Source organism: Pseudomonas sp. ASL9 (assembly GCF_056680335.1).
Map to the genome: position 1 here is coordinate 5,558,993 of NZ_CM155277.1, position 230,686 is coordinate 5,789,678.

At 58.1% G+C, this 230,686-nt stretch carries 190 protein-coding genes, 1 tRNA gene and 12 pseudogenes (2 of these 203 cut by a window edge); 126 read left to right on the forward strand and 77 right to left on the reverse strand.

Annotated elements, in window-relative coordinates:
• From AC1ME2_RS25530 to AC1ME2_RS25580, 11 genes are all read left to right on the forward strand, one after another.
• Nucleotides 1-299, forward strand: the final stretch of a protein-coding gene (locus AC1ME2_RS25530; protein WP_480437889.1) for a type VI secretion system Vgr family protein. 2,800 nt of this gene lie to the left of the window's left edge; 299 of the gene's 3,099 nt are visible here — the last part of the coding sequence; the start codon falls outside the window, past its left edge; it ends in the stop codon at nt 297-299.
• On the forward strand, nt 296-1,267 hold the full coding sequence (locus AC1ME2_RS25535; protein ID WP_480437892.1) for a pentapeptide repeat-containing protein: 972 nt from the start codon (nt 296-298) through the stop codon (nt 1,265-1,267). The genes AC1ME2_RS25530 and AC1ME2_RS25535 overlap by 4 nt, the downstream gene beginning before the upstream one ends.
• Nucleotides 1,268-1,278: 11 nt before the next feature.
• Nucleotides 1,279-1,926 carry a DUF3540 domain-containing protein gene (locus tag AC1ME2_RS25540; RefSeq protein ID WP_480437895.1) on the forward strand — a complete coding sequence of 216 codons (648 nt, stop codon included), beginning with the start codon at nt 1,279-1,281 and terminating at the stop codon, nt 1,924-1,926.
• A 10-nt stretch (nt 1,927-1,936) separates the two neighbouring features.
• The gene (locus AC1ME2_RS25545) at nt 1,937-2,344 is read left to right on the forward strand and encodes a DUF4150 domain-containing protein (protein WP_480437898.1); all 408 of its coding nucleotides are present in this window, start codon (nt 1,937-1,939) and stop codon (nt 2,342-2,344) included.
• Nucleotides 2,341-2,958 (forward strand): type VI secretion system lipoprotein TssJ, encoded by a 618-nt coding sequence (gene tssJ / locus AC1ME2_RS25550; protein WP_480437901.1) that lies wholly within the window; start codon nt 2,341-2,343, stop codon nt 2,956-2,958. Before AC1ME2_RS25545 ends, tssJ begins: the two co-directional genes overlap by 4 nt.
• A gap of 62 nt (nt 2,959-3,020) precedes the next feature.
• Complete coding sequence (tssK, locus tag AC1ME2_RS25555; RefSeq protein ID WP_480437903.1) at nt 3,021-4,403, forward strand: type VI secretion system baseplate subunit TssK; 1,383 nt, start codon at nt 3,021-3,023, stop codon at nt 4,401-4,403.
• Nucleotides 4,400-5,068, forward strand: a complete 669-nt coding sequence (locus tag AC1ME2_RS25560) for a DotU family type IV/VI secretion system protein (RefSeq protein ID WP_480437905.1) — start codon at nt 4,400-4,402, stop codon at nt 5,066-5,068. The genes tssK and AC1ME2_RS25560 overlap by 4 nt, the downstream gene beginning before the upstream one ends.
• On the forward strand, nt 5,068-9,012 hold the full coding sequence (locus tag AC1ME2_RS25565; RefSeq protein ID WP_480437908.1) for a type VI secretion protein IcmF/TssM N-terminal domain-containing protein: 3,945 nt from the start codon (nt 5,068-5,070) through the stop codon (nt 9,010-9,012). The genes AC1ME2_RS25560 and AC1ME2_RS25565 overlap by 1 nt, the downstream gene beginning before the upstream one ends.
• Complete coding sequence (locus AC1ME2_RS25570) at nt 9,009-12,194, forward strand: response regulator (protein WP_480437911.1); 3,186 nt, start codon at nt 9,009-9,011, stop codon at nt 12,192-12,194. Before AC1ME2_RS25565 ends, AC1ME2_RS25570 begins: the two co-directional genes overlap by 4 nt.
• Nucleotides 12,187-12,834, forward strand: a complete 648-nt coding sequence (locus AC1ME2_RS25575; RefSeq protein WP_480437914.1) for a response regulator — start codon at nt 12,187-12,189, stop codon at nt 12,832-12,834. The genes AC1ME2_RS25570 and AC1ME2_RS25575 overlap by 8 nt, the downstream gene beginning before the upstream one ends.
• Before the next feature lie 62 nt (nt 12,835-12,896).
• Nucleotides 12,897-13,905 (forward strand): IS630 family transposase gene (locus tag AC1ME2_RS25580; RefSeq protein ID WP_480437917.1). Its coding sequence is split into 2 segments (ribosomal slippage): nt 12,897-13,286 and nt 13,288-13,905, totalling 1,008 coding nucleotides; the frame shifts between segments, so codons are not numbered across the junction.
• A 171-nt stretch (nt 13,906-14,076) separates the two neighbouring features.
• Here AC1ME2_RS25580 and AC1ME2_RS25585 read toward each other — a convergent pair.
• Nucleotides 14,077-14,262, reverse strand: coding sequence for a hypothetical protein (locus AC1ME2_RS25585; RefSeq protein ID WP_480437920.1), 186 nt, complete (start codon nt 14,260-14,262; stop codon nt 14,077-14,079).
• Nucleotides 14,263-14,332: 70 nt separating this feature from the next.
• Nucleotides 14,333-14,497, reverse strand: coding sequence for a hypothetical protein (locus AC1ME2_RS25590; protein ID WP_480437923.1), 165 nt, complete (start codon nt 14,495-14,497; stop codon nt 14,333-14,335).
• Between the two features lie 126 nt (nt 14,498-14,623).
• On the opposite strand from AC1ME2_RS25590, the gene AC1ME2_RS25595 reads away from it, so the two are divergent.
• From AC1ME2_RS25595 to AC1ME2_RS25640, 10 genes and pseudogenes are all read left to right on the forward strand, one after another.
• Complete coding sequence (locus AC1ME2_RS25595; protein ID WP_480437926.1) at nt 14,624-15,037, forward strand: DoxX family protein; 414 nt, start codon at nt 14,624-14,626, stop codon at nt 15,035-15,037.
• Nucleotides 15,038-15,225: 188 nt separating this feature from the next.
• Nucleotides 15,226-16,881 carry a glucose-6-phosphate isomerase gene (pgi, locus tag AC1ME2_RS25600; RefSeq protein WP_480437928.1) on the forward strand — a complete coding sequence of 552 codons (1,656 nt, stop codon included), beginning with the start codon at nt 15,226-15,228 and terminating at the stop codon, nt 16,879-16,881.
• Between the two features lie 67 nt (nt 16,882-16,948).
• Complete coding sequence (locus AC1ME2_RS25605) at nt 16,949-17,977, forward strand: class I fructose-bisphosphate aldolase (RefSeq protein WP_480437930.1); 1,029 nt, start codon at nt 16,949-16,951, stop codon at nt 17,975-17,977.
• Complete coding sequence (locus AC1ME2_RS25610; RefSeq protein ID WP_480437932.1) at nt 17,974-18,255, forward strand: histidine phosphatase family protein; 282 nt, start codon at nt 17,974-17,976, stop codon at nt 18,253-18,255. Before AC1ME2_RS25605 ends, AC1ME2_RS25610 begins: the two co-directional genes overlap by 4 nt.
• Before the next feature lie 73 nt (nt 18,256-18,328).
• Nucleotides 18,329-19,078 carry a Crp/Fnr family transcriptional regulator gene (locus tag AC1ME2_RS25615; protein WP_480437934.1) on the forward strand — a complete coding sequence of 250 codons (750 nt, stop codon included), beginning with the start codon at nt 18,329-18,331 and terminating at the stop codon, nt 19,076-19,078.
• Between the two features lie 215 nt (nt 19,079-19,293).
• Nucleotides 19,294-19,452 (forward strand): DUF3309 family protein, encoded by a 159-nt coding sequence (locus tag AC1ME2_RS25620; protein WP_480437936.1) that lies wholly within the window; start codon nt 19,294-19,296, stop codon nt 19,450-19,452.
• A gap of 32 nt (nt 19,453-19,484) precedes the next feature.
• A complete protein-coding gene (locus AC1ME2_RS25625; protein WP_480437938.1) occupies nt 19,485-28,007 on the forward strand; it encodes a glycoside hydrolase family 94 protein in 8,523 nt (2,840 codons plus the stop codon).
• 36 nt (nt 28,008-28,043) lie between these two features.
• The gene (locus tag AC1ME2_RS25630) at nt 28,044-29,375 is read left to right on the forward strand and encodes a glucoamylase family protein (RefSeq protein WP_480437941.1); all 1,332 of its coding nucleotides are present in this window, start codon (nt 28,044-28,046) and stop codon (nt 29,373-29,375) included.
• A complete protein-coding gene (locus tag AC1ME2_RS25635) occupies nt 29,375-30,898 on the forward strand; it encodes a mercuric reductase (protein WP_480437944.1) in 1,524 nt (507 codons plus the stop codon). The genes AC1ME2_RS25630 and AC1ME2_RS25635 overlap by 1 nt, the downstream gene beginning before the upstream one ends.
• 14 nt (nt 30,899-30,912) lie before the next feature.
• Nucleotides 30,913-31,011 (forward strand): annotated as a pseudogene (locus AC1ME2_RS25640) (carbon-nitrogen hydrolase family protein); the annotation flags it as partial.
• Here the strand turns inward: AC1ME2_RS25640 and AC1ME2_RS25645 are convergent.
• Nucleotides 31,012-31,491, reverse strand: coding sequence for an LEA/WHy family protein (locus AC1ME2_RS25645; protein ID WP_480437945.1), 480 nt, complete (start codon nt 31,489-31,491; stop codon nt 31,012-31,014). It lies immediately after the preceding pseudogene.
• Between the two features lie 237 nt (nt 31,492-31,728).
• Between AC1ME2_RS25645 and AC1ME2_RS25650 the strand changes: the two genes are divergently transcribed.
• The 6 genes from AC1ME2_RS25650 (at nt 31,729) to AC1ME2_RS25675 (ending at nt 38,565) form a co-directional block, all read left to right on the forward strand.
• Nucleotides 31,729-32,739 carry an AraC family transcriptional regulator gene (locus tag AC1ME2_RS25650; protein WP_480437947.1) on the forward strand — a complete coding sequence of 337 codons (1,011 nt, stop codon included), beginning with the start codon at nt 31,729-31,731 and terminating at the stop codon, nt 32,737-32,739.
• Between the two features lie 162 nt (nt 32,740-32,901).
• The gene (locus tag AC1ME2_RS25655) at nt 32,902-34,566 is read left to right on the forward strand and encodes an acyl-CoA synthetase (RefSeq protein WP_480437949.1); all 1,665 of its coding nucleotides are present in this window, start codon (nt 32,902-32,904) and stop codon (nt 34,564-34,566) included.
• Nucleotides 34,567-34,579: 13 nt separating this feature from the next.
• The gene (locus AC1ME2_RS25660) at nt 34,580-35,347 is read left to right on the forward strand and encodes an SDR family NAD(P)-dependent oxidoreductase (RefSeq protein WP_480437950.1); all 768 of its coding nucleotides are present in this window, start codon (nt 34,580-34,582) and stop codon (nt 35,345-35,347) included.
• Between the two features lie 14 nt (nt 35,348-35,361).
• Nucleotides 35,362-36,552, forward strand: coding sequence for an acetyl-CoA C-acyltransferase (locus AC1ME2_RS25665; protein ID WP_480437951.1), 1,191 nt, complete (start codon nt 35,362-35,364; stop codon nt 36,550-36,552).
• A 21-nt stretch (nt 36,553-36,573) separates the two neighbouring features.
• A complete protein-coding gene (locus AC1ME2_RS25670; RefSeq protein WP_480437952.1) occupies nt 36,574-37,701 on the forward strand; it encodes an acyl-CoA dehydrogenase in 1,128 nt (375 codons plus the stop codon).
• A 90-nt stretch (nt 37,702-37,791) separates the two neighbouring features.
• Nucleotides 37,792-38,565, forward strand: a complete 774-nt coding sequence (locus AC1ME2_RS25675; RefSeq protein ID WP_480437953.1) for an enoyl-CoA hydratase — start codon at nt 37,792-37,794, stop codon at nt 38,563-38,565.
• A 15-nt stretch (nt 38,566-38,580) separates the two neighbouring features.
• Here the strand turns inward: AC1ME2_RS25675 and AC1ME2_RS25680 are convergent, their stop codons facing one another.
• Nucleotides 38,581-40,764, reverse strand: a complete 2,184-nt coding sequence (locus tag AC1ME2_RS25680) for a type VI secretion system Vgr family protein (protein WP_480437955.1) — start codon at nt 40,762-40,764, stop codon at nt 38,581-38,583.
• A gap of 299 nt (nt 40,765-41,063) precedes the next feature.
• On the opposite strand from AC1ME2_RS25680, the gene AC1ME2_RS25685 reads away from it, so the two are divergent.
• Nucleotides 41,064-41,768, forward strand: a complete 705-nt coding sequence (locus tag AC1ME2_RS25685) for a YebC/PmpR family DNA-binding transcriptional regulator (protein WP_480437957.1) — start codon at nt 41,064-41,066, stop codon at nt 41,766-41,768.
• A gap of 214 nt (nt 41,769-41,982) precedes the next feature.
• Here AC1ME2_RS25685 and AC1ME2_RS25690 read toward each other — a convergent pair whose 3' ends face one another.
• A complete protein-coding gene (locus tag AC1ME2_RS25690) occupies nt 41,983-43,275 on the reverse strand; it encodes a leucine-rich repeat-containing protein kinase family protein (RefSeq protein WP_480442332.1) in 1,293 nt (430 codons plus the stop codon).
• 20 nt (nt 43,276-43,295) lie between these two features.
• Nucleotides 43,296-43,853: a TetR/AcrR family transcriptional regulator gene (locus AC1ME2_RS25695; protein WP_480437959.1), complete on the reverse strand. Its 558-nt coding sequence runs from the start codon at nt 43,851-43,853 to the stop codon at nt 43,296-43,298.
• Nucleotides 43,854-43,958: 105 nt separating this feature from the next.
• Between AC1ME2_RS25695 and AC1ME2_RS25700 the strand changes: the two genes are divergently transcribed.
• Nucleotides 43,959-45,173, forward strand: a complete 1,215-nt coding sequence (locus tag AC1ME2_RS25700) for an MFS transporter (protein ID WP_480437960.1) — start codon at nt 43,959-43,961, stop codon at nt 45,171-45,173.
• A gap of 105 nt (nt 45,174-45,278) precedes the next feature.
• A complete protein-coding gene (locus AC1ME2_RS25705) occupies nt 45,279-47,171 on the forward strand; it encodes a propionyl-CoA synthetase (RefSeq protein ID WP_480437961.1) in 1,893 nt (630 codons plus the stop codon).
• A gap of 456 nt (nt 47,172-47,627) precedes the next feature.
• On the opposite strand, the gene AC1ME2_RS25710 is transcribed toward AC1ME2_RS25705, so the two are convergent.
• Both AC1ME2_RS25710 and AC1ME2_RS25715 read right to left on the reverse strand, forming a co-directional pair.
• Nucleotides 47,628-48,386, reverse strand: a complete 759-nt coding sequence (locus tag AC1ME2_RS25710) for an anti-sigma factor family protein (protein WP_480437963.1) — start codon at nt 48,384-48,386, stop codon at nt 47,628-47,630.
• Nucleotides 48,383-48,895 carry a sigma-70 family RNA polymerase sigma factor gene (locus tag AC1ME2_RS25715; protein ID WP_480437964.1) on the reverse strand — a complete coding sequence of 171 codons (513 nt, stop codon included), beginning with the start codon at nt 48,893-48,895 and terminating at the stop codon, nt 48,383-48,385. Before AC1ME2_RS25715 ends, AC1ME2_RS25710 begins: the two co-directional genes overlap by 4 nt.
• A gap of 177 nt (nt 48,896-49,072) precedes the next feature.
• On the opposite strand from AC1ME2_RS25715, the gene AC1ME2_RS25720 reads away from it, so the two are divergent.
• On the forward strand, nt 49,073-50,161 hold the full coding sequence (locus AC1ME2_RS25720; RefSeq protein ID WP_480437965.1) for a catalase family peroxidase: 1,089 nt from the start codon (nt 49,073-49,075) through the stop codon (nt 50,159-50,161).
• Nucleotides 50,158-50,697 (forward strand): cytochrome b, encoded by a 540-nt coding sequence (locus tag AC1ME2_RS25725; RefSeq protein ID WP_480437967.1) that lies wholly within the window; start codon nt 50,158-50,160, stop codon nt 50,695-50,697. The genes AC1ME2_RS25720 and AC1ME2_RS25725 overlap by 4 nt, the downstream gene beginning before the upstream one ends.
• 36 nt (nt 50,698-50,733) lie before the next feature.
• Here AC1ME2_RS25725 and AC1ME2_RS25730 read toward each other — a convergent pair whose 3' ends face one another.
• From AC1ME2_RS25730 to AC1ME2_RS25750, 5 genes are all read right to left on the reverse strand, one after another.
• Entirely contained in the window at nt 50,734-51,879 is a 1,146-nt protein-coding gene (locus AC1ME2_RS25730; protein WP_480437968.1) for a M14 family metallopeptidase, read from the reverse strand.
• Between the two features lie 214 nt (nt 51,880-52,093).
• On the reverse strand, nt 52,094-54,067 hold the full coding sequence (locus tag AC1ME2_RS25735; protein ID WP_480437969.1) for an acetyl/propionyl/methylcrotonyl-CoA carboxylase subunit alpha: 1,974 nt from the start codon (nt 54,065-54,067) through the stop codon (nt 52,094-52,096).
• Nucleotides 54,064-54,900 (reverse strand): gamma-carboxygeranoyl-CoA hydratase, encoded by an 837-nt coding sequence (locus AC1ME2_RS25740; RefSeq protein ID WP_480437971.1) that lies wholly within the window; start codon nt 54,898-54,900, stop codon nt 54,064-54,066. The genes AC1ME2_RS25735 and AC1ME2_RS25740 overlap by 4 nt, the downstream gene beginning before the upstream one ends.
• A gap of 24 nt (nt 54,901-54,924) precedes the next feature.
• The gene (locus AC1ME2_RS25745) at nt 54,925-56,532 is read right to left on the reverse strand and encodes a carboxyl transferase domain-containing protein (protein ID WP_480437972.1); all 1,608 of its coding nucleotides are present in this window, start codon (nt 56,530-56,532) and stop codon (nt 54,925-54,927) included.
• 118 nt (nt 56,533-56,650) lie between these two features.
• Nucleotides 56,651-57,814: an isovaleryl-CoA dehydrogenase gene (locus AC1ME2_RS25750; RefSeq protein WP_480437973.1), complete on the reverse strand. Its 1,164-nt coding sequence runs from the start codon at nt 57,812-57,814 to the stop codon at nt 56,651-56,653.
• 271 nt (nt 57,815-58,085) lie between these two features.
• Here AC1ME2_RS25750 and AC1ME2_RS25755 point away from each other — a divergent pair, with 271 nt between their 5' ends.
• Nucleotides 58,086-59,765: an AMP-binding protein gene (locus tag AC1ME2_RS25755; protein WP_480437974.1), complete on the forward strand. Its 1,680-nt coding sequence runs from the start codon at nt 58,086-58,088 to the stop codon at nt 59,763-59,765.
• Between the two features lie 554 nt (nt 59,766-60,319).
• On the opposite strand, the gene AC1ME2_RS25760 is transcribed toward AC1ME2_RS25755, so the two are convergent.
• From AC1ME2_RS25760 to AC1ME2_RS25770, 3 genes are all read right to left on the reverse strand, one after another.
• Nucleotides 60,320-61,219 carry a hydroxymethylglutaryl-CoA lyase gene (locus tag AC1ME2_RS25760; RefSeq protein ID WP_480437976.1) on the reverse strand — a complete coding sequence of 300 codons (900 nt, stop codon included), beginning with the start codon at nt 61,217-61,219 and terminating at the stop codon, nt 60,320-60,322.
• Nucleotides 61,220-61,245: 26 nt separating this feature from the next.
• A complete protein-coding gene (locus AC1ME2_RS25765) occupies nt 61,246-61,647 on the reverse strand; it encodes a MerR family transcriptional regulator (RefSeq protein WP_480437978.1) in 402 nt (133 codons plus the stop codon).
• Nucleotides 61,648-61,814: 167 nt separating this feature from the next.
• A complete protein-coding gene (locus AC1ME2_RS25770; RefSeq protein WP_480437980.1) occupies nt 61,815-62,762 on the reverse strand; it encodes a LysR family transcriptional regulator in 948 nt (315 codons plus the stop codon).
• 161 nt (nt 62,763-62,923) lie between these two features.
• Between AC1ME2_RS25770 and AC1ME2_RS25775 the strand changes: the two genes are divergently transcribed.
• Complete coding sequence (locus AC1ME2_RS25775; RefSeq protein ID WP_480437981.1) at nt 62,924-64,156, forward strand: acyl-CoA dehydrogenase; 1,233 nt, start codon at nt 62,924-62,926, stop codon at nt 64,154-64,156.
• A gap of 642 nt (nt 64,157-64,798) precedes the next feature.
• On the opposite strand, the gene AC1ME2_RS25780 is transcribed toward AC1ME2_RS25775, so the two are convergent.
• The 5 genes from AC1ME2_RS25780 to xthA all read right to left on the reverse strand — a co-directional run bounded on the left by AC1ME2_RS25780 (nt 64,799) and on the right by xthA (nt 69,962).
• Nucleotides 64,799-66,169, reverse strand: a complete 1,371-nt coding sequence (locus AC1ME2_RS25780; protein WP_480437983.1) for a phosphate ABC transporter substrate-binding/OmpA family protein — start codon at nt 66,167-66,169, stop codon at nt 64,799-64,801.
• Nucleotides 66,170-66,517: 348 nt separating this feature from the next.
• Entirely contained in the window at nt 66,518-66,904 is a 387-nt protein-coding gene (locus tag AC1ME2_RS25785; protein ID WP_480437985.1) for a hypothetical protein, read from the reverse strand.
• Nucleotides 66,901-68,370 (reverse strand): hypothetical protein, encoded by a 1,470-nt coding sequence (locus tag AC1ME2_RS25790; RefSeq protein ID WP_480437986.1) that lies wholly within the window; start codon nt 68,368-68,370, stop codon nt 66,901-66,903. The genes AC1ME2_RS25785 and AC1ME2_RS25790 overlap by 4 nt, the downstream gene beginning before the upstream one ends.
• A complete protein-coding gene (locus AC1ME2_RS25795; RefSeq protein WP_480437987.1) occupies nt 68,367-68,852 on the reverse strand; it encodes an Hcp family type VI secretion system effector in 486 nt (161 codons plus the stop codon). The genes AC1ME2_RS25790 and AC1ME2_RS25795 overlap by 4 nt, the downstream gene beginning before the upstream one ends.
• A gap of 297 nt (nt 68,853-69,149) precedes the next feature.
• On the reverse strand, nt 69,150-69,962 hold the full coding sequence (gene xthA, locus AC1ME2_RS25800; RefSeq protein ID WP_480437989.1) for an exodeoxyribonuclease III: 813 nt from the start codon (nt 69,960-69,962) through the stop codon (nt 69,150-69,152).
• 198 nt (nt 69,963-70,160) lie between these two features.
• Here xthA and AC1ME2_RS25805 point away from each other — a divergent pair, with 198 nt between their 5' ends.
• The 3 genes from AC1ME2_RS25805 (at nt 70,161) to AC1ME2_RS25815 (ending at nt 76,303) form a co-directional block, all read left to right on the forward strand.
• On the forward strand, nt 70,161-70,811 hold the full coding sequence (locus tag AC1ME2_RS25805) for a GNAT family N-acetyltransferase (protein WP_480437990.1): 651 nt from the start codon (nt 70,161-70,163) through the stop codon (nt 70,809-70,811).
• A gap of 66 nt (nt 70,812-70,877) precedes the next feature.
• Complete coding sequence (locus tag AC1ME2_RS25810) at nt 70,878-72,617, forward strand: autotransporter assembly complex protein TamA (protein ID WP_480437992.1); 1,740 nt, start codon at nt 70,878-70,880, stop codon at nt 72,615-72,617.
• Nucleotides 72,614-76,303: a translocation/assembly module TamB domain-containing protein gene (locus tag AC1ME2_RS25815; protein ID WP_480437994.1), complete on the forward strand. Its 3,690-nt coding sequence runs from the start codon at nt 72,614-72,616 to the stop codon at nt 76,301-76,303. The genes AC1ME2_RS25810 and AC1ME2_RS25815 overlap by 4 nt, the downstream gene beginning before the upstream one ends.
• A gap of 57 nt (nt 76,304-76,360) precedes the next feature.
• On the opposite strand, the gene AC1ME2_RS25820 is transcribed toward AC1ME2_RS25815, so the two are convergent.
• On the reverse strand, nt 76,361-77,356 hold the full coding sequence (locus AC1ME2_RS25820; RefSeq protein ID WP_480437996.1) for an aldo/keto reductase: 996 nt from the start codon (nt 77,354-77,356) through the stop codon (nt 76,361-76,363).
• Between the two features lie 155 nt (nt 77,357-77,511).
• Between AC1ME2_RS25820 and AC1ME2_RS25825 the strand changes: the two genes are divergently transcribed.
• From AC1ME2_RS25825 to AC1ME2_RS25860, 8 genes are all read left to right on the forward strand, one after another.
• On the forward strand, nt 77,512-78,435 hold the full coding sequence (locus tag AC1ME2_RS25825) for a LysR family transcriptional regulator (protein WP_480437997.1): 924 nt from the start codon (nt 77,512-77,514) through the stop codon (nt 78,433-78,435).
• A gap of 65 nt (nt 78,436-78,500) precedes the next feature.
• Entirely contained in the window at nt 78,501-79,001 is a 501-nt protein-coding gene (gene tpx, locus AC1ME2_RS25830) for a thiol peroxidase (protein ID WP_480437999.1), read from the forward strand.
• A 161-nt stretch (nt 79,002-79,162) separates the two neighbouring features.
• Nucleotides 79,163-80,497: an MdtA/MuxA family multidrug efflux RND transporter periplasmic adaptor subunit gene (locus tag AC1ME2_RS25835; protein ID WP_480438002.1), complete on the forward strand. Its 1,335-nt coding sequence runs from the start codon at nt 79,163-79,165 to the stop codon at nt 80,495-80,497.
• Nucleotides 80,494-83,604 carry an MdtB/MuxB family multidrug efflux RND transporter permease subunit gene (locus AC1ME2_RS25840; RefSeq protein WP_480438003.1) on the forward strand — a complete coding sequence of 1,037 codons (3,111 nt, stop codon included), beginning with the start codon at nt 80,494-80,496 and terminating at the stop codon, nt 83,602-83,604. The genes AC1ME2_RS25835 and AC1ME2_RS25840 overlap by 4 nt, the downstream gene beginning before the upstream one ends.
• Nucleotides 83,601-86,708, forward strand: a complete 3,108-nt coding sequence (locus AC1ME2_RS25845) for an efflux RND transporter permease subunit (protein ID WP_480438005.1) — start codon at nt 83,601-83,603, stop codon at nt 86,706-86,708. Before AC1ME2_RS25840 ends, AC1ME2_RS25845 begins: the two co-directional genes overlap by 4 nt.
• A 23-nt stretch (nt 86,709-86,731) precedes the next feature.
• The gene (locus AC1ME2_RS25850) at nt 86,732-88,174 is read left to right on the forward strand and encodes an efflux transporter outer membrane subunit (RefSeq protein WP_480442333.1); all 1,443 of its coding nucleotides are present in this window, start codon (nt 86,732-86,734) and stop codon (nt 88,172-88,174) included.
• A gap of 146 nt (nt 88,175-88,320) precedes the next feature.
• Nucleotides 88,321-90,423 carry a putative bifunctional diguanylate cyclase/phosphodiesterase gene (locus AC1ME2_RS25855; RefSeq protein WP_480438007.1) on the forward strand — a complete coding sequence of 701 codons (2,103 nt, stop codon included), beginning with the start codon at nt 88,321-88,323 and terminating at the stop codon, nt 90,421-90,423.
• Between the two features lie 80 nt (nt 90,424-90,503).
• Nucleotides 90,504-91,250 carry an SDR family oxidoreductase gene (locus tag AC1ME2_RS25860; RefSeq protein ID WP_480438010.1) on the forward strand — a complete coding sequence of 249 codons (747 nt, stop codon included), beginning with the start codon at nt 90,504-90,506 and terminating at the stop codon, nt 91,248-91,250.
• 28 nt (nt 91,251-91,278) lie between these two features.
• Here AC1ME2_RS25860 and mapR read toward each other — a convergent pair whose 3' ends face one another.
• From mapR to AC1ME2_RS25885, 5 genes are all read right to left on the reverse strand, one after another.
• A complete protein-coding gene (gene mapR, locus AC1ME2_RS25865; protein WP_480438013.1) occupies nt 91,279-92,688 on the reverse strand; it encodes a GntR family transcriptional regulator MpaR in 1,410 nt (469 codons plus the stop codon).
• A gap of 58 nt (nt 92,689-92,746) precedes the next feature.
• Complete coding sequence (gene ccoG, locus AC1ME2_RS25870; RefSeq protein ID WP_480438015.1) at nt 92,747-94,159, reverse strand: cytochrome c oxidase accessory protein CcoG; 1,413 nt, start codon at nt 94,157-94,159, stop codon at nt 92,747-92,749.
• 273 nt (nt 94,160-94,432) lie between these two features.
• The gene (locus AC1ME2_RS25875) at nt 94,433-94,819 is read right to left on the reverse strand and encodes a hypothetical protein (RefSeq protein ID WP_480438018.1); all 387 of its coding nucleotides are present in this window, start codon (nt 94,817-94,819) and stop codon (nt 94,433-94,435) included.
• A gap of 60 nt (nt 94,820-94,879) precedes the next feature.
• On the reverse strand, nt 94,880-95,101 hold the full coding sequence (locus tag AC1ME2_RS25880) for a DUF3203 family protein (protein ID WP_480438020.1): 222 nt from the start codon (nt 95,099-95,101) through the stop codon (nt 94,880-94,882).
• Nucleotides 95,082-95,300: a hypothetical protein gene (locus AC1ME2_RS25885; protein ID WP_480442413.1), complete on the reverse strand. Its 219-nt coding sequence runs from the start codon at nt 95,298-95,300 to the stop codon at nt 95,082-95,084. The genes AC1ME2_RS25880 and AC1ME2_RS25885 overlap by 20 nt, the downstream gene beginning before the upstream one ends.
• A gap of 273 nt (nt 95,301-95,573) precedes the next feature.
• Between AC1ME2_RS25885 and AC1ME2_RS25890 the strand changes: the two genes are divergently transcribed.
• Genes AC1ME2_RS25890 through glgB form a run of 3 tightly spaced genes read left to right on the forward strand, consistent with a single transcriptional unit; the run spans nt 95,574 to nt 103,168 of the window.
• Nucleotides 95,574-97,604 (forward strand): alpha-1,4-glucan--maltose-1-phosphate maltosyltransferase, encoded by a 2,031-nt coding sequence (locus tag AC1ME2_RS25890; protein WP_480438022.1) that lies wholly within the window; start codon nt 95,574-95,576, stop codon nt 97,602-97,604.
• 12 nt (nt 97,605-97,616) lie between these two features.
• A complete protein-coding gene (treS, locus tag AC1ME2_RS25895; protein WP_480438023.1) occupies nt 97,617-100,940 on the forward strand; it encodes a maltose alpha-D-glucosyltransferase in 3,324 nt (1,107 codons plus the stop codon).
• Entirely contained in the window at nt 100,940-103,168 is a 2,229-nt protein-coding gene (glgB, locus tag AC1ME2_RS25900) for a 1,4-alpha-glucan branching protein GlgB (protein ID WP_480438024.1), read from the forward strand. Before treS ends, glgB begins: the two co-directional genes overlap by 1 nt.
• Nucleotides 103,169-103,211: 43 nt before the next feature.
• On the opposite strand, the gene AC1ME2_RS25905 is transcribed toward glgB, so the two are convergent.
• The 6 genes and pseudogenes from AC1ME2_RS25905 to AC1ME2_RS25930 all read right to left on the reverse strand — a co-directional run bounded on the left by AC1ME2_RS25905 (nt 103,212) and on the right by AC1ME2_RS25930 (nt 107,883).
• Complete coding sequence (locus tag AC1ME2_RS25905; protein WP_480438026.1) at nt 103,212-104,429, reverse strand: MFS transporter; 1,218 nt, start codon at nt 104,427-104,429, stop codon at nt 103,212-103,214.
• Between the two features lie 253 nt (nt 104,430-104,682).
• Entirely contained in the window at nt 104,683-104,958 is a 276-nt protein-coding gene (locus AC1ME2_RS25910; protein WP_480438027.1) for a type II toxin-antitoxin system RelE/ParE family toxin, read from the reverse strand.
• Nucleotides 104,958-105,236, reverse strand: a complete 279-nt coding sequence (locus AC1ME2_RS25915; RefSeq protein ID WP_480438028.1) for a CopG family ribbon-helix-helix protein — start codon at nt 105,234-105,236, stop codon at nt 104,958-104,960. The genes AC1ME2_RS25910 and AC1ME2_RS25915 overlap by 1 nt, the downstream gene beginning before the upstream one ends.
• 351 nt (nt 105,237-105,587) lie before the next feature.
• Nucleotides 105,588-107,177 carry an ABC-F family ATPase gene (locus tag AC1ME2_RS25920; protein ID WP_480438029.1) on the reverse strand — a complete coding sequence of 530 codons (1,590 nt, stop codon included), beginning with the start codon at nt 107,175-107,177 and terminating at the stop codon, nt 105,588-105,590.
• Nucleotides 107,178-107,197: 20 nt separating this feature from the next.
• A pseudogene (locus AC1ME2_RS25925) lies at nt 107,198-107,611 on the reverse strand (site-specific integrase); the annotation flags it as partial.
• A gap of 52 nt (nt 107,612-107,663) precedes the next feature.
• A pseudogene (locus AC1ME2_RS25930) lies at nt 107,664-107,883 on the reverse strand (hypothetical protein).
• Between the two features lie 485 nt (nt 107,884-108,368).
• On the opposite strand from AC1ME2_RS25930, the gene AC1ME2_RS25935 reads away from it, so the two are divergent.
• The 10 genes from AC1ME2_RS25935 to kdgK all read left to right on the forward strand — a co-directional run bounded on the left by AC1ME2_RS25935 (nt 108,369) and on the right by kdgK (nt 116,893).
• Complete coding sequence (locus tag AC1ME2_RS25935) at nt 108,369-109,445, forward strand: glycosyltransferase family 4 protein (protein ID WP_480438030.1); 1,077 nt, start codon at nt 108,369-108,371, stop codon at nt 109,443-109,445.
• Between the two features lie 213 nt (nt 109,446-109,658).
• Nucleotides 109,659-109,994 (forward strand): hypothetical protein, encoded by a 336-nt coding sequence (locus AC1ME2_RS25940; RefSeq protein WP_480438031.1) that lies wholly within the window; start codon nt 109,659-109,661, stop codon nt 109,992-109,994.
• A gap of 334 nt (nt 109,995-110,328) precedes the next feature.
• A complete protein-coding gene (locus tag AC1ME2_RS25945; RefSeq protein ID WP_480438032.1) occupies nt 110,329-111,180 on the forward strand; it encodes a transporter substrate-binding domain-containing protein in 852 nt (283 codons plus the stop codon).
• Nucleotides 111,181-111,245: 65 nt separating this feature from the next.
• Nucleotides 111,246-111,908, forward strand: coding sequence for an amino acid ABC transporter permease (locus tag AC1ME2_RS25950; protein WP_480438034.1), 663 nt, complete (start codon nt 111,246-111,248; stop codon nt 111,906-111,908).
• A 10-nt stretch (nt 111,909-111,918) separates the two neighbouring features.
• Complete coding sequence (locus tag AC1ME2_RS25955) at nt 111,919-112,581, forward strand: amino acid ABC transporter permease (protein WP_480438035.1); 663 nt, start codon at nt 111,919-111,921, stop codon at nt 112,579-112,581.
• Complete coding sequence (locus AC1ME2_RS25960; protein ID WP_480438036.1) at nt 112,578-113,369, forward strand: amino acid ABC transporter ATP-binding protein; 792 nt, start codon at nt 112,578-112,580, stop codon at nt 113,367-113,369. The genes AC1ME2_RS25955 and AC1ME2_RS25960 overlap by 4 nt, the downstream gene beginning before the upstream one ends.
• A gap of 81 nt (nt 113,370-113,450) precedes the next feature.
• Nucleotides 113,451-113,843: a RidA family protein gene (locus AC1ME2_RS25965; RefSeq protein WP_480438037.1), complete on the forward strand. Its 393-nt coding sequence runs from the start codon at nt 113,451-113,453 to the stop codon at nt 113,841-113,843.
• 79 nt (nt 113,844-113,922) lie between these two features.
• Nucleotides 113,923-114,687, forward strand: a complete 765-nt coding sequence (locus AC1ME2_RS25970) for an IclR family transcriptional regulator (protein ID WP_480438038.1) — start codon at nt 113,923-113,925, stop codon at nt 114,685-114,687.
• A gap of 34 nt (nt 114,688-114,721) precedes the next feature.
• A complete protein-coding gene (locus AC1ME2_RS25975; protein WP_480438039.1) occupies nt 114,722-115,927 on the forward strand; it encodes an amino acid deaminase in 1,206 nt (401 codons plus the stop codon).
• 18 nt (nt 115,928-115,945) lie between these two features.
• On the forward strand, nt 115,946-116,893 hold the full coding sequence (kdgK, locus tag AC1ME2_RS25980; protein WP_480438040.1) for a 2-dehydro-3-deoxygluconokinase: 948 nt from the start codon (nt 115,946-115,948) through the stop codon (nt 116,891-116,893).
• Between the two features lie 60 nt (nt 116,894-116,953).
• On the opposite strand, the gene AC1ME2_RS25985 is transcribed toward kdgK, so the two are convergent.
• Nucleotides 116,954-117,229, reverse strand: coding sequence for a peptidylprolyl isomerase (locus AC1ME2_RS25985; RefSeq protein WP_480438042.1), 276 nt, complete (start codon nt 117,227-117,229; stop codon nt 116,954-116,956).
• 208 nt (nt 117,230-117,437) lie between these two features.
• Here AC1ME2_RS25985 and AC1ME2_RS25990 point away from each other — a divergent pair, with 208 nt between their 5' ends.
• Complete coding sequence (locus AC1ME2_RS25990; RefSeq protein WP_480438043.1) at nt 117,438-118,616, forward strand: PilT/PilU family type 4a pilus ATPase; 1,179 nt, start codon at nt 117,438-117,440, stop codon at nt 118,614-118,616.
• A gap of 12 nt (nt 118,617-118,628) precedes the next feature.
• Here the strand turns inward: AC1ME2_RS25990 and AC1ME2_RS25995 are convergent, their stop codons facing one another.
• The 11 genes from AC1ME2_RS25995 to AC1ME2_RS26045 form a co-directional block, all read right to left on the reverse strand.
• The gene (locus tag AC1ME2_RS25995; protein WP_480438044.1) at nt 118,629-120,584 is read right to left on the reverse strand and encodes an acetoacetate--CoA ligase; all 1,956 of its coding nucleotides are present in this window, start codon (nt 120,582-120,584) and stop codon (nt 118,629-118,631) included.
• Nucleotides 120,585-120,600: 16 nt separating this feature from the next.
• Nucleotides 120,601-121,371 carry a 3-hydroxybutyrate dehydrogenase gene (locus AC1ME2_RS26000; RefSeq protein WP_480438046.1) on the reverse strand — a complete coding sequence of 257 codons (771 nt, stop codon included), beginning with the start codon at nt 121,369-121,371 and terminating at the stop codon, nt 120,601-120,603.
• A 10-nt stretch (nt 121,372-121,381) separates the two neighbouring features.
• Entirely contained in the window at nt 121,382-122,773 is a 1,392-nt protein-coding gene (locus AC1ME2_RS26005) for a GntP family permease (RefSeq protein ID WP_480438047.1), read from the reverse strand.
• Nucleotides 122,774-123,233: 460 nt separating this feature from the next.
• Nucleotides 123,234-124,649 carry a sigma-54 interaction domain-containing protein gene (locus tag AC1ME2_RS26010; protein ID WP_480438049.1) on the reverse strand — a complete coding sequence of 472 codons (1,416 nt, stop codon included), beginning with the start codon at nt 124,647-124,649 and terminating at the stop codon, nt 123,234-123,236.
• Nucleotides 124,650-124,651: 2 nt separating this feature from the next.
• Nucleotides 124,652-126,256, reverse strand: coding sequence for an ABC transporter ATP-binding protein (locus tag AC1ME2_RS26015; protein ID WP_480438050.1), 1,605 nt, complete (start codon nt 126,254-126,256; stop codon nt 124,652-124,654).
• Nucleotides 126,257-127,279 carry an ABC transporter permease gene (locus tag AC1ME2_RS26020; RefSeq protein ID WP_480438051.1) on the reverse strand — a complete coding sequence of 341 codons (1,023 nt, stop codon included), beginning with the start codon at nt 127,277-127,279 and terminating at the stop codon, nt 126,257-126,259. It lies immediately after the preceding gene.
• Complete coding sequence (locus tag AC1ME2_RS26025) at nt 127,279-128,352, reverse strand: microcin C ABC transporter permease YejB (protein ID WP_480438053.1); 1,074 nt, start codon at nt 128,350-128,352, stop codon at nt 127,279-127,281. Before AC1ME2_RS26025 ends, AC1ME2_RS26020 begins: the two co-directional genes overlap by 1 nt.
• A complete protein-coding gene (locus tag AC1ME2_RS26030) occupies nt 128,353-130,221 on the reverse strand; it encodes an extracellular solute-binding protein (RefSeq protein WP_480438055.1) in 1,869 nt (622 codons plus the stop codon).
• Nucleotides 130,222-130,501: 280 nt separating this feature from the next.
• On the reverse strand, nt 130,502-130,783 hold the full coding sequence (locus AC1ME2_RS26035; protein WP_122852243.1) for a peptidylprolyl isomerase: 282 nt from the start codon (nt 130,781-130,783) through the stop codon (nt 130,502-130,504).
• 107 nt (nt 130,784-130,890) lie between these two features.
• Nucleotides 130,891-131,772 carry a lipase family alpha/beta hydrolase gene (locus AC1ME2_RS26040; protein ID WP_480438056.1) on the reverse strand — a complete coding sequence of 294 codons (882 nt, stop codon included), beginning with the start codon at nt 131,770-131,772 and terminating at the stop codon, nt 130,891-130,893.
• A 300-nt stretch (nt 131,773-132,072) separates the two neighbouring features.
• Nucleotides 132,073-133,173 carry a 3-deoxy-7-phosphoheptulonate synthase gene (locus tag AC1ME2_RS26045; protein WP_480438058.1) on the reverse strand — a complete coding sequence of 367 codons (1,101 nt, stop codon included), beginning with the start codon at nt 133,171-133,173 and terminating at the stop codon, nt 132,073-132,075.
• A gap of 635 nt (nt 133,174-133,808) precedes the next feature.
• Between AC1ME2_RS26045 and AC1ME2_RS26050 the strand changes: the two genes are divergently transcribed.
• Nucleotides 133,809-134,552 carry a carbon-nitrogen hydrolase family protein gene (locus AC1ME2_RS26050; RefSeq protein ID WP_480442335.1) on the forward strand — a complete coding sequence of 248 codons (744 nt, stop codon included), beginning with the start codon at nt 133,809-133,811 and terminating at the stop codon, nt 134,550-134,552.
• A gap of 30 nt (nt 134,553-134,582) precedes the next feature.
• Nucleotides 134,583-135,035 carry a GNAT family N-acetyltransferase gene (locus tag AC1ME2_RS26055; RefSeq protein ID WP_480438059.1) on the forward strand — a complete coding sequence of 151 codons (453 nt, stop codon included), beginning with the start codon at nt 134,583-134,585 and terminating at the stop codon, nt 135,033-135,035.
• A gap of 75 nt (nt 135,036-135,110) precedes the next feature.
• Here the strand turns inward: AC1ME2_RS26055 and AC1ME2_RS26060 are convergent, their stop codons facing one another.
• The gene (locus AC1ME2_RS26060) at nt 135,111-135,344 is read right to left on the reverse strand and encodes a DNA-binding protein (RefSeq protein WP_480438060.1); all 234 of its coding nucleotides are present in this window, start codon (nt 135,342-135,344) and stop codon (nt 135,111-135,113) included.
• A gap of 81 nt (nt 135,345-135,425) precedes the next feature.
• On the opposite strand from AC1ME2_RS26060, the gene AC1ME2_RS26065 reads away from it, so the two are divergent.
• The 5 genes from AC1ME2_RS26065 to AC1ME2_RS26085 all read left to right on the forward strand — a co-directional run bounded on the left by AC1ME2_RS26065 (nt 135,426) and on the right by AC1ME2_RS26085 (nt 139,177).
• Complete coding sequence (locus tag AC1ME2_RS26065; RefSeq protein ID WP_480438062.1) at nt 135,426-135,791, forward strand: helix-turn-helix domain-containing protein; 366 nt, start codon at nt 135,426-135,428, stop codon at nt 135,789-135,791.
• A gap of 184 nt (nt 135,792-135,975) precedes the next feature.
• The gene (gene gacA / locus AC1ME2_RS26070) at nt 135,976-136,620 is read left to right on the forward strand and encodes a response regulator transcription factor GacA (RefSeq protein WP_480438063.1); all 645 of its coding nucleotides are present in this window, start codon (nt 135,976-135,978) and stop codon (nt 136,618-136,620) included.
• A 1-nt stretch (nt 136,621) separates the two neighbouring features.
• Nucleotides 136,622-138,445, forward strand: coding sequence for an excinuclease ABC subunit UvrC (uvrC, locus tag AC1ME2_RS26075; RefSeq protein ID WP_480438064.1), 1,824 nt, complete (start codon nt 136,622-136,624; stop codon nt 138,443-138,445).
• A gap of 32 nt (nt 138,446-138,477) precedes the next feature.
• On the forward strand, nt 138,478-139,038 hold the full coding sequence (gene pgsA / locus AC1ME2_RS26080; protein ID WP_322179377.1) for a CDP-diacylglycerol--glycerol-3-phosphate 3-phosphatidyltransferase: 561 nt from the start codon (nt 138,478-138,480) through the stop codon (nt 139,036-139,038).
• Nucleotides 139,039-139,101: 63 nt separating this feature from the next.
• Nucleotides 139,102-139,177: transfer RNA gene (locus tag AC1ME2_RS26085), tRNA-Gly, on the forward strand.
• Nucleotides 139,178-139,462: 285 nt separating this feature from the next.
• Here the strand turns inward: AC1ME2_RS26085 and AC1ME2_RS26090 are convergent.
• Together AC1ME2_RS26090 and AC1ME2_RS26095 are read right to left on the reverse strand one after the other, a co-directional pair.
• Nucleotides 139,463-140,665, reverse strand: a complete 1,203-nt coding sequence (locus tag AC1ME2_RS26090; RefSeq protein WP_480438065.1) for a type II toxin-antitoxin system HipA family toxin — start codon at nt 140,663-140,665, stop codon at nt 139,463-139,465.
• On the reverse strand, nt 140,662-140,913 hold the full coding sequence (locus AC1ME2_RS26095; protein ID WP_480438067.1) for a helix-turn-helix transcriptional regulator: 252 nt from the start codon (nt 140,911-140,913) through the stop codon (nt 140,662-140,664). Before AC1ME2_RS26095 ends, AC1ME2_RS26090 begins: the two co-directional genes overlap by 4 nt.
• Before the next feature lie 94 nt (nt 140,914-141,007).
• Here AC1ME2_RS26095 and AC1ME2_RS26100 point away from each other — a divergent pair.
• From AC1ME2_RS26100 to AC1ME2_RS26125, 6 genes and pseudogenes are all read left to right on the forward strand, one after another.
• A pseudogene (locus AC1ME2_RS26100) lies at nt 141,008-141,256 on the forward strand (IS3 family transposase); the annotation flags it as partial.
• A 374-nt stretch (nt 141,257-141,630) separates the two neighbouring features.
• Nucleotides 141,631-142,083, forward strand: a complete 453-nt coding sequence (gene aac(6'), locus AC1ME2_RS26105) for an aminoglycoside 6'-N-acetyltransferase (RefSeq protein WP_480438069.1) — start codon at nt 141,631-141,633, stop codon at nt 142,081-142,083.
• 345 nt (nt 142,084-142,428) lie between these two features.
• Nucleotides 142,429-142,871 (forward strand): annotated as a pseudogene (locus AC1ME2_RS26110) (tyrosine-type recombinase/integrase); the annotation flags it as partial.
• A 405-nt stretch (nt 142,872-143,276) separates the two neighbouring features.
• Nucleotides 143,277-144,215, forward strand: a complete 939-nt coding sequence (locus tag AC1ME2_RS26115; RefSeq protein ID WP_480438070.1) for a 3-carboxyethylcatechol 2,3-dioxygenase — start codon at nt 143,277-143,279, stop codon at nt 144,213-144,215.
• A gap of 78 nt (nt 144,216-144,293) precedes the next feature.
• The gene (locus AC1ME2_RS26120) at nt 144,294-145,487 is read left to right on the forward strand and encodes an acyl-CoA dehydrogenase family protein (RefSeq protein WP_480438071.1); all 1,194 of its coding nucleotides are present in this window, start codon (nt 144,294-144,296) and stop codon (nt 145,485-145,487) included.
• Nucleotides 145,488-145,561: 74 nt separating this feature from the next.
• Nucleotides 145,562-146,119 (forward strand): flavin reductase family protein, encoded by a 558-nt coding sequence (locus AC1ME2_RS26125; RefSeq protein WP_480438073.1) that lies wholly within the window; start codon nt 145,562-145,564, stop codon nt 146,117-146,119.
• Between the two features lie 74 nt (nt 146,120-146,193).
• On the opposite strand, the gene AC1ME2_RS26130 is transcribed toward AC1ME2_RS26125, so the two are convergent.
• Nucleotides 146,194-147,027: a DNA-binding transcriptional regulator gene (locus tag AC1ME2_RS26130; RefSeq protein WP_480438075.1), complete on the reverse strand. Its 834-nt coding sequence runs from the start codon at nt 147,025-147,027 to the stop codon at nt 146,194-146,196.
• 339 nt (nt 147,028-147,366) lie between these two features.
• Here AC1ME2_RS26130 and AC1ME2_RS26135 point away from each other — a divergent pair, with 339 nt between their 5' ends.
• The 10 genes and pseudogenes from AC1ME2_RS26135 (at nt 147,367) to AC1ME2_RS26180 (ending at nt 158,095) form a co-directional block, all read left to right on the forward strand.
• Entirely contained in the window at nt 147,367-149,046 is a 1,680-nt protein-coding gene (locus AC1ME2_RS26135; protein ID WP_480438076.1) for a bifunctional 3-(3-hydroxy-phenyl)propionate/3-hydroxycinnamic acid hydroxylase, read from the forward strand.
• Between the two features lies 1 nt (nt 149,047).
• Nucleotides 149,048-149,992: a 3-carboxyethylcatechol 2,3-dioxygenase gene (gene mhpB, locus AC1ME2_RS26140; protein WP_480438077.1), complete on the forward strand. Its 945-nt coding sequence runs from the start codon at nt 149,048-149,050 to the stop codon at nt 149,990-149,992.
• 83 nt (nt 149,993-150,075) lie between these two features.
• Nucleotides 150,076-150,945: an alpha/beta fold hydrolase gene (locus AC1ME2_RS26145; protein ID WP_480438078.1), complete on the forward strand. Its 870-nt coding sequence runs from the start codon at nt 150,076-150,078 to the stop codon at nt 150,943-150,945.
• A gap of 83 nt (nt 150,946-151,028) precedes the next feature.
• The gene (mhpD, locus tag AC1ME2_RS26150; RefSeq protein ID WP_480438079.1) at nt 151,029-151,823 is read left to right on the forward strand and encodes a 2-keto-4-pentenoate hydratase; all 795 of its coding nucleotides are present in this window, start codon (nt 151,029-151,031) and stop codon (nt 151,821-151,823) included.
• Between the two features lie 32 nt (nt 151,824-151,855).
• Nucleotides 151,856-152,791, forward strand: a complete 936-nt coding sequence (locus AC1ME2_RS26155; protein ID WP_480438080.1) for an acetaldehyde dehydrogenase (acetylating) — start codon at nt 151,856-151,858, stop codon at nt 152,789-152,791.
• 11 nt (nt 152,792-152,802) lie between these two features.
• A complete protein-coding gene (gene dmpG, locus AC1ME2_RS26160) occupies nt 152,803-153,822 on the forward strand; it encodes a 4-hydroxy-2-oxovalerate aldolase (RefSeq protein WP_480438082.1) in 1,020 nt (339 codons plus the stop codon).
• A gap of 156 nt (nt 153,823-153,978) precedes the next feature.
• Nucleotides 153,979-155,205, forward strand: coding sequence for a 3-(3-hydroxy-phenyl)propionate transporter MhpT (mhpT, locus tag AC1ME2_RS26165; RefSeq protein ID WP_480438084.1), 1,227 nt, complete (start codon nt 153,979-153,981; stop codon nt 155,203-155,205).
• Between the two features lie 222 nt (nt 155,206-155,427).
• Nucleotides 155,428-156,282, forward strand: coding sequence for a SphA family protein (locus AC1ME2_RS26170; RefSeq protein WP_480442336.1), 855 nt, complete (start codon nt 155,428-155,430; stop codon nt 156,280-156,282).
• 268 nt (nt 156,283-156,550) lie between these two features.
• Nucleotides 156,551-157,240: pseudogene (locus tag AC1ME2_RS26175) on the forward strand (cache domain-containing protein); the annotation flags it as partial.
• Nucleotides 157,241-157,360: 120 nt separating this feature from the next.
• On the forward strand, nt 157,361-158,095 hold the full coding sequence (locus AC1ME2_RS26180; protein ID WP_480442338.1) for a methyl-accepting chemotaxis protein: 735 nt from the start codon (nt 157,361-157,363) through the stop codon (nt 158,093-158,095).
• A 106-nt stretch (nt 158,096-158,201) separates the two neighbouring features.
• Here AC1ME2_RS26180 and AC1ME2_RS26185 read toward each other — a convergent pair.
• The 5 genes and pseudogenes from AC1ME2_RS26185 to AC1ME2_RS26205 form a co-directional block, all read right to left on the reverse strand.
• Nucleotides 158,202-158,324, reverse strand: a pseudogene (locus AC1ME2_RS26185) (IS110 family transposase); the annotation flags it as partial.
• A 102-nt stretch (nt 158,325-158,426) separates the two neighbouring features.
• Nucleotides 158,427-159,253: pseudogene (locus AC1ME2_RS26190) on the reverse strand (tyrosine-type recombinase/integrase); the annotation flags it as partial.
• A gap of 219 nt (nt 159,254-159,472) precedes the next feature.
• The gene (locus AC1ME2_RS26195) at nt 159,473-160,747 is read right to left on the reverse strand and encodes an MFS transporter (RefSeq protein WP_480438085.1); all 1,275 of its coding nucleotides are present in this window, start codon (nt 160,745-160,747) and stop codon (nt 159,473-159,475) included.
• 62 nt (nt 160,748-160,809) lie between these two features.
• Nucleotides 160,810-161,964, reverse strand: coding sequence for an acyl-CoA dehydrogenase family protein (locus tag AC1ME2_RS26200; RefSeq protein WP_480438087.1), 1,155 nt, complete (start codon nt 161,962-161,964; stop codon nt 160,810-160,812).
• Nucleotides 161,965-162,022: 58 nt separating this feature from the next.
• Nucleotides 162,023-162,889, reverse strand: a complete 867-nt coding sequence (locus tag AC1ME2_RS26205; RefSeq protein ID WP_480438088.1) for an IclR family transcriptional regulator — start codon at nt 162,887-162,889, stop codon at nt 162,023-162,025.
• Between the two features lie 238 nt (nt 162,890-163,127).
• Between AC1ME2_RS26205 and AC1ME2_RS26210 the strand changes: the two genes are divergently transcribed.
• From AC1ME2_RS26210 to AC1ME2_RS26235, 6 genes are all read left to right on the forward strand, one after another.
• Nucleotides 163,128-163,913 carry an enoyl-CoA hydratase gene (locus tag AC1ME2_RS26210; RefSeq protein WP_480438089.1) on the forward strand — a complete coding sequence of 262 codons (786 nt, stop codon included), beginning with the start codon at nt 163,128-163,130 and terminating at the stop codon, nt 163,911-163,913.
• Nucleotides 163,914-163,916: 3 nt separating this feature from the next.
• Complete coding sequence (locus AC1ME2_RS26215) at nt 163,917-165,446, forward strand: 3-hydroxyacyl-CoA dehydrogenase (RefSeq protein WP_480438090.1); 1,530 nt, start codon at nt 163,917-163,919, stop codon at nt 165,444-165,446.
• Between the two features lie 23 nt (nt 165,447-165,469).
• Nucleotides 165,470-166,672: a 3-oxoadipyl-CoA thiolase gene (locus AC1ME2_RS26220; RefSeq protein ID WP_480438091.1), complete on the forward strand. Its 1,203-nt coding sequence runs from the start codon at nt 165,470-165,472 to the stop codon at nt 166,670-166,672.
• Nucleotides 166,673-166,697: 25 nt separating this feature from the next.
• A complete protein-coding gene (locus AC1ME2_RS26225; RefSeq protein ID WP_480438092.1) occupies nt 166,698-167,936 on the forward strand; it encodes a CaiB/BaiF CoA transferase family protein in 1,239 nt (412 codons plus the stop codon).
• A gap of 61 nt (nt 167,937-167,997) precedes the next feature.
• On the forward strand, nt 167,998-168,747 hold the full coding sequence (locus AC1ME2_RS26230) for an electron transfer flavoprotein subunit beta/FixA family protein (RefSeq protein ID WP_480438094.1): 750 nt from the start codon (nt 167,998-168,000) through the stop codon (nt 168,745-168,747).
• 15 nt (nt 168,748-168,762) lie between these two features.
• Nucleotides 168,763-169,707: an electron transfer flavoprotein subunit alpha/FixB family protein gene (locus tag AC1ME2_RS26235; protein ID WP_480438095.1), complete on the forward strand. Its 945-nt coding sequence runs from the start codon at nt 168,763-168,765 to the stop codon at nt 169,705-169,707.
• A 50-nt stretch (nt 169,708-169,757) separates the two neighbouring features.
• On the opposite strand, the gene AC1ME2_RS26240 is transcribed toward AC1ME2_RS26235, so the two are convergent.
• Nucleotides 169,758-171,626, reverse strand: a complete 1,869-nt coding sequence (locus tag AC1ME2_RS26240; protein ID WP_480438096.1) for a sigma-54-dependent Fis family transcriptional regulator — start codon at nt 171,624-171,626, stop codon at nt 169,758-169,760.
• A 313-nt stretch (nt 171,627-171,939) separates the two neighbouring features.
• Between AC1ME2_RS26240 and AC1ME2_RS26245 the strand changes: the two genes are divergently transcribed.
• The 5 genes from AC1ME2_RS26245 (at nt 171,940) to AC1ME2_RS26265 (ending at nt 178,489) form a co-directional block, all read left to right on the forward strand.
• A complete protein-coding gene (locus tag AC1ME2_RS26245) occupies nt 171,940-172,740 on the forward strand; it encodes an SDR family NAD(P)-dependent oxidoreductase (RefSeq protein ID WP_480438097.1) in 801 nt (266 codons plus the stop codon).
• A gap of 161 nt (nt 172,741-172,901) precedes the next feature.
• Nucleotides 172,902-174,572 (forward strand): flavin-containing monooxygenase, encoded by a 1,671-nt coding sequence (locus AC1ME2_RS26250; protein ID WP_480438098.1) that lies wholly within the window; start codon nt 172,902-172,904, stop codon nt 174,570-174,572.
• Nucleotides 174,573-174,676: 104 nt separating this feature from the next.
• Nucleotides 174,677-176,125, forward strand: a complete 1,449-nt coding sequence (gabD, locus tag AC1ME2_RS26255; RefSeq protein ID WP_480438100.1) for an NADP-dependent succinate-semialdehyde dehydrogenase — start codon at nt 174,677-174,679, stop codon at nt 176,123-176,125.
• A gap of 121 nt (nt 176,126-176,246) precedes the next feature.
• Nucleotides 176,247-177,578 carry a carbohydrate porin gene (locus AC1ME2_RS26260; protein WP_480438101.1) on the forward strand — a complete coding sequence of 444 codons (1,332 nt, stop codon included), beginning with the start codon at nt 176,247-176,249 and terminating at the stop codon, nt 177,576-177,578.
• 128 nt (nt 177,579-177,706) lie between these two features.
• Nucleotides 177,707-178,489: a (S)-acetoin forming diacetyl reductase gene (locus AC1ME2_RS26265; protein ID WP_480438103.1), complete on the forward strand. Its 783-nt coding sequence runs from the start codon at nt 177,707-177,709 to the stop codon at nt 178,487-178,489.
• 639 nt (nt 178,490-179,128) lie between these two features.
• Here the strand turns inward: AC1ME2_RS26265 and AC1ME2_RS26270 are convergent.
• The 4 genes from AC1ME2_RS26270 to AC1ME2_RS26285 all read right to left on the reverse strand — a co-directional run bounded on the left by AC1ME2_RS26270 (nt 179,129) and on the right by AC1ME2_RS26285 (nt 181,913).
• Entirely contained in the window at nt 179,129-180,496 is a 1,368-nt protein-coding gene (locus AC1ME2_RS26270) for an MFS transporter (RefSeq protein WP_480438104.1), read from the reverse strand.
• 92 nt (nt 180,497-180,588) lie between these two features.
• The gene (locus tag AC1ME2_RS26275; protein WP_480438106.1) at nt 180,589-181,203 is read right to left on the reverse strand and encodes a nitroreductase family protein; all 615 of its coding nucleotides are present in this window, start codon (nt 181,201-181,203) and stop codon (nt 180,589-180,591) included.
• A 72-nt stretch (nt 181,204-181,275) separates the two neighbouring features.
• A complete protein-coding gene (locus tag AC1ME2_RS26280; RefSeq protein WP_480442339.1) occupies nt 181,276-181,629 on the reverse strand; it encodes a putative quinol monooxygenase in 354 nt (117 codons plus the stop codon).
• A gap of 86 nt (nt 181,630-181,715) precedes the next feature.
• Nucleotides 181,716-181,913 (reverse strand): tautomerase family protein, encoded by a 198-nt coding sequence (locus AC1ME2_RS26285; RefSeq protein ID WP_201021264.1) that lies wholly within the window; start codon nt 181,911-181,913, stop codon nt 181,716-181,718.
• Nucleotides 181,914-182,077: 164 nt separating this feature from the next.
• Between AC1ME2_RS26285 and AC1ME2_RS26290 the strand changes: the two genes are divergently transcribed.
• Nucleotides 182,078-182,980, forward strand: a complete 903-nt coding sequence (locus AC1ME2_RS26290; protein WP_480438107.1) for a LysR family transcriptional regulator — start codon at nt 182,078-182,080, stop codon at nt 182,978-182,980.
• 66 nt (nt 182,981-183,046) lie between these two features.
• Here the strand turns inward: AC1ME2_RS26290 and AC1ME2_RS26295 are convergent, their stop codons facing one another.
• Entirely contained in the window at nt 183,047-183,946 is a 900-nt protein-coding gene (locus tag AC1ME2_RS26295; protein ID WP_480438108.1) for a LysR family transcriptional regulator, read from the reverse strand.
• Nucleotides 183,947-184,094: 148 nt separating this feature from the next.
• On the opposite strand from AC1ME2_RS26295, the gene salA (AC1ME2_RS26300) reads away from it, so the two are divergent.
• The 5 genes and pseudogenes from salA (AC1ME2_RS26300) to AC1ME2_RS26320 form a co-directional block, all read left to right on the forward strand.
• Nucleotides 184,095-185,378 (forward strand): salicylate 1-monooxygenase, encoded by a 1,284-nt coding sequence (gene salA, locus AC1ME2_RS26300; RefSeq protein ID WP_480438109.1) that lies wholly within the window; start codon nt 184,095-184,097, stop codon nt 185,376-185,378.
• A complete protein-coding gene (locus AC1ME2_RS26305; protein WP_480438110.1) occupies nt 185,375-185,605 on the forward strand; it encodes a hypothetical protein in 231 nt (76 codons plus the stop codon). The genes salA (AC1ME2_RS26300) and AC1ME2_RS26305 overlap by 4 nt, the downstream gene beginning before the upstream one ends.
• A gap of 45 nt (nt 185,606-185,650) precedes the next feature.
• Nucleotides 185,651-186,799: an NAD(P)-dependent alcohol dehydrogenase gene (locus AC1ME2_RS26310; RefSeq protein WP_480438111.1), complete on the forward strand. Its 1,149-nt coding sequence runs from the start codon at nt 185,651-185,653 to the stop codon at nt 186,797-186,799.
• A gap of 28 nt (nt 186,800-186,827) precedes the next feature.
• Entirely contained in the window at nt 186,828-188,279 is a 1,452-nt protein-coding gene (locus AC1ME2_RS26315; RefSeq protein WP_480438112.1) for an aldehyde dehydrogenase, read from the forward strand.
• Between the two features lie 44 nt (nt 188,280-188,323).
• A pseudogene (locus tag AC1ME2_RS26320) lies at nt 188,324-188,521 on the forward strand (transporter); the annotation flags it as partial.
• Nucleotides 188,522-188,696: 175 nt separating this feature from the next.
• On the opposite strand, the gene AC1ME2_RS26325 reads toward AC1ME2_RS26320, so the two are convergent.
• The 4 genes from AC1ME2_RS26325 to AC1ME2_RS26340 form a co-directional block, all read right to left on the reverse strand.
• Nucleotides 188,697-190,217, reverse strand: coding sequence for an MFS transporter (locus tag AC1ME2_RS26325; RefSeq protein ID WP_480438113.1), 1,521 nt, complete (start codon nt 190,215-190,217; stop codon nt 188,697-188,699).
• An 11-nt stretch (nt 190,218-190,228) separates the two neighbouring features.
• On the reverse strand, nt 190,229-191,419 hold the full coding sequence (locus AC1ME2_RS26330) for an EmrA/EmrK family multidrug efflux transporter periplasmic adaptor subunit (protein WP_480438115.1): 1,191 nt from the start codon (nt 191,417-191,419) through the stop codon (nt 190,229-190,231).
• Nucleotides 191,416-192,924, reverse strand: a complete 1,509-nt coding sequence (locus AC1ME2_RS26335) for an efflux transporter outer membrane subunit (protein ID WP_480438117.1) — start codon at nt 192,922-192,924, stop codon at nt 191,416-191,418. Before AC1ME2_RS26335 ends, AC1ME2_RS26330 begins: the two co-directional genes overlap by 4 nt.
• Nucleotides 192,925-193,050: 126 nt before the next feature.
• Entirely contained in the window at nt 193,051-193,671 is a 621-nt protein-coding gene (locus tag AC1ME2_RS26340; RefSeq protein ID WP_480438118.1) for a TetR/AcrR family transcriptional regulator, read from the reverse strand.
• 515 nt (nt 193,672-194,186) lie between these two features.
• On the opposite strand from AC1ME2_RS26340, the gene salA (AC1ME2_RS26345) reads away from it, so the two are divergent.
• From salA (AC1ME2_RS26345) to AC1ME2_RS26380, 8 genes and pseudogenes are all read left to right on the forward strand, one after another.
• Nucleotides 194,187-195,479: a salicylate 1-monooxygenase gene (gene salA, locus AC1ME2_RS26345; RefSeq protein ID WP_480438120.1), complete on the forward strand. Its 1,293-nt coding sequence runs from the start codon at nt 194,187-194,189 to the stop codon at nt 195,477-195,479.
• 65 nt (nt 195,480-195,544) lie between these two features.
• On the forward strand, nt 195,545-196,903 hold the full coding sequence (locus AC1ME2_RS26350) for an MFS transporter (RefSeq protein WP_480438121.1): 1,359 nt from the start codon (nt 195,545-195,547) through the stop codon (nt 196,901-196,903).
• Between the two features lie 612 nt (nt 196,904-197,515).
• Nucleotides 197,516-198,454, forward strand: a complete 939-nt coding sequence (locus AC1ME2_RS26355) for a SphA family protein (RefSeq protein WP_480438123.1) — start codon at nt 197,516-197,518, stop codon at nt 198,452-198,454.
• Between the two features lie 24 nt (nt 198,455-198,478).
• Nucleotides 198,479-198,736 carry a 2-hydroxymuconate tautomerase gene (locus AC1ME2_RS26360; protein WP_480438125.1) on the forward strand — a complete coding sequence of 86 codons (258 nt, stop codon included), beginning with the start codon at nt 198,479-198,481 and terminating at the stop codon, nt 198,734-198,736.
• 444 nt (nt 198,737-199,180) lie between these two features.
• Nucleotides 199,181-199,540 carry an IS66 family insertion sequence element accessory protein TnpB gene (gene tnpB / locus AC1ME2_RS26365; RefSeq protein WP_323569419.1) on the forward strand — a complete coding sequence of 120 codons (360 nt, stop codon included), beginning with the start codon at nt 199,181-199,183 and terminating at the stop codon, nt 199,538-199,540.
• A gap of 17 nt (nt 199,541-199,557) precedes the next feature.
• Nucleotides 199,558-201,090 (forward strand): IS66 family transposase, encoded by a 1,533-nt coding sequence (tnpC, locus tag AC1ME2_RS26370; RefSeq protein WP_480437053.1) that lies wholly within the window; start codon nt 199,558-199,560, stop codon nt 201,088-201,090.
• Nucleotides 201,091-201,181: 91 nt separating this feature from the next.
• Nucleotides 201,182-201,871 (forward strand): annotated as a pseudogene (locus AC1ME2_RS26375) (cache domain-containing protein); the annotation flags it as partial.
• Nucleotides 201,872-201,991: 120 nt separating this feature from the next.
• Nucleotides 201,992-202,726 (forward strand): methyl-accepting chemotaxis protein, encoded by a 735-nt coding sequence (locus tag AC1ME2_RS26380; RefSeq protein WP_480442341.1) that lies wholly within the window; start codon nt 201,992-201,994, stop codon nt 202,724-202,726.
• 503 nt (nt 202,727-203,229) lie between these two features.
• Here AC1ME2_RS26380 and AC1ME2_RS26385 read toward each other — a convergent pair.
• The 11 genes and pseudogenes from AC1ME2_RS26385 to nifL form a co-directional block, all read right to left on the reverse strand.
• Nucleotides 203,230-203,364: pseudogene (locus AC1ME2_RS26385) on the reverse strand (type II toxin-antitoxin system RelE/ParE family toxin); the annotation flags it as partial.
• Nucleotides 203,365-203,489: 125 nt separating this feature from the next.
• Nucleotides 203,490-204,509, reverse strand: coding sequence for an FAD:protein FMN transferase (locus AC1ME2_RS26390; protein ID WP_480438126.1), 1,020 nt, complete (start codon nt 204,507-204,509; stop codon nt 203,490-203,492).
• A gap of 30 nt (nt 204,510-204,539) precedes the next feature.
• Nucleotides 204,540-204,863: a Grx4 family monothiol glutaredoxin gene (gene grxD, locus AC1ME2_RS26395; protein ID WP_480438128.1), complete on the reverse strand. Its 324-nt coding sequence runs from the start codon at nt 204,861-204,863 to the stop codon at nt 204,540-204,542.
• A 17-nt stretch (nt 204,864-204,880) separates the two neighbouring features.
• Entirely contained in the window at nt 204,881-205,240 is a 360-nt protein-coding gene (locus AC1ME2_RS26400; protein WP_480438129.1) for a thiosulfate sulfurtransferase GlpE, read from the reverse strand.
• A complete protein-coding gene (locus AC1ME2_RS26405) occupies nt 205,237-205,812 on the reverse strand; it encodes a nitrogen fixation protein NifQ (protein WP_480442342.1) in 576 nt (191 codons plus the stop codon). The genes AC1ME2_RS26400 and AC1ME2_RS26405 overlap by 4 nt, the downstream gene beginning before the upstream one ends.
• 20 nt (nt 205,813-205,832) lie before the next feature.
• A complete protein-coding gene (locus AC1ME2_RS26410; protein WP_480438131.1) occupies nt 205,833-206,276 on the reverse strand; it encodes an ArsC/Spx/MgsR family protein in 444 nt (147 codons plus the stop codon).
• Between the two features lie 10 nt (nt 206,277-206,286).
• The gene (locus tag AC1ME2_RS26415) at nt 206,287-206,565 is read right to left on the reverse strand and encodes a 4Fe-4S binding protein (RefSeq protein ID WP_480438132.1); all 279 of its coding nucleotides are present in this window, start codon (nt 206,563-206,565) and stop codon (nt 206,287-206,289) included.
• 12 nt (nt 206,566-206,577) lie between these two features.
• Nucleotides 206,578-208,116 (reverse strand): nitrogenase cofactor biosynthesis protein NifB, encoded by a 1,539-nt coding sequence (nifB, locus tag AC1ME2_RS26420; protein ID WP_480438134.1) that lies wholly within the window; start codon nt 208,114-208,116, stop codon nt 206,578-206,580.
• 184 nt (nt 208,117-208,300) lie between these two features.
• The gene (locus tag AC1ME2_RS26425) at nt 208,301-208,984 is read right to left on the reverse strand and encodes a thiopurine S-methyltransferase (RefSeq protein WP_480438136.1); all 684 of its coding nucleotides are present in this window, start codon (nt 208,982-208,984) and stop codon (nt 208,301-208,303) included.
• A gap of 61 nt (nt 208,985-209,045) precedes the next feature.
• Nucleotides 209,046-210,608: a nif-specific transcriptional activator NifA gene (nifA, locus tag AC1ME2_RS26430; RefSeq protein ID WP_480438138.1), complete on the reverse strand. Its 1,563-nt coding sequence runs from the start codon at nt 210,606-210,608 to the stop codon at nt 209,046-209,048.
• Between the two features lie 17 nt (nt 210,609-210,625).
• A complete protein-coding gene (gene nifL / locus AC1ME2_RS26435) occupies nt 210,626-212,188 on the reverse strand; it encodes a nitrogen fixation negative regulator NifL (RefSeq protein ID WP_480438140.1) in 1,563 nt (520 codons plus the stop codon).
• 425 nt (nt 212,189-212,613) lie between these two features.
• Here nifL and rsxA point away from each other — a divergent pair, with 425 nt between their 5' ends.
• The 9 genes from rsxA to AC1ME2_RS26480 all read left to right on the forward strand — a co-directional run bounded on the left by rsxA (nt 212,614) and on the right by AC1ME2_RS26480 (nt 219,460).
• Nucleotides 212,614-213,186 carry an electron transport complex subunit RsxA gene (rsxA, locus tag AC1ME2_RS26440; protein ID WP_480438142.1) on the forward strand — a complete coding sequence of 191 codons (573 nt, stop codon included), beginning with the start codon at nt 212,614-212,616 and terminating at the stop codon, nt 213,184-213,186.
• Between the two features lie 37 nt (nt 213,187-213,223).
• Nucleotides 213,224-213,748, forward strand: coding sequence for an RnfABCDGE type electron transport complex subunit B (locus AC1ME2_RS26445; protein WP_480438144.1), 525 nt, complete (start codon nt 213,224-213,226; stop codon nt 213,746-213,748).
• Nucleotides 213,749-213,768: 20 nt separating this feature from the next.
• Nucleotides 213,769-215,223 carry an electron transport complex subunit RsxC gene (gene rsxC, locus AC1ME2_RS26450; protein WP_480438146.1) on the forward strand — a complete coding sequence of 485 codons (1,455 nt, stop codon included), beginning with the start codon at nt 213,769-213,771 and terminating at the stop codon, nt 215,221-215,223.
• On the forward strand, nt 215,220-216,311 hold the full coding sequence (locus AC1ME2_RS26455; protein ID WP_480438148.1) for an RnfABCDGE type electron transport complex subunit D: 1,092 nt from the start codon (nt 215,220-215,222) through the stop codon (nt 216,309-216,311). Before rsxC ends, AC1ME2_RS26455 begins: the two co-directional genes overlap by 4 nt.
• Nucleotides 216,308-216,985: an electron transport complex subunit RsxG gene (gene rsxG / locus AC1ME2_RS26460; protein WP_480438150.1), complete on the forward strand. Its 678-nt coding sequence runs from the start codon at nt 216,308-216,310 to the stop codon at nt 216,983-216,985. Before AC1ME2_RS26455 ends, rsxG begins: the two co-directional genes overlap by 4 nt.
• Nucleotides 216,982-217,710: an electron transport complex subunit E gene (locus AC1ME2_RS26465; RefSeq protein WP_480438152.1), complete on the forward strand. Its 729-nt coding sequence runs from the start codon at nt 216,982-216,984 to the stop codon at nt 217,708-217,710. The genes rsxG and AC1ME2_RS26465 overlap by 4 nt, the downstream gene beginning before the upstream one ends.
• Nucleotides 217,711-217,976: 266 nt before the next feature.
• The gene (locus AC1ME2_RS26470) at nt 217,977-218,246 is read left to right on the forward strand and encodes an RnfH family protein (protein ID WP_480438153.1); all 270 of its coding nucleotides are present in this window, start codon (nt 217,977-217,979) and stop codon (nt 218,244-218,246) included.
• A gap of 69 nt (nt 218,247-218,315) precedes the next feature.
• Nucleotides 218,316-219,044 carry a dinitrogenase iron-molybdenum cofactor biosynthesis protein gene (locus tag AC1ME2_RS26475; RefSeq protein ID WP_480438155.1) on the forward strand — a complete coding sequence of 243 codons (729 nt, stop codon included), beginning with the start codon at nt 218,316-218,318 and terminating at the stop codon, nt 219,042-219,044.
• A 2-nt stretch (nt 219,045-219,046) separates the two neighbouring features.
• Nucleotides 219,047-219,460 carry a NifB/NifX family molybdenum-iron cluster-binding protein gene (locus AC1ME2_RS26480; RefSeq protein ID WP_480438157.1) on the forward strand — a complete coding sequence of 138 codons (414 nt, stop codon included), beginning with the start codon at nt 219,047-219,049 and terminating at the stop codon, nt 219,458-219,460.
• A gap of 348 nt (nt 219,461-219,808) precedes the next feature.
• Here AC1ME2_RS26480 and AC1ME2_RS26485 read toward each other — a convergent pair whose 3' ends face one another.
• Together AC1ME2_RS26485 and AC1ME2_RS26490 are read right to left on the reverse strand one after the other, a co-directional pair.
• Nucleotides 219,809-220,375 (reverse strand): hypothetical protein, encoded by a 567-nt coding sequence (locus AC1ME2_RS26485; protein ID WP_480438159.1) that lies wholly within the window; start codon nt 220,373-220,375, stop codon nt 219,809-219,811.
• Nucleotides 220,376-220,417: 42 nt separating this feature from the next.
• The gene (locus AC1ME2_RS26490; protein WP_480438161.1) at nt 220,418-221,275 is read right to left on the reverse strand and encodes an SIR2 family protein; all 858 of its coding nucleotides are present in this window, start codon (nt 221,273-221,275) and stop codon (nt 220,418-220,420) included.
• A 457-nt stretch (nt 221,276-221,732) separates the two neighbouring features.
• On the opposite strand from AC1ME2_RS26490, the gene nifH reads away from it, so the two are divergent.
• From nifH to nifE, 10 genes and pseudogenes are all read left to right on the forward strand, one after another.
• The gene (gene nifH, locus AC1ME2_RS26495) at nt 221,733-222,611 is read left to right on the forward strand and encodes a nitrogenase iron protein (protein WP_480438163.1); all 879 of its coding nucleotides are present in this window, start codon (nt 221,733-221,735) and stop codon (nt 222,609-222,611) included.
• 206 nt (nt 222,612-222,817) lie between these two features.
• Nucleotides 222,818-224,299: a nitrogenase molybdenum-iron protein alpha chain gene (nifD, locus tag AC1ME2_RS26500; protein WP_480438165.1), complete on the forward strand. Its 1,482-nt coding sequence runs from the start codon at nt 222,818-222,820 to the stop codon at nt 224,297-224,299.
• Between the two features lie 93 nt (nt 224,300-224,392).
• Nucleotides 224,393-225,964 (forward strand): nitrogenase molybdenum-iron protein subunit beta, encoded by a 1,572-nt coding sequence (gene nifK / locus AC1ME2_RS26505; protein WP_480438167.1) that lies wholly within the window; start codon nt 224,393-224,395, stop codon nt 225,962-225,964.
• 105 nt (nt 225,965-226,069) lie between these two features.
• Complete coding sequence (nifT, locus tag AC1ME2_RS26510) at nt 226,070-226,291, forward strand: putative nitrogen fixation protein NifT (RefSeq protein WP_480438169.1); 222 nt, start codon at nt 226,070-226,072, stop codon at nt 226,289-226,291.
• Between the two features lie 4 nt (nt 226,292-226,295).
• On the forward strand, nt 226,296-227,033 hold the full coding sequence (locus tag AC1ME2_RS26515; protein WP_480438171.1) for a dinitrogenase iron-molybdenum cofactor biosynthesis protein: 738 nt from the start codon (nt 226,296-226,298) through the stop codon (nt 227,031-227,033).
• A 10-nt stretch (nt 227,034-227,043) separates the two neighbouring features.
• Nucleotides 227,044-227,313, forward strand: coding sequence for a DUF6129 family protein (locus tag AC1ME2_RS26520; RefSeq protein WP_480438173.1), 270 nt, complete (start codon nt 227,044-227,046; stop codon nt 227,311-227,313).
• Between the two features lie 3 nt (nt 227,314-227,316).
• On the forward strand, nt 227,317-228,060 hold the full coding sequence (locus AC1ME2_RS26525; protein WP_480438175.1) for a 4Fe4S-binding leucine-rich repeat protein: 744 nt from the start codon (nt 227,317-227,319) through the stop codon (nt 228,058-228,060).
• A 74-nt stretch (nt 228,061-228,134) separates the two neighbouring features.
• A pseudogene (locus tag AC1ME2_RS26530) lies at nt 228,135-228,464 on the forward strand (PAS domain-containing protein); the annotation flags it as partial.
• 36 nt (nt 228,465-228,500) lie between these two features.
• Nucleotides 228,501-229,715: a methyl-accepting chemotaxis protein gene (locus tag AC1ME2_RS26535; protein WP_480442344.1), complete on the forward strand. Its 1,215-nt coding sequence runs from the start codon at nt 228,501-228,503 to the stop codon at nt 229,713-229,715.
• Nucleotides 229,716-230,550: 835 nt separating this feature from the next.
• A protein-coding gene (nifE, locus tag AC1ME2_RS26540) for a nitrogenase iron-molybdenum cofactor biosynthesis protein NifE (protein WP_480438176.1) crosses the window boundary here: on the forward strand, nt 230,551-230,686 show its start. It continues 1,280 nt past the right edge of the window; 136 of the gene's 1,416 nt are visible here — the first part of the coding sequence; it begins with the start codon at nt 230,551-230,553; its stop codon lies off the right edge, out of view.

The following is a 230,686-nucleotide window of genomic DNA, read 5'->3' on the forward strand; positions in this document are numbered from 1 at the left end:
TTTCAGAATCTGCAGCGGGTATTTTCGCAGCCGGTGTCCGAGCCGCCGCTTCTACGGTGGCAACCACTCAAGCTATTTTTAATGCGGGATCGGATTGGGATGTTCCAGGTGCCGCTACAGCTGCCAAGGGGTTGAAGGATGTTACTCACGCAGTCAGTTCTTCTGTTACTTCAGCCGGCAAGACCGCTACTTCAGCCGGCAAGACCGCTGCCAGTGTCATGACTTCAGGAGGGAGGGTCTCCAGCACTGGGGATAATCATGGGGGAACCGAAGGCGTTCTGATAGGGGACAAAATATGAGCTCCACTGAATCCATAGCCCTTGTTACCCCATTGCCAGCGGACGCGTTGCACTCGCTTTTGGCTAAAGGCATGCCTTTGCGCGATCTCGTTCTCGCTGGTGGCGATTACCGCAACGTCGATCTGGGGCAGGGGCGATTCGAGCGAGTGGACGCGCGTGGTGCATGGTTTGCCGGGGCGAATTTGAGCTCTAGTCAATGGCGTGGATGTCAGTTGAGCTATGCGGATTTCTCCAACTGTCAGTTCGATGGCGTGATGTTGACCGATTGCACACTTGACCTTGCAAAGTTCAGCGGCGCTAGCCTGAAAGGTGGCCGCTGGCTTCGTGCTCATAGTGTCGCGGTGGATTTCAGCCTCGCTACTCTACGCGGTGTGAGCTTTATCGATACGGGGTTCGATGATCTTGCATTGAGTGACGTGGGCGTATCGCAATGCCAATGGCAAGGCTGCACTTTTCGCGGCTTGCAGGCTCTGGGTGTGCAGTGGCAGCAAGTGCGGATGACCGAGTGCCGTTTCGAAAACCCTGATTTCGGCCAAGCCCGTCTTGAGCAATGCGCCTTCGATGAGTCGACATTTGTGGGGGCTGATTTCAGTGCCGTAAACACAGTGTCCACCTCGTTCTATCGCTGCAAGGGCGATCGAATGAGCTTTGCCCGTGCCCGGCTCAACCAGGCAATTTTCAGCGAGGCGCTATTTCCATCGGCCGACTTCACAGGTGCTTGCCTGGATCGCGCCAATCTCAACAAGGCAGATGTCACGGGCAGCCTATTCAGCGGTGCATCACTGCAGTACGCCCAATGTCAGGCGATAAAAGCGACTCAAGCCTCATTCGTTGCAGCCAACCTTACCGGCACCGACTTTCATGCGGCCGAACTCGAAGGCTGTGACTGGCGCGACGCTAACCGTGAATCCATTCGTCCCGAAGACAGCGAGCGCCTCGCGGCGCAACGCTGGCAACCCACTGTATAGGCGCTCTTCCAATGCATGAAGCTCTGCAGTTTCTCGATCAGCCCGCCACTGTGCGCCATGCGCGAATCAACGCGGTCGATGGCGAGCGCTTTGGTGTGGTCAGCGCCGAAGGTCATCGTTATTGGTTGAAGCCTGCCTTGGGCTGCCTGTTGCAACCGGCAGTGGGGGATTGTGTGTTGATTTCCCTGTCGGGCGATCAGGGCTACATCCTCAGCGTGCTGGAGCGCAGTCAGGCGCAGAGCAGTGAACTGCGGGTACCCGGTGATTTGTATCTAAACCTCCCTAAGGGCGCACTGAATATTCAGGCGCGTGATGGTATGGCGCTGGATGCGGGGCCGAGCTTGAAGGTAGAAGCCCAAAGCAGTTCGGCGTGCTTCAGCAAAACCGATATCAGTGTTGATCGGTTGAGCGTTACTGGCGTGCGCTCCGACAGTCATTGGCAGGAGCTTAATGAGCACGCCGAACGCCTCAGTCAACAGGCGACCCGGCACGACGCTCAATACGGTGACAGTCGCCGTCAGGTTCAAGGGCACGAAGACGTGCACGCCGGTTCGTTGCGCCAGCGTGTCGACGGCGACTGGAGTGTGCGGGGCGAAACCCTGGATCTGTTCGCTGATATAGCCGTTGCCATCGATGCTCAACGAATCAAGCTGGGTTAAGGGAAACACTATGTACATGCTCAACAATGGCGGCGCGATTGCTACGGCCTCGCAGCCCGATGTTTGCAAAACGGCTACTCCAGCCGGGCCTGTTCCTATGCCTTATCCGAACATTGCCGATACCAGCATGGCCGATCCCGGCGGCCTGGTGAACGATGTGTTGGTGGCGGGTATGCCGGCGATGAATCAGATGAGCAAGGTGACCTCCAGCAGTGGTGATGAAGCGGGTGCTCAAGGCGGTGTAGTCAGCGGCAAGATCATGGGCGAAATGACCTTTACCGATGGCAGCACCAAGGTCATGGTCGGTGGTAAACCCGCCGTTCGGGTCACCACGCAAACCATGCAGAACGGTACGCCCGGCAATACGATCGGCGTGGTATCGGCTGGCAGTCAGACGCTTGTCACGGTGATGTCATGAGACAGGTTTGCGCGCATCTGCTCATCCTTTGCACATTACTCGTTGGCTGTAGCAGCCAGGAACTCACCCCCGAGCAAAAGGCCCTCACCGAGCTCAAATGGGACTACACCGAGAACGCCATCGAGCTGAGCTTTACCGCCGATAACGACCTCAATCAATACGACGGCCAAGCGCATAACCTGTTGGTGGTGGTCACGCAGTTCGATCAGATCAGTGCGTTCTCGGCCTACACCGGCAGCTCCCAGCAACTGAGCAGCCTGTTGCTGATGAACAGCGCACCCACCGGGATGATCGGTCTTACGCGGCTGTTCATCGAGCCGGGTCAGACCCGGCAGTTAAGCCTGCCGCGACTCGAGGGCGCGAAGATGGTCGGGATCGCTGTGGGCTACGCCCACCTGGACCCGACGCGTAGCGCCAAGCTGTATCAGATCGGCGTCGACGTCACCTCCACCGGTTGGTTTAGCAAGACCTGGACCGCCACACCGCGGCCCATCGCCATCGACCTGCTCGTCGGTCCCGATGCGCTGCTGCGCGGCAAGGAAAGTCGCCTTGCGCTGCCCAAGCCGGTAAAGCCCCAAGAGGGCGAGGTGAGCTTACCGGGCGCACAGGACTGACTTTTTTATCGTGAACTTTGCAGCCGCCACTTTTTTCAATTTTTTGCCCGAACGCGAGCCCTATGAATATTGATCAGTTGTTGTATTGGCACCAGGGCTTGTTTCTCCAGCCTCAGCATTTCCAACAGAACGATGCCCGTATCGAGCATCGTCTTGCCCGTACCACGGGGTTGAACCATCCTTACCCGTGGGGCCTGATCTCGCTGAAGATCAACGAACCCGCGCTGATTGCCAAACAATGCCTACTGGATCAATTGTCGGTGCGCTTCGCCGAAGGCACGTTGGCCGAATATCCGGGTAATGCGGTGCTGGAGTCGCGCACCCTGGACCTGGGCGAATTCAGCGGCGGACGCACGCTGTTTGTGGGGCTGCGCCGCTTGCTGCCAGGCGATGTCAATGCGCAAGTGTTCGAGACGCTGTCCGACGGTTCTCGGGCGGAAGCGCGCTTTGTTGTGGCTGCTGACCCGGAAGTGATCGGTGACCGTCTCGGCAATTCCCCGGAAGCGCGGGTGCGCCCAATGTCTTACGTGTTGCGGCTGTTCTGGGAAGATGAGCTGGAGCATTTGAGCGCCTATGAATTGTTGCCGATTGCCCGTCTTGACCTTGACGGCGACCGCGTGCGACCTGCGCAGCGCTACGTACCGCCGTCGATCAACCTGGCAGCGTCACCGATGTTGCTGCAAACCCTGCGCGAAGTCCGCGACGAATTAGTCGGCCGGGCGCGACAGCTGTCGGTGTACAAGCAGCCGGGTGAATCGCGTCGGGGAGATTTCGACGGTGCCCAGGTCAACCACCTGATGGCCCTGGCGGTACTGAATCGCTACGGTCCGCTGTTGACCCACTTACTGGAAACGCCGCAGGTTTCGCCGTGGCAGCTTTACGGCACCCTGCGCCAGTTGGTCGGTGAGTTGAGTCTGTTTTCAGACGTCTGCGACATGCTCGGTGAAACCCCTGATGGCCGCTTGCTGGTGCCGCCTTACAAACATGAAGAGGCCGGGGTCGCGACCATTGCCCTGGTGGCCCTGATCGGCCAGCAACTCAATGAAATCAGTATCGGCTCCGAGTTGCTTGTGCGCCTGCAATTGCAGGAAGGTTTTTATCAAGCCGAGTTGCCGGACGCCTTTTTCGGCCCGCGTCATCGTTATTTTCTGGTGGCTCGTAGCGCGGTCGACCCTGTGTGGCTGGCCGAGGGCTTACCGCTGGATGGCAAACTGGGTGCGCTCAGCGTCATGGAAGGGTTGGTCAATCGCGCGTTGCCCGGAATTGAACTGATCTACCTGCAGGTGCCCCCACAAGGCCTGCCAAGGGTAGCGGGGGCGTTGTACTTCCGCCTGGAGACACTCAGTGATGGCTGGGAAACGCTGCAGCACGAGCGTCAGGCTGGGTTTTTCCTGCCCCAGCCGCCGGCGGACTTGATCATCGATCTGGTGGTGGTGCGCACATGATTAATCCCCGCCTCGCCGACTGTTGGATGCCAATATTCGACGCTGCAACGAGCGGCGTCATTGATCCTGCGCAGTCTTACGAAACCCTCTCACCAGCGCTGATAGTGCTGCTCGACGCGGCAGCCAATCGCGCCCGCGAGCTGCATTTTGCCGAGGCTGAAGTGCGCGAGGCGCTGTTTGCGGTGGTGTCCTGGATCGACGAAACAGCCATGTCTCGTGATTGGCCAGGCGCTGCACAATGGCGTCGTGCGCCGTTGCAACGTCATTACTTTTCAACCAGTCGTGCCGGCGTTGAGTTCTTTCAGCGCCTGGAGGCTTTGCCCGAAGCAGCGGTGGGTGCCCGTGAGGTTTTTGGCTTGGCGTTGTTGAGCGGCTTTCAGGGCCGTTACGCGACACGTCCGGGTGGCGAACTGGCTCAGTACCGCCGGTTGTGCTTGGAACGGATCATCCTCGATAACAACATGGTGCCGCTGGATGCCACCAGCTACCTCTTTGATCAACCCGAAGACCAACTGCCGAAACGGGCTCGTGTGGTACGCCGTGGCTTGCCCGGTATTTCGCTGCTTCTGCTAATTGGGATCCCCTTGATTGTGTTGACCGTGCTCTACATCAGTTTCGATCTCTCGCTGGGTCGACAAGTCAGCCAATTGCTGGAGATCCGCTGATGCTCAAGAAAGCGGGGGTCTTCTTGCTCTGGGTGTTGCTGTTGGCAAGTTTTGCGCTGGTGCTTTGGGGGCTGGCGCTCTATGAGGATTGGCCGTTGTGGTACGTGCCGGTCATTTTTTTCGGGACCATTCTGTTGGTTCTGGTCGCCCGCTGGATCGGGCGGCGTTGGCACGCTTGGCGCTTGCGTGCGCGAATGAAAAGCGAGTTGCCACAGAGTCGTCGCGATGAGGCTCCCAACCTGGATCAGGACTGGAACCTCGGTGTGCGCATGCTGCGCGAGTCACGTCTGAGTCGATTGGGTTCACCGCTGTATGTGCTGCCCTGGTTCCTGATGCTGGGTGAGAGTGGCAGTGGCAAAAGCAGTCTGCTGGGTACCAGTGGATTGACGTCGGCATTGCGCTCGACTAGTCGTGGTAAGCAGACAATACCTACTGGAACCCTCGATTGGTGGTTCCTTGAACGGGGTGTGATCATCGATCCTGCAGGCCGCATGGCTGAAGGGAGCAGCGACGCTGGCCCGGAATGGCGGCGCTTGCTTTACTGGCTGTTGCGTTCGCGACGCCGCGAACCGCTCAACGGTGTGTTGCTGGTGATCGACAGCAAGCGCCTGTTGACCGATTCTGATGAGCGTTTGGCCGAGCAGGGGCACAATCTGCGTCGCCGTCTGGATGACTTGGTGAAGGTTTTTGGTGCCCGGCTGCCGGTGTATTTCATCATCTCCGGTGCCGAAGCTGTGCCTGGTTTCGCGCAGTGGGGTGCCGCATTGACACCGCCACAGCGTGAGCAACCTTTTGGCTTGCTCAGCCAGCAGCGCACTGGCGGGGCGGCCGCGTTTCTCGATGAAATATTTGGAAAGCTTGGCCAGCGGTTGTTTGACCTGCGCATAGAGTTGGGTGTGCGCGGTCGGCCTGACGAAGATGCCTTTAGCCTGCCGGAACGCATCGGCGATTTGCGGCCGCGTCTTGAAAAGCTTTTATTGCCGGCCTTTGACGCTAATCCCTACAGCGAGCCGCCTCTGCTGTGCGGGCTATTTCTTACCGCTCAAGGGCAGGATGCCGACGCGCAGGATGAAGGCTGGTTCAGCTATGACCTGCTGGGGCAGCTGTTGCCAGGGCAACGTTATGCTTATCAGTCCATCGATAGCTGGCATCGTTGGCGGCGTCTGCTTGCTCATGCCGCAGTTATCGGCTGGCTGGGGCTTTGCTTCGGGTTCGGCGCATTGATGGTTTATGCCGACCATCACACCGAGGCAGTGCTCACCGAAGCGCTCGACGAGCCTCCCGCTCCTGAAGACTTCGCAAAAGGGCTGGAAACCGATCTGGATGCGCTGCGCCGTTTCCGGCAAGCGCTGATCGACCTGTCTAACGCGCAGCAGGGTGGATGGCATGGTTTGCTGCCGTTCTCACGCCACATCGACGAAGTTCAGGAACACTATCGTTCTGATTACGTAGCGCTCTTCGACAGAGAAATACGCACCCCGGTATTCGATGGTTTCATTTCGCAAAACCTGAGCAACGCATTGAACAGCGGTGACCCTCGATTGATTGCCGCTTATGCAGAGTTTCTCGTGCGTCGGATCAATCTGCTCGATGCACGCTTGAATAATCAGTCTATGGACGAACTGCCGCTGCCAGGACCAGAGGTAGGTTTTTTGAATCTGATCTACGGCTCTAAGGCCCCGATCAGCGCCGGGCAACTGGCGACCCTGGGCACCAGCTATCGCTCTTACCTGGCATGGCAAACTGATATGTCGCAGATGCAGGCCCTGCGGGCTGGCTTGCTCGGCCAGCTTGAATACATGGGGCTTGAGGGTCGTCCCTTGGCGTGGCTGACGGCGTGGGCGGACTTTCAGGGCGATCTACAGCCGATCCTGCTTAGCGAATACTGGACCGACACCGACAACCCAGGTTTGAGACTTTCCGGCGCCTATACCGATCAAGGGCACAGCGCGATTCTTGGTTTCATGGATGAGCTGGGTCGTGCCAGCCGTGACCAGACCTTGTGGAAGGCGCAGCGGGTGAAGTTTCTGGAGCAGTACCGGAGCGATACCCAGGACGCCTGGTATCGGTTCATCCAGGGCAGTTTGCTCAGTGCACAGACGCGATTGAAAACCCGTGGTGACTGGCAGCAAGCCCTCAGTGTGGTCGGCACGCCCAATGATCCATTCCTCAAGCTCCTGCACCGCAGTGCCGAGCGTTTTACATTGATTCCGGTCGAGTATAGGGCACCTTGGGCGAGCCGTGCAGTGGCGATGGACCGCTTGCTTAAGCTGGCGAATAACAACGATTTGCATGCTGAAGCAAGCGCTCTGGGCAGTTTAAAAGTCACCAACGCGCTGGGTGGTGATGTGCTCAAAGGCATGATCAATGGCAATTCGATCGAGGGCGGTGTTAATGGCCTGCGCGATGAATTGACCCAGACTCAGGCCTTGGCCAAGTTCCAGCAATTGATGAAAGGTGTCATCGCTGATTTGCAGAAAAGCGATGCGCAAGCGTTCCAGGTTGCCCTCGATACCTGGGGTTTTGGGGCCGATCCTGCGGTCAAATCCGCTCCGCTTTGGGAAGCAGGCGGTATCCGTACTGCCTTGGTCCAGGCGCTCAAGGGGCCAGACCCGCGTGAAGATGTGGTCTGGTCTCTGGTGACCGGCCAGCTGGATTTTGCCTCGCACTACGTTTCAGAAGTGGCGGCCTGTCGCTTGCAAAGTGATTGGAGTGGGCAGTTGCTCAGTTCGATTCAGGGCGTGCGCGACCCGGTTATGCTTAACGAGCTGCTTTACGGTGATCGTGGTCAGTTGCCGGCATTCATGAATGGTTCGGTGAAAAGCTTCGTGCAGCGCGATGTACAGCGCTACAGCGGACGTGACGCGCTGGGCGTGCAGATCCCGTTGACCGGTGCGTTCTACGCCTATGTCAGCCGCATGCAGCACGCACAAAACGATCTGGTCAGCGCCCAGCGGCAAAGCCTGACTCAACAAGCCACTGAGCAGCAAAGCAAACAGGTACTGGATGCCGAGCAGAAAACCTTGGCAGCACAACGGGCGGAACTCAAGCAGAGTATCGCGACGCTGCAGGCCACCGCTGCGGTGGTAGAGCTGTCCGCCACGCCGTCGCAGGTCAATATCAGCGCCCGTTCGCTGCCACAGCAAACGCGTCTGACGCTGCAGTGCAGCGGTCGTTCAACGGTACTGGATAACTTCAACTTCCCGACTAGCGCCAGTTTTGTTTGGGCGCCAGGCGCTTGTGCGGACGTCGCTCTGGAAATCAGCTTCGCCAACTTCAAGCTGACCAAACACTGGACTGGGGACCGCGCGTTCGTGGATTTCTTGCGGCTGTTCAACGGGGGGCAACACACCTTTACCGCCAATGACTTCCCGAGCCAGCGCAATGTAATGGGCAGCGAGAACCTGATAGGCATTCAGCTGACTTACCGTCAGGAGGGCGAACAGACCTTGCTGGAGAAGTATGGCCAGGCCGACCAGTTGCAGCTTCAGGTCAACGTCATCGATGAACGCTTGAAAAGCATTACTGAGCAGCTGACTGCGATGGACACCCAGGCCGCTGCCATGAATGTCAGCCTGGCGGCCCTCGGGTCGCCGGCTCAACAAGGCGTTGCGAGCATTCAACCGCCAACGCAAATTGCCTGGTGCTGGACGCCAAGGCCGGTTGATACAGGTTTTGCGGCAGGTGAAGGGCTGCGTCTGGATCTTGGCATCTATGACAACGAAAAGCGCTTGAGAAACCTTGAAGCGCAATTGCGCACGCTAGGGCTCGCCACCCAACGCCAGCCGCTGCAAACGGGGACTGGTGGGGCCGGGCAGAGGTTGCTGGTGGTGTCGCTGCGCGACGATGACGCCGCACAACGGGCTATTCGTGACATTGCTAACAAGATGGGGGTTACTGCAAAGCTCGACAGTACGGCCTCTAGCACAGCCAGCACGCGATGAAGGGTTGGCGAAATTCTCTGGCGTTGCGCATTACCTGCGTACTGGCGCTTGTTCTGGCCTTGAGCTGGTGCGTGGCCGCCGGGCTCAGCGCCTGGCGGACTTATCAGCAGTTGCAAAGCGAGGCGCTGGATGATCTCAGTCAGCGCCTGCGCCTGCTCTCCAGTGTGGATAACGATGACTTTCGAGACGCAGAGGAGGGTGCCAAGCGGCTCATGACGCGTTGGAACAATGGCGCGGCCAAAGAGTTTGGCAGCAACATTTTCCAGCGCAGCACCATGCACTGGGTACTCAATCAGGCGCAGCAAAGCGATGCGGACAGCGCTGCCAGCATCGACGTGTTGGCTCGCGCAGCCTCTGCGGCTGAAGCGTTTGGTACTGCCGGTCAGTCGATGACCGTGGATACGTTTTTCTATTTTCCAGAGGTGGGCTCGGCTTTCTCCACTGAGGTCGACATCCCTTCAGGCTTTGTGCAGGCCCGCGCCGCTCATGTGCGGGAACTGTTTGAACGCCTGGCACCCGGCGGCCCAGAGGTCGTCTGGGATGGGCCGAATTACGACCCACTGCTGAATCGGCGGTTAATCAGCGTTGCTGTGGTATCGAGGGATTCATCGGGCAAGCCTTTGTTCATGACGGGTTATGAGTTGAAGCTTGATGAGCGTCTGGCGCGTATCGAACAGTTGCTCAAGGGCTACCCAAGCCTGCTTCTGGATGCACACGGTCAACGGGTTGCCGACCTTTCTGACAAGTCAATGGACGCGGTATCTCCGGATGCGCTGAAGCACTTGGTCGCAGGCTTTTCTGCCAAGACCGATTTCCCGCAGATCGGTCGTTTCGATGACGATACACCGATGGTCATCGCTCGACTGAATCAACCGAACTGGTATCTGTTGACGCTCTATCCTCAAGCGCAATTGCGCGCTGGAGCGCTGGGGCTGATTCTCAGAGAAGTACCTTTCGCGTTGATCGGCTTCATCTTGCTGAGCCTCGGTTTGCTGCTGGTATTGCGTCGGGAGTTGGCAGGGCCATTGGCCCTGTTCGCCCGGGAAATTGAACTCACGGTTCGTGGTGACGACCTCTCGCGCCGTTTGCCAGTGGTTCGCGAAGACGAACTCGGGCGCTTCGCCAAGGCCTATAACAGGTTGCTCGACGCGTTGCAGGCTCAGCAAGCCGGTCTGGAAAATCTGGTGGAAGTCCGCACTCACGAGTTGCAAACCGCACGTAGAACGGCAGACCAGGCGAATCTGCTCAAGGGGCAATTCCTGGCCAACATGAGTCACGAAATCCGTACGCCGATGAATGCGGTCATTGGCATGAACCATCTGTTGGCGGATACGCCACTGGCGCCTCAGCAGCGGCATTTCGTCAAGGCCATACGCGAGAACTCCGAGGCCTTGCTGGCGTTGATCAGCGACATTCTGGACTTCTCCAAAATCGAGTCAGGTAATCTGAATATCGAGCGGATCGAGTTCGATCTGACTGAGGTGGTGGAAGAGGTCACGGAGCTATTGGCACCGCGCGCCGCTGAAAAGGGCGTGCGGATGATCTGCCAGATCGCCACCAATGTGCCTGGTCAAGTGATGGGGGATCCATGGCGACTGCGGCAGATTTTGCTTAACCTCTTGAGTAATGCCGTTAAATTCACCGCGTGCGGTTCGATCCAACTGGCGGTTTGGCGTGGCGACGATGAGATGCTTGGGTTTCGGGTAGTCGACACCGGTATCGGAATTGCACCGGACGCACAGGCTGCCGTGTTCGACGCTTTTTTGCAGGCGGATGCATCCACCACTCGGAAGTACGGCGGCACCGGCCTTGGTTTGTCGATTAGCCAGCGTCTGGCGGGGCTCATGGGCGGCGTTATCGAGTTGCAGAGTCAGCCGGGTACAGGTTCCACATTCAGCCTGATGTTGCCATTGCCGAACTGCCCGGCCCGCGCGGCAGACGCCCCGAGGTTGTGGGGTTTGCGGACCTTGGTAGTCGATGAGCACGCTGACGAGCGTGAAGCGTTGATGGGCATCCTGGGCCAGTGGCAGATGCTGTGCCAAGGGGCCGCGTCTGCAGAAGATGCATTGAGAATGATGCGTGAGCAAGCGCAGCTGGGCGTCATGTTCGATCTGGTATTGGTTAACTGGCGTCTGCCTTTCGTTGATGGTGTGGAATTCGCCAGCCTGTGCCGAGCGGACCCGCAGCTGGCATCCGCGCGCATTGTGTTGATGGCTTCGCATGTCGAGTCGCTGATGTCTGCCGATGAGCTGCGCGCCCATGGTCTGGCAGCGTGTGTCGTCAGACCACTGCGTCGTCAGCATTTCTATCGGAGCTTGTGCGAGGTCCAGAGCGGTGCCACTCCAACGCTCAACGAGGCGCTCTCGCCTTTACGGACCCTTGAGCGTCATGAATACGCTCTTGATGTGTTGGTCGTCGATGACATCGCCACCAATCGGGAAATCACGCAGCTGTTCCTGGAGCGTTTCGGCCATCGAGTCAGCCTGGCCCGTGACGGGATCGAGGCGCTGGAGATACTCAACCGCAAGGTTTTTGATGCAGTGTTGATGGACGGACAAATGCCACGAATGGACGGTATGGAAGCGGTCCGTCAGTTGCGCTCTGGGCAGTCGGGTGCGCTGGATGAGGAGGTTTACGTCATCGCCCTGACAGCCAACGCCATGAGCGGTGATCGTGAACGATTTATTGAAGTCGGTGCCAATGACTACCTCGCCAAGCCGGTGCTGCCAATGCAGTTGTTCGATGCGATCACGCGCGTGATTGTGCGACAGCTGGAGCGCGGGATGGAGTTGCGCACTGTCGCACCCTCGCTGCCCCCGATAGTGACGGCGTCCATTGCGCCTAGTTTATCGATGGTCGATGAACAGGATCCGTTGCGCACGCCACGCTTGCAGCGCCTGTTCATCGAAGATTGCCTGGCGTTGCTGGCTCAGCTCAACGACGCCGTTGTACGGTCCGATCATGGTGAAGTCGCGCGTATCGCTCACAGCCTCAAGGGTAGCGCCGGACAATTCGCAGAGCAGGGTCTTGAAACAAGTGCTGCTCTTATGGAACGTGCCGCTTCGCAATCAAACGTTCCGCTGATGACCGCCGCAATGCTGCAACTGAACAGGCACCGTTCGATCCTTGCTGCCCGCCAGCCTGTTGTTCCTTCCGAGACTGGATATCCAAACAATGCCTGACTGCCGTTTATTGATCGTCGACGATCACGGGATGATCCGCGAAGGCTTGCGTGCCTTACTTGCCGATGCCCCTGGAATAGTTGTGGTGGGTGAGGCGCAAGATGGTCATGAGGCTATTACCCAGTGTCGCAGCTTACAGCCCGATGTGGTCCTGATGGACCTGAAAATGCCACTGCTCGACGGGGTTTCGGCACTGACCCTGATTGGCAGACGCTGGCCGAAAATATTGATCATAGCCCTGACATCCGACGTCTCCGAGCACAATGCTGCTCTGGCGCTGGAAGCTGGCGCGGTCGGTTATGTACTCAAGCGCAGTCGCAGAGATGACCTGCTGCAAGCGATCGCTGAGGTTCGTGGAGGGAAGATCTTTATTGATGCTGGCCTCGACGTCTCCCAGGTCATTGCTCTGCGCAACAGCGGTGAAACCGCCAGCGGCATTACACTGACCGAGCGCGAGCGGCAGGTGCTCAAATTGGTCGCCGAAGGGTCCCGTAATCGAGATGTTGCCGAAATCTTGTGTATCAGCCTCAAGACCGTGGAGACCCATCGACTCAATGTCATGAAGAAGCTGGACGCACACAACGCTGCTGATATGACGCAGTGGGCTTATCGGCTTGGTCTTCTCGGAGAGGGCCAATAAGTGCCATTACATAAATTTTCGAGCATACTTGGCGTCGTCTATTTCCCGGCCCCTAAGATTCCATGAAATTCGTGTCGCCTCTCTCCGATCCAGATTGCCACGCCTTGAGCGATGCCTATAGGCACGGTGAAAAGTCTGCTTTGCGCCGTCGTGCTCATGCCATTTTGCTCAGCCACAATGACCACACCATCAATCAGATCAGCGAGATTCTCGCTGTCAGGCGTGACACGGTCTCACGCTGGATCGATGCTTGGGAGACTGATGGGCTGGAGGGCCTCACTGACAAGGACCGGGCGGGTCGGCCTACCATCTACGACGAGCAAGACCGGGAGCGGCTGAAAACTCTGGTGCTAGAGGCTCCCCATCAGATCAAAGCTGTTCAGGCACGCTTGCAACAGGAAACCGGTAAATCCTCCTGCACAACGACGATCAAGCGAGCTTTAAAAAAAACTGGGATATAGCTTCAAGCGTGCTCGCCTATTACTGAAAGAACGGAGCGACGAAACCGATTTTCGCAACACTCAAAGCCTGTTGACGAGGCTTCAGCAATGGGAGGAGCGCTCAGAGACCGAGCTGTACTACTTCGATGAGTCCGGTTTTTCACAAAAGTCCTCCATACCTTACGCCTGGAGTCCCGTGGGTCAGCCGCTGAAGCTGCCTGCCTTCTCGCATAGCCGCCGCCTCAATGTGCTGGGGTTTCTCAGTCGCCAAGGCAAGCTGATTTACCACACAACCACTAACACCGTGACAACGGCGGTAGTCCTCGAGGCCTTCGATCTCCTGCTTGCGCAAAAGTCGCCGCAGGCATTTGCGATCGTCGTACTCGACAACGCCAGCATTCATCGCTCGGCTTTGTTTCAACGCAAGGAGATGGAGTGGAGGGCGCAACGGCTCTACGTGATTTTTCTGCCAACGTACTCACCGGAGCTCAACCTGATCGAAATCCTCTGGCGGAAAATCAAGTATGAATGGTTGCCTGTAACGGCTTATCAGAGCTTCCAGTCACTTACCAGCCATGTGCTTCAGGTGCTTTCAGGTTATGGCGATAAGTACGCGATTAATGTTGTATAGGTACTTAACCACCAAAAGAGAAGCTGTGGCGGGATTTCAGCCATGATAACCGCGTGCTGCCGCGCTCCCCACACTCTTACGAATTTCTAACATTAGTCTCTGCCAGAATGGCTAAAACGAATAGCTTAGACAGCCCGAAAGATTTAAAAAAACACTAAAAACTGACAAGAATCATCGAGTGATTCGATGTCTTGAGGGGGCGGCCAAGACGGCCTCGAAGGCGAAACCCACGATCAACGCTTCAGCCTGACCATACTCCGAGGCTTGTCCAGGCGTTAACAGCAAGCGTACCGGATTGCCCAAGGCATCGACCGCCGCATGAATCTTGGTACTCAGTCCCCCTCGGGACTTGCCCATGGCCTCGATGTCCTGATCTGTTTTTTTGCCGCACCGTGCTGATGAGTCCGCACGATGCTGCCATCCACCATCAAATGCTCCAGGTCAGCGTCAGGCCCTGCTCTTCAAATGCCATGGATGGATAGCCAAGCTGGGCCGCCGTTTTGTAACCGTCCGGGCAACACACCTTCCTGATGCCAACGCTTAAGGCGATGGTGATGGTGTGGGGATCTGGCTGGCAGCACGGCGCCTGCATCAAGGACGCTTCTTTTGGCCAAGTGTGCGGTATGGCTCTGCAGTTGAGTTAGCCAAGTGCTATTTACCAAGGCACTGCTACTGTTAAACGTGCATCCATCTCCCTCAGGATCCACAGGTAGCCACCATGAGATACAACCTGCTCGATAATCAACGTGATGCAATCATCCTGCTGGCTCGCATCTTGTTGATGGTGCTGTTCATCATTACGGGCTGGCCAAAAATGATGCACTTCGGTGGGACTGTCGCCTATATGACCTCACTTGGCGTACCTCTACCCATGGCGGCCGCGGCCGTTGCTGTGATCATGGAGTTCTTTGTCGGAATAATGTTGATCATTGGCTTTTACACCCGTCCTCTTGCCTTGCTGTTCGCATTGTTCGTACTCGGCACCGCCCTGCTCGGGCACCAGTACTGGACGATGGTCGACCCTGAACGCACGGGGAACATGATCAACTTCTACAAGAACATCAGCATCATCGGCGGGTTGTTGCTGCTGGCTGTCACGGGGCCGGGCAAGTACTCAGTAGACGGCCGCTGAGTTAAGCCTGCCCGTCACGGCTTAGCTCGGACGTAAGCGCCACCGGAACTGTTACGCAGCCTACCGAAACTCTTGGTTGCAAGCTTCCTTGGATGAAGTGGGCTTTTGAAGAACTTGGGCTAATAGGGTTTTTGGATAAGCTGCCGGAAACTCGCCACCGCTGGCGCGCCCGACTGAGTGAGCAAGTCATGAAAGCGTCAAATGCAGCGTGCTTGCCATCTCTGACAGAGTGCCCTGCCTGGAAAGCGCTACAGGTGCATTATCAGGCGGTGCACAAACTGCACCTGCGACAATTGTTTGGCGACGATCCTAAACGTGGCGAGCGCTTCAGCACGCAAGCGTGCGGTCTTTACCTCGATTACTCAAAGAACCGCATCACAGATGAAACGATTCATTTGCTCCTGCGACTGGCTGAAACACGTGGCTTGCGCGAACGCATCGAAGCGATGTTCACGGGCCAGAAAATTAATGTGACGGAGCAACGCGCGGTACTTCACATCGCGCTGCGCGCACCCAAGGAGGAGCAAATTGTGGTCGATGGCATCGACATTGTGCCGCAAGTACACACGATGCTCGATAAAATGGCCGATTTCGCGCGCAAAATTCGGGGTGGTGAATGGCTTGGTTTTACAGGCCTGCCGATCTGCAATGTGGTCAATATAGGTATAGGCGGCTCTGATCTCGGGCCGGAGATGGCCTATGAAGCGTTGCGCCATTACAGTCAGCGCAACCTGACACTCCGATTCATTTCGAATGTCGACGGTACTGATTTTGTCGAGGCTACACGCGATCTTGACCCCGCAGAAACGCTGTTCATTGTCTGCTCGAAAACCTTCAAGACACTCGAGACATTGACCAATGCCCACACCGCGCGTGCTTGGGTTTTAAGCAAACTCGGAAATGAGCAGGCAATAATGAAGCATTTTGTTGCCGTTTCGACCAATGCCGAGGCGGTTACCGAGTTTGGCATCGATACCCAGCATATGTTTCGCTTATGGGATTGGGATGGTGGTCGCTACTCGATGGATTCGGCGATTGGTTTGTCGACGATACTGGCCATCGGGCCGGAAAATTTCCGCGCAATGCTGTCCGGCTTTCATGCCATGGACCAGCACTTTCGCAGCGCACCGTTTGACCACAATCTGCCGGTCCTGATGGGGTTGCTCACCGTGTGGTACAACAATTTCTTCGGTGCTCAAACCGTCGCGGTGCTGCCCTATGAGCAATACCTGAAGCGCTTTCCGGCCTATCTGCAGCAGTTGACAATGGAGAGCAATGGCAAACAGGTCACGCTCGATGGCGCACGCGTCGATTATCCAACGGGCCCCGTCTATTGGGGTGAGCCCGGCACCAATGGCCAGCATTCGTTCTATCAGCTTATCCATCAAGGTACGCCATTGATTCCGTGTGACTTTATCGGTTTTTGCCAGGCATTGAACGCCTTGCAGCCGCATCACGATCTCTTGATGGCGAATCTGTTCGCCCAGACTGAGGCGCTTGCTTTCGGTAGAACGGCAGCAGAAGTCAAAGCGGCGGGAATACCTGACTGGCTAATGCCGCATCGCATCTTTGAAGGCAACCGCCCCACCAACACCCTACTTGCCGAACGGCTGACGCCAGAAACGTTGGGGAGTCTCGTAGCACTTTACGAGCACAGTGTCTTTACACAAGGCGCGATCTGGAACATCGATTCATTCGATCAGTGGGGCGTCGAGCTCGGCAAGTCGATGGCGCAGAAAACCCTCCCTGAGTTGACCGGCGATGCTGAGCCCTTGCTAAAGCATGACAGCTCGACCAATGCGCTCATCCGGCGCTATCGTCAACACAGACAAGGGCAATCATGACCCGTATGGCTGTTGGGCGATGGGCGATATTGGAGCGCCTGATTCTGCTGTTAACAAGGGGTTGAGTATGAATGCGCAAGCGCTAATAAACACCGCGAAGACGCTGGTCACAAACGACAAAGGGTTGCTGGCCATGGACGAAAGCAACCCCACGTGCAACCGACGCTTTGCCCAGTTGGGTATTCCTCAGACCGAGGAGGCTCGGCGCGCCTATCGGGAGCTAATTGTGACCACGCCGGGTCTCGGTGAATACATCAATGGTGCAATTCTCTACGATGAAACAATCCGTCAGCGAACAAAAGATGGCGCCTCATTTAGTAAAGCCCTGAGCGGCGCGGGCATTATTCCTGGGATCAAAGTGGACATCGGTACAACAGACTTGGCCGGTTATCCTGGAGAGAAAATCACCGAGGGTTTGGATGGGTTGCGTGATCGGCTTAAAGAATACTTTCAAATGGGCGCCCGGTTTGCCAAGTGGCGTGCGGTGATCACTTTGGGTGGTGACATTCCCAGCTCCGGTTGCATCGAGGCTAACGCTCAGGCGCTGGCCCGTTATGCCGCGTTGTGCCAAGAGGCGGGAATGGTCCCCATCGTCGAGCCGGAGGTGCTTATGGACGGTGAACATACCCTGGAACAGTGCGCCATAGTCACGGAAGGTGTTCTGCGAATCGTCTTCAATCAGCTGCACGCACAACGAGTGCTGCTTGAGGGGATGCTTTTGAAGCCTAATATGGTGCTTCCCGGCTTGGCTTGCGCCACCCAGACAACGGTGCTCGCGGTAGCCGACGCGACCGTGAGTTGCCTCCTGCGAACCGTACCCGCCGCTGTGCCGGGCATTGTGTTCTTGTCGGGGGGCCAATCGGGAGAGTTGGCTTCGGCCCGATTAAATGCCATGAATGTGAGATTCAAGTCACGGCTGCCCTGGGTATTGGCGTTTTCGTTTGCCCGTGCCGTCCAGCAACCGGCTTTGGAGATTTGGCGCGGTGAGGAGGCCAATGTGGTGGCAGCACAACAGGCTCTGTTACACAGGCTCAGATGTAACCACGCGGCATGCCGTGGTGAATACGACGCTGCTCTGGAAAGGCAGGCCGTATGAACACTCCCAAGCCCAAGCCCGTGCATCTTTATCTTGTCAGACACGGCGAAACGCAATGGACGCTTTCCCGCCAGCATACGGGCCGCACGGATATTCCGTTGACTGCGCGCGGCGAGGGCGAAACGAAGACACTTACACCGCACCTGCGTGATATCCCATTCACCCATGTTCTGACCAGCCCACTACAACGCGTGCAACATCACCTACGACACCCACCACCCAGTCATGATTTCAGGCGAAGAGTTTTCTGCATTTTCAGACAGCGAACGGGTCGATAAAAGACTCGGTAATCTCCAAAATACTGGTCTATCCTGCTGAAACCGGAAGGTTCTTTCCGACACGGTGGTGATCATGCCCACAAAGCCTTCCCCCCAACAGAACTACCTCCTCGCTGCATTGCCAGCGGAGGTACAAGACCGCTTGTTCCCTTATCTCGAGCTGATACCTCTGCCACTTGGCAAGGTTATATACGAGTCTGGCGATGCGTTGCGTCATGTGTATTTTCCCACCGACTGCATCGTTTCGCTGCTCTACGTGATGGAGAGCGGCGCCTCGGCGGAGATTTCGGTGGTGGGTAACGAGGGGTTGATTGGCGTCGCAGTGTTCATGGGAGGCGAAAGCACGCCCAGCCGGGCCATCGTGCAAAGCGCCGGGCATGCCTATCGGCTGCTGGACCAACGACTCAAGGACGAATTCAACCGCCACGGCGACATGCTGCAATTGATGCTGCGTTACACCCAGGCATTGATCACTCAGATGGCCCAGACGGCGGTGTGCAACCGCCATCACTCGATCGATCAGCAGCTGTGCCGCTGGCTGCTGCTGTCTCTGGATCGCCTGCCCAGCAATCAACTGACGATGACTCAGGAGCTGATCGCCAACATGCTTGGGGTACGTCGCGAGGGTGTCACCGATGCGGCAGGAAAATTGCAGCGCCTGGGCGCCATCGAATACAGCCGCGGGCATATCAAAGTACTCGATCGGCCCAAGCTGGAGCAACTGAGCTGCGAGTGCTACGCGGTGGTGAAGGCTGAGACCGACCGTCTGCTGCCCTACCTCCACGCGCCTTACAGCCCATTAATATCGCAGGGCGCCCGCTAGTAATGACAAGCTGCTCAGGCATTGTCGGCGCGTGGCGCGGTTACCCACGCTAAGAGATCCGTCAAGGCGAGGTATCGCGGTCCCTTACGGACTGTGTGCGTCAGCGTACAGACTCATCCCCATGAAGGTGCGCAATCTGGTGTCAGTCAGATGGCCGGACGCTCTCTGAGTGACAGTCAGCAAGCCCGCTTTTTCATGCGTCCAAGGAGATAGTCATGAGCTTGGGCGCAATCGTGTTAATCATCCTCATCCTGCTACTGATCGGCGTTTTCCCGAGTTGGCCGCACAGCAGGAACTGGGGATACGCACCAACCAGTGGGTTGGGTATTGTGGTGGTCATCGTCATCGTACTGCTCTTGATGGGGCGGCTTTGACTGACAGGGGCCTGGCTGAACTGAGCAGCGCAATGTTATCGATGCGTTCGATCCTGCGCCGGGTGTTTGGGCTGCGCTCTGAATCACCACCATGGAGTGACCACACGCCGGTACGGGAGGCGCTTTTCGGTATTGAGCGGCTTGAGCAACATGCCGCGAGCCTAGCCGTCGCCCAGCGGGTGGCGCCCAGGCCACCCGCCGTACTTTCCTTGCATGTGCGCCTTGACGACAATGCCGCGATCCTGCTCGCCGCCTACCGGGCGAGCGCCGCGGAGCTTGAGAGCGGCCAGAGCGTGGTGCCCGCCGCCGAATGGCTACTGGATAACTATCATATTGTCGAGGAGCAGGTCCGAGAGATTCGCGATGACCTGCCCCCCGGCTATTACCGCCAGTTGCCGAAACTGGCCGAGGGGCCGTTCGCCGGCTATCCGCAGGTCTTTGGCCTGGCCTGGGCCTTCGTCGCTCATACCGACAGTCATCTCGATCTCGACATGTTGCGGCGCTTCATCGTCGCCTACCAGCGCGTTCAGCCACTGACCATCGGCGAGCTGTGGGCGGTGGCGATCACCCTGCGTATCGTCCTGATCGAGAACTTGCGCCGTCTCACCGAGCAGATCGACGATGATCGCGTGGCCCGTGCCGACGCCGATGGGCTGGCCAATCGCTTGCTCGCGCCCGACTGCGCCCGCTCGGCACTGGTGGCGGATATCGCCGCGCGCCCGTCCGGGCGGTTGCCCGAGATGTTCGCCGCCCACCTTGCCAAGCGCCTGCGTGACCAGGATCCGCGTACGAACCCGGCACTGGGCTGGCTGGACGAACGCCTGCAAGAACAGGGCGTTAGCGTCGAGGACGTTGTGCAGCATGCCCAGCAACGCCAGGGCGCCTCGAATGTCACGGTACGCAACGTTATCACCAGCATGCGGCTGATCTCCGATATCGACTGGGCCAATCTGTTCGAAAGCGTCAGCCTGGTCGATGTGCACTTGCGTGCGGGCAGTGCGTTCGCCGCCATGGACTTCCCGACGCGCAACCTGTACCGCAGTGCCATCGAACAACTGGCGCGCGGTTGCGCACTATCGGAACTGCAGGTCGCCGACCGGGCACTGAAAGCAGCCCGCCAAGCCGAGAGCGCCGGCCCGAGCGAGCAGGGGGATGAGCGTGCGAGCGATCCTGGCTACCACCTGATCGCGGAGGGCCGCCCGGCGCTGGAACTAGCCATCGGATTTCACCCGCCGATGCGCCTGCGCATCAGCCGCTTCAATATTCGCCTGGGCATCGGCGGCTATGTCGGCGGCATCTTTGTGGTGACCGCGCTGTTGCTGGCGTTGATGGCTTGGGCGCTGGCGGTTCCGTCCGTGATGGTGGGCTGGATCATACTGTTCGTGCTGTGGATGTTCTTGCCGGTCAGCGAGGTGGCCACGGCGCTGGTCAATCGTACTATCACCTGGAGCTTCGGCGCCATTACCCTGCCAGGGCTGGAGCTGTCTGCCGGTGTGCCGCAGGCGCTACGTACGCTGGTCGCGATGCCGACCCTGCTGACCAGCGAGGCCGACCTGCTGGAGCAGGTCGAGCGGCTGGAGGTCCATCATCTGGCGGGAATCAGTGGTGATCTGGCCTTCGTCCTGCTGGCCGATGGTATCGATGCGCCGCAAGAGGAACTCGACAGCGATGCGCACCTGCTTGGCGTGGCAGCCGAGGCAATCGAGCGGCTGAACCGTCACTATGGCCCTGGCCCCGGCGGCCAGCGCTTTTTCCTGCTCTGTCGGCGGCGGCTGTTCAATGCCAGCGAACAGTGCTGGATGGGCTGGGAGCGCAAGCGCGGCAAACTGCACGAGCTAAACCGTTTATTGCGAGGGGATAGCGACACGAGCTTCATGCCCATTGCTGGCGAGGAACCGCATGTGCCGTCCGGGGTGCGCTACGTGATCACCCTTGACGCCGATACCCGCCTGCCGAGGGAGACGGCGCTTCGGCTGATCGGCAAGATGGCTCACCCGTTGAACCACCCATGTTTCGACGCCACGCTGAAGCGCATCGTCAGCGGCTACGCGATCCTGCAGCCGCGGGTAACGCCCTCGCTGCCTATGGGCGCCGAAGGCTCCTTCTATCGGCGGGTGTTCTCTGGCCCCGGTGGCATGGACCCCTATGCGGCGGCGGTTTCGGATGTCTACCAGGACCTCTTCGGCGAAGGCTCCTACACCGGTAAGGGCATCTACGATGTGGATGCCTTCGAAGCCGTGCTCGGTGGCCGGGTCGGCGACAACCGGCTGCTCAGTCATGACCTGTTCGAGGGCATCTTTGCCCGCGCCGGTCTGGCCTCGGATGTGGAAGTGGTCGAGGAGCCCCCAGCGCGCTTCGATGTCACCGCCAAGCGCCTGCACCGCTGGACGCGCGGCGACTGGCAATTGCTGCCTTGGGTGCTCGGACACTGGACGGGGCCCCAGGCGGTGCCGCCGATCGGCCGTTGCAAGATGCTTGATAACTTGCGCCGCTCGCTGTTGGCGCCTTTCACCCTGGCCAGTCTCGTGCTTTGCTGGTGGCTGCCGTTACCCTTGGCGCTGCTCGCCACACTGTTCGTGCTGGCGACCCTGGCGGTCCCGGCCCTGCTGCCGATCGCCTGCTCCCTGATACCGCAGCGACGTGGCATCCGCTTGCGCCATCACTTCGCGATACTCGGCGCCGATCTGCGCCGCGCGGTCCTGCGGATTCTGCTGTCGCTAGCCTTTTTGGCAGACCAGGCGTGGCGCATGGGCGACGCTATCGGGCGTACGCTGGTACGGCTGTTCTTGAGCCACAATCACCTGCTCGAATGGACCACGGCAGCGCAGTCCTCGGGTTGCCCGCTGCCCGACCTGGGCGGCAGCTACCGACAAATGGCCAGCGGCACTGCACTGGCGCTGCTGATGAGCGCAGCCGGGCTGGCGTTGGTGCCAGCCTCCTGGCCGCTGATCGGGCCACTGGCGCTGCTCTGGCTGGTGGCGCCGGCGGTGGCTTTGTTTAGCAGTCGACCATCGCAGGTCGCCCGCCTGCGCACGGTTTCGCCGTTGGACGCCCATGCCCTACGCCTGACCGCGCGGCGCACCTGGCGCTTCTTCGAAACCTTCGTCACACCCGAGGACAATCTGCTGCCGCCGGACAATTTCCAGGAGCAGCCAAAACCGGTGGTCGCACACCGCACCTCGCCGACTAATATCGGGCTCTACCTGCTTTCTGCAGTCGCTGCCCGCGACTTTGGCTGGGCCGGCAGCATCGAGACGGTCGAACGCCTGGAGGCGACCCTGGCCACCCTGGAGAGGCTGCCGCGCTACCGCGGGCACTTCTTCAATTGGTATGCGACCCGCGACCTGCGTGCGCTGAATCCGGCCTATGTGTCGTCGGTCGATAGCGGTAACTTCGCCGGGCACCTGATCGTGCTTGCCAATGCCTGCGAGGAATGGCGGGCCAGCCCATTGGCAGAAGAGGCCTGCAGCGGTCTTATGGACGACCTGTGGCTGGTGCGGGAGGCCATCGCCGTGCTGCCGGCCGTGGGCGGGGAGTCACTGCGTCAATTGCACGACGACCTGGAGGAAATTCACGTCCATTTGGAGGGACTGCAAGCGTTCGACGCGCTGCTGCCGAATCTGAAACGGTTGACCGAGAAGGCTGCCAAAGTGGCCGCCAGGGTTATCGCTGCGGGCGAGGGCGGCGACTTGCTGTTCTGGATCGAGGCGCTGCGCAAGGCGGTGGCCGAACACCTGCGTGACCGCAAGGTGCCGGACGAGGCGCAGCCGACGCTGGCGCAGCGCTTGCAGACCCTAGCCGATACGGCACGGGCAATGGCCGGGGCAATGGACTTCGGCTTTCTGCTTGACCCAGAACGCAAACTGCTATCAATCGGCTACTCCCAGATCGACAATCGTCTCGACCCCAGTTGCTACGACCTGCTTGCCTCAGAAGCACGGCTGGCGAGCCTGTTCGCCATTGCCAAGGGTGATGTCTCGACCCGTCACTGGTTCCGCCTTGGGCGCACTGCAACGCCAGTCCCCGGCGGCTCGGCGCTGATCTCCTGGTCCGGCTCGATGTTCGAATACCTGATGCCGTCACTGGTGATGCGCGCGCCGGCCGGCAGCCTGTTGGAGCAGAGCACTCGCCTGGTGGTGGCGCTGCAGCAATCCTATGGTCGCTTGCTGAGCATCCCCTGGGGGATTTCGGAGTCAGCCTACAATGCCCGTGACCTGGAGTTCACCTATCAGTACTCCAACTTCGGCGTGCCCGGGCTTGGCCTCAAACGCGGGCTTTCCGAGAACGTGGTGGTCGCGCCTTATGCGACCGGTCTGGCGGCGATGATCGACCCGCAGGCGGCACGACGTAACTACGATCGGCTGGCCGGGATGGGCGCGCAAGGCCGCTATGGTTTCTACGAAGCGCTGGACTTCACCCGCTCGCGGCTGCCGGACGACGAGAACGTGGCGATCGTGCGCTGCTTCATGGCCCACCACCAGGGCATGACCATCGTCGCCATCGCCAATACCTTGCACGATGGAAGGATGCGCTGCCGCTTTCACCGCGAGCCGATGATCCAGGCCTGCGAGCTGCTACTGCAGGAGCGCGTGCCACGGGATGTGGCGTTGGCGCATCCAAGGGCTGAAGAGGTGACGGTTTCCGCGGCCGAGGGCCGCAGCGAGACACCCACCTTGCGGCGCATCAGAGGGGTGGTCGGCGGCGCGCCAATCACGCAGCTACTGTCCAACGGTCGCTACGCGTTGATGCTGACCTCGGCAGGCGCGGGTTACAGCCGCTGGGGGGATATCGACGTGACACGCTGGCGTGAGGACACCACCCGCGATGACTGGGGCAGTTTCATTTTCTTGCGTGACACACAGAGCGGGGCCGTCTGGTCAGCAACGCTGCAGCCAAGCGGCCGCGAGGTGGAAAACGGCGAGGTCCTGTTCGACGAGGACCATGCCGAGTTCATCCATCGCGAAGGTTCGCTGGTGACCCGCCTGGAAGTGCTGGTGTCCGGGGAGGACGACGGTGAAGTGCGGCGGGTTTCGCTGATCAACAACGGGCGGCGGCCACGGGACATCGAGCTGACGTCCTATGCCGAGGTGGTCCTGGCGACACAGGCCGCTGACAGCGCGCACCCGGTTTTTTCGCGAATGTTCGTGCAGACCGAATACCTGGCTGAATTCAACGCACTGGTCGCCACCCGACGCCCGCGTACGCCGCAGGACACGCCGGTGTGGGCGGCGCATTTTGCGGTGGTGGAAGGCGAACTGATCGCCGATCCCCAGTTCGAGTCCGACCGCGCGCGCTTTCTGGGCAGGAACCGTAGCGTGCGCGAGGCGCTGGCGATCACCGGGCACCGGGCGCTGTCGAACAGCCAGGGGACGGTCCTGGACCCGATCTTCTCATTGCGCCAGAGCCTGCGAGTTGCGCCCGGCAAGGTCGCACGGGTGGCCTTCTGGACCGTGGTCGCAAGTTCGCGGGAGGCTCTACTGGACCTGATCGACAAACACCATGAACGCAATGCCTTCGAGCGCGCCAAGACCCTGGCCTGGACCCAGGCCCAAGTGCAATTGCGCGACCTGGGCATCGACGCCGAAGAGGCGGCGGACTTCCATCGCCTGGCCACGCCGATCCTCTATGCCGACCCACGTTTTCGCGCATCGGCGGACGCCCTCAAGCGTGGCGCAGGGTGCCAATCGGGGTTGTGGCCGCTGGCTATTTCCGGCGACTTGCCAATCGTCCTGCTGCGCATCGACGAAGTCGAGGACATCGCCCAAGTCCGGCAGTTGCTGCGTGCACGCGAGTATTGGCGGATGAAGGGCCTGGACATCGACCTGGTCATCGTCAACGAGCGGGCGTCGTCCTATGTGCAGGAGTTACAGGTGGCGATAGAAACTGCAGTGCGCAGCAGCCAGTCGCACGTGCGTTTTGGCGAGGATCACCGACGCGGTGCGGTCTACACATTGCGAGCCGACCTGATGAGCGTTGAAGCGCGGGCGCTGTTGCAAGCCGTGGCGCGTGTCCAACTGGTCGCCCATCGTGGCTCCATTGCCGCCCAGCTCGCACGCCTGCCTCAGCTGGCACCGCGCAACGGGATCAGCGCCCGTCAGCCGCCCTCAACGCCGGCATGGCCATCGCCTGTGTCGACGGCCGAGGGTGGCGACCTGGAATTTTTCAATGGCCTGGGAGGCTTCGACCGTGACGGGCGGGAATACCTGACTGTCCTCGACCGTGACCAGACGACGCCGGCACCGTGGATCAACGTGATCGCCAACCCGACGTTCGGCTTCCAGGTTTCGGTGGAAGGCAGTGGCTATGTCTGGGCCGAGAACAGCCGGGACAACCAGCTCACCCCCTGGTCCAATGACCCAACCGTCGATCCGGCGGGCGAGGTGTTGTACATCCGTGACGAGGAGAGCCACCAGCTGTGGAGCGCCACCGCGCAGCCGATCCGCGACGGCGGTGTCTACCGCGCTGCGCACGGCTTCGGTTACAGCCACTTCAGCCACACAGCGCACGGTATCCAGGCGCAATTATTGCTGTACGTGCCGCTGGACGATCCCGTGAAGATTTCCCGGCTGACCCTGCGCAACCTCTCGGGGCGACCTCGTCGGCTGTCGGTCACCGCCTATGTGGAATGGGTGCTTGGCACCTCGCGTGGCGCCAGCGGACCATTCATCCAGACAGAAATCGACGCTGGCAGTGGTGCGCTCCTGGCGCACAATCCGTGGAGCATTGCCTTCCCGGGGCGCGTGGCATTTGCTGACCTCGGTGGCCGGCAAAGCGCCTGGACCGCCGACCGCTGCGAGTTCCTCGGTCGCCATTGCGGGCCGGCGGCGCCCCAGGCGCTGCTCGGCAGAGCGCCGTTGTCCGGGGCCTGCGGTGCCGGCCTGGACCCTTGCGCGGCGTTGCAGTGCTTTGTCGAGCTACGCGTAGGTGAGTCTGTCGAGGTGCTGGCCTTGCTCGGCCAGGCCGGTTCGACCGAGGCTGCGCGGGAGATGGTGCTGCGTTACCGCGAGCGTGATCTGGACGAGGTGCTCGCAGCAGTCAAGCGGCACTGGGACGAGGTGCTCGGCGCGGTCCAGGTGCGTACGCCCGATCGCACGCTGGACATTATGCTCAACGGCTGGCTGCTCTATCAGACCCTGGCCTGCCGCATCTGGGCTCGCTCGGCGTTCTACCAGGCCAGTGGTGCCTATGGCTTTCGCGACCAGTTGCAGGACTGTATGGCACTGGCTTTTGCGTGCCCGTCGCTAACCCGAAGTCATCTGTTGCGCGCTGCCGCCCGGCAGTTCGTCGAGGGTGATGTACAGCACTGGTGGTTGCCGCAGACGGGGCAGGGGGTTCGCACGCGGATTTCCGATGATCGTGTCTGGCTAGCCTTTGTCTGTGCCACCTATGTCACTTCCTCGGGGGATTGCAAGGTGCTGGACGAGAGTGTGCCGTTCATCGAAGGGCCGAAGTTGCACGCCGACGAGAGCGACGCATTTTTCCAGCCGATGCCTGCGGACACGTCGGCATCGCTGTTCGAACACTGCGCTCGCGGCCTCGACCAGTGCATAGAATTGACCGGTGCCCACGGCCTACCGCTGATCGGCAGCGGTGACTGGAACGACGGTATGAACCGAGTCGGCGCGGGTGGGCAGGGCGAGAGCGTGTGGCTCGGCTGGTTGCTGTTGTGCACCCTGGAATGCTTTGCGCCTTTAGCCGACGGCCGCGATGATCAGCGTGCCGGGTTGTGGCGGGCTCATGCGGCGCTGCTGCGCAAGACGCTGGAGCGTGAGGCATGGGATGGCGAATGGTATCGCCGGGCGACCTTCGACGATGGCACCTGGCTCGGCTCGGCGGCATGCGATGAATGTCGGATCGACTCCATCGCGCAGTCCTGGGCGGTACTCGCCGGCGGCGCCGAGCCTGCCCGCGCGAGGCTGGCCATGGCCGCGCTGGAGCGTCTGCTGATTCGCCGCAGCGACGGCGTGGCGCTGCTGTTCACCCCACCGTTCGCGCACACGCCACTTGACCCCGGCTATATCAAAGGCTACCCGCCAGGCCTGCGCGAGAATGGCGGGCAGTACACCCATGCGGCGATGTGGACGATCCTGGCGCTGACCAAACTAGGGGAGGGTGACAAGGCTGCCGATCTGTTCGCGCTGCTCAACCCGATCAACCATGCGCGTACCCCAGAGCAGGTCGAGCGCTACAAGGTCGAACCTTATGTGATCGCCGCGGATGTCTATTCCGTCGCGCCGCATATCGGTCGGGGCGGCTGGACTTGGTACACCGGCTCGGCCGGCTGGATGTACCGAGCCGGTGTGGAGGGCATCCTGGGGTTGCGCCGCGAGGGTGCATTCCTCGTTGTCGACCCCTGTATCCCACGTCATTGGCCGGGTTTTGAAGCCAGCCTGAGGCTGGACGGCAGCGACTACAAGGTCAGCTTGAAGTCGGCCGGGGTCCGTTGTCGGGGTCTCGTGCAGGCGCTGCTTGATGGTGTACCGCAGAACTGCGAGGAAGGATCCGTTCGAGTGCCGCTGGATGGATGTGCGCATCGCCTGGAACTTGATCTTTAGGCCCCGGGTACACGAGTGCGCCACTGGAGAATCGACATGTCGCAAACAGTTACACCCCTGTCCATGCTCGCCGATGACGTACTTCTGGACCGCCTGCAGTGTGCCGCCTTCGGTTATTTTCTGCAGACCCTGAACCCGCTCAACGGGCTGGTGGCCGACACCTCGCGTCCCGGCTCGCCGGTCAGCATCGCGGTGGTCGGGTTCGCGCTGTCAGCGTATCCGCTGGCCGTGGATCGGGGCTGGCTGACCCGGGCCGATGCGCTACGGCTCAGCCTCGCCGCGCTGCGCTTTTTCCAGGCCAGCGATCAAAGCGCTAGCCCTTCGGCGACCGGTTACAAGGGGTTTTACTATCACTTCCTCGATCTCCATACGGGCGTGCGCGTCTGGCGCTCGGAACTGTCGATGATCGACACCGCGCTGCTGATCGCTGGCGTGTTGACGGCGAGCCTGTACTTTGGCGCGGACACCGCCGACGAGAACGAACTGCGGGAGCTGGCCGATTTTCTCTACCGGCGCATCGACTGGCGATGGGCGCAGGACAGCGGTGAGACGATCAGGCAGGGCTGGAAACCTGAATGCGGGTTTCTGCATTACGGTTGGGAAGGGTATAGCGAAGCCATCTTGCTGTATGTGCTCGCTCTTGGTTCGCCAAGCAACCCGATCGTCGGCGACTGCTATCGGGCATGGACCGCCACCTATCAGTGGGAAAACCTTTACGATCACGACTATCTCTATGCCGGGCCGCTGTTCGTCCACCATTTCTCCCACGCATGGATAGACTTTCGCGGCATCCGCGATGGTTTCATGCACAAAAAACGCTCGGACTATTTCCAGAACAGTCGGAGCGCCGCTTACATCCAGCGCGAGTACGCGCGACGCAACCCCCATGAATTCGCCGGCTACGCTGAAAACTGCTGGGGCCTGTCCGCTTGCGATGGGCCGAGCGACGAGCAGCCGCAGCTGTCCAATGAGCGGCGACGGCTGTTCGGTTATGCCGCCCGTGGCGTGCCGTACGGGCCGGACGACGGCACCCTGTGCGCACCATCGGTGCTGGCGTCGCTGCCGTTTGCGCCGCAGATCGTCCTCGAAGCGGTGCGACACATGATGGCTTGCTACCCGGAAATGTGCGTCGAAGGGCGCTTTTCCAGCAGTTTCAATCCCAGCCTCTCCGATGCCAACGGACGCGCTTGGGTGTCCGCAGGGCATTACGGGCTTGATCAGGGCATCGTACTGATGATGATCGAGAACCATCGTAGCCAACGGATTTGGGAGCTGATGCGCGCCTGCCCTTACATCCGCGACGGTTTGCTACGCGCCGGATTCTACGGCGGTTGGTTGCAACAGCCGCCACGCCTGGGAGCACGCTGATGTCGCAAGACTACGATGGTTCGATCACCACCCCCCAGGATGCCTATGAGCGCCAGCGCCTGGCCAATGTGCATCCGCCGCAGTGGGTCAATCCGCAGGCCGCCGAACGCTACCACCTGGTGATAGTTGGTGCTGGCCCGGCGGGCTTGGTCGCCGCGAAAACCGCCATCGCTCTCGGTGCCAGGGTGGCGCTGATCGAATGCAGGTTGATGGGCGGTGATTGTCTGAACACTGGCTGCGTGCCGTCGAAGGCGATCATCAGGACGGCGCAGTTGTATGCCGAAATGCGCGATGCCCAGCGCTACGGCGCGCAAGTGCCAGGCGATATTCAAATCGACTTCGCTGCCGCGATGGCGCGCGTGCGGCGTATCCGCAGTCATCTCAGTGGCGGCGATTCGGCCGCGCGGCTGAGGGCGATCGGTGTGGATGTGTTCTTTGGCGAAGTGCGCTTCACCGGAGCCGATTCGCTGACGGTCGATGGGCAGACCCTGCGCTTTCGCAAGGCCCTGATCGCGACTGGCGCGTCCCCGAACATCCCGCTGGTTCCCGGGCTCGTGCAGGCGGGTTACCTGACCAATGAAAACGTCTTCGATCTGACCGAGTTGCCGCGCCGCGTTCTGGTGATCGGGGGTGGCCCCCTTGGCTGTGAATTGGCTCAGGCGTTCTGCCGGCTGGGTGCGAAAACCACCATCGTGCAGGACCTGCCGCTGTTCCTCGGCAATGAGGAGCGGGACGCCGCGCAACTGCTTTCGGATGCGTTCGCCCGCGACGGCATCGAGGTGCGCCTGAATACGAATGTTGTTGCCGTGCGCGCAGAGGGCGGGCAGAAGTTGGTTGACCTGATCAGCGATGATTACCGCAATACGGTCGCCGTCGATGCGATCCTCACCGGCATCGGTCACTCGCCGAATGTCCAGGGCCTGGGCCTGGAAGCCGCGGGTGTCGGCTACGACGCCGAGGTGGGAATCCATGTCGATGACTTTCTGTGCACCAGCAATCCGCTGATCTACGCTGCCGGGGATGTCTGCCTCAAACACCAGTACACCCATACTGCCTTGGCCTCGGCGCGCATCGTTGTGCAGAACGCACTGCTGCGCGGTCACGAGCGAATGAGCGGGCTGGTCATTCCCTGGTGTACCTACACCGATCCGGAAATCGCTCACGTCGGTTTGTACGTGCGCGAGGCCAACCTTCAGGATATTCCGGTGAAGACTTTCACCATTCCCATGCATCAGGTCGATCGTGGGGTGACTGACAGCGAGGAGGATGGTTTCGTGAAAATCCACGTCCGGGAGCGTACGGATCGGATTCTCGGCGCTACCATTGTCGCCCGCCATGCTGGCGACATGATCAACGAAATCACCCTGGCCATGGTCGCGGGGGTCGGCCTACGCACATTGGCCCTGGTGATCCACGCCTATCCCACGCAGGCGGAGGCGATTCGCAAGGCCGCCGACGCCTACAATCGTACGCGCCTGCCGTCGCGGGTCAGGCTACGGCTGGCGCGTTGGATGGAGCGCTGAGAAACACCCTATGCTATGACTTCGACGTGGTCGGCCATTATGCCCGGCCAGACGTGTTTGAGCGGGTGGTGGATGAGCGGGTCAAGGCCAGCGTGCGCTTCATCAATGAATAATCACCAGTTGCCGTAGACCGATGGAGGCAGACTCAGGGTGCCGCTGTCGCTGAAGCGCATCGTGCCAAACAGGCCGCCCGCGAGTTTGCCGTGCAGCACGTAGGGCAGGTTGTCCAGGCTCTGGGTTTGTGTCAGCCCCAGCGCCTGACGCAGTGCAGCGAAGGCCGACACGCTGACGGGCACCACCAGCACGGTTTCGGAGAAACCCGGTATGGAACCTTGCTGATCGCTGACCCCGGAGGCCAGTTGCCGGTCGTTGATGTCCAGTTGCAGGGCAACGCCATTGTAATTGATGACCTGCTCGTTAGGGTTTTGCAGGCGCAGCTTGACCGCAAAGCGCAGCTCCATGTCCTGGCCTTGCAGCGGCTCGATGCCTACCACATTGATGTTCAGCGGATCGCGTTGAGGGAACAGAGCGCAGGCGCTCAAGACCAGAATCAACAGCGAAGCGAGCAGGGCGCGGATCGGGCGTAGCGGCATGGGTGACGCTCCAGTTTGCGAGGCAGAGGCCGAGTCGTTGAATTCGGCCTTTGTTTATCCTAGCGGTTCAACTGTGCGACCGCAGGGGGCGGTGGAGGTTCGTTTTGCGCGGCCACGTCCTAACCCTGCACCACCTTGCGCTGGCTTTTTGTGCGTCGCCCCCTAAGATGATGGCCGGCAGTAACCGTCAACACGCCAGGGTGTGCAGAAACGCTCGGCAGGGACAGGCAATCATTCATGTTGGAAAAAGACACCATCTCCATGCAACTGGTGCGAGAAGCGCTATTGCAGAGTTGTGCGCCTGGGGCGGCCACCGATGAGGTATTGAGCAAGGTCGGGATTGCGCCGGCGTTGTTCGGGCAGGCCACTGCGCGGGTGCCCGCGACGGCGTATGCGCGGCTGTGGCGGTTGCTGGCGCGGCGTCTGGACGATGAGTTTTTCGGCATGGACCCACGGCGTCTGAGGTCGGGCAGTCTTGAGTTTCTGTGTCGTTCGTCCATGGCCCAGTTAACGGTCGCGGCGGGGCTGGAGTCGGGCTTGAGCTTTCTGTCCTTGATGTTGGAGGACTTGCAGGCGGGATTGGTGCGTCAGCAGAGCCTCGCGGAAATTGTCCTGGACGAGCACGACGGGCCGCCGAAGCGGGCGTTTACGTATTTCACTTATTGGATGATCGTCCACGGTGTCGCCTGTTGGCTGGCGGGGCGACGAATTCCTATTCTGGCCATTGAGCTGCGCTGCGCGGAACCGGACTTCTGCGAAGACTACGCTGTGATGTTTTCCGAAAACCTGCGCTTCGACCGGCCACGGACGCGGATGATTTTCTCCGCCGACTGCCTGGACCTGCCGATCAAACGCAGCGTCGAGGAACTCAAGCGCTTTCTGGCCCGCGCACCGGCCAATATCCTGGTGAAATACCGCGACCCGGAAAGCTTCGCCAGTCGGATCAAAAACGACTTGCGCCTGCTGCCCGCCGAGCGCTGGCCGGAAACCGAGACCCTGGCCCAAACGTTGTGCATGTCGGCATCGACCCTGCGTCGGCGCTTGGCTGAAGAGGGCCAGACCTATCAGGCGATTAAAGACAGTGTGCGCAAGGAGCTGGCGATTGTCTGGCTGGCCGACGCCGAGGTCAGCTTCGCCGACATCGCCGAGCGCCTGGGGTTCGCGGACACCAGTTCGTTCTACAAGGCATTTCGCAAATGGTCAGGTTCGAACCCGGGGCATTATCGGAGTTTGATCTTGGGCGTATGAGTAGGGATAGGGGCGCGGGTGTCAGGCGCCGGAGTCAAGCGATTCACATTGGCCAAACCAGTCACTTAACTTGATAGCTTTGACCATTGCCCGCGCCCGTCCTCGGGGTGATTATTCTTGCAACTGTTCTTACGGTTCCAAGAATAAAAGACCGAGGATGAAATGCGCGAATATACGCACGCTGCCAACACATTTGATTATCAAGCTACCTGCAATGCCACACTCCAGGGCGAGTTGACTGCGCTCAATGCCTGCGTTGAGTGCTGTGATCGTCACGCCTTGCCAGGGCGCATCGCGTTGTTCTGGGAAGGTCGCGAGGGTGCCAGCGCGACGTACACCTTCGTCGAGCTGCAAGAGAAAGCCGGACGTTTCGCCAATTTTCTCAAGGCCCAGGGCGTAAAGCCGGGCGATACCGTCGCCGGTTTATTGCCGCGCACGGTCGAGTTGCTGATCGCGATTCTGGGTACCTGGCGGGTCGGCGCGGTGTATCAGCCGATGTTCACGGCCTTCGGACCGAAAGCCATCGAGCATCGCCTGCACTGCTCGGACGCGGTGCTGGTGGTCACTGACGGTGATAACCGTCACAAACTGACGGACGTGCCAAATTGCCCGTTGATCGTCACCGTGGGTGGGGTCAAGGGCGCGGGCATCGTACGGGGTGATTTCAGTTTCTGGGCCGAAGTGGAGAACCACCCTGCGGCGTGCGAGCCGGTCATGTTGCCTGCGGATGCACCGTTTATGTTGATGTGCACCTCGGGCACCACTGGCCCGGCGAAACCGTTGGCGGTGCCATTGCGGGCGATTGTCGCGTTTCAGGGGTATATGCGCGATGCCATCGACCTGCGCCCGGAAGATGCGTTCTGGAACCTGGCCGACCCGGGTTGGGCTTACGGCCTCTATTACGCAGTCACCGGTCCGTTGGCGTTGGGCCATCCGACGACCTTCTATGAAGGCCCGTTCACGGTCCAAAGCACCTGTCGGATCATCCGCAAATACGGGATCACCAACCTGGCCGGCTCACCGACTGCCTTTCGTATGTTGATCAGCGCCGGTGCCGAATTCGCCCAACCGATCAAGGGCCAGTTGCGCGCAGTCAGCAGCGCCGGGGAACCGCTCAACCCGGAGGTGATTCGCTGGTTCACTGAAAACCTCGACGTTACCATTCATGACCATTACGGGCAGACCGAGCTGGGCATGGTGCTGTGCAACCATCATGGCCTGGCACACCCGGTAAGAATGGGCTCGGCAGGCTTTGCGGTGCCGGGGCATCGGATTGTGGTGTTAGGCGAAGACGGTGAAGAATTACCTGCCGGGCAGCCGGGAATTCTCGCGGTGGATCGCGAGCAATCGCCGCTGTGCTGGTTCGACGGTTACAAGGGCACGAAAACCAGTGCTTTCGTTGGCAAGTATTACTTGAGCGGCGATACCGTGGAGTTGAACGACGATGGCAGCATCAGCTTCGTCGGCCGCAGTGATGATGTGATCACGACCTCCGGTTACCGGGTAGGTCCTTTCGATGTAGAAAGCGCGCTGATTGAGCATCCAGCCGTGATGGAAGCGGCGGTCATCGGCAAGCCGGATCCGGAGCGCACCGAACTGGTCAAAGCCTTTGTCGTGCTGACTCAGCACTACCGCGCCGACCCGCAACTGGCCGAAGAGCTGCGCCTGTATGTCCGCCAGCGTCTGGCCGCGCATGCCTATCCACGGGAAATAGAATTCGTCAGCGAACTGCCCAAGACCCCAAGCGGCAAGCTCCAGCGCTTCATTTTGCGCAATCAGGAAATCGCCAAAGCCCAGGCTGATCAAGCCGCTCCCCATACCGCGTGATTCAAGGAATTTTATGCAGATTCAAGACAAGGTTTTTCTGGTCAGCGGTGGCGCCTCGGGCCTCGGTGCAGCCACCGCACAGATGCTGGTAGCAGCGGGCGCGAAGGTCATGTTGGTGGACATGAATGCGCAAGCCGTGGCCGCCCAGGCTGAAAAGCTCGGTGCTCAGGCGCGTTGGGCCGTCGCCGATGTCAGCCAGGAAGCCGCAGCGCAAGCGGCCGTTGAGGCCGCTGTGGACGCATTCGGCGGGCTGCACGGGCTGGTCAATTGCGCGGGCGTGGTCGGTGCCGAAAAAATCCTTGGCAAGGACGGCCCGCATGGGCTGGAGAGCTTCAGCCGGGTGATCGGGGTCAATCTGATCGGCAGCTTCAATCTGCTGCGGTTGGCGGCTGCGGCCATCGCCAAGACCGAAGCAGGTGAGGGCGGCGAGCGCGGGGTCATCATTAATACTGCGTCGGTGGCCGCCTACGACGGGCAGATCGGTCAGGCCGCGTATGCAGCGTCCAAGGGCGCCATCGTCAGCATGACCTTGCCTGCTGCCCGCGAGCTGGCGCGCTTCGGCATTCGCGTGATGACCATCGCTCCCGGTATTTTCGAAACACCGATGATGGCTGGCATGACGCCACAAGTGCGTGACGCTCTGGCTGCGGGCGTACCGTTTCCACCGCGTCTGGGCAAACCCGAAGAGTTCGCTGCGCTGGTTCGGCATATTATTGAAAACAGCATGCTCAACGGTGAGGTGATCCGTCTCGACGGTGCCTTGCGTATGGCAGCCAAGTAGCTGAGGAGCTAGTTATGACCATTCAAGATCCTATTGTTATCGTCAGTGCCGTGCGCACCCCAATGGGTGCCTTTCAGGGCGATTTCAAAGGCCTGACCGCGCCACAATTGGGCGCGGCAGCCATTCGCGCCGCCGTCGAGCGCGCCGCCGTTGCACCGCAGGATGTGGAAGAGGTGCTGTTTGGCTGTGTGCTCTCGGCAGGATTGGGTCAGGCGCCCGCCCGGCAAGCCGCATTGGGTGCAGGGCTGAGCACGTCGACGGTGTGCACCACGCTGAACAAAATGTGCGGCTCGGGCATGCAGGCGACGATTCTGGCCCATGATCTGCTGGTCGCCGGCAGCGCTAAAGTCGTGGTGGCCGGCGGCATGGAAAGCATGTCCAACGCACCTTATCTGCTGGACCGGGCACGCAGCGGTTATCGCATGGGCCATGGTCGAGTGATCGACCATATGTTTCTCGATGGCCTCGAAGATGCCTATGATAAGGGCCGGTTAATGGGCACTTACGCCGAGGACTGCGCCGAACTCAATGGCTTTAGCCGTAAAGCGCAGGATGACTTCGCCATCGCTTCCCTGACACGGGCACAGCACGCGATCAGCAGCGGTAGTTTTGCTGCCGAAATCGTCCCGGTACAGGTCACAGTGGGTAAGGAGCAACGTCTGATCAGTGACGATGAGCAACCGCCCAAGGCCCGTTTGGACAAGATCCCCAGCCTGAAACCGGCCTTCCGCGAAGGTGGCACGGTGACAGCGGCCAACTCCAGTTCGATCTCTGATGGTGCAGCGGCGTTGATGCTCATGCGTCAATCAGAAGCACTGGCACGCGGGCTCAAGCCGCTGGCAGTGATCCGTGGCCATGCAGCGTTCGCTGACGAGCCTGGGTTGTTCCCGACCGCGCCAGTAGGGGCGATCAAAAAACTGATGGGCAAAACCGGCTGGTCGCTGGACGAAGTGGACCTGTTCGAAGTCAATGAAGCGTTCGCGGTGGTCGCGCTGGTGACCATGAGTAAGCTGGAACTGCCCCACAGCAAGGTCAACATCCACGGCGGCGCCTGTGCTCTGGGTCATCCGATTGGCGCCTCGGGTGCACGGATTCTGGTCACGCTGCTGTCGGCCCTGCGCCAGAAAGGCCTGCACCGTGGCGTAGCCGCCGTGTGTATTGGCGGCGGTGAAGCGACAGCCATTGCGGTCGAATGCCTGTACTGAGACGGTTATCGAGGAAAAGTCATGCTACCCACAGAAGAACAGCAGCAGATCAGTGACGCGGCCCGTCAGTTCGCCCAAGAGCGACTCAGGCCGTTTGCCGCGCGATGGGATCGCGAACATTCGTTCCCGCGTCAGGCCATCGGCGAGATGGCTGAGCTGGGTTTTTTTGGCATGCTGGTGCCCGAGCAATGGGGCGGCTGTGATACAGGGTATCTGGCCTACGCCATGGCCCTGGAAGAAATTGCGGCTGGTGATGGAGCCTGCTCGACCATCATGAGCGTGCACAACTCCGTGGGCTGTATGCCCATTCTCAAGTTCGGTAACGATGAGCAGAAAGAGCGCTTTCTTCGGCCCTTGGCCAGCGGCGCCATGCTGGGCGCCTTCGCCCTGACCGAACCTCAGGCCGGTTCTGACGCCAGCGGCCTGCGCACCCGCGCCCGGCTTGAGGGCGATCATTACGTGCTCAACGGCTGTAAGCAGTTCATCACTTCCGGGCAAAATGCGGGAGTGGTGATCGTGTTCGCCGTCACCGACCCCAGTGCAGGCAAGCGTGGTATCACGGCCTTTATTGTGCCGACCGATTCACCCGGCTATAAAGTAGCGCGGATCGAGGACAAGCTCGGTCAGCATGCCTCCGACACCTGCCAGATTCTGTTTGAAGACGTTAAAGTTCCGGTCGAGCAGCGTTTGGGCGCAGAGGGTGAAGGCTACAAAATCGCGCTGGCCAACCTGGAGGGTGGGCGCGTCGGCATTGCTTCGCAATCGGTCGGCATGGCCCGAGCAGCCTTTGAAGTGGCGCGCGATTACGCCAAGGAGCGTGAAAGCTTTGGCAAAACACTGATCGAACATCAAGCTGTGGCATTTCGGCTGGCTGACATGGCGACCTCAATCGCCGTTGCCCGGCAAATGGTGCATTACGCGGCTGCCCTGCGTGACAGTGGTAAACCTGCGTTGGTCGAAGCCTCCATGGCCAAACTGTTCGCCTCGGAAATGGCCGAAAAAGTGTGCTCCAGCGCCCTGCAAACACTGGGCGGCTATGGCTACCTCAGCGATTTTCCGTTGGAACGTATTTACCGCGACGTGCGGGTCTGTCAGATTTATGAAGGCACCAGTGATATTCAAAGAATGGTGATCTCGAGAAGCCTTTAACGTTATTTATCATTAGGTTATCTCGATAAGTTAATGTGTTTTGTTGAATGGCGTTCTTATTTTTTGTTATCTGTTTAAGGATAAATATCAATGACTTACGAAACTATCTTGATGGAGATCCGAGGTAGAGTTGGACTGATCACCCTCAACCGGCCGCAGGCGCTGAACGCCCTGAATGCGCAGCTGGTCAGTGAATTGAATCAGGCGCTGGACGTGTTGGACGCTAATCGCGATATCGGTTGTATCGTGCTGACAGGCTCGAAAAAAGCCTTCGCTGCCGGTGCCGATATCAAGGAAATGGTCGAGTTGACCTACCCGCAGATTTATCTGGACGATCTGTTTTCGGACAGCGACCGCGTCGCCGGTCGACGTAAACCCATGATCGCGGCCGTGGCTGGTTTTGCCCTGGGCGGAGGGTGTGAACTGGCGCTGATGTGCGATTTTATTTTGGCGGGCGACAACGCGAAATTCGGTCAGCCAGAAATCAAGCTCGGTGTGCTGCCGGGCATGGGCGGCACCCAGCGCCTGACGCGCGCCGTGGGCAAGGCCAAGGCGATGGAAATGTGCCTTAGCGGACGCCTGATTGACGCCGTGGAAGCCGAGCGCTCAGGGCTGGTGGCGCGGGTGTTGCCGGTCGACGATCTGCTGGACGAAGCGCTGAAAGTAGCAGAAGAAATTGCCGCTAAATCCTTGCCGGTGGCGATGATGATCAAGGAAAGCGTCAATCGTGCCTTTGAAGTCAGTCTGTCGGAGGGCATTCGTTTCGAGCGCCGGGTATTCCATGCGGCCTTCGCCACGCAGGATCAGAAAGAAGGCATGACAGCGTTCATCGAAAAACGTGAGCCTCTGTTCAAGGGTCGTTAATCGCCCACTGTGCGGCTAAGGCCGGCTCAACCATTGGAACAGTGCGCTCAAGTCGGCGGGTGCAGAGGGTGACGACAACGGCGGGGCTGGCTCGACAGGGACGTTGGGGCGGCTGAAGGTTAGAAGTTGCTGCGGTGTCCAGTTCTGCTGGAAGTACTGCGCCAGTGGCAGGCAGTGGCCGGGGTGTACCAGGCAGAGCCGTTGTGGGGTTTTTCGGTATTCGGTGGCCAACTGCTGAAGCTGTTCGTGGTCCAGGCCAAGAAATCCCTCGTGATCGGTTTTGCCTTCGAATAGAAAATGCTGCGACTCCAGGCGTGCCAGGTTCTTCAGGCTGGGTGCGTCCATGCGTACGATATACCAGACGCGATGAGCCAAGGGTTGTCCGAGCATGCCGGGCTCTTCCGTCAGACGCAGGTCGAGGCTGGACGACGGAGGTTGCCCATAGGGCGGCCGATTTTCGTGGCACAAAGCGGTGTCCTGGATTGGCGCATCCTCACGCCGCCCATAGGTGTGATTGGGCATTTTGGACAGGCTTTGCAGGCCCGAGACCTGGATGCTCTCAGGTTGCAGCTCAATACGGGTTCCTGCGGTGTTCAGCGTCAATGTACGGCTGGCATTCGCGCGCAGTGTCTGACCCGCGCTCAAATGAATATGCTCGGGCACAGAGTCCAGCGTCAGATCATCAATTCTAATGTGCGGCAGCAGCACCTTTGTCGTAAGGGCTTGGGTCGTGGGGGCTTCGGTCGAAGAGCCGCAGATCAAGGGCCGGTCAGGGTCATTGTCGACATAACGCACCACCACCTGAGCGCCCCCCGTTAGCGCGTGCAGCACCCCAGTGCCCGTGGCCAGCGGTAGCCAGCAATGGCTGTCGGTATTTTTGTCAGGTTGCCAGTCAAACCGGACCTGAACCCGGCCCTGCTCATCGCGCTGAACCGGCTGATCGTCCACACCCATCAGCGTGGCCGTCTGGTCACCCGGCATTTGCGGCTTGGCGTGTTTGGGCTGTGGGCGGAAGGGCATGGCCCAAGGGATGGCGCGGAAATGGTTGCGATAGCCGTGACTGAACGGCGCGATATCGGTACCCGGCACGCACCCTGGAGGATGATTCGGGGCATGCCACCCTTTTCCGCTGGGGGGTGGATCGTGATCGAATATCGCGGCGATATCGAGCGGATCAAAGCCGTCCAGCAGTTGGGGTTGTTTGCCCGCATGGTGGATTTCAGTCAGTAGCCACTGATCGTTGAACAGGTTGTTGGGGTGCGCAAGCACCTGCAGAATCTGGCCGCTGACCAGTGAGGCTTGGTTGCTGTGGCCGTAAACCTGCCGTCTCTGGCAACGCAAACGCTCCAGCGTGCGCTCGCTCAGTTGCCGGCGTCTGTCCTCTTCAGGGCTCGATTGTTCGACACGGCCGAAGGCTTTGCAGGATTGATTGGCGGCGGGGTCACTTGCTGGCGCGAGGCTTGTACTTTCCTGGGCTGTCACGGCGGCCTGGTCAATGGGGGATTTGCCGTGGCTGCTGTAGCTGGGCTGGATAGAAAAGCGTTCGGCCATATGGCTGATTGTCGCCGGGGGTATGGCCTGGCCATCGTCGGTATGGACGCAGATCGGCGTTGGCTGCTCGGGAAAGCCGCCCGGATCGTCGCCAAAAATGAGTACATGGTGGGTGCGGCGGTGTTCAAAACGGTAATGAATGCCTTCTTCTTCGCACACGCGCTGGAGTAGATGCAGATCGCTTTCATCGTATTGAACGCAGGTCGACCGTGGCGGGTACAGACCCACCATCGGTTCAAAACGGTAGCTGTCATCGTGGATACCATGTTCTTCCAGGAGTTGAGCAATGATCTGTGGCACGCTCACTGCCTGAAAAATTCGTCGATGACTGCGCTGTTGTAGTGTGTGCATCCTGGGTACCAGGCTCACGCGATAATGGCTCACGCTGGCCCCCGCATAGCGTTGGCTGGCGTCAGCGATCAATCCATGAATGCCGTTTTCCATGCCGTTGTCCTGTGCGTCGAAGGACAGAAAGGCGCTGCGCGATATCAGCGCGTTGAAGTCCATACTCGGGTGCGGGCTGATCAGGTCGATGTCGAAACGATAGGGCTTGTTCAAGGCTTCGTGGCCCTTGAAGCTGATGACCTGCAGCGCTAATTCGTTGTTGGCGATCGTCAGGGTGATCAGCGTTCCGTTGTCTTGGCTCATCTGCGCATCCTCGGTCCTAAAACATCAAGGATGCACAGGGTACGGAATGCCAGCGGCGAAAGTCATCGTTAAGCCACTTTTCGGAAAAGGACTACAACTCTGGTACGGGTCGTACAGGCGAAATCAGGTATTTTCCTGACTGGGATCAGTCTCGTTCGATCAATGGCTCGACAGAGGGGTTTCATCTGGCGTTATCGCGTATAAAATGTCTTTCATTTTCAGCGTTATGCCGCCTCAGCTGTCAGCGTACTTACTGACAGAAAAGGGGCAGTGAACAGTCACGGATCAAGAGAACAAGCATGGGCGCACAGTGGAAGGTCAAGCATAAAGAAGCAGCATCCAACGCTAAAGGGCGGATTTTTGGCAAGCTGTCCAAGGAAATCATGATCGCGGCGCGTAATGGCGCTGATCCCGACATGAACCCGCGTCTGCGACTCATGATCGAGCAGGCGAAAAAAGCCTCGATGCCTCGCGAAACCCTTGAGCGCGCCATCAAAAAAGGCGCTGGCCTTCTGGGCGAAGGCGTGACGTTCGAGCGTCTGACGTATGAGGGCTTTGCGCCGCACCGTGTTCCGGTGATCATCGAGTGCCTGACCGACAACATCAATCGCACCGTTTCGGAAATCCGCGTGTTGTTCCGCAAGGGTCAACTGGGGGCCGCCGGTTCGGTTGCCTGGGATTTCAACCATCAGGGCCTGATCGAGGCGCTTCCTGCCACGCCGGACGCGGATGCCGAACTGGCCGCCATCGAAGCGGGCGCTCAGGATTTTGAACCCGGCGAAGACGGCGCAACGCTGTTCCTCACCGAATTGACCGATCTGGATGCCGTTTGCAAGGCGCTGCCTGAGTTCGGCTTTGTCGTGCAGTCCGCACACCTGGGTTATCGCCCCAAGAGCACCGTGGATGGCCTGAGCGACGAGCAAATGGCTGAAGTCGAAGCGTTCCTGGAAGCGATCGATGGCCATGATGACGTGCAGAATGTGTATGTAGGGTTGGCGGGCTAAGCCTGATCTACGCCTTCGCGAACAAGTTCGCTCCCGCCGGGTTTCGCGCAGACCCTGTGGGAGCAGGCTTGTCTGCGAAGACAATGGATCAGCCGCAGATATTTCCGTAGACCGTACCGACCTCTTCGCAGGCAAGCCTGCTCCCACAGTTTTTTTGCCCGACACAGATCCCCGGTGGGAGCGAATTCATTCGCGAAGGGCTTGATGCAGTTTGTCAGACACCCTGCAACGCGTCATGAACCTGCTTGAACGAAGGCCGGGCCATGACGTCAGCCTGGATACAACGCGCTTGCAGTTCAAGCCATGGCTCAGTAACCGCCGAATCGCAACGCTCCAGCAACTCCCCCAGCAGAATCCCGAAAGCCCTGACTTCAATGCGCTCCAGCGCCAGTGCCTGAGCGGTGTCGGCTGCCGGATGGAAAGACGCTGCGCCAAAGTCACCCAGCAGGCAATCGCCGTCCTCGTCCCACAAGATATTGTGCCCGTACAGGTCGCCATGGCTGATGCCGCACGCATGCAGATGCTCGGCGACCGAGGCGATGCCGCAGGCCAGGCGCAGGGCGACGTCCAGCGAAAACCGAGTGCCTGAGGCATAGATGTCGCGGGTGCAGGAGTCCAGGCTGGGCGGGCCTGAAAGGTTGCTGAAACTGGGGGCGATCAATTGCATCACGAGCCCAACCTGTGCCTCTGGGTGTTCCGCAATTTGCCCCTGGACTTCGATCAACTGCGGGTGAGCCCCGGCAGCGATGCAGGCAGACATTTCATTGAGCGGGGAGCCGTCACTGGTGATGCTGCCCTTGTAGAGTTTGATCGCCACGGGCGTGGATTGGTTTTCCTCGCGTTGCCACAGGGCTTGTTGAATTACCCCGGAAGCGCCTTCGCCCAATTGCTGCTGCACTTGCAGTTGCTGCCACGGGATCTGGCGGATGGGCGTTTCAGCGTGGCTTACGGTCAGCGGGTTTCCTGCATAGGCCAACCAGGCCAGTGCAGGCAGCTTCAACAGCCAGTCGGGTAACTCAGTCAGGCGATTGGCGGCAATACGCACCAGCTCAAGTTGCTCGCAGCCAGCCAGACTCTCTGGTAGCTGCTGCAAGCGATTGCCCGCCAGCATCAATTTTTGCAAGGCAGAACAGCCGCCGAGCGTGTCGGGGAGGGCGTCGATGCAGTTGTCAGTCAGGATCAGCCAGCGCAGCAAGGGCGGCAGCGCCTGGGCTGGAACGTGACGAATCTGGTTGGCCTTGAACCCGACGATTTGCAATTGCGCGCACTGACCAATGCTGGCGGGCAGTTCGGTGAACTGGTTTTCCGAGCAGAACAACACGCGCAGGTTTCTCAGGCGGTACAGATCATCCGGCAGGCTGCTCAACGCATTGCCGGTCAGATTGAGCACTTCCAGCGAGTCCGCGAGGTCAAAAATGTGTGGAGGAAACTCAGTCAGCCCACAGGACAGATCGAGGCGCTTGATGCCCGCAAGCTTGCCGGCACCGAGAAGTTCAAGGGTGTGCATTTGATTGTCGGTCGCCATCATCAAACCTGCCGCGCCAGGCAGATGTCGATCAGTTGGTGCATCCGCTCCAGGCTCGGCGGTGCATCGGCGTAGAGGATGCGATACACCATCGGCGCCACAATGGCGTCCATCAACTCATCGGCCGCTGGCGCGGTTTCGCCCCGCACCCGCGCACGATCAATGATGATCTGCAATTGATCACGAACGATGGCCGAGCATTTGCCAGAGCAGGTTGCTGCGCTACTGGCCACAACGTCACGCATCAATTCCCGGCCTGGGGCTGAACTCATTTCGTCCAGGTACTGCTCGGTCCACGCTTGCAGGTCTTCGCGCAGGTTGCCGCAATTGACTGGAATGTCCGGGCGCAAACGCTCCACCGCCGCATCGGCCAGCAGGGTGGTCAGGTCACCCCAGCGTCGATAAATGGTAGAGGGGGTGACGCCGGCCCGCGTAGCGATCAGCGGGACACTGAGTGCCGAACGGTCGTGTTCGAGCAGCAGGTCACGGATAGCCGCGTGGATCGATTCTTGAACACGGGCGCTGCGGCCACCCGTGCGAATACCTTCTTTAATAGCCATGCGGCAGACCTTAACACAAAGAATTTGCTTTAAGCGGAATCGCGTTGCACACTCACAAAAGCTAAATGATTGCTTTAGCGGTTTGCTTTATCGGAGAGTGTACGCATGTCTCATCCTTTGCAGAACCCGGACCCGATCGTTCGCAGTCGCGGAGAACAGGGGTTTCTTGCCATCACGGTGCTGTGCTTTTTTGCAGCGTCCAGCACGCCAACCCCTCTTTATCACCTGTATCAGCAAAGCTGGGGCTTCTCGTCGGCGATGCTGACCCTGATTTTTGCAGTGTATGCCCTCAGTTTGCTGGTGGCCTTGCTGGTGGTCGGTTCATTGTCTGACTACTTGGGCAGACGCCCGGTCATTTTTGCCGCGCTGGTGCTTGAGATTGTATCGATGGCATTGTTTATCACCGCCACCGATGTGACCTGGCTAATCATCGCACGGGTGCTGCAAGGTTTCGCCACGGGCATGGCCACCAGCGCACTGGGCGCCGCCTTGCTCGACTGTGATCAGACTCAGGGACCGTTGATCAACAGTGTCGCGCCGATGCTGGGCATGGCCGCTGGTGCATTGGGTACCAGTGTTCTGGTGACGTTCGCGCCCCTGCCGCTGTTGATGGCGTTTATCGTGCTATTGATCGCCTTTGTGTTGCAGGCGCTGTACCTGTGGCGTCTGCCAGAAACGGTCAGCCCGCAACCGGGTGTTTGGGCGTCGCTGAAGCTTTCGTTGCACGTACCGCCCCAAGCGAGACGTATGCTGTGGCTGGTGCTGCCCGTGGATATAGCGGCCTGGGCGCTGAGCGGATTCTATCTGTCGTTGAGCCCATCATTATTAACGGCAGCAACCGGCTCGACGTCGGTTCTCAATGGTGGGCTGGCCGTGGCTGCATTGACCCTCAGTGGCGCGGTGGCGATCCTGAACCTGCGCAAACGTGCGCCCAGTCTGGCGTTGTTCGTGGGTGCCAGTTTTATGGGCGTGGGCGTTGCGGTGATTCTGGCGGCCGTCAACAGTGGTTGGTTATGGCTGTTTTTCGTCGGTACGGTGGTTGCCGGGTGCGGGTTCGGCGCCGGGTTCCTAGGGGCCATGCGCTTATTGCTGCCCCTGGCTCACGCCCATGAACGCGCCGGGCTGATGTCGACGTTTTATGCGCTCAGTTACCTGGCATTTTGCGTGCCTGCATTGGTTGCCGGGCTGTCGGCGCACAGCTTCGGGCTGATCGCGACCACCAACGTCTATGGCCTGGTGGTCATCGCCCTGGCATCGCTGGCGTTGTTGGGTTTGCTGATCCAGCGTTCGACCAGTGCCCGTGCCATGTCACAGGGCTAAAATAGTCGACAAAAGTCGTAGCTGTTTTTCCCTGCGCATCTGCTACGTTCATGGGTGTACGCCTTTCTCGTTAAGCCCTCAATAAGAACAAGCACAGGGACATCGATGAGCCAGCAACAGAAGAACTATCAGCAGCAGTACGACCATTCCATCGCCGACCCCGAGGCCTTCTGGGCGCTACAGGCGCGCAATGTGGCCTGGTATCAGGCGCCTCGACAGACCCTGCAAACCCTGGACGACGGCACCCATCGCTGGTTCGCCGATGGTCAGCTCAATAGCAGCTACCTGGCGCTGGATTATCAGATCGAGCAGGGCCGTGGCGAGCAGACGGCGCTGATCTATGATTCGCCGGTCAGCCACAGCAAGGTTCGTTACAGCTATAACGAACTGCGTGACGAAGTGGCGCGGTTGGCCGGCCTGCTACGCCAATTGGGCGTGGAGAAGGGCGATGGTGTGATCATCTATATGCCGATGGTCCCTCAGGCGGCCATGGCGATGCTAGCCTGTGCCCGACTCGGCGCAATTCATTCCGTGGTGTTCGGTGGTTTCGCGGCCCATGAACTGGCGCTGCGCATCGACGATTCCAACCCCAAACTGCTGCTGACCGCATCCTGCGGGTTGGAGTTCGAGCGGGTGATTGAATACAAACCCTTGGTGGATAAGGCCCTGGAACTGGCCCGCCATCAGCCGAGCCATGTGCTGGTGTTGCAACGTCCGCAGGTTCAAGCACGGCTGCAAGCCGGACGCGACCTGGACTGGAACGCCGCCTTGGTCGGCGTGCAGCCGGCTGATCCGGTGCCCGTCGCCAGCACCGATCCGCTGTACATCATGTACACCTCAGGCACCACCGGCCGACCCAAGGGCATCGTTCGTGAAAACGGCGGCAACGCCGTCGCGCTGATGTTCACCATGACCCATATCTACGGGATGCAGCCGGGCGATATCTGGTGGGGTATCTCTGATGTTGGCTGGGTGGTGGGCCACACCCTGATTGTCTACGGGCCGTTGATGTGCGGCTGCACCACCGTGTTGTATGAGGGCAAGCCGATCCGCACGCCCGATGCAGGCGCGTATTGGCGCGTGATCGAAGAATACAAGGTCAATGCCTTGTTCTGTGCCCCCACCGCCATGCGCGCGATTCGCAAGGAAGACCCTGACGGTGAGTTGATCAAGAACCGTGACCTGAGTTCGCTGCGACAGCTGTTTTTGGCCGGGGAAAAACTCGACTCCAGCACTCACCAATGGCTGGAGCAGTTGACCGGCAAGCCGGTGCTCGATCATTGGTGGCAGACCGAAACCGGCTGGCCAGTGACGGCACCGTGCATGGGCCTCGAAGGTCACAGCCCGGCCCCCGGGTCGAGCAACCGTGCGGTGCCGGGTTACAACGTCCAGGTCATGGACGAGGAGGGCCGATTGCTCGGTCCGGGTCAGCAAGGCTCTATTGTCATCGCCTTGCCCCTGCCGCCGGGGTGTGCCCAGACGCTATGGAATGACCACCCGCGTTACCTGGAAGCTTATCTGCAGACCTATCCCGGCTATTACCACACCGGTGATGGTGGCTATGTGGATGAAAACGGTTTTGTGTACATCATGGGCCGCACGGATGATGTGATTAACGTCGCTGGCCATAGGCTGTCCACCGGAGAGATGGAAGACCTGGTCGGGCAACATCCCGCCGTGGCCGAGTGTGCGGTGATCGGTGTGCATGACGAGATCAAGGGGCAGGTGCCGCTTGGCATGATCGTGCTCAAGGACGGCGTCAGCGAAAGTGCCGAGCAATTGCGCGGCGAAATGGTGGCGCTGGTGCGCGAGAGGATCGGCGCGCTGGCGTGTTTGCAGCGAGTGGTCGTGGTCAAGCGCCTGCCCAAAACCCGCTCCGGTAAAATACTGCGCGGCGTTTTGCGCAAAATCGCCGACGGCGAGGATTTCACGCCGCCGTCGACCATTGATGATCCGGCGATTCTTGGGGAGATTGCCGCGGCATTGGCCAGTAAATAGGTCTCTGTGGGAGCAACCGGGACGTGTAGTCTTGTTCGCGAATACGGTCTATCAGGCGCCCGCCATACGGATCCTCGCTTAGGCTCTGATTTCCCTCGCTCCGGCGTTGCTCCGGGGGTCGCCGCAAGGGGCCGTCCCTGGCCCCGTGCGGCTAACTCGGCGTCCTGCCTCGTTACCCCCTGCGCAACGCCTGCGCTCGGCCTTCTGGAAAAGGGGCCTTACCGTAATTCGACAGTCAATTCACTTAAAAATCAAAGGCAAATCAAGACCCCGGTGGGAGCGAATTTATTCGCGAAGGCGTCTTATCTGACACACCACCACCGATCACGACACATAAATCGCAACCCAGTTTGCTGCGCGACAGCGCGGCGTCGAAGACGGGGTGGGCCCTCCTACAGAATCTCAGTCAACTCAGGATTTGTGTCGGACACACAGCCTGCAAGGAGTCAGGCAACCCTAGATCGGCTGCCGGATCGCCTGTCTGGCAATCTGCGCCGCAGGGTCGTCGGCCTGGCTGACCATGGCGTAGTTGTAACCGCCACCGGACCAATAGTCTGCCTGTAATTCACCATCCCGGCGGCTGCCGCGTGGCAGCAGGTGGTTTTGCGGTCCTGGCGGACGGATGTAGAAGCTGACCTTGCGCCCGTTCGAATCTTCATACACCACCATCGCGGCGGCACCTTGTTCGGTGCTGGTCAAGCGTCCGCTGACCGGTTTGAAACCCGCCGCCTCCAGGTTGGGTAAGCGGTTGGCCTGGGCGAAGTTGTTGTCCAGCCAGCCTTGGGCATTGTTGGGTTTATTCGCGTTCCAGTCCGACGCCATGTCGTCTTTCACCGCGAACATCCGGTACGCCTGCACGGCATCGGCCATGGGCGGCATGGCGGTGCTCAAGGTCATTTCCCGTGCTTGCCAGCCGCTCAGGCCACCCAGGCTCACCGCCACCAGCAACATCGCCGCCGTGGCGTAACGCCGATAAGACGTGCGGCGCATGCGCTGACGGATGAACGCCGGGTCCAGTTCGGGGTTGGGCGCCATGTGCAGCCCACCGCTCAAGGCCGCGCGCAGGTGCTGGGCATCGAGTTGCCAGGCGGCCACCTGCTCGGCTTGCTCCGGGTGTGCGGCAAGCCAGATTTCCAGGGTCAGGCGGTCGGCCTCACTGAGCTGATGGTCGACGTAAGCGTGCAAGTCGCGTTCGCTGGGGGGCAGAGTGATCATTTCAATATCCGCAGAGAAGGGAGCGTGATTTCGCCGTCGCTGAGCTGGCGCAGGGCCTGGCGAGCGCGGGACAAACGGGACATGACGGTGCCAATAGGGACATCGAGGATCTCGGCGATTTCTTTATAACTCAAGCCCTCGACCGAAACCCACAGCAATAGGGCGCGCTGCTCGGTGTTCAGCAGGCCAAAGGCTTCAAGGGTCGATCGAGCCACCACGGTGCGTTCGACAGACGGCTCATAATGATCGTCCCTGGCACCAGTGAACAGTTCCAGCATGCGTCCATAGCATCGTGAGCGGCGGTGGGCATCGAGAAACTGCCGGTACAGGATCGAGAATAACCAGGCGCGCAGATCTCCTTCCGGGCGTTTGTCGGCCCAGCGTGACAGGGCTTTTTCCAGGCTCGATTGCACCAGATCGTCAGCGCTGCTTGGGTCTCGGGTCAGCCAAACCGCGAAGCGCCGCATTCGCGGCAATAACTCGCGTAGTTGATCGTCGATTTCGTTCATGGGCCTGCGGGTTCCAAGTCAGCAACTATGATCAGTTCAGATCGTGTGATCAGAGAGACGCCTGTCCAAGAAGGTTATTCCCACCCTGAAAAAATAAAACCTGTCTGATGGAATAAAGCGCCAGCGCCTGCGTCCCACAGTTCCTTCACCCTGAGGCCGACGGCCCTGGAGTTTTTCATGGTTGATCGTTTACCGCCGAAAAAGCCACCCTTGAGTGCCGCGAGCACGACCTTTCGCCTGGCCGGCATTGCCGTGTTGGTGCTCGCGGTCGCAGGCCTGTTCGCTTACGTGGGCGGTTACCTGGACCCCCAACGCCTGACCCCCAAGGTTCTCGTCGACACCCTTGAACACAACAACGGGTTGCATCCGGGTTTTCGCCGCAACCACTCCAAAGGTGTCTGCGTTGCAGGCTACTTCGAAAGCAACGGCGCCGCCGCCGAGTTTTCCAGTGCGCAAGTGCTCAGCGCGACGCGTACGCCGGTGGTCGGCCGCTTCGCCTTGCCTACGGGGAATCCGTATTCGCCTGACAGCGCTGTCCCTATCCGCAGCATGGCCCTGCGCTTCAAACTGGCCAATGGTCAGCAATGGCGCACCGGAATGAACAGCATGCCGGTGTTTCCTGTCGGTACGCCCGATGCTTTTTACGGCATGCTCAAGGCCACCGCTCCGGACCCTGCGACCGGCAAACCGGACCCGAGCAAGCCGCCAGCGTTCTTTGCTTCGCACCCGGAGTCCGCGCCATTTCTGGCCTGGGTCAAGACCGCCAAGCCTTCGGCCAGCTACACCACCGAAACCTACAACAGCATCAACGCGTTTTATCTGGTGAATGCCGAAGGCAAACGTCAGGCGGTGCGCTGGAGCATGGTCCCGGTGAGCAAGGACGAAGCAGGGGTGCAGACCACCGAGGGTAAAGACTTTCTTGAGCAGGACCTGGGTCGCCACCTTGCGGCCGGGCCTTTGCGCTGGGACCTGATTTTCACCCTGGCCAATGCCGAGGACCCAACCAACGACGCCAGCAAGCCATGGCTCAACGATCACCGTACGGTCAATGCAGGCACGTTGGTGCTGGAAAGCACCCAGCCACAACTAAACGGCGACTGCCGTGACATCAATTACGATCCGCTGGTCCTGCCGAGCGGTATCGAAGGCTCCGACGACCCTCTGTTAGCGGCCCGTTCTGCGGCCTATGCCGATTCTTACTTACGCCGGACCAGTGAAGTGGACCAGTTGCCCAAGGCCGCTTCAACACAGGAGTCAAAACAATGAACGCCCAACCGCCCCATTTCGCCCCTTTGGCGCGCTTGCTGCACTGGTTAATGGCGCTGATGATCCTGTCGATGTTGTTCATCGGCGCAGGGATGGTCGCATCGGTGTCGCAACGTCATGAATGGTTAGTGAACATTCATAAGCCGTTGGGCATCGCCATTCTATTGCTGGTGATAGTGCGGTTGGTGGTGCGGTTCTCTACCCGCACGCCACCGTTGCCTGCGGATTTGCCAAGTTGGCAGACGCTGGCGGCAAAACTGTCGCATTATTTGTTGTACGCGTTGATGTTGCTGATGCCCTTGATTGGCTGGGCCATGATTTCGGCGGCAGGTGACCCGGTGATGCTGGGCAGCTCACTGCAACTGCCTTCGATCCTATCGGCCAATGCCTCCACCTTTGCTCTTTTGCGTAAAACCCACGCCTATCTGGCTTACCTGTTTTTCCTGACCATCCTGCTGCACCTGGCGGCTGCGTTGTTTCATGGGTGGATACGCCGGGACGAGGTGCTAGGCAGTATGGTGCGTGGTAAGGACTGATCTCTGAGCGTGCAGGCGCTATAACCCTCTTCCGACTCAGCGCAGCGTCGAGACCATTTCCGACACGGTGGTCAGCACATCCTTGGCCAGTTGTTTCGAGCGTTTGCCTGACCAGCCTGTGATGAGGTCGGGCGCGTCATCGTTGTCCTTGAACGGCATTTCCAGGGTCAGCGACAGGCATTGATAACGCTCGCCGACGCTGTTGCACGCCAGGTTCATGTTGGCTTGGCCGGGGCTGCTACGCGGGTAGCCGTAGCGGGTCTGGAAATCCCGGGTGATTTCGCTCAAGCGGCGGCGGAAGTGTTCTTCCAGTTGCTGCTGTTGCGGGGTGTAGCCGGGGTTGCCTTCACACGCTGCGGCAAAGACGTAGGGGATTTCTTCATCGCCGTGGATATCGAGGAACAGATCGACGCCGTATTTCTCCATCTGCTGCTGGACGAAGAACACTTCGGGGCTTAGTTCCCGACTGGAATCCTGCCAGGCGCGATTCAGGTCTTTGCCCTTTGCGTTGGTACGCAGATGACCGTGGAATGAACCGTCAGGGTTCATGTGCGGCACCAGGTACAGATCGGCGGCAGTCAGCAGTTGAGCCATGACCGGGTCGTCTGTTTCCTGCAAACGTTCGATCAGGCCTTCCATGAACCATTCGGCCATGTGTTCGCCAGGGTGTTGCTGGGCGATGATCCAGACCTTGCGCTTGCCAGCAGCGCCATCGCCTTTGCGTAACAGTTGGATGTCGCGACCTTCGATGCTTTTGCCGATGGCGATCAGTTCGGTGCCGGCTTTGTTGATGGCCTGCTCGATCAGCCAGTCATGACGCGCGCGGCTGTAGGGTTCGAAGTAGGCGAAATACACCTGCGACTCGGTCGGTACAAGGCTGAAATTCAGGGCTGTGCCGTCGAATGTTGTCGGTACACGAAACCAGTGTTCATGATCGTAAGAGGCCACTGCCTGATAACCGCTCCAGGCGCGGTTGTAGCTGGACTGGCTGGCGTTGGTCAGGCTGAAGGCGTGCTTTTGGCTTACGTCCAGGTGTTCGACCTTGAAATGAAACCACTGTAGATGGGGGCTATTCGTGTCAGGGCGGATCGCCAGTTTTACGTGAGAAGGATTGCTGGCGTCGAGCACTTGAATATTGCCGCTGTCGAAATCCGCGCTGATTTGGAGAGGGGTCTGAGTCACGGTTATTTCCTGTACGGTTGTTCCAATTCGTGCAGGTACTGTACACGCATCAGAAAAAAATCAAAAAAAAAGACCCGGCAAAGTGCCGGGTCAAAAACCGTGATTAGCCTGATGAGGAGATAATCCGGAAGCCGACCTAAGGCTTCTGGGTTATCGGGGCTGATCTTGCGATCAACTGCGCGAATAATAACAATTATCATTCGTATGTAAAAATTTATTTTGCTTCTTCCAATTCCACCAACACGGCGCCTTCGCTGACCATCTCGCCTTCGACGCAATACAGGGTCTTGACCACCCCGGCATGGGGCGCGCGGATGCTGTGCTCCATCTTCATGGCCTCCAGTACAACTAACTGCGCACCGGCATCGACGGTTTGACCCACCTCGACCAGCACCCGCACGATGCTGCCGTTCATGGGCGCTGTCAGACCACCCTGATGCGTGTGGCTGGCTTCAACCTCGGCAATCGGATCGAGGCGTTTGATCGTGTGCAGCTCGCCTTGCCAATGCAGATACAGGGTGTCGCCACGGCGGATCGCCAGATGCTGACGGCGCACGCCATCGTGTTCAATCAGCAGTTGCTCACCCCGTAGCTCAGTCAGCGAGGCGCTGCTGTTGCGCAGCTGGATCACCTGTTTCTGGCCATTGCAGCTCAAATGCAGATCGATTTCTGTCGGCAGTCCAGCACGCAGGCCGTTATTACGGGCCCAGGGTGAGTGCAGGTCGTCCTGGCGAAGCGTGCTTGGCTGGCTTTGGCTGAAGGCCTCGCCAGCGGCCTGCCAGAACTCGGCCGACAACGCCCCGGCGGGTGGCAGCAACTGTTCCTGATAGCGCGGAATAAACCCGGTATCGAGCTCCGCCGCGGCGAACGCAGGATGCGCGACGATGCTGCGCAGGAACGCCAGGTTGGTTTTCAGCCCGCCGATGACGAACTCATCGAGCATGGCCAGCAAACGTAGACGTGCCTGCTCGCGGTTTTCACCCCAGGCGATCAGCTTGCCGAGCATCGGGTCGTAGAAGGGCGACACGCTGTCGCCTTCAGCCACGCCACTGTCCACGCGTCGACCGGGGCCCGCAGCGGGTTCGCGGTAGATGTCCAGCGTGCCGGTGGCCGGCAAGAAGTCGTTGGCAGGGTCTTCGGCGTACAGCCGCACTTCGATGGCATGCCCGATCAGCGGCACCTGCGCTTGAGTGATCGGCAGCGCCTCACCCTGGGCCACACGAATTTGCCAGGCCACCAGGTCCAGCCCGGTGATGGCTTCAGTGACCGGGTGTTCGACTTGCAGGCGAGTGTTCATCTCCATAAAGAAGAATTCGCCGCGAGAGTCCAGCAAAAACTCCACCGTGCCGGCGCCGACATAACCAATGGCTTGAGCGGCACGCACCGCCGATTCACCCATGGCACGGCGCAGTTCGGGGCTCAGACCCGGAGCAGGGGCTTCTTCGACGACTTTTTGATGGCGGCGCTGAATCGAGCAGTCGCGCTCATTAAGGTACAGGCAGTTGCCGTGCTGATCGGCAAATACCTGGATTTCAACGTGACGCGGCTTGAGCAGGTATTTCTCCACCAGCATCCGCGAATCACCGAACGATGACAGTGCTTCACGCTGGGCCGAGGCCAGGGCTTCGGCCATTTCACTGACCTGTTCCACCACCTTCATGCCTTTGCCGCCGCCGCCCGCCGTGGCTTTGAGTAACACCGGGTAACCGATGCGTTCAGCGGCAGCGCTGAAGGTGGCAACGTCTTGTGCTTCGCCGTGATAACCCGGCACCAGAGGCACGCCAGCGTCTTCCATCAGGGCCTTGGCGGCGGATTTGCTGCCCATGGCGTCGATGGCGGAAGCGGGGGGGCCGAGGAAGATCAATCCAGCGTTTTCGATGGCGCGGGCAAACCCTGCGTTTTCAGACAAAAAGCCATAACCGGGATGGATCGCCTGGGCGCCGCTGGCCTTGGCCGCAGCGATCAATTTGTCGATCAGCAAGTAGCTGTCGGCTGCCTTGCTGCCACCCAGATCAACGCGGATATCGGCCTCGCGGCTGTGACGGGCATCGCGATCAGTGGCGCTGTGCACAGCAACGGTGGTCAGCCCAAGCGCCTTGGCGGTGCGCATGATGCGGCACGCAATTTCGCCCCGGTTGGCGACCAGAATGCGGGTCAGCAGGGGGGTAGGGGTCTGCGAGGCGCTCATGGGCGCGGCTCCTTTTTATTGGATTGAGCGGCGACAGCCTGTTCGGACTGCCAGCCCGGTGCGCGTTTCTCCAGAAACGCGCGCAAACCTTCCTGGCCTTCAGGGCTGACGCGGATACGAGCAATGGCGTTTTCACAATAACGACGCAGGGCAGGGGTCAACTCACCGTTGCCTACTTCACGCAGCAGGTCTTTACTCGCACGCATTGCTTGCGGGCTGTTGAGCAGCAAGTTGTCGATCCACTGATCGATCTGCTGCTCGAACTCTGCGGCGGGGTAGCACTCGGCAATCAGACCGATTTCCCGTGCGCGCATACCACTGAAACGCTCGGCAGTCAGGGCGTAACGACGTGCCGCACGCTCACCGATGGCTTGCACGACGAAGGGGCTGATCACCGCCGGGGCCAGGCCGATGCGCACTTCCGACAGGCAGAACTGCGCATCTTCGGTACCAATGGCCATGTCACAGCAACTGATCAGACCCAATGCGCCGCCGTAGGCCGCGCCTTGCACGACCGCCAGGGTCGGGATCTTCAATTTGGCCAGGTTGTACATCAGCTCGGCCAGCTCGCGGGCATCGTCGAGGTTGGTGTTGTAATCCAGGTTCGCCGATTGCTGCATCCAGGCCAAGTCGGCCCCGGCGCTAAAGTGCTTGCCACGGCCACGGATCACCATGAAGCGCAGGCGGGTGTCGGCTTGCACATCATCCAGGGCGATGATCAGCTCACGAATCATCTGGGCGTTGAAAGCGTTGTTCTTGTCTGCGCGGTTCAGCCAGAGCGTGGCGAAACCTCGAGGATCGGTGTGCAATTCAACCGTGTGGAAATCAGTCATGTTCACTCCGTTGGCGAGGCCCGGTTACATCCGGAACACACCGAATGTGCTTGGTTCGATAGGCGCGTTCAGCGATGCGGATAAGGCCAGGGCCAGAATGTCACGGGTTTGTGCAGGGTCGATTACACCGTCGTCCCACAAGCGGGCGCTGGAGTAATAAGGATGACCCTGATGCTCATACTGATCGAGAATCGGTTGCTTGATCTCGGCCTCCTGCTCAGCGCTGAACGTGTGGCCGCTGCGTTCGGCTTGCTCACGTTTGACCTGCACCAGCACACCTGCGGCTTGTTCGCCGCCCATCACACCGATCCGGGCGTTGGGCCACATCCAGAGAAAACGCGGGTCGTAGGCGCGGCCACACATGCCGTAGTTACCGGCGCCAAAACTGCCGCCGATGATGACCGTGAGTTTCGGCACCTTGGCGCAGGCCACGGCGGTGACCAGCTTGGCACCGTGTTTGGCGATGCCGCCAGCTTCGTACTTCTGGCCGACCATGAAGCCGGTGATGTTCTGCAGAAACAACAACGGGATGCCGCGTTGGCAGGCCAGTTCGATGAAATGCGCGCCTTTCTGCGCAGATTCAGCGAAAAGGATGCCGTTGTTGGCCAGGATCGCGATGGGATAGCCGTGCAGATGGGCAAAGCCGCAGACCAGCGTGGTGCCGAACAAGGCCTTGAATTCATCGAACACTGAGCCGTCCACCAGGCGCGCAATCACTTCGCGCACGTCGAATGGTTGCTTCGCGTCAGCCGGGATCACCCCGTACAACTCGTCGGCGCCATACAACGGGGCGATGGGGGCCAGGGCGTTGAGTTGACCCTGTTTGCGCCAGTTGAGGTTAGCGATGCTGCGTCGGGCCAAGGCCAGAGCGTGTTCGTCGCTTTCGGCGTAATGATCGGCGACCCCGGAGATTTTGCAGTGCACATCGGCACCGCCCAAGTCCTCGGCGCTGACCACTTCACCGGTCGCAGCCTTCACCAGCGGTGGGCCGGCGAGGAAAATCGTCGCCTGTTGGCGAACCATGATCGCTTCATCGGCCATGGCTGGCACATAGGCGCCGCCCGCTGTGCACGAGCCCATGACCACGGCAATTTGCGGGATGCCCACGGCGCTCATGTTTGCCTGATTGAAGAAAATCCGCCCGAAGTGTTCGCGGTCGGGGAACACTTCATCCTGACGCGGCAGGTTGGCGCCACCGGAGTCGACCAGATAGATGCATGGCAAGCGATTTTGCTGAGCGATGGTTTGCGCACGCAGGTGCTTTTTAACCGTCAGTGGGTAGTAAGATCCGCCCTTCACCGTGGCGTCGTTGGCGACGATCATGCATTCGACGCCTTCGACCCGGCCGATGCCGACGATCAAACCTGCCGCAGGTACGTCTTCGCCATACACCTCATAAGCTGTCAGCTGGCCGATCTCAAGGAACGGTGAGCCAACATCGAGCAAGCGATTGATCCGTTCGCGGGGCAGCAATTTGCCACGCGAGGTATGGCGCTCCTGCGCTTTAGGTCCGCCGCCCTGATGAACCTGGGCGAGCAACTGGCGCAGGCCGTCTACGTGTTTAAGCATCGCCACGCCGTTGGCGGCAAACTCTGGCGAGCGTGTATTAATCTGGGTGTGCAAGATGGTCATGGGGCTACTCCGCAGACCCCTGTAGGAGCGAACTTGTTCGCGAGGCGGCGTACCTGACACACCGCGCCAGCCAAGCCAGCCAAGCTCGCCAACAAGTTGGCTCCTACAGGGGAAGTGCTTATTTCGTTTCGTTGAACAGCTCGCGACCGATCAGCATGCGGCGGATTTCACTGGTGCCGGCGCCGATCTCATACAGCTTGGCGTCACGCAGCAGGCGACCGGCTGGAAACTCATTGATGTAGCCGTTGCCGCCCAGGATCTGGATGGTGTCCAGAGCCATTTTTGTGGCGCATTCTGCGCTGTACAGGATCACCCCTGCAGCGTCTTTACGGGTGGTTTCACCGCGCTCGCAGGCTTGAGCCACGGCATACAGGTAGGCGCGGCTGGCATTGAGTTGGGTGTACATGTCAGCAACTTTGCCTTGAATCAGCTGGAATTCGCCGATGCTTTGGCCGAACTGTTTACGGTCATGAATGTAGGGCACCACCACGTCCATGCAGGCCTGCATGATCCCGGTCGGGCCACCGGAAAGCACCACGCGCTCGTAGTCGAGGCCGCTCATCAGGACTCTGACGCCGCCGTTCAGCGCGCCGAGCAGATTTTCTTCCGGCACTTCGACGTCATCGAAAAACAGCTCGCAGGTGTTGGAGCCACGCATGCCGAGCTTGTCGAATTTGTTGCTGCGGGAAAATCCTTTCCAGTCGCGCTCGACGATGAACGCGCTGATGCCGTGAGCACCTTTTTCCAGGTCGGTCTTGGCATAGATCACATACGTGTTGGCATCCGGGCCGTTGGTGATCCAGGTTTTGCTGCCATTGAGGACGTAATGGTCACCTTGCTTGTCGGCACGCAGCTTCATCGATACCACGTCGGAACCGGCATTGGGTTCGCTCATGGCCAGCGCGCCAACGTGCTCGCCGCTGATCAGCTTAGGCAGGTACTTGGCTTTCTGCTCGGGGTTGCCGTTGCGGTTGATCTGGTTCACGCAGAGATTGGAATGAGCGCCGTAGGAGAGGGCGACTGACGCCGAGCCACGGCTGATTTCTTCCATTGCCACGACGTGAGCCAGGTAGCCCATGCCCGCGCCGCCGTATTCTTCGTCGACCGTGATGCCGAGCAAGCCCATGTCACCGAACTTGCGCCACATGTCAGCCGGGAACAGATTGTCTTTATCGATTTGCGCCGCACGGGGCGAAATTTCTGCCGCGACAAAGGCCTGAACCTGGTCGCGCAGCATGTCGATGGTTTCGCCGAGGGCGAAGTTCAGGCTCGGGTAGCTCATGCTTTTTTACCTTTCCTATTATTGTTGGGTGCAAGCCCTGGGTTGGGGTCTTGAAAATAACGAGTGCTATGGTGAATGCTGTATTCACCTTTACGTTAACGTAAACCTGTCAGGCTTTGCCTGTCAACATCCGTGCGCCAGCATGACCTTTACGTTAACGTCAATTTGCGCCAAAGTAGGCCTGTTCGAAGAGTAAGGCCTTTATGATGGCTGTGTCTGACGAAACGATGATACGGCTGTGATCCCAAAACAAACATAAAAGGGACCGTCCATGATCCAACCTAGCTATTCCCGCGGCCGACAGGACAAGGCGCTGTTGGCGCAGACCATCGGTCAGGCATTCGACGAGACTGTCGCCAAATTCCCCCTTGGTGAGGCGTTGGTCGTGCGCCATCAGCAACTGCGCTATAGCTGGGCGCAATTGGGCGAGGCAGTAGACGTGCATGCGCGGGCACTGATGGCGCTGGGCTTGCAAACAGGCGACCGCCTGGGGATCTGGGCTCCGAACTGCGCGCAGTGGTGTATCACCCAGTTCGCCAGCGCCAAACTGGGTGTGATTCTGGTCAATATCAATCCGGCTTATCGCACCAGTGAGCTGGAGTACGTGCTCAAGCAGTCTGGCTGCCAGTGGTTGATGTGTGCCGGCGCGTTCAAAACTTCGAACTACCACGCCATGCTCACTACGCTGTTACCTGAATTGTGCGACTGCCCGGCAGGACAGCTGCGCAGTGAGTCCCTGCCAGAGTTGCGTGGGGTGATCAGCCTTGATGAGCAGCCGCCAGCGGGTTTTCTTCCATGGACAGCGTTGGCGTCTTTAGCGGTTGAGATCAGCGTCGAGCAACTGAATGAGCAGCAGAGCCGTCTGCAATTCGATCATCCCGTGAATATCCAGTACACCTCCGGCACCACAGGTTTCCCTAAAGGCGCGACTCTCAGTCACTACAATATCCTCAATAATGGCTACATGGTCGGCGAAAGCCTGGGCCTGAGCGCTGCTGACCGTGTCGTGATCCCGGTGCCGCTGTATCACTGCTTTGGTATGGTCATGGGTAACCTGGGTTGCATGACCCATGGCGCAACGATGATCTACCCCAATGACGGTTTCGACCCATTGATCACCCTCAGTGTCGTGGCCGACGAACGTGCCACAGCGCTGTATGGCGTGCCAACCATGTTTATTGCCATGCTCGATCATCCGCAACTCAAGGCATTTGACCTGTCCAGCCTGCGCACCGGAATCATGGCGGGTGCAACCTGCCCGATCGAAGTCATGCGCAAGGTCATCAGTGAGATGCACATGAAGGAGGTGCAGATCGCCTACGGCATGACAGAAACCAGTCCGGTGTCGCTGCAGACCGGGCCTGAGGATGGCATTGAGCTACGGGTAACAACCGTGGGCCGCACCCAGCCACAACTGGAGAGCAAGATCATCGATGAAGCCGGCTGTATTGTCCCGCGTGGCCAGATCGGCGAGTTGTGCACCCGTGGTTACAGCGTGATGCTCGGTTATTGGAACAACCTGCAAGGCACCGCCGAGGCGCTGGATCAAGCGGGCTGGATGCACACGGGTGACCTGGCGTCGATGGACGATAATGGTTACGTCTGCATCGCCGGGCGTAACAAGGATATGATCATTCGCGGCGGCGAGAACGTGTACCCCCGCGAGCTGGAAGAGTTCTTTTTCACCCATCCAGCGGTGGCGGACATACAGGTGATAGGCATCCCTGATACCAAGTACGGCGAAGAGATCGTCGCCTGGATAAAGCTGCACCCAGGCCATGTCGTCAGTGCGCTCGAATTGCAAAGCTGGTGCAAAGACCGGATAGCCCATTACAAAACACCACGCCATTTCAAATTCGTCGACGAATTCCCCATGACCGTAACGGGCAAGGTTCAGAAATTTCGCATGCGGGAAATCAGTATCGAGGAATTGCTGAAGGCGATTGAATAGGGGCTTGATGCGGTTTGGCAAACGCCAGATAGCACGAAGGGGAGCCTGGGCTCCCCTTCAAGGTTTTTATGCATGCTCTTTTTTTATTGTTTTAGGGTGGCCTATTCTTGTTTTTGGCGACCTGTCCCTTTACCGCTGTTTTAATCGATCCCCATTCGGGATCAAGAGCAAACGTATTTTTTTGAGCGCTGACTTGCTTTCATCACGTACTTGATCCAACCAGTTCGGGAGCTACCTGAGGTAGTTTTATTGTTCTCTGCCCGGTCGCGGGGTCGAAACCCCTGAAAAGCTATCCACTCCAAAAAAATCTATTAGCTGCGTCTCTGTCCGTGTTGTTCTTGTTATGTCAGAGCCGGTACGTATTGTTTTTATTGGGTACTGCTTTGTTTTTTTATTTTTGTTGTACGGAACTAATAGCAGAAGCCGTGCCAACTTTATAAAACCCTTTAAAATCAATGGATTAAAAAATACACAGCAGAATCACCGATAAAAATTATCAGTAATTGTTTCCGTGTTACCCGTTTCCGCCCCACCTTTTATCGAGGCGGTAACACTCAGCTCGCCAAACGCGCCTTCGCGACGCGCGAACCGGTAGGGCGTCCCAGCACATCACAGATACGCTGACCGGCTGCGATCAAGCGGTCCATATCAATGCCGGTATCAATTCCCAGACCGTTGAGCATGTACAGCACATCTTCGGTCGCCACGTTACCGCTGGCGCCCTTGGCGTAGGGGCAACCGCCGAGCCCGGCGATGGAACTGTCGAACACCTGAATCCCTTCAAGCAGACTGGCGTAGATGTTGGCCAGCGCTTGGCCATAGGTGTCATGGAAGTGGCCCGCCAGTTTGCCCCGTGGGATCTGCCCGGCGACCACGTCGAACAAGGTCCGGGTCGCGCCCGGTGTGCCCGTGCCGAGGGTGTCGCCCAGGGACACTTCATAACAGCCCATGGCAAACAGCTCGTTGGCGACCGAGGCCACCTGTTGCGGTGCAACCTGACCTTCGTATGGGCAACCGAGCACGCAGGACACATACCCGCGCACACGGATGCCGTGCAAGCGGGCCGCTTCCATGATCGGGGCGAAACGCTCCAGGCTTTCGCTGATTGAACAATTGATGTTGCGCTGGGAGAACGCTTCGGACGCGGCGGCGAATACCGCGACTTCTGTCACGCCAGCGGCGAGGGCGTCTTCAAATCCCCTGAAGTTGGGCGCCAGTGCCGCATAGGTCACGTCGGGCTTGCGCTGGATCTGGGCGAAGACTTCAGCGGAACCCGCCATTTGTGGCACCCATTTGGGCGAGACAAAACTGCCGACTTCGATATAGCTCAGTCCTGCGGCGGTCAGCTCATCGACCAGTTGTACTTTGTCCGCGACGCTGATGGGCTGGGCTTCATTTTGCAGGCCATCGCGAGGGCCGACTTCTACCAGACGTACATGTTGAGGCAGGGGCATGGCATCACCTTATAATTTTTTGAGGTTTACTCAGTAACATCATGATTTGTAATGGATCTTTCAAGCGCAGCCAGGCAGCGCTCCTCAGCCGTGTCCAGCTCCAACTGCATTTGCTGGATGTCCAGCAGTTGCTGTTCAAGCTGCGTTCGGCGGTCAACAATTTTGCCGAGCATGGTATTCAATTGTTTTTGATTGTCGCCGCGAGGGTCGTACAGCTCGATGAGTTCGCGGCATTCGGCCAGGGAAAAGCCGATGCGCTTGCCACGCAGGATCAACTTCAGGCTGACCTTGTCGCGGCCTGAGTAGATACGCTCAAGGCCGCGCCGCTCTGGGGCGAGCAGGCCTTGTTCTTCATAGAAGCGAATCGCGCGGGTGGTGATGTCGAGCTCGCGAGCGAGGTCGGAGATGCTGTAGGTCTGGCTGCTCATGAAGGTGCTCACGGTTGAACGTGTGGCTAACCTACGGCGTGCTTGACGTATACGTCAAGCAGTCTGCCGGGTCTTGATGAGTCTTTGCCGCTTCATTAAGGGGTAAAACACAGGATATTTATTCTAGAAATAACATTAAGTTATAAAAATAAATGTTTATTAATCAATTATTTGAGATTCATATCTAAAGCTTTATCTAGCTTGTTTTCTTGCGCTGTCACCCGTTGGCAGAGCTCGATTATCTGCTCTCGCATCCAGCGGTTGGCGGGGTCCTGATCGGTGCTTTCGTGCCAGTAAAGGTGGGTTTCCACCGGCGGCACATCATTGACCGGCAAATTGACATAGTGCAGATCGTGGCGTCTGGCGAAGCGCTCCGGCACGGTCATGACCATATCGGTCTCTTGCAGCACTTGCGAAGCCATCAGGTAATGCTGCGAGCGCAGGGAGATTTTGCGCTGGATCCCCATCTTGCCCAAAGCCAGGTCAACATGCCCCAGGCCACTACGGCGGCTGGAAATGTGAATGTGGGTCACGGACAGGTAGTCTTCCAGGCCGAACTTTTCTTTGGTTGCCAGTGGATGCCCTTTGCGCATGGCACAGACGTACTTGTCTTCCATGAGCTTGACGTGACGCACCTGCGGGTCAGTGTTGAGTGGCGCATCGACGGCGAAGTCGAGGCGACCGGCCGCCAGTTCCTTGGTGGTCTCGCGGCGCTTGGACAAAAAGCTCTCGATAATCACCGCCGGGGCCAGTCGACGCAGGCGTTGAAACAATGCAGGCAGGATCACCGCTTCGGTCAAGTCGGTCATGCTGATGCGGTAGGTCTTGTTCGCCTGCAACGGATTGAAAATCCGGCTTTCCTGCACCGAAACGCGCAGCAATGACAAGGCGTTGCGCACGGGGCCGATAATGTTCTGGGCCATGGGCGTGGGCACCATGCCTTGCGCGGTACGTACGAAAAGTGGGTCGTTGAAGGTCTCCCGCAGGCGGGCCAGAGCATTGGAAACCGCAGGCTGGGTGATGCCGATAATCTGTCCGGCACGGGTCAGATTGGCTTCGGTGTAGATGGCATCAAAGACAATAAAGAGGTTGAGGTCAACCTTGCTCAGATTCATTCCATTGCGCTCTCATGTTGTTTTTATTGAGACGTTGCGAAGCCTGATCATATATCGGTTATGAATGTTTATACACGTTGAGAATAGGTTAGATAAATTTTCATCGCTGATCTAGCATCCAGTTCATGCACTCATCCACCTCCTTCAGAAGGTAGCTGCTCATGGATTTCGCTTATTCCCCAAAGGTTCAGGAACTGCGTGAGCGCGTCACTGCGTTCATGGATACTTATGTCTACCCGGCAGAGCCTGTTTTCGAACGTCAGGTTACCGAGGGTGATCGCTGGCAGCCCACAGCGATCATGGAAGAACTCAAACTCAAGGCCAAGGCTGAGGGGCTGTGGAACCTGTTTCTGCCGGAGTCGACATTCGGTGCGGGGCTGACCAACCTGGAGTACGCCCCACTGGCTGAAATCATGGGCCGCTCGCTGCTCGGGCCAGAGCCGTTCAACTGCTCGGCGCCAGACACCGGCAACATGGAAGTGCTGGTGCGCTATGCCAATGAAGCGCAGAAGCAACAGTGGCTTGAACCGATGTTGCGCGGTGAAATCCGTTCAGCGTTCGCCATGACCGAGCCGGACGTGGCCTCCTCTGATGCCACCAACATGGCGGCCCGTGCTGAACGTGATGGTGATGAATGGGTGATCAACGGCCGCAAGTGGTGGACCTCAGGTGCCTGCGACCCGCGTTGCAAAATCATGATTTTCATGGGGCTGAGCAATCCTGAGGGGCCGCGCCATCAGCAGCATTCAATGATTCTGGTGCCGACCGACGCCCCTGGCGTGAAAATCGTTCGCGCGTTGCCGGTATTTGGTTACGACGATGCGCCCCACGGGCACGCTGAAGTGCTGTTTGAGAACGTCAGAGTGCCTTACGAGAATGTCCTGCTGGGTGAAGGTCGTGGTTTCGAGATTGCTCAAGGTCGGCTCGGGCCTGGTCGGATTCACCACTGCATGCGCTCCATCGGTATGGCTGAACGGGCACTGGAACTGATGTGCAAACGCTCGATCAGCCGCACTGCATTCGGTCGTCCGTTGGCGCGCCTGGGTGGCAACATCGACAAAATTGCTGATTCGCGGATGGACATCGACATGGCGCGGCTGCTGACCTTAAAGGCTGCGTACATGATGGACACCGTCGGCAACAAAGTTGCGAAAAGCGAGATTGCCCAGATCAAAGTCGTGGCGCCGAACGTGGCATTGCGCGTGATTGACAGGGCGATCCAGATGCACGGCGGGGCGGGGGTTTCCAACGATTTCCCGTTGGCTTACATGTACGCGATGCAGCGCACCTTGCGCCTGGCCGATGGCCCGGATGAAGTGCACCGCGCGGCGATTGGCAAGTTCGAAATCGGTAAGTACTTGCCGAAGGAAATGCTGCGCAGCGAGCATCACTGATAGTCGCTGTTCACAGGCCCCTGTAGGAGGCCTCGCCGCGTCTTCGACGCCGCGCTGTCGCGCAGCAAACTGGTTTTGATTTGCGTGGTGTGATGGTTTAGTGGTGTGTCAGCTGAGCCTTCGCAGGCAAGCCTGCTCCCACAGGTTTTTGATCTGCCGTTAGGATGTTGTGTGAATTGAGTATCGAATTACGGCCAGGCCCCTTTTCCAGAAGGCCGAGCGCAGGCGTTGCGCAGGGGGTAACGAGGCAAGGATGCCGAGTAAGCCGCACGGGGCCAGGGACGGCCCCTTGCGGCGACCCCCGGAGCAACGCCGGAGCGAGGGAAGTCCGAGCCTAAGCGAGGATCCGCATGGAGGGGCAAGCGTTTTGGGGTACCTTTTAGGCGCTTGTAAAAGGTTCCTCGCTGTAAGAGCGAAACCGTAATTACTGCACATCAAAATGCCGGATATACACATCAAGATCAGCGCCAACACATTGTTTTTAAAGGGTTAAAAAGTCAGTTTGATGAGAGCTGCCGAAGGCTGCGATAAGGTCCGAAGGACCTTCATGAGTACCAAAAATAGCGACCGGTTCCGCCGGGCGCGACCCCAAGGCGATCGCAGCCTTCGGCAGCTCCTACGGTTATTCATCTGCCTGCGGACTCAATACACCCAAACCTCCACCCGCCGATTCTTGATCCGGCCTTCGTCGGCGTTGTTGGCCGCCACCGGCATCTCGTCACCAAAACCGCGAATGTCGCGAAAGATTACCCCGTTCTTGACCAGCTCCCGTCGCACCGCCATGGCCCGGAGTTTGGACAATAACGCTGCCCGCGCTGGATCGCTCTTGGCATCGCCAAACCCTACCAGGGTGACGTGGCCGTTCAGTTTGTCGTGTGTCTTGAGGTAATCCAACACACGCTGCAGATCGAGCTGCGCCTTGTTATCCAGGGTCGCACTGCCTTGGGCGAAGCGAAAGTTCACCGACAAACGCTGTGCCTGCCCGACGATGGCTTGATAGTCCGGGGGCATCCCGGCTGAGGCCTGGACTTTGATCGCCTGTACCGTTTGGGCAATGAAACCGTTGTTGGCAACGATGGCCTGGCCTTTGCTGCTTTGCGCGAACTGCACCAACGCTTCGGCCCATGGCTGGTGCCCCTGAGGTGGCAGGTAGAAATACAGGCGCCGCGACAGCGGATAATCCTCGGTGGCAATCAGGCTGACGGTCGGCAGCATCGGTGTCGAGCCGCCATCGACAATCGCTACTGCGTGGGCCCTGCGCACGTAAGGCAAACCGATAAAACCAATGCCTCCACGGTCCTGGGCAACTTCATCAGACAGCTGTTCACTGGACTCGAACCGCTTGGCGTTGCGCGCCAGGGTTTTACCGTACTTGAGCAGTACCAGTTCATTGAACGTGTCGAAGGTGCCAGAGTGATCATCACGGGCATACAGGTGAATCGCACCACCGGTACCGCCGAGATCTTCCCAGTCGTGAACGTCGCCAGAGAAAATCTGCGCGAGCTGTTCAGTGTTCAACTGATGCAAGGGGTTGGCCGGATTGAGAATCACCGCCACGCCGTCGATGGCGATGACTTGTTCGGCCTTGCGGCTTTTCAGGTCACCCAGCGTAGCCAGGTCCGCTAGCTCACTGTCCTTGATGGGGCGTGACGACGCGGCCAGATCGGCTTTGGCGGCTTTCAATGCAGTGAACCCTGTGCCCGAACCATGGGCCGCAACCTCGATCAGTACCGTGCGTCCGGTAGCGGTCTGGCCGAGCACCCGTTGTTCGTTTTCATGAGGCCCTGCTTCAATACGCACGTCTTGCAGACCCTGGGCTTGCAGTAAGCCTTCGACCAACGCGGGGCCCAATGCGGCGCCAATGGTGTTCGAGCCCTGGATGCGTAATGCAGGGACGCCTTCGGCAGGAATGGGCAATGCGGCAGAAACCAGGCCGGGTAGGGCGCTGCAGATAAACCCCAATAGCCAGGCTGCGCGATGTTGGGAACGACCAATGAACAGAGCGCGCAGCATGTGTGGCACCTTATACGAACAGAAAGTGCCGGGAGATTAAGTCAGAATGATTGCGAAAATATGACAGCGACGCTGGGCAGTTAGAAAGTTGGATAGTTGTAGATCAACTGTAGGAGGCTCGGATCGTAGCAGTGGGACAGTTCTTCAAGTGGTTCAACATCCTGCCCATCTTGGTGTAGGCGAGATGCAGCGCAACGCCAAGCCAAACGAAAATACCTGCAAAATCAATTAGGCCGACACAGAGCATTATTTTGTCAGCGGTACCCAAGCTCATTGAGTGGCCTCGTAAATTGCTTCGCCTACCATTTAACCACCCTTGCCAAGGGCAAACAGGCGTATACCAAAAGGCTAGATAAAACCAAGTTTGACCACTGCAACCATTCCAAATACCACCAATAGAGGCACCCATCCGGCCCAATGTAAAACAATCAGTTTGCGTTTAAGGTCGGCAGGGAAGCTCTTTAAATCCTCAGCGTTAGCCCCTCCATCGCGAAGATAGATGCGAGGCGTGATCATTAGACCCATTATTCCGCCCAGTACAACCAACCTTCCCCAAGGGCCTACGTTTAAAAGAAAAGCACGGTTCATAACCGCAGGACAATTCTTCAAATGGTTCAACATCAGATCCATTTTGGTGTAGGCGAGATGCAGCGCAACGCCAAGAAAAGTGAACACGCCTCCAAAACCAATTAAGCCGACCCAGAGGATGAATTTGTTAGCGGTACTCACGCTCATTGAGTGACCTCATAAATTGTTTCCCCTATTAGTTCACCACCCATCCCTCCGATAGCACCCGCTGCGAAAGATCCGCCTCCGACTACCACGATGCCGCATACAAGCAGTCCTATTCCACCAGTAGGCACCCCGAGAGCTACACAGATAGCGCCAGTCGTAGCACCGCCTAACACACCAACGGCAGCACCCCCCGCAACCCCGCCGATAAAACCTCCGCCTTCGGTGTATTTCACCTTTTCGCAGGCCTCGGTATTGCCCGCTGTGCACACGTCTTGAACCTTCATGTATGAGGCGCCGCCGCCGACGGCGGTGCCGATCCAGCCGCCGTATTTGACGTGCTGGGAGGCCTTGGCCACAGCGGCCAGGCGGGTGGCATAGCCGGGGTTCTGGCCGAGTCCGCCCGCGCGCCCCGCGCGATGTACCAGGCTGCGACTGGAAATACCCAGGGCGCTTTTCAGCTTCGGGTGGTCGGGGAAGCCGATGCTTTTTTTGGTCAGCGAGGTGAGTTGGGTATCGAGTTGCGTAAACAGGTGCTTGCGTTCGGCAAAGAACTCCGCTGAGCGCAGATGCCCATCCCGCTGAAAGGTGCGTTGGTGCAAGGACTCAATGGCCTTCAGCGAAGCTTTCACACTTTCCAGGTTCTTGCCGAAAATCGCCGTTCCTACGCCGATCGCGGTGGCGCCATGCGTGAGGAAGGATTCGATTTCGTCACGGTGACGCATCATAAAATCGGCTTCTTCCGGGCTAAGATCAGCCAGCGTCTGATTCACCCTGCGTGCCGTTTCCATCAGCAGCGCTTCTTCGCCGGTGCATCGCGGATTTTCGGGATCACTCAGCACGATCAACTGGCCCGCTTTTACCTGATCCAAATCAGGGTTAAGGGCCCTGAATTTGGCGATCACGGCCGGGTTGCGTGAGGTGAACAGCTGCGCTTCCAGCTGCTCAGCCGTTGTGCTCTTGGGCACGACGTAGAACCCTGGGTCGTGTAACTCGATTGGCGCTGGCCATTGTTCTCGGGGGAAAAACTTATACGTGTCGACGGGAGGTGGCGGGGCTGCAGTCTGGGTTGTGCTTTGAGCCTTCTCATCAGGCGCGTTGAGGTGTTGAGCATGGACAAAGCGCAATAAGCGCTCGGGGTCGGGTTGTAATACGGGTTGGGTGAGTCTATGTACCGGGATACGCTTTACCGCATCGCTTATTGCAACGTGGCCGTTGCGCACCACGGCCTGCGCCTGGTTTAACAGGTCGTTCCGTTCTTGCAGCAGTGCCTGTATGCCTTGCTCAGGGGTTTTATGGCCGAGCTCGACATCATCGACAATGCGCTTTGCGTAATAGGCCACTTCCCGATTGAAGTGCACACGCGGGATACCGTGGCTAAGGTGGCGAGCACTGAGGGTAAGAGCTTGCGCCAGCAGTTGGCCCGCAGCTTGGTGGACATCCCATAGGTCATAACGGTTGGGGTTCATCCCTCTTCGCCCCAAAAGCTATAGCCGCTGGTCCCCGCCAAGTGGTGCCTCCAGGTGATTTCGCGGTAGCGAATAGCAACGTGTTCTTGAGGTTCTGCATCGGATTGTAAAATGACATGGGGCATATCAAGCGTCAGGTCAGCAATAATTCCGCCGCTGATCGACACTGAATAGAATTTTTCCTGCGTGCCAGCGGGCGATACGCGGTAGAAACTGATCGTACCGTTTATTTCTTCTCTGCTTGCGAGCGCTTGAGCGAGTAACGGCGATGATTTATCAACGTTTTTTGTGATGATGATGGGGTGGTGGGTTGCCCTGTTGATATTTCCAATAGTGGCCATGGTATGGTTGTAAGACAGCACCATTATTTCGTCGGTATGGCCTGACTGATATTTGTTGCCCATGGAATCCTGGGTTGAGCAGCCCTCTGAAATCAGCCCTTGAACCTTACCTGTCAGGGTCATGTAACCGTGGTTAGCCATGCGTGCCAGTCCTTTTTCGTCGGCTGGACAGTCTATTATCACGGGGGGCGGCCGGCTGTAGGACGCTTCCGAATATAGATACGGAGGAGTGAGCAATGGAACAAAATCAGGCTTATGTTGGTTTCTTTGCTCCGTTGTTCCCCGAACTCCCAAGACAAGCCAACTCCACTGCATGAAACGAGCAAAGCTTTATGGCCTCGGGCACGTTTGACCCGAACGGTTTGATAAGCGCTGCCGAAGGTTGCGATACGATCTTGAAGCAATCGCAGCCTTGGGCCACCTCTACAGTTAAATGCTTTAGCTCAACTCCAGCCAGATCGGCGCATGGTCTGACGGTTTTTCCATGGCGCGCAGATCGTAGTCCACGCCAGCGGCCTTGATCCGCGGCTGCAAGCCATGGGATGCCATGATCACGTCGATACGCAAACCGCGCTTGGGCTCATCTTCGAAGCCGCGGCTGCGGTAGTCGAACCAGCTGAAGCGGTCGATCACTTCTGGATGAAGGTGACGGAAGCTGTCCACCAGGCCCCAGTTTTTCAGGCGGGCCATCCACTCGCGTTCTTCAGGCAAGAAACTGCATTTGCCAGTCCTGAGCCAGCGTTTGGCATTGTCCGGGCCGATGCCAATGTCGCAGTCTTCCGGTGAAATGTTCACGTCGCCCATCACCACCAATGGCTGATCGTTTTTGAACTGGCTTTCCAGCAAGTGCTGCAGGTCGTTGTAGAACCGCGCCTTGGCCGGAAATTTGGTCGGATGGTCGCGGCTTTCACCCTGCGGAAAGTAGCCGTTCATGATGGTCACCGGCTGGCCATTGACGTCGGCGAACGTGCCCCAGATAAAGCGCTTCTGGGCGTCCTCGTCATCCGTGTCGAAACCTTTGTGCAGGGTCAGTGGCGCTTGGCGCGAGAGCAGGGCAACACCGTAGTGGCCTTTCTGCCCGTGGAAGTGCACGTGATACCCCAAGGCTTCGATGTCAGCGTGGGGAAATTGCTCGTCCGAGACTTTGGTTTCCTGCAGGCCGATCACATCCGGCTGATGTTTCTCAATCAGTGCCGCCAACTGATGAGGTCTGGCACGCAGGCCGTTAATGTTGAACGAGACGATTTTCATGATCGGCAATCCTGGTGAACAAAAAAACGATGCTAGCTGACCTGTCGACTCACGGCCAGCGTGGCGGATTGCCTGATCCGATGCTAGGGTCGGGTAGGGAGTCGAAGTTGTTGGAACTGTAGCGTGTACCTGCTACTCGAAGCTTTCGCATCACAAACGCTGTCGTTCGAGCAGCGCTGTACCTACGAGGTAAACCCAATGCCTGCAACATCAACCGCCGTGGCCGAAGTCCGTCAACTAGACAGTGGTTATTCTCGCGAAGCACGTTCGCTGCTGTATCACGCCTATCGGCATGAGCCGAGCTTTGCGTATTTGTTCGAGTCGGACCGGCCCGGTTATGAGCATAGGGTTCGGGCCACGATGCGAGAACTGGTCAAACAGCATTTTTTTCAGGATCTGCCGGCGCTGGGGCTGTTTGTTGAGGATCGGTTGGTGGGTATCGCCCTGATCGCGCCCCCGCAACGCCGTCTGGGCATTACCGAAAGCTGGGCGTGGCGCCTGCGGATGGTTCTCAGCGCAGGGTTCCGCTGCACCCAGCGCTATCTGGAGTATCACCAGGCGGTGCTGGCCTGTCTGCCGTCGGACTCGGTGCATGTTTTGCCGCTGCTGGGGATTCACCCGCAATTTCAGGGCCGTCATTTTGGCGAGCAACTGCTCGAAGCGCTGCACCAATGGTGCGCTGTCGACGAAAACTCGCAGGGTGTTGTGCTCGACACCGGCAATCCACGTTATTTGGCGTTTTATAAACGACAGGGTTATGAGGAAATCGGTGAAGTTGCTGTGGGACCCATCCGAGAACACGTGTTTTTTCACCCCAATCCACAGGTATTGCTCAAAGCCCAGGCGTAGAGCGCGAAACTTGCGCTGTAGGACCTGTTCCAGCGCAACTCGCGGCTCGTGATAGCATTCGCGTCTATGAAGTTTTCCGGTAGATTTACCAGCGGTTTTGTCCTGCTGTTTACTGTCCAGTTCAGCACCTTTGGGGTGTTCGCCGCCGCGCAGTTGGACGTCAGGGTAAAACCCTCCAATGAAGAACTTAAAGCCAACATTGAAGGGTATGTGGGCAGCCTTGGCGAGCGCGACGAGGAGGCTCTGCAACGTTTCAGTCTGGGGGCCGAAGAGCAGGCACAAAAAGCGGCGCAAGCCTTGGGCTATTACCAGTCGCAGATTCACAGCGAAGTAAAAACCGGCAAGGACCTGCGGCTGGTGATCAATATCGCGCCCGGTGAGCCAGTGCATCTGCGTAATGTCACGGTGCGGGTCGACGGCCCGGCCGCCTCGCTCAAGGCCTTTCGGGTGCCGCAAAGCGACGTGTTGAAAACCGGCGCAGTCCTCAATCATGGTCATTACGAAGACGCCAAGCGCTTGATCCAGAATCAGGCGTCACGCTACGGTTTTTTCCGCGGACACTTCACCAGCCAGCGTCTGGCTATCGACCCGAAGGCAGGCGTTGCCGATATCGAGCTGATCTATGACAGCGGTCCTCGTTATTCCCTTGGCAAAGTCAGCTTCAGCGGTGATGCGCCGTTTGATGACGACTTGATGCAGCGCATGGTGCCGTTCAAAACCAATACCCCTTATGACTCGCAACTGATCGCCGAACTCAATCAGGCATTGCAATCGAGTGGCTACTTCGAGGGCGTGCGGGTGGATGCTGCGCCAACGGCAGCAGTGGATCAGGTGGTTCCGGTGGCGGTCCAGCTGCAAACCCGCAAACCGCGCACGATGGGGCTGGGTATTGGTTTTTCCACTGACGTCGGTGTGCGTGGCAAGGCCAACTGGACCCGGCATTGGGCCAACTCCCAGGGCGACAGCTATGGCGCCGAGATGGAGCTGTCGGCGCCCAAGCAAAACGTCGGTCTGTGGTACGACATTCCGATGGATCCGCCGTTGACCGACAAACTACGTTTCGCCGGCGGTTATCAGTACGAAGAAATTGCTGACAGCGAAAGTTTGAGCAAGCTGTTGACCCTTGGCCCTGAATGGCACAGCAAATTGCCTAGCGGTTGGGAGCGGGTGATTTCATTGAAGTGGCAGCGCGAGGAATATCGTCTGGGCGATGACTCGGGGCTCAGCACCCTGCTGATGCCGGGTATCAGCTATTCATACTTGCGCAGTGACAACCGTATTGACCCGCACAACGGCTATCGTTTGCAGTTTGACGCGCAAGTGGCCAAGGAAGGGTTGGGGTCGGACACCAACCTGTTGCACGGTAACATCCTGCTGAAAGGCTTGACGACGGTGTGGCAGAACCACCGTTTTCTTGGGCGCGTGCAGGTGGGCGGCAGTGCGACCAACGGCTATCAATCCATCCCTCCGTCCCTGCGTTTTTTTGCCGGTGGCGATCAAAGCGTGCGCGGTTACGACTACCAGACGCTGTCGCCGACGAACGCCAATGGCGACCGTATCGGAGGGCGTTACATGGTCGCTGGCAGTGTCGAATATCAATATTCGATAGCTGAAAAATGGCGCGTGGCGACCTTTATCGATCAGGGCAACTCGTTCAATACAGTGCAACTGCCAAGCTTGAAAACCGGTGTTGGTATCGGTGTGCGCTGGGTCTCGCCGGTTGGGCCGTTACGCCTGGATCTGGCCCATGCGCTGGACGATCCCGGAGGGATTCGCTTGCACTTCTCCATGGGCCCTGAACTATGAGGAGTGCCAGCGCCGCGAGCCGTGCAATAAAAATTACCGGCCTGAGTCTGATCGTATTTCTGGCACTGTTGATCTTGAGTCTATGTTTGATCCTGGGCACACAAGCAGGCAGCCGTTGGGCGCTCGGCCTGATGCCAGGTTTGCAAGTCGAAAACTTCAACGGGCATCTGGCTGGTCAATGGCGTGCCGATCATCTGCTCTGGGAGCAGGGCGAAAATCGCGTCGAGGTCGATGCGCCCGTGTTTGCCTGGTCACCTTCGTGCCTGGCAAAGATGACGTTATGTGTCGATCAATTGCAGGCCGAGCGGGTCAGTTTGCAGTTCCCTCCCGGTACCGACCAAGGCAGTGGGCCATTGAGCCTGCCAAATCTGAAGTTGCCACTGGCGATCCGCTTGGGTGATGTACGCATCGGTAGCCTCCTGTTCAATGGCAGCGAAGCGGTACGCAGTCTGCAACTGGCAGCAGAATGGACTGCCAACGGTCTGCAAGTCACTGCTGCGCATCTGCAGCACGACACTCTGGAACTCGATCTGTCCGGGTTGTTACAGCCGAACGGCGACTGGCCGCTGACGGCTCAAGGTCAATTGAAGCTGCCAGCACCCGATGCTCAACCTTGGGTTCTGGCCTTGAATATTGAGGGCAACCTGCTCAAAACCTTGGAGATCAAGGCCGACAGCAGCGGTTATTTGCAAGGTCAACTAATCGGGCAATTGCAGCCGCTGGCGGAGAATCTACCCGCACAGGCGAAAATTACCGCCGATAACTTCAAGGCCAGCGCCGAACTGCCTGGCACCCTGCAACTCAACCAGCTTGAATTGACCGCTCAGGGGGACTTGAAGAATGGCTATCAGGTCTCTGGCAACGCCAGCCTGCCTGCCGAACAAGGTCCTGTTGCGTTGGCGCTTCAAGGTAAGGTCGATGCTCAAGGTGCGGACATCGCCGCCCTCGACCTGACGGCTAACGCCGAACAGTCGCTGAAACTCAGCGGCACACTGAACTGGCACCAGGGTTTCAGCGTCGACGCAAAAGTCGATTGGTTGAATTTTCCATGGCACCGGCTTTATCCGGCCATTGATGAACCCCAGGTGGCTCTGCGTACCTTAAAGGGCGAAGTCTCCTACAGCGATGGCAAATACCTGGGCAACTTCAGCGGGGCTCTCGATGGGCCCGCCGGGGCGTTCAGCCTGAGCAGTCCGTTCAGTGGCGATCTCAAGCAAGTCTTTCTTCCTCAGTTGGAACTAACTGCGGGGCAGGGTAAGGCCAACGGCCACCTGAATCTGCAATTCGCCGATGGCATAGGCTGGGATACGGCGCTGGACCTGAGTGCGATCAATCCGGCGTATTGGCTGGGGGAATTGCCGGGCACCCTGGCTGGAGCGCTGCGGAGCAAAGGCGAGTTCAAAAACGAGCAATTGAGCTTGAATGCCGACCTCGACCTCAAAGGCCGGTTACGTGGGCAGCCGGCCGTGCTGCAGACCAAGGTGGATGGGGCCGGTGATAAGTGGACAATCAGCGCGCTGGATATGCGCCTTGGCGATAACCGTGTTCAAGGCCACGGGAGTCTGCAGCAACGACTTCTCGGCCAACTGGACATCAACCTGCCACGCCTGGGCCAGCTCTGGCCGCGCTTGCAGGGTCAAGTCAAAGGGCATCTGGATCTGGCGGGCACGTTGCAAGCGCCACAAGGCCAACTGGCGCTGGAAGGCGGGCACCTGGCAATGGCAGACGACCGCCTGCAGAGCCTGACTCTGGCGGCGAAACTGGACGCTGCTCAGCGTGCCGTCATCAACCTCAAGGGTAGCGGCATTCAACGGGGTGACACGCAACTGGGAACACTGATAGTCGACGGTCAGGGCGATATCAAACATCAGCAATTGACGCTCGACCTGCAAGGCCCGTTGTTGAAACTGGCGTTGGCACTCGACGGAGACCTGAGCAAAGGCAATTGGCGCGGCAGGCTGGTCAGCGGCGATGTGCAGACGGGGGGCCAGGATTGGCGCTTGCAACAGCCGACCAGGCTCGAACGACTGGCTGATGGCAACATCAATCTGACTGCTCATTGCTGGACTTCAGGGCAGGCAAGCCTGTGTGGCGAGGACCAGCGCCTGATGCCTGATCCGCGCTTGCGTTATCACCTCAAGCAATTCCCCCTCGACAGCCTGGCTCAGTGGCTACCCCCGGACTTTGCCTGGAAAGGGCTGCTCAACGCCGATGTGCAACTCGACCTCCCTGCTTCCGGCCCCAATGGCCAGGTTTCGGTGGATACCAGCGGTGGTACTTTGAGTATTCGCGAGAAGGACCAATGGCTGGAGTTCCCTTATGAAAGCCTCAAACTCAGCAGCACCCTGAACCCGAAACGCATCGACTCCCGGCTGGATTTTCGGGGAGGCAAACTCGGGACGCTGTCAGTGATTGCGCAGATTGATCCGCTGACGAAAAACAAGCCGCTGACCGGAGAATTCAACCTCAGTGGGGTGGATATATCCATCGCCCGGCCTTTCGTGCCAATGGTGGAAAAGCTCACCGGTCGACTCAATGGCAGTGGGCGTTTGTCTGGCGGCCTACTGGCGCCGCAGGTCAATGGCAACGTCACCCTTAGCGAGGGCGAGGTGTTCGGGCCGGAATTGCCGGTCAGCCTGCATAACCTGAAAATCCAGGCGCTTATCGCGGGCGAAAGTGTACGTCTGGACGGCGGTTGGAGCAGTGGCGAGGCAGGGCACGGTACGTTGAATGGGCAGATATCCTGGGGCGAAGCACTCGCGGTGGACCTCAATCTGAAAGGCACGCGCCTGCCGCTCACGGTGGAGCCTTATGCCGCGCTGGAAGTGGCGCCGGATCTGAAAATTGCCATGAAAGGCGACAAGCTTGCCATTTCCGGCAAAGTGCTGATCCCCAAAGGCGCGATTACCATCCGCGAACTGCCGCCCTCGACGGTCAAATTGTCAGGCGACGCTGTGATCGTCGGTCATCAAACAGAACACGGTGCGCCGCCGTTAGTCATGGCCATGGATATCGATGTTGAGGTGGGGCAGGACACCCTCAGCTTCACCGGTTTCGGCCTGACCGCGAATCTGGCGGGTCATGTGCACATCGGTGACAACCTTGATGCCCGCGGCGGACTGACCCTTAACGACGGGCGTTATCGGGCTTATGGTCAGCGCTTGACCATTCGCCGTGCGCGGCTATTGTTTGCCGGCCCCATCGATCAGCCATACCTCGATATCGAAGCGATTCGCCAAACCGACGACGTGATTGCCGGTATTCGCCTGACCGGCAACGCCGAGCAGCCGACCAGCGTTGTGTTTTCAGAACCGGCAATGAGCCAGGAGCAGGCGTTGTCCTACCTGATCATGGGGCGACCGTTGAGCACCACCGGCGAAGACAGCAACATGATGGCCCAGGCGGCGTTGGCATTGGGTTTGGCTGGGAGTTCGTCAGCAACGGATACCCTCGCCAAAGACCTTGGTATCAAGGATTTTGAACTGGACACGTCAGGCAGCGGCAACACGACCAGCGTCGTTGCCAGCGGCAAAATTACTGACAAGTTGAGCCTACGCTACGGTGTCGGTGTGTTCGAACCGGCCAACACCATCGCCTTGCGTTATATGTTGAGCAAAAAGCTCTATCTGGAAGCCGCCAGCGGAATCGCCAGCTCGTTGGATCTGTTCTATAAGCGGGATTTCTGAGCTGCACGCAGATCCACTATGGGGGCGAATGAATTGGCCTCCACAGTGGATCGACGGTTACTGGTTAACCAATTTCAACGAGCTATCGCTGTAACGCTGTCCGGCAATGGCCTCGACGGGGAATAGATCCTTGAGGGCCTGCAGTTCGCTCTGACTTAGTTTGATCGCCAATGCTGCGACGTTTTCTTCCAGGTATTTGCGTCGCTTGGTCCCCGGAATAGGCACAATGTCATTGCCTTGGGCAAGCACCCAGGCCAAGGCCAGTTGCCCGGCGCTGACGCCTTTCTCAGTGGCAAGTTTTTGTACCTTCTCCACCAGTAACAGATTTTTCGCGAAGTTTTCGCCCTGAAAACGCGGGCTCGATCGACGGTAGTCGTCTGCGGCAAAGTCGTTAGGGCTTTTCAGCGTGCCCGTCAGGAAACCACGACCCAGCGGGCTGTAGGGGACAAAAGCGATGCCTAGACGGCGGCAGGTTTCGAGGCTGCCATTTTCTTCCGGGTCCCGGCTCCACAACGAGTATTCGGTTTGCAACGCGGTGATCGGATGTACTTTATGCGCCCGCTCCAGCGTACTGGCAGACGCTTCGCTCAAGCCGAGGTAACGAACTTTGCCGGCCTTGACCAGTTCAGCCATGGCGCCCACTGACTCTTCGACCGAGATTTGCGGGTCGATCCGGTGTTGGTAATACAGGTCCAGGGTTTCGATGCCCAAACGCTTGAGCGTGCCGTCGATGGCGCTGCGAATATATTCCGGGCTGCCGTTCACGCCCCGAGCACCAGCGTCGTTGGCGTCGCGGACAAAGCCGAACTTACTGGCGAGAAATACCTGATCACGTTTGCCGCGAATGGCCTGACCGATCAGCTCTTCGTTGGTGTGCGGACCATACATGTCGGCGGTGTCCAACAGCGTGATACCCAGCTCCAGCGCTCGGTGGAGGGTCGCGATCGCTTCTTTGGTGTCAGTACCGGTGGTATAGAAGTCGGTCATGCCCATGCAGCCAAGACCGATGGCGGAAACCTGCGGGCCATTTTTACCAAGTTGACGGGTTTGCATGGATAAACTCCTGCGGATTAAAGGGGGTCGCCATTGTTGCGCTCGACAGAACAGAGATAAACCCGCTAAAAATGCTTTCACTATTTAGATAATCTAAATAGTGGTACCTGAAATATCACCGTGATTTCACTTCGTCCGCACAAGGCCGCCGTCCCATGGATCGATTCAACGCCATGCGCGTGTTCACCCGCATCGTCGAACTGGGCGGGTTTGCCAAAGCCGCCGACAGCCTGCATATACCGCGGGCTTCAGCGACGATTCTGATTAAACAACTGGAAGCGCATCTGGGTGTGCAACTGCTGCAGCGCACCACCCGCCAAGTCAGTCCAACGTTGGACGGCCAGGCGTATTACCAGCGTTGCGTCAGCCTGCTGACCGATCTGGAGGACACCGAGGCGGCGTTTTCATCCGCGAGCATTGCCCCACAAGGTGTATTGCGCATCGATATTCCGGTGGGTTTCGGTCGCTTGATCGTAATCCCCGCATTGCCGCAATTCACCGACCGTTACCCGATGATTGAACTGGAGATCGGCATGAGCGATCGTCCCGTGCACTTGATCCGTGAGGGCGTGGATTGCGTGGTGCGGGCTGGGCCCTCTCTGGATGAATCGCTGGTGGCCAGGCCGTTGGCGAACATGACGCAAGTGACCTGCGCCAGTCGCGAGTACCTCCAGCGTCATGGCGCACCGCTGACACTGGAAGATTTACCGCAGCACAAGGTGATCGAATACTTCTCTGCCAGCGCCAACAAACGGTACGGCCTGGAGTTCGTGATTGACGGCCGGGTGCGTGACTTCAGTCTGCCCAAGGCAATGTCAATAAACAGCGCCGACGGCTACCTGGCCGCGTGCGAGGCCGGATACGGGTTGGTGCAGACGCCGTATTACCATATCGTTGAACAGCTGCGCAGTGGATCGTTGGTGGAAGTGTTGAGTACGTTTCGTCCGCCGACGATGGCTTTGATGGCCTTGTACCCGCCGCATCGACAGATGTCGCGACGAGTGCGGGTGTTCGTCGATTGGTTGATAGAGGTGTGTTCACGGAACAATCTGTTAGATAAAATCCAGTCAGGCCAATAGGTCCCTACGCACTTTCGTGTTTAACTTCCGGCTCTTCCAAAAACCCTTAAAAAAGGACTCAGCTCATGGCTCAAGTGACTCAGAAAGGCAACCCTATTCAAGTCAACGGCGAACTGCCAAAGGTTGGCAGCTCCGCACCTGCGTTTACGCTGGTAGCGGGCAACCTGGCTGACGTAACCCTGGCCACCTTTGCCGGAAAACGCAAAGTACTGAACATTTTTCCAAGCATTGATACCCCGACCTGCGCCACCTCTGTGCGCAAGTTCAACGCTCAGGCCAATGACCTGAAGAACGCCGTCGTGCTGTGCATTTCCGCCGACTTGCCGTTCGCCCAAGCCCGCTTCTGCGGCGCCGAAGGCCTGGAAAACGTCCAGAACCTGTCCACTATGCGTGGCCGCGAGTTCATTGAAAACTACGGTGTAGCAATCGCTGAGGGCCCGCTTGTAGGTCTGACGGCGCGTGCTGTGGTTGTACTCGACGAACACGACAAAGTGCTGCACAGCGAGCTGGTATCGGAAATCGGTCACGAGCCGAATTACGAAGCGGCTCTGGCTGTTCTAAAGTAACACTTTGTAAAACATTAACGGCCTGGCCTAGTCTGGGCCGTTTCTATTTGTGCTTCAGGGTCTTATAGAAAATAAGCACTAAGTAAATTGCCGGTAAAGGCGCTTTGCTTCAGCTCCAACTGTGCTTATTGTTCAACCTCCCGAAGAAGCTCACGCGCACAATGGTTGATTTATTCATGCAATTGTCTGGCCCCCGTAGTTCCCGTCGCTGGCTGATCAGCCTGTTAGTCCTGTTGGTTATCATCGGCCTGTGCTGGTGGTTGTGGCCGTCTTCGGGTCTGCACAAAGGCGCTACTGCGAAAGGCGCTACTGAGGTAGCTCAGCACAAGGGTGGGGGCGCGTCGAGGAGCGGAACGCCCCGGCCGGGTTTTGGTGGCTCAACCGGGCCGGTTCCTGTGCGTGTGGCGCCCGCAACCGTGGGTGACTTCCCGATTTACTACAAAGCGCTGGGCACTGTCACAGCAATGAATACAGTCAACGTGCGCAGCCAGGTCGCGGGGCAGTTGGTCAAACTCAACTTCGAGGAAGGGCAACTGGTCAAGGCGGGCGACTTGCTGGCCGAAATCGACCCACGCAGTTACCAGATTGCGCTGGAGCAGGCCGAAGGTACGCTGCTGACCAATCAGGCTCTGCTCAAAAATGCACAGATCGATCTAGAGCGCTATCGCGGCTTATATGCCGAAGACAGTATTGCCAAGCAGACACTGGACACCGCCGCTTCACTGGTTGGCCAGTATCAGGGCACTATCAAGACCAATCAGGCTGCGGTGGGAAACGCTAAACTCAATCTCGAATTCACCAAGATTCGCGCGCCCATCGCTGGGCGCACTGGGTTGCGCCAGCTAGATGTCGGCAACTTGGTGGCTGCCAATGACACCACAGCGCTGGTGGTCATCACCCAGACCAAACCGATCACCGTCAACTTCACCCTACCCGAGAAAGACCTGTCGGCGGTTATTGCGCGTTTTCACAGTGGCGACAAGCTGCCAGCGGAAGCCTGGGACCGGGGTGATGTGAAACTGCAAGCCACTGGTGTGCTATTCAGTCTGGACAACCAGATCGACGTCACCACGGGCACGTTGAAATTCAAGGCCCGTTTCGATAACCAGGACGAAGTGCTGTTTCCCAATCAGTTTGTCAACCTGCGCCTGCGTGCCGACACGCTCAAACACGCAGTGCTGGTGCCTTCGGCAGCAGTCCAGTTCGGCACCAACGGCACATTCGCCTATGTGATGGACGGTGACAAGAAGGTCAAGATTCGTCAGTTGCAAACGGGGGCAAGCGACGAAAGTTCCACAGTGATCACCAGCGGTCTGGCCGAAGGCGAGCGCGTGGTGCTTGAGGGCACTGACCGCTTGCGCGACGGCAGTGATGTGGAAGTGGTCAACGAAAGCAAGGACGTTCCCGTCACGCCCGGGCAGCATTTGCAGGGTCAACCGTCGAAGGACTCCGATAAATCGGCTGCGGCCGACAAGGCGGAAAAAGACCACGCATGAATATCTCCCGGCTGTTCATCCTGCGCCCGGTAGCGACCACCCTGAGCATGTTGGCCATCGTTCTGTCCGGTTTGATTGCTTATACGTTGTTGCCGGTCTCGGCCTTGCCTCAGGTGGACTACCCGACCATTCGCGTGCTGACGCTGTACCCTGGCGCCAGCCCGCAAGTGATGACCAGCGCGGTGACGGCACCGTTGGAACGGCAGTTCGGGCAGATGCCAGGGCTCACGCAAATGGCCTCGACCAGTTCCGGTGGCGCCTCGGTGATCACCCTGCGCTTTAGTCTTGACCTCAATATGGACGTCGCTGAGCAGGAAGTGCAGGCGGCGATCAACGGCGCAACCAACCTGTTACCCACTGATCTGCCGGCACCGCCGGTGTACAACAAGGTCAACCCGGCTGATACCCCGGTACTGACCCTGGCGATCACCTCCAAAACCATGCCGCTGCCAAAGCTTAACGACCTGGTCGATACGCGCATGGCGCAGAAGATCGCCCAGATCAGCGGCGTGGGCATGGTCAGCATTGCCGGTGGACAACGTCAGGCGGTACGGATCAAGGTCAACCCTGAGGCGCTGGCCGCCAATGGCCTGAACCTCGCGGATGTGCGCACGCTGATCGGTGCCTCCAACGTTAACCAGCCCAAGGGCAACTTCGATGGCCCGACGCGGGTATCGATGCTTGATGCCAACGACCAGTTGAAGTCGCCGCAGGAATACGCCGAACTCATCCTCGCCTATAAAAATGGCGCACCTTTGCGTCTGAAGGACGTGGCTCAGGTAGTCGACGGTGCGGAGAATGAGCGGCTGGCAGCCTGGGCCAACGAAAATCAGGCCGTGCTCCTCAATATCCAGCGCCAGCCCGGTGCCAACGTCATCGAAGTGGTCGACCGGATCAAGGCGCTACTGCCGAGCATTACTGACAATCTGCCCGCAGGCCTTGATGTCACTGTGTTGACTGACCGCACGCAAACCATTCGCGCTTCGGTCACTGACGTGCAGCATGAGTTGTTGATTGCCATCGTGCTGGTGGTGCTGGTCACTTTTCTGTTCTTGCGTCGGGTCAGTGCCACGATTATTCCATCGGTTGCCGTACCGCTTTCGCTGATCGGCACGTTTGGAGTGATGTACCTGGCCGGGTTCTCGGTCAACAACCTGACGTTGATGGCCATGACCATTGCCACCGGCTTTGTGGTGGATGATGCGATCGTCATGCTGGAAAACATCTCGCGACATCTGGAGGAGGGTGACACCCCCTTGCAAGCAGCACTCAAGGGGGCTCGGCAGATCGGTTTTACCTTGATCTCCCTGACGATTTCGCTGATTGCCGTGTTGATTCCGTTGCTGTTCATGGCCGATGTGGTCGGTCGGTTGTTCCGTGAGTTCGCGATCACCCTGGCGGTGGCCATCCTGATTTCCCTCGTGGTGTCCCTGACCCTCACGCCGATGATGTGCGCCAGGTTGCTCAAGCGTGAACCCGAAGCCGAGGAGCAGGGCCGTTTCTATCGCACTAGCGGGGCCTGGATTGATTGGCTGATTGCCGCCTACGGACGTAAGTTGCGGTGGGTGCTCAAGCATCAACCGTTGACCTTGTTGGTGGCCATCGCCACCCTCGGCTTGACCGTGTTCCTGTACCTGATCGTGCCTAAAGGCTTTTTTCCGGTGCAGGACACGGGAGTGATTCAGGGGATTTCCGAAGCGCCGCAATCGGTGTCCTTCGCCGCCATGAGCCAGCGTCAACAGTCGTTGGCGAACGTCATCCTGCAAGACCCGGCGGTAGCGAGTCTTTCGTCTTACATCGGTGTCGACGGCGATAACACAACGCTCAACAGCGGTCGCCTGCTGATCAACCTCAAACCGCATAACGAACGTGACCTGACTGCCACGCAGATTATTCAGCGACTGCAACCGCAGCTCGACAAGCTGTCGGGCATCCGCTTGTTCATGCAGCCGGTACAGGACTTGACCATCGAAGATCGGGTCAGCCGTACCCAGTATCAGTTCAGCATGTCGTCACCGGATGCGGACCTGCTGGCTCTGTGGAGTGGGAAACTGGTCGACGCCCTGAGCAAACGCGCGGAGCTGACCGATGTCGCCAGCGATTTGCAGGACAAAGGTTTGCAGGTGTACCTGCTGATCGACCGTGATGCGGCCAGTCGGCTCGGGGTCAGCGTGGCGAACATCACCGATGCGCTCTACGACGCTTTTGGTCAACGGCAAATTTCTACCATTTACACCCAGGCTAGCCAATACCGCGTGGTGATGCAGGCGGCTTCTGTAACTGATCTCGGACCACAGGCCTTGGATCAGATTCACGTCAAGACGACCTCCGGCACTCAGGTCAAACTGTCGAGCCTGGCGCGGGTCGAACAGCGCCAGGCGCAATTGGCCATCGCGCATATAGGCCAGTTTCCGTCGGTCATGATGTCGTTCAACCTGGCGCCGGGCGTGGCATTGGGCAACGCGGTGGAGGTGATCAATCAGGTGCAGAAGGACATCGGCATGCCCCTCGGTGTGCAGACTCAATTCCAGGGTGCCGCCCAGGCGTTCGAGGCGTCATTGTCGAGCACCTTGCTGCTGATTCTGGCGGCGGTAGTGACGATGTATATCGTGCTCGGCGTGCTGTACGAAAGTTACATCCACCCCATCACCATTCTCTCGACCTTGCCGTCCGCTGCGGTTGGCGCGCTGCTGGCGTTGCTGATCAGCGGCAACGATCTGGGGATGATCGCGATCATCGGCATCATTCTGTTGATCGGGATCGTCAAGAAAAACGCGATCATGATGATCGACTTCGCGCTGGACGCGGAGCGCAATCGAGGCGTAGATCCGGAAACGGCGATTTACGAAGCGGCGCTGCTGCGCTTCAGGCCGATCCTGATGACGACCATGGCTGCACTGTTCGGTGCCGTGCCGTTGATGCTCGCCAGTGGTTCCGGTGCCGAATTACGCCAGCCACTGGGGTTGGTGATGGTCGGCGGGCTGATGCTCAGCCAAGTATTGACGCTGTTCACCACGCCGGTGATCTACCTGTATTTCGACCGTCTGGCGCGTCGATGGGGCCACACACCCAGTGCGCCAGCGAGTCTGGAGCAGGCTGAAATATGAACCTGTCCGGGCCCTTCATTCGTCGGCCGGTCGCGACCATGCTCCTGAGTCTGGCGATCATATTGCTGGGTGGTGTCAGCTTTGGCCTGCTGCCGGTATCGCCGTTGCCGAATATGGACTTCCCGATCATAGTGGTCTCGGCCAGCCTGCCGGGGGCCAGTCCCGAGGTCATGGCCTCCACGGTGGCGACGCCGCTGGAACGCTCCCTGGGCACGATTGCCGGGATCAACACCATGAGCAGCCGTTCCAGCCAAGGGTCGACGCGGGTCATTTTGCAGTTCGACCTGAGTCGGGATATCAACGGCGCAGCGCGAGAAGTGCAGGCCGCGATCAATGCCTCGCGCAATCTGCTGCCCAGTGGCATGCGCAGCATGCCCACCTACAAAAAGGTAAACCCGTCGCAGGCACCGATCATGGTCCTGTCGCTGACCTCCGACGTACTGGAGAAGGGTCAGCTGTACGATCTGGCATCGACCATCCTCTCGCAAAGCCTGTCGCAGGTGAGCGGCGTCGGCGAAGTGCAGATCGGCGGCAGTTCGCTGCCCGCCGTACGGGTCGAACTGGAGCCTCAGTTGCTTAATCAGTACGGGGTATCGCTGGATGAGGTCCGCACCACGATTGCCAACGCCAACGTGCGCAAGCCTAAAGGGTCGGTGGAGGACGCCGAGCACAACTGGCAGGTGCAGGCCAATGACCAACTGGAAAAGGCCAAGGATTACGAGCCGCTGATCATTCGTTACCAAAACGGCGCAGCCTTGCGCCTGAGCCATGTGGCGAAAGTCAGTGATGCGGTGGAAGACCGCTACAACGCCGGCTTTTTCAATGATAAACAGGCTGTATTGTTGGTCATCAACCGTCAGGCCGGTGCCAATATTATCGAGACCGTGGCGCAGATCAAGGCGCAATTACCGGCCTTGCAGGCAGTGCTGCCGAGCAGTGTCAAGCTGGACCTGGCCATGGACCGTTCGCCCGTGATCAAGGCGACCCTGCACGAAGCCGAAACGACCCTGTTGATCGCCGTGACCCTGGTGATTCTGGTGGTGTTCTTTTTCCTGGGTAACTTCCGCGCTTCGCTGATCCCGACACTGGCGGTACCGGTATCGCTGGTTGGCACCTTTGCCATCATGTACCTGTCGGGTTTTTCCCTGAACAACTTGTCGTTGATGGCATTGATTCTCGCCACCGGTCTGGTGGTGGACGACGCCATTGTGGTGCTTGAGAACATCTCCCGGCACATCGATAAAGGCGTGCCACCGATGCAGGCCGCGTATCTGGGCGCCAAGGAAGTGGGTTTCACCTTGTTGTCGATGAACGTGTCGCTGGTGGCGGTGTTCCTCTCGATCCTGTTCATGGGCGGCATCATCGCCAGTCTGTTTCGCGAGTTTTCCATCACCCTGGCGGCATCGATCATCGTCTCGTTGGTGGTGTCTCTGACCCTGACCCCCATGCTGTGTGCGCGCTGGCTGAAACCCCATGATCCGGAGCAGGAAAATGCGTTGCAACGCTGGAGTCGCCGCCTTAACGAACGCATGGTTGCGGGCTACGACCGCAGTCTCGGTTGGGTGTTGCATCATCGCCGGCTGACCCTGTTGAGCCTGTTGATCACCATCGGCGTGAATATCGCACTGTACGTGGTGGTGCCCAAAACCTTCATGCCACAGCAGGACACCGGGCAGTTGATTGGCTACATACGGGGCGACGATGGCCTGTCGTTCTCGGTGATGCAGCCCAAGATGGAGATTTTTCGGCGTGCGGTACTGGCTGACCCTGCCGTTGATACCGTCGCCGGCTTCATCGGTGGCAACGGCGGCACCAACAACGCCACCATGATCGTGCGGCTCAAGCCGATCAAGGAGCGTAATCTTGCCGCTGATAAAGTGATCGAGCGCTTGCGCAAAAATATGCCGCAAGTCCCCGGTGGACGTTTGTTTTTGATGGCCGATCAAGACCTGCAATTCGGCGGCGGGCGTGAGCAGACCACCTCGCAATACCAATACATCCTGCAAAGCGGCGATCTGGCCAGCCTGCGTGTCTGGTACCCGAAAGTACTGGCGGCGCTCAAGTCGTTGCCGGAACTGACCGCCATTGATGGGCGCGAAGGCCGTGGGGCGCAACAAGTCACGCTGCAAGTGGACCGTGATACCGCCAAGCGCCTGGGTGTCGATATGAACATGGTCACGGCAGTGCTGAACAATGCTTACAGTCAACGCCAGATTTCCACCATTTATGAGAGCCTCAACCAGTATCAGGTGGTGATGGAGGTCAACCCGAAATACGCTCAGGACCCGGTGACGCTCAATCAGGTTCAGGTAATCACGGCCACTGGCCAGCGCATCCCACTGTCGAGCATCGCCCACTACGAACGTAGCCTCGAAGATGACCGCGTCACCCATGACGGACAGTTTGCCTCGGAGGATATTTCCTTCGATCTGGCGGAGGGTGTGACGCTCGAGCAAGGGACCGCCGCCATTGAGCACGCAGTGGCCAAGGTCGGTTTGCCCTCCGATGTCATCGCCAAGATGGCCGGCACAGCCGACGCTTTTGCAGCCGCCCAGAAGACCCAGCCGTGGATGATTCTGGGTGCGCTGGTGGTGGTGTATCTGGTGCTTGGCATTCTTTATGAAAGCTATATTCACCCGTTGACCATTCTTTCGACGTTACCGTCGGCAGGGGTCGGTGCGTTGTTGTCGATCTATCTGCTGGGTGGCCAATTCAGTCTGATTTCGTTGCTCGGCCTGTTCCTGCTGATCGGCGTGGTGAAGAAAAACGCGATTCTGATGATTGACCTTGCGCTGCAATTGGAGCGTGAATCCGGGATGACGCCGCTGGACTCGATCCGCAGCGCGTGCCTGCAACGCCTACGGCCGATTCTGATGACGACGCTGGCGGCAATTCTTGGCGCCTTGCCCCTGCTGCTGAGCAGCGCCGAAGGGGCAGAAATGCGCCATCCGTTGGGCCTGACCATTATCGGCGGCCTGATCTTCAGCCAGATTCTGACCCTTTACACCACCCCGGTGGTTTACCTTTATCTCGACCGTCTGCGCCATCGTTTCAATAAATGGCGTGGCGTGCGCACCGATGCTGCTTTGGAAGCTCCGCTATGACCGACTGCCCGCAAATCAAACCCATGTTTCAGCTACCTGCGCGTTGGCTTGGCATGGGGCTTTGCGCAGTGCTCTTGAGCGCCTGTGCGGTTGGCCCTGACTATAAAAAGCCGGAAATGGCCACGCCTGCGCAGTTCAAACAAGCTGAAGGCTGGCGTCAGGCGGCGCCTGGCGATGCGTTGGCGCGGGGCGCCTGGTGGGAGTTGTATGGCGATGTGCAACTCAACGGGCTGGTGGAGAAACTCAACAGTTCGAACCAGACCGTCGCCCAATTTGAAGCTCAGTACCGACAGGCCAAGGCCTTGGTGCGCAGTGCTCGTGGTGCTTTCTTTCCGACGCTTGATCTCAGTGCGAGTAAAAACCGCTCCAGTCAGGGCGCCGGGAGCAGCAGTTCGAGCCTGAGCAGTTCTGCCAGCGGTATCCGTGACACCTACAGCACTCAGCTGGGTGTCAGTTGGGAGGCTGATATCTGGGGCAAGTTGCGTCGTGGTCTGGAAGCCGACAGGGCCAGCGCTCAGGCGAGCCTTGCCGATCTGGCGTCGATGCAACTGAGCTTGCAGTCGGAGTTGGTGCAGAACTACCTGCAGTTGAGGGTGATCGACGAACAAAAACGTCTTCTTGAGTCCACGGTCGAGGCTTACCAACGCTCGCTGACCATGACTCAAAACCAGTACCGTGCCGGTATCTCCGGTAAAGATGCGGTTGCGCAGGCACAGACCCAGCTAAAAACCACCCAGGCTGATTTGATTGATTTGATCTGGCAGCGTGCTAAGTTTGAGAACGCAATCGCCGTGCTGATGGGCCAGGCCCCGGCGGACTTCAGTCTGGAGGCCACGACGGCCATTCCAGCGTTGCCGCAGATCCCGCTGGAGCTGCCATCGCAACTGCTCGAGCGCCGCCCGGACATCGCTGCGGCCGAACGCTCGGTGATGGCGGCCAATGCCAATATCGGTGTCGCCAAGGCTGCGTACTACCCCGACCTGACGTTGAGCATGAATGGCGGCTATAGCAGCTCCACGTTCACCAACTGGATCAGTTTGCCGAACCGTTTCTGGTCGGTCGGACCGCAATTGGCGATGACCTTGTTCGATGGTGGTCAGCGCTCGGCGGAGGTCGATCGCACCGAAGCGGTTTACGATCAGACCGTGGCCCAATACCGCCAAACCGTGCTGAATGGTTTTCAAGAAGTGGAAAACTATCTGGTTCAGCTCAAAGTGTATGAGGACGAGGCTCGAGTGCGCACAGAGGCCTTGGTGGCGGCACGGGAGTCCTTGCGCTTGACCAACAATCAGTACAAGGCCGGCCTGATCGCTTACCTGGATGTGGTCAACGTGCAAACGACCGCGCTGAGCAACGAAAGAAGCGTGCTGACCCTGCTGCAAAGCCGGCTGATTGCCAGCGTACAACTGATCGCCGCGTTGGGCGGCGGTTGGAGCGCAGAAAACGGGCTGAATATTCAGGAGTGAAGCTATTGGGTTCGGGGTGTACACCCACTATTCAGGGAGTACACATTTAAGTAAACGGACCGCGACAAGCCAGTCAATTTGGGTACAATCTGCGACTTTACCCTCGGTATGAATGCCTATCATTTGCCCCGGTCGCGAGAAGTCTCATGCTTATTGGTAATTACACATTCTCGCTGGTTATGATTTCCATTTTCGTGGCGATCCTGGCGTCCTACACCGCGTTGGATTTGACCGGTCGCATTGCCACGGCCAAGGGTCGTGCAGTTCATTTCTGGATGGCCGGCGGGGCGCTGGCCATGGGCATTGGCATCTGGTCGATGCATTTCATCGGGATGCTTGCCTTCCATCTGCCAGTCGAGCTTGGCTACGACCTGCCAATCACATTACTGTCGTTGTTGATTGCCGTTTTGTCCTCCGGTTTTGCCCTATGGCTCGTTAGTCAGTCGCACCTTCAAGCCCTGCAGTTAGGCCTTGGTGCGCTGATCATGGGCGCAGGCATCAGCGCCATGCACTATTGCGGCATGGCAGCGTTGCGTATGCAACCAGGCATCATTTACGACCCCTCGTTGTTTGCCTGTTCCCTGGTGATCGCGGTCAGTGCTTCAGCGGTGGCCCTGTGGGTCGCCTTTCATTTGCGCCAGCACTCACCTTATGTACGTCTGGCCCGGGGCGGGGCGGCGGTGATCATGGGCATCGCGATTGTCGGGATGCATTACACCGGCATGGCGGCGGCAAATTTTGCCGCTGATAGTTTCTGCGGCGCTGCCGGCAGCGGTTTGCGGGTCGATGGCCTGGACAAACTGGTACTGGTTACCAGCCTTGCGGTTTTGAGCATTGCCTTGCTGACCTCGATTCTCGACGCCCGCATGGAGGCTCGCACTGCCGTACTGTCCAACTCGCTGAGAATGGCCAATCTGGAACTGACCCAACTGGCCCTGCACGACACGTTGACTGGTCTGCCCAATCGGGTGTTGCTGGCGGACCGTATCGAACAGGCTATACGCAAGGTCGACAAGCACGGCGGCTATTTTGCGCTGATGTTCATGGACCTGGATGGGTTCAAACCCGTCAACGACGCGTTTGGTCATCATATGGGTGACTTGCTGTTGCGCCAGGTTGCGCTGCGCCTGCGCGAAGACCTGCACAGTCAAAACACCCTGGCGCGTATCGGCGGTGATGAGTTTGTGCTGTTGCTCGAGTTGAACGATCGGTACGACGCCCCTGGCCTTGCGGCCCGTCAGGTGACGTTGATCGCTCAGCCATTCGTGGTCGCCGACCATAGCTTGCAAGTCTCCGCGAGCATCGGCATCGCCCTGTATCCCGGCAATGGCCAGACCCAGCATGAGTTGCTGATAAACGCCGACGCTGCGATGTACCACGCCAAAGGCGCGGGGAAAAACGGTTACAGCTTTTTCGATGCGTCGATGAACACCAATGCCCGCAACCAATTGCAGTTGCTGCAAGACCTGCGTCAGGCGCTCAAGCAAGAGCAGTTTTGCGTGTATTACCAGCCAAAATTCGATGCCGGCACAGGTCTGCCCGTCGGCGCTGAAGCGCTATTGCGTTGGAATCACCCCCAACAGGGGCTGCTGCTGCCGGACAAGTTCATCGGGCTTGCGGAAAAGACCGGGCTAATCATTCCGATTGGCGAATGGGTGCTCAACGAAGCCTGCCGGCAGATGAGCATCTGGTACGAACAGGGCTATACCGACTGGCGCATTGCGGTGAACCTCTCCACTTTGCAGTTCTGTCACAACGATTTGGTCACCAGCGTTGCCACAGCCTTGGCGTTGCATCGTCTGCCAGCAAACAGTCTGACCCTGGAAATCACCGAAACCACCGCCATGAGTGACGCCGATGCCAGCATGACCGTGTTGCAACAGCTCTCGGAGATGGGGGTGGACCTGTCCATCGATGACTTTGGCACCGGCTACTCCAGCCTGATGTACCTCAAGCGTTTGCCCGCCAATGAACTAAAGATTGACCGTGGTTTTGTCCGCGACCTGGAGCACGACAGCGACGACGTGGCCATCGTTTCAGCAATCGTCGCCCTGGGCCGCGCGCTGGGTTTGCGCATCGTCGCCGAAGGCGTCGAAACCGACATGCAGCAAAGCTTCCTGACCCAGCTTGGCTGCAACTCTCTGCAGGGTTTCCTCTTGGGTCATCCGTTGCCGGCCGTGCGGTTTATGGCGGACATCACCCGCGCGGAGCAGGCCACCGGGGCTGAGTCCGTGCCCGCTGTAGTGTGATCGGTGTCGGGTCGTGTCTTTCTCTCATCTTAATCCTGCGCTAGGCTGATCATCTTTCAGGCACTGATCGGAAGCTCACCATGGAAAAAATCCTTCTCATCACTGGCAGCTCTCGTGGCATCGGTGCCGCGACGGCCTTGCTCGCCGCCGAGCAGGGTTATCGAATCTGCATCAATTATCTGACCGATCATCAGGCCGCCGAGCAGGTTTGCGTGCAAGTTCGCAAACTCGGTGCGCAGGTGATTGCGGTGCAGGCGGATGTCAGTGATGAAGACGAAATCATCGGCTTGTTCGCCCGGATTGATGCCGAGCTGGGGCCTGTGACGGCGCTGGTCAACAATGCAGGCACCGTGGCGCAGGCCTCTCGGGTCGAAGAAATGTCCGAGTTCCGCATGCTCCGAATGATGAAAATCAACGTGGTCGGTCCGATGCTGTGTGCCAAGCACGCCTTGCTGCGTATGTCACCCCGCCACGGCGGCAAAGGTGGCAGCATCGTCAACGTCTCTTCGGTCGCGGCTCGGCTCGGGGCATCGGGGGAATATGTCGACTATGCCGCCTCAAAAGGCGCACTTGACACGTTCACCATCGGTTTGGCGCGGGAAGTGGCGGGAGAGGGGATTAGGGTCAACGCGGTCCGGCCTGGCTATATCTTCACCGATTTTCATGCCTTGAGCGGCGATCCTCTGCGGGTTAGCAAACTCGAATCCGGCATCCCCATGGGGCGTGGTGGCTGCGCGGAGGAAGTGGCTGAGGCGATCATCTGGCTGCTGTCGGCGAAGGCCAGTTACGCCACCGGGACGTTTATCGATCTGGGTGGCGGTCGATAGCGTTGCGAGGCTCGCGACACAGGTTCTGTCAGAACGAGCGGATAATCCGGCCCAAGGTCTCCATGGCTTTTTCCGACGCATCACTCCATGGGCTGCCGTAGTTGAGGCGGATGCAGTTACGAAAACGCTGGGTTGGGGAAAAAATCGGTCCGGGGGCAATGCTGATACCTTGGGCCAGGGCCATCTGGAACAGTTTCAATGAATCCATTTGCTCTGGCAGTTCCAGCCACAGGAAATACCCGCCTGCCGGCTGACTGACCCGTGTCTGTGCCGGGAAATAGCGGGCGATGGCGCTGAGCATGGCGCTTTGTTGTTCTTCCAGGGCATAGCGCAGTTTGCGCAGGTGTCGATCATAGCCGCCGTGCTGCAGATAATCGGCGATTGCAGCTTGAGCGGGCATCGACGCGCAGAGTGAGGTCATCAGTTTCAGACGCTCGATTTTCTGCGCATAACGTCCGGCAGCGACCCAGCCAATTCGATAGCCCGGCGCCAGGCTCTTGGCAAACGATCCGCAATGCATCACCAGTCCTTCCGTGTCGAAGGCTTTGGCTGGCTTAGGGGCTTGTGGGCTGTAATACAGTTCGGCGTAAACGTCATCCTCAATCAGCGGCACTTGATGCTGGCGCAGCAATTCAACCAACTCACGTTTCTTCGCTTCGGGCATGGTGGCGCCCATCGGGTTCTGAAAGCTGGTCATGCACCAGCACACTTTGATCGGGTGTCGCTCCAACGTTTGTGCGAGTACGCCCAAGTCGATGCCATCGCGTGGATGCACGGGTATTTCCACGGCTTTGAGCTTCAGTCGTTCCAGTATTTGCAGGCAAGCGTAGAATGCTGGCGCTTCGATCGCCACCAGATCACCTGGCTCTGTCACCGCCTGCAGGCACAAATTCAGGGCTTCCAGCGCGCCGTTGGTGATCAGCAGTTCTTCCATCGGCAACATCAAGCCGCCGACCATGTACCGTAAGGCGATCTGTCGGCGCAGTTGCGGATTGCCCGGCGACATATCAGTGACCACCATACGCGGGTCCATTTGGCGGCTGGCGCTGGCCAGAGAACGCGCCAACCGTTGCAGCGGAAACAGCGTCGGGCTTGGGAAGGCCGAACCAAACGGCACGGTCTGTGGGTCTTTGATCGAGTCGAGTACCGAGAACACCAGTTCACTGACATCCACCTCAGTGGACTCACTGGCCTGTGTGCTAATCACCGGCTCGGAAAACTGTCGTAGCGCATTGTTGTTGACGAAGTAACCGGAGCGCGGCCGCGCCCGGATCAGCCCGCGCCGTTCCAGCAGGTAATAGGCCTGGAACACCGTCGAGGGGCTGACCCCATAAGTCTGGCTGGCATAACGCACCGAGGGCACCCGCTGGCCGGGGCCCAATACGCCAGAGCGGATCAGTTCAGCGATATCGTCTGCAAACTTTTCATAACGTTTCATCGGTTCTCGCTGACTGGCGGTCTGACGGGGACGTGCGGTAAGCATCACTTTAAAGGGATCAGCGATTGAGCGGGGCGACAAACCGGCTTTTTGCCAGACTGCGCACGCTGGCGTCATCACTGTCCACCACTTCAAAGCTGATGCTTTGTGAGCCACTGCTCGGGTGTTCGGCGATCATGGCCACCGATACCGGCAAATCGATGATTTCCCCAGCGGCGAGGCTGACCTCGGTCTTGCCCTGTAACTGGAAGCCATTCCCATCGACAAGCGCCAGACGATACTGCTGACGTTGCTGGGTTTTGTTGATGATTTTCAGGCTGTAGATGTTTTCGATCTGGCCCAGGCTGTTTTCCCGGAACAGCCCACGGTCCTTGCTGACATCCAGCGACACCATGGGCCGCTCGACCAGCGCCAGCACCAGCGCGCCAATCATCACCAGCAATACGACGCAGTAGCCGATTAAACGTGGGCGCAGCAGATGGGTCTGACCGCCTTGCAATACGGTTTCCGAGGTGTAACTGACCAGACCACGGGCATAGCCCATTTTGTCCATGATCGAGTCACAGGCATCGATACAGGCGGCGCAGCCAATGCACTCCATCTGCAAGCCATCACGAATGTCGATGCCGGTCGGGCACACCTGCACGCACATCTGGCAATCAATGCAATCGCCCAGGCCCACCGACGCCGGCTCGACCTCACGTTTGCGTGGCCCACGGTTTTCACCGCGAGCAGCGTCGTAGGACACGGTGAGGGTGTCTTTATCGAACATCACGCTTTGAAAGCGCGCATAGGGGCACATGTGCATGCAGACTGCTTCACGCAGCCAGCCGGCATTGATATAGGTCGCACCCGCGAAAAACAGCACCCAGAACAGGCTGACGCCACTCAGCTGCAAGGTCAGCAGTTCGTCAGCCAGCGGGCGAATCGGGGTGAAATAACCGACGAAGGTCAGGCCGGTCAATACGCTGATCGCCAGCCACAGACTGTGCTTCGCCGAGCGTCGTAGCAGCTTGTTCATACCCCACGGCGCAGCTTGCAACTTGATCCGCTGATTGCGCTCGCCTTCGGTGAGCTTCTCACACCACATGAAAATCCAGGTCCAGGAACTCTGTGGGCAGGTATACCCGCACCAGACTCTTCCTGCGAACACCGTGATGGCGAACAAGCCAAAGGCGCAAATGATCAGTAACGCCGACAGCAGAATGAAGTCCTGCGGCCAGAACGTCGCACCGAAAATATGAAATTTACTCTCGGCCAAATCCCAAAGCACCGCCTGACGCCCGGCCCAGTCGAGCCAGACAGTGCCGAAAAACAGCAGGAACAGAACCCCCGCGCCGCTCACGCGTAGATTGCGGAACAGCCCGGTAAAGCTGCGGGTATGGATCAAATTGTCACTGGACTTGACCTTCATTTTTGCTCTGGAAGGTTCGACGAGTTCAATGATCTGGACAGGAATTCTTTCGCTCATGGTTGGATGCTCATCAGCCTGTATCAGGCCAATGAACTATGAGCGAGCAACTGAGTGCATAACAGACTCAGGTATTTGATAAAAAAGCGGATCAGATGAGATTTTGTCCCAGCGCTGCGCTGGGTTTTTCATCCCTGTAGCGGTGTGTTTTCACCCTGTTTTTCGCCTATCCCATCGAGGGATTTCGAGTGTCAGCCATTGAGCCTCGGCGGCTTGAGTGGCTAATGGGTCTTAAGACAGAACCGTTAAATAAGGACCAGACCTATAAAACACTTACTCGAGATCACAGTGTTCCTCACTTCGGTGTTGGCTCAAGCTGACATAGGCGTGGCAGATCGGCACCTCAGAGCCGTCCTGGATCATGACGGGACGTTGATTGAAGAGCAGGGCGATTGGCTGCTTGGCATTGATGTCGAGCAGCACCTTGCGCACACCACCTTGACCCTGGTAACCAAGCCGGTCGTGTTCACATCCGCGCCTCGGTGCGTGATGAATGGTCTGCGACCTGAGAACCTGATAGTGGATTATTTTCTCGGCAGTACCGCCGCAGTAAACGGCAGTACAGCGCCGGGCAAAATAGTCGTAAGGTTGAGCCGGCAAAATAGTCGGGCGCGTGGTCCCTTTATTGTGACGTGTTATTAAACGCTGCTTTGCGAACACGCTTGCTCGCGGCAATCACCCATGCTCTTTGGCCTTGTGCCCATCCTTCAATATGGCGTGTCACTCCGCAACGGTGTTATGCCGATCGTCTCGCGCGCCACGGGTGAGCAGGCTCTCGGCTTCTGCTTCGGTGATGGGCACGCTTTTGCCACCCACCTGCGCTTCAGACATGTGCGTGGCGTCATTGGTGATGATCACCACATCGCTTACAAGGCTTTGATAACGGACGTCCTCGATCAATGCGGAGCAATGCGTGTTGGTGCTATCGAATTCCAGAGGCATGGGTGTACTCCTTGAAAAAAATTGACCCGGGTAGATAACGTTCAAGAATAGCGGGAGGCTCTGCGGCAGGCGGATCGCCCTTAGGTGGCTCGGACGTTGGTGGCATCGTGGGCGGCGGCTCCTGCTCGGGCTTTGGCACGGGCAATGCTGGATCGTCGATCATCGGATCGGGCGTTTCGGCGGGGATAGGGATATTCATCAGTTTCATCTCCTGGTCCCTTCGGTTTATGGGTTTTTCCAACGCTTGATGAGTTGGACATCTGAACCGTGCAAAAGACTCCGACCATTGCTAAAGCCCGGTCTAAGCTCATTCTCGCGGTTAAACCCTTTTGAACTTTTACTATAGGCTGGGGCTCGGAACCTATGCGGCCCGGCGAGGAGTATCAGCGCAGGAATGGGCTCGCTCATTTTTTTCAATCGCACATATTTTGCGCAAGAGCGTCTTTATAAAGGGCGTGAGGAGTGATGCTCGATGAATGTGACCGCTGATCAGCCCTATGGTCCGGATTCTTTGGCCACTGATATTCCACACCCTACCCAGCCTTTATCCCTGACCCAGGCCCTGCAATTACCCCGTATTGTGATCGAAAGCACGATGCCGGTGATCGAGGGCGGGCTGTTTGCGGTGAAGGCGATTATTGGGCAGCCGGTGAAGGTGACCAGCAAGGTGTTCGCCGATGGTCACGACAAGCTGTCGGTGTTGATTCGTTGGCGTGCTGCCGATGAAGAGCATTGGCACAGTGCTCGAATGCACGAGCTGGTCAATGACAGCTGGGAAGGTGAGTTCACCCCGACCTCAGTCGCTCGTTACGTATTCAGGCTCGAAGCGTGGATCGATCAGTTCGCCAGCTATCGCTATGAACTTCAGAAAAAGCATGGCGCTGGGGTGCCAATCCATCTGGAGTTGGAGGAGGGGCGCATTCATCTGTGCCAAGCGGCTGAGTGCAGTAAGGCTGAACTGCGAGAGCAAATCAGCGCAGTAATCGAGCATTTTGGGCAAAGTGGCCCGGAGGCTCAGCTTGCATTGCTCCTGCACAGTGAAACCGCGGCACTGATGGCCCAGGCTGAAAATCACGCCTTCCTGAGTCGTAGTGTCGAATTCCCGCTGGATGTAGAGCGTAAGCTGGCGCAGTTCGCCAGTTGGTATGAGCTGTTTCCGCGTTCGGTCACGGACGATCCGGCGCGTCACGGCACTTTCAATGACGTGCTGCAACGCCTGCCGATGCTTCAGGAAATGGGTTTCGACGTGTTGTATTTTCCGCCGATCCATCCTATCGGCCGTGCGTATCGCAAGGGGCCGAATAATTCGCTGGTGGCAGGCCCGGATGACCCGGGTAGCCCATACGCCATTGGCAGCCCCGAAGGTGGGCATGACGCGATTCACCCGCAATTGGGCAGCCGCGAGGATTTCCGCAATCTGGTGAAGACCGCTGCTGAATATGGCCTTGAGGTTGCTCTGGATTTTGCTATCCAGTGCTCACAGGATCATCCGTGGCTCAAGGAGCATCCGGGCTGGTTCTCCTGGCGCCCGGACGGCAGTATTCGTTATGCGGAAAACCCGCCGAAGAAATACCAGGATATCGTTAACGTCGACTTTTATGCCCCTGACGCGATCCCCAGTTTGTGGTTGGAGCTGCGTGACGTTGTCCTGTGCTGGATTGAGGAGGGCGTGAAGATCTTTCGCGTCGACAATCCTCACACAAAACCGCTGCCGTTCTGGCAATGGATGATTGCTGATATTCGTAGCCAACACCCGGAAGTCATGTTCCTCGCCGAAGCGTTCACCAAACCGGCGATGATGGCGCGATTGGGTATGGTCGGGTACTCCCAGAGCTATACGTATTTCACCTGGCGCAACACCAAGTCCGAGTTGGCAGAGTATTTCACTCAGCTGAATCAGCTACCTTGGCGCGATTGTTATCGCCCCAACTTTTTTGTGAACACCCCCGACATCAACCCGTTCTTTCTGCATGAGTCCGGCCGTGCCGGATTCTTGATTCGTGCGGCGCTGGCAACCATGGGGTCGGGCCTGTGGGGCATGTATTCCGGGTTCGAATTGTGCGAAGCCGCGCCGATACCCGGTAAGGAAGAGTACCTGGACTCGGAGAAATATCAGCTGCGGCCACGTGATTACACAGCGCCCGGCAACATCATTGCCGAAATTGCCCAGCTCAATCGCATCCGCCGGCAGAACCCTGCCTTGCAAACGCACTTGGGCCTGCAGATCTATAACGCCTGGAATGACAATATTCTGTATTTCGGCAAGCGCAGCGCCGACGGCAGCAACATGATTCTGGTGGCTGTCAGCCTAGACCCGGTCAACGCCCAGGAAGCACATTTTGAATTGCCTCTGTGGGAGATGGGTTTGCCCGATGATGCTTCAACCTCGGGTGAAGACTTGATGACTGGGCATCGCTGGACCTGGTACGGCAAGACACAGTGGATGCGCATCGAACCTTGGCATCAGCCTTTCGGCATCTGGCGTATCCAGGCCACGAATTAAAAGGAACCCACGATGGCGAAGAAACCAAGGCACGCAGCCTTCATCAATGACCCGCTGTGGTACAAGGACGCAGTCATTTATCAGGTCCATGTAAAGTCATTTTTTGATTCAAATAACGATGGGATCGGCGATTTTCCCGGCCTGATCGCCAAGCTCGACTACATCGCCGAGCTTGGGGTCAATACGATCTGGCTGCTGCCGTTCTACCCTTCACCGCGTCGTGATGACGGCTATGACATTGCCGATTACCGAGGTGTGCACCCCGATTTCGGTACCATGGCTGATGCCAAGCGGTTCATCGCCGAGGCCCATGACCGTGGCCTGCGGGTGATCACTGAGTTGGTCATCAACCACACCTCGGACCAGCACCCATGGTTCCAGAAAGCCCGCACGGCCAAGCGAGGTTCCAAGGCGCGAGATTTTTACGTGTGGTCGGACAGCGATCAGAAGTACGGCGGCACCCGGATCATTTTTATCGACACCGAAAAGTCCAACTGGACGTGGGACCCGGTCGCGGGCCAGTACTTTTGGCACCGTTTTTATTCCCACCAGCCGGACCTTAATTTCGACAACCCGCACGTGATGGACGCGGTATTGCAAGTGATGCGTTACTGGCTGGACATGGGCATCGATGGCTTGCGTCTGGATGCGATTCCGTACCTCATAGAGCGTGACGGCACCAACAACGAAAACTTGCCCGAGACCCATCAGGTACTCAAAAAAATTCGCGCCGAAATCGATGCCAACTACCCGGATCGCATGCTATTGGCCGAAGCCAATCAATGGCCGGAAGACACGCAACTGTACTTCGGTGATACAAAAGGCAAGGACGGCGATGAGTGCCACATGGCGTTCCACTTCCCGCTGATGCCGCGCATGTACATGGCCGTGGCGCAGGAAGACCGCTTTCCAATCACCGATATTTTGCGTCAGACCCCAGAAATTCCTGCGAACTGTCAGTGGGCGATTTTCCTGCGCAATCATGATGAGCTGACCCTGGAAATGGTCACGGATCGTGAGCGTGATTACCTGTGGAATTACTACGCTGCCGACCGCCGCGCCCGGATCAATTTGGGTATTCGTCGACGTCTGGCGCCGTTGGTGCAACGTGATCGACGTCGCGTCGAGTTGCTCAACAGCATGCTGCTGTCGATGCCCGGCACGCCGACCCTGTATTACGGCGATGAAATCGGTATGGGAGACAACATCTACCTGGGCGACCGCGACGGCGTGCGTACGCCGATGCAATGGTCGATCGACCGCAATGGCGGGTTTTCCCGTGCGGACCCGGCAAGCCTGGTGCTACCGCCGATCATGGACCCGCTGTACGGGTACCAATCGGTCAATGTCGAGACCCAAAATAACGACCCGCATTCGCTGCTGAACTGGAACAGGCGCATGCTCGCGGTGCGCAAACAGCAAAAAGCATTCGGTCGTGGCACGCTGAAGATGCTTTCACCGACCAATCGCCGAATTCTTGCTTACACCCGTGAATACACAGGGCCGGACGGCAAGACTGAAATCATCCTGTGCGTGGCCAACGTCTCCCGCGCGGCGCAGGCGGCGGAACTTGAGCTGTCACCGTTTACTGGCATGGTTCCGGTTGAAATGCTCGGTGGCAGTGCGTTTCCGCCCGTCGGCCAGCTTCCGTACCTGCTGACCTTACCGCCCTACGGCTTCTATTGGTTCCTGCTGGCAGCGGAGAACCAAATGCCGAGCTGGCATGTGGAACCGGCGAAAAGCATCCCGGACTTTCCGACACTCGTCCTGAAAAAACGCCTCGAAGAATTGCTGGACGAGCCGTTGCGCAGCACTATGGAGAAGACGTCATTAACGCTTTATCTGCCCAAACGTCGTTGGTTCGCGGGTAAGGATAAAGCCATAGATAAGGTCAGAATCGTTTATGCGATGCGCTTTGGCGACGCGCAGCACCCTGTGTTGCTGAGTGAAATCGAAGTCACCGCAGGCGATCATCAAGGTCGCTACCAACTGCCCTTCGGTCTTTTGGCCGAAGATGACATCAGCAGTGCGTTGCCCCAGCAGTTAGCGCTCGCCCGTGTGCGGCGCGGACGTCAAGTCGGCCTGATCACCGACGCGTTCACCTTGGAAACGTTCATCCGCGCGGTCATTCAGGGCATGCAGGCCGAGACAGTGCTGCCGTGCAGTGAAGGCGAGCTGCACTTTGAGCAAACCGCAGAAATGACCCGGTTGGGGCTCAATAACGAATCCGAAGTGCGTTACCTATCGGCTGAGCAGTCCAATAGCTCCGTGGTCGTCGGTGGCAGCCTCGTACTGAAAATGATCCGCCGTGTCAGCGCGGGCACTCACCCGGAACTGGAAATGGGGGCGTACCTGACCGAAGCCGGCTTTAGGTATATCTCACCACTGCTGGGTTCTGTCGTGCGTATTGATAAAGATGGCCAGAGCAATTTGCTGATGATCGCTCAAGGGTATTTGAGTAATCAGGGTGATGCCTGGGAGTGGACCCAGAACAACCTGGAGCGGGCGGTGCGTGATGAGCTGTCCCATGGCAGCTCCGAGCAGGACCAGCACTACAACGCCTTGCTGGAACTGTCGGATTTTGCAGCGTTGTTGGGGCAGCGTCTGGGCGAGATGCACCAAATACTGGCGGCGCCAACCGATAATCCGGATTTTGCCGCTGAATCCACCGGTGCTCAAGACAGCCTGCAATCGGGCAAAAGCGTGGCGGCTCAACTGGAGCGTGCCCTGCAATTGCTGGAGCAACACAAAACTACCCTGGAGCCGGTCGACCAGGCTCTGGTTACCAAGCTGCTGAGCAAGCGCAAGCAAATACTGGCTTACATTCAGGTATTGGCCAAGCGCTCGGAGGGAGGCTTGCGCTTGCGCGTGCATGGTGATTTGCACCTGGGGCAAGTGTTGGTGGTCAAAGGCGATGCCTATTTGATTGACTTTGAAGGCGAACCTGCGCGTTCATTGACTGAGCGCCGAGCTAAATACAGCCCGTTCAAGGATGTCAGTGGCGTGCTGCGCTCTTTCGATTACGCTGCGGCCATGGCCGAGCGCAATGCGCAAAGCGTGGACACCTCGCCTGAAGCCACGGCCGCTCGACAACGCGTGGCGCAAACCTATGTGACCCAGGCTCGCCAAGCCTTTCTCGAAGGTTATCATCGGGCAACCACCGAACTGGCCCATGGCTGGAAGGACGCCAAGGGTGAAAGCGCTGCGCTGGAACTGTTTACGCTGGAAAAAACCGCTTATGAAGTGGTCTACGAAGCGGAGCACCGCCCCAACTGGTTGGCTGTGCCTTTGCAAGGCTTACGTGGGCTGCTGACCTTGTCTGATGGAGAATCATAATGAATGCACGTAAGGAAAACGGCAGGGGTACATCGGAATTGCTGCCTGGCGCCGCCGATATGGATGCGTTGATCCGCGCCGAACATCGCGATCCGTTCTCTATGCTTGGCCCCCATGACGATGGTGCGGGTGGGCAGTTTATTCGTGCTTACCTGCCCGATGCGCTCAGTGTGAGAGTGCTGTCGCGTGAGGGCGAGCATGATCTGGGAGCGCTTGAAATGAGCGAGGTGCCGGGTTTTTTTGCCGGGCATTTTTCCAACGCGCAGCCTTATCTGTTGAAAATCAGTTGGGCCGGCGGCGAGCAAATCACTGAAGATCCTTACAGCTTTGGCCAGTTGTTGCTGGGCGAGATGGACCTGTATTTGTTCGCCGAAGGTAATCACCGAGACCTGAGCAGTTGCCTGGGCGCGCAGGTCAAGACTGTCGACGGCATCGACGGTGTGCGTTTCGCCGTATGGGCGCCCAATGCGCGCCGTGTGTCGGTGGTTGGCGGTTTCAATAATTGGGATGGACGTCGCCACCCGATGCGCTTGCGTCACCCGACGGGTGTTTGGGAGCTGTTCGTTCCCCGGCTCAAGCCAGGCGAAGCGTATAAGTATGAAATTCTGGGCGCCCATGGGATTCTGCCGCTCAAGGCCGATCCCATGGCCTTGGCCACGCAAATGCCGCCGGAAACAGCATCTGTGGTGGCGACACCGCTACAATTCGACTGGCAAGACAATGGCTGGATGCAGTCGCGGGGCGAGCGCCATGTGACGAGCGCGCCTTTGTCGATCTATGAATTGCATGCCGGCTCGTGGCAGCTCGATCACAGCGACGAATTTGTCGTTCGCCAATACAACTGGCACGAGCTTGGCGAGCGCCTGATCCCCTATATCAAGGAGCTGGGCTTCACCCATATCGAGCTGATGCCGATCATGGAGCATCCATTTGGCGGCTCATGGGGTTATCAGCCTCTTTCGCAATTTGCCCCGACGGCTCGTTTCGGTTCACCAGAAGACTTTGCTGCTTTCGTCAATGCCTGCCACCAGGCCGATATCGGTGTAATCCTCGATTGGGTGCCCGCGCATTTTCCGACGGATGCTCATGGCCTGGCGCAATTTGATGGCACCGCGCTGTATGAGTATGGCAACCCGCAGGAGGGTTTCCATCAGGATTGGGACACGCTGATTTACAACCTGGGCCGCACCGAAGTGCATGGATTCATGCTCGCATCGGCGTTGCATTGGCTCAAGCATTTCCATGTCGATGGCCTGCGTGTGGATGCGGTGGCCTCGATGCTGTACCGCGACTATTCGCGCAAAGCGGGGGAATGGGTGCCCAATCGCAATGGCGGCCGTGAGAATCTGGAAGCCATCGATTTCTTGCGCCACCTCACTGATGTCGTTCACCTGGAGGCTCCCGGCGCGATGGTCATCGCCGAAGAGTCCACCGCCTGGCCTGGCGTCAGTCAGACCACGCAGCAGGGCGGGCTGGGCTTTTCCTATAAATGGAACATGGGTTGGATGCACGACACCCTGCACTACATGCAGCAGGACCCGATCCATCGCGCCCATCACCATAACGAGCTGAGTTTCGGTCTGGTGTACGCCTGGTCCGAGAAGTTCATCTTGCCGATTTCCCACGATGAAGTGGTGCACGGCAAACATTCGCTCATCGACAAAATGCCCGGTGATCGCTGGCAGAAATTCGCCAATTTGCGCGCTTATCTGGCGTTTATGTGGACGCATCCGGGCAAGAAACTGTTGTTCATGGGCTGTGAGTTTGGCCAATGGCGTGAGTGGAACCACGACGAACAACTGGATTGGTATTTGTTGCAGTACGCCGAACATATTGGCGTGAAGAAATTGGTGGGCGACCTTAACCGGATTTATCGCGATGAACCGGCGCTGCACGAACAAGATTGCGTGCCTCAGGGCTTTCAATGGGTGATCGGTGACGACGCAAGCAACAGCGTGTTCGCCTGGTTGCGTTGGAGCAAGGAGGGCGCACCGGTGCTGGTGGTTGCCAACCTGACGCCTGTGCCCCGTGCGGCGTATCGCGTCGGTGTTCCGTTCGCCGGGCGGTGGACTGAGCTGTTAAACAGCGATGCAGACACCTATGCTGGCTCCAACTTTGGTAATGGGGGTGGCGTGCAGACTGACGACACTAGAAGTCATGGCATGCCGGTGTCATTGGCACTGAACCTGCCGCCACTGGGTGTGTTGATCTTGCGCCCAGAGGCTTGATTTCGCCGGGTGCTGCGGCTTGACACGCCGCAGCGCTCCTTCCTCACACTCGATTTTCCACCACGTGATTGCGGCGAGACAGCAACACTGTCAGTGACAGACCGGCCACTGACAGTACTGCGGCGCAGAAGAAAATCCACGCATAACCCAGCCCCAGAGCAACGCTGCCCATGACCGGCCCGGCGATGGCCAGTGCCAGGTCGAAGAACACCGCGTACGCACTCAAACCCGCCCCCCGACTGGAGGTCGGCACCTGTTTGATCGCCTCGACACCCAGCGCCGGGTATACCAGCGACAAACCGAAGCCGGTCAGCCCCGCGCCGATCAATGCGACCGTGGTCGTGGGTGATATCCACAGCAACACCAGGCCAAGGGTTTCGATTGCCATACAGGCGATGGCGGCATTGAAACCGCCAAAACGGTTGATCGCGTTGATGAAAATCAGCCGTGACAGGATGAAACAAAGGCCAAAGACCGTCAGGCAATACGCCGCCCCGTGCCAGCCTCGGCTCAGATAAAACAGCGTGATAAACGTGGTAAGGGTCCCGTAGCCAATGGACGCCAAGGTCAAGCTCGCACCGTACGGGGCGACCCGGCCGAACACCGACCAAAAAGGCAGGCGTTCGCCACTGATCACAGGTACTGATGGTTTATTACGAATCAGCACCAGCGCCAGCAATGAGACGACAGACAAGGCAATGCCGAGGCTAACGAAGCCCAGCGCGTCGACCATTACTACACCCACTGGTGCGCCAATGGCGATGGCGCCATAGGACGCGATGCCGTTCCAGGAGATGGCTCGCGCAGTGTGTTCCGTGCCGACCTGGCCGATGCACCAACTGATCGTGCCCACCCCGATCAGCCCTTGCGCCACGCCAAGAAACACGCGGCCGATGATGAGTATCGTCAGGCTGACTACGGGCAGGCTGTCGAGCAGTATAGCGATCAAGGTCAGCAAGCCACTGACGAAGATTCCTGACAGGCCGTAAATAATCGCGCGTTTGGTACCGATGCCGTCTGCAATCCGCCCGGCCAAGGGCCGACTCAGCAGGGTCGCCAGGTATTGCGAGCCAATGGCCACGCCAGCGATGACCGCGCTGAAACCCAATTGGTCGTGGACATAACCCGGTATCACCGCGATCGGCAGGCCGATGCACAGGAAGGCAATGAAGGTATAGAACACAATGGAAACGATTTGTAGGGTGATCGCCATGGAACTGGGGGGTGGCGTCTGGAAGTGCGGGGTTTGTGCGATAGACATGTGGCTCGTTCGCTGGCAGGCGGTTGGAGAGCGCCATGATGGCCTGCGTGGCAAATAAAAGGAAGCAGGCTAACGAACTGGGTGGTGTCGGGTGAGCCGAGATGCTTTCTTTGCAGGCTTGCCTAAAGGGGAGCCTATAGAATTCGGAAAAAATCGTACGTTAGCGTTTTCCGATAAGCCGCAAGGTACCAAACAGCAACAGGTCAAACGGAGTCCAGGGTGCGAGCCTGAACCCTCCAATTATCGCCAGGAATTATCGATTCTCACGTGTGTGCCACAGGCGCAGCAGATAGAGGGTAGAACCCTGTATCTCGTAACGCATCTCGTAGTGGCCGATAATAATTCGGCGCACATCCCGTGGCTCAAACTCTTCAAGCCGTTCGCCAATGCGTGGATTGGTCAGTAACGTGCTTGGAGCAGCCGTGAGCTGTTGAACCGTATGCGCGGCGGCGGGTTGGTTCACGGTGGCCAGAAACTCGTACAGCCGGGCAATGTCGGAAAGCGCTTTGCTTGTCCACTTCAACTCCATCAGCGCGGCACCGGCACCGGCAACGGAGTGTCGGTGTTGAGGCTATCAGCCCATGCCTGGACAGCTTGGTGGTCAATCACGCGGCCAGCGTCAACATCGGCCAAGGCCTCGCGGGTCAGGCGACTGCGTTCTTCTTCCTGATCAATCCAGGCAGAAAGAGCCTGCTTAACGATCCAGTTCTTGGAGCGTTCCAGGCGCTCAGCCATCAAATCGACCTTCTCAGCCAATTGCACGGGTACGTGAGCGGTGACAGATCGGGTTTTTACAGTAGTTGCCATGATAGGTTTACTCCTGTGCTGGGAAAGTGAGCAGGCGTTTGTGGTCTATCCGCAGCAATTTATTCTGCGTAGCTTTGCGGCAGTTCGATTCATAATTAATCATGGTGAATAATGGTTCGTCGTCAACCGTGATGTCAAGTTGAGCTAGCGGCTACGGCTCGCACAGACGCAGCTAAAGCGACAAAGGCGAAAGTGTCAGCGTACTCCTCATAACAAAACGCCCCAGACCAGCGAGGTCTAGGGCGGTGAGGACGTCAAAAGCAGCTATCCGGTGAATTGCACGGCTGCTCCGCTTAAGTGAACAGCATTACGTTACATGGGCAGGGCTTTTCTTCTAACGCTGACGCTAAATCAGAACACGACGCCTTGACTACGCAGGTAGTCATCGTAGGTGCCGCTGAAGTCGATAACACCGCTTGGGCTCAGCTCGATGATGCGCGTAGCCAGCGACGATACGAACTCACGGTCATGGCTGACGAAGATCAGCGTGCCGGGATAGTTTTCCAGCGCCAGGTTCAGCGCCTCGATGGACTCCATGTCCAAGTGGTTGGTTGGTTCGTCCATGATCAGTACGTTAGGCTTTTGCAGGATCAGCTTGCCGAACAACATACGACCTTGTTCACCACCGGAAATCACTTTCACCGACTTGATGATATCGTCGGCGGAGAACAGCATGCGGCCCAGTGTGCCGCGAACTATTTGCTCGCCACCTTGGGTCCAGCGGCCCATCCATTCAAACAGATTGGCCTCATCTTCGAAGTCAGACGCGTGATCCTGAGCGTAGTAGCCCAGTTCCGCAGCGTCGGTCCACTTCACCGTACCGGCATCGGGCGACAGTTCATTGACCAGGGTGCGCAGCAGGGTGGTTTTACCGATACCGTTCGGGCCGATGATTGCCACACGCTCGCCCGCTTCAACGGTGAAGCTGAAGTCCTTGAACAGCGGTTTGCCGTCGAAGCCCTTGGCCATACGGTCGACGATGACCGCCTGGCGGTGCAGCTTCTTGTTTTGGTCGAAGCGAATGAACGGGCTGACCCGGCTCGAAGGCTTGACCTCGGCCAACTGGATCTTGTCGATCTGCTTGGCGCGGGAGGTGGCCTGCTTGGCTTTCGAGGCGTTGGCCGAGAAGCGGCTGACGAACGATTGCAGTTCCGAGATCTGTGCTTTCTTCTTGGCGTTGTCCGACAGCAATTGCTCGCGGGACTGAGTCGCCACGGTCATGTATTCGTCATAGTTGCCCGGGAACAGACGCAGTTCGCCGTAATCAAGGTCGGCCATGTGCGTGCAGACACTGTTCAGGAAGTGTCTATCGTGGGAAATGATGATCATCAGGCTGCTGCGCTGGGTCAGAATGTTTTCCAGCCAGCGGATGGTGTTGATGTCCAGGTGGTTGGTCGGTTCGTCGAGCAACAGCACTTCTGGATTGGAGAACAATGCCTGCGCCAGCAATACGCGCAGCTTCCAGCCCGGCGACACTTCGCTCATCGGGCCGTTGTGTTGTTCGATACCGATACCCAGGCCCAGCAGCAACTCGCCGGCGCGGGACTCGGCGGTGTAGCCGTCCATTTCAGCGAACTCGGTTTCCAGCTCAGCCACGGCCATGCCGTCAGCTTCGGTCATTTCCGGCAGCGAGTAGATACGGTCGCGCTCGGCCTTGACCTTCCACAGCTCTTCGTGACCCATGATCACGGTATCGATCACGGTGAATTCTTCGTAGGCGAACTGGTCCTGACGCAACTTGCCCAGACGCACGTTCGGCTCCAGCATCACCTGCCCACCCGAAGGCTCCAGATCATCGCCGAGGATCTTCATAAAGGTCGACTTTCCGCAACCGTTGGCACCGATAAGGCCATAACGGTTACCGCCAGCAAACTTGACCGAGACATTCTCGAATAAGGGTTTGGCGCCAAATTGCATGGTGATGTTAGCTGTGGAGATCAATTACCTTACCTTTCAATAGCTTAGGATTGACTGGATGACGGCGGTACCAATTTGGTACCCAAATCGAGCTTTTTGAGCTCGTCCCAGTCAGAGCTTGAGTTGATCCAGCGCGCATAGGTTGACAGCAACATTTGGACGCCGTGGCCAAGCTGCTGAGAGATGAATGCGGGATTCATGCCGGACATTAAGCATATTGTCGCATATGTGTGACGGCAGTTGTACGGAGGCCGGTAGCGGATTTGCAGCTCAGCGAGCGCCGGCCCCCATTGTTTGGGGACGTCAGAGGTCTGTTTCACGTACTCGCTGTTCTTTGACGGCGGGAAGACGTACGGCGTCTCCTTGATTTTGCCCTTGCCCTTTTTTCGACGGTCGGCGTATTGCCTGGCGAATCCTAGTGCATGTAGGGCTCACTCATTCAGCAAAACATAGCGGCCTCGACCTGATTCATGGTCTCCCTGCTGGGGGCTGCAGGCTTGGCCAACATCGTCAGCGATAAAAGTGCAAGTGCCGGACCATCCAGCTCATCAAGGAGCGTGGTGGGCTCGCTGCTCTGCGCACGCTCCCGCCGACATCCGTGGATCCGCGCTGCTCAACCCATAGCACAAGCTCCATGATGGCAGCCTCCAGGGGCGATCTGATTTTCGTTGAGCTTGAACAGTAGAGAAGGGATAAGGTCTTTATCTGCCCTTGGGGGAGGGGAAAGCACTATTTTTTTCCGAGGACAAAAGACATTGCACTTTCATTCACAGGGGGCCACCAGCTGAACTACTCTGTTCATTTACGTCTGGAAGTAAACCGTCGGACACCCATTCAAAAGGGAGTTTGGTTGTGAACATGAGTGATCAATTGGCAGGTTGGACTAAACGGTGGAATTTGTTCGGCCATCGGGTGATAGGTGGCCAGCGCATGAAAAGTCAGGATGTTGATCATGCGGGTGAGCCCTCTGTGCATGATCGGCGCTGCGGACCCATGGCGAAATCTGGCCGAGATCATGCGAGTCCTACCAACGCCATTCCCGACGTCGGAGACCTTTTAGTGATCATTGATCCCGTTGTTCAAACCTGTTGTAGGGCAGGTATGTTAGTGCGCCGCCGATCATGAGTTCATGGATTAATTGATGTAAACAGGAAGCATTTAATTTTACCTCTTGGGCATGGCCTAAAGAAGTTAATTAGCGAGGAGCGAAACTATATGATCGTAGTCAATGCGCGATTCCTGACGCAAAAGATGAGCGGTGTACAGCGGTTTTCTGAACGAATTAGTCTGGAATTAAATGCTCTTCGAGACGATATGATTTTTGTGACGCCCGACAATATTATCAATCATGCCGCTGCGGACCAGTTAGGGGCTGTACGGATAGGAAAAAGAACGGGGCACCTTTGGGAGCAAATTGATCTTCCTAGGTATTTGAATAGTCAAGGAACGCCTCTCCTGATTTCATTGTGTAATACGGCGCCGCTTATCTACCGCAGGCAAATAGCCACGCACCATGACATTTCTTATATTCGCCACCCTGAAAGCTACTCGCGAATGTTTCGTTACGCTTATCGGATATTGACGCCGCTGCTACTTAAGAGAGTTATTTCGCTCATTACGGTGAGTGAGTTTTCTAGAGAGGAAATCTCCAAATATTTTGGTTTTTCCAAAGAAAAAATGATAATTATCCCTAATGCCGTAGATGGCCGATTTAGAGTGGCTGTCAACGATGCGACGGCTGTGCCTTACCTCTTGGCCGTGTCTTCACCCGCTGCGCATAAAAATTTCCAAAGAATGATAATGGCATTTCTCAGCCTACACGATAGTGACCAAATTCAGCTGCGGATTGTTGGTGATGCCTCTTCAAATCTCTCAAGTCAAGATCTCCAAGGTCTCGTATTGAATGATAAGCGCATTATATTTTTGGGGCGAATGAGTGATGTCGATCTGGTAAAGCAATACCAAGGAGCGACGGCTTTTATAATTCCTTCTCTGTATGAAGGCTTCGGTATCCCACCACTAGAGGCTCAGGCCTGCGACTGTCCAGTACTCGCTTCGGATGCTGCTGCGATGCCTGAGGTTCTACATCGCAGCGCGCTCTATTTCGATCCCCTCAGTGTTTCTGATATCGCCTCGGCAATGGACTTGATCCTCAATGAGCCCGCGTTGCGTCAAATTCTGAAAAAGCTGGGTCGATCCAATGTAGACCGATTCTCATGGAAAAAATCGGCAAACCTGATCTCTCAACATATCGATGCTCTTCTTATGGAAGAGCATGCATTTTCACTTTGAGGCGTCTTGTTTAGCTTTTAGCTCAGGGGGCTTGCGCTCTGGCGTCATCCTGGTGGGATAAACGCCTGATGGATTGGGCCGTCTAGAACAAAGTTTTCACGCATAACCGACACGTTGAGGACATTGTGCTCACTAGGCTGCACCGCATTAAACCCATGCAGATCGTGCTTTTGGCGGATGCGTATGTATTTTTCCAAGACCTAGGAGATTCAAATGTCAATCAGCGCAGTTTCATCAAGTGCAGTACCTGTAAACGTAACCGCCCAAGTCAAAGCCAAAACCCCTGCAGATATAGCCGCTTCGCAATCGGCAACGGCCGCTACCACCACGACCGCCGGCACCCTAAAAGCGGCGTTGCAAGAAGCGACCGAGACGGCCGCTGAAACCGCGAAAGAGGCCGGACACGGTGACCTTCAGGCTCAGAAACTGGTGGCCAAGCACGCTCATAACGCCGTGCCTCAGCAATCGACTGCTGCGACGTCCAAGGCAGCGCCAGTGGTAAACGCTTCTGGGCAAATAACAGGGGAGATTATCAACACCAAGGCTTAAGCGACAAATGATGTAACCCAGGGTGCTGGGGCCGTTTCCCCCCGAAACGGCCTTCAGTCACTGATGAGCTACTTTTTGATGGGGGCCCTTTCTCCGCGCGCCCCCCGCCCTCATTTGGGGCCTTGCTACTCAGTTCTGTGGCAAATGGTAGCGGGTTGTTTCCTCCTCGATTTTCCTCGCAAGATAGTCTCTTTACGCCATCTCGTTGATCCAGAACACTTTTCTTCGTCCTGTTTTTCCTGCGGTTCTCTGTGGCACACTTTCTGCTGTCTATTCCGTTGTTACATACCTAGTTCCGTTACAGCGGAATCAACATCACGGCGGAGTTCATGTCATGCATAGCGGACCTTCCTTTTTGAAAGCGTGTGCGTTTGTTCTTGCGGCTACGGCCACGTTGGTTAACTCGGTGCAGGCGGCGGACGCCAGCAAGCTCGACAGCGTGTTGCAGCGTGGCCATCTGGTCGTGGGTACGGGCAGCACCAATGCGCCTTGGCATTTCCAGGGCGCGGACGGGAAGTTGCAGGGTTTTGATATCGATATTGCCCGTATGGTCGCCAAGGGTTTGTTCAATGACCCGAGCAAGGTCGAGTTCGTGGTGCAGTCGTCTGACGCGCGTATTCCCAACCTGCTGACCGACAAGGTCGACATGAGCTGCCAGTTCATCACTGTCACCGCCAGTCGTGCTCAGCAAGTGGCGTTCACCCTGCCGTACTACCGCGAAGGCGTTGCGCTGTTGCTGCCAGCCAACAGCAAGTACAAGGAAATCGACGATTTGAAAGCCGCGGGTAGCGGTGTGACCGTGGCCGTGTTGCAGAACGTGTATGCCGAAGAGTTGGTGCATCAGGCATTGCCGAAAGCCAAAGTCGACCAGTACGACAGCGTGGACCTGATGTATCAGGCCATCAACTCGGGTCGAGCCGATACCGCTGCCACCGATCAGTCCTCGGTGAAATACCTGATGGTGCAGAACCCTGGTCGCTATCGCACCCCGGCTTTCGCCTGGAGCCCGCAGACCTATGCCTGTGCCGTCAAACGTGGCGACCAGGACTGGCTGAACTTCGTTAATACCGTGCTGCATGAAGCGATGACTGGCGTCGAATTCCCGACGTATGCCGCATCGTTCAAACAATGGTTCGGTGTGGAGCTGCCGCCCCCTGCAATCGGCTTTCCCTTGGAATTCAAGTAATACGAACCTGACATTGATGGGGCAGGGAGGACGATCGTGCCTTCCCGTCTCAGGTGCTGCTGACCATGAACTATCAGTTGAATTTTGCAGCGGTCTGGCGTGATTTTCCCAGCTTACTGTCGGGCCTGGGTTTGGGCCTGGAGCTGGCGCTGATCTCGATTGCGATTGGGTGTGTGATCGGCCTGATGTCGGCGTTCGCGCTGCTGTCGAAGTACCGTGCGCTGCGCGCTATCGCATCGGTCTACGTGACCGTGATCCGCAATACGCCGATTCTGGTGTTGATCCTGTTGATCTACTTTGCACTGCCGAGCGTGGGCATTCGCATGGACAAGCTGTCCTCGTTCATCGTGACCCTGTCGCTCTACGCCGGGGCCTATTTGACCGAAGTATTCCGTGCCGGGTTGCTGAGTATTCACAAGGGGCAGCGTGAAGCAGGATTGGCCATTGGCCTGGGCGAATGGCAGGTCCGCGCGTACATCATCGTGCCGGTGATGATTCGCAACGTGCTGCCGGCGCTGTCCAACAACTTCATCTCGCTGTTCAAGGACACTTCGCTGGCGGCGGCGATTGCCGTGCCGGAGCTGACGTATTACGCCCGCAAGATCAACGTCGAAAGCTACCGGGTTATCGAAACCTGGATGGTCACCACGGCACTGTATGTCGCGACCTGTTATCTCATCGCCATGCTCCTGCGTTACCTCGAGCAGCGCTTGGCTATCCGTCGCTAGGAGGTTTGATATGTACGAATCCCATAGCTGGCTGCAAGAATTATGGATTGCCCGCGAAACGTTGTGGTCGGGTTTTTTGACCAGTATCGAGTGCTCCGCGCTGGCCATTATTTGCGGGACCCTGATCGGCATGGTTGCAGGCCTGGTGCTGACCTACGGCAAACTCTGGGGCCGCCTGCCGTTTCGGGTCTATGTCGACCTGATTCGCGGCACGCCGGTGTTTGTACTGGTGCTGGCCTGTTTCTATATGGCCCCGGCGCTGGGCTGGCAGATCAGCGCATTTCAAGCCGGTGCCTTGGGGCTGACGCTGTTTTGCGGCTCCCACGTGGCGGAAATCGTGCGCGGTGCCTTGCAGGCTATTCCGCGCGGCCAGCTTGAGGCGGGCAAGGCCATCGGGCTGACGTTCAGGCAGTCGTTGGGCTACGTGTTGTTGCCTCAAGCATTGCGGCAGATTTTGCCGACCTGGGTCAATTCCTCCACCGAGATTGTCAAAGCCTCGACGCTGTTGTCGGTCATCGGCGTGGCCGAATTGCTGCTCAGTACCCAACAGGTGATCGCCCGGACCTTCATGACCCTGGAGTTCTATCTGTTCGCCGGTTTTCTCTTTTTCCTCATCAACTACGCCATCGAGCTTCTTGGGCGGCAAATCGAAAAACGGGTGGCCTTGCCATGACACAGACACACACTGCTACTGCCGCCCCAGCCTTGCTGAGTATCGAGGGGCTGCACAAATCCTACGGCGCTGTTGAGGTGCTCAAGGGCGTCGATCTAAGCATGCAGCGCGGCAACGTCGTGACCTTGATCGGCTCCAGTGGCTCGGGAAAAACCACGTTGCTGCGTTGCGTCAACCTACTGGAAGAGTTTCAGGGCGGTCATATCCGTCTTGATGGCCAGGACATCGGTTACAGCGATATCAATGGCAAACGTGTTCGTCACCCGGAAAAAGTCATTGCACAGCATCGGGCCATGACCGGCATGGCGTTTCAGCAATTCAATCTGTTTCCGCACTTGAGTGCCCTGCAAAACGTCACTTTGGGCTTGTTGAAAGTGAAAAAGCTGCCCAAGGATCAGGCCGTAGCGTTGGCAGAGAAATGGCTGGAACGCGTCGGTCTGCTCGACCGGCGCAATCACTTTCCGGGGCAGTTGTCCGGCGGCCAGCAACAGCGTGTGGCGATTGCCCGTGCCATTGCCATGAACCCGAGCCTGATGTTGTTCGACGAAGTGACGTCTGCGCTGGACCCGGAACTGGTGGGTGAAGTGCTGAGTGTGATCAAGGGCCTGGCCGAAGAAGGCATGACCATGCTGCTGGTCACCCATGAGATGCGTTTCGCTTATGAAGTGTCCGATCAGATCGTGTTCATGAATCAGGGTCGCATCGAAGAGCAGGGGCCACCCAAGGAGTTATTTGAACGGCCAAAGTCGGCGCGTTTGGGAGAGTTCCTCAAAAGCATTCGGTTCTAATCATCAGACGCTGTTATCCCGAGTGGCTTTTACATCAATCCATTTGGATCAACTTTTTTAGATAAAGAACAGGAGATACCCATGAGCATTACTCGTATTGGCACTGGTGCAGTTGGCGCGGGTGGCCAACCTTTGCCTTTCGCCCGCGCAGTCGAAGCCGATGGCTGGTTGCATGTGTCCGGTCAGGTGGCGATGGAAAATGGCGAGATCATCAACGGTGGGATTGTCGAGCAAACCCACAAAACCATGCAGAACCTGATCGCCATCCTCAGCGAGGCTGGGTATGGCTTGGAAGATGTAGTGCGCGCCGGTGTATGGCTGGAAGATCCGCGAGACTTCTGGAGCTTTAACAAGGTGTTCGCCGAATACTTCGTCAGCCAGCATGCCCCGGCCCGGGCCTGTGTGCAGGCCAATATGATGGTCGACTGCAAGGTCGAGATTGATTGCATCGCTTATAAGAAACCCAAGGCCTGAGTGGTCTTCAAGCGATCATTCCCGCTCGGCGCGCGGGAATGATTAAACTGCTCGGCACTTTTTAAGGGGTAGTGTGAACATGACCGAAGACACGATCAAACGCCGGGCAAGAGGGCTGGACCGGGCGTTTGATATTCTCGACTTCCTCAAGGAAAAAGGTACGCCGCTGCGCCCGAATGAAATAGCCAGCGGCATTGGCAGCCCTAAATCGACGGTTTACGAGTTGGTCGGCTCGCTGCTCGAACGACGGATTCTGGAGGCAGTCGGCAAGGAAGGGCATGTCTATCTGGGTCGGCAGTTGTATTTTCTGGGGCAGGCCCACCTGCGGCACTTCGACTTCACCCGTGAGGCCGAGGCTTCCTTGGCCGAGATCGTCAGCCAGACCCATGAAACCGCACAAATGTGCCTGCTCAACGGGCGCAAATACACGGTGGCATTGATGAAGGAGGGCGAACGGCATTTTCGGATATCTTCCGATATTGGCGAGAATGCGCCGATTCCGTGGACCGCCTCCGGACGCCTGTTGCTCAGCCATCTGAGCGATCAGCAGATCATCGACTTGATCGACCCCGAGGACTACATCCTGCCGGATGGCGAGCGCCTGCCACTGGACACGTTTCTGCGAGAAATTCGTAGGGCTGGCGCAGAAGGCTTCTTTTCCTTCGACAGCGTGGCCGATACCTTCACCCATTGCTTCGCCGCACCGGTCAAGGACGAGCGAGGCATCTGCGTCGCCACCCTGTGCATCGTCGCGCCGCGGGAAGACGCCAAGAATAATTACAGCGACTATCGCCGGGTACTGATCGACAGTGCCAACGGCCTTGCACGCAGAATCAACGAATAACGCGGCACGCTCCGCGTTGATCAGGAGAATAGCCATGAGCACTGCAGCAGTAGAAAAGGGCGCCGCCACGCCGGGCGATAGTCTGGTTTGCGACGTCAGCCTGCCTGCGCTGGTAATCCACCGCCAAGCACTGGAACACAACATTCGCTGGATGCAGGCGTTTGTCAGCAACAGCGGCGCTGAGCTAGCGCCCCATGGCAAAACCAGCATGGTGCCGGCACTGTTTCGCCGCCAGCTCGAAGAGGGCGCTTGGGGCATCACCCTGGCGACGGCGGTGCAGACCCGTGCGGCTTACGCCCATGGCGTGCGTCGGGTGTTGATGGCCAATCAACTGGTCGGTACGCCCAATATGGCGCTGATTGCCGATGTGCTCGATGACTCGATGTTCGATTTTCACTGCATGGTCGATCACCCGGACAACGTGGCGGCGCTGGGTGAGTATTTCGGCGGCCGGGGTCTGCGCCTGAACGTGATGATCGAATACGGCGTGGTGGGCGGTCGTTGTGGCTGCCGCAGCGAGCAGCAAGTGTTGGCCCTGGCCGATGCCATCGCCGCACAGCCGGCGCTGGCCTTGACTGGCATTGAAGGCTACGAAGGCGTTATTCATGGCGATCATGCTGTGGCAGACATCAAAGCGTTTGCCGCCTCGTTGGTGCGTCTGGCCGTCGAGCTGCAGGACAAAGGTGCGTTTGCACTGGATAGGCCAATTGTCACGGCTTCCGGCTCTGCCTGGTATGACCTGATCGCTGAGGCCTTCGATGCCCAGGCGGTGCGTGAGCGGTTCCTCAGCGTGCTACGCCCTGGCAGTTACGTGGTGCACGACCACGGCATCTATAAAGAAGCGCAATGCTGCGTGCTCGACCGTCGCAGCGAGTTGAGCGAGGCCCTGCGTCCGGCGCTGGAAGTCTGGGCGCATGTGCAGTCGCTGCCAGAGCCGGGCTTTGCGGTAATCGCTCTGGGCAAGCGCGACGTAGCCTACGATGCCGGATTGCCCAACCCACTGCTGCGTTATAAAGCCGGTGTGTTACCTGCGCAGGGTGATGATGTCAGTGCCTGCACCGTCACTGCGGTGATGGATCAGCATGCGTTCATGACCGTCGCCCCGGGTTGTGAGCTGCACATTGGCGACATCATTGCCTTCGGTACGTCCCACCCTTGCCTGACGTTCGACAAGTGGCGTACGGGTTGTCTGGTGGATGAGAACCTGCAGGTCATTGAAACCCTGACCACCTGCTTCTAAGCCGAGGAGCGCAGCCTGATGAGTACATTGATCCGTCACAGTCATCCTCGCGTCGCCCTGATCGGCGAATGCATGATCGAGCTGCAACAGCATGCCAATGGCAGCCTGCAGCAGAGTTTCGGTGGCGACACCCTGAATACGGCGGTGTACTTGGCGCGTATGCTCGGGGGCGACGGGCAGGTGGACTACGTCACGGCCCTGGGCGACGACAGTTTCAGTGATGCCATGTGCAACGTCTGGGCAGATGAGGGGATCGGTTTGAGCAAGGTCCAGCGTTTGCCTGGGCGCCTGCCGGGTCTGTACTGCATTCAGACCGATGCCAATGGCGAACGACGTTTTCTGTATTGGCGCAATGAAGCCGCCGTGCGCGATTGCTTCACGACCCCGGCGGCGGAGCCGATTCTGGCGGCACTGCCCAGCTACGACGTGTTGTATTTCAGCGGCATTACCTTGGCGGTATTGGGCGAGCAGGGCCGTGCGCGGTTATTGTCGGCGCTGGTCGAGGCGCGTAGGCGCGGTGCCAGAGTTGCCTTCGACAACAATTACCGTCCGCGCCTATGGGTCAGTGTGGATCAGGCCCGCGAAGCCTATTGGGCGTGTTTGCCGCATGTCGATGTGGCGCTGTTGACCGAGGATGACGAGCGGGCGTTGTTTGGTTACGAGGACAGCGAGCAGCTATTGGCGGCGTATCGGCAGATGGGCATCAGCGAAGTGGTGGTCAAACGTGGCGCGGACAGCTGCCTAGTTGAGTCGCAAGGGGAGCGATTCGATATTCCGGCGCACCCGGTACAGCGGGTAATCGATACCACAGCGGCCGGGGACTCGTTCAGCGCCGCCTACCTGGCTCAACGCCTCAAAGGCGCAAGCCCGCAGGAAGCGGCTGAAGCCGGGCACCGATTGGCGAGTCTGGTGATCCAGCATCCGGGGGCGCTGATTCCCAAGAGTGTGATGCCGGTGTTTCAGTAGCCGGGGTGTAAAGCCATTCGCGAATGAAGTCGCTCCCACACAGTGGGAGCGATGTCTCTCTCAATCCCGATAAAACACTTGGACCAGGTGATAACCAAACTTGCTCTTGACCGGCCCGTGCACGACGCGCAGCGGCTTCTTGAAGATGACCTGATCGATGATGCCAACCATTTGACCAGGGCGAACTTCACCCAGGTCGCCGCCGCGTTTGCCGGAGGGGCAGGTTGAGTATTTTTTGGCCAACACGTCGAACGCTTCGCCTTTGGCGATACGCTGCTTGAGTTGTTCGGCCTCTTCGGCGGTTTTCACCAGAATATGGCGGGCGAGAGCTTTCATGTCGCAGGGCAGTCCTGGAAAAATCGGTGGCTATTATGCCTGTCCTTGGCGCCGATTGATCATTTCCTCGGACTTGTCCGCCAGAACACCCATATCGATTTGCGCCGCAAGCGTAATCACTCCAAGCTAGGGGCCATCAGACAGGTACCCAAGCTGCCTCTATTTTCTGGCAGGCTGTCATTTACCCTATTTCGTGCGGATGCTGCTCATGGATTTCCCGGCGTTGTTGAAAATCCTGGCCAGCCAGGACGGATCGGATCTTTTTCTATCGACCGGCGCGCCTCCCTGCGCCAAGTTCAACGGCGTCCTTAAGCCCCTGAGCACTGAGGCCTTGAAGGGGGGGGAAGTCGCTATAGTCGCCGCCAGTATCATGGATGCCGAACAAAAGATTGAGTTCGAGCGCGAGCTGGAAATGAATTTGGCGGTGTCGTTGGCCGGTATCGGTCGCTTTCGGATCAACATTTTCAAGCAGCGCAACGAAGTGTCCATCGTGGCGCGCAACATCAAGCTGGATATTCCCCGCTTCGAAGATCTGCACCTGCCACCGATCCTCCTCGATGTTGTGATGGAAAAACGGGGCCTGGTGCTGTTCGTCGGCGCCACCGGCTCGGGTAAGTCCACGTCACTTGCGGCGTTGATCGACTACCGCAATCGCAATAGCAGCGGCCATATCATCACCATTGAAGACCCGGTGGAATATATCCACCGGCACAAAAAATCGATCATCAACCAACGCGAAGTGGGTGTGGACACCCGCAGTTTTCATGCGGCCTTGAAGAACACCTTGCGCCAAGCGCCGGATGTGATCCTGATCGGTGAAATCCGTGACCGCGAAACCATGGAGCATGCCCTGGCCTTTGCCGATACCGGTCACCTGGCTATTTCAACGCTGCACGCCAACAACGCCAACCAGGCGCTGGACCGGATCATCAACTTTTTCCCCGAAGACCGTCGTCAGCAGCTGTTGCATGACTTGGGCAATAACCTCAAAGCATTCGTTTCTCAGCGGCTGGTCAATACCCTGGATGGCAAGCGACGAGCCGCTGTCGAAGTGATGCTGGGCACGCCGACGATTCGCGACTTTATCCAGCGCAATGAGCTGGGCGAGCTCAAAGGCATCATGGAGCGGTCCACCCACCTGGGGATGCAAACGTTCGACAGCGCGTTGTACGATCTGGTGATTGAGGGCGTCATCAGCGACGAGGAGGCACTGAAGAACGCCGACTCCATGAATAACGTGCGTCTACGCCTCAAACTGCACCGAGAAGGCGGCCCTACGACGCCCGTCACGTCGGCCCCACCGCCGCCCGAGCCCGCCGCCGAAGTGAATGTAGCGAACTGGGGGCTGGTGGATGAGCACGACGACGGCGGCCCGCGTCGTAGCTGATCAGCTGTAGAGCTAGCTGTTCAACTCGTCTCGATTCCGAAACTGCTCCAGCGCCTGCGGATTGGCCAGTGCATCGGTGTTCTTCACCGGCTGGCCGTGCACCACATTGCGCACCGCCAACTCGACGATCTTGCCGCTGATGGTACGAGGGATGTCTGTCACCGCGACAATTTTGGCGGGCACGTGACGTGGGGTGGTGTTGGCGCGGATCACCTGACGGATCTGCTGTTCCAGTTCTGGCGTCAAGTGCAACCCGTCCTGCAGGCGGACGAACAGCACCACGCGCACGTCGTCTTTCCAGCGCTGGCCAATAGCGATGCTCTCCAGCACCTGCTCGACTTTTTCCACCTGGCGGTAGATCTCAGCGGTGCCGATGCGCACACCACCCGGGTTGAGCACAGCGTCCGAGCGCCCATGAATGATCATGCTTCCGCGCTCGGTTTCTTCGGCATAGTCGCCATGGGCCCAGACACCGGGGAACTGGGTGAAATAGGTCGCCAGTAGCTTTTCTTGCTGCGGGTCATTCCAGAAGCCGATGGGAATCGCTGGAAAATGCCGGGTGCAGACCAGCTCACCTTTCTCGCCGATCACCGGCTGTCCATCGTCGTTCCACACCTCTACCGCCATGCCCAGGCTTTTGCACTGCATTTCGCCACGGTGCACCGGCAATACTGGGTTGCCGATGACGAAGCAAGACACGATGTCAGTGCCACCGGAAATCGACGACAAGCACAGGTCTTCTTTGATTTCGCGATAGACGTAATCGTAACTGCTCGCCGCCAGCGGTGAACCCGTGGACAGCAGGGTTTTGAGTCGTGTCAGGCGATGGGTTAAACGTGGCTGGATCGAGTGCCTTTCCAGCTCCGCGAGGTATTTGGCGCTGGTGCCGAAAACGCTGATGTTCTCATTGTCGATCAAGTCCATCAGCCGTTGCGGACCGGGGTAAAACGGCGAGCCGTCGTAAAGGACGACCGTCGCACCCAGGGCCAGGCCCGAGACCAGCCAGTTCCACATCATCCAGCCGCAGGTGGTGTAGTAGAACAGGCAGTCGTCACGTCCCAGATCGGCGTGCAGGCCCTGTTCTTTGACGTGCTGCAACAGCACGCCGCCCGTGCTGTGAATGATGCATTTGGGCACGCCGGTGGTGCCGCTCGAATAAAGGATATACAGCGGGTGGGCGAAAGGCACCGCAACGAAGTACGGCTCGCCTCCGACGGTATAAAAGTCGTTCCATAGCGCCACGTTGGCCGGGGTCTGGAAATCCTCCGCCCTGGCCTCAGGGCGGGCATAGGGCACGATGATCAGTTGTTGCAGAGAAGGCAGGCGTTCAAGGATTTCATTGACCTTGGCGGTCTGGTCAATGGACTTGCCGGCATAGTGATAGCCCGCACAGGTGAGCAGCACTTTCGGTTCGATCTGACCGAAGCGATCAATCACGCCCTGGGTGCCGAAGTCCGGGGATGAACAGGACCAGATCGCCCCCAGGCTGGTGGTGGCAAGCATGGCGACCAACGTCTGCCAGGTATTGGGCATACAAGCAGCCACGCGGTCGCCCACGCCAACACCCGCATCCCGCAGGCTTTGTTGCAAGCCTGCGACATGCTCCGCCAGCTCGGCGTAGGTCAATTGCATGCGCTGACCGTCTTCGCTGACAGAAATCACCGCCGGATAATCGTCGCGTCGGCGCAGCAAGTGTTCGGCGAAATTCAGCGTTGCGCCCGGAAACCACTGGGCGCTCGGCATCTGTGGGCCTTCGATAAGCACTGCGCTGGGCGGCGTGTGGAATTCGATACCGAAGACATCGACAATCGCCTGCCAAAAGCGTTCGCGCTGGTCGATGCTCCACTGGTGCAGTGCCAAGTAATCACGCAACTGAAGGTGGTGACGCTGGTTGATGAAACGCCGAAAGGCGTCCATGCGCGTGGCACCTATTCGCTGCGCGCTTGGGGTCCAAAGTGCTTCAGTCATGGTCCGTCCGCTCCGCTTACTGCGCCAACCAGCCACCATCGATGTTCCACGCGGCACCACGCACCTGGCTACCGGCTTCACTGCACAGGAACAGCACCAGCTCGCCCAGTTGCGGCGGCGTGACGAACTCCAGCGAAGGTTGCTTTTCGGCCAACAAATCATGCCTGGCTTTTTCCAGGTCTCCATCGGCGGCAGCGCGGGCGTCGATCTGTTGCTGCACCAGCGGCGTCAGCACCCAGCCGGGGCAGATCGCGTTGCAGGTGACGTTGCTGGCAGCGGTTTCCAGCCCGACCACTTTGGTCAAACCGATCACCCCATGCTTGGCGGCGACATAGGCCGCCTTGCCGGTTGAACCCACCAAGCCATGCACCGAGGCGATGTTGACAATGCGCCCCCACCCCTTGGCGCGCATCCCTGGCAGGCACAGGCGGGTGCTGTGGAACACGGACGACAGGTTGATCGCGATGATCGAATCCCAGCGTTCCACCGGAAACGCTTCAACCGGCGCGACATACTGGATACCCGCGTTGTTGACCAGAATGTCGACGCCGCCGAACTCACGTTCGGCGTAGGCGATCATTTCAGCGATCTGTGCGGGGTCACTGACATCGGCAGGGTGGTGGCCAACCTTGCCACCCAACTGTCTGACCTCGGCCAGCACTGCCGAGGCATCGCCAAAGCCATTGAGTACCAGGTTGGCGCCAGCTTTGGCCAGGCTCAGGGCGATGCCCAGGCCGATGCCGCTGGTGGAGCCGGTGACCAGTGCGGTTTTTCCTTGAAGACTCATGTGCAATTCCTCAAACGATGCCGGTGGCGTAGAAAGTGCCGATCACAACGAAGACCGCCAGTGTTTTGATAATCGTGATGCTGAATATGTCCCGGTAGGCCTCGCGGTGGGTCAAACCGGTCACCGCCAGCAGGGTGATCACTGCGCCGTTGTGCGGCAGAGTATCCATGCCGCCGCTGGCCATGGCAGCCACGCGGTGGAGCACTTCCAGAGGGATATTGGCGGCGTGGGCCGCAGCAATAAAGCTGTCGGACATGGCCGCCAGCGCGATGCTCATCCCGCCCGAGGCCGAACCGGTGATACCCGCCAGCAATGTCACAGTGATGGCTTCATTGGCCAGCGGGTTGGGAATACCTTTCAGCCAATCGGCGAGTACCAGGAACCCTGGCAGGGACGCAATCACCGCACCAAAGCCATATTCCGACGCTGTGTTCATCGCGGCGAGCAGCGCACCGCCGACGGCGCTTCTGCTGCCTTCGGCCAGTTTGCCGCGAATGGCACCATAGCCGAACACCAACACGGCCAGAATGCCGATCAGCAGGGCCGCTTCCACCGCCCAGATCGCAGTCAGCTTGGCGATTTCTGTTTGTACCGGTGTCGCCATGCCTGGCAGGCTGAGGGTGTGGGTTTTGCCATACCACTGTGGAATCCAGTGGGTGAACAGCAGGTTCATGACGCCCACCAGCAACAGCGGCGACAGCGCGATCCATGCATTGGGCAGCTTGACGTTCTCGGCGGTTTCCGGCTCGTTGCGCAGTTCGGTACCGTAGCCTTCGCCAGCACGCTGGGCCTTCTTGCGTTGGCGCTGCAGATACAGCATGCCGGTGCAGAACACGAACAGCGTGCCGATCAACCCCAGCCACGGAGCAGCCCAGGCGGTGGTGTTGAAGAAGGTTGTGGGGATGATGTTCTGAATCTGCGGGGTACCGGGCAGCGCGTCCATGGTGAAGGAAAACGCACCCAAGGCGATGGTGGCTGGAATCAAGCGCTTGGGAATATCGCTCTGGCGAAACATTTCGGCAGCAAACGGATACACCGCGAACACCACCACGAACAGGGAAACGCCGCCGTAGGTGAGCAGGGCGCAGACCAGCACGATCACCAGCATGGCCTGTCGTGTACCCAGCAACCGAATGGCTGCAGCGACGATGGCCCGCGAGAAACCGGACAGCTCGATCAATTTACCGAACACGGCACCCAGCAGAAAGACCGGGAAGTAGAGTTTGACGAAGCCGACCATTTTTTCCATGAACACCCCGCTAAACGCAGGGGCTACGGCCGAAGGGTCGGTCAGCAACACCGCGCCGAGGGCGGCAATGGGGGCGAAGAGGATAACGCTATAGCCACGGTATGCAGCAACCATCAGCAGCGCGAGGGCGGCTAAGGCGATGATTACACTCATTGAGTGTCTCCTGATTGTTATTGTTTTTTTGAGCTGCGGGCAAGCCCGCGCTGGCAATAGGTATAGCGAGTTTCGTGCCATATCGCTAACTATCTGAATTTATTAGCTTTTTATTTTATTTGAAAATAAAGACGATCTTTTATGTCTCAAAACAGAGACGTGGCCAGCCCCATCTTCGACGCGGCGCTGTCGCGCAGCAAACGGGGGATGTAGGAGCTGCCGAAGGCTGCGATAGGCCGGGGTCGCGGGCGACCGGCACGACCTTCAGCAATCCAGAGTTTACGACTGCCACGCAGCCGATTGCAGCCTTCGGCAGCTCCTACGAATCTGTGTTTGGCTGAATATAATGACATTTATGCTTTATTTTTCAATGATTTACAGGTTGATTGATGGGCGCGGGCTTGCCCGCGATGAGGACCGTCTATGAAATGCACATCTCACTAAAGAGACTTAAATCTCTTTAGTGAGACTCTGCAATCCCCAACGCTGCCATTTTTTTGTACAGCGTAGAGCGTCCGAGACCAAGCCGCTTGGCCGCTTCAATGACATTTCCTTTACAGCGCGCCAGTGTCGATTCAATCAACTGCCGATCAAATCGCTCACGGGCAACGCTGAATGTTTCTAATTCGGCAGGGGCCGGTTGAGGTGTCGCAGGTTTGCTCACGGGAACAAGGGTGCCAATGGCTGTGCGAATTTCTCGGGCATCAAGTATCAGGTCGTCGCTCAGTAACGCCGCACGTTCCAGCACGTTCTGCAGTTCGCGGATATTGCCCGGCCAAGCATGCTGGCCGAGCAGGGTGAGGGCCTCGTGGTCCAGTTCGTGCTGGCTGTGCAGCTCCTCAAGGATTGCTTCGCTGAGCGCCGGCAGATCGTCCAGGCGGTCACGCAAAGGGGGAACCTGGATGGGCAGGACGCTCAAACGGTAATACAGATCGGCGCGAAACTCTCCGCGCTTGATCGCCGCCTCAAGGTCAGTCGAGGTCGCCGCGATCAGGCGTATATCGCTCTTGATCACGTCATTGGAACCCACCGGTTCGTATTCCTTTTCCTGCAGTACCCGCAGCAGCTTGCTTTGCAATGGCAACGGCATGTCACCGATTTCATCGAGAAACAGTGTTCCGCCTTGAGCAATTTTCAGCTTGCCGGGCCGACCTTTGCGATCAGCACCGGTAAACGCGCCGGGCGCGGTGCCGAAGAACTCGGCTTCAAGCAGGGTTTCAGGAATGGCTGCGCTGTTGATGCTGACGAACGCTTTGTGTGCCCGTGGTGAAGCGCTGTGGATCGCGTGCGCAAGCAGCTCTTTGCCGGTGCCGGTTTCGCCCAGCAACAAAACCGGTGAGTCGGCACTCGCGCTGCGTCGCGCCCGGCGTTTGACCTCCAGGCTGGCTGCGCTGGTGCCTATAAAGTGCGCGAAGCTGTATTTGGCTTGACGTGCCTGCAGCAAGGAGCGGGTGGAGGCTAACTCTTCTTGCATGCTCAAGTAGCGTTTGAGCAGGGGGGAGAGGGCGTGCAGTTCGTCAAACAGGGCAAAACCAATGGCGCCAATCACCGCGCCGGCATCGTCGTGGATCGGCAGGCGCATCACTACCAATGGGTCCTTGGCCGTGTCCATCATGTCCAGAAGAACGGGCCGACCGGTGTTGACCACCTCGCGCAGCAGGCTGCCTGGGATGACGCTTTCACAGGGTTGGCCTACCGCCAGACTGGCGTCTTGCAGCCCAAAACGTCGGGCATAACGCTCGTTGATCCAGACGATGCGTGCGTCTTTATCGACGATCACCGTGCCTTCGCTGGACTGCTCGATAATCTCGAACAATGAACGAATCGCCAATCGCCGCACACGCTGGTAATCCTTGAGGCCGTCACTGTCTTTCATGATCAGGCGAACTCCGGATGCGCCGCCGCCAGCAACTCCTTGGTGTAAGGATGCTGGGGTGAATCGAATACATCATGGCTGGCGCCACGCTCAACCACTTTGCCGTCCTTGACCACGATCAGGTCGTGGGCAAGGGCTTTGACCACCGCCAGGTCGTGGCTGATGAACAGGTAGGTCAGGCCGTGTTTTTCCTGGAGCTGGCGCAGCAGGGCGACGACTTGTTTCTGCACGGTGCGATCGAGAGCCGAGGTCGGCTCGTCGAGCAGAATCAGGGCGGGCTTGAGCACCAGGGCGCGGGCGATGGCGATACGCTGGCGCTGCCCGCCGGAGAACTCATGGGGGTAGCGATGACGACTTTGCGGGTCAAGGCCGACCTCTTCAAGGACACGAATGACCTCCACTTCGCATTGCGCTGGGCTTAGATCGCTGTGAACTTCGAGGCCTTCGCTGATGATCTGCTCCACCGACATGCGTGGGCTCAGGCTGCCGTAAGGGTCCTGGAACACCACCTGCATCTGCTTGCGCCAAGGCCGCATCTGCTTATGGTTCAAGCCGTCCAGCGCGTGCCCCTGAAAGCGGATGCGGCCACGCGACTCCACCAGCCGCAGGATTGCCTGACCGAGCGTGGACTTGCCCGAGCCCGACTCACCGACGATGCCCAGCGTCTTGCCGCGTTCGATGCTCAGGCTGATGTCGTCGACCGCCTTGAGGTATTCCTTATGGTGGCCAAAAATCCCGCCGCCCATGGAAAACCACACGCTCAAGTTGTCGACCTCCAGCACCTTCTCGCGACTGTCTTTGGGCAGTGGTTCGCCAGCAGGTTCAGCATCCAGCAGCAGTTGGCTGTAAGGGTGTTGTGGGTGCTTGAACAGCAGTTGGCAGTTGGACTGCTCGACGATTTCACCGGCACGCATCACACACACACGCTGCGCAATGCTGTGTACCAGATTGAGGTCGTGGCTAATCAGCAGCAGCGACATGTTCAGGCGTTGCTGCAGTTCCTTGAGCAGCAGCAGAATTTTGCGCTGCACCGTCACATCAAGGGCTGTGGTTGGCTCGTCGGCAATCAGTAATTCAGGCTCGCAGGCCAGCGCCATGGCAATCATCACCCGCTGCCGCTGGCCGCCGGACAGTTGATGCGGGTAGGCCTTGAGGCGCTTCTGCGGGTGCTGGATACCTACCAGTTCCAGCAGTTCTAGAATTCGCCATTGGGCTGCCTTGCCGCTCAGGCCCTTGTGCAACAGCAACGTTTCGCCGATCTGTTTGGCGACAGTGTGCAAGGGATTCAGCGAGGTCATCGGCTCCTGGAAAATCATCGCAATGCGGTTGCCGCGAAGCTCGCGCAGGACTTTGTCATTGGCACCGATCAACTGCTGACCACGATAACGAATACTGCCAGTGGTCTGCGTACCGCCCTTGGGCAGCAATTGCAGTATCGAGTGGGCGGTCACCGACTTGCCCGAGCCCGATTCACCCACCAGCGCCAGGCATTCACCCACCGGGATATCCAGGCTCAGTTTACTGACCACGGTCTGCCCATTGAAAGCGACCGTCAGGTCGCGAATTTCAATCAGGTTGTCGGACGTTGCAAACGAAGTGTCGGACATTTAAGACCTCGGGTCGAAGGCATCGCGCAGCGCTTCGCCAATAAAAACCAATAGGGACAGGATCAACGCTAGGGTGAAGAACGCCGTCAGGCCGAGCCAGGGTGCTTGCAGGTTCTGCTTGCCCTGGCCGATCAGCTCGCCCAATGAAGCGCTGCCCGCCGGCATGCCGAACCCGAGGAAGTCCAGCGCGGTCAAGGTCGAGATCGCCCCGGTTAAAATGAACGGCAGGTAACTCAAGGTGGCGTTCATGGCGTTGGGCAGGATATGGCGCATGATCACCTTGCTGTCATCCAGACCCAGTGCTCGGGCTGCCTTGACGTACTCCAGGTTACGCCCGCGCAGAAATTCAGCGCGCACCACATCCACCAAGGTCAGCCATGAGAAGAGCGCCATGATCCCCAGCAGCCACCAGAAATTCGGCTCGACAAACCCCGACAGGATGATCAGCAGATAAAGCACCGGCAGACCGGACCAGACTTCCAGCAAGCGCTGGCCGATCAAGTCCACCCAGCCGCCGTAATAGCCTTGCAGGGCGCCTGCCGCAATACCAATCAGCGTGCTGATCAAGGTCAGGGCCAACGCAAACAGGATCGACACGCGCGCCCCGAAAATCACCCGCGCCAGCACATCGCGCGCCTGATCGTCAGTGCCCAGCCAATTGGTGGCGGTCGGCGGGCTGGGCGCTGGCTGGGTAAGTTCGTAGTTGGGTGTGTCATCGCTAAAGGGAATGGGCGGAAAAAGCATCCAGCCACCGTCCTGAGCAATCAATTTGCGCACATAGTCGCTACGGTAATCGGGCTGGAAGGGCAGTTGCCCGCCGAACGCCTGCTCGGTGTAGCGTTTGAATGCCGGAAAATACAACGAATGTTGGTAACTGAGCACCAGTGGCTTGTCGTTGGCGATCAATTCGCCGCCCAGGGTCAGCAGGAACAGCCCAACGAATAGCCACAGCGACCACCAGCCTCGACGGTTATGGCGAAAGCGATCGAAGCGACGGCGGCCTAACGGGGAAAGTCTGAACATCAGGCGTTCCTCGCACTGAAATCGATTCGGGGGTCAACCAGCGTGTAGCAGACATCGCCGATCAGTTTTATCAGTAGGCCGAAGAGGGTGAAGATAAACAGCGTGCCGAACACCACCGGATAGTCTCGCGACACGGCGGCTTCGTAGCTCATGCGACCCAGGCCATCGAGGGAGAAGATCACTTCGATCAATAGCGAGCCGGCGAAAAATACGCTGATGAACGCCTGAGGAATGCCTGCCACGACCAACAGCATGGCGTTGCGAAATACATGGCCGTACAACACCCGACGCTCGCTTAACCCCTTGGCCCGCGCTGTGACGACGTATTGGCGAGTGACTTCATTGAGAAATGAGTTCTTGGTAAGAATGGTCAGTGTGGCGAAACCGCCGATCACCAATGAGGCCACGGGCAGCACCAAATGCCAGAAGTAGTCGGCGATCTTGCCCAGGGTCGACAGCTGCTGAAAATTTTCCGACACCAGGCCGCGCACCGGGAACCAGTTCAATGAGGTTCCGCCGGCAAACACCACCACCAGCAACATGGCAAACAGAAAGGCCGGCATGGCATAGCCGATGATGATTGCAGTGCTGCTCCAGATATCGAAATGACTGCCATGCTTGACGGCCTTGCGAATGCCCAGTGGAATCGAGATCAAGTAGGTGATCAGCGTCGCCCACAGGCCGAGGGATATCGAAACGGGCATCTTTTGCAGGATCAGGTCTGTCACTTTTGCGCCGCGAAAAAAGCTGTTGCCAAAATCCAGTCGGGCATAGTTCTTGAGCATCAGCCACAGGCGTTCATGCAACGGTTTGTCAAAGCCGTATTGGTGTTCGATGTCCTTGATCAGCTTGGGGTCCAGGCCACGACTGGCGCGTGACGCATTGCTGCCGCCGACTGACTCTGCCGCCGCGCCCCCGACGGCAGTGCTGGCGCCACCGATGCCTTGCAGTCGGGCAATCGCCTGCTCCACCGGGCCGCCGGGCGCAGCCTGGACGATGAAAAAATTGACCAGCAGGATGCACAACAACGTGGGGATGATCAGGAGCAACCTTCGCAGCAGATAACCGAGCATTCAATTCACCTCTGCGGGGTTGGCCGAAGCACCGCGTTTGGCCGCGAATTGCTCATTGGTCAGCGGGATCGGACTGATTTCCCACCAGCTTTCAATGGCTTCACCGTTGCTCGCCTGCACGGCTGGAATGCCAAAACGGTTCCACCAGACAGTGGCCGAACCGGGCGGGTAATAGTTGGGAATCCAGTAGTAGCCCCACTGCAGCACCCGATCCAGAGCGTGGGCATAGTTGACCATGGTTGATTTTTTATCGGCCTTGACCAGCCCGCTGATCAGGCTGTCGATGGCAGGGTCCTGCAACACCATGTAGTTGCTCGACCCTGGGTCCTTGGCGCCTTTGGAGCCGAAGCAGTTATACAGCTCCGGCCCGGGTGAGGACGACACCGGATAGCCGCTGACGATCATGTCGTAATCCCTGGCCATGACCCGATTGAGGTACTGCGCAGCGTCGATACGGCGAATGTCGAACGTGACCCCGATTTGCGCCAGGTTGCGTTTGTAAGGCAGCAGCAGTCGCTCGAACCCAGCCTGGCCATTGAGAAAGGTAAAACTCAGTGGTTCACCCGCGGCGTTGACCAACTTGTCGCCCTTGGGCGTCCAACCTGCTTCTTCCAGCAGGCCGAGGGCCTTTAGCTGCTTGTCACGGATGAACCCTGTGCCATCGGTTTTCGACGGCTGGAATATTTGGGTGAACACTTCATCGGGGATGTGTCCGCGCAGGGGTTCGAGAATTCCCAGTTCTTCGGCGCGGGGTGGGTGGTTAGCCGCCAGCGGCCCGTTGGAGAAGTAACTGCTCTGACGCACGTACACGTTGTGCATCATCTGCCGATTGCTCCACTCGAAATCCCAGAGCATGGACAACGCTTCGCGTACGCGACGGTCTTGAAACATGGGCCGTTGCAGGTTGAAAACAAACCCTTGCGAACTCTGTATGGCGCCTTTGGCCAACTGCGCCTTTTGCAGGCGACCATCGCTCAGCGCGGGGCTGTCATAACCGATGGAGTAGCTGGTGGCCGAGTACTCGCGGTTGTAATCGTAGGCGCCGCCGCGCAGCACTTGGCGGGCGACGTCGATATCGCCAAAGTATTCGACGCTGAACTTATCGAAGTTATAAAGCCCGCGGCTGACCGGCAGATCCTTACCCCACCAGTTGGGGTCACGCTCAAACGTGATGCTGCGTCCGGCATCGACTTTACTCACCTTGTAGGGACCGCTGCCCAAGGGGATTTCAAAGCCACCACCATTCGCGAAGTCACGGGTTTTCCACCAATGTTCGGGGAAGACCGGCAGCGAGGCCAAGTCCAGCGGCAGGGTACGGTTTTCGTTGCTTTTGAAGTCGAAACGAATCTGTGTCGGCGACTCGACCTCGACGTTCTTCACTTCTTCAAACTGGGTGCGGTATTGCAGGCTGCCCTGGGTCATCAACAGGTCGAAGGTGTAACGCACATCTTCAGCGGTTATCGGCGTGTCATCGGCGAAGCGCGCGTTAGGATTGAGAAAAAAACGCAGGGACAAGCCGTCTTCGCTGCGCTCCATCTTCTGCGCGACCAAACCGTAAACCGTGTAGGGCTCGTCCAGCGCGCGCACCGCAAGGGGCGAATAGAGCAAGCCGCTGAGTTGTGCGACGCCGGTGCCTTTGTCGATATACGGCAGCAGATGGTCGAACTGGCCGATTTCCTGCGCCGAACGCCGCATGCTGCCGCCTTTAGGGGCGTCAGGGTTGACGTAGTCGAAGTGGGTAAACGTGGCCGAGTATTTGGGCGGCTCACCATAGACGGTCAAGGCATGTTGTGGGGCTGCGGCCAAGGATTGAAAGCCTGAAATCAAGGCCAGCGTTGCGAAAATCAGTGATGAAAAAACAACACGCATTGCTCGATCCTGACTGACGTCCGCAAGCGAATGTCAGGGTAAAGGGTAAAAAACCAAGGTCTTGAAGAGTCCTGCTAGGTCATAGGCAGCTTTTTCTGAATGCCGAGTGTGAAGAGCAGCCCGGTAACGATGTCACCGACATATGAAGTAGCACAATCGTTATTTTGCCCAAAGGCTTGAATGGCGTAGGCCATTGGGGGAATGGTGGCAGGGAGGGGCGTGAAAATAAAAACGGCCCGTTAGGAGAACGGGCCGTATGAATCGATCAGCAGCGGACTATTCAGTCCTGGCGGCTGGTCACTTCCAGTAAGTGATAACCAAACTGGGTTTTCACCGGGCCTTGCACGACGTTGACCGGTGCGCTGAACACAACGGCGTCGAATTCTTTGACCATCTGGCCTGGACCGAACGAACCAAGGTCCCCACCTTGACGGCTGGACGGGCAGCTCGAGTTGGCTTTGGCAACTTCGGCGAAATCAGCACCGCCTTCGATTTGGGTTTTCAGTTCGTTGCACTTGTCTTCGCTGGCAACAAGGATGTGGCGGGCAGTGGCTTTGGCCATGGGAACGTTACTCCTGTGAAAAAAAGAAAGAGCCTACCGGATTAAGGAAGGCATTTCTCGCGAAAGTTCCTTCTATTGTCTCGGCGGTCAGCTCCGCCCATGGGTGTTTATAAACCTTTGCTTTTAAGCAGCGCGGCGTGTTCCACATAGAGTTTGACCGGATTAACGCCTGTTCGCACTGCGCCTGCCGTTTGATTCACCGTGTCGAGGTGATCCATCGCATAGTCCGAGCGGATCACCTTGCCCAAGTGCGAGCTGTAACGACCGACGAAGCCGTCATTTTGCTCTTTCTCGTTCTGGAACAATTGTGCATAGCCGCGACACGCCAAGTGCAGCGGGTCGACTATGTTGTGTCCTTCTTCGAGTAGCGTTCCTTTGATGACGCCACTCCAGGAGTAATAACGCACACCGTCCACCCGTTCAGCACCTTCACCTCCCCAGATTGCGGGCAGGCCTTGCGGGTATTTTTGGTTGAACGCGGCAACGCCCTCAGTGGTTAACGCGTCAAGCGCTTGCAGGATGTCTTGCGGCAGTTGGCGCTGACCACTGAGCAGGGCCAAAAAGTGTGCAAACCCGGTGATCAGGGTTGTAGCAACTTTTTCGGGCAGTGCCCCCGGTGTAAACGCCTTACGCAGTTGGTCGGCCAGCTCCGAGCCGTGATTGGCGCCACTGACAGAGGTTACCGAAGCGATTTTTTCTGGGCTGATTGCGGCAGCATAACGCGCCGCCAGTGGGCCTTGGCTGTGAGCGATCAGATTGACTTTCTGTGAGCCGGTTTGCGCCAGGATTTGGGCGATCTGTTCGAGCAGTTGCTCACCACGGACTTCGTTGCTGTTGGCGCCAGATAGTGAGGGTACATACACCCGGGCGCCAGCGTGTTCCAGCGCCTCCTTGATGCCATGAAAAATGGTGATGTTGCCGATCCGTTCGAAGCCGAACAGACCGTGGACCAGCACTATGGGGAATTTCGTTGTCGCTTGAGTGTTCATCGTTAACCTGGGTGTTTGCTTGAAATGTGCAAATCACCTTAGTTGCAGATGAGCTATTGCAATGCCCCCGGATTTTGTCCCGGTGGTACCGGAGACGAGGGTGCTTGATTCGGTAGTTGAGGGGCAATCCGGCAGGCTGCGGGGCGTGCGGTGCCATGCACATCCGCCGGGTTTTATTTCGGGGTGCGACCGGGATGATTCCTGACAACCTGTGGTCGGACAATCGCGCAGCCCCTGATGCTTTTTACTGCTGAAAGAGAACAGGCCGGCTACAGGCTGTAAGCCGGCTTCCTCCGCCGGTCAGTGTGTGCCCACTGCCTGACGCCGCAATGCGGTCGCCGCCTCGCGCAATAGTTGCTCGGTACTGTCCCAGCCCAGGCACCCGTCGGTGACCGAAACACCATAACGCAAGGCTTCGCTCAGTGGCTGGCACCCTTCAAACAGGTGGCTTTCGAGCATCATCCCGATCAACGACTGATCGCCCCGCAAGCGCTGCTCAAGCACATCGTTGAATACGTCAGGCTGCCGCAGCGGGTCTTTACCGCTGTTGGCGTGGCTGCAATCGACCATGATCCGCGCAGGGATGCCGACGTTTTCCAGGCGGGTGCGTACGCTGGCAACGCTTTGACTGTCGTAGTTCGTCCCGCGATGACCTCCGCGCAAGACCATGTGCGTGTCCGGGTTGCCTTGGGTTTCAATAATCGCCGGATGGCCGTGTCGATCAATGCCGAAATACCGATGCGCATGCGCCGCTGAACGCATGGCGTCCGTGGCGATCGTAACTCCGCCGTCAGTGCCGTTTTTGAAGCCGACAGGCATTGCCAAACCACTGGCCATTTCCCGATGGATCTGCGATTCGGTGGTCCGGGCGCCGATGGCCACCCAGCTGAGCAGGTCGTCGAAGTAACCGGCCGCCATCGGTTGCAGAATCTCCGTGGCGATGGGCAGTCCCATGCGCAGCATGTCGCGCATCAGTTCGCGGGACAGGGTCAGGCCTGCGGCCATGTCGTCGCTGCCGTCGAGCTGCGGATCGTAGGCCAAACCCTTCCAGCCGACCGTGGTGCGTGGTTTTTCGACGTAGGCACGCATCACCAGCATCAATTGATCGCTGACCTCGGCGGACAGCTTCGCCAGCCGCTCGGCATAGTCGAGGGCGGAGCGCGGGTCGTGGATCGAGCAGGGGCCGACGATGACGAGTAGACGGGAATCTTCACCGTCGAGAATCGCACGGACCGCTTGGCGATGGGCTGCAACCTGATTGCCAAGGGCGACGTCGAGGGGCAACTGGTGTTTGAGCTGCAAGGTGCTGGGTAGATGCTGTGGGGCAGGGGCGCTGTCGATCAAGGTCACGCTGTGGGGCAACAGGTCAGACAGGGGCTTTACGGCGACGGATGAGTTCATGTTCTGGCTTCCTGGGCGGGCGCGTTGGATTTGCGCGCTCGACGCCCTATTGGGGTGTTCGACAATTGGCCGTACTGGCCTTCAGTGCTGTCTTGCCACCTGAAAGTGACCGGTCGGAGGCGGCAGGCTGTCCCGAGCGGAGGCTGCTAAATCGCCAGGTGAAGTCGATGTCGTTGCGGTAATAAGTGGCAGGGTTCATGTCGTGTTCCTCAATTCGATTCAATTCGGTTGCAATTCAGTACAAACAGGCGTTTCTGGGTGCCTGAAAAAACAAAACCCCCGGTCGGGTAGCCGACCGGGGGTAGAGAATTCTCTGGTTGGCGTCCCCTTGAGTGTGGGCGCCGTGTAGGTATCAGGCGCGCCAGTGGCTAAACCAATACCCAAAATAAAAGTTGACCGGCTGGGAGGCTGCGCCTTGTGCATTCCACGCAGCCACGACCGCTACCGAGCGCTGGACGCTGGCAGAGTGGCAATGCTGTGAGTGGAGGTGTGACATGGTGTGTCTCCAGTGGGTGAAGAGAGCTTACTGTAGGCGGGGCTTCGGGTTCAATTGGAAATTTCCATAAAGCAATTGCAGATGATTCGAATGCTCAGGAAGATCCTGAAAAACAAGGAGTGACACCGTGGGAAAACGCATGATCGCCGCCGCTCAATCTATCTCCATGGCAGGTGATATTGCTGCCAATATCCAGCGTCATTTGTGTTTCATGCAGGTGGCGGTGGAGCATAGGGTTGAGTTTTTGCTGTTTCCCGAGCTGTCGTTGACCGGGTACGAGCGGGCGCAGGCCGGGGAACTGGCAATTGATCCAGAGGATGCGCGTCTGCAACCGCTGCGCGACTTGGCCCGTGACAGCGGAATGACTACCGTGATTGGCGCACCAGTCAGGTTGCCCGGCAGCGACGAGGTACTGATCGCAGCGCTGGTGTTCGGGGTTGATGGGGCTATAGGCGTCTACACCAAACAGTATCTGCATGCTGGCGAAGAGTTAGTATTCAGTCCGGGTAGGGGCGGCGCAGGTGTGTGGATTGATGCCGATCACATCGAGCTGGCAGTCTGCGCTGATTTCGCTCAGGCCATACACGCTCGGCAGGCCGCCCAGTCCGGTGCCACGCTTTATGCTGCCAGCGTATTGATTACCGAAGGCGGTTACGCCACAGACACACGGCTGCTGGCCGGTTACGCCGCCGAACATCACATGGCCGTGTTGATGGCTAACCACGGAGGCGCGACCGGTGGCTGGGAATCAGCTGGGCGCAGTGCGTTCTGGTCTGAAGAGGGCACGCTGATGGGTGCAATCGAGGGCGCCGGAGATCTGTTGCTGATGGCCAGCCGGGATTCGCAAGGCTGGTCAACCAAGACGGTGTCTGTCTTTGTTTAAATTGTTTAAATAGTCGGGGAGGGATCAAGGATGAATGTGAAGCTTCGCCAGGCCACTGCCGCCGACCTGAGTTTTGCGCGTGAACTGACACGAGTGAACATGCGCGGGTATTACGCTGAATATGCCCGGGTCTGGCAGGGACAGGCGTTCGATGATGAGTGGGGAGCGCGCGAGAGCTTCATCATCAATAAGGCAGACAAGCAGATTGGCTTTCTCAGTTTCAGCCTGGAACCGCACTATTTTTATCTGCGCGACGTGCAGTTATGCGAGCCGTACCGTGGCGAGGGTATCGGGGGTTGGGTGATGGATCAGATGACTTCAATGGCTTGTGAACGCGGGGCCAGGAGCATTCGGTTGAAAGTGTTTAAAAGCAATCCAGCGATGCAGCTATACCGACGACAGGGCTATGAAGTGGTTGGCCAAGAGGAGGCTTTGTTCTGGATGGAGCTTATTTTAGAAGGCTTGACCGAACGCCCGGAGTAGTCGACAACGCCTGGGCTACGTTTTTGACAGGTGGCAAGCGCTAAGGCAGTAGGAGGCGCGTAGCGTTCCTCGGCGTTAGTCTGCTTCCTGTAGCGTGCTCAACACGCGGTCTGCAGGAATGCTGCCGATCTTCATGCCCAGCAAGACCGCAACTTTGTGCGCTTCTCCACGCCGACCTTTTTTGCGTCCCGCCAGTATTTGATAAGTTGTCGCCGGGTCAATGCTGTTCTCCCGAGCGAACTCCTGAATAGATTTACCTTGTTGTTCAAGCCAAGCCTTGGCTTGTGCAGCGGTGCGTATTGCGGGCATAGTTCAAAACCGTTCAAATTAGTTTAACTTAGCTCGATTCTACCATCCACGAGGATGGGGTCAACAGGATTATGCATTCAAATGAGTGGAATAGGTTCCCGGTTACGAAAAGAGAGAGAACGCTTGGGGCTGTCTCAGCGTGCTTTTGGTGAAATTGGCGGTGTGGAGGCAAATGCGCAGGGAAAATACGAAAGTGGCGATCGCGCGCCCAAGGCTGATTATCTGGCGGCTGTGGCGGCCAGAGGTGTGGATGTTTTGTTTGTGCTCACGGGTACCTACACCCCGATTCCTATTGAAAATCTGAGCCAGACTGAAGAAAAAATACTGGGTAGCTTCAGAGCCTTGCAAAAAGAAGATCAGGACGCCATCAGGCGACTCACCACGACCATGGCCGACCTATCGTCGTCATACGTGATCAACAATAAGCCGGCGCCAGGAGGGGGTTGAGCCTTGGGTTGTCTTGCCGTGCGTTAGAAAAAAATCAAAATAATATGAAAAGCTACTGGTGGCGCATCGATAACGCTGTTTACATACCATGCTGTGCACCGATATCAAGCTTCGAGCTAGGTCTAGCTCGCTGTTTTTGCTAAGGTGATCTGCATTTGTAATGACTGTTTTGCGAGGTGTGTGCTTGATTAGGGTGCTAGTAGTCGATGACCATGATCTAGTTCGGACAGGCATTACACGGATGTTGGCCGATATTGATGGTCTGCAAGTCGTCGGTCAGGCGGATTCAGGTGAAGAGTCCCTGAAGCAAGCGCGTGAACTCAAGCCCGACGTTGTGTTGATGGACGTTAAAATGCCTGGCATTGGTGGTCTTGAAGCGACGCGCAAGCTGCTGCGCAGTCATCCAGACATCAAGGTTGTGGCGGTGACGGTGTGTGAGGATGACCCGTTCCCGACCCGACTGTTGCAAGCGGGTGCGGCGGGTTACATGACCAAGGGTGCAGGACTGGCTGAAATGGTTCAGGCCATCCGACTTGTGTTTGCCGGACAGCGTTACATCAGCCCGCAGATCGCCCAGCAACTGGCGCTCAAGTCCTTCCAGCCACAAAGCAGCAATTCGCCGTTCGACCTGCTGTCGGAACGCGAAATCCAGATTGCCCTGATGATCGTCGGCTGCCAGAAAGTCCAGGTCATCTCCGATAAACTGTGTCTGTCGCCCAAAACAGTCAACACCTACCGTTACCGTATCTTTGAAAAGCTCTCGATCAGCAGTGATGTCGAACTGGCCTTGTTGGCAGTACGTCACGGCATGGTCGACGCCAGTCTCTGACATGACCCAGTCGTTCGATGCAAGCGCATTCCTTTCAACCTGCAGTGGCCGTCCTGGCGTGTATCGCATGTTTGATGCCGAGGCGCGCCTGCTGTATGTCGGCAAAGCCAAGAATCTCAAGAACCGGCTTGCCAGCTATTTTCGCAAGACCGGGCACGCGCCAAAAACGGGTGCACTGGTCGCTAAAATTGCGCAGATCGAAACCACCATCACCGCTAATGAGACCGAAGCCCTGCTGTTGGAGCAGACGCTCATCAAAGAGTGGCGTCCGCCTTACAACATCTTGCTGCGCGACGATAAGTCCTATCCCTATGTTTACCTGTCGGACAGCGAATACCCGCGGCTAAGTATCCATCGCGGCGCGAAAAAGCCCAAAGGTCGATATTTCGGTCCGTATCCAAGCGCGGGTGCCATTCGGGAAAGTTTGAGCCTGCTGCAAAAAACGTTTCTGGTTCGCCAATGCGAAGACAGCTATTTCAAAAACCGCACTCGGCCGTGTCTGCAGTACCAGATCAAGCGTTGTAAGGGCCCCTGTGTCGGCTTTGTCGAGCCTGAGGTGTATGCCCAGGACGTACGGCATTCGATTATGTTCCTCGAGGGGCGCAGCAATGCGTTGACTGACGAACTTAATGCCGCCATGGAGAAAGCCGCCATGACCCTGGATTTTGAGCGTGCCGCCGAGCTGCGTGATCAGATCTCGCTGTTGCGCCGTGTCCAGGACCAGCAAAGCATGGACGGCGGAACCGGCGATGTGGATGTGGTCGCCGCGTTCGTCAACCCGGGGGGCGCCTGCGTTCACTTGATCAGCGTGCGCGGCGGAAGGGTGTTGGGCAGCAAGAGCTTCTTCCCTCAGGTGGGTATCGAGGAGGAGGTGGGCGAAGTCATGGCGGCGTTCCTGGCTCAGTATTTCCTCAGCGGTCCTGACCGTGAGCTGCCCAGCGAAGTCATCGTCAACGTGGTTCATGAGGACTTCCCGACCTTGATCGACGCGATTGAAGCGTTGCGAGGGCATGAAATGACCATCAGCCATCGGGTCCGGGGCACGCGTGCGCGCTGGCAGCAACTGGCCGTGACCAACGCTGAGCAGGCATTGTCGGCACGTCTGGCCAATCGTCAACATGTGACGGCCCGTTTTGAAGCGCTGGCCAAGGTGTTGAATCTCGACGATCCACCACAACGCCTTGAGTGTTACGACATCAGTCACTCCAGCGGTGAGGCGACAGTTGCCTCCTGCGTGGTCTTCGGTCCCGAAGGGCCGATAAAGTCGGATTATCGACGCTACAACATCGAGGGTGTCACTGCCGGCGACGACTATGCTGCCATGCACCAGGCCCTGACGCGTCGCTTCAGCAAACTCAAGGAGGGGGAGGGCAAGTTGCCCGATATCCTCCTGGTTGACGGTGGAAAGGGCCAGTTATCCATGGCTCGCGATGTACTGAACGAACTGGCGGTACCCGACTTGATTCTGCTGGGCGTGGCCAAAGGTGCCACGCGCAAGGCAGGGTTCGAGACGCTGTACCTCAATGACGCCGCTCATGAGTTCACCTTGCCCGGTGACTCTCCGGCATTGCACTTGATCCAGCAGATTCGCGACGAAGCTCACCGCTTCGCAATCACCGGGCATCGCGCGCGGCGCGGGAAAACACGGCGTACATCGACCCTCGAAGGCGTGGCCGGTGTCGGCCCGACACGACGCCGTGACCTACTCAAGCACTTTGGTGGATTGCAGGAATTGTCTCGCGCCAGCATCGAAGAAATTGCCAAAGCGCCCGGAATCAGTAAAAAGCTCGCAGAGTCGATTTATGCAAACCTGCACAGCGAGTAGAATGCCCGCTCACCTCGTAGCCAGTTGTGCCGATGAATATCCCTAATCTGATCACCGTATTACGTGTCCTGCTGATTCCGATCTTCATTCTGCTGTTTTACCTGCCTTATTCATGGAGCTACATGGCAGCCAGTACGGTCTTCGCTATCGCGGCGGCTACGGATTGGCTCGATGGCTATCTGGCGCGCCGCCTTGAGCAAAGCACGCCCTTTGGCGCCTTTCTCGATCCGGTGGCCGACAAGCTGATGGTGGCAGTGGCGTTGGTGTTGCTGGTTCAAGCGCACGCCAACCTGTGGCTGACATTGCCAGCAGCGGTCATCATTGGCCGCGAGATCGTGATCTCCGCATTGCGTGAGTGGATGGCCGAGATAGGTGCTCGGGCACACGTCGCCGTTTCCAGCCTGGGTAAATGGAAGACTGCCGCGCAGATGCTTGCATTGGTCATCCTGTTGGCCAACCCGCCTGCCTTCACCTTTTGGGTGGTCGTCGGTTACGCGTTGCTGCTGATTGCTGCCGGCCTGACCTTGTGGTCGATGTTGCAATACTTGCGTGCGGCGTGGCCGCACCTCAAGACCTCAGCGGAAAAAAAATAAGTTTTTGAATCAAAGGGTTGACGTGGCAATTTGAATCTATAGAATGGCCACCTTCACCAAGATGCGGGAATAGCTCAGTTGGTAGAGCACGACCTTGCCAAGGTCGGGGTCGCGAGTTCGAGTCTCGTTTCCCGCTCCAAAATTTGGCTGGTGAGCTTCGTTGAAGTTCATGAGTTGTAGAAAAAAGCGACCTTAGGGTCGCTTTTTTCGTTATGGCGCAAAAACACTTCTGGTCAGTGCTCTCCAGTATTCAGAGACGCACCGTAAACAGCAGGCATAACTTCGAAACGGTGTTCAATCAGTGGGTCGAGTTCCGCCGTTGGCTGGTCAAGACTACAGAGCCCGCCCGCGCAGTTGTAGCGACATAGGCGGCCATCGCTATAAGCGATGAATCGCTTCGATGGGTTTACAGCCGCTAGCAAGGTTACCCGAATGTGTGGATGTAGGGGGCTGCGCTTCTGCGAATCGCCTGGACAACCTGCGGGGCTTGCTCGCAGTGCTCTCGGTGGCGAGCGAGCACCTGTTCCACGGCTTCCAGCAGCCGGCGGATGCGCTCCTTGGGTTGTTCGATGTCGCAGCTGTGGGCGAACTCCAGAAGGCCTAGGCGGGCGGCAAATAGCGACTTGTTGCCCGCAAGGTTCAGGGCCAGCGAGTCTTCGGGAATGTAGGCGGTGGTATTAACGATGTCGTAGGCGGGGGCGAGTTGCGCATCGCGCTTGGTGGGTTCTGAATACAGCAGGCCAAAGTTCTTAAGGTGGGCGTCGCCATTGCCGACGATGCAGCTCAGGGCGACGCTGTCGAACAGTTGCTGCAGGGAGCTTCGTACGTGCTCGGGAGGGCAGTACAGCCGAATGGCTTTGGCGATGGCCGCGTAGCTCTTGCTGTATTTCTGCGGGGCTGAAAGCCCCATCAAAGCGGCCATGTCTTCGAAGCCCAGGGCGTTGAGTTGGCTATCCCTGTCAAAGCGGCGCATGACGAACAGCTTCATGTTGTCCGACAGGTAAAACTCCGGCACGGGTAGGCCGGCCTCCTTGGCCATGCTCATGCACAGGAATTCGTTGATCGCGAGTCCAGGGAACTCTTCACGCCCGCTCTTGATGATCAAGTCCGGTGTACTGGACGTGACCTTGCGTGCTTGCGCCTCGGTTCGCTCAGGGACCAGTACCTTTGGCTGCACGCCAGAGATACCGGCTCGTAGGATGTAGCGATCGACCAGGTCGGCAAAAATATCCTCGGTGCCGTCCCAGTGCAGGATTTCCTCCAGCTTCTCGCCGCTCGGGGTCTGTCGGCCCTGAAGCAGCTTGTCTACCGCTTCAGAGTGCACGAAAACTCGACCAATCGGTGCGCTGCTTCCCGACAGTGCCAGCAACAGAAAAGGATCGACGTTGACTGTCTTCGCCAGCCGGTTGCGCAGTTGCTCGAGGACGTAGCCTTCGGGCAGGTTCATTTGAAAGATCGGATGCAGCTCGCGCCGCCTGAATTGATCAGGGCGAACGGGCATTAGTAGGCTGATAGCTGCTTGAGGAGATGCTTCGTTGTGATAACGGAAAATGTAGTCTTCGGCGCCGCTCAGCACGCTGCCGCTCGACCCCTGTGGGGTGCTGACCTGCAGGGCAGTAGTCTTCATTCGAACAGGCCCTCGATTTCGTCGAGCGTCGGCATGGCGGCAGGGACAACAGTCAGTTCACAGTCCAGCGCGATCAGCACCCGCGCATAGGCATTCATGGCAACTGACAGGCTGCCCTTTTCGATAGCGATTACCTTCTGCCGGGGCAGGCCCGCAAGCTCGGCAAGCGCAGCCTGGGTGAGGCCACGATTGAGGCGTTTCTCACGTATCTGGCGGCTCAGTCGTTGCGAAAGGGTAGATATGTCCATGTCTCGTATACGTTACTTTAAAATATTAAGGTAACGTATACGGTACATCTTGTGGGTGGTCAAATGAGGCGTTATCAAAACATGGCGAACGGTCCGGTTAGTAATAAGGGATTTCATGCGTTGGTCCAACAACGAGCACCGGCATAGCCATATCTGGTTCGTCACACCGGCTGAACGGCGGGGACTGAACCATCAGGTCTTGTCCCGGCGACATGAGCTGTACGAACGAGCCAAAGAGAAAAAGCTGGAACGGTGGTCAGTTCAAACACGTAACGGGGAGTCGATCGGCACCGTGCTGTTAAACCCGGATCGAGAGCAACAAGTCGAGAAAAGAGCGGCGTAGTTAGACGGCTGACGCGACAACCACCTTGAAACGCCGATATATGCCAAGAACTGAACGTCCCCTGCATGTTGCCTCCAAAAAATTGAGTCTTTTCCTGCTTCGGCAAGAAAAGAAATCCCTTAGATTTCAATGGGTAGGACGCTAGATGCGAGTCTCGTTTCCCGCTCCAAGCTTTATAAAAAAAGCCACTCAATGAGTGGCTTTTTTATGCCTGAAATTTGTGTTCGGCATTGGAAGCACAGGCACGTTAAAAACGCCCTCAACTGCACTTCGCCGCGAAGCGAATGGCTCACTGCGCGGTGACGAAGGATGTTCAGTTTATCTGCCTGATAATGATTTATGATCTTCAGCAGTTTTTCCTTCGAGCTCCCTTGATGATTAAACGCTGCACTTTGCTCGACCATAACGGTTGGCTGCCCCTGCGTGCTGCCCTGTGGCCTGATTCCGCCCCGGACAATGACCATGACACACGGACCATACTGAGCGCGCCAGAGCGCTATCTGGTACTGATCTTCGCTGATGAGAACGGCAACGCTCTAGGGTTTGCCGAGGCGTCGATCCGAGCGGACTACGTCAACGGTACCAGCTCCTCGCCCGTGGCTTTTCTCGAAGGTTTGTATGTCCGGCCTGCCAGTCGGGGCCAAAGCATAGCGCGGCAACTCGTGGTGGGCGTCCAGCAGTGGGCCGAAGAAATGGGCTGCACCGAACTGGCTTCGGATGCACTGCTAGATAACCAGGCAAGCCACGCCATGCATGAGGCCTTGGGCTTCGCAGAGACAGAACGGGTGGTTTACTTTTTGAAGCCTTTGGGCGTTATCAAGGCGTAGTCGTGGGCGCATCCCCCGCAGCAGGTTCAACTCGTACTCGCGTCCAACCGCAACTCACTGAACCCCGTTCTAATTAATGGAAAGTGGCTTTTCGCAACTACGACCAAGCCTGCTGGTACCATATACCCGAACACATCGATAATGCTGTTTTTATATACAGCATTTGCATAATTATTTCCTGCCCTTTCACCCACGGTGAAAAGTTGGCCGGGGTAGATCCGCTGGGGCGCATGCGTGCGCTGATCGTCTGCCTGGCAAATCGTTGGTCAAGGAAGAAAACCAAATATTGGAATGTGTATGGATATGACCCAACCTGCCAGTGCAACGCTGGTCAGCGACGCACAGGTAGAGGGACTGGCACACAATCCGGCTTCAGACCTCGATGTTGTCGCACTCCCCAAGCCCGCGGTTGCGCACAATCCGTTTTTGCGCATGGACGAGTTACCCGCGTTGCTGGCGACACCTGACCAGTTCGATCTGGAGCGGCGGTTATGGATCATTCCGCCGGAGGTAGTGAAGCAACTCTAGATAGCGACGCGTAAGCCAGGGAAGCAGGCCCAAGATGTACTTCCCTATATCGTCCCGTTGTCGGTTCAGGCGCTTGAAATAGTGCGTCACTTGCTGGACCAGGTTCTCCCCGCGCAACGTTACTTATTTGCGCACCGGAGCGACCTGACAAAGCGCATCAGCGAGAACACCCTGAATGGGGCGCTGCGACGATGGGCTATGCCGACCAACTCACAGGTCGTGGTATGAGGGCTACGATCTCGACGGCGCTGAACGAGATCGTGGAGTGTGTTCCTTCTCTTCCTTCTCTTCCTTCTGACGCCAGCGACCGTGGCTGCCGATTCCTGCAAATCCCAGCAAACCGCGTGGCCCGACGGCTTGCGGCCCCTCTCTGCGCAACGCAGGGTCTCTTTCGCTAGGGCGCAGGATTATTATAAAAACCCTTTAAAAACAGTGTTGTGCACATAGTGCACGGCGCGGTGGATAGTGTTTTTCCTTCCTGCGGCCCGCCCCTAGAATGGCTCTCGTCCAATCCGAACAAAAAACCAGGGGACGAGCAGTCGTGATGGCGAGTGAGTACCGGCGAACGCCTACGTTGCGGCACCGGCAGTCCATTCCACTGCAACCCTCCTGAAACAACACGCTTTGGCCGGTGGTGCATTTGCGCCAAAGGTCATGGAGGTTTCATGGCTGTAAAACTGAAATGCCTGTCACATACCCCTCTGCGTGGTCTCAATGACCCGGGCGGCAGAGTCGTTGCGGAAGTCGATGCGGTGCTTGCCAAGGCGCGCGCCGAGGTCGAGGCCTTTGACCCCGAGTTGATCGTGATCTTCGCCCCGGATCACTACAACGGACTGTTCTACGACTTGATGCCTCCGTTCGTGATCGCCACCGCTGCCGAGTCGGTAGGCGACTACCTGACCCAGTCCGGCCCGTTGCGGGTGGAGAAAGACTTGGCCCTTGAGCTGGTTCGCCACGTGCTTGATAGCGATGTCGATGTCGCGTTGTCGCACCGCCTGCAGGTTGATCATGGCTGCACCCAGGCTCTGGAGGAACTGACCGGCAGCATCAGCCGCTACCCGGTAATCCCGATCATCATCAACTCGGTGGCACCGCCGTTCGCGCCGTATCGCCGTATCCGCAAGCTGGGCGAGGCGGTCGGCAGCTTCATCGCCAAGCTCGACAAGCGTGTACTGATCCTTGGCACCGGCGGCCTGTCGCACGAACCACCGGTGCCGCTTCTGGCCGACGCTCCAGAAGCCATCGCCGAGTTCCTCATTGCCGGACGCAACCCGACGCCGGAGGCCCGCGCCGCTCGCCAGGCGCGCACCATCGCCGCTGGCAAGATCTACGGTACCTCCGAGTCGCTGCACACACCGCTGAATGCCGACTGGGATCTGGCCTTCATCGACTTGCTGGTACAGGGTCGTCTCGACGAAGTCGACGAGTTCACCATTGAGGATATTTCCAAGGCTGCCGGTCGTTCGGCTCACGAGGTTCGCACCTGGGTCGCCGCTTTCTCGGCGTTGGCCGCCACCGGTGCTTACACCGCTCGCCAGGACTACTACCGGGCGATCAACGAATGGATTGCCGGCTATGGCGTCGTGAGCGCAGAGCAGAGCTGAGACCGGCTTCAGGGTTGCAGTCATACACAACAAGAGTGCGTCATCCGCCGCCCAGTCGCGGAGAGAGAGGATAAAAAAATGAGCAATATCGATACCCAGATTCCCAGCGAAGCAGAAATCGTCGCCCGTGCCGAGGCGATGATCCCTTGGCTGCGCGAAAAGGCCGATGCCTGCGAAAAGGCCCGCATGGTTCCGCACGAGACCATACAGGCCTTCAAGGACGCTGGCTTCTTCAAGATTCTGCAGCCCAAGCGTTGGGGCGGCTACGAGATGCACCCCAACGTACTGAACAAGGTGCTCATGGAGCTGGCCCGTGGCTGCCCGTCCAGCGCCTGGAACGTGATGGTGCTGGGTGTGCATCCCTTCGAGGTCGGTCTGCTCGATCCGCGTTGCGGCGACGAGTTGTGGGGCGAGGACAACACCCGACTGGTCTCCTCTTCATATGCACCGTTTGGCACGGTCACCGCAGTGGACGGCGGCTACCTGCTCAACGGCGAGTGGCTGACCTCCAGCGGTTGTGACCATGCCGCCGGTGGCGCCTTTCTCGGTGGCCGCGTGACCGAGAATGGCAGTACCGTGTTCCGCTCGTTCTGGGTCCAGGCCAGCGATTTCGAGATCGTCGACGACTGGCATGTGGTCGGCCTGGCTGGCACCGGCAGCAAGAAGCTCATCATCAAGGAAGTCTTCGTACCGGCATACCGTAGCCATGTGATCGGCGACTACGACGAGGACTCCCATAGCAACGTCAACAACCTGTACAAGGTGCCGTTCTTTTTTGTGTTCTACACCGCCGTATCGTCGGTGATCATCGGCATGGCCCGGGGCATGGTCGACCTGTACATCGACCACATGAAACCGCGCCAGAATCTCAATCAGGCGGTCGGCGCTGCGGTCAACGATCCGTTCATCAAGAGCCGCCTGGGCGAGGCTTATGCCAAGATCCTCGCCTGCACTTCTCGCGTGCTGCAGAACACCGAAGAGGCCTGGAGCTATGCCTCCCAGGGCCGGCTGGTGCCGCTGGACATACGCGTTCGTCACTTCGCCACCAACCAGTTCACCGGCGGCGAGTGCTTCGACGCGGCGCACATGGTCTTCAAGAAAACCGCCACCCGTGGCGTCTGGTTGAGCAGCCCGATGCAGCGCCAGATGCGCGACATCTTGGTCGGTGCCAACCACATCACCCAGAATCAGGACAACATCGGCGACCTGCTCGGCGGCCACTTGCTCGGCAATCCGATGCCGTCAGCCAACCCGTTCGGCGTCAAGGTTTGATCTGATCTGATGTGCGGCCCGGTAGGCATCTGCCGGGCAGCGCGTTTTCTGCCTTAAAAATAAGAGTGAATACCATGACCAAACACATCAACCAACGCCTGGACTGGACCGCCAATGTCGAACTGGCTACCTTGCCAGTGGTCAGCGCCGATGACCTCCGTGGAGGCATGCGCAACTTCGCCGCCGCCGTCACCATCATTACCGCGCGCGACGGTGAGACCCATCTCGGCCTGACCGCCACGGCGGTCTGCTCGGTGACCGCCGCGCCGCCGCGCCTGGTGGTATTCGTCAACAAGACGGTCGCTGCCAGCGAGGCGATCCTCAAGAGCGGCGCCCTGTGCGTGAACGTGCTGTCCGGCGACCAGGAGCATGAGGCCAAGGTGTTCGCCGGCATGGTCAAGGGCGTGCACGGCGAGGCGCGTTTCGAGCATGGCCAGTGGCACGACCTGGCGAGCGGGGTGTCGGTACTCGACGGCGCCCTGGCCAACTTCGACTGCCGCGTGGTCAAGGTTTTCGACGAGAGCACCCATCACGCCTTCCTGTGCGAAGTGCTGGCTACCCGCGGTCAGCAATGCGGCGAGCCGCTCCTCTACCTGAATGGCGCGTTCCGCCGCCTCGCTCCTCAAGCCTGATGCAGAGGAAAGCGTATCGCGCCAGCGATGCCGCCTGCAGCCGCCCCTGTTACCCCCGTGGGCGGCACCACCGACTACGGCAAAGGCGCTGAATGGGCAGAGCTGACCTCATCAGGGCGTTGTTCCAGAAGGCCACGCTCAATTTTTTCAGCTGCCCGGCGCAATGCTGGCAAATAGCGCGTAACCGCTTGCTCGATGCTCATCGCCTTCGCCACGTACACCAAATTCAGACAGCCGAGTATTCGTTGTTCTCCGCGAATGGGGACAGCGATCGAGGCGATTTTTTCTTCCTTGTTCCATCCCATGAAGTTTTCGCCATAGCCGCGATGGCGGGTTTTACGCAGTAGGTTGTCGAGCGCTTCGGCGTCGCGTGCCAAGCGGCTTTCTTCGTCCTTGCGGCTGGCGAGTAATTCAATGATTCGCTCACGCTCCGCGTCGGGGCAGAACGCCAGGTAGGCGAGCCCCGTGGCCGTCAGCAGAACGGGCAGTCGGCGGCCGACCATGGAGCGGTGAAATGACAAGCGACTGAAGCGGTGAGTGGTTTCACGTACCACCATGGCGTCCACGTCCAGGGTGCACAAGTCAGTCGGCCAAACCACTTCCTGCATGAGTTCAGCGAGCAGCGGGGCGGCCAACCCGGAGATCCATTGTTCGTCGCGAAAACCCTCGCTCAGTTCGCGCACTTTCAGGCTAAGGCGATAGCTATCGTCCGATTCGCTACGGCGTACGTACCCCTCGTCTTGCAGCGTTTCGAGCAAGCGCCGGACAGTGGTGCGATGCAGGCCGGTGAGCTCGGCCAGCCTGGCTGTGCTGGCGCCACCATCGAGGCGATTCAGCGTGTTGAGCAACTGCAGACCGCGGGTAAGGCCACGCACGGTTTTATATTCAGTGTCGGATGCAGAGGCCATAATTTTAAAATAAACCTATATAAATCAATTGAGTGCACTAAGTGCACAAGCGGACGGTTTTTCATTGTAGGACGAGAATGGGCGTCCCTATACTAGTCCTAACAATTATAAATGCCCTTAAATCGGGAGATTAACAATGAGCCAAGCCTACACCTCTACTGCGCTCAAAAGCATGTCGGCCGAACTGCATTACAACCTCTGGCGTAGCTAGACGGGTCAACAAAACCCTCTAAAAAACCAAACGATACCCCCGCGCATTGCGCACCAGGGGGGCTAGCCCCACTTGCCTGAAAAACGGCCAGGTCGGGAGTTGCAACACTGTTTCAAACGGTGAGAATAATGAAAATACTGGATTCAAACTCGTTTAAAAATGCCTTGCAAACAGACCACTCTGCCCAGGTTGTCGTGATCGGTTCCGGTCCCGTAGGTTTGGCAATTGCCAACTATCTCGGCCAGGTCGGCGTCGATGTACTGGTCATTGAGAAGCTCGACAAGTTAATCGACTACCCGCGTGCCATTGGCATCGACGATGAATCCTTGCGCACGGTTCAGGCGATCGGCCTGGTCGATCAGGTATTGCCACATACCACGCCTTGGCACGCCATGCGGTTCGTCACGTCCAAGGGTCGCTGCTTTGCCGATATTCAACCGATGACCGATGAATTCGGCTGGTCGCGGCGCAATGCGTTTATTCAGCCGCAGGTCGATGCCGTACTGTTCGACGGGCTCAAGCGCTTTGAAAACGTGCGGACCTTGTTCTCCCGCGATGTGAATGATCTCAGTCAGGATGCCACCGGCGTAACCTTGCGCATGGACGCGCCGGGTGGAGTCAAAGAGACAGTTCGTGCCAATTACCTGATTGCCTGTGACGGCGGTAACAGCTATATACGCCGCGCTCTGGGCGTGTCTTTCGACGGTAAGACCGCACCGAATCAATGGATTGTTGTCGACATCGCCAACGACCCGTTGGGCACGCCGAATGTCTACCTCTGCTGCGACCCGGTTCGCCCCTATGTTTCCGCTGCATTGCCCCATGCCGTGCGTCGCTTCGAGTTCATGGTCATGCCTGGCGAGACTGAAGCCGAACTGAGCAAACCGGAAAACATGCGCCGCCTGCTGGCTAAAGTCCTGCCGGACCCGGATCGGGTTGAGCTGATCCGCAGTCGGGTATACACCCATAACGCGCGTCTGGCCGGCAAGTTCCGCGTCGAGCGTGTTGTGTTGGCCGGAGACGCCGCGCACATCATGCCGGTATGGCAAGGTCAGGGTTACAACAGCGGCATGCGTGATGCCTGCAACCTGGCCTGGAAAATGGCCCTGGTGGTCAAAGGCCTGGCTGGTGCAGCACTGCTCGACACCTATGAACAGGAACGTCGTGACCATGCCAAAGCAATGATCGACCTGTCGGTGTTGGCCGGACACGTGCTCGCACCGCCCAAGCGTTGGCAGGGTACGCTGCGCGATGGCATTTCCTGGTTACTGAACTACCTGCCGCCGGTCAAACGCTACTTTCTGGAAATGCGCTTTAAACCGATGCCGCAGTACTCCGTTGGCGTACTGGTGGCCGCGGGCCCTGACGTGAAAAACTCGCCGGTCGGGCGCATGTTCATTCAGCCAACAGTGCTGACCGATGCCGGTCAAGACATGCTGCTGGACGACGTCATTGGCAGCAACTTCGCTATCATCGCCTGGGGCAGCGATCCCACATGGGGCTTGAGCCCTGCGCAGGTCATGTTCTGGCGCAATCTGGGTACCCGTTTCATTCAGGTACTGCCGAGCGTCCAGCTACAAGCCAAGCGCGAAGTCAGCGAAGGCGTGATCCGCATCGGCGACAGCAGCGGACGTCTCAAGGAATGGTTCGGCCGTTACCCGGCGTCTATCGCCGTAGTACGCCCTGATCGCTTCCTGGCTGGCCTGGCTATCCCGCAAACGCTGGGCAGTGTTTGTGACTCGCTGGCCAAAGCACTGTCGGCCAAGCCGCAAGTGCTTGAAGCCTGCGCCGCGAACAAGGTGGCTTGAGATGAGTGCCTACCTGCACTGCATGTCGCATAGCCCGCTGGTTGGCTTTGTCGACCCGGCGCCTGCGGTACTGGCCGAGGTCGATTGTAGGGTCGATGACGCCCGTGCACGAATCGCCAGATTCGATCCTGAGTTGGTCATCCTGTTCGCGCCAGACCATTACAACGGCTTTTTCTATGACGTGATGCCGTCGTTCTGCATCGGCATGGCGGCACAGGCCATCGGTGACTTCGGCACCGCTGCCGGTACGCTCGCGGTGCCCAGGGCGCTGGCTGAGACCTGTGCTACAGCGGTACTTGAGGCGGGTGTCGATGTCGCCGTTTCTTACTGCATGCAGGTAGACCACGGCTTTGCCCAACCGCTTGAATTGCTGCTGGGTGGTCTCGATCAGTACCCGGTGATTCCGGTGTTCATCAACTCCGTGGCCGTCCCGCTGCCGACCTTCCAGCGTGCCCGTTTGCTCGGCGAGGCCATCGGCCGCTTTGCCAGAACGCTGAACAAGCGGGTCCTGTTTCTCGGCTCCGGTGGTTTGTCGCACCAGCCGCCCGTACCGGAACTGGCCAAGGTAGACGCGCGCATGGCCGACCGGATGATGGGCAGCGGTCGCAACCTGCCCACCGATGAACGTGAAGCGCGTCAGCAGCGAGTCATCCTCGCGGCCCAGCGCTTCACCGAGGACCAGAGCTCGCTGCACCCACTCAATCCGGAGTGGGATCAGCGGTTTCTCGACATTCTGGCCGAAGGCCGCCTGAGCGAACTCGATGTCCTGGGTAATGCCGAGCTATCGGCACTTGCCGGCAAATCCGCCCATGAAGTGAAAACCTGGGTAGCAGCTTTTGCCGCGCTCTCGGCATTTGGCCCCTACCAGGCCAGCGACCGCTATTACCGCCCGATACCCGAGTGGATTGCCGGCTTTGGTGCGCTCAGCGCCCAGCCGTCGAGCTGAGCTTCGGGTGCACACAACTGCTCGCTGCGCATGGCCAAAGCCTGGCCGCAGTGCTCTATAACCTGGATTAAAGGAAGCATGAGATGACCGCAACTACTCACGTACTGACCGAGGCATCCACCAGCAAGTTTGCCCGCATCACAGAGGGCGAACTTGACCTTCAGCTGCATTACAACGATGCCGGGCAGGGCACCGAGACGGTCGTGATGCTGCACGGTTCCGGACCGGGCGCCAGCGGCTGGGCAAACTTCAACCGCAACATCGCACCGCTGATTGAAGCCGGCTACCGTGTGATCCTGATGGACTGCCCGGGCTGGAGTAAGAGCGACCCGATTGTCTGTTCAGGCTCACGTTCGGATCTCAACGCCCGCGCCCTGAAGGGCTTGCTCGACGTGCTCGGTCTGGAGCGCGTCCATATCATTGGCAACTCGATGGGAGGGCACAGCGCAGTCGCCTTTGCCCTGGCCAATCCGCAGCGCGTTGGCAAGCTGGTGCTGATGGGTGGCGGTACGGGCGGCCCAAGTTCGTTCACACCGATGCCGACAGAGGGCATCAAGCTGCTGCAAGGTCTGTATCGCGAACCAACCATTGAAAACCTGAAGAAGATGATGAATGTCTTCATCTATGACGCCAGTAGCTTGACCGAGGAGCTTTTTCAGACCCGCCTCGACAACATGCTGTCGCGTCGCGATCACCTGGAAAACTTCGTCGCGAGCCTGAAAGCCAATCCCAAGCAGTTCCCCGACTTCAGTCCGCGCCTCGGCGAAATCTCTGCACAGACTCTGGTCGTTTGGGGCCGTGACGACCGCTTCGTGCCGATGGACACGGGCCTGCGTCTGATTGCCGGATTGCCGAACGCGCAACTGCATGTGTTCAACCGCTGCGGCCATTGGGCGCAGTGGGAGCACGCCGAAACGTTCAACCGCATGGTGCTGGATTTCCTGAGCCACTAAACGCGCTGCCGCAATCATTTCCCGCGCCTTGCTGACAGGGCGCAGGTCTATGCGAAAGCCGTGTGCAACCCCCGAGGTGAGTGATGAGTGTGACCCAAGAGTCTCTTGAACAAATGGCCCGCGCCTTGCGCCGGGCCGAGGCGAGCGGTGAAGCGATCGAGCCGCTGCGTGAACAGATTGGTGAAGACAACGGCGAAGCCGCTTACACCATCCAACGCCTCAACGTCGCCCATGCCGTTGCCAGCGGGCGCCGTGTAGTTGGCCGCAAGATCGGCCTGACCAACCCCAAGGTTCAGCGTCAGCTGGGCGTGGATCAGCCGGACTTTGGCACCTTGTTTGCCGACATGTGTTATGGCGACAACCAAGTGGTGCCGGTGAACAGCGTATTGCAGCCGAAGATCGAGGCCGAAATTGCCTTGATCCTCGAGCATGACCTGCCACGTGTAGACACCAGCTTTGCCGATGTACTGGCGGCCACCGGGTGGGTACTTCCGGCGTTGGAAATTGTCGGCAGCCGAGTGCAGGGCTGGAACATTCGCTTCGTCGATACCGTCGCCGACAACGCCTCCAGCGGTTGTTTCGTACTCGGAGGCCCAGCCCGTCGTCTGGACGGGCTCGACCTGCGTCTAGCGAGCATGCGCATGACCCGCAACGGTGAAGAAGTATCCAGCGGCAGCGGTGCCGAATGCCTGGGTCATCCGCTCAACGCGGCGGTTTGGCTGGCTCGCACCATGGCGCGCCTGGGTGAACCGCTCAAGGCAGGCGACATCATCCTTACCGGCGCCCTTGGCCCCATGGCACCTGTCAGTGCTGGCGACCGTTTCGAGGCCGTGATTGAAGGTATCGGTCAGGTCGCTGTCGAGTTCAGCGCCGACTGATCGGCGACTTACGTGCATATGAGGTACACATCGTGAAAAAACTCAAAGTCGCCATCGTCGGTTCCGGCAACATCGGCACCGATCTGATGATCAAGATTCTGCGTAATGCAAAACACCTGGAAATGGCCGTCATGGTCGGTATCGACCCGGCCTCCGATGGCCTGGCCCGTGCGCAGCGCATGGGCGTGGTCATCACTCATGAAGGGGTGGAAGGGCTGACCCGCATGGACGTGTTCAAGGACATCGATTTCGTTTTCGATGCGACCTCGGCCGGTGCCCATGTGAAGAACGACGCGTTCCTGCGTTCGATCAAACCGGGGATCCGCCTGATCGACCTGACCCCGGCCGCCATCGGTCCGTACTGCGTGCCGGTGGTCAACCTGGAGCAAAACCTCCACTCGTTGAACGTGAACATGGTCACCTGCGGTGGCCAAGCCACTATTCCGATGGTCGCCGCCGTGTCGCGGGTGGCCAAGGTGCATTACGCCGAAATCGTCGCCTCGATCGCCAGCAAATCTGCCGGCCCCGGCACCCGCGCCAACATCGATGAATTCACCGAAACCACCTCCAAAGCCATCGAAGTGATCGGCGGCGCAGCCAAGGGCAAGGCGATCATCGTCATGAACCCGGCCGAGCCACCGCTGATGATGCGCGACACGGTGTTCGTGCTGTCCGAAGCCGCCGATCAGGCGGAGATCGAGGCCTCCATCGAAGAGATGGCCGCTGCGGTAAAGGCCTACGTGCCGGGCTATCGCCTGAAACAAAAAGTGCAGTTCGACGTCATCCCTGAGTTGGCACCGCTGAAAATTCCTGGCCTGGGTACGTTCTCGGGCCTTAAGACCTCGATCTTCCTCGAAGTCGAAGGCGCCGCCCACTACCTGCCAGCCTATGCCGGCAACCTCGACATCATGACCTCCGCTGCCTTGGCCACCGCCGAGCGCATGGCGCAGTCGATGCTGAATGCCTAAGGAGAATCACCATGAGTTTTAATCCCGGTAAAAAACTGTACATCTCCGATGTCACCCTGCGCGACGGTAGCCATGCGGTTCGTCATCAGTACTCGATCCAGAACGTCCAGGACATCGCCCGGGCCCTGGACAAGGCCAAGGTCGACTCGATCGAAGTCGCCCACGGCGACGGCCTGCAAGGCTCAAGCTTCAACTACGGGTTCGCTTCGCACACCGACCTGGAGTGGATCGAAGCGGCCGCCGATGTGATCCGCCACGCCAAAATCACCACCCTGTTATTGCCCGGCATCGGCACGGTGCATGACCTCAAGGCGGCCTACAACGCCGGTGCTCGTGTGGTGCGGATCGCCACTCATTGCACCGAAGCGGACGTGTCCAAACAGCACATCGAATACGCCCGTGAACTGGGAATGGACACCGTCGGTTTCCTGATGATGAGCCACATGATCCCGGCCGAGCAGTTGGCCGCGCAGGCCAAGCTGATGGAAAGCTACGGCGCGACCTGCGTGTACATGGCCGACTCCGGCGGGGCCATGAACATGCAGGACATCCGCGACCGCTTCCGTGCGTTCAAGGCTGTGCTCAAGCCGGAAACCGAAACCGGCATGCACGCGCACCACAACCTGTCGCTGGGCGTGGCCAACTCCATCACCGCCGTCGAGGAGGGTTGCGACCGGATCGACGCCAGCCTCGCCGGGATGGGCGCCGGTGCCGGTAATGCGCCGCTGGAAGTGTTCATTGCCGCCGCCGAACGCCTCGGTTGGAACCACGGTACCGACCTGTACACCTTGATGGACGCAGCCGACGACATCGTGCGTCCGTTGCAGGACCGTCCGGTGCGGGTTGACCGCGAGACCTTGGCGCTGGGTTATGCCGGCGTCTACTCGAGCTTCCTGCGCCACGCGGAAATCGCTGCTGCCAAATACGGCCTGAAGACCCTCGACATCCTGGTCGAACTGGGCAAACGGCGGATGGTGGGTGGTCAGGAAGACATGATCGTTGATGTGGCGCTGGACCTGCTTAACCGTTGAGAACAACTGGCTGGCCCGCCCACGTAGCGTGTCAGCCAACCCATGCCCTCTACAACAATAAAACGGGTAATAGATGTATGAGACGCTTTCTAACACAGTGCTTTTACAGCGTTTCCATTCCCTCTCTGCGTTGTAACGTGCAGAGGATTTCTACCCATGAATAAGGTCCTCACGAAGCGCCAGCTTGAATTGGTATTGACCATTGCCTTGTGCTTTCTGGTGGCGTTGATGGAAGGTTTGGACCTGCAAGCCTCTGGCATCGCCGCCCAAGGCATGGCGGCCGCTTTTAGCCTGGAAAAGATGCACATGGGCTGGGTCTTCAGCGCCGGTATTCTTGGACTGCTACCGGGTGCCTTTGTCGGCGGCTGGCTGGCCGACCGCGTCGGCCGCAAACGAGTGCTGATGGGGTCTGTCGCACTGTTCGGGCTGTTCTCTCTGGCGACGGCTGCGGCCTGGGATTTCAGCAGTTTGATGGCCGCCCGCTGCCTGACTGGTGTCGGCCTCGGCGCCGCGCTACCGAACCTGATTGCACTGACATCCGAGGTCGCCGGTCCACGCTTGCGCGGCAGTGCGGTCAGCATGATGTACTGCGGTGTACCGCTGGGCGCGGCGCTGGCTGCGACCATTGGCATCGCCGGGTTCTCGGGCGGCTGGCAGGTGGTGTTCTATGTCGGCGGTCTGGTGCCGCTGGTGATCGTGCCATTGCTCGGGCTGTATTTGCCTGAATCAGCGGTGTTCCGCCTACGCCAGAGCCAGGCCGAGCAACCGGGGAACGCGGCACGGGTGAGCGTCTTGCAGGGGCTGTTTGGCAACGGTTCGGTGACTGCGACATTGCTGCTTTGGGTCAGCTACTTCTTCACCCTCATGGTGGTCTACATCCTGATTAACTGGCTGCCGAGCTTACTGGTCGGTCAGGGCTTCACCGGCAAGCAGGCCAGTTGGGTAATGTTCGCCCTACAGATCGGTGCCGCGGTCGGCACCTTGCTACTCGGCGTATTGATGGATCGCCTGCCTGCCTGCGCATTGGCGGCACTGATTTACCTGGGGATCCTCGCTTCGCTGACCGCTCTGGGCTTGTCTAGCCAGATTGAAAGCATGCTGATAGCGGGTTTTGTCGCTGGCTTTTTCGCCACCGGTGGGCAGTGCGTGCTTTACGCCCTTGCACCTCAATTCTACCGCACTGAAGTACGTGCCACCGGCGTGGGGAGTGCCGTGGCGGTGGGGCGCCTGGGTGCAATGAGCGGCCCCTTGGTCGCTGGCCAGATGCTCGCACTGGGCACCGGCACTGCCGGCGTGATGCTGGCCTCTGCGCCGGGCATCGTGATTGCTGCGCTGGCGATGTTCTGGCTGTCCGTACGACGCAAAAAACTACTGCCTGACTGAATCCTTGAAAGCCTCTACTGCGCTGCGTACGGCACGCGGCAGAGCACGCGTTCGCCCTTTTTAAACCTGTTCAACCCCGCTGGTTACTGCTTTGCCGTGCCCGTTTTTCGGGGGGCATCGCAGTGCCGGTTTCAATTATAAAAAAGAGAAAGGTCGTAAGTAATGAAAAGAACAACACGGATCAACACACAGGGTCTTTTTTACTGCGCAAGCCTGAGCCTGATGGTGGCGGGACTTGCTGGCAACGTAGAGGCGACTGAGGGCGGCGGGTCCAGCTACCCTCTGGGTGCTGAAAACTACCTGACTGGAGCCCTGCCGCCGCCAGGGTTCTACGGCATGACGTACGCCAGCCATTACGAGGCGGACTCACTGCGTGGTAACAACGGCGAAAAACTGCCGCTGGATTTCCGAGTACAGGCCAGCTCGATTGACCCGCGTTTTATCTGGGTGACCGATCAGCACATTCTGGGCGGCACCTTGGCGGTCCATGCGGTCATGCCGTTGGTCGACCTCAAGGTTGACCTCAATGGCCAGTCGCAACGCAAGCAAGGTTTGGGTGATATGACGTTCGGGTCGGGGTTGGGCTATCGACTGACCGATAAACTGCATGCCATCGTCGCCCTCGATGTGATTGCGCCGACAGGTGAATATGATCGCCGCGACCTGGCCAATATCGGTCGCAACTACTGGGACTTCCAACCTGTCTTGGCCTTTTCGTATATCGACCCTGTGGGTTTGAATGCCGATGCGAAAATCATGTATGACTTCAATACGAAAAATAACGCGACTGATTACACCTCAGGCCAAGAGTTGCACGTGGACTATTCGGTGGGTTGGGGACTGGGCAACGGTTGGGTAGTGGGTTTGGGCGGCTACGTCTATCAGCAGACCACGGATGATCGGCAGTACGGTGAAACTATCGAAGGCAACAAAGGACACGCGCTCGCCATTGGTCCTTCAATCAAATACGCCAGCAAAAAAGGTTGGTTCCTGACCGCAAAATGGGAGCAGGAATCCGACGTGCGAAATCGTGCGCAAGGCGATGCGTACTGGTTGAAGCTGGGGGTGCCGTTCTGAGGTAGAGCTTTCGAAAAATCTCAAGGAGCTGTCAAGGGATTAATGTCAGCCCCGAATTTTTAGCTCTGGAGGTAAATCCCCCTGTCTGCGCGGATGCTCAAACAGGGGGGGCTACCGCAACGGTCCGGGTAGTGGATATCCGTGCACCGAGCACATGACTTCAATAAGGAACATCCCCGTGCCTAGTCTGCGAAACATGCCCATCAACCGCCGCCTTTGGTTAATTCTACTGGTTTCTTTGTTGATGCTGTTGGCACTTTCCGCCGTCATGTTGCAGCGAAGTTATAGCAACCTCTACAGCGCCAAGGTTCAGCAGACCCGTAATGCCGTTGAAAACACGCTGGGCATTTTTGCCTATTTCCAGGGGTTGGAGCAGGCGGGGAAGCTGACCCGTGAGCAAGCTCAGGAACAGGCTAGGGAAATGGTTCGCGGCCTGCGTTATGCCGGCCAGGAATACTTTTTCATCCAGGATCTGCGGCCGGTGATGCTGATGAATCCGGTCAATCCCCAGATGGAGGGGCAGGACGTCGGCGGTCTGAAGGACAGCAAGGGTTTGATGCTTACTGCGGAAATGATACGTATCGCTAAAGATCAGGGCGCTGGCATGCTTGCCTACGCGTGGCCCAAGCCAGGGGACAGTAAACCGGTGGACAAGGTTTCCTACGTTGCGCTGTTCAAACCCTGGGGCTGGGTGCTTGGCACAGGGGTCTATATCTATGACATAAAGGCGCAGTGGCGTGATGAACTGGTGCAGACATCTTCGCTCTGTTTGCTGATTGCCTTGTTGTTGGCCGCCGCCATCAGCCTGATCGTGCGCAGTATATCCCGTCCGCTTCAGCAGACGGTGGAGGCCATGGCCAATATCGCCAGTGGCGAAGGTGACCTTACCCGTCAGTTGCAGGTGAGTGGCCGTGACGAGCTGAGTTCCTTGGCACTGCATTTCAACACCTTCACCGACAAGCTGCGCCAGGTCATTGGAGAAATGCTCGAGGCTGCGCAATTGCTGGATCGTTCCGCCCATTCCCTGAGCGACAGTGCCAGTGCTGCTCAGCAGCAAAGTGGTCAGCAGTCGCAACAAATGGAACAGGTGGCCACCGCTATCAACGAGGTGGCCTATAGCGTGCAAGATGTGGCGAAGAGCGCCGAACACGCCGCCACTGAAGTTCGTAGTGCCGAGCAGCAGGCCGAACAGGGCTTGCAGAGCATCGACCGCAGCTTGACGCAGATCGATCTGTTGTCGACCACCATTGGCCAGGCGGTGAATGTGATCCAGTCACTGGATGAGGACAGTACTCAGATAGGCGGTGTGCTGGAGGTCATTCGTGCCATCGCCGAACAGACCAACCTACTGGCGCTCAACGCTGCCATCGAAGCGGCCCGCGCCGGGGAACAGGGGCGTGGTTTTGCGGTGGTGGCTGACGAAGTGCGTCTGCTGGCTCAGCGAACCCAGCAGTCGACGTCGGAAATCCAGATGATGATCGAACAACTGCAGGGTAAGTCCAGAGCCGCGGTAAGTGTGATCAACGACAGCAGTCACGCTTCCCGGTTGACGCTGGAACAAGCCAGTCAGGCCGGCACCAGCTTGAACCAGATCGCCGGGGCGCTACGCAATATCAGTGGTTTGGGCGCTTCCATCGCCAGCGCTACATTGCAACAGGCGCATGTGGTCGACGAGATCAACCAAAATGTCGCCCAGACCGCTAGCCTGGCCCAGAGCAATGCTCAAGCTGCCGAAGAGTCGAACTCAGCCAGCCAGCAACTGAGCCAGGTGGTCAGACAGCTGTATCAACTACTGGGACAGTTTCGCGTGTAAAAGGCAGCCATTGCAGTTTCCGCCGAGATGCTGAAACGATCGTTCCTGGAGTGGTTCGTGGCACCACAATAATTGCTGAGTCAGCTGGCCACGCATCGGACTCAACTTCAAATATCCCATGACGAGCTGATATCGCCCAAGCGATCCGCGCCAGTTTGTTGGCCAAAGCCCAGGCCACCACGTTTGAGTGCCGTCGTATCAGCCGCGAGCGGACCCAATCCCATACTCTTTCGAACAACTCCACAATTGCAAAACTCACGAATTTGTACATGCGGCTTGGCACCTTTGTTCATCGCGAATTTTAGGTCACAACACAGGGTTACCGCGGATACTAGATCCTGAAAGCATCTCGATGCGATAGACCTATGAGGGTGGTCATCTCTGTAACCGCGTACGCTGGAAAAGACATCATCGACTCGGTCGGTGGGTGCTTGTAGGTTGAGGACAGCACGGCACTGAGTCGATCGCCCAACAGATTCCAGGCGCGTTTCTTCTCTTTGGCATAATCGTGATGCAGGTAGTGGCGTCTCACCCGAGAGCCGGCCAGCACATGGTTTTGACAGCGACCGATGACGTCCAGGCTGACCCCCAAGGCCTGCATCATGGTAGCTCCCGTGCGGCGCAGGTCATGCGGCCTCCAGTCGCCGTTCTGGCCGTCGGCAAGGACCAGCGTGTCGTCATGACGCCGTCTGGAAAGGGCCTTGCGGTTTTTGAATCGAGCCTGGCGATCACCCATCATCTTGCTTGTTCGGAAAGCACCACTGAGAGTCTCCCGGGGGAGAGGAATACATGGTGGTCTTGTTTCTTACCGCGCGTGCCTTTGACATTTTCACTGGGGAGGAACCAAGTCTGCTGTTGCAGATCGACATTTTTCCATTCGGCCTGCAGTAACTCGCCAATGCGGTACAAGGTACCCAGGCTGATCCGGCGCGCGAGTTGGGTTTCTTTCTTTAACGGCCGAATGCCCTCGTACTTTTGACCCGCGGGGGAGGGCATTGTAGTCGGTTGTCATTTGCTGGAAGCGGTTATGCAGTTCCAACAGCTCAGCCGGCGAAAAATCCGGCTTCTTTCTGCCTCGTAGTCGGCAGGAATCAGGGGAGTGATGTCGACCAGTTCAGTCGGATCGCCTTCAACCAATAAGGCCCGCCAAGGTTGACGAAAACGCCGTTGCAACTCGGCATTGCCGTATTTTCGTGCGACTAAGTTTTGGAAAATGTCAGAAAGATCCGGGCTAAATGGTCGAAGCTTGTTGCGGGGGATATGGCGGTTCAAACACATTTGAACAAAAGTTGACGTATCTTGAGCATGTGCAATAGCAGCGGTCAGTCGGATCAGGAGGCACCGACAGACTACTGCTGAATTGTTGAGTTACCGACTCTATTGCTTCTGCGGATCGAATTGCTTGTCCTGGATAAACAGGGCCGGAATTACGCCACAGATGAAATAGGCCGCGCCCATGACCAGAAAACCCACACCTATCGAGCCGTGAGAGGCGAGGAAACCGATAGCTGCCGGAGCAATCGCTGCGCCCAGGCGCCCGATGTTGTAGGCGCCGCCTACGGCGGATCCGCGGAATTTGGCCTCGAAGCTTTCAGTCATGTAGGTGGCGTTCACACCGTAAGGAATGCCATACAAAAAGCCGAACACCACCAGCATCCACAGGATGTTTTCCGGGCTTTGAAACAAGACGATGACCGGTAGGAATACCGCAGTTCCCAGGGCACCAAAGGCGAATACGGTACGACGACCGATACGGTCAGCCGCCAGGCCGGCGAGGATCTTGCCGAGAATCATGGCGGTGTAGGTGCCGACCATGTAGCCGGTCATGGATTTAAGGTTCATGCCCAGTTCGCTTTCCAGGTATGTCGGCATCCAATTGTTCACGCCGTAGTAGCCGAACTGCAGAAAGCCAGCAGTCAGGGCCCAGGAGATAAACATCCGGCGAGCCTGCGGATCACCGAAGATCAGCTTGTACATGCTCTCGCGCTTTTCGGAGGATGCCTTTTGGATGCCTTCGATTTTTTTCTTGGCACGCTCGGCCTGAGCGTTGATCCAGGCTTGCGGCTCCGGCACGAAACGTTGCATCACCACGGCCAGGATCACCGGGATAATGGCAATGTAGAAAAGCCAGCGCCAGCCATGGCTCGGCAAGATCCAGCCGGCCAGCAGTGTCGCGACGATATAGCCCACCGACCAGCCTGCTTGCAGAGTGCCCAGTACCGTTGTGCGGTAGCGGGTGGGTACGTATTCTGCCATCAGCGTGTTACACGCCACGTACAGTGCGCCAATCCCCAGCGATGCCACGAATCGGGTGATCGCAAACTGCCAATAGTTATGCGTCAGGCCTAGCACAGCCGTGCCGGCGGAAAAAAGTAAGATGCTCCAGACCACGGTTTTTACCCGGCCGAAACGATCGCAAGCCCAGCCACCATAGATGCCACCGATGGCCATGCCGGCCAAGGTGAAGCTACCCAGGCTGCCAGCTTCGACGTTGCTCAAGCCAAATTCAGCCTTTAGGCTGCTAAGGCTGTAGGAAAGCAGCATCAGATCGGCGCCATCGATTAACAATCCAAGAAAGCAGAAGACAAATACCAACACCCAGGTGTTGGTTTGGGCCAGTGTATTTGCACTGACCTGAGCAGCAGCGTCCATCACGTCACCTTATTGTATTTATGGGAACAGGGGCTTGAACCAGAGGTTGAAGGCTCAAAGCCTCAGTGTTGAGCGTCGCGGATCATATTTCGGGCGATGACTAGCTGCTGGATCTGGGTGGTGCCTTCATAAATGCGGAACAGACGAACGTCCCGATAGAAGCGTTCGATGGCGTATTCGCTGACATAGCCGGCGCCACCATGGATTTGTACGCAGCGATCGGCGACCCGTCCGCACATTTCGGTGGAGAACATCTTGGCGCAGGAGGCTTCAGTGCTGACGTTACGTCCGTCGTCACGCTTACGTGCGGCATCCAATACCATGCAGCGACTTGCATAGATTTCAGCTTTGCTGTCGGCGAGCATGGCCTGGATGAGTTGAAACTCGGCGATCGGCTTGCCGAATTGCTTGCGCTCAATTGCGTAATGCAGCGAGTCCGCCAGCATGCGCTCGGCTGCGCCGACGCTCAGGGCGGCAATATGCAGGCGACCTTTATCCAGTACTTTCATGGCGGTTTTGAAACCCACGCCTTCAACGCCACCGATCAACTGGCTGGCTGGAACGCGGACATTTTCGAAGATGACGTCGCTGGTGTGAGCGCCTTTCTGCCCCATCTTGTGGTCACGTTTACCCAAGGAAATACCGGCCGTGTCGCGCTCGACGATGAACGCACTGATGCCACCGGAACCCTTGATGTCCGGGTTGGTGCGCGCCATCACGGTAAAGATGTCGGCGTGGGGGGCGTTGGTGATGAAACGCTTGGTGCCGTTGATGATGTAGTGATCGCCATCGCGCACGGCAGTGGTTTTCAGCGAGGCGGCATCGGAACCCGAGTCCGGTTCGGTCAGGCAGAAGGCACTGAGTAGCTCGCCCGAGGCCAGGCCTGGCAGGTACTTGAGTTTCTGCTCCTGGCTGCCGTCGAGCAGAATGCCGATGGAGCCGATACCGTTATTGGTGCCGATGTAGGAACGGAAGGCTGGGGAGGTGCGCCCCAGTTCGAAGGCGATGTTCACCTCTTCTTCCATGGTCACACCCATGCCGCCGAACTCTTCTGGGATAGTCAGCCCGAACAGCCCCATTTCTTGCAACTGGACAACGATGTCGTCCGGGATGTTGTCGGTCTCGGCAACCTCGTTCTCCCGTGGTATCAGCGCTTCGTTGACGAACTGGCGAAGGGAATCCAACAGTATCTGAAGGGTTTCGGTATCACGGATCATGTGCGCTCCTAAGGCTCGCAAGCGAGCCGGTTTGTTAGGGCGCCGTTACTCCGTTGCGTCAGCGAGCAGCGGCGCCAATGTTGTTGACCATGTTGATCAGGCGAGGCCCGATATCGTCCACGAGCTGTTCACGGGGTAGCTGAAAGCTCGGTCCACCGCAGTTGAAGGTCAGTAACCCGTACTGCGGGTGCAGCAACGGCACTGCAACGGAATTGACGTCGCGGTGCCACTCACCGATTGACAGGCAGAAGCCGTAATCGGCGAAATCCCTGAACGCTTTGTCCAGCCCCTTGCGGATGGCTGGCCATTGCTCCGATTCGCGTTGGCGAATGTGGTCGAGCAGAAACTCTCGCTCGGTTTCCGGCATCGCAGCAAGGCACGCTCGACCCACTGAACTCTGTGCCAGCGGCAAGTAGCTGCCTGTTTGGCGCCGCATGGTCATGTTGCCCTGACCCTGAACCACATCCAGGTAGACCATTTGAAGACGATCACGGGCGGCCATGGCGACGGCAGCCTGAGCGTGGTTTGCCAATTCCTCCATCAAGGGATGAGCCACCGTGCGAATCGCCAGATTCGACAACATGGCGTAACCGAAACCTAATACACCTACGTCCAGCTGGTACTTGCCTGAATGCACTTCACGTTTCAGGCAGCCCAGCCGCATCAGCGTATTGGTCAGACGCGTCACCGTCGGTTTGGGCAGACCAGTCATTCGCGCCAGGTCCTGATTGCCGAGCACGTTGTCACGCGGCGTGAAACACCTCATCAGCTCAAGTCCACGCGCCAGAGCTGTCACGAACTGGCCACTGCTTTCCTCTTCGTTCATCCCGGTTGCTGGATCGAGCATGCCCATTCTCAGCAAGCCAATGTCATCTGTTCCGCTCATCTTGTCCGCTGCGGAAGGGTCGGTCGTATTGCGTCGCATGTTAGAGCCTCGATTCTGAGAAAGGCAAGATAATAAAATACAGTTTCGTCTAGCGAAATTATATTCTCTATTTCAATAAAATAAAAATCACATTTAAAAATAACTTAAGTGACTGATATATAACGTTAAAAATAAATTTTATTGATTGCTTGTTTACAGAACTTTGAGATCGTACCTATGATAACTCACTATTTCGGTATTTAGTTTCGTATAGCGAAACACAAATTGAGGGAAGAGTATGAGCTCCCAGCACGCGCCAGTCGTGACCCTGGAAATCCGCGACGATGCCGTCGCAGTCGTGCGTATCTCGCGTCCCGATGCGAAGAACGCACTCAATAGCGCGGTCCGCGAGCAATTGGCCAAGCACTTTCGTGCACTGGCCGACGATGCTCGGGTGCGCGCTATCGTCCTGACCGGCGGCGAGCAGTGCTTCGTAGCCGGTGCCGACATCCGCGAGTTCGCCGACGCCAGCCCCATTGAGATGTACCGTCGACATACCGAATACCTGTGGGAGGCCATTGGTCGTTGCCCGAAACCGGTGATCGCAGCGGTGAATGGCTTTGCCCTGGGTGGCGGGTGTGAGCTGGCGATGCATTGCGACATCATCGTTGCAGGGGAGTCGGCGCGCTTCGGTCAACCGGAGGTCAAGTTGGGCCTGATGCCCGGAGCTGGGGGGACCCAGCGCCTCATTCGCGCGGTCGGCAAGTTCCAGGCGATGCGTATCGCACTGACGGGCTGCCTGGTCGCGGCCCCCGAAGCGCTTGCCATGGGCATGGTCAGCGAGGTGGTGAGTGACGAGCGTACCGTGCCGCGTGCACTTGAGCTGGCGGCTGAAATAGCCGCCTTGCCGCCATTGGCTGTGGCGCAGATCAAGGAAGTGATGCTGATGGGGGCTGACTTGCCCCTGGACAGCGCATTGGCGTTGGAGCGCAAGGCGTTTCAGTTGCTGTTCGACTCGAGGGACCAGAAAGAGGGTGCCAGTGCCTTCCTGGAAAAACGTAAAGCCACCTTCTCGGGGAATTGATTCATGACACGCGAGATCAACCATATGGCTGTTGTTGGTGCTGGCATCATGGGCACCGGTATTGCCCAGATTGCGGCCCAGGCAGGTATTCAGGTCAAGTTGTTCGACAACCGCGAAGGCGCCGCCCAAGCCGCTCGCGAGACGCTGAAGCAGACACTGGACAAGCTCGTGAGCAAGGGCAAGGTCCTTGGCACCGACGCACAGGCCACGCTTGATCGTCTGCAGGTAGCGACCTCGCTGACCGAGCTTAAGGACGTCGACTTGGTGGTCGAAGCCATTATTGAACGCCTGGATGCCAAGCAGGCATTGCTCGCACAGCTTGAAGCGGTCGTCGGCGACGATTGCATTCTGGCAACCAATACCTCGTCGCTGTCCGTGACCAGTATCGCTCGAGAATGTCGGCACCCCGAACGTGTCGCGGGGTTCCATTTCTTCAATCCGGTGCCGCTGATGAAAGTGGTGGAAGTCATCGACGGCCTGGCCGGTGACCCACACGTGGGTGATCGCTTGCAGGCGTTGGCGGCGCGCATGGGCCACCGCGGTATTCGGGCCAAGGATACGCCCGGTTTCATCATCAACCACGCGGGTCGCGCCTATAGCACCGAAGCCCTGCAAATTCTCAAAGAGGGCGTGGCCGAGCCCGCTGAAATCGACCGCATCCTGCGCGAGGGCTTGGGTTTCCGCATGGGGCCACTGGAGCTATTCGACCTTACGGCTCTGGATGTCTCGCACCCGGTGATCGAGTCGATCTATAACCAGTTTTACCAGGAGCCGCGTTATCGCCCGGCGGCGCTGACTCGGCAGATGCTAGACGCCGGGTATGTCGGCCGTAAAGTGGGACGCGGGTTCTACCGGTACACCAACGGGCAGATGATCGATCCGCCGTCGGCGCAGCCAGTGCCGGTAGTGGAGACTGTACCGCCGGTATGGCTCGGTACCGAGAACGAGGAGGATCGTGCCACCTTGAATGCGCTGCTGGAAGCGTTGGGTGCACAAGTGGAACAGGGTGTCACACCGAGCAGCGAGGCGCTTTGTCTGCTCGCGCCCTACGGCCTGGATGCCACCGCTGCCGCTGGCCGGTTCGCCACCGACCCGGCACGCACCGTGTGTATCGACCCGCTGCTCGACCCTCGCCGCTATCGCACGCTGATGCCGACACCGGCGACCCGAGTCGATATGCGCGATGCAGCTCATGCTTTGCTGGCCCGCGACGGAGTCGGCGTCAGCGTGATCAATGACAGCGTTGGTTTCGTCGCCCAGCGCGTGCTGGCAATGATCGTCAACCTGGCCGGCGACATCGTCCAACAACGCATCGCCAGTGTCGACGACCTGGATGAAGGTGTGCGTCGTGGGCTGGGTTACCCCCAAGGGCCGCTGGCCTGGGGCGATAGTCTCGGAGCAAAACACTTGCTGACCATTCTCGAGCGTATGACCGAGCTGACAGGGGATCCTCGTTATCGTCCGGGCCCCTGGCTGCGCCGCCGAGCGGCCCTGGGCCTATCACTGCGCCACATTGAACCGACGCTCAACTGACCTTTGATATTCAGGAGTTTTCCATGCTCGACGCCTATATCTTCGCAGGGCTGCGTACCCCCTTCGGCCGCCACGGCGGGGCACTTGCACCGGTACGTCCGGACGATCTCGCTGCTCACGTTATCCGCGAACTGCTCGCCCGCCATGCCATTCCCGGTGATGCCATCGAGGATGTGATTCTCGGCAACACCAACCAGGCGGGAGAGGACAGCCGTAACATCGCTCGCCATGTTGCGCTGCTTGCCGGACTGCCGGTGACGGTACCTGGGCAGACGGTCAATCGCCTTTGCGCCAGTGGCCTGGCGGCGGTGATCGACGCGGCACGTGCGGTCACCTGCGGGGAAGGTGATCTGTTCGTCGCTGGGGGCGTGGAAAGCATGTCCCGCGCACCATTCGTCATGGCCAAGGCTGAGGCGGCCTTCAGTCGCGAACTGACGGTGTTCGACAGCACCATAGGCGCCCGCTTTCCCAACCCGAAAATCATCGCTGAGTTTGGCAACGACAACATGCCGCAGACCGGTGACAACGTGGCCCACGAGTATGGCATCGACCGCGAGCAAGCGGACCTTTTTGCCGCAGGTTCCCAGGCCCGATACGAAGCAGCGCGATTGTCCGGTTTCTTCGCGGACGAATTGCTCGCGGTGAGCGTACCCACCGGTCGTAAGACACCGCCCAATGTCGTAGAACAGGACGAACACCCCCGTCCGCAATCTGATCTGGCGGCCTTGGCGCGGCTCAAGCCCCTGTGCGAGGGCGGTCTGGTCACTGCTGGCAACGCATCGGGCGTCAACGACGGGGCTGCTGCGCTGCTGATCGGTTCCAAGGCTGCCGGCGAACGTCATGGCCTGGTACCAATGGTCCGCATTCTATCTGCCGCTGCTGTGGGCGTTGAGCCTCGCATCATGGGCGTCGGCCCGGTCGAGGCGATTCATAAAGCCTTGGCGCGCGCCGGCTTGAGCCTGGCGGATATGAACATCATCGAGATCAACGAGGCGTTCGCGAGCCAGGTTCTGGGCTGCCTCAAGGGGCTCGGCCTTGCTTTCGACGATCCTCGCGTGAACCCTAATGGCGGCGCCATCGCGGTCGGGCATCCGCTGGGGGCCTCGGGTGCGCGATTGGCGCTGAGCACCGCACGGGCGTTGCAGCTAAGCGGCAAACGCTACGCGGTGGTCAGTCTGTGTATCGGCGTCGGCCAAGGGCTGGCGATGGTTATCGAGCGCGTATGAGCGCGGCAAGCAAAGGTGAAATGAAATGGGTGCTCTGACTGGATACCGCGTGCTCGACTTGAGCCGTGTGCTGGCCGGTCCCTGGTGTGGCCAGACTTTGGCTGACCTGGGGGCCGAAGTGATCAAGATCGAACGGCCTGGTGCGGGCGATGATACCCGTGGCTGGGGTCCGCCATGGATGAGTGATGAGAACGAAGAGCCTACGCTGGAAGCCTCTTATTACCAGTCCACCAACCGCGGCAAGCTGTCGGTGGCCCTCAACTTGGCCACGCCCGAAGGTCAGGAAATGGTGCGTGCTTTGGCCGCCAGCTGTGACGTACTGATCGAAAACTACAAGGCCGGCTCACTGGCCAAATACGGGCTGGACTATTCAAGCTTATCCAAAATCAACCCGCGTCTGGTCTACTGCTCCGTAACCGGTTTCGGTCAGACCGGCCCGCGCGCTGCTGAGCCAGGCTACGACTTCATCATCCAGGGCATCGGCGGGCTGATGAGTATCACTGGCGAACGCGATGATTTACCGGGGGGCGGTCCGCAGAAAGTTGGCGTGGCGTTCTCTGACCTGATGACAGGGCTTTACTCCACCGTCGCCATTCAGGCCGCATTGCTCAGTCGCGAAAAAACCGGCTTGGGTCAGCACGTCGACATGGCTCTGCTTGACGTGCAGGTAGCGACACTGTGCAACCAGAGCCAGAACTACCTGGCCTCAGGGAAGCCACCGGGGCGTTATGGTAATGCTCACGCCAATATCGTTCCTTATCAGGTGTTCCGTGCCAGCGATCGCGATTTCATCATCGCCTGCGGAAATGATAGCCAGTTCATCTCCCTGTGCGACGCCATCGGTCTCTCGGAGTTGCCCCGAGACCCGCGTTTTGCCCGCAACGCTGACCGGGTGACCAATCGCGAGGAGATCATCAGGCTTCTGTCGCAACATTTCCTCGGCGATTGTGCTGATGAGTGGGTGCAACGAATTCACCCGCAGGGCGTGCCAGTAGGTGCGATAAACAGCATCGCCCAGGCACTTGACGAGCCGCAGGTGAAAGCACGCGACATGCTGGTGAATATTCCTCACCCATTGAATCCAGACTTTGTCACGGTTGGTAGCCCCATTAAGTTGTCGGGCACGCCGGTGGAATACCTGCGTCCCGCGCCGATGCTGGGTGAGCACACGGACGAAGTTCTCAAGCGTCAATTGGGCCTGGATGATGTACGCCTGGCCGAATTGAAGGCTCAAGGTGTGATCGAGCAGCTTGGCGACCGCTGAACATAAGCACCCCGAGCACGATCAGGTGCTGTCGGGGCAATTTTTCTAAATGGAGCCTGCCATGAAAGTCCTCGTTGCCATCAAGCGCGTGGTCGACTACAACGTCAAGGTTCGCGTCAAAGCGGACAACTCCGGCGTCGATCTCGCTAACGTCAAAATGTCGATGAACCCCTTCTGCGAAATCGCTGTAGAAGAAGCCGTCCGCCTGAAAGAAAAAGGCGTTGCGACCGAGATCGTCGTCGTGTCCATTGGCCCGACCACCGCTCAGGAACAACTGCGTACCGCGTTGGCTCTGGGTGCTGATCGCGCCATCCTTGTTGAATGCGCCGACGAGCTGAACTCCCTGGCCGTGGCCAAGTTGCTCAAGGCTGTGGTCGACAAAGAACAACCGCAGTTGGTGATCCTGGGTAAACAGGCCATCGACAGCGACAACAACCAGACCGGCCAGATGCTGGCTGCACTGAGCGGCTACGCCCAGGGCACCTTCGCCTCTAAAGTCGAAGTGTCTGGCGATAAAGTCAGCGTCACGCGTGAAGTCGATGCGGGCCTGCAGACTGTGTCCCTGACCCTGCCGGCTATCGTGACTACAGACCTGCGTCTGAACGAGCCACGCTACGCCTCCTTGCCAAACATCATGAAAGCCAAGAAGAAGCCTCTTGAAGTGCTGACGCCTGAAGCTTTGGGCGTTTCTACCGCCTCCACGACCAAAACCCTGAAAGTTGAAGCGCCGCCTACCCGCAGCGCAGGCATCAAGGTCAAGTCGGTGGCTGAACTGGTCGAGAAACTGAAAAACGAAGCGAAGGTGCTTTGAGTTAAGGAGCCTTAAATGACTATCTTGGTTATTGCTGAACATGAAAATGGTGTTGTTGCCCCGGCAACCCTGAACACCGTGGCTGCCGCTGTAAAAATCGGTGGTGATATTCACGTACTGGTGGCCGGTGCCAACGTTGGTGCAGTCGCCGAAGCAGCAGCGAAAATCGCTGGTGTCTCGAAAGTGCTGGTTGCCGACAATGCGGCCTATGCCCATCAGTTGCCGGAAAATGTTGCGCCGCTGATCGTGCTCCTTGTTCAAGAGCAGGGGGGCAAGACCTATAGCCACATCCTGGCTGCGGCCACTTCCAACGGTAAAAACATTCTGCCACGCGTTGCTGCGCAGCTGGATGTCGATCAGATCTCCGAGATCATCGCCGTTGAAAGTGCTGACACCTTCAAGCGTCCGATCTATGCCGGTAACGCCATTGCGACGGTCCAGTCTTCGGCTGCCGTCAAAGTGATCACCGTGCGTGCCACCGGTTTTGATCCGGTTGCTGCTGAAGGCGGTTCCGCTTCGGTCGAAGCAGTTTCGGCTGCTCACGATGCTGGCAAGTCCACCTTCGTTAGCGAAGAACTGGCCAAGTCGGATCGTCCAGAGCTGACCGCAGCCAAAATCGTCGTTTCCGGCGGTCGTGGCATGCAGAACGGCGAGAACTTCAAACACCTGTACGCCTTGGCCGACAAGCTGGGCGCTGCTGTGGGTGCTTCGCGCGCTGCAGTTGACGCAGGTTTCGTACCCAACGATATGCAGGTCGGTCAGACTGGCAAAATCGTTGCGCCACAGCTGTACATTGCCGTCGGTATTTCCGGCGCGATCCAGCATTTGGCCGGTATGAAAGACTCCAAAGTGATCGTAGCGATCAACAAGGACGAAGACGCGCCGATCTTCCAGGTGGCTGATTATGGCCTGGTGGCGGACTTGTTCGAGGCGGTGCCGGAACTGCAACAGTTGATCTGAACACTGAAACGATGAGGCCAGGCGCTATGTTCGTAGCGCCTGGTGGATGGTCAGTTGTAGGAACCTTTGCCTGGCATTTTGATCCCGTGCAGGTTGACCTTGCGGTACAGCGTTGCACGGGAGATCCCCAGCTCCTGAGCGGCCAACAGAGGCTTCCAGCGATTGCGCACCAGCGTATCAATCAAGGCTTGGCGTTCTGGACTCCCAGAGACAGTGTCCAAACCTTTCGCAGGTGCACTCACGCTCAGTGTCACCGGAAGATCCTCCACCCCAATCACCTGGCTTTTGCATACAGCGCAGGCGTAGCGCAGCACGTGGTGCAATTGCCGCATATTGCCGGGCCAGTTGTAATTCAACAGCATTTCCAGTGCCGCTTCGCTTAACTCCAAACGCTCCCCCGAGCGTGCGCATTCTTCTTCCAGCAGTCTAGTGATCAGCACCAGCTTGTCCTTACGCTCGCGCAGCGGCGGGATATCGAAGCACGCGCCGCTCAAGCGGAAAAACAGGTCCTCGCGGAAGTGCCCGGTTTCAACCAGAGTGGCGATATCGCGGTGGCTGGCACAGATGATCTGGATGTCGATCGACTGCGGTCGTGCACCGCCCAATGGCGCTACCTCGCCCTCGCTCAACACCCTCAGCAGGCGCGTTTGCAAGGAGAGAGGCATATCGCCGATTTCATCCAGGAACAGTGTGCCGCCATCAGCCTGCTGCAGCAGGCCGCGCATGCCTTTGCTGGAGGCGCCAGTGAACGCGCCGGCTGCATAGCCGAACAGTTCGCTCTCAATCAGACTCTCGGGTATTGCCGCGCAGTTGATTGCAACGAAGGCTTTGTCGTGTCGCTTACTGGCGGCGTGCAGTTGCAGAGCAAAGTGCTCTTTACCGGCTCCGGTCTCACCATGAATCAGCACCGGCAGCCCGCGATCCTTGACGCGCACCGCCAGCTCCAGTGCTTGTGCAACCTTAGGGTCGAGTGCTGACGCCAGGTTGCTGGCCACGGGCGCGCTGATCGGCCTGCGCGGTACCCTGAGGCGCACATGCAGACCCATCGACGGCAAGTAGTGGATGCTGTCATCACCGGCGGCCGGTAGCCGCGCTGATGCGAAGGCTTCGTCGATATGAGTGGGGATCCGGCCACAGCGCTGCAACAGCAGGCGTCGCGCGGCGGGGTTGAGCGCTTCGATGCAGCCATCACGGTCCCAGGCGAACAGGCACTGAGGCTGGCTGTCGACGTAGCCGGGCAGGGGATGGGCCCGTAACACCCACAGGTCCTGGGTGCTGTACATGAAGTAGGCATTTTCAAGGTCGCTGGCACTTTGGATAACCATCTGCCGAATCAGATGCTGGCTGCGCCGGTCATCCGGAGCGCGCACCGAAGAGACGTCCAATACCGCCAGGATCTCGCCATTGGGTGAAAATATCGGTGCCGCCGAGCAGGTATTGCCGATGAACGCCGCGCGGAAATGATCATGCTTGTGCACGGTGACCGGCAGTTTGTCGATCAACACAGCGCTGACAGCTGTCGTACCTTCTTCCTTTTCCGACCAGCAGGTGCCGACGTCCATGCCGGAACGGCGGTACTCGCCGCGCAGGGTCGATTCGATCCGGTAGTCGACGGTGCAACCCAGCGTATCGGTGAGCATCACACAGTAATCGGCGTCTCGTACGCGGCTGTGCAGCCGCGACATTTCATCACCGGCCAAATGCAGGAAATCGTCGACACGCTGGCGGTGTTCATTGATTTGGTGAGCCTCCAGAACCCTGGGGCCCTGCAATGACCCAGGGTCGAGTTTGTAATGCTGTATCGAGCGTCGCCAGGAATCGAGGATGATATTCGGCACCGGCAAGGTCGGGGCATTTCCAGCCGTGCGTAACACGCGATTCACATGTTCGACATGAACCTTAGACAAACCAGAGGACATGGTACCTCCGAAGATTGGATCTTATTTTTCTGTGAGGCTCATTAAAGGCGCGATGGCCGTCCCCTTCAAGCTGAATCGGTCAGCCGGTCCCGGTGAGACATAACATCTCAGCATTCGCAGGGGGACGTGAGGAAGGAGAGCCATTATGTCTTGGGCCAGCCGCCTTTTACACACCTTGATTTAACCACGTAACCCCTCTGTTCCGGTCTTTGTAGCCCGATGAGCCGATCTTGGCACTCGACTTGCTCTGTCTGTCTCAGCGGGCCGCATGAGACGGCTGTATTTCAACAACAAGAATGAACAGAGGTACCCCATGAGCCAATTCAAAGCTGTCGATTTCTCCCTGGAAGGCAAAGTTGCCCTAGTCACCGGCGCCGGTCGTGGTATTGGCCAAGGCATTGCGCTGAGCCTGGCCCAGGCGGGCGCTGACGTGGTACTCGCCGACTACGACTTGAACATCGCTGAGGAGGCCGCCGCCAACGTTCGCGCCCTGGGTCGTCGAGCTGTCGCCCTGCAAGTTGATGTCAGCAAGGCCGAGAGCGTCGTAAGTATGATTGAGCAGGTCAAACAGGCATTTGGCCGTCTCGATGTGGCAGTCAACAACGCCGGTGTGGTCAGCCTCGGCAGGGTCGATGAATTACCGGTCAGCGAATGGGACCGGATCATGAACATCAATGCTCGTGGTGTATTCCTGTGCTGTCAGGCTGAACTCAAGCTGATGCGCGAACACAACTTCGGGCGAATTATCAACCTGGCCTCGATTGCTGGCAAAGTTGGTTTCCCGGACCTGTCCCATTACAGCGCTTCCAAATTTGCAGTGATCGGCTTTACCAACGCCTTTGCCAAGGAAGTTGCCCGCGAAGGCATCACGGTCAACGCGCTTTGCCCAGGGGTAGTCGGTACCGGCATGTGGCGTGGTGATGAAGGGCTTTCTGCACGCTGGGCCCTACCTGGGGAAACGGAAGTACAGTCCTGGGAGCGGCACCAGTCCAGCCTCCTGCCCCAAGGCGAGGCGCAAACGGTAGAAGACATGGGCCAACTGGCGGTTTACCTGGCCTGTGCACCCCATGTCACCGGACAGGCGATCGCCGTCGATGGCGGCTTCTCACTCTAGTTGAGCGAGTGGGAATCTACTCACCCGTTCAACCCCAATTTTGATGACCACTTTCCCTGGACGCTTAGTCAAGGGAAACGGATGCGGCTTGCTTACAGCCTTCAAAAACGCGCTGCCGTTAGTGAAGTCTGCGGGCGCAATGACTGAAACAGGAGAACATAATGACAACTACAGTTCTGGCCAAACGTTCCGTTGGCACCGACATCATTAACTACGACGCCCTTGTGATTGGCGCGGGCTTTGGCGGCATTTACATGCTCAAGAAGTTGCGCGATGAACTCGGTTTGAAAGTTCGCGCCTTTGATAAGGCGGGCGGTATCGGCGGCACTTGGTTTTGGAATCGATACCCGGGTGCGTTATCCGACAGTGAGTCTTTTGTCTATTGCTTCTCCTGGGATCGAGAGCTGTGCCAGGAGTGGGATATCACCACGCGCTATCTGACCCAACCGCAAATCTTGTCCTACCTGAACCACGCAGTTGATCGACATGACCTGCGCCGGGATATCCAACTGGAGACCGCAATCACCTCTGCTGTGTTCGACGAGCAAAGCAGTCGCTGGCTGGTCACCACCGATGACGGGCATCAATACAGCGCCAAGTATCTCGTCACAGCGCTGGGCCTGCTTTCAGCGACTAACGTTCCGAAGATCAATGGCCTCGATCAATTCAAGGGCCATATGTACCACACGGCCAACTGGCCTGCCGATGCTGTGCTGGAGGGCAAGCGGGTGGGCGTCATTGGTACCGGCTCGACCGGTTGCCAGGTCATCACGGCCATCGCGCCAACGGTCGACCACTTGACTGTGTTCCAACGTTCCGCGCAATACACAGTACCGGTGGGTAACGGCCCACTCAGCCGCGAATATGTCGATGACATCAAGCGCAACTACGACACCATCTGGAAAGAAGTGCGCTCCTCGCGGTTGGCGTTCGGTTTCCAGGAAAGCGATATTCCAACCATGAGTGTCGAGGCTGCCGAGCGAAAAGCCATATTTCAGCGCGCCTGGGAAGGTGGTGGCGGTTTTCGCTACATGTTCCAGACCTTTAATGACATCGCAACCAGCGAAGAAGCGAACCTCGCCGCCCAGGACTTTGTACGGGAAAAAATTGCCGAAATCGTCAATGACCCAGAAACCGCACGCAAGTTGATGCCCCGCGACCTTTACGCAAAACGGCCGCTGTGTGACAGCGGCTACTACGCCACTTTCAACCGGGACAACGTGTCGCTGGTCGACGTTAAGGCCAACCCCATCGAGGAGATCACCGCCAAGGGCATTCGCACCGCGGACGGTGTGGAGCACGAGCTGGATGTACTCGTATTCGCCACCGGCTTCGATGCCGTGGACGGCAACTACAAGCGTATTGATATTCGCGGGCGCGACAATGTCTCGATAAACGATCACTGGGCCGACGGACCCTCCAGCTATATGTCGGTCGCCACCGCCAACTTCCCCAATATGTTCATGATCCTCGGTCCCAACGGTCCTTTCACCAACCTGCCGCCCACCATTGAAACCGAGGTTGAGTGGGTGTCCGAGCTGATTACCTTCATGGAAGAAAACGAGTTGGCATGCGTGGAACCCGATCCGCAAAGCGAACATGAATGGGGCGTGACCTGCCAGGAAATCGCCGATCAGACGCTGTTCGCCAAGACCGACTCGTGGATCTTCGGCGCCAATATCCCCGGCAAGAGCAACAAGGTTTACTTCTACATGGGCGGCTTGGGGGCATTCAGCGAACAACTGACGGCGGTAAAAAACGATGAATACCGCGGCTTCAAGTTCAAGGCCGTGAGTGTAGCGGACAAGCAAACGCAAAAAGCACTGCACTGATCGACAACCGCGCGACCGGAAAAAACGGTTGCACTCGCCTGCTGCACCAGTGGCCAGGCGAGTGTTGAACGGGCGCAATTGCGCCGTACAAAGGAGAACCTGCAGTGATATTGAACAACCCTAAGCTCTTGCGCCAACAAGCCTATATCGATGGTGAATGGCTGGCTGCCGACGATGACACTACTATTACTGTGGTCAACCCTTCGACCCATGTCACCATCGGCCAGGTTCCTCGCATGGGTAAGGCCGAGACCCGTCGTGCCATTGAGGCCGCTGAGCGCGCGCTGCCCGCCTGGCGTGAGCTATCGGCGAAGGAACGCGCCAACCTGTTGCGCCGCTGGTACAACCTGATCATCGAGAACCAGCACGATCTGGCCCACATCATGACCCTGGAACAGGGCAAGCCATTGCCCGAAGCGTTGGGAGAGATCACTTTCGGCGCTTCCTACATCGAGTGGTATGCGGAGGAGGCCAAGCGTGTTTACGGCGATCTGATCCCGGGTGCCGTGGACAAGCGTCTGCTGGTCATCAAGCAACCCGTGGGTGTTTGCGCAGCCATCACCCCATGGAACTTCCCCAGCGCGATGATCACCCGCAAAGCCGGGCCCGCGTTGGCAGCCGGTTGCACCATGGTCATTAAGCCTGCCTCTCAAACTCCATTTTCGGCATTGGCGTTGGTCTACCTGGCCGAGCAGGCGGGCATTCCAAAAGGTGTACTGTCAGTGGTGACCGGCGCGGCAGCGGAGATTGCCGGAGAGCTCACAAGCAACCCGGCCGTGCGCAAGATTTCTTTTACCGGCTCCACCGAAATCGGTCGCCAGATCATGGAAAGGTGCGCGCACGACATCAAGAAAGTCTCTCTGGAGTTGGGGGGGAATGCACCTTTCATTGTGTTTGAAGATGCCGATCTCGATGCTGCGGTGGAGGGCGCGCTGGCCTCCAAATTCCGTAACGCCGGGCAAACGTGCGTCTGCGCTAACCGCCTGTACGTCCACGACAAGGTGTACGACACCTTCGTCGACAAACTCGCCTCCGCGGTGGGTGCGCTGAAGATTGGCGACGGCTTAGCCGAGGGGGTCACCCTGGGTCCGCTGATCGACGGCAAGGCCGTTGCCAAGGTGCGCGAGCATATCGAAGACGCGCTGGACAAGGGCGCGAAGGTCATCACGGGTGGCGCGGTCCATACCCTAGGCGGCAACTTCTTCGAACCCACCATCCTGGTCGATGTGCCTGACCATGCTCGGGTATCCAAGGAAGAAACCTTCGGCCCGCTGGCGCCGGTCTTTCGCTTCTTCGATGACGCTGAGGTCATCGCCAAAGCCAACGACACCGAGTTCGGCTTGGCGGCATATTTCTATACCGCGAACCTGGGCAGGGTGTTCCGCGTTGGTGAGGCCCTTGAGTACGGCATTGTTGGGGTTAACACCGGAATCATCAGCTCAGAGGCGGCGCCCTTTGGCGGTATCAAGGCATCCGGTGTCGGCCGGGAAGGTTCCAAGTACGGACTCGAGGACTATCTCGAAATCAAGTACCTGTGCCTGGCAGGCATCTAACCTGCGCCAGATCCGCCGCTGTCTGTTTTTCAATTGATCGCTTTCTTCGTGACCGCAACGGCATTGCCCTGCGGTCCAGTTAACGCTGTGTCGTAAAACATAAAAACAAGGATAAATCGACATGTACATCTCTTGGAAACTGCCGTTGGGGCTCGGGCTCCTTTCGTGCATTGCTTTACCCGTATCCGCCGCTGACCCTTCATCGCAGTGGGGGTCGGGAGACTGGGGAGGCGTACGCAGTGATTTGTTGGAGCAGGGCGTGGACGTCATCGTCGGGTACACCGGTGAAGCGGCCACCAATGTCCATGGCGGTTACAACCATGACCGCACCGCACGCTACACGGCACAGTGGGCACTTGGAACGCACCTGGATTTACAGAAACTGCTGGGCTGGAATGACGCAGAGTTCCAGTTGTTGGTGACCGAGCGTAACGGCAACAACCTCTCTAACGATCGGGTCGCTGATCCACGTACGGGCCAGCTCAGTTCTGTTCAGGAAGTGTGGGGCCGGGGGCAAACCTGGCGCCTGACCCATATGTGGTATCGACAAAAGTTTTTCGACGGCGCACTGGACCTCAAGCTGGGGCGCCTGGGGGTCAACGAAGACTTCAACAGTTTCCCTTGTGACTTCCAGAGCCTGTCGTTCTGCAGTGCGCCCATCGGCAACGTCGCCGGTGATGTCTGGTACAGCGGTCCTGTCAGCCAGTGGGGAGGGCGGGTTCGTTACAACATCGATGAACAGTGGGCGGTGCAGATCGGGGTGTACGAGCAAAACCCTTCGAACCTGGAGACAGACAACGGCTTTAAACTCAGCAGCAGCGGTACCAAAGGCGCACTGGTGCCAGTAGAGGTTATCTGGAAACCGACGCTGGGTAGCGAAGCTCTGCCGGGTGAATACCGCTTGGGCTACTACCACAGCAGCGCCAGCGCCAATGATGTGTATGTCGATGTTAACGGCGAGCCGCAAGGGTTGACCGGCCAGGCGCCCAAATCCCGCAGCAGCAAACATGGCGCGTGGATCATGGGCCAACAGCAACTCACCTCCCATCAAGGCGATGCGTCACGTGGGTTGAGTGTTTTTGCCAGCGTGACCGTCCACGACAAGGCCACCAGCAGCATTGAGAGTTTCCAGAACATCGGCGCGGTCTACAAAGGCCCGTTCGATGCCCGGCCAAAGGATGACATCGGCCTGGGTGTCGCTCGGCTACTGGTCAACGATGCCGTGACCAACCGCCAGCGCCAGATCGATGAAAGCACGGGCATTGACGACTACGACAACCCGCAATACGTCCCCATTCAGCACAGCGAATACGACATTGAGCTCAACTATGGCGTTCATGTCACCGACTGGCTGACCGTGCGCCCGAACGTGCAGTACGTCCGTCACCCCGGCGGCGTTTACGAAGTGGATAACGCCTTGGTCGCAGGCGTGAAGCTCCAGGCGAGTTTCTAAGCGTTTGACTCATTAGCCCGCCTGCTAACGCGGCGTTTTTATACGCAATTGAACATTGTAGCGTCGGTGTCAGAGCAGTAAGTACTTGCTGTCTAATGTCCCCGTAACGATTGAGAAGGAAAACTAAAATGAGTAAATCCCAGGGAAAAGTTGCTTTTGTTACCGGTGCAGGTCAAGGGATCGGTGAGGCCATTGCTTTGCGATTGGCGTCAGATGGTTTTGCGGTGGCCTGTGCTGATATGAATATTGAAACCGCAAGTCACGTTGCTGAAAGAATCAGAAAAAAGGGTGGGAGAGCCTTGGCGATAAAAGTTGATGTGGCCGATCGCGATGATGTCTTCAACGCTGTGCAGGAAGCGGTGGATGGCCTGGGCGATCTGCATGTTGTCATCAATAATGCGGGTATTGCGCCTATTGCTCCAATTGAATCTATTACGCCAGAGATCTATAGGAGAACCTTTGATATCAATGTGGGTGGTGTTTTATGGGGTATACAGGCCGCTGTAAAGGCGTTCAAAACGCTAGGGCACGGAGGCAAAATCATCAGTGCTTCCTCGCAGGCAGGTCATGTCGGAAATCCAGACCTGGCTGTTTATGGTGGGACTAAATTTGCAGTGCGTGGCATCACCCAAACGGCGGCCAGGGAGTTGGCCCACCTCGGCATTACGGTGAATGCATATTGCCCTGGCATTGTGAATACACCCATGATGCGCAAGGTTGCCCAAGAGGTGGCGGACAATGCTAATCAAAGCGTTGAATGGGGGATGGAGCAATTTGCCCAGCATATTGCGTTAAAGAGACTTTCTCAGCCAGAGGATGTTGCTGGCTGTGTTTCATTCTTGTCCGGCCCTGATTCTGACTATATGACAGGCCAGGCTGTCATTATTGATGGTGGAATGGTCTTTAATTAAGTCTTAACTAGCCGCTGTGCACTGCCGAAGAAAAACAAGCCCCGGGCAGGCGTCGCCAATCACTCAAGCTGATCGACGACGCCGTGTCCTGGTCTGAAGCGTTGACGGTGGGCTGACGGTTTCCAGTGTCACTTGGACTGAGCAATCAGTCGCCAGCCGTTGCCCAAGATAAAGGCCTTATAACATCGCGTCTGACGTGAACCGTTACGATTGCCCCAAACGCAAACTGCCGACGCGCTGGGGTTCCCAGAGCGTCGGCAGGCTTTGAGCCTGCAGTGACTTACGCTTTGTTGGATGCTTTTGCCGCCACGGCGCCGTTGCCCAGCAGCGCGACGACCAGTGCTGTCGCAGACAGGTAACGGGCATTGATCAGTGGGCCCGCGTCAACCTTGCGTGGTGTGCGTTTTGATGGGGTCAGTTTATAGGCTATGAATTTGAGATAAATAAGGAAAAATATGATTAACCGATCCACCTAGCGAGACAATGATGGGCGGAGCGTTGGAGATGCAGGTCGGGTCCGGACGGGCAAGGTCTGATTCAGCACTTATCCAGAAAGCCTTGCAGGTTGGTGGCGGATTTTTCCGGATTCTTCAACGCTAGGAAGTGGTCGCCCTGTTCGGCCCTCATCCATGTCGGCATTTATTGGCGTTGATCGCAGGCTGCGTACAGGATCACGGCGACGCAGAGTGCCAAGACCAGCGCAGAAAACAGCATCGCGGTGGATAGTCCAGCGGAAAAATCAGTTTTATCCGAATGGGCGATCATCGTGCCGAAGACGGCGACGCCGATCACGCCGCCCAGTTGCCGGGCGGAGGCCATCAGTCCGGAGGCGATTCCAGCGTCGTGCTGTGTAACCGAGGACAGCATCGAGTTGGTAATGGACGGTACCGACATTGCACTGCCAATACCCACCAGCATCAGCGCACCATTGAGCAGCCAGAGCGAGGTGTTGGAAGTGATTTGCGAAAGCGCGATGAACCCGACGATCTGAACCGTGAAACCCGTCGTGATAATACGAGTGGCACTGAACCGTTTGGCGAACCTTGACGAGAGCATCGTTGAAAGTGTCAGCACCGCCGTCAGTGGGATAAACGACAACCCCGTTTTGAACGCGTCGTAGTGCAGGAATGTTTGAAAGTAAATGCTGAAGACAAAGACCGTTCCATAAAAGGTCAGATTGATCGCAGCTCCTGCGAGCGCCATGCTCCCCAATACTTTGTTTTTTGCCAGGTGAGCGGGCAGCATCGGATGTTTTACCCGACGTTCAATCAGAATAAATGCCACCGCACAAATCACGGCAATTGCCATCGCGGTGAGTGTTTCGCTTACCCAACCTTTTGCACTGGATTCAGTTAAGCCATAGGTCAGTGATGCCAGGCAAATCGCAACACTGATTTGCCCTGGAGTATCGACGTGCTTATCAACCCGAGGAGAGGCGGGGGCGTAGCGCAGGATCAGCCCGATAGCCAGCAGGCCGATAGGAATATTCAGCAGAAATACGCTTCGCCAGCCGAAGTACTCGATCATCAGGCCACCGATCACGGGACCGGCCGCCAGTGCTATACCCCCACAGGCGCCCCAAAGCGCAACAGCGGCACGACGTGCATCGGGGTCATGAAATGACACCCGGATCAGGGTGAGTGATGTCGGTATCAGGAAGGCCGCGCCAATGCCCTGAACGACGCGCATGGTGATCAGCATGGTCATGCTGTCCGCGAGAGCACAGCCAACGGAGGCGAGGGTAAAGATAGCGAAACCCGCGGCAAAGACGGATTTTGCCCCCCATTTGTCGCCCCACGCGCCTCCCAGGATAAGCAAGGCAGAAAAAGGCAGCGCATAGCTGTTAATGAGCCACTGCAGGCCTGTGAGGTCGGTGCCGAACGCACTCTTAAGGGCACCAAGGCCGACGTTCACGACGCTGACATCTAGTTGAACGACAAGAAACCCCAAACAGGCAGCGGTCAGAATCGCGCGTAACGAAGAGGGTGATTTGAATAGAGAGGTCACTGCTTCACAGCCCCAGGCATGTCGTGGTTGCGAGTCGATCAGCCACCGCCAGCGAAGTCAGGGCGTGCCTGGCTATCGCTGGCAGCATTCGCTTACACGAACTGCAGAACGTCTTTAACGGCTTTACGCGGCTTTTGCGGCCAGTTGGCCGAGCCAGGATAGCCAACGGTGATCAACATCACTGGAATCTCAGTCGCGGAGAGACCAAATACCTGCGCCACTGCCGACTGGTCGAAGCCGATCATGGGCGTCGAAACAAGGCCTTGGCCATTGGCGGCAAGCATCAGAGTCATGGCGGCCAGCGATCCTGAGCGGATCGCTTCGTCGCGTTGTAACTGCGGGTTTTCCTGGTACATGCCTTGAGCGGCGCCCACCCACATATCGTAGATCGCCTGGTCAATGATGCCGGCATCCAGCGTCGGCTTCAGGGCTGAAGGCAGAGTTTCATGAGGATTGAGGGTGCCACAGACAATAAAGGTCACGGCTGCATCCATGACCTTCTGTTGACCGTAGGCCAATGGCAGCAACCGCGCCTTTGCTTCGGTGCTGCGGACTGCCAGGAACTTCCAGTTTTGAAGGTTGAAGGCGGAAGGGGCATGCGTAGCCAGATCAATCAGCTCGGCGATCTGTTGATCCGTCAACTGACGTTCAGTGTCGTAGCTGTTGGCGGAAATTCGGGACTTAATGACTTCAGCAATACCGGACATGGTGATCTCTGTGTGGGAAAGGGGATGCGCGCAGTCCCGGTTGTTGTCGTCGAGCCTGCGCTTTCAATGAACTTAGCGGCTGAAGCCGTCGAATGGGGTCATGTACACCGCCCCGAACGGGTCCAGGCGTTTGCGGACTTCGGCATTCGGTGTGCCATAGACCACCAGACTGGCAACGCTGCACAGTTCGAGGAACCGCTTGCCGAAAGGCGCAAAGGTGGTGTCTACGTGGCTGACGACGGCATCGGCGTTATAGCGTTCAAGGATGTGAACGGTGCTGTTGTCTTCGTTGACGCTGTATTCGTAAACCAGCGTGTCAGGCTCGGTGCTGGTGGCTGCCACGATGTTCGCGATCAGCGCCTTGAACTCTGGAAGTTCTTCGGGTTTCACAGCGAGGGAGAACAGGCAGGAGATATGTGGGTGCATGGATAGCTCTTCCGTCAGAGGCTTCATAAGAAGCCTGTTGAGGATGCATCGCTGGCCAAGCCGATGCATTCGGTGCTGATGGGGGGTCAGGATTTCTCGGGGGCGTCCCCGAACAGTTTGCCGGCGCCCGCCCAGTCCGAAGCCGCAACGTCTTCAAAAATGACGTAGATATAGCTGGCATCGGTACCGGTGTGTTTAACGATGCTTTCGGTGATGTCTGCGGCAACAGCGGCTTTTTGCGCGTGTTCTTTACCTTCGAACCAGCTCACACGTACGACGGGCATGATGGTGTCCTCTTGGGGCATTGATCTGGAGAGAGGTGCGCGATGTGTCATCACGATCTGCACCGTTATCTTTCTAGAACCCATCCTACTGTTGAACTTGCTAGCGATAAATGGCCTGAAACTATAATCTTGGTAGACTAAAATTCTACAATCGGCGAGCCGGCATGGTACCTATCGATTCGTTTCAGGGCGTCATCACATTCGTAGTGGCTGCGCGCTCGACCAGCTTCACCCAGGCCGCTGAGCGCCTGGGCCTGTCAAAATCCGCCGTAGGCAAAGCCATTGCGCGTCTGGAAGAGCGCTTGGGTACCCAGCTGTTTCATCGCACCACTCGCCGGATTTCCCTGACCGCGGACGGTGAGGCCTATTTCGTGGCGTGCTCTACAGCCCTTGAGGAAATTGGTGCCGCAGAGAGCGGATTGGGGCCCGGCGGTGGTGAGCCTTCTGGACGACTGCGAGTAGACGTCCCTGTGGCATTCGGTCGTCGTGTCATCGCCCCGTTGCTGTTTGAGATCGCCAACAAGTACCCGGCTTTGCAACTGAACTTGACGTTTTCCGACCACCTGGTTGATCCCTTCGAGGAGGGGATCGATTTGTTGGTCCGCTTCGGAGAACTGCAGGACACCAGCGGTCTGGTGGCGCGGCGGTTGACCCGACAATGCTGGGCCATTTGTGCCGCCCCCGACTACCTGACGCGCTTTGGTGTTCCGCAGACCCTGGAAGATCTGAGTAATCACCGTTGCATTGTCGGACATCGACGCGGCCAGCCGCTGTCGTGGCGGGTCATGCAGGCGGGGCAGACCGTACGTTACGCGCCACCCTCGACCCATCAGATTGGCGACGGGGAAGCCATGATTCTCGCAGCAGTCGCCGGCACGGGGTTGTGCCAGATGCCGCGCAGCCTGTTCCAGGAGGATATCGAAGCGGGCAGGCTGGTGGAGGTTCTGCAAGCGTATGAGCCGGAAGCTGTCGATGTGCATGCTGTCTGGCCAAAGGTGTCCCATCTGCGGCCGAAGGTGAGGTACGTGGTCGATGAACTGGTCAAGCTGTGTGAGCATTGGCAGTGATGCAGGCTGACGTTATGTGAATGTCCATCGTTGGATGAGCACAGCTGCATAGGCAGCCTTCATGACTCAATCGCTGAACAGATCAAACATCAGCTGCCGGAACCATTTGTTGGCCGGGTCCCGATTGTATTTACCGTGCCAGAACAAGTTGATCGCGATCTCGGGAAGCGGCAATGGCAGAGGCAGGGTCGTTAACCCAAATGGGCCCGTGCAGCTGTTGGCGAAACGCTCGGGCACCGTGGCGATCAGGTCTGTGTTCTGCAGGATATGGCCGACAGCGACAAAGTGCGGAACCTCCAGTCGAATGTCTCGTAGCAGACCAGCTTGCTGCATATGCGTATCGATATCTCCATGCCCGGTGCTGGCGGCAATGATCCTGACATGCCCGAACTCGCAAAAACGCTCCCGTGTCATGGGTTGTTCAGTGAGCGGGTGGCCCTTGCGGCATAAGCACACGTAGCGATGGTGAAACAGGCGTCTCTGGTAGAAGCCCGCTTGCAGATCCGGCAGCAGTCCCACGGCCAGATCCACCTCGCCATTGGCCATATTCTCGGAAAGATCGGCATTGCTGCGCAATGTGCTGACCGATATTCCGGGGGCCTGTTTGAGTAGGGCGTCGATCAACCGTGGCACAAAGTAAATCTCCCCGATGTCGGTCATTGCCACGACAAAGCGCTTCTGGCTGGTCGCCGGATCGAACTCGTCATGGCGATTGATAGCACCGTGCAGGAGGCTGATCGCCTGAGACACCGGTTCGGCCAGTTGAGCGGCATAGGGTGTCGGCTGCATCCCCTGATGGGTGCGCACAAACAGCTCGTCGTTAAACGTGGTCCGCAGACGTTTGAGCGCATTGCTGACGGCGGGTTGAGTCAGCCCAAGGTTCTCGGCCGCAGCTGAAACACTTCGATCCACCAGCACCTGGTGAAAGATTACCAGCAGATTCAGATCCAGTTCACGCAGGTTCATCGCGACTTTTCTCGGCTTGGAGGCGGCTCATGAAGGGTAATGCGTATTCAGGTTGGTGATAGTGTGTATGGAGCTTGGGGTATTTATCAATGGTTTGTGAATAGTCATGATCGGGCTATTCCAAAAACAACACATAAGGTTTTCCCCCATGAGTAGCCCTCATTCTGTCTTGCAAGTAGGCATTGTCGGCGGCGGTATCGCTGGCGTTGCCTTGGCACTTGATCTTTGCCGTCATCAGCATCTGGAAGTGAAATTATTTGAATCTGCTCCTGCCTTCGGCGAGGTCGGCGCAGGCGTGTCCTTTGGTGCGAACGCCGTCCGGGCCATCGAAGGGCTGGGCATAGGCAAACCCTACGAACTCATCGCTGACCGCACCCCGCAACCCTGGCAAGACATCTGGTTTGAATGGCGTCGTGGCGTCGATGCCGGTTATCTCGGTGCCAGCGTTGCCCAAGGCGTCGGTCAGTCCTCCGTTCACCGCGCAGATTTCCTCGACGCCCTAGCCACGCAATTGCCAGAGGGTATCGCCTTCTTCGGCAAGCGTGCGGTTGGCGTCCATGAGACGGGGGACAGGGTCAGCGTTCAGTTCACTGATGGCACGGACTATCAGTGCGACCTTTTGATCGCAGCCGACGGTATCAAATCCTCGATTCGCGACTATGTACTTCAGGGACTGGGGCAGCCTTTGGTCGCGCCCCGATTCAGCGGGACCTGCGCCTACCGTGGAATGATCGACAGTGAGCAACTGCGCGCCGCCTATCGCGCTGCGGGTGTTGATGAACACCTGATCAACGTCCCGCAAATGTACCTTGGGCTCGACGCACACATTCTCACTTTCCCGGTCAAGCGGGGCCGATTGATCAACGTGGTTGCATTCGTTTCTGATCGCACTGACCCCAACCCGGTATGGCCGCAAGACATACCTTGGGTCAAAAGCACCAGCCAGGCCCAGATGCTGGAAGCCTTCTCTGAGTGGGGTGATGCCGTTCGCGTACTGCTCGAGTGCATCCCCGCGCCTACCCTCTGGGCACTTCACGAACTGGAGGAGCTTGCAGGCTATACCCATGGCCGCGTAGCGCTGATCGGTGACGCTGCCCACGCCATGCTCCCCCATCAGGGGGCCGGGGCGGGGCAGGGGCTGGAAGATGCCTGGCTGCTCGCGCGTCTTCTGGGGGACCCTCGGGTGCTTCAAAGTGACGCCCAAGGCGTGCTTGAGGTGTACGACGCTATCCGCAGACCGCGCGCCTGCCGTGTTCAGCGAACGTCCTGGGAAGCTGGCGAACTCTACGAGTTTCGAGACCGTCAGGTCGAAGATCAAGAACCCCTTCTGTCGACAACCCTGGCCAGTCGTTTCGACTGGCTGTGGAACCACGACATGCAATCGGACCTGGCAGAGGCTCGCACCCGACTCGGGTGGGCAGAGACCATTTGATTGCGTTCCTGCAATGCGCCAGTTCGCAGGGGCTGGTGCGGTATACCCACAACAATAAAAATGGATTGATTGGTGAGGTGCACTTCATCGATGACGAAGCCATGGCCGCTGCCCACGAAGTGCCAGGACGTTTTGCACAAATGACATTTGATTTTCAACTGCGCCCGGCAGCTAACCGTGGGGCAGAACAACGGAGCAACCGCCCGCGTGCTCTTCAAGAAGCGTAAGTCAAAGCGGCATACCCAGAAAAACTTATTCAAGAGGATAAAGGCATGTCCACAAGCGATCTCACAGCCATCGAAGTAACCGTCGCCGTGTTGCGTGAAGCAGGTGGCAAGCTCCATCTTGAGCGCGCAAAGCTGGCCGCCCCGCGTGCCGACGAGGTCCGCGTGCGTGTCGTGGCTACAGGTGTTTGCCACACCGATATGGTCGTTCGTGATCAGCTCTTTCCTACGCCGTTGCCAATCATCTTGGGCCACGAAGGTGCGGGCGTGGTTGAGGCGGTGGGCGCTGCGGTAACAACCATTGTTCCTGGCGATCATGTGGTCATGACTTACATGTCCTGCGGCTTGTGCCTGCCCTGCGAGACCGGGCATCCCGCACATTGTTCCCATATGCATCCGCTGAACTTCGGTGGCGGGCGCCTCGACGGCAGTACTTCCACCTGCAGTTGCGAAACCGATGCCCCGATACATGACCATTTTTTTGGCCAGTCTTCCTTTTCGACCTACGTCATTGCGAACGAGCGCAATGTCGTGAAAGTGCCCAAGCATGCACCGCTCGAATTGCTGGGCCCGCTGGGGTGTGGCATTCAGACGGGCGCAGGTTCGGTACTCAAGGCTCTGCAGGTAGAGGCGGGAGCCAGCTTCGCCGCCTTCGGTGCTGGCGCGGTAGGCTTGGCTGCGGTGATGGCGGCCAAGATTGCTGGCGCGACCACCATTATTGCCGTCGACGTCACGCCGAGTCGCTTGAGCCTTGCGCTTGAAGTGGGTGCCACCCACGTGATCAACGGCAGGGAAGAAGACCCGGTTCAGCGCATTCGCGAGATCACTGGCGGCGGGGTGAACTACAGCCTGGAATGCTCGGGCCGCGCAGAAGTATTGCGTCAGGCCATCGACGCCCTCACAACGCTGGGGACGTGCGGGATTGTAGGGGCGACCAAGATGGGTACTGAGGTCGCGTTCAACATCAACGACGTCATGATCCCCGGCAAGCGGATCATGGGCATTGTCCAGGGCGACGTGGTCGCCAACGCCTTCATTCCCACCCTCGTCGAACTGCACCTGCAAGGTCGCTTCCCGTTTGACAAACTGTGCCGGTTCTACGCGTTTGACCAGGTCAACGAAGCGATGGCCGACAGCGTAAGCGGTATCACGATCAAGCCGATTCTACGCATGCCGGCTGCGGCCGACCTGGCGTGATTGTTCAGGCTCATTAAAGGAACCCAAGATGAATGTTCAGCTCGTAATCGACAATATCCCGCAAGATGCCTCGGACGGTAAGACCTACCAGCGTGTTGACCCTGTCAGCGGCAAGGTTGTCACTACCGGCGCCGCCTGCAGCGTCGAAGACGCCCGGCGTGTTGCGGCCTCTTCGCAGCAGGCGTTCAAAACATGGTCGAAGGTCGGTCCTACCGAACGTCGTCGTCTGTTGCTGGCGGCAGCCGATGTACTGGAAAGCAAGATGGACCTTTTCTGCAGTGTCATGGCAGAAGAGATCGGTGCTTCCCAGTTATGGTCGCAGTTCAATGTGGGGGCTTCGGCCAACCTGCTCCGTGAAGCCGCCGCACTCACGACGCAAATCAAGGGTGAAACCCTTGCCACCGACAACCCCGGCACTTTATCGGTAACCCTGCGCCAGCCCGCCGGTACGGTATTGAGCATCGCGCCCTGGAACGGCCCGGTCATCCTTGGCGCCCGATCCATCGCCTACCCATTGGCGTGTGGCAACACCGTTATTTTCAAAGGTTCGGAAAATAGCCCGCGCACCCATGAGTTGCTGGCGCAGGCCTTCTATGAAGCGGGCTTTCCGCCCGGCGTGTTGAACTTCATCATCTCTGCGCCCGAAGATGCCGGTGCTGTGACGGAAGTGTTGATTGCCCACGATACGGTTCGCCGGGTGAACTTCACCGGTTCGACCAAAGTTGGCCGGATGATTGCCCAGACCAGTGCGAAACACCTCAAGCGCTGCCTGTTGGAACTGGGCGGCAAGGCGCCGTTTATTGTGCTCGATGATGCCGACCTGGATGGCGCAGTCAATGCCGCAGTGTTTGGTGCCTTTCTGTACCAGGGGCAAATTTGCATGTCGACCGAACGGTTCGTTGTCGATGAAGCCGTGGCAGACGTGTTCGTTGCGAAGTTTGCGCAGCGTATCCGCGGTCTTGAGCAAGGTAGCCCGGTGACCAACCCGGCCAGCGTAGTAGGTCCGATGATTTCCCAGGGCTCCGTGCGGCGCATCAACCAGTTGCTTGACGACGCCATCGGCAAGGGCGCGACTATTGTTGTCGGCGGGCTGGCGGAGCAGGCGCAAATGGCGCCGACTCTGGTGGACCGAGTGTCCTCGGCGATGGACATCTACGATGAAGAAACCTTCGGCCCGGTCACCACGGTGGTCCGAGTCAAAGGCGCCGAGCAGGCTCTGGAAGTCGCCAACGACACCGCGTTCGGCCTGTCATCGGCGATTTTTAGCCGCAATGTCAGCCTCGCACTGGACCTCGCCAGCCGGTTGGACGCGGGTTGCGTGCACATCAACGGGGCCACCGTGCAAAACGAGCCTCAGGCACCTTATGGCGGCATGAAGAACAGTGGCTACGGCCGGTTCGACGGCAGCGCTGTTATCGAAGAGTTCACCGAAGTGAAGTGGGTCACGGTCGAGCCCTCCGACCAACCTTATCCGTTCTGACGCCAGGGCACTGAGACCGGCTCTGCGGAGCCGGTTACCGGTATTCCTTGCTTCACGACGACGCCCTTAGGTTGCGACAAGCGGGAGCATTTGCCATTAGCGCCTCGATAAAGTACAGCAGTCCGTTTAGCTGGTTCGTTACCGCGAAGTGGCAGAAGGAGAGCGATGTCCGTAATCACCCGGAAGGGGAGGCTTACGGGATCAAGCTCACATTTGCCTTTAGATTTGCTTCTATAGCCTGAAGGGCTGGCACTTCACTTTAGCAAAGGCTCTATCAGGGTGTGCAGGCATTACCCCCGTGATTGATTGGGGGAGTAATGCCCGGTGCGCGCAGATGGGTATCGTCGGCCGTACTGCCCGCGCCTTGGCATTGGGCAACTGATTCCGACGCTTGGCATGGGGACAAGGCCGCAGATTTCACTTGAAAGTCTTTTGCAGCATGGAAATGATCAGTGCAATGGCGGCTACTACGATGACAGCCCAGAAGTATTCCATGCTTGCGACCAGGGTTGATTGTTGGTGCAAGGATTGTGCAAGCGTCGACACTGAAATCTGACTGGCTGGGCCCGCGCCTACTGCAGGGGCGAGTGCTTGAGTCAGCATCTGAGTCTGTTCCAGATAGAGCGGATCGCCTGAGCTGAAATGCCCATTGAGGTTGTTGTATTGCAGGGTGGTCCGCCATTGCAGAAACAGGGTGGCAACGGTGGTGCCGAGTGCCATGGCAATCTGCCCCAGCATACTTTTGATCTGATAGGCATGGGCGAACAGCGTGTCATGGTGTGTCACATCACGAAATGTCTGCATGGCCGCCGTGGCGAGCACCAGCATCACGAAGCACCCGTTAAGCACCAGCGCAGGCAAGATGTTTGACCACATATTGGCGTCGGGTGTCAGGGATGACAACAGCATGCCAAAACTGATCAGGGCAACGAATCCGGCCACGAAGAACTTCTTGGGCGCCGGGTACTTTGGAATGACGATGGCCATGACGATCCATGTCAATAGCGCGCCGGCCAGGCCAAAGGCCTGGAACGTACCGATGGTGTCCCAGGAGTACCCCAGCGCCGTTTGCAGGAAATAAGGCAAGATATAGTTGTTGCTGCCCAGCACAATGTAGGTGAAGCAGAACAACGCAACCCCAAGGATGTAGCGCGACTGCATCAAGTCTCTGACCTTGAGGAAAGGCGCCTCTTTACCGTGTTCGGCGTGGAAGAAGATATACACGCCCAGCGCGGCCAGCAGCGCGAAGGCGAGGAGGATGAACGTCTCGTTGTAAAAGTCGTAGTAGGAGCGCTGGAGCACATACAGCAGGAAGAAAGTGCTGACGGATAACAACAGGATGTTCGCCGGGCTGGAGGGCGTCTGGTCATCTTCATGAATCGGTGTGTTGGGTAAAAAACGTGTGCAGAGTACGGCCGCCGCCGACGCACCGGCGATCAGTAGCCAGAAGATCGCGTGCCATGTGTCCTCGACTACCACCAGTGATGAAAGAAAGGGCGCCGCTGCCGTACCGCTGGCCAGCCCCGTGGCGAATACTTTTACCCCGACGAATCGCCCGGGACCCGGCGGGAGCAGATTGACCATCAGGCGCGCGGAGGTCATGAACGAGGCGCCTCCCAGCGCCATGACCACGCGGCCGGCGGTGAAGGTGGTCAGGTCACTGCTGACGCCGCACACGAACGCACCCAACACGTAAATGCTGATGGAGCCTAGCATGTAGTTGCGCCAGCCGAGCCGTTCCACCAGCCAGCGCTGTTTTGAGATGACCACCACCGCGATACACGCATAGAGCGCTGCAACCAGGGTGAACTCTTCAGGGCTGGCGTCGATCTCACCGCGGATGGGGGCGGAGGCAAAGGCGATCATGCCGGCCTGCAGATACTCCAATGCGCACAGCAGCCCTACGGTGATCAACAAGGCGGCGTTTTTCCGGTACATGAAATACCCCGTCAAGGTTTCAGATGCTTGGCATATTGGCCACGGTCATCGTTGGCGCTGATCACTTGCTCCACGACGTCATTGGCGTCCTTGAGCTCATTTTCAAAGACGTTGGTGCTGTAGGCCGGTTGCGCGGGCGTCTTTTTATTGAGCACCTGGCCACTGGTGTCGGTGGTATCTACGGACACGTGCATGGAGAGTCCGAGGCGCAGCGGGTTGGCGGCGATTTCCTCGGGTTGCAGGGCGATTCGCACCGGCACGCGCTGGGTCACCTTGATCCAGTTACCTGTGGCGTTCTGGGCGGGCATCAAGGAAAACGCACTGCCGGTACCGACATCCAGGCCCACGATGGCGCCGTGAAAAACCACTTTTCGGCCGTAGGCATCGGCACGCAGCACCACGGGTTGGCCGATCCGCAAATCCTGGATCTGCGACTCTTTGAAGTTAGCGTTCACCCACACTTGATCAAGCGGAACCACCGACATCAGCGCCACGCCCGGATTGATGCGCTGGCCAACTTGCACGCTGCGTTTGGTGATCAGGCCGGTAACCGGCGAGTAGATTTGCGTGCGATGCAGGGAAATAAAGGCATCGCGTAAATTGGCCGCGGCCACCAGCACGTCGGGATGGGTGCGCAGCGTTGTATTGTCGACCATCGCCAAGCGAACGGCCAGTGCATGCTGGGTGCCGTCGAGGCCTGCGAGGGCGTTTTTGAGGACTTCCTCGGCATGGCTGATCTCTTCGCGGGAAACAGCGCCGCTGGCGGCAAGTTGACTGCGCCGGCGGACGTCGTCCTGGGCCTTGCGCACGTCGTTCTGTCGTTGGCTGACCTCAGCTTCCAGTTGCTGCACCTGGTAATACTGGGTCCGCGCCTGACGCACGGCGCGGGCCAGGTTGGATTGGGTGCGTTGGTACTGGATCTCGGCATCAACGGCGTTGAGCGTGATCAGAGGCGCATGGGCATCGACATGGTCGGTGTTATCGCCGCTGATCACCGTCACGGTGCCGCTGACTTGGGACGTCACCTGAACGATGTTGCCGTCCACATAGGCATCGTCGGTAGATTCGGTACCAAGTCCCAACAGGTACCAGATCCCCAAGGTTGCCATTAACAGCGCAATGCCCAGGATCAGCAGTAACTGGGGACGATAGGAAGCTTTGGGTTGAGCGAGATCGACGGGGGAGGGTGTTTGGGTGGTCATGATTTATCAGCTACGGTTGGGAGTGCAGGGGCGGTGGTGGGGAACTCGGGGCGGTAGCCGCCGCCCAGCGCCCGGCTCAAGTTGGCTTGCAGAGAAAGCGCTCGGGACTGCAACGTGACCAGTTGACGTTTCTGGGTCAGTGTCGCGTTCTCGGTGGCCAGCACTTGCAGGTACGTGGCCAGCCCCGCGCCATAGCGCAGGTTGACCAGATCGGACGCGGCCTGGGCGGTGTTGACCGCTTCGAGTTGTTGGGCCAGTCGCTCTTTTAACCAACGCAGCGAAGACAGTTGATCGGCGATGTCACGTAGCGCGTCGATCACGGTCTGGTTGTAGTTTTCAACGGCCAGGTCGTAAGCCGCATCCTGAGCATCCAAATTGCCGCGCAAGCGTCCACCCTCGAAGATGGGCAGGCTGATCGCCGGCGAAAAGCCCAAAATTCTGCTGCTGTGGTCGTTGAAAGTGTCGAACGCGAGGCTTTGCAGGCCAATAAAGGACGTGAGGTTCACGTTTGGGTAAAACCGGGCTTTGGCCACATCAATCTCATGCCCCGATGCCTCTACGCGCCAGCGTTGAGCGATCACGTCGGGACGGTGTCCGATCAGCTCGGCAGGAATATGGCTGGGTAGCGCGATGGTGTTGCTTGCCTGAATGTGGGGGCGGGCAATCGAGCGTCCACGGTCAGGTCCCTTGCCCAGTAAAGAGGCGAGCTTGTTCTGGTTCAGCTCAATTGCTTCCTTGAGGCCAGCAATATTGGCCCGGCTGGCGGGAAGCGAGGCTTGGGATTGCTTGATATCAATTTGCGTGCCCAATTCGGCGGTAAAACGTTGCTGCGTCAGCTTTTCAATGTGGACTTGCTGGTCGAGTAACGCTTGAGCAACGTCAAGTTGCTCATAAGTGTCCTGCAAGGCGATATAGGTTTGCACGATGGATGACGATAGCATCAGCGCAGCCGCATGGCTGTCGACCTCAAGCGCATTTCGACGTCCCACGGCGGCTTCAACGGCCGAACGATTTTTACCCCAGAAATCCAGTTCGTACCCGACATTCAGCGTCGCCTGGTCGACATTTTGCCAGGTGCCTTTCACGGGCGCAGGCGTGGTGCCGTTAGCACTGAAGCGTTCGCGGGTGGTACTTGCCGCTGCGTCAACACGTGGCAACAGCGAGGCACTTTCGATGGCCTCCAAGGCGCCGGCCTGGTGCACACGAGCGGCGGCGGAGCGCAGTGTTGGACTGTCTGCGAGCGCCTCTTCGACCAAGGTGTTGAGCTGCGCATCGTTGAAGCTGGTCCACCAGGTTTCGGTTGGCCAAGCGGCAGGCGATAACGTGATGCCACTATTGGCCAGGGTTTCACTGGCATCCCCGGGTGAGAGCATTTTGGACTGGGGCTTCAAGTCGCTGAAAGAGCAACCGGCAAGCAGGATCAGCACGACAGCGGCTGACGCTTGGGCGGCAAAGGGGCGTCTGGATCGTACGTCCGTAAACTCCTCATTTTTTCGACTGTTCATGAACGGTATTCTCTGGCGTAAAGACTGACGGGCAGCAATGAAAAGGTGACGGGTTATGAGCGCGATGAAGCTAATAAACACTGTCAGTGTCGTTATGGGCAAAAAAATGTTCAGGTACCCAACCAACTATCGAACTCTCAAGCCCTTGACGATCACAGCGACCGAATTGTCGATGTCATCAAGATTTTCCAGGTTCGCGGTGACCAGATGCAGCCAGGACATGCCTGTGAGCATCGAGACGGCAACCTCCACCGCAGGACCGTCGATAATTTCCCCTGCGCTCACTGCTCTGGCGAATATCTTGCGCAAAGTACGTTCGCGGCGCGGTAGAAATTCTTCTCGGAATTCCGCAATGGCCTTTGAATCCAGCTGAATTTCAATGAAAAAACTGCGAAGGGTTTCCCCGGCGCTTGACGACCGCCACCAACTCCAAAGCGAGCGCAAATGCTCGATCAAATCCTGTTCCAGATTCCCGGTGTCGGGGGAGGTGACGAAAGTTAACGCTGCGCGCTCGTAAACATCCCTCAACAAAGCGCCTTTGCTGCGCCACCACCGATAGATGGTCGGCTTGCTTGACCCGGCGCGCTCGACAAGTGCATCCATGGTAAACGCCCGATATCCTTGCTCTTCAAGAATAGCTGCGGCCGCTTCAAGGATTGCCTCGGTGCTTCGCGGGCTGCGCACCGCGCCAATCGAGGATCGGCTGCGCGGTTTGGCAGACGTGGACTTGGGGGTCTTTTGGGTCATGGGCTTTACGATGCTCGAAATCGGTTGTTCAGTGCCTTGTGGATTCTATAGAAACTGTCAGTGTTTATACAATAGCGTTTTTTCAGGGACAGCGTAATTAGCTGATGGTCTGGGGGGCTGCTTGCCGACGATGAGTTGAAAGCTTGCAGGCATTGCTGTCTATGGGAACCGTCTGAACGTCAGGCAGATACGCGGGACGACCGCAGCGTTGGTTTTCATCAATGCATGAAGCCAATATTGCTGTGTGCCCCCTCGCATCACGATCAGTTGTCCATGGTGTAGTCGGTATTCATCCCCCATGCCGAGACGGCAAAAGTCGTGACTACCGGCGTATGGCTTGGCAACGGGGCAGGTCTTGTTGGCGGGGTTGAGCGACGAAAAGCGGTTGCCATCGACCTGCGCCCCAATATTCACAGGCGAAATAGGCTGTATATCGGTTGCTGCATTTACTGATACTGCAGCTCCCGTCCATGATCAGTCTTATCCAAAAATAATACCTATCGAATAGGATTAATATGAGTCACAAACGAGCTTTGCGCATAGGCATCATTGGTGGCGGTATTTCCGGCGTTGCCCTGGCCCTGGATATCAGTCGTCACCCTCACCTTAACGTCCAACTCTTCGAATCGGCGCCTGCTTTTGGCGAAGTCGGTGCCGGTGTTTCATTCGGCGCAAATGCGGTACGCGCGCTTGAGGGCCTGGGGCTTGGCGAACCCTATCAAAATATTTCCGACCGGTCTCCCGAGCCTTGGCAAGACGTCTGGTTCGAATGGCGCCGCGCTACCGATGCGGGCTACTTGGGTGCGAGCAAGGCGCCTGGGGTCGGGCAGTCCTCGGTGCATAGAGCCGACTTCCTCGACGCTCTGGCCAGCCGCCTTCCAGAGGGCATCGCTCATTTCAACAAGCGTGCGGCGAAAGTCGAGCAACAAGGGGATGAGGCGCGCGTGCAGTTCGCCGATGGCACCTATTACACCTGCGACCTGCTGATCGCTGCCGATGGCATCAAATCGGCCTTGCGCAACCATGTGCTAGGCGGTATTGGCGCCCCTCCAGCAGTACCGCGTTACAGTGGAACGGTGGCCTACCGCGGGATGATCGACAGCCAGTACCTGCGTGAAGCCTACCGCGCTGAAGGTATCGACGAGCATTTGGCTGTCGTACCTCAAATGTACTTGGGGCTTGATGGCCACATCCTGACCTTTCCAGTCAAGCAGGGTCGAGTCATCAATGTGGTTGCGTTCATCACGGATCGCAGTTGCCCGGATCCTGTTTGGCCTCAGGATACGCCTTGGGTACGTAACGCCACCCAGGATGAAATGCTGGCTGGGTTCATCGGTTGGGGAGATGCGGCCCGCGTGCTACTCGAGTGCATTCCAACGCCTACCTGTTGGGCACTGCACGATATTGATGAACTACCTGGCTATGTGCATGGCCGTGTAGCGCTGATTGGCGATGCCGCGCACGCCATGTTGCCGCATCAAGGGGCAGGGGCAGGACAGGGCTTGGAGGACGCTTACTTTTTGGCACGTTTGCTGGGCGACCCGAGACTCAATGCCAGCAATATTGGGGCTCTGCTCGATGCGTATGACCTGCAACGTCGTCCGCGCGCCTGTCGTGTGCAACGCACCTCCCGCGAAGCCGGTGATTTGTACGAATTGCGCGACAAGGTAGCAGGCAACAACGAGCCGGTAATGCGCGCAACCCTGGAACGCCGTTTTGACTGGCTATGGAATCATGATCTGGACGCCGACGTGGCTGCGGCTCGCCAGAGCTTGGGTTGGGAAAACCTCGCCAACTTGCCTGATTAGTCCTGCGTATACGGCGACGTCTGCCGGCGTCGCTGCTCGATAATAATGACAATACGAGCTATCTCATGCGAGCGATTAGTGTACCGGCCCTGCTGGACGGGGCAAAATTTAACGGATTTCACATCCGGGTGTTGTTTTGGTGCGCGTTGGTCATAATCTTTGATGGATATGATCTGGTTATTTACGGTGTGGTTTTACCTACGTTGATGACGGAGTGGGGGTTGACTGCTCTGCAGGCAGGCATGCTAGGAAGCTGCGCATTGGTAGGGATGATGGTAGGTGCGCTTTTCTTTGGCCCGTTGTCCGACCGCATTGGGCGACGTAAGACCATCATGATCTGCATTACCCTGTTTAGCGCTTTTACCGTAATCAACGGCTTTGCGCGCGGCCCCGAAGAATTCGCCATCTGTCGCTTCATCGCCGGCTTGGGCATTGGCGGGGTGATGCCGAACGTGGTCGCATTGATGAATGAATATGCGCCGAAGAAGCTACGCAGCACGCTGGTAGCGGTCATGTTCAGCGGCTATTCACTGGGCGGTATGCTATCTGCTGGGTTAGGCATAGTGCTGATACCTCAGTGGGGCTGGCAGGCGGTTTTTCTTGTAGCCGTATTCCCCCTGTTGCTGCTCCCCATTCTGATAAAACAGTTACCAGAATCCCTCAATTTCCTCATTCGTCGGGGTCATGAGCAAACGGCCAAGGTCATTTTGAGTAAAGCGGTACCTGAGTATTCCCCCCAGCCTCACGACTCATTACACCTTGATACGAAGGGTGTCGTTCATGTGTCGATTTCGCAGCTATTCCAAGAGGGCCGCCTTCTCAATACATTGATGCTTTGGCTGGCGTTCTTCTGCTGCCTGCTAATGGTTTATGCGTTGAGTTCATGGTTGCCCAAACTCATGAATGCAGCTGGATATGGCTTGAACTCAAGTCTCGGTTTTTTGTTGGTACTTAACTTTGGCGCCATATTTGGTGCTGTTGGTGGTGGCTGGCTAGCAGATCGGATTGGGCTAACACGGGTTTTGCTGGGGTTTTTCGTGATAGGTGCGCTTGCCCTAAGCTGTTTGGCGCTTAAATCGCCAGTGCCTGTGTTGTATCTGCTGATTGCCATCGCTGGGGCGTGCACTATTGGTACACAGATACTCGCCAATGCGTGCGCGGTTCAATACTACCCAGCTCACATACGCTCAACAGGGCTGGGGTGGGCGATGGGCATCGGGCGGGTAGGGGCGATCATAGGCCCAGTCCTGGGTGGTGCACTGCATGCCTCCGGGCTACCTAACCAAGCCAGTTTTCTTGCGTTTGCTGTACCAGGTGTGATCGGTGCTTTCGCTATTTCAGTATTTATCTGGTCGCAATCGCGTCGAACTGGGCTGCCAGAAATTGCGGGCGTATCAGATCCATTGAGATCTACCTCTGGGTGAAGGATATCGCCGGTCTTCACTTATCAAAGCGCGCGCCTGAAAGACAACTACAACAGTTAGTTATCCCAGACACTTTTGCCTTGGCATCGGTTACTACCGGCAGCGTCACGCTAATGATGAGGGGCGTCTGATTGAAAATGAATATTAGCTCTTCTTCAACTTCGCCATTGGGGTGCTATCACCTTGCTGGTGATATTGATGTTCGCCCCTGATGAGGTCAGTGGCGCGGCACTGCCGGTGATTATTGAGGCCATTACCCAATGAACGATTTAACGAAGGGCGAACCAGCGTAGGGAACATGTTTTTCAACGTGGTGTTTTCATCACCGGTGTCGTTAGGCATTGAAGAGGATGTAAATCGCCATTTTGTGTCGTTAGGCCCATCAATAATAACAAGAGCTATGACATGAATTAGCAGAGACCTCAACGTATCAACGCCCTGAAACTCTTCAAGCTTTGAGGTCAGCGCTGGCCCTTCTGGCGCCTCCTTTAGTCGGTGCCATTTTATCCGCGCAGAAAGAAGCAATGCATACCGGAAGCACCTTTAACTGAGGCGTTGTACGCGAACACATAAACACTCTAAAACTTATATTAATAATCAAGAGCCAACAGAATGAAAAACAACAAAAATGGCATCAGAAACCTGCTTATCTTCAGCCCTATTTTCATGATCAATATAGGCAGCACTCATGCCACTGAGGGGGGCGGAACGGTTTATCCAATCGGTGTCAATACTGTGCTTTCCGGGAAGCTGGCGCCGGATGGCCTTACAAGCTACGTGTATGCGTCCGAGTACCATGCGGATGAAACAAAAGATAACGACGGACACGACAAGGCAAACATCAGGGATTTTGATCTTAGAGTTAAGGCGATTACTCTCAGACTAGATTATATCTACACGGGGGTGTCGTTCTTTGGAGCGAAGGTCGCCTCTCGTATCGCAGTTCCATTGGTAGACGGTAGTGTCAGCTTTGATGTACTGACTCCCGCTGGGCGAGTTCACCGCAGTGGATCAGAGCAAGGCCTAGGTGACATCACCGTGGTACCTATCATGCTCGGCTGGAGCTCGCCACGTTACTCACAACTGATAGGTGTTGATGTTTTCACCCCTACCGGATCCTATGATAAAAACAGTTTATTCAACCCCGGTCGTAATATCTGGTCGGTCGCTCCTTGGTACGCCTTTACTGCCTATCCAGTCGAGAACGTCGAAATCAGCGCCAAAATGCTTTACTTCTTCAACCAAAAGAACAGTGCAACTGATTACGCCTCCGGCAACGAGATCAATATCGATTACAACATAGGCTATAACGTCACACCAGAATGGCAAATCGGCCTTAATGGCTATGCTTACAAGCAGGTACAAGATGATACTCAGAACGGCAAGACCGTTAGCGTGGATGGCAACCGTGGCCAGGTACTCGCCGTCGGCCCCGGCATAAAGTATCAGACCAAGGCGGTAGGCCTGACAGTGAAGTGGCAACACGAAACCTTGGTCGAAAATAGAACTAAAGGGGATCGGTTCTGGGTCCAAGCTGCCTATCATTTCTAGAACGCCAGATCCAATCTTAAACGCATGACACCCATCTGCGAAATTTTTACGGTACACCCGTCGGGCCAAAGCTCCAAGGAAATCGATATGCCCATTATTACTATCAACCTTCTAGAAGGCCGAAAGCCCGATCAGAAGGATCGTTTGATCGAGGAGGTCACAGCAGCGTGCCACCGAACCCTTGAGATCGATCCGACATCCGTGCGGATTATCCTCAACGAAATGGCACTCGAGCATTACGCCATCGGAGGGGTTTCTAAAAAGAAAGCGCAAGAGAGTTAACGGCTCTGCCTTCTCCCGGCGATGCGCGCCAAGGCGTCACATTCTCGGCGACTTGAAACAATTGCTCGCGGGCTTCGTCAAGAAGCCCGCATTTTTTAGAGTTGGTGCAACACTAGAGAAACACCTCACTCAACAGTGTCATCGATTTCCGCTTCAGATACTTCCGTCAACTCGCCTATTCGGGAAGGTGTCGCGATGTCCTATAAAGAATTCAGCATTGAATAACGCGCTATGCCATGGGCCGGTCCCGCTTCTGGCCGCAGATTTCAGTGCGCCGAGTACATGACTTAAATAAGGAACATTCTCGTGTCTAGCTTGCGAAACGTGTCCATCAATCGCCGTCTCTGGTTAATCCTGCGTAAGCGCGCCATAAAGCACACATTCCAAGCCGTCGGCTAATGCCTGACGCTGTGCTCCCGATCTCTCTCTGGAGCCAGCACCGTCATGATGCGACCCGACGCCAAAGTTGAAAAAGTGTATCTCTACCCCAAGCCGGTGGACTTTCGAAAGTCAATCGACGGCCTGGCCGCTCTGGTCGAACTGGATATCAAAGTCGCAGTGTTCGACCCTGTACTCTTCGTCTTCCTGAATCGCCCCCGTAATCGAGTGAAAATACTCTACTGGGAGCGCAACGGTTTTTGCCTCTGGCTTAAGCGCCTGGAGTCCGAACGTTTCAAAACATCGCCCGACATCACTGACGAGGCCATCGTGCTGACCGTTCAAGAACTGAACTGGTTGCTGGATGGTTTTGACCTCTGGCGCAACCGCCCACATCAAGTTTTAACCCCTCGATTCGTCGCCTGATCGGATATAATCCGGGCATGAATTTGATGCCTGATAACCTTCCTGATGATCCGGTTCTGCTCAAGCAAATGCTTGTGCAGATGCTCGGTGAGCGTCAAGTAGACAAGGGCCAGATCGTCGATCTGAAAGAGCAGATCAAGTTGTTGCGCGACCGATTATTCGGTCGCAAGTCCGAGCAAACAGTCGATCCGCAGACGCCGCAACTCGCGCTCTTTAATGAGCCCGAAAGCATCGTGATTCCGGTCAGTGAAGAGTCTGACGAAGAAGTCGTTGCCCCCACCAAACGTCGTGGCAAACGCAAACCACTGCCTGCCGACCTGCCGCGCATTGAAGTCATCCACGAGCTGCCCGAACACGAACTGACCTGTGCCTGCGGTTGCCGCAAACACACCATCGGTGAAGAAACCAGCGAACAGCTGGAGATCGTGCCGATGCAGATCCGCGTCATCAAACACATCCGCAAAATTTACGGGTGCCGTGGCTGTGAAACCGCCCCGGTCACCGCTGACAAACCGGCGCAGTTGATTGAAAAGAGCATGGCCAGCCCCAGTGTCCTCGCGATGCTGCTGACCACCAAGTATGTCGACGGACTGCCGCTGCATCGCTTCGAAACAGTACTCAGCCGCCACGGCGTGGATATCCCGCGCCAGACATTGGCGCGCTGGGTTATCCAGTGCGGCGAACACTTGCAGCCTCTGCTGAATTTAATGCGGGACCGATTGCTGGAAAGCCCCGTCGTCCACTGCGATGAAACTCGGGTGCAAGTCCTGAAAGAGCCGGGTCGAGACCCGACCAGCCAATCCTGGATGTGGGTGCAGGCCAGCGGGCCGCCGGATCGAAAAGTAGTGCTGTTTGACTACACGACCAGCCGTGCGCAGGAGGTGCCGCTGCGCCTGCTTGAAGGTTATCGGGGTTACCTGATGACCGACGATTACGCCGGCTATAACGCCTTGGGTGTGCAACCGGGCGTTACGCGACTGGCTTGCCTGGCGCACGTTCGACGCAAGTTCGTCGAAGCGCAAAAAGTGCAACCCAAGGGCAAAACTGGCCGTGCCGATATAGCCCTGACGATGATTAACAAGCTGTACGGTATCGAGCGTGAACTGAAAGACGTAAGCGATGAACAACGTTTTGTCGGTCGGCAGGAAAAGAGTTTGCCGGTCTTGGCGCAACTGAAAAGCTGGCTAGAGAAAACACATCCGCAGATTACGCCGCAGAGCGTGCTCGGCCGAGCCGTCAGTTACCTGGCCAGCAACTGGAGCAAGCTTGAGCGCTACACAGAGGCTGGCTTTTTACCCATCGACAACAACGTCGCCGAAAGAGCAGTAAAGCCGTTTGTGATAGGTCGCAAGGCATGGCTGTTCAGCGACACACCCAAGGGCGCCACCGCCAGTGCCCAGATCTACAGCCTGGTCGAAACTGCCAAAGCCAACGGCCAGGAGCCCTATACGTGGCTGCGCCACGTACTTGAACGCCTGCCACAAGCCTCGTCGGTAGAAGACTTCGAAGCCTTGCTGCCTTGGAACTGCTCGCCAGAGATGCCAAGGTAAACGTAAACCCCATCTAACGGTACGTGGGGTTTATGGGTCGCTTACAATCCTGCTGGTTTCTCTGTTGATGCTGCTGGCACTTGCTGCGCTCATGCTGCAGCGAAGTTATAGCAACCTCTACAACGCCAAGGCTCAGCAGACCCGCAATGCCGTGGAAAACACCCAGGGTGTTTTTGCCTACTTTCAGGGGTTGGAGCAGGCTGGCAAGCTGACCCATGAACAAGCCCAGGAGCAGGCTAGGGAAATGGTTCGCGGCCTGCGCTATGCCGGCCAGGAATACTTTTTCATCCTGGATCTGCGACCGGTGATGCTGATGAATCCAGTCAATCCCAAGATGGAGGGGCAGGACGTCGGCGGTCTGAAGGACAGCAAGGGTTTGATGCTTACTGCGGAAATGGTACGAATCGCCAAAGAGCAGGGCGCTGGCATGCTTGCCTACACATGGCCCAAACCAGGGTACAGCGAGCCGGTGGACAAGGTGTCGTACGTTGCGCTGTTCAAACCCTGGGGCTGGGTGCTTGTCACGGGCGTCTACATCGACGACATAAAGGCGCAGTTTCGTGATGAACTGGTGCAGACGTCTTTGCTCTGTCTGCTGATCGCCTTGTTGTTGGCCGCCGCCATCAGCCTGATCGTGCGCAGCATATCCCGTCCGCTTCAGCAGACGGTCGAGGCCATGGCCAATATCGCCAGTGGCGAAGGTGACCTTACCCGTCGGTTGCAGGTGAGTGGCCGTGACGAGCTGACCTCCCTGGCACTGCATTTCAACGCCTTCACCGACAAGCTGCGCCAGGTCATTGGAGAAATGCTCAAGGCTGCGCAATTGCTGGATCGCTCAGCCCATTCCCTGAGCGACAGTGCCAGTGCTGCCCAGCAGCAAAGTGGTCAGCAATCACAACAAATGGAGCAGGTGGCCACCGCTATCAACGAGGTCGCCTATAGCGTGCAAGATGTGGCGAAGAGCGCCGAACACGCCGCCACTGAAGTGCGTAGTGCCGAACAGCAAGCCGAACAGGGCTTGCAGAGCATCGACCGCAGCTTGACGCAGATCGATCTGTTGTCGACCACCATTGGCCAGGCGGTGAATGTGATCCAGTCACTGGATGAGGACAGTTCTCAGATAGGCGGTGTGCTGGAGGTCATTCGTGCCATCGCCGAACAGACCAACCTACTGGCGCTCAACGCTGCCATCGAAGCGGCCCGCGCCGGGGAACAGGGGCGTGGTTTTGCCGTGGTCGCCGACGAGGTACGCCTGCTGGCCCAGCGTACCCAGCAGTCGACTGCGGAAATCCAGATGATGATCGAACAACTGCAGGGTAAGTCCAGAGCTGCGGTAAGTGTGATCAACGCCAGCAGTCATGCTTCCCGGTTGACGCTGGAACAAGCCAGTCAGGCCGGCACCAGCTTGAACCAGATCGCCGGGGTGTTGCGTAATATCAGCGGCTTGGGCGCCTCCATCGCCAGCGCGACGTTGCAACAGTCCCAGGTGGTCGACGAGATCAATCACACCGTCGCCCAGACCGCTAGTCTGGCCCAGAGCAATGCTCAAGCTGCCGAAGAATCGAACTCAGCCAGCCAGCATCTGGGGCAGGTGGCCAGACAACTGAATCATCTGCTGGGACAATTTCGAGTGTAAAAAATTTCCCGACGAAAAGCATCCAGTCGCCGTGTATTACCGGGTACATGGTAGTAATTGCAATAGCCTCTAAATAACCGGCTCAACCACTGCCCGATCACTGGGACTGGCTCGTGCCTGCGCTTATGTAATTGCGCCCGGATCTCCTTGAGCGTTGCTCTCATACGCTTGCCGATGGTCACGCGCCCAACCACGAACATACCGCTCTTGGTTTGATCACAGAAATGCGTGAACCCGAGAAAGTCGAACGTTTCGGGCTTTCCTTCTCCACGCTTCTTGCGATCTTCGACCGCGAACCAGCCAAACTGCAGCAAACGTGTTTTCTCTGGGTGTAGAGTCAGGTTGAACTGAGCGAGTCGAACCTCCAAGGCATGGCGAAAACTCCATGCATCCCTTCACAGCGTTTCAGCTACTTAAACTCTGAGCCTCGAAAAAGAAGACTTGAGTTGCCGGTGGAAGTGGAGCGGATGAACCCAAGGCAAACACGCCGAAGCGTTAGACTATTACTCTAACGCTTCGGCGTATTCTTTGACGACCTCGATCACTTCGTCGTTTGCCACGCGATAGAAAACGATATGACGCTGGCTTTTGACCGTTCCATTGGTTTGTTTTGCCCGCTGACGTGAGTAGATGAGGTTCGTTTGTAGTCACTGCGGTTGCCCAGTGGTTTACGAAGCCCTCAGCGTTTTAATTTTCCCTTTGGCGCAGTGACCCTTCACTGTGTCGTGTTGACTGCTGGTTCACTCGACTCCTTTGAACATCCTTACTGCGGGGCTCCCTGTTGCGCAAGCATTGCCGTGAGCGCGGGTGTGCTGCGCGTGACGAAGCCTTGGCTTTCGCGAGTAATGAAGAACGCGGCGACCTGATGGTCGATGGCGTAGCTATAGCCCTTGTCCGGCCCCAGTACCTCCATCATCGTGGAAAGGCCATCGGCGTGCAGTGCCGAAGGTGAAACAACCGTGACCGATGCCAGGTTGTGAGCAATCGGGGCGCCGGTATGCGGGTCGAAGGTATGCGAGTAGCGTTTGCCATTTTCTTCGAAGTAGTTACGGTAGTCGCCTGAGGTGGACATGGCCAGGTTATCCAGCGCAAGGATCAGTTGCGCTACCTGCGCGTCGTCTCGGGGTGCTTCGATAGCGATTCGCCACTCGCTGCCATCGGGTTTGTGGCCTCTGGCCTTGAGCTCGCCGGTGAACTCGACCAGGTAGCTGGTGATACCCAGGCTTTCGACGAGGTGGGCGCCCCGGTCCACGGTATTGCCTGCGGCGATGGAGTTGAAATCCAGTTTGATGTCGATGTCCTTGCACAGCTGCGTGCCGTCGATCTTCAAATGGTTGTAGCCGACTTGCTGGCGGACCTGCGCGATGTCTTCGGCGCTCGGCACATGCTCCCCCTTGCCATGTGGGCCAAAGCCCCAGAGGTCCATCAGCGGCTCGACGGTAAGGTCGAAAGCGCCATCGCTTTCTTTTGACAGTCGGTCGCCGTACCGCACCAGGTCGAGCATGGTTTGAGGTAACTGCATGCAGCTTTCTGCCGGGAGGTCGTTGAAACGCGAAATCAGTGAATCGGCCCGATAGGTCGACATCTGTTCATCGACCTCTGCCAGAAGCTCTTCGACCTTGGCCTGCACCTGTTGTGGGTCGGGGCCGCCGTAACTGCGCACATACTTCACTGAGTAAGTGCTGCCCATGGTCGGGCCACCGAAACTTTCCACTTTGTCGCCACAGCCTGCCAGTAGCAGGCCCATGGCCACGACGAGTAGCCCGGGCTTGAGTTGGCGCATGTCACCTCCGAATGTCACAGTTCTGGTGTTTTAGATGGGTAACGTGGCCAAGAGCGCCGCGAGGCTGCCGTCGGCTTGCATGGCGAGCACGATATCGCTGCCGCCCACCAATTCGCCATTGACGAAAAGCTGAGGGTAGGTGGACCAGTTCGAGATTTTTGGCAACTTTTCACGAATATGCGGAGCGGCCAGTACGTTCGTGTAGGAAAACGGGTAGCCCATTTCTTTCAGAGCGGTGACTGCCGCGCGGGAAAAGCCGCACTCTGGGTTATCTGGCGTTCCTTTCATGTAAAGGATCACCGGGTTCTCGGCGAGTTGCTGGCGGATGCGGGCTTCGGTGTCGAGTACTTGCATGGTCATGTGCTCCGTGATTAGGCCGAAATGATTGATAGACGTGCTCTTTTCGAACTGGCCGAAGGCAACGTGAGCAGTGGTCGCGATTTCCAGGCTTCGTAGCCACCGTCCAGGCTATAGCAGGCGGTGAAGCCGAAGTCGGCGAACAGGGAGGCCATCTTCTGGCTGGCGTTACCCTGGTAGCAACTGATGATCAGTTGCATGTCGCGGGGCAGGTTTTTCAGCAAGCCCCGCAGGGTTGAATCACTGAGGTGGATGGCGCGCGGATCATGGCCCTGGCAATAGGCTTGCGCATCGCGCATGTCCAGCAGCATGACGTTATCTTGCCCTGCAAGCAGGGTTTGGGCTTCCTCGATGGTGATGCGTTTGACACTCATGATTCTTCTCCAAAACAGTCTTGAAAGGTTGGGCAAATGTCGCAACTGGGCGAACGGCAGACATGACCGCCTTCCTGTTCGCACAACTGTTTGTAGAAAAACTTCTTCCAGCGCATATCCAACACGTTGCGCATGGCCAGCAGCGGAAAGTTGTGTACCAAGAGCTCACGCAGGTCCAGGCGTGAAGCAAGCCCCAGGTCGCGCCACAGGTGGCTGCCACCCAAACATCCAGCGGCGACGATGCTGGCAATCCACTCTTCGTCGCCACCGCGGCCGCGACGACCCGCCAGCAGCAGGGTGCGCAATTCCTGCCATTCGTCGTTGCGCATAACCAGCAGTTCGGTGCGCAATTGCGCGCGTTCCTGAGCCAGTGGGTCGAAGTCGTTGCTGTCCGTAACCCCTTGCTCGGGCTGCGCGGGAAAGTGTTTGCGCATCAATTGAGCGTATTCATTTTCGGTCAGGCCCAGGTAAACCGGCAGGCAGTTCTGCCCGGCGCGTTGTGCCTGAACGATGCGCGCCAGCCAGATATGATTGGCGGGTTGCTGACTAGGCGTAGCGCGTTGGGCCGCCACCTGGTGGACCCGTGCGCCGGTCACGGTGCACTGCCCAGGGGCTGGCAACCCCGTTGCGAGTGTTGACCGCGACTACAGCTTTCAATCGTGGCAGGCAGCTCGACCAGCTTGCCGTTACACGGCAGCAAGGCGTTGAGCGCGACCAGATCAAAGCCCACCATGAACTGTTCACCGAAACGGATCAGCGGGCGACGTATCAGCAACGGTTGCGCCAGCATCAGCTCCAGCGCCTGCTCGCGGGTCTGGCGCTGTGGGTCCAGATCGCCATATTTGATCGCCGGTGCCGCCGTGTTGAACCACTCGGCAACCGGGCGGCTGCCGAAAAACGGCAGCAGGGTTTCCCGGGTCCAGGGTTCGTCGAGCAGGTTGCGTACCTCCACCTCCAGTCCTTTGGAACGCAGCAGTTCTTTTTGCAACCTGTTGGTGGCGCAACCGTGTTTTTCGTAGAAGACGATGCATGACATGGTCGTTTCCTCAGCGGGCCTGGATCTCAAGCATGGCTTGGGCCAGGCGCTCTGGCGGGATGCCTGTCAGCGAACCCGGCGGGTTAGCCGGGTTGCCGTCGGCCAGCAGAATGGCGCCCTCGACCGGGCAAATGCTCGCGCACTGCTGCTCGCTATAGTCACCATCGCATTCAGTGCATTTTTGCGCGCTGATCATGAACTGTGTGGTGCCTGGCTGGATTGCCTCGCTCGGGCAAACATCCATACACGCATAACAGTTGACGCAGGACTCGACAATTTTCAGGGCCATCTCGCAACTCCTCTAAGCGTTACCCGCAGACCCGTAAAGGCCGTTGGACCGCAGTTGGGGCGTTTGTGCATCCAACTGACCACTGGCGATTATTTCCTGGTAAACCGCCATAACCGCTTCCTCGATGGGTTCCATCGCATGTTCGCCGTTAGGTTTAATGCCCGCCGCTTCCAGATTGCCCCAGGGCTCGAAACCGATCTTGGAGCAGAGCACCGCTTCGCAGCCTTTCAGCGCACGGATGCTGCCAGACAAGGCCGTTTCTTTTTCGCCGCAGCTGTCGTCGCCCACACAGTACTGGTCCACCTTGCGATGCCCGATGAAACGCACCCCGGAGGGCGACGCTTCGTACACCAAAAACTCGGTGGCATGGCCATAGTGCTGGTTGATCAGGCCGCCGCCACTGGTGGCCACCGCCATCAATACGGGACGGTAATGCCGTGCGGTTTCACCCGTGGCGATAGCAGGGACTGACATGCTTGCCAATCGGGCTTTTTTCGACGCTTTCTCGTCCAGTTCTTCCTTGATCGCGGCATGGATCACGGCACGCTTGACCATGGCAGCTTCGTAGTCGATTTCCATCGCGTCGATTTTGTCGAGGGTGAATTCATCCCCGCGATCCTCGCCCAGTAGGCCGACCGCATCGGCCCGGCACTGACGGCAATGGCGCATCATATTCATGTCCCCGGCGCAGGCGTCCTGCAGGTCCTGAAGCTCTTCGGGTTCGGGGCTGCGCTGGCCCATCACGCCGTAGAAGGTGCCGTGTTCGGCCTCGGCGATCAGGGGCATGACGTTGTGCAGGAAGGCGCCTTTGGCCTTGACCACGCGGCTGACTTCCTTGAGATGCTCATCGTTGACGCCGGGAATCAGTACCGAGTTGACCTTGACCAGGATGCCGCGTGCCACGAGCATCTCCAGGCCTTTCTGCTGGCGCTCGATGAGGATTTTCGCTGCTTTCTTGCCATGGATTCGCTTGTTGTTCCAGAAAATCCACGGGTAGATTTTGGCACCGACTTCAGGATCGACACAGTTGATGGTGATGGTCACATGGTCAATGTTGTACTTGGCCAATTCATCCACACAATCCGGCAGCGCGAGCCCGTTGGTGGACACACAGAGTTTGATGTCGGGTGCTTGCTCACTGAGCAAACGGAAGGTTTCGAAAGTACGCTGCGGGTTGGCCAGCGGATCGCCAGGACCCGCGATGCCCAGCACGGTCATCTGCGGAATGGTGGCTGCCACAGCCTTGACTTTCTTCACCGCCTGGATCGGGTCGAGCACCTCGGAGACCACGCCAGGGCGTGATTCGTTGGCGCAATCGTACTTGCGGTTGCAGTAATGGCACTGGATATTACAGGCCGGGGCCACCGCCACATGCATGCGGGCGAAATAGTGGTGAGCTTCTTCGGAGTAGCAAGGATGGTTTTGTACCCTCTCGCGGATGTTATCCGGAAGATGGTTGAGCTGATCGTCCGTGCTGCCGCAAGAGCCGGAGGAACATCCCCCGGTACCGTGCTGCGCCGATTCGTCTTGCCCGAGTATGCTCAGTTCCATGGTCGATCCCCATTGCAGAGAGAGTCTGTGAAGTAATACTGAGCAAAGCCCGTGCCTGTTTACCAAGTGACTGATTTATAAAGACTTTGTACATATATTTGAGCCGTATTTTGTTTGGCAGCTAACAAAGTGGAGGGCTCATTTACAGACACTGTGCGACAAGCGACAAACACCGGTTTCAGGTCTAAACCGTCTCGGCGGCGGATTTTCCCGTGAGCCGGTACACCTTGTATTCGACGCGTATGGGTGCGGCGTCTGGTGCCTGCGGGTTGTTCTCGAACAGGCTTTCGACATGGGCCAGATCGATCTCGAAATCAGCCTGATACAGCGCAGCCAGTTCCCGGTCCACGTCTTGGGCTTGCAGCAGGGTGTCACTTGCGTCGGCGTCTTCGACGGTCAGCAGGAACACGTCGGCGCGGGCGGGCACGATCCCGCGCAAGTGCGCGACGTAGCGCTGGCGCAGTTCTACCGGCAGCGCAGTGAGCGCCGCACGGTCATATACCGTGTCGATATCTCCCAGGTCGGCCGAGGTCAGGGCGAAGTAATCGCCGCACAAAATACTGATCCGTCCGTGGTGCCAGAGAGTGAACGGACCTTCCTGGGTGCGCGTGGGGTGCAGCCCGTTCTCCCGGAAAAACGCCCGGGTCGCCAATGGGCTCAACTCGACGCCAATCACTTCATGACCCTGCTCGGCGAGCCAGAGCATGTCCAGACTCTTGCCGCATAACGGGACGAAGACCCGGCAGCCAGCCTCAAGCCCCAGGGCAGGCCAGAAACGCGACAGCAATGGGTTGACGGCAATTTGATGAAAGTCAGTCGTGCGCTTGCGCCACATTTCCAGCCACAGGTTATGGTCGCGGCCGGTCATAAACAGCCAATGGCCGCCCGGCTGCAAGCAGCCGTGGGCGAGTAGGCGAGGGCGAGGGACTTCATATCTTGCGCATATGGATGTTCAACGTCTGGATACGGTAAGCGATCTGCCTTGGGGTCATGCCCAGCAAGCGTGCGGCCTTGGCCTGCACCCAGCCGGCTTGCTCCAGTGCAGCGACGACCTTTTCGCGGTCGTCCAGGCTATCGTCGGCCAGGTCCACTTCCGGCATCGGCGCCAGTGGCATGGCGTCGTTGTCCAGACCGGTCAGCGAGACCACGTCGCGGGTAATGCTGCCGTTTTCGCTCATGATGGAAGAGCGCTCCAGGCAGTTCTCCAGTTCACGAACATTGCCCGGCCATCGATGGCTGACCAGCAGGCGCATGGCGCTATCGGTCAGGGTCAGTTTGCGGCCTTGTTGGCGGCCAATTTTTTCGATCAGAAATTCAGCCAGTTCAGGAATATCAGCGGTGCGTTCGCGTAGCGGAGGTATGCGAATGGCCATGACGTTCAGGCGATAGTAAAGATCTTCGCGAAACTTGCCTTTTTCCACCTCGTTTTCCAGTTCACGGTTGGTGGCGGCGACGATCCTTACGTTAACTTTCAGCGTTTGCGTGCCGCCGACTCGCTCCAGTTCGCCTTCCTGCAAAACGCGCAGCAGTTTGGCCTGAAACATCGGTGAGATTTCGCCAATTTCGTCGAGAAACAACGTACCGCCGTCGGCTTGTTCGAAGCGTCCTTTGCGTTGCTTCACGGCTCCGGTAAATGAGCCTTTTTCGTGACCAAACAGCTCCGATTCCAGCAGCGTCTCGGGCAGCGCCGCGCAGTTGAGGCGAATCAGCGGGCGATGCGCGCGCGGCGAGTTGTAATGGATAGCGCTGGCGATCAGTTCCTTGCCCGTGCCCGACTCGCCGAGGATCAGCACAGTGCTGTCCCATTTGGCGACCCGACGTACCTGATCAAATACCCGGCGCATGTTGTTGGTGTGGCCGACCACCATGTTTTCGAAACCGTACTTGGCGCGAACTTCGCGACGGAGTTCATCGCGCTCATTCTTGACCTCGTGGCCACTCTCGATGTTCATCATCAGGCGTACGGTTTGCGACAGCAGGTTGGCGACGGTTTCCACGAATCGCGTTCGATCGGCCATCAGGTCGTCGGCGCGGCTGTCCGGCTGCGCGGCAAGTACGCCGATGATATTACCTTCGTGGGATTTGATTGGCACCGCAATAAAAGGCATTTCCAGGTCATAGAGTGTCAAGCGGTCCAGGAAGCGCGGGTCCGAGGATATGCGCCCCAACACCACGCTGTTGCCATGCTTGAAGATGTTGCCAATGACGCCTTCGCCGACGCGGTAACGCACATTTTCGCAAGCGCGTATCACATCCTGCGAGTCGCTGTGGATGGCACCGACCAGAACCGAGCCGTTGACCGGGTCGGAAATCAACACCAGCCCATGCAGTAAGCCGAGGTCGTTGTGCATGACAGCAAGAATCTTGGCCAAGACTTCTTCGATTTGCTGTTCTCGGGCAATGATCCGGGCAATCTGTGACAACGCCTGGAGTTGGCCGTCATACAGTTCGACGCGGGTTGTCATGACCGTGCGGTGGGCTAATGAGTTCATGGAATGTCCTCCGCTGATCAGCTGGCTACCGAGAAAGGCAGTTCGACTATCACCCGGCAACCATCGTGGTACTGGCTATCGATGTGTATGACACCGGCGTGTTCGGTAACGATTTCTTGCGCCATGGCAAGGCCCATCCCGCGACCGCCCTTGTGGGGTGGCTTAGTGCTAAAGAAGGGTTGGAAAACTTTGAGCATGAGTTCCGGCGGAATCCCCGGCCCACTGTCACTGATCTCCATGCGCACCACTTGCTGGTTCTCGACGCGGGTACTGATGAAAAGCTCGCGGCGTACGATCTGGTTCTGGCTCATGGCGTCGATGGCGTTCTCGATCAGTTGCTTGATCATGCTGCGCAATCGGCTTTCGGCTCCGGCCACCCAAGGCAAGCGCATCGCGGGTTGCCAGTCGATGATGATGCCCTGGCCGAGCAGGCTGTCGGTGCACAGGGTGATCACTTCACGAATCAACTGGTTGATGTTCACCGGCAGCTTGGCTTCGGCAACGCGCACGGGGATCGAGCCGCTGAGGCTTTCCAGCGCTTCCATACCCGCAGCGCTTGCATCAAGCAGGGCTTTGAGCAGGTCGTCGTTCTTGGCGTTATTGCCCAGTCGCCGTTTGAGCATGTGTGCCGCGGCACTGATCAGATTGACGGGGCCTTGCAGGCGGTGGATCGCACCGTTGAACGTCTCGCGCATGCCATCGAGCAGCTCTTCCTCGGCCATTAGCGCCTTGAGGGCATTGAGCTGCGAGTCTTGCTGTTTCTGCCGAAGCTCGGAAATGTCATTGAGGGTCAGCAGCAGATAGCGATCCGCACCGGGCGCGAAGAACACATCCGGGCGTTCGTCCTCGATATGGATAGCCATGCCGTGGCAGGACAACCAGCGTGGCGAGTAGCCCCCAAGGTCGAAGGAAATTTCCTTGCCGCCGAACGCTTTGTCGTGCTTTTCCAGTTCATTGAACGGGGCGGGCAGGTTTTCGCGCAACAGGTTCACCAGGCTTTCCGCCGTACCGGCGGCGGTCAGCTCGCGGGACAGTCTGGAGAAACTGGGGTTGGACAGCAGCACCTGATGCTCGCGATCGACCACCGCCATCGCAGCTGGCGCGGCATTGACCACTGCGTCGATCATCAGGCGCTGGTTGCTGACGCGCTGCTCCAGCTCGTGCAGATCGCTGGTATCGCGGTGCATGCCGATGTAGTAGAGGGTTTCGCCATGCTCATTGAGCACGGGCGCCACCGTCAGCTCAGCCAAGTACTGGCTGTCGTCTTTGCGCTGATTGACGAGCACACCGGACCACGGCTTTTTCTGTGCCAGGCGACTCCAAAGTGCTTGGTAAATCAGGCGTGGAGTCGTACCGCTGGACAGCGCCGATTCGTTCTTGCCCACGACTTCGGTGTGCGAGTAGCCGGTGATGCTGCTGAACGCGCGGTTGGCGTAAAGGATGTTGGCGCTCAGGTCAGTTATAGAGATGGCGACGGGGGCATGTTCCACCGCTTGCTGGAATACTTCCGGCAACAGTCCGGACCCGTTCGGGGTGACGTTCGGCGTCTCACTGTCTGGGATTTTCTTGGCCTGGGTCATGCGCTTTGCCTCGTCTATTGAGGGGGTCCCGCGAACGTTCAATGCAGCAGAACCTTTGAATTGCTCTGCGCAGGGCCGCTTGGACAGCAAGTTGCAAACCCTGTGCCGCAGCCAGAAAACCTGTGGCACCCCCGCAATTGCTGGAAAAAAAGGTCGTTTTGTCGGCGGAGGGAGGTTTTCTTGTACGTAAGCTCACAGAGGCGGCGCTGTGGCCGGACTCCTCTGTCGTAAAACCTACACGCACCTTGGGGCGCGTCTACAGGTTCGCCGCGATTTTTCGTGTTGAGTTGATCTGGATCAGCTTTTTGGGGCTCCTGAAGCCTTCACGGGCAGTCTCGGCGTATCTGGCATAGTTGATGCAAAAACGCCCTTAGCACTCGGCGCCCATGGCGGGCACAGGGATCGGATTCAAAAGGTGGGCGTTTATGGATTACATGCTGTTTTTGCTCGGCACCGTGTTGGTTAATAACGTGGTGCTGGTTCGCTTCCTCGGTCTGTGCCCGTTCATGGGTGTGTCCGGCAAGCTGGAGCCGTCTCTGGGGATGGGCGTGGCGACGACTGTTGTTATCACGCTGGGGGGCATCTCCAGTTGGCTGGTTGAGCATATGGTGCTGCAACCACTGGGCATCGGCTTCCTGCGCATCCTGGCGTACATCGTGATCATCGCGGCTCTGGTCCAGTTGATCGAAACGGCGCTGCGCAAAACCAGCCCAAAACTCTACCGTTCGCTGGGCATCTACTTGCCTCTGATTACGACCAACTGTGCCGTGCTCGGTGTACCGCTGATCAGCGTACGGGAAGGCCACACGTTGGTTCAAGCGGGTCTTTTTGCCTTCGGGTCGTCGGTCGGTTTTTCGTTGGTGATGATCATTTTTGCCGGACTGCGCGAACGGTTGAGTCTGGCCTCGGTGCCGGGATCCTTCAGCGGCCCGCCGATTGCTTTTATCACTGGGGGCATGCTGGCGTTGATCTTTATGGGTTTTGGCGGCCTGGTCTGATTGTGAGACCCGGCCATAGCCGGGCATGGAGGTGGATATGTTGATAGCGACAGCAGTGTTGGCATTGATGGGTTTGTTGTTAGGTATTGGTTTGGGGGTGGCCGCGCGAATTTTCGCGGTCAGCGACGAAAACCCGCTGCTCAAGGAAGCCCTGGAACTGATGCCGGGCAGCCAGTGCGGGCAATGCGGCTTTCCCGGCTGCACCGCTGCAGTCGGCGCGATGGTGGAAGGTCGCGCCAGCGTGACCAGCTGCCCGCCCGGCGGCATGGCCCTGGCGCAAAAGCTCTCGGAGCTGCTGGGCGTGGCACTGGACCCCGGCAAGATGAGCGCACCCCTGATAGCGCGTATCGATGCCGCGCAATGCACAGGCTGCACCCGCTGCTACCGGGCGTGCCCGACTGACGCCATCGTCGGTGCCAACGGGCAAATCCACAACGTATTGCAGAGCGCCTGCACTGGCTGTGGCAAGTGTGAGGCGGCCTGCCCGGAAAATTGCGTCTCTCTCAATCCGCAGGGCCTGTCCCTGGATAACTGGCAGTGGGCCAAACCCCAGATCGCCTGAGCCGTTTCACGGAGCTTCCCATGTTCAATTTCGCCCGTATACGCGGTGGTATTCACCCTTCACCGAACAAGGAGCGTTCGGCATTGCTTCCCATTGGGGAGGTACCGTTGCCGTCGCGGCTGTACCTGCCATTGCGCCAACATGCCGGAGCCGAATGCTTGCCATTGGTCCTGGTCGGTGATCGGGTTCTGAAGGGGCAATTGCTGGCCAGTTCTCCGTCTGAATTGTCGGCGCCGGTCCATGCGCCCAGCTCCGGGCGCATCGTCGAGATAGGTCCCATCAACGCCCCCCATCCCTCGGGCCTGGTCACCAACGGCATCGTGCTTGAGTGTGACGGGGAAGACCGCTGGATAGAGCTGCCAGTACCGGGCAACCCGTTCGACGAAGAGCCCTCGGTACTCGCCGACCAGGTAGCAGCGGCCGGCATTGTCGGCCTGGGCGGGGCAATCTTCCCGGCAGCGGTAAAGCTCAAGCAGGGCGCGAAACACGAGATCAAGACGGTGCTGATCAACGGCAGCGAGTGTGAGCCGTACCTGACCACCGACGACGTGCTGATGCGCGAACGGGCCGATGACATCGTTGAAGGTGCGCGACTGGTTCAGCACATCCTGCGCGCCTACAACATTGTCATCGCCATTGAAGACAATAAACCTGAAGCGCTGGCGGCGATGCGCAAGGCCAGCATCGGCCACGGGGCCATCGAGGTGGTCGCCGTGCCGGCGCTCTATCCAATGGGCTCGGCCAAGCAATTGATCCAGGAAATCACCGGGCGCGAAGTGCCAGCAGAAGGGCGTAGCACGTCGGTTGGAGTGTTGGTGCATAACGTGGGTACGGTGTATGCCATCCAGCAGGCGCTGCGTTTCGGTCGGCCGTTGATCTCCCGCGTGGTCACTGTGGCGGGTGGTTGTGTCGTCAGCCCACGCAATCTGGAAGTCAGGATTGGCACCCCGGTGCAGGCGCTTCTGGATGCTTGCGGCGGGCTTACCCATGCTCCGCAGCGTCTGTTGCTCGGCGGGCCGATGATGGGCTCGGTGTTGCCATCGACCCAGGTGCCGGTGATCAAGGGCACCACCGGCGTGCTGGCGCTGGATCGCCATGAAGTGCCTCACGACGAGGCCGAGCCCTGCATCCGCTGCGCACGCTGCGTGGACGCGTGTCCGATGGGCCTGATGCCGCTTGAAATGGTGGCCTACACCCGCGCCGACAATTTCGAGCAGGCCGGCGTTTTTGGTTTGCGTGATTGCATCCTGTGCGGTTGCTGTTCCTATGTTTGCCCCTCCCATATCCCGCTTGTGCAGTATTTCCAGTACGCCATGGGCAAGAACGACGAACAGCGCAATGCCGCGCGCAAGAACGACTTCATCAAGCAAGCGACCGATGCCCGTGCGCAGCGCCTGGCCGAGGAAGCTGCGCTCAAGGCGGCCAAGAAAAACCGCACCAAGCCAGTGACGGCCAATCAGGAGGTACAACCATGAGCATTGCATCAAGCCCGTTCGCCCACGATAGTTCGTCGGTCAACCGCATCATGATGCACGTCTGCCTGGCACTGTTGCCGGCGACATTTTTTGGCTGCTACCTGTTCGGCTGGCCGGCGATCAACCTCTGGCTGGTGACCACGGCCGGTGCCTTGCTGTGCGAGGCGATATGCCTGCGTTTGCTCAAACAGCCGCAACGTCGATTGTGGGACGGTTCGGCCTTGCTGACCGGGTGGCTGCTGGCGTTGACACTGCCACCATGGGCACCCTGGTGGATCGGTGTAGGCGGTAGCTTTTTCGCCATTGGTCTGGGCAAGCAGGTTTACGGCGGCATTGGCCAGAACCCGTTCAACCCGGCGATGGCGGCGCGCGTTGCTTTGCTGATTTCGTTCCCACTGCAAATGACTCACTGGGCGCTGCCGCATCCGCTATGGGCTGCTGGCTCGCCGGACTTTCTCGAAGGACTGCGCATTACCTTCCTCGGCGCACCACAATTGGATGGTGTCTCTGGCGCCACCGCGCTGGGCAACCTCAAGACCCAGTTGACCTTGCACCGCACCGTCACCGACATTCTGGCCACTGACTTTTCGTTGATCCCGGCGTTTCTCGGGCACACCGGCGGCAGCCTGGGTGAAACCTCGGAAGTGCTGCTGCTGGTGGGCGGGCTATGGTTGTTGGCGTTGCGCATTATCCACTGGGAAATCCCTGTGACGATGCTGTTGAGCGTGGCGCTGCTGGCGGCGCTGGCTCATCAGATCGACCCGCAGCGCTACGCTGGCGCGCTTTTTCACCTGAGTTCCGGCGGACTGATGATGGGCGCATTGTTCATCGCCACCGATCCGGTCACCTCGCCGGTCGGTCGTACAGGTCGGCTGATCTTCGGCATCGGCAGCGGTGTGCTTATTTATGTCATCCGCACCTGGGGTAGTTTTCCCGAGGCGGTGGCCTTCGCCATCCTGTTTTTGAACGCGCTCACGCCGCTTATCGACCGCTACTGCCGCCCTCGCGTCTATGGTCGCAACGTGCGCGGCAAGCCGCTGATGGCGGCCAATTGGACTCGGCAAACCAAAGAGGTGGACAAGGTATGAGCACTGAAGACACCAACTCAAAAGACCAGTTGCCAATGGTACCGCTTTCGCTGTTCGCCCGTTGGCGCGCGAAGCTGGCCTACCAGAGTGTTTCCCTGGGCGTGGTGTGCGCGCTGGTGGCCTTTGCGTTACTGCTGAGCGACTTCTACACCCGCGACGGTATCGCCAAGCAACAACAGAACGACCAACTCGCGGTGCTGCGTCAGGTACTGCCCGCCAGCCTGTACGACAACAATCCGCTGGGCGATGCCTTCCACGTCACCGATACCCAATTGGGCGATGTTGAGGTGTATCCGGCGCGCCATGGTGATCAGTTGACGGCCATCGCCTTTCGCATCAGCACCATCGGCTATGGCGGACCGATCGTGCAACTGATCGCCGTGGACAGCACCGGGAAAATCCTTGGGGTGCGCGTGCTTACCCATAAGGAAACCCCCGGCCTGGCGGACAAGATCGACATTGCCAAGAGTGACTGGATCACCCGTTTTAACGGCCAGTCGTTGACCAATATCCCGATCAAGGCCTGGGCGGTGAAGAAAGACGGGGGTCAGTTTGATCAGTTCAGCGGCGCCACTATCACCCCGCGTGCGGTGGTCAAGGGTGTCCTTCAGGCGCTGCAATTTCAGGCACGCCACGCCGACGTACTTGAGCAAAAACAGGAGTCACAACCATGAGTAGTCAATGTTCCCCGACCGCCGTGAGCGGCAGCAGCGATGCCGAGCACGTCCCGCTCTGGCGCTTTTTCACCGGCGCGCTCTGGGATTACAACGTGACCCTGGTGCAGATCCTTGCGCTGTGCCCGGTCCTGGCGGTTACCAGTACGGCAACCAACGGCCTGGGCATGGGCCTGGCGACGACTGCGGTGTTGATCTGTACCAACGCAATCATCTCGCTGATGCGCCACACCATTTCCCCGGAAGTGCGTAACCCGTTAATGATCGGGATCATCGCGGGCGTGGTGACGATCATCGACATGGCCATGAACGCCTGGGTGCATGAGCTGTACAAGGTGCTGGGGCTGTTTATCGCACTGATCGTCACCAACTGCGCAGTGCTTGGCCGTGCCGAGTCGTTCTGCCTCAAGCATCCGCTGATCCCGTCGATCCTCGATGGGGCGGGCATCGGCCTGGGTTTCACCTGGTTCCTGACGCTGATTGGCGGCATCCGCGAAATCATCGGCAGCGGCACCCTGTTTTCCCAGGCTTCATTGCTGCTGGGGCCGCATTTCCGTTGGATGGAAATCACCGTGATTCCCAATTATTCGGGTGTGCTTCTGGTCGTGCTGCCGCCGGGGGCGTTTATCGTTCTGGGCTTTTTGCTGGCAGGCAAACGGGTACTCGATCGTCGCCGTTCTGAGCGGCGCGTCAAGACCCACGGCGAACTGGTGGTGCTGCAATGACTCCGACCTATCAAACAATGCATAACTTGTCGTTCTTAAATTAATTTTTTTGACGAGCAAAACTACTGTGGGAGATTCGCGAATATGGGCTATCCGGCACCAAGGATGCTGAATGTGCCGACGTTTTCGCGAATAAATTCGCTCCCACCCAGGCTGTGTGAAAACGTAATAACTCCAGCAACCACAAAGGCCGGATATACACACCCAACACAACGCCAACACTTTGTTTCTACAAGATTTAAAAGCAGCTTGAAAGGAGAAGCACCATGAAGGTCGCCGTAGTGTATGCCGCGCCTACTCAGCCACTGTTGCTGACCTGTCAGGTCGGCGACGGCAGCACAGTAGCGCAGGCCATAGAGAAATCCGGATTATTGCGCTGCTGCCCGGAAATCGACCTGCAAGTACAGAAGGTCGGTGTGTTCGGTAAGTTCGTAAAGCTCGACAGTCCGTTGAAGGAAGGTGACCGCGTGGAGATCTACCATCGCATCACGCGGGTGCTGGATGACGACGACGATGAGGATGATGACGACGAATGAGTGATCGGTGACGAGGAGGGCACCGTGGTCCTCCAAGCGCCTTATTGCATTGCCCCAGGAGGCCTGAAAATGAATGCTCCCGTGAACATGAGCCGTGAAACCGCTTTACGTATAGCCCTGGCCGCCAGGGCTATGCCTGGCGTCGGCGTCGGCAAGTTGCTGGAAGTGCTGCATCAGCGCATCGACGGTGAACTGACCGAGCAAAGCCTGCAGACCGTCACCGTGAACGATATCAAGATCGGTGTGGGCATCGTCGACGGCGAAGAGGAGGGCGAGGACATCGGCACAGGTCTGGATTTGTCGGTCATAAAAGAAGTTGTACGCATTCTTTGGGGCGAAACCCTGTCTGAAGACATGCCCGTGCCGGTTTCAATGGACAGCATGCCACCGGACACCATCCGCGTCGCCGTCGCCTCCAACAATGGCGAGCAACTGGATGGTCACTTTGGCTCGTGCCTGCGCTTTCTGATCTATCAAGTCGGTATTGACATCGCGGTACTGGTCGACATCCGTTCTGCGCTTGACGCTGAATACGCCGAGGACAAGAACGCCTACCGTACGGATCTGATCAAGGATTGTCAGGTGCTCTACGTCGTGTCCATCGGCGGTCCGGCTGCGGCCAAAGTGGTCAAGTCTGGTATTTACCCGATGAAGAAGGTCGACGGTGGCTTGGCGCAGGATGTTCTCGGTCAGTTACAGCAGGTAATGAGCAACTCGCCGCCCCCATGGCTGGCCAAGTTGTTGGGTGTCTCGGCCGAGCAGCGTGTGCGCTTCGCCCTTTCGGACGAGGGGGTTTGAGCATGGGCGAAACCGTGCAATACAGTCTCCGCCAACTGATTGCCGTGGCCATCGACCGTCACGATCAGGTGGCGGGGCATGCCGGACGTGCGCACCGCTGGAGGGTATTCGACGTCTGGCCCGGTGAGGCACCGGATGGCGCCTACACTCTGGAACTGGACGAACATGCCTGTCTGCATGAGTGGCACGTCTGCCCCCAACCCGAACGCCACCCCTTGCACGGTGTCGATGTCGCGATTGCTGGCAGTGCTGGCGAAGGCGTTATACGGCGCATGGCCGAGCGCAGTGTGACACTGCTGACGACGGGCGAAACCGACCCGCAACGGGCGGTTCAGGCGTACTTGGCCGGCAACCTGCCAGCAGGCCTGCCCCACGATGAACATGCCTGCGGTGGTGAAGGGCATCAGCATCCCTGAAGTCGGCTACGGCGCTTTTTCTTGATCCCTGCAAACAGCTAAACCTCTGACGCGATGATTAATTGCGCCAGGGGTTCAGTTCGTCTGTGAAAACGACCGTCAGGCATAACCCGCGACTCGGCCTGGATGTGTCGAGGACGAGAACAGTGGGGTGGCAAGTAAAGGGGTTTGAAAAAAATCCCCCAAGGAGCGGGGGAGAAGGCTTATGAGCCAAAGGAGGTATTTGAAGCAAACACCGTTTCTAGAGGACGCCCCTCTCCACGACTGGAAGAGGGGAAGGAACGGGCTAGCTAAGCGTCGGGTGGCGGGTATTTTTGTCGTGTGTCAGAAACCCTCTCTGGCCATGGCTCAGATCGGTCCACGCGACTCGCGGCGCAGTTCGACGACATGCCCCAGGGCTTGCTGGAAGGTGACAATTTCCACCTTCGGTGAGTACCCGGTCAGCGCTTTCTGAAGGACCAGCAGTTTGTCTTCGGCAGTGCGGCCTTTGAAGTCGTCCTTGTCCAGCTTCAGGTCGCCCATCAAGGTATTCCAGATCGCACCGCCATCGAAGTGCGGCAACAGGTTGATGATGACGCCGTCCAGATCCACTTGCTGAGCCTTGCCCAGATTCTCGACGTAGAAAAGTACCTGGATATTCGGGGCCAGGTCTGCGCGATAGTTTTCGAGGAACAGCGGCAGGAAGGCCAGGTCAATCAGCCCTCCGACGACCATGGTCAGCTTGCCATTTTGCTCCAGTACGGCGGCCTGTTTGACCACTGATCGAGGGGGCATGCGGCGGCCGGAAGCGTCGGCGATATCGCCTTCTTCGAGCACCAGGTCGCCACGGAAGGCGAAGGTGTCAGGCTGGGTGGACGCACCGAGGAAGCTCAAATTGCAAATCAGGCACCGGGTTTCGTAGGTTTTCAGCAGCATGGTTGGGTCCTCTCTGTAAAACAGGTTCTGTAAAAGGTGTAGTCAGGCCACTTGGGCGGTATCGGGGGACGCCAGGGCGAACAGTTCGCTCCAGTCGGCCTCGATCAGTTGCAGATTCTTGCGCTCACAAAGCTTGCGCTCCTTGGCACTCGGATCGGTGATGAGCACCCAGCCGGCATCGTCGGCAGCGTCATGGATCAAATCACTCATGACCATGCGCTCGGTGTCGCGGTTAAAGCGCATGCCGAGGAACAGATAGCGCTTTTTTCGGCGCTGCAGCTTTATCCAGGCAGGTACAGCGAAGCCGCCCATCAGCTCGGTGATGTAGTCCACGAAGTCCGCATCGCTGGCGACGTAGTTCGGCTTGGGCAGCGGGGTGCCTACAGGCTTGAACACCACTGGCAATTCCAAATCCACCTGCTCCAGCGCGATGGGGTGATAGCACGCCCCGTCGAATTGGTAGAGGTCGAAGCGGTAGGGGGTGGCCGCGATGCGAGCCGCGCCCACCACCAGGGTGTGTTCGCGGTCGGCGTAGGCGCGTTGCAATTGGGTGTCACGGTTGCAATCGATCACATAGGGCAGGCGCAGGCTGGCCAGCCACTGGTGAAAGGGGGATGTCGTCCAGTTATCACCGCCATAGGTTTGTGTCAGGAAGCGCTCAATGAAGCTGCGGCCCTTTTTGTTCTCCAGGTGCATGGCGGCGCGAGGGAACTCATACATGAGTCGCGGCGCCATGGGTTGGCCCCCGGTCATGGCCAGGATCAGGCTATTGCTGTCGGCGGGCATTGGCAGGCCGCTGGTGCGGTCGACCACGCCTTGCAATACGCCGGGGCCAAGGTAGGGAACGATGTCGCCGACCTCAAGGCTGGTCAAAATATTCTGCATCGAGCTGCTATTCACGGGACGCTCCTGCGGTAGATGTACGCAGGAGCCATCCGCAATAAACACGCCAATCGGTTGCCGTCGGGCAACCCATTGATATTGCTGATATTCAGTGCAACCCGGCTTTCGAACAGGGCGGGGTATTCACGACAATTGTCATGTTTGCCACAGTTATTGAAGGGCGCGAGAAGTGTGTCGGCGAGCAACTATATATAGGACGCCGAGAACAGAACGCTGATAAAGGAAATGTGCCCGTCACGTTTGTTGGGTTGTCGCCATTACAACCGACAGTCGCGACTTTTTGTTGTGTATGCCACGGTCTTTAATAGTTCGTTAAATATTAAAAAATCATTAAAAAACAGTTGCTTGCATGCGTGTAAAGCGTGCTGGCACAAACACTGCACTTGTCCAGTTGCGCAGGCTTGTTCGTGCCTACAGCCCACTGTCTATGTGGAACGAAACCGAGGACTTAATTATGGTAATGCGTCAATGCGCTATCTACGGAAAGGGCGGGATTGGTAAATCCACTACCACCCAAAACCTCGTAGCGGCCCTGGCCGAAAGCGGCAACAAAGTGATGATTGTCGGCTGCGACCCTAAAGCCGACTCCACCCGCCTGATTCTGCACGCCAAGGCTCAGAACACTATCATGGAAATGGCGGCTGAGGCCGGCACCGTGGAAGATCTGGAACTCGAAGACGTGCTCAAGGCTGGTTACGCCGGCATCAAGTGTGTTGAGTCGGGTGGCCCAGAGCCAGGTGTTGGTTGCGCGGGTCGCGGTGTTATCACCGCCATCAACTTCCTCGAAGAGGAAGGCGCCTACGAGGAAGACCTGGACTTCGTGTTCTACGACGTACTCGGAGACGTGGTGTGCGGTGGTTTCGCGATGCCTATCCGTGAGAACAAGGCTCAGGAAATCTACATCGTCTGCTCCGGCGAGATGATGGCGATGTATGCAGCCAACAACATCTGCAAAGGCATCGTGAAGTACGCCAACTCTGGCAGCGTTCGCTTGGCCGGGTTGATCTGCAACAGCCGCGAGACCGACCGTGAAGATGAGTTGATCATCGCCCTGGCTGAAAAGCTGGGCACCCAGATGATCCACTTCGTACCTCGCGACAACATCGTGCAGCGCGCCGAAATTCGCCGTATGACCGTGATCGAATATGACCCTACCTGCAAGCAGGCTGATGAATACCGTTCGCTGGCGAACAAGATCCTGCACAACAAGAAAATGATCATACCGACCCCGATCACCATGGACGAACTCGAAGCGCTGTTGATGGAGTTCGGCATCATGGATGAAGAAGACGCTGCAATCGTCGGTAAAACTGCTGCCGAAGAAGTTGCCTGATAGCTCTGCCATGAACCTGTTCATGCTCAGGCATGCACAAGTTCAGAACCCGATCACGGCGTGCCAATAGTTCAGGCCAGGCACGCCGTGAGGGTTCTTCGGACGGGGCAGGGCAGATGAGCCCTGCCGGAACTTCGTATTGCACCTGGCGCAATACGAAGTCTCCGTTACCCGCACATGAACGCAAGGCAAGAGGAGTTCATACCATGTCCGGTATGTCACGCGAGGAAGTCGAATCTCTTATCCAGGAAGTTCTGGAGGTTTACCCCGAAAAAGCGCGTAAAGAGCGTGCAAAACACTTGGCGCCCAATGATCCAACGCTGGAGCAGTCCAAGAAGTGCATCACCTCCAACAAAAAATCCCTACCGGGGATGATGACCATTCGTGGCTGCGCTTACGCCGGTTCTAAAGGGGTGGTGTGGGGTCCGGTCAAAGACATGATCCATATTTCCCACGGCCCAGTGGGCTGCGGTCAATATTCGCGTGCCGGTCGCCGTAACTATTACATCGGCACCACGGGCGTTAACGCCTTTGTGACCATGAACTTCACCTCGGACTTCCAGGAGAAGGACATTGTTTTCGGCGGTGACAAGAAGCTCTCCACGCTGATCGACGAAATCCAGACCCTGTTCCCGTTGAACAAGGGCATCTCGATCCAGTCCGAATGCCCGATCGGCCTGATCGGCGACGATATCGAAGCAGTGGCCAAGAAAAAGGCCGTTGAGTACGGAACTACCGTGGTACCGGTACGTTGCGAAGGTTTCCGTGGGGTGTCGCAATCACTCGGTCACCACATTGCCAATGACTCGATTCGTGACTGGGTACTGCCCAACCGAGACGACGACACCAGCTTTCAGAGCACGCCTTACGACGTTGCTATCCTGGGCGACTACAACATTGGCGGTGACGCCTGGTCCTCACGCACCCTGCTCGAAGAAATGGGCTTGCGGGTCGTGGCCCAGTGGTCCGGCGACGGCACGTTGGCAGAGATGGAACTGACCACCAAGGTCAAGCTCAACCTGCTGCACTGCTATCGTTCGATGACCTACATCTCTCGCCACCTGGAAGAGAAGTACGGTATTCCCTACCTTGAGTACAACTTCTTCGGCCCGACCAAAACGGAAGAGTCACTGCGCGCCATTGCTGCCTTCTTCGATGAAAGCATCCAGGCCAAGTGCGAAGCAGTGATTGCCCGCTACAAGGCCGAATCGGAAGCGGTAATCGCCAAGTACCGGCCGCGCCTGGAAGGCAAACGCGTGATGCTTTACGTCGGCGGTTTGCGCCCACGTCACGTTATCGGCGCGTATGAAGATCTGGGCATGGAAGTGGTCGGCACGGGTTACGAGTTCGGTCACAACGATGACTACGACCGTACGCTCAAGGAAATGGGGACCGCCACCCTGCTGTACGACGATGTGACCGGCTACGAATTCGAAGAATTTGTGAAGAAGGTCAAGCCTGATCTGATCGGTGCTGGCATCAAGGAAAAGTACATCTTCCAAAAAATGGGCGTGCCCTTTCGGCAGATGCACTCCTGGGACTATTCAGGCCCGTACCACGGCTTCGATGGCTTCGCCATCTTCGCTCGCGACATGGACATGACCCTGAACAACCCATGCTGGAAAAAACTGCAAGCACCGTGGAAGAAGCCTGAGCAGGTCGTCGAGAAAATCGCCGCCAGCGCCTGATTCACCCATTGGAGTGCAACATCCGCTGCGGGCTCGCCCGCAGCCGATTTCCGCGATCGCCGTTCACAGATGAGTGAGGCGAAGGAGAAGGTCATGAGCCAGCAAATTGACAACATCAAAGCCAGTTACCCCTTGTTTCTGCAAGACGAATACAAGGAGTCGCTCGCTCGCAAGCGTGATGATTTCGAAGAGAAGCATCCGCAGGAAAAAATAGACGAAGTCTTCCAGTGGACCACCACTGAGGAATACAAAGAGCTGAACTTCAAGCGTGAAGCGCTGACCATTAACCCGGCCAAGGCTTGCCAGCCACTGGGTGCGGTGCTCTGTGCCCTGGGCTTTGAGAAAACCATGCCTTATGTACACGGCTCGCAAGGCTGTGTGTCGTACTTCCGCACCTACTTCAACCGCCACTTCAAGGAGCCGATTTCTTGCGTGTCTGACTCCATGACCGAGGATGCGGCGGTATTTGGTGGCCAGCAGAATATGAAGGACGGTCTGCAAAACTGTCGGGAAACCTACAAGCCCGACATGATTGCCGTCTCCACGACCTGCATGGCTGAAGTCATCGGCGATGACCTCAACGCGTTCATCAATAACTCCAAGGTTGCCGGCTTCATACCCGAAGACTTTGCCGTACCGTACGCGCACACCCCGAGCTTCGTCGGCAGCCATGTCACCGGCTGGGACAACATGTTCGAAGGCATCGCCCGTTACTTTACCGCCAAGACAATGGAAGACAAGGTGGTTGGCAGTAACCACAAGGTCAACATCGTCCCGGGTTTCGAGACTTACCTGGGTAACTTCCGGGTCATCAAGCGCATGCTCAAGGAAATGGACGTTGATTACAGCTTCCTTTCCGACCCGGAAGAAGTGCTGGATACCCCGGCGGATGGTCAATTCCGCATGTACTCCGGTGGTACCACCCAGGACCAGGTGAAGGATGCGCCGAACGCCTATACCACGTTCTTGCTGCAACCTTGGCAGTTGGACAAAACCAGGAAACTGGTTGAAGGCACCTGGAAACAGGAAGTACCCAAGCTGAGCGTCCCTATGGGCCTGGACTGGACCGACGAATTCCTGATGAAAGTCAGCGAAGTCACCGGCCAGCCTATCCCGGAAAGCCTGACCAAGGAACGCGGCAGGCTGGTCGACATGATGACCGACTCCCATACCTGGTTGCACGGCAAGCGTTTCGCCCTTTGGGGTGATCCGGACTTCGTCATGGGCATGGTCAAGTTCCTCATGGAGCTGGGTGCCGAACCGGTGCACATCGTTTGCAATAACGGCAACAAACGCTGGAAAAAGGCCCTTGAAGCACTGCTGGAAAGCTCGCCGTACGGTGCTAACTCCACGGTCTACACCGGTAAGGATCTGTGGCACATGCGTTCGCTGGTCTTCACCGACAAGCCTGATTTCATGATCGGCAACAGCTACGGCAAGTTCATCCAGCGCGACACCTTGCACAAGGGCAAGGAGTTCGAGGTGCCGCTTATCCGTCTGGGCTTCCCGATCTTCGATCGGCACCACCTGCACCGCCAGACCACCATGGGTTACGAAGGCGCCATGCAGATGCTGACTACTTTGGTCAACTCTGTGCTTGAGCGTCTGGACGAAGAAACTCGCATCATGCAGGTCACCGATTTCAACTACGACCTGGTTCGCTGAGTCGTCGTTGTCCGGTATGTGCCGGGGGTTCGCCCCCGGCCTTTTCGAGGGTCACAGCCGCCTTCGTAAAGATCACGCCCAATTCTTCGCCCTTGGAGCTACACCATGCCGAGCGTCATGATTCGCCGCAATTCGCAAGGTCAATTGACCCTCTACGTTGCCAAGAAAGACTTGGAAGAAACGGTTGTCAGCCTGGAATACGACCGCCCGGATTGCTGGGGCGGAAAAGTCACCCTGGGTGATGACACTGCTTATTACCTTGAACCGATGTCCACCCCGCCGACCCTGCCTATTACCCTACGGGTCAAGCGAGTCAGCGAGGATTGATCCTATGGCCGCACCGAACGCAAACCCTCGCCTTCCCGATCACCTTGCCTTGCGCATCGCCTTGGCGGCGCGTGAAATCCAGGGCATGGATACGGCGCGTTTGTTGCGCGCGGTACTGGCGGTGACCGGTGAGCCGATCACGGCTGCGCGGCTGGAAAAACTGCGTGTCTCGCGCTTGCGTGCGCGCCTGCTCATCCCGGCCGACAGCAACGCACAGCCCCAGACCATCAACGAACGACAGCTACAACTCGCCGTCAGCCTGTTGCGCGGGCGCGGTGTACACATGCCGCAGGAACCGCTGCCCATTCCCGAAGCCTACTGCGACGGCGACCTGCGCGACTCGGTGCGCATCGCCTGCGCCTCGAATCAGGGCGAATACCTGAACGGCAGCTTCGGAAGCTGTGCGCGCTTTCTCATCTACCAGATTTCGCCCAACGCCAGTCGGCTGATCGCCCTGCGTGAGCCTGCTCCCGTACGTGAGGAAGAAGATCCTCTGGCCCTTCGCGCCGAACTGCTCCACGACTGCCAACTGCTTTACACCCTGAGCATCGGCGGCCCGGCAGCGGCCAAGGTAATCCGCACCGGGGTACACCCGATCAAGCTCGCCGCCCCGGTGCCAGCGCGTGAAATCGTCGAAGAACTGCAACGCGTACTCGCCAGCGCCCCACCGCCCTGGCTGGCCAAGGCCATGGGGGCCGAGCCCGATCAACGTGTGCGCTTTACCGGCAAAAGCAACGAATGAGGAAACAACCATGATCCACCAGAGCCTGCTTGACAGCGTCATTCACCAGGCCGAGCGCCACCCGCTTGACGATGAGCTGCTCGCCAACTTGCGCGGCGCCTTTCCCGGTGTACATTTCACCTGTTGCATGGACGACGACATCGTGTGCAACGCCCGTCCATTGTTCCAGTGTGCCGATTTCAACGTCTACCTGGTCAACACCAACAGTCACTGCTCGGTACTCACCAACGATCTGGATGTGGCCTCCGGCATCGTCCTGGCGCAAGTGATCGAGGACTGAACCATGACCGACGACCCGAGTGTGGATATCACCCCTGTTGCTGACTGTCGTGCCTGCAGTTTCCACGCAAGCCTGCTGCCCAGCGGCCGCTGCACGCCTGGTGATACCTGTGTCGCCGTCTCCAGCGGCCGACAGATCGACCGCTTCTTTCGCCGTAATCCTCAGCTGGCCGAGCGCTATCTCGCCGACCCGTTCTGGGAACGCCGCGCCATCGCCGTGCGCTACGCGCCAGTGGAAGGGCTGGCCACCCTCAAGCGGGACGAAGATGAGGTGGTGCGCCGCGCCGTTGCCTATCGGCTGCCACGCGAACAACTGGGCGAATTGATGCACGACCCCGACCGCGAAGTGCGCATTACCGTCGCCGACCGCCTGCCGGTCGGACAACTGGAACAGATGGCCGAGGACCCGGACTATATGGTCCGCGCCTACGTCGTCCAGCGTATTGCCCCTGGCCGGTTATTCCGCTTCATCCGCGACGATGACCGTCAGGTGCGTAAATTCGTTGCCCAGCGCCTGCCCGAAGAAAGCCTTGGGCTGATGAGCACCGACCCTGAGCCGGAAGTGCGTCGTCTGGTCGCTGCACGCCTCACCGGCGACGACCTGCTCGATCTGCTCCACGATTGCGATTGGACCGTACGCCTGGCCGCCGTGGAAAACGCTTCCCTCGGCGCCTTGCGCAAACTGGATGAACAGGACCCCGAAGTGAAAATGGCCATAGCGCAACGGTTAGGCGGCATTTTCAATTAGTTTCATCGCAGGAAACTAATTAAGAATACCCCCTTCATGGGAGGCCCCTGAGTACCTGATGCGAGTAAACCAGCATGCGGCACAATCAACCCGTAACCGGACAGCTCATCGAGCTGCCCGTGGATGCCAACATCCTGTCTACTACTGACATTCAGGGCACCATTACTTACGTCAATCCTGACTTCATCAAGATAAGTGGTTTTACCGAAGCCGAGTTACTGGGGAAAAGCCACAACATCATCCGGCATCCAGACATGCCTGAAGCGGCCTTTGAGCACATGTGGGCGACCCTCAAGTCCGGGTCTTCCTGGATGGGGTTGGTAAAAAATCGCTGCAAAAATGGCGACCATTACTGGGTCAGCGCCTATGTCACGCCTATCACAAAAAACGGAGAGACCGTCGAATACCAATCGGTGCGCACCACGCCGAATCAGGCCAAAGTGCTTGCAGCCGAAAAGCTGTACGCGCAGTTGCGAGCGGGCGCCCATCCCCTGACCCCGCGCCTTGCCTTGAGCCTGGGCATAAAATTCTTTTGGCTGATCGGTTTTGCCATAGTCCTCGGCTTATCGGCGGCTGCTTGCCTGTTTTCTCTGTCGTTGAGCAGCGTGTTGTTTGCGGCGGTGCTCGCTATTGGGTTAAGTGCAGTGTGCATCAAGGTCTTGTTGGCGCCACTCGCCGGGCTGGTGAAAATGACCCGCGGTGTTGCCAGTAACCCTTTGAGTCAGCTGCTCTACAGCGGACGCCTGGATGAGTTTGGCCTGATTGATTTTGCTTTGCGCATGGAGCAGGCGGGGACCGGCTCAGTGATAGGCCGTATCGCGGATTCGACCAACTGCCTTGGGGATTATGCTCAGGTGCTGCTGAAGCAGATTGACAACAGCAACGTATTGACTGCAAGGCAGCACGCTGAAACCGATCAAATCGCCACCGCCATCAACCAAATGGCCGCCAGCGTTCAACAAGTGGCAAGCAATGCCCAAAGTGCTGCTAACGCTGCGAAAAAAGCCGACGATGAAACCTTGAACGGGCAACAACTGATGGCCCACACCAGCGGCTCGATCAGCGAGCTTGAGGACGATATTGAGCAGGCTGCACACGTCATCCACGAGTTGGAAAGCCACTGTCACGATATTTCCAAAGTGTTGGATGTGATTCGCGGCATTGCAGATCAAACCAATCTATTGGCCCTCAACGCCGCTATCGAGGCCGCGCGTGCTGGCGCGCAAGGCCGGGGATTCGCTGTGGTTGCTGATGAGGTGCGCGCGTTGGCTTCACGTACTCAGCAGTCGACTACCGATATTCAAAAGATGATCGGCGTATTGCTCGAAGGTGCGCTTAGCGCCGTGACCGTCATGGGTAAAAGTCGCGAACAGGCTCAATCGAGCGTCAGTCGCGCACAACAGGCCTCTGATGCGTTGTCCGGGATTGGCCGGCAAGTTAACGAAATCAATGAAATGAACAGGCAGATTGCGGCAGCCGTAGAAAAGCAGGGGGCGGCCAGTGAAAACATCAATCGCAGTATCAGCAGCATCCGTGATGCCGCTGACATGAACGTCAGGACCGCACAAGGCAACCGCAACAGCGCAGTAGAAATGGCCCGATTGACTGCCAATCTTGATGCGTTGACCCATCAGCTCTGGGTGAAACAGCACTGAGTGCAGTTCAGGGGATTGCGGACTATCTGTGGGACCGAATTCATTCGGGAAGGACGCCGCGCGGTGTTTCAGCCGAACCGCGCCGCCTGCTATATCGCCAACAAGCGCGCTCCTATCAAACTTATTTTTAATCTTTTAAAAACAAATGGTTGGCGCTGTGTCTTGGGTGTATATCCGGCATTGGCGTGTGCTGGAATTACGGTTTCGCTCTTACAGCGAGGAACCTTTTACAAACGCCAAAAAGGTCCCGCCAAAACGCTTGCCCCGCCATACGGATCCTCGCCTAGGCTCGGATTTTCCTCACTCCGGCGTTGCTCCGGGGGTCGCCGCAAGGGGCCATCCATGGCCCCGTGCGGCTAACTCGGCGTCCTGCCTCGTTACTCCCTGCGCAACGCCTGCGCTCGGCCTTCTGGAAAAGGGGCCTTACCGTAATTCGACAGTCAATTCACTCCAAATCCCAACAGCAGATCAAAGTCTCTGTAGGAGCAACCGGGACGCGCAGTCTTGTTCGCGAAGGCGGCTTATCTGACACACCTCCACCGATCACGACACGCAAATCAAAACCAGTTTGCTGCGCGACAGCGCGGCGTCGAAGACGGGGCGACATCTCCTACAAATATTTTGATTCAGCAGATTATGCGTTGTTTGATCCCCCCTGAGTCTGTTGCAAACCCGACATCAGGGCGTGTTCACGACAATCCTGCTTCCTAAAAATACTAGCGAAAACAGCAGGTTGAGCGTTGGTATGGGCATTGCAGAAGATCATTCATACAAGCTCATTCATGCGATGCATCAGCTTCTTTAATGCCATGCGCCAAGAACTGGAGGGTGTGCGATGAAAGCCAAGAATATTGCCCAATTACTCGATGAGCCGGCCTGCACCCATAACAAGAAGGAGAAGTCCGGCTGCTCCAAGCCCGTGCCGGGCGCCACCGATGGTGGTTGTGCCTTCGACGGGGCGCAGATCGCGT

What these genes read in the sequence shown, in the direction of transcription:
- AC1ME2_RS25535 (WP_480437892.1), top strand. Translation starts at nt 296, where the DNA reads ATGAGCTCCACTGAATCCATAGCCCTTGTTACCCCATTGCCAGCGGAC.
- AC1ME2_RS25540 (WP_480437895.1), top strand. Translation starts at nt 1,279, where the DNA reads ATGCATGAAGCTCTGCAGTTTCTCGATCAGCCCGCCACTGTGCGCCAT.
- AC1ME2_RS25545 (WP_480437898.1), top strand. Translation starts at nt 1,937, where the DNA reads ATGTACATGCTCAACAATGGCGGCGCGATTGCTACGGCCTCGCAGCCC.
- tssJ (WP_480437901.1), top strand. Translation starts at nt 2,341, where the DNA reads ATGAGACAGGTTTGCGCGCATCTGCTCATCCTTTGCACATTACTCGTT.
- tssK (WP_480437903.1), top strand. Translation starts at nt 3,021, where the DNA reads ATGAATATTGATCAGTTGTTGTATTGGCACCAGGGCTTGTTTCTCCAG.
- AC1ME2_RS25560 (WP_480437905.1), top strand. Translation starts at nt 4,400, where the DNA reads ATGATTAATCCCCGCCTCGCCGACTGTTGGATGCCAATATTCGACGCT.
- AC1ME2_RS25565 (WP_480437908.1), top strand. Translation starts at nt 5,068, where the DNA reads ATGCTCAAGAAAGCGGGGGTCTTCTTGCTCTGGGTGTTGCTGTTGGCA.
- AC1ME2_RS25570 (WP_480437911.1), top strand. Translation starts at nt 9,009, where the DNA reads ATGAAGGGTTGGCGAAATTCTCTGGCGTTGCGCATTACCTGCGTACTG.
- AC1ME2_RS25575 (WP_480437914.1), top strand. Translation starts at nt 12,187, where the DNA reads ATGCCTGACTGCCGTTTATTGATCGTCGACGATCACGGGATGATCCGC.
- AC1ME2_RS25585 (WP_480437920.1), bottom strand. Translation starts at nt 14,262, where the DNA reads ATGGGCAAGTCCCGAGGGGGACTGAGTACCAAGATTCATGCGGCGGTC.
- AC1ME2_RS25590 (WP_480437923.1), bottom strand. Translation starts at nt 14,497, where the DNA reads ATGCAGGCGCCGTGCTGCCAGCCAGATCCCCACACCATCACCATCGCC.
- AC1ME2_RS25595 (WP_480437926.1), top strand. Translation starts at nt 14,624, where the DNA reads ATGAGATACAACCTGCTCGATAATCAACGTGATGCAATCATCCTGCTG.
- pgi (WP_480437928.1), top strand. Translation starts at nt 15,226, where the DNA reads ATGAAAGCGTCAAATGCAGCGTGCTTGCCATCTCTGACAGAGTGCCCT.
- AC1ME2_RS25605 (WP_480437930.1), top strand. Translation starts at nt 16,949, where the DNA reads ATGAATGCGCAAGCGCTAATAAACACCGCGAAGACGCTGGTCACAAAC.
- AC1ME2_RS25610 (WP_480437932.1), top strand. Translation starts at nt 17,974, where the DNA reads ATGAACACTCCCAAGCCCAAGCCCGTGCATCTTTATCTTGTCAGACAC.
- AC1ME2_RS25615 (WP_480437934.1), top strand. Translation starts at nt 18,329, where the DNA reads ATGCCCACAAAGCCTTCCCCCCAACAGAACTACCTCCTCGCTGCATTG.
- AC1ME2_RS25620 (WP_480437936.1), top strand. Translation starts at nt 19,294, where the DNA reads ATGAGCTTGGGCGCAATCGTGTTAATCATCCTCATCCTGCTACTGATC.
- AC1ME2_RS25625 (WP_480437938.1), top strand. Translation starts at nt 19,485, where the DNA reads ATGTTATCGATGCGTTCGATCCTGCGCCGGGTGTTTGGGCTGCGCTCT.
- AC1ME2_RS25630 (WP_480437941.1), top strand. Translation starts at nt 28,044, where the DNA reads ATGTCGCAAACAGTTACACCCCTGTCCATGCTCGCCGATGACGTACTT.
- AC1ME2_RS25635 (WP_480437944.1), top strand. Translation starts at nt 29,375, where the DNA reads ATGTCGCAAGACTACGATGGTTCGATCACCACCCCCCAGGATGCCTAT.
- AC1ME2_RS25645 (WP_480437945.1), bottom strand. Translation starts at nt 31,491, where the DNA reads ATGCCGCTACGCCCGATCCGCGCCCTGCTCGCTTCGCTGTTGATTCTG.
- AC1ME2_RS25650 (WP_480437947.1), top strand. Translation starts at nt 31,729, where the DNA reads ATGTTGGAAAAAGACACCATCTCCATGCAACTGGTGCGAGAAGCGCTA.
- AC1ME2_RS25655 (WP_480437949.1), top strand. Translation starts at nt 32,902, where the DNA reads ATGCGCGAATATACGCACGCTGCCAACACATTTGATTATCAAGCTACC.
- AC1ME2_RS25660 (WP_480437950.1), top strand. Translation starts at nt 34,580, where the DNA reads ATGCAGATTCAAGACAAGGTTTTTCTGGTCAGCGGTGGCGCCTCGGGC.
- AC1ME2_RS25665 (WP_480437951.1), top strand. Translation starts at nt 35,362, where the DNA reads ATGACCATTCAAGATCCTATTGTTATCGTCAGTGCCGTGCGCACCCCA.
- AC1ME2_RS25670 (WP_480437952.1), top strand. Translation starts at nt 36,574, where the DNA reads ATGCTACCCACAGAAGAACAGCAGCAGATCAGTGACGCGGCCCGTCAG.
- AC1ME2_RS25675 (WP_480437953.1), top strand. Translation starts at nt 37,792, where the DNA reads ATGACTTACGAAACTATCTTGATGGAGATCCGAGGTAGAGTTGGACTG.
- AC1ME2_RS25680 (WP_480437955.1), bottom strand. Translation starts at nt 40,764, where the DNA reads ATGAGCCAAGACAACGGAACGCTGATCACCCTGACGATCGCCAACAAC.
- AC1ME2_RS25685 (WP_480437957.1), top strand. Translation starts at nt 41,064, where the DNA reads ATGGGCGCACAGTGGAAGGTCAAGCATAAAGAAGCAGCATCCAACGCT.
- AC1ME2_RS25690 (WP_480442332.1), bottom strand. Translation starts at nt 43,275, where the DNA reads ATGCACACCCTTGAACTTCTCGGTGCCGGCAAGCTTGCGGGCATCAAG.
- AC1ME2_RS25695 (WP_480437959.1), bottom strand. Translation starts at nt 43,853, where the DNA reads ATGGCTATTAAAGAAGGTATTCGCACGGGTGGCCGCAGCGCCCGTGTT.
- AC1ME2_RS25700 (WP_480437960.1), top strand. Translation starts at nt 43,959, where the DNA reads ATGTCTCATCCTTTGCAGAACCCGGACCCGATCGTTCGCAGTCGCGGA.
- AC1ME2_RS25705 (WP_480437961.1), top strand. Translation starts at nt 45,279, where the DNA reads ATGAGCCAGCAACAGAAGAACTATCAGCAGCAGTACGACCATTCCATC.
- AC1ME2_RS25710 (WP_480437963.1), bottom strand. Translation starts at nt 48,386, where the DNA reads ATGATCACTCTGCCCCCCAGCGAACGCGACTTGCACGCTTACGTCGAC.
- AC1ME2_RS25715 (WP_480437964.1), bottom strand. Translation starts at nt 48,895, where the DNA reads ATGAACGAAATCGACGATCAACTACGCGAGTTATTGCCGCGAATGCGG.
- AC1ME2_RS25720 (WP_480437965.1), top strand. Translation starts at nt 49,073, where the DNA reads ATGGTTGATCGTTTACCGCCGAAAAAGCCACCCTTGAGTGCCGCGAGC.
- AC1ME2_RS25725 (WP_480437967.1), top strand. Translation starts at nt 50,158, where the DNA reads ATGAACGCCCAACCGCCCCATTTCGCCCCTTTGGCGCGCTTGCTGCAC.
- AC1ME2_RS25735 (WP_480437969.1), bottom strand. Translation starts at nt 54,067, where the DNA reads ATGAGCGCCTCGCAGACCCCTACCCCCCTGCTGACCCGCATTCTGGTC.
- AC1ME2_RS25740 (WP_480437971.1), bottom strand. Translation starts at nt 54,900, where the DNA reads ATGACTGATTTCCACACGGTTGAATTGCACACCGATCCTCGAGGTTTC.
- AC1ME2_RS25745 (WP_480437972.1), bottom strand. Translation starts at nt 56,532, where the DNA reads ATGACCATCTTGCACACCCAGATTAATACACGCTCGCCAGAGTTTGCC.
- AC1ME2_RS25750 (WP_480437973.1), bottom strand. Translation starts at nt 57,814, where the DNA reads ATGAGCTACCCGAGCCTGAACTTCGCCCTCGGCGAAACCATCGACATG.
- AC1ME2_RS25755 (WP_480437974.1), top strand. Translation starts at nt 58,086, where the DNA reads ATGATCCAACCTAGCTATTCCCGCGGCCGACAGGACAAGGCGCTGTTG.
- AC1ME2_RS25760 (WP_480437976.1), bottom strand. Translation starts at nt 61,219, where the DNA reads ATGCCCCTGCCTCAACATGTACGTCTGGTAGAAGTCGGCCCTCGCGAT.
- AC1ME2_RS25765 (WP_480437978.1), bottom strand. Translation starts at nt 61,647, where the DNA reads ATGAGCAGCCAGACCTACAGCATCTCCGACCTCGCTCGCGAGCTCGAC.
- AC1ME2_RS25770 (WP_480437980.1), bottom strand. Translation starts at nt 62,762, where the DNA reads ATGAATCTGAGCAAGGTTGACCTCAACCTCTTTATTGTCTTTGATGCC.
- AC1ME2_RS25775 (WP_480437981.1), top strand. Translation starts at nt 62,924, where the DNA reads ATGGATTTCGCTTATTCCCCAAAGGTTCAGGAACTGCGTGAGCGCGTC.
- AC1ME2_RS25780 (WP_480437983.1), bottom strand. Translation starts at nt 66,169, where the DNA reads ATGCTGCGCGCTCTGTTCATTGGTCGTTCCCAACATCGCGCAGCCTGG.
- AC1ME2_RS25785 (WP_480437985.1), bottom strand. Translation starts at nt 66,904, where the DNA reads ATGAGCGTGAGTACCGCTAACAAATTCATCCTCTGGGTCGGCTTAATT.
- AC1ME2_RS25790 (WP_480437986.1), bottom strand. Translation starts at nt 68,370, where the DNA reads ATGAACCCCAACCGTTATGACCTATGGGATGTCCACCAAGCTGCGGGC.
- AC1ME2_RS25795 (WP_480437987.1), bottom strand. Translation starts at nt 68,852, where the DNA reads ATGGCTAACCACGGTTACATGACCCTGACAGGTAAGGTTCAAGGGCTG.
- xthA (WP_480437989.1), bottom strand. Translation starts at nt 69,962, where the DNA reads ATGAAAATCGTCTCGTTCAACATTAACGGCCTGCGTGCCAGACCTCAT.
- AC1ME2_RS25805 (WP_480437990.1), top strand. Translation starts at nt 70,161, where the DNA reads ATGCCTGCAACATCAACCGCCGTGGCCGAAGTCCGTCAACTAGACAGT.
- AC1ME2_RS25810 (WP_480437992.1), top strand. Translation starts at nt 70,878, where the DNA reads ATGAAGTTTTCCGGTAGATTTACCAGCGGTTTTGTCCTGCTGTTTACT.
- AC1ME2_RS25815 (WP_480437994.1), top strand. Translation starts at nt 72,614, where the DNA reads ATGAGGAGTGCCAGCGCCGCGAGCCGTGCAATAAAAATTACCGGCCTG.
- AC1ME2_RS25820 (WP_480437996.1), bottom strand. Translation starts at nt 77,356, where the DNA reads ATGCAAACCCGTCAACTTGGTAAAAATGGCCCGCAGGTTTCCGCCATC.
- AC1ME2_RS25825 (WP_480437997.1), top strand. Translation starts at nt 77,512, where the DNA reads ATGGATCGATTCAACGCCATGCGCGTGTTCACCCGCATCGTCGAACTG.
- tpx (WP_480437999.1), top strand. Translation starts at nt 78,501, where the DNA reads ATGGCTCAAGTGACTCAGAAAGGCAACCCTATTCAAGTCAACGGCGAA.
- AC1ME2_RS25835 (WP_480438002.1), top strand. Translation starts at nt 79,163, where the DNA reads ATGGTTGATTTATTCATGCAATTGTCTGGCCCCCGTAGTTCCCGTCGC.
- AC1ME2_RS25840 (WP_480438003.1), top strand. Translation starts at nt 80,494, where the DNA reads ATGAATATCTCCCGGCTGTTCATCCTGCGCCCGGTAGCGACCACCCTG.
- AC1ME2_RS25845 (WP_480438005.1), top strand. Translation starts at nt 83,601, where the DNA reads ATGAACCTGTCCGGGCCCTTCATTCGTCGGCCGGTCGCGACCATGCTC.
- AC1ME2_RS25850 (WP_480442333.1), top strand. Translation starts at nt 86,732, where the DNA reads ATGTTTCAGCTACCTGCGCGTTGGCTTGGCATGGGGCTTTGCGCAGTG.
- AC1ME2_RS25855 (WP_480438007.1), top strand. Translation starts at nt 88,321, where the DNA reads ATGCTTATTGGTAATTACACATTCTCGCTGGTTATGATTTCCATTTTC.
- AC1ME2_RS25860 (WP_480438010.1), top strand. Translation starts at nt 90,504, where the DNA reads ATGGAAAAAATCCTTCTCATCACTGGCAGCTCTCGTGGCATCGGTGCC.
- mapR (WP_480438013.1), bottom strand. Translation starts at nt 92,688, where the DNA reads ATGAAACGTTATGAAAAGTTTGCAGACGATATCGCTGAACTGATCCGC.
- ccoG (WP_480438015.1), bottom strand. Translation starts at nt 94,159, where the DNA reads ATGAGCGAAAGAATTCCTGTCCAGATCATTGAACTCGTCGAACCTTCC.
- AC1ME2_RS25880 (WP_480438020.1), bottom strand. Translation starts at nt 95,101, where the DNA reads ATGCCTCTGGAATTCGATAGCACCAACACGCATTGCTCCGCATTGATC.
- AC1ME2_RS25885 (WP_480442413.1), bottom strand. Translation starts at nt 95,300, where the DNA reads ATGAATATCCCTATCCCCGCCGAAACGCCCGATCCGATGATCGACGAT.
- AC1ME2_RS25890 (WP_480438022.1), top strand. Translation starts at nt 95,574, where the DNA reads ATGAATGTGACCGCTGATCAGCCCTATGGTCCGGATTCTTTGGCCACT.
- treS (WP_480438023.1), top strand. Translation starts at nt 97,617, where the DNA reads ATGGCGAAGAAACCAAGGCACGCAGCCTTCATCAATGACCCGCTGTGG.
- glgB (WP_480438024.1), top strand. Translation starts at nt 100,940, where the DNA reads ATGAATGCACGTAAGGAAAACGGCAGGGGTACATCGGAATTGCTGCCT.
- AC1ME2_RS25905 (WP_480438026.1), bottom strand. Translation starts at nt 104,429, where the DNA reads ATGTCTATCGCACAAACCCCGCACTTCCAGACGCCACCCCCCAGTTCC.
- AC1ME2_RS25910 (WP_480438027.1), bottom strand. Translation starts at nt 104,958, where the DNA reads ATGGAGTTGAAGTGGACAAGCAAAGCGCTTTCCGACATTGCCCGGCTG.
- AC1ME2_RS25915 (WP_480438028.1), bottom strand. Translation starts at nt 105,236, where the DNA reads ATGGCAACTACTGTAAAAACCCGATCTGTCACCGCTCACGTACCCGTG.
- AC1ME2_RS25935 (WP_480438030.1), top strand. Translation starts at nt 108,369, where the DNA reads ATGATCGTAGTCAATGCGCGATTCCTGACGCAAAAGATGAGCGGTGTA.
- AC1ME2_RS25940 (WP_480438031.1), top strand. Translation starts at nt 109,659, where the DNA reads ATGTCAATCAGCGCAGTTTCATCAAGTGCAGTACCTGTAAACGTAACC.
- AC1ME2_RS25945 (WP_480438032.1), top strand. Translation starts at nt 110,329, where the DNA reads ATGCATAGCGGACCTTCCTTTTTGAAAGCGTGTGCGTTTGTTCTTGCG.
- AC1ME2_RS25950 (WP_480438034.1), top strand. Translation starts at nt 111,246, where the DNA reads ATGAACTATCAGTTGAATTTTGCAGCGGTCTGGCGTGATTTTCCCAGC.
- AC1ME2_RS25955 (WP_480438035.1), top strand. Translation starts at nt 111,919, where the DNA reads ATGTACGAATCCCATAGCTGGCTGCAAGAATTATGGATTGCCCGCGAA.
- AC1ME2_RS25960 (WP_480438036.1), top strand. Translation starts at nt 112,578, where the DNA reads ATGACACAGACACACACTGCTACTGCCGCCCCAGCCTTGCTGAGTATC.
- AC1ME2_RS25965 (WP_480438037.1), top strand. Translation starts at nt 113,451, where the DNA reads ATGAGCATTACTCGTATTGGCACTGGTGCAGTTGGCGCGGGTGGCCAA.
- AC1ME2_RS25970 (WP_480438038.1), top strand. Translation starts at nt 113,923, where the DNA reads ATGACCGAAGACACGATCAAACGCCGGGCAAGAGGGCTGGACCGGGCG.
- AC1ME2_RS25975 (WP_480438039.1), top strand. Translation starts at nt 114,722, where the DNA reads ATGAGCACTGCAGCAGTAGAAAAGGGCGCCGCCACGCCGGGCGATAGT.
- kdgK (WP_480438040.1), top strand. Translation starts at nt 115,946, where the DNA reads ATGAGTACATTGATCCGTCACAGTCATCCTCGCGTCGCCCTGATCGGC.
- AC1ME2_RS25985 (WP_480438042.1), bottom strand. Translation starts at nt 117,229, where the DNA reads ATGAAAGCTCTCGCCCGCCATATTCTGGTGAAAACCGCCGAAGAGGCC.
- AC1ME2_RS25990 (WP_480438043.1), top strand. Translation starts at nt 117,438, where the DNA reads ATGGATTTCCCGGCGTTGTTGAAAATCCTGGCCAGCCAGGACGGATCG.
- AC1ME2_RS25995 (WP_480438044.1), bottom strand. Translation starts at nt 120,584, where the DNA reads ATGACTGAAGCACTTTGGACCCCAAGCGCGCAGCGAATAGGTGCCACG.
- AC1ME2_RS26000 (WP_480438046.1), bottom strand. Translation starts at nt 121,371, where the DNA reads ATGAGTCTTCAAGGAAAAACCGCACTGGTCACCGGCTCCACCAGCGGC.
- AC1ME2_RS26005 (WP_480438047.1), bottom strand. Translation starts at nt 122,773, where the DNA reads ATGAGTGTAATCATCGCCTTAGCCGCCCTCGCGCTGCTGATGGTTGCT.
- AC1ME2_RS26010 (WP_480438049.1), bottom strand. Translation starts at nt 124,649, where the DNA reads ATGAAAGACAGTGACGGCCTCAAGGATTACCAGCGTGTGCGGCGATTG.
- AC1ME2_RS26015 (WP_480438050.1), bottom strand. Translation starts at nt 126,256, where the DNA reads ATGTCCGACACTTCGTTTGCAACGTCCGACAACCTGATTGAAATTCGC.
- AC1ME2_RS26020 (WP_480438051.1), bottom strand. Translation starts at nt 127,279, where the DNA reads ATGTTCAGACTTTCCCCGTTAGGCCGCCGTCGCTTCGATCGCTTTCGC.
- AC1ME2_RS26025 (WP_480438053.1), bottom strand. Translation starts at nt 128,352, where the DNA reads ATGCTCGGTTATCTGCTGCGAAGGTTGCTCCTGATCATCCCCACGTTG.
- AC1ME2_RS26030 (WP_480438055.1), bottom strand. Translation starts at nt 130,221, where the DNA reads ATGCGTGTTGTTTTTTCATCACTGATTTTCGCAACGCTGGCCTTGATT.
- AC1ME2_RS26035 (WP_122852243.1), bottom strand. Translation starts at nt 130,783, where the DNA reads ATGGCCAAAGCCACTGCCCGCCACATCCTTGTTGCCAGCGAAGACAAG.
- AC1ME2_RS26040 (WP_480438056.1), bottom strand. Translation starts at nt 131,772, where the DNA reads ATGAACACTCAAGCGACAACGAAATTCCCCATAGTGCTGGTCCACGGT.
- AC1ME2_RS26045 (WP_480438058.1), bottom strand. Translation starts at nt 133,173, where the DNA reads ATGAACTCATCCGTCGCCGTAAAGCCCCTGTCTGACCTGTTGCCCCAC.
- AC1ME2_RS26050 (WP_480442335.1), top strand. Translation starts at nt 133,809, where the DNA reads ATGATCGCCGCCGCTCAATCTATCTCCATGGCAGGTGATATTGCTGCC.
- AC1ME2_RS26055 (WP_480438059.1), top strand. Translation starts at nt 134,583, where the DNA reads ATGAATGTGAAGCTTCGCCAGGCCACTGCCGCCGACCTGAGTTTTGCG.
- AC1ME2_RS26060 (WP_480438060.1), bottom strand. Translation starts at nt 135,344, where the DNA reads ATGCCCGCAATACGCACCGCTGCACAAGCCAAGGCTTGGCTTGAACAA.
- AC1ME2_RS26065 (WP_480438062.1), top strand. Translation starts at nt 135,426, where the DNA reads ATGAGTGGAATAGGTTCCCGGTTACGAAAAGAGAGAGAACGCTTGGGG.
- uvrC (WP_480438064.1), top strand. Translation starts at nt 136,622, where the DNA reads ATGACCCAGTCGTTCGATGCAAGCGCATTCCTTTCAACCTGCAGTGGC.
- pgsA (WP_322179377.1), top strand. Translation starts at nt 138,478, where the DNA reads ATGAATATCCCTAATCTGATCACCGTATTACGTGTCCTGCTGATTCCG.
- AC1ME2_RS26090 (WP_480438065.1), bottom strand. Translation starts at nt 140,665, where the DNA reads ATGAAGACTACTGCCCTGCAGGTCAGCACCCCACAGGGGTCGAGCGGC.
- AC1ME2_RS26095 (WP_480438067.1), bottom strand. Translation starts at nt 140,913, where the DNA reads ATGGACATATCTACCCTTTCGCAACGACTGAGCCGCCAGATACGTGAG.
- AC1ME2_RS26115 (WP_480438070.1), top strand. Translation starts at nt 143,277, where the DNA reads ATGGCTGTAAAACTGAAATGCCTGTCACATACCCCTCTGCGTGGTCTC.
- AC1ME2_RS26120 (WP_480438071.1), top strand. Translation starts at nt 144,294, where the DNA reads ATGAGCAATATCGATACCCAGATTCCCAGCGAAGCAGAAATCGTCGCC.
- AC1ME2_RS26125 (WP_480438073.1), top strand. Translation starts at nt 145,562, where the DNA reads ATGACCAAACACATCAACCAACGCCTGGACTGGACCGCCAATGTCGAA.
- AC1ME2_RS26130 (WP_480438075.1), bottom strand. Translation starts at nt 147,027, where the DNA reads ATGGCCTCTGCATCCGACACTGAATATAAAACCGTGCGTGGCCTTACC.
- AC1ME2_RS26135 (WP_480438076.1), top strand. Translation starts at nt 147,367, where the DNA reads ATGAAAATACTGGATTCAAACTCGTTTAAAAATGCCTTGCAAACAGAC.
- mhpB (WP_480438077.1), top strand. Translation starts at nt 149,048, where the DNA reads ATGAGTGCCTACCTGCACTGCATGTCGCATAGCCCGCTGGTTGGCTTT.
- AC1ME2_RS26145 (WP_480438078.1), top strand. Translation starts at nt 150,076, where the DNA reads ATGACCGCAACTACTCACGTACTGACCGAGGCATCCACCAGCAAGTTT.
- mhpD (WP_480438079.1), top strand. Translation starts at nt 151,029, where the DNA reads ATGAGTGTGACCCAAGAGTCTCTTGAACAAATGGCCCGCGCCTTGCGC.
- dmpG (WP_480438082.1), top strand. Translation starts at nt 152,803, where the DNA reads ATGAGTTTTAATCCCGGTAAAAAACTGTACATCTCCGATGTCACCCTG.
- mhpT (WP_480438084.1), top strand. Translation starts at nt 153,979, where the DNA reads ATGAATAAGGTCCTCACGAAGCGCCAGCTTGAATTGGTATTGACCATT.
- AC1ME2_RS26170 (WP_480442336.1), top strand. Translation starts at nt 155,428, where the DNA reads ATGGTGGCGGGACTTGCTGGCAACGTAGAGGCGACTGAGGGCGGCGGG.
- AC1ME2_RS26180 (WP_480442338.1), top strand. Translation starts at nt 157,361, where the DNA reads ATGGAACAGGTGGCCACCGCTATCAACGAGGTGGCCTATAGCGTGCAA.
- AC1ME2_RS26195 (WP_480438085.1), bottom strand. Translation starts at nt 160,747, where the DNA reads ATGGACGCTGCTGCTCAGGTCAGTGCAAATACACTGGCCCAAACCAAC.
- AC1ME2_RS26200 (WP_480438087.1), bottom strand. Translation starts at nt 161,964, where the DNA reads ATGATCCGTGATACCGAAACCCTTCAGATACTGTTGGATTCCCTTCGC.
- AC1ME2_RS26205 (WP_480438088.1), bottom strand. Translation starts at nt 162,889, where the DNA reads ATGCGACGCAATACGACCGACCCTTCCGCAGCGGACAAGATGAGCGGA.
- AC1ME2_RS26210 (WP_480438089.1), top strand. Translation starts at nt 163,128, where the DNA reads ATGAGCTCCCAGCACGCGCCAGTCGTGACCCTGGAAATCCGCGACGAT.
- AC1ME2_RS26215 (WP_480438090.1), top strand. Translation starts at nt 163,917, where the DNA reads ATGACACGCGAGATCAACCATATGGCTGTTGTTGGTGCTGGCATCATG.
- AC1ME2_RS26220 (WP_480438091.1), top strand. Translation starts at nt 165,470, where the DNA reads ATGCTCGACGCCTATATCTTCGCAGGGCTGCGTACCCCCTTCGGCCGC.
- AC1ME2_RS26225 (WP_480438092.1), top strand. Translation starts at nt 166,698, where the DNA reads ATGGGTGCTCTGACTGGATACCGCGTGCTCGACTTGAGCCGTGTGCTG.
- AC1ME2_RS26230 (WP_480438094.1), top strand. Translation starts at nt 167,998, where the DNA reads ATGAAAGTCCTCGTTGCCATCAAGCGCGTGGTCGACTACAACGTCAAG.
- AC1ME2_RS26235 (WP_480438095.1), top strand. Translation starts at nt 168,763, where the DNA reads ATGACTATCTTGGTTATTGCTGAACATGAAAATGGTGTTGTTGCCCCG.
- AC1ME2_RS26240 (WP_480438096.1), bottom strand. Translation starts at nt 171,626, where the DNA reads ATGTCCTCTGGTTTGTCTAAGGTTCATGTCGAACATGTGAATCGCGTG.
- AC1ME2_RS26245 (WP_480438097.1), top strand. Translation starts at nt 171,940, where the DNA reads ATGAGCCAATTCAAAGCTGTCGATTTCTCCCTGGAAGGCAAAGTTGCC.
- AC1ME2_RS26250 (WP_480438098.1), top strand. Translation starts at nt 172,902, where the DNA reads ATGACAACTACAGTTCTGGCCAAACGTTCCGTTGGCACCGACATCATT.
- AC1ME2_RS26260 (WP_480438101.1), top strand. Translation starts at nt 176,247, where the DNA reads ATGTACATCTCTTGGAAACTGCCGTTGGGGCTCGGGCTCCTTTCGTGC.
- AC1ME2_RS26265 (WP_480438103.1), top strand. Translation starts at nt 177,707, where the DNA reads ATGAGTAAATCCCAGGGAAAAGTTGCTTTTGTTACCGGTGCAGGTCAA.
- AC1ME2_RS26275 (WP_480438106.1), bottom strand. Translation starts at nt 181,203, where the DNA reads ATGTCCGGTATTGCTGAAGTCATTAAGTCCCGAATTTCCGCCAACAGC.
- AC1ME2_RS26280 (WP_480442339.1), bottom strand. Translation starts at nt 181,629, where the DNA reads ATGCACCCACATATCTCCTGCCTGTTCTCCCTCGCTGTGAAACCCGAA.
- AC1ME2_RS26285 (WP_201021264.1), bottom strand. Translation starts at nt 181,913, where the DNA reads ATGCCCGTCGTACGTGTGAGCTGGTTCGAAGGTAAAGAACACGCGCAA.
- AC1ME2_RS26290 (WP_480438107.1), top strand. Translation starts at nt 182,078, where the DNA reads ATGGTACCTATCGATTCGTTTCAGGGCGTCATCACATTCGTAGTGGCT.
- AC1ME2_RS26295 (WP_480438108.1), bottom strand. Translation starts at nt 183,946, where the DNA reads ATGAACCTGCGTGAACTGGATCTGAATCTGCTGGTAATCTTTCACCAG.
- salA (WP_480438109.1), top strand. Translation starts at nt 184,095, where the DNA reads ATGAGTAGCCCTCATTCTGTCTTGCAAGTAGGCATTGTCGGCGGCGGT.
- AC1ME2_RS26310 (WP_480438111.1), top strand. Translation starts at nt 185,651, where the DNA reads ATGTCCACAAGCGATCTCACAGCCATCGAAGTAACCGTCGCCGTGTTG.
- AC1ME2_RS26315 (WP_480438112.1), top strand. Translation starts at nt 186,828, where the DNA reads ATGAATGTTCAGCTCGTAATCGACAATATCCCGCAAGATGCCTCGGAC.
- AC1ME2_RS26325 (WP_480438113.1), bottom strand. Translation starts at nt 190,217, where the DNA reads ATGTACCGGAAAAACGCCGCCTTGTTGATCACCGTAGGGCTGCTGTGC.
- AC1ME2_RS26330 (WP_480438115.1), bottom strand. Translation starts at nt 191,419, where the DNA reads ATGACCACCCAAACACCCTCCCCCGTCGATCTCGCTCAACCCAAAGCT.
- AC1ME2_RS26335 (WP_480438117.1), bottom strand. Translation starts at nt 192,924, where the DNA reads ATGAACAGTCGAAAAAATGAGGAGTTTACGGACGTACGATCCAGACGC.
- AC1ME2_RS26340 (WP_480438118.1), bottom strand. Translation starts at nt 193,671, where the DNA reads ATGACCCAAAAGACCCCCAAGTCCACGTCTGCCAAACCGCGCAGCCGA.
- salA (WP_480438120.1), top strand. Translation starts at nt 194,187, where the DNA reads ATGAGTCACAAACGAGCTTTGCGCATAGGCATCATTGGTGGCGGTATT.
- AC1ME2_RS26350 (WP_480438121.1), top strand. Translation starts at nt 195,545, where the DNA reads ATGCGAGCGATTAGTGTACCGGCCCTGCTGGACGGGGCAAAATTTAAC.
- AC1ME2_RS26355 (WP_480438123.1), top strand. Translation starts at nt 197,516, where the DNA reads ATGAAAAACAACAAAAATGGCATCAGAAACCTGCTTATCTTCAGCCCT.
- AC1ME2_RS26360 (WP_480438125.1), top strand. Translation starts at nt 198,479, where the DNA reads ATGACACCCATCTGCGAAATTTTTACGGTACACCCGTCGGGCCAAAGC.
- tnpB (WP_323569419.1), top strand. Translation starts at nt 199,181, where the DNA reads ATGATGCGACCCGACGCCAAAGTTGAAAAAGTGTATCTCTACCCCAAG.
- tnpC (WP_480437053.1), top strand. Translation starts at nt 199,558, where the DNA reads ATGAATTTGATGCCTGATAACCTTCCTGATGATCCGGTTCTGCTCAAG.
- AC1ME2_RS26380 (WP_480442341.1), top strand. Translation starts at nt 201,992, where the DNA reads ATGGAGCAGGTGGCCACCGCTATCAACGAGGTCGCCTATAGCGTGCAA.
- AC1ME2_RS26390 (WP_480438126.1), bottom strand. Translation starts at nt 204,509, where the DNA reads ATGCGCCAACTCAAGCCCGGGCTACTCGTCGTGGCCATGGGCCTGCTA.
- grxD (WP_480438128.1), bottom strand. Translation starts at nt 204,863, where the DNA reads ATGCAAGTACTCGACACCGAAGCCCGCATCCGCCAGCAACTCGCCGAG.
- AC1ME2_RS26400 (WP_480438129.1), bottom strand. Translation starts at nt 205,240, where the DNA reads ATGAGTGTCAAACGCATCACCATCGAGGAAGCCCAAACCCTGCTTGCA.
- AC1ME2_RS26410 (WP_480438131.1), bottom strand. Translation starts at nt 206,276, where the DNA reads ATGTCATGCATCGTCTTCTACGAAAAACACGGTTGCGCCACCAACAGG.
- AC1ME2_RS26415 (WP_480438132.1), bottom strand. Translation starts at nt 206,565, where the DNA reads ATGGCCCTGAAAATTGTCGAGTCCTGCGTCAACTGTTATGCGTGTATG.
- nifB (WP_480438134.1), bottom strand. Translation starts at nt 208,116, where the DNA reads ATGGAACTGAGCATACTCGGGCAAGACGAATCGGCGCAGCACGGTACC.
- AC1ME2_RS26425 (WP_480438136.1), bottom strand. Translation starts at nt 208,984, where the DNA reads ATGACCGGCCGCGACCATAACCTGTGGCTGGAAATGTGGCGCAAGCGC.
- nifA (WP_480438138.1), bottom strand. Translation starts at nt 210,608, where the DNA reads ATGAACTCATTAGCCCACCGCACGGTCATGACAACCCGCGTCGAACTG.
- nifL (WP_480438140.1), bottom strand. Translation starts at nt 212,188, where the DNA reads ATGACCCAGGCCAAGAAAATCCCAGACAGTGAGACGCCGAACGTCACC.
- rsxA (WP_480438142.1), top strand. Translation starts at nt 212,614, where the DNA reads ATGGATTACATGCTGTTTTTGCTCGGCACCGTGTTGGTTAATAACGTG.
- AC1ME2_RS26445 (WP_480438144.1), top strand. Translation starts at nt 213,224, where the DNA reads ATGTTGATAGCGACAGCAGTGTTGGCATTGATGGGTTTGTTGTTAGGT.
- rsxC (WP_480438146.1), top strand. Translation starts at nt 213,769, where the DNA reads ATGTTCAATTTCGCCCGTATACGCGGTGGTATTCACCCTTCACCGAAC.
- AC1ME2_RS26455 (WP_480438148.1), top strand. Translation starts at nt 215,220, where the DNA reads ATGAGCATTGCATCAAGCCCGTTCGCCCACGATAGTTCGTCGGTCAAC.
- rsxG (WP_480438150.1), top strand. Translation starts at nt 216,308, where the DNA reads ATGAGCACTGAAGACACCAACTCAAAAGACCAGTTGCCAATGGTACCG.
- AC1ME2_RS26465 (WP_480438152.1), top strand. Translation starts at nt 216,982, where the DNA reads ATGAGTAGTCAATGTTCCCCGACCGCCGTGAGCGGCAGCAGCGATGCC.
- AC1ME2_RS26470 (WP_480438153.1), top strand. Translation starts at nt 217,977, where the DNA reads ATGAAGGTCGCCGTAGTGTATGCCGCGCCTACTCAGCCACTGTTGCTG.
- AC1ME2_RS26475 (WP_480438155.1), top strand. Translation starts at nt 218,316, where the DNA reads ATGAATGCTCCCGTGAACATGAGCCGTGAAACCGCTTTACGTATAGCC.
- AC1ME2_RS26480 (WP_480438157.1), top strand. Translation starts at nt 219,047, where the DNA reads ATGGGCGAAACCGTGCAATACAGTCTCCGCCAACTGATTGCCGTGGCC.
- AC1ME2_RS26485 (WP_480438159.1), bottom strand. Translation starts at nt 220,375, where the DNA reads ATGCTGCTGAAAACCTACGAAACCCGGTGCCTGATTTGCAATTTGAGC.
- nifH (WP_480438163.1), top strand. Translation starts at nt 221,733, where the DNA reads ATGGTAATGCGTCAATGCGCTATCTACGGAAAGGGCGGGATTGGTAAA.
- nifD (WP_480438165.1), top strand. Translation starts at nt 222,818, where the DNA reads ATGTCCGGTATGTCACGCGAGGAAGTCGAATCTCTTATCCAGGAAGTT.
- nifK (WP_480438167.1), top strand. Translation starts at nt 224,393, where the DNA reads ATGAGCCAGCAAATTGACAACATCAAAGCCAGTTACCCCTTGTTTCTG.
- nifT (WP_480438169.1), top strand. Translation starts at nt 226,070, where the DNA reads ATGCCGAGCGTCATGATTCGCCGCAATTCGCAAGGTCAATTGACCCTC.
- AC1ME2_RS26515 (WP_480438171.1), top strand. Translation starts at nt 226,296, where the DNA reads ATGGCCGCACCGAACGCAAACCCTCGCCTTCCCGATCACCTTGCCTTG.
- AC1ME2_RS26520 (WP_480438173.1), top strand. Translation starts at nt 227,044, where the DNA reads ATGATCCACCAGAGCCTGCTTGACAGCGTCATTCACCAGGCCGAGCGC.
- AC1ME2_RS26525 (WP_480438175.1), top strand. Translation starts at nt 227,317, where the DNA reads ATGACCGACGACCCGAGTGTGGATATCACCCCTGTTGCTGACTGTCGT.